Source organism: Halorussus limi, assembly GCF_023238205.1.
GTDB classification, from domain to species: domain Archaea; phylum Halobacteriota; class Halobacteria; order Halobacteriales; family Haladaptataceae; genus Halorussus; species Halorussus limi.
The window spans coordinates 2,549,686-2,774,404 of record NZ_CP096659.1 but is presented as its reverse complement, the minus strand read 5'-3'; the positions used below and the strand labels follow the sequence as shown (position 1 = coordinate 2,774,404).

Annotated in this window: 218 protein-coding genes, 4 tRNA genes and 1 pseudogene (2 of these 223 running past the window's edge); 92 read left to right on the top strand and 131 right to left on the bottom strand. The window is 67.0% G+C overall.

Annotated features, from left to right (window positions below):
* Nucleotides 1-1,881: the 3' portion of an acetate--CoA ligase alpha subunit gene (acs, locus tag M0R89_RS14290; RefSeq protein ID WP_248649755.1), read on the top strand. Its footprint begins 231 nt before the window's first position; only the last 1,881 of its 2,112 coding nucleotides appear in the window; the start codon falls outside the window, past its left edge; the stop codon is at nt 1,879-1,881.
* A 49-nt stretch (nt 1,882-1,930) separates the two neighbouring features.
* Nucleotides 1,931-3,034, top strand: a complete 1,104-nt coding sequence (locus M0R89_RS14285; RefSeq protein ID WP_248649754.1) for a phosphotransacetylase family protein — start codon at nt 1,931-1,933, stop codon at nt 3,032-3,034.
* Between the two features lie 5 nt (nt 3,035-3,039).
* Here M0R89_RS14285 and M0R89_RS14280 read toward each other — a convergent pair whose 3' ends face one another.
* Entirely contained in the window at nt 3,040-4,071 is a 1,032-nt protein-coding gene (locus tag M0R89_RS14280; protein WP_248649753.1) for an NAD(P)-dependent alcohol dehydrogenase, read from the bottom strand.
* Nucleotides 4,072-4,250: 179 nt separating this feature from the next.
* On the opposite strand from M0R89_RS14280, the gene M0R89_RS14275 reads away from it, so the two are divergent.
* Entirely contained in the window at nt 4,251-4,790 is a 540-nt protein-coding gene (locus M0R89_RS14275; RefSeq protein WP_248649752.1) for a GNAT family N-acetyltransferase, read from the top strand.
* A gap of 6 nt (nt 4,791-4,796) precedes the next feature.
* Here the strand turns inward: M0R89_RS14275 and M0R89_RS14270 are convergent, their stop codons facing one another.
* A complete protein-coding gene (locus M0R89_RS14270; RefSeq protein WP_248649751.1) occupies nt 4,797-5,174 on the bottom strand; it encodes a DUF7522 family protein in 378 nt (125 codons plus the stop codon).
* Nucleotides 5,175-5,297: 123 nt separating this feature from the next.
* Here M0R89_RS14270 and M0R89_RS14265 point away from each other — a divergent pair, with 123 nt between their 5' ends.
* The 4 genes from M0R89_RS14265 to M0R89_RS14250 all read left to right on the top strand — a co-directional run bounded on the left by M0R89_RS14265 (nt 5,298) and on the right by M0R89_RS14250 (nt 7,415).
* Complete coding sequence (locus M0R89_RS14265) at nt 5,298-5,582, top strand: hypothetical protein (RefSeq protein ID WP_248649750.1); 285 nt, start codon at nt 5,298-5,300, stop codon at nt 5,580-5,582.
* Nucleotides 5,579-5,932 carry a hypothetical protein gene (locus M0R89_RS14260; protein WP_248649749.1) on the top strand — a complete coding sequence of 118 codons (354 nt, stop codon included), beginning with the start codon at nt 5,579-5,581 and terminating at the stop codon, nt 5,930-5,932. The genes M0R89_RS14265 and M0R89_RS14260 overlap by 4 nt, the downstream gene beginning before the upstream one ends.
* Complete coding sequence (locus M0R89_RS14255) at nt 5,916-6,446, top strand: DUF7504 family protein (RefSeq protein ID WP_248649748.1); 531 nt, start codon at nt 5,916-5,918, stop codon at nt 6,444-6,446. Before M0R89_RS14260 ends, M0R89_RS14255 begins: the two co-directional genes overlap by 17 nt.
* 180 nt (nt 6,447-6,626) lie before the next feature.
* A complete protein-coding gene (locus M0R89_RS14250; protein ID WP_248649747.1) occupies nt 6,627-7,415 on the top strand; it encodes a rhodanese-like domain-containing protein in 789 nt (262 codons plus the stop codon).
* A 30-nt stretch (nt 7,416-7,445) separates the two neighbouring features.
* On the opposite strand, the gene M0R89_RS14245 is transcribed toward M0R89_RS14250, so the two are convergent.
* Nucleotides 7,446-8,528: a CNNM domain-containing protein gene (locus M0R89_RS14245; protein ID WP_248649746.1), complete on the bottom strand. Its 1,083-nt coding sequence runs from the start codon at nt 8,526-8,528 to the stop codon at nt 7,446-7,448.
* Nucleotides 8,529-8,723: 195 nt separating this feature from the next.
* On the opposite strand from M0R89_RS14245, the gene M0R89_RS14240 reads away from it, so the two are divergent.
* From M0R89_RS14240 to M0R89_RS14220, 5 genes are all read left to right on the top strand, one after another.
* On the top strand, nt 8,724-10,046 hold the full coding sequence (locus M0R89_RS14240) for a S8 family serine peptidase (RefSeq protein ID WP_248649745.1): 1,323 nt from the start codon (nt 8,724-8,726) through the stop codon (nt 10,044-10,046).
* 315 nt (nt 10,047-10,361) lie between these two features.
* Nucleotides 10,362-13,415 (top strand): MMPL family transporter, encoded by a 3,054-nt coding sequence (locus M0R89_RS14235; protein WP_248649744.1) that lies wholly within the window; start codon nt 10,362-10,364, stop codon nt 13,413-13,415.
* Nucleotides 13,415-14,200, top strand: a complete 786-nt coding sequence (locus tag M0R89_RS14230; RefSeq protein ID WP_248649743.1) for a TrmB family transcriptional regulator — start codon at nt 13,415-13,417, stop codon at nt 14,198-14,200. Before M0R89_RS14235 ends, M0R89_RS14230 begins: the two co-directional genes overlap by 1 nt.
* Before the next feature lie 84 nt (nt 14,201-14,284).
* The gene (locus tag M0R89_RS14225) at nt 14,285-15,265 is read left to right on the top strand and encodes a hypothetical protein (protein ID WP_248649742.1); all 981 of its coding nucleotides are present in this window, start codon (nt 14,285-14,287) and stop codon (nt 15,263-15,265) included.
* A gap of 124 nt (nt 15,266-15,389) precedes the next feature.
* A complete protein-coding gene (locus M0R89_RS14220) occupies nt 15,390-16,412 on the top strand; it encodes a DUF7544 domain-containing protein (RefSeq protein ID WP_248649741.1) in 1,023 nt (340 codons plus the stop codon).
* 4 nt (nt 16,413-16,416) lie between these two features.
* On the opposite strand, the gene M0R89_RS14215 is transcribed toward M0R89_RS14220, so the two are convergent.
* From M0R89_RS14215 to M0R89_RS14205, 3 genes are all read right to left on the bottom strand, one after another.
* Entirely contained in the window at nt 16,417-16,911 is a 495-nt protein-coding gene (locus tag M0R89_RS14215) for a DUF7552 domain-containing protein (protein ID WP_248649740.1), read from the bottom strand.
* Between the two features lie 82 nt (nt 16,912-16,993).
* Nucleotides 16,994-17,809, bottom strand: a complete 816-nt coding sequence (locus tag M0R89_RS14210; protein ID WP_248649739.1) for a DUF7260 family protein — start codon at nt 17,807-17,809, stop codon at nt 16,994-16,996.
* The gene (locus M0R89_RS14205; protein ID WP_248649738.1) at nt 17,806-18,252 is read right to left on the bottom strand and encodes a DUF7552 domain-containing protein; all 447 of its coding nucleotides are present in this window, start codon (nt 18,250-18,252) and stop codon (nt 17,806-17,808) included. The genes M0R89_RS14210 and M0R89_RS14205 overlap by 4 nt, the downstream gene beginning before the upstream one ends.
* 107 nt (nt 18,253-18,359) lie before the next feature.
* Here M0R89_RS14205 and M0R89_RS14200 point away from each other — a divergent pair, with 107 nt between their 5' ends.
* Complete coding sequence (locus M0R89_RS14200; RefSeq protein ID WP_248649737.1) at nt 18,360-18,545, top strand: hypothetical protein; 186 nt, start codon at nt 18,360-18,362, stop codon at nt 18,543-18,545.
* A 2-nt stretch (nt 18,546-18,547) separates the two neighbouring features.
* Nucleotides 18,548-18,715, top strand: coding sequence for a hypothetical protein (locus tag M0R89_RS14195; protein ID WP_248649736.1), 168 nt, complete (start codon nt 18,548-18,550; stop codon nt 18,713-18,715).
* A 42-nt stretch (nt 18,716-18,757) separates the two neighbouring features.
* On the opposite strand, the gene M0R89_RS14190 is transcribed toward M0R89_RS14195, so the two are convergent.
* Complete coding sequence (locus M0R89_RS14190) at nt 18,758-19,153, bottom strand: thioredoxin family protein (protein ID WP_248649735.1); 396 nt, start codon at nt 19,151-19,153, stop codon at nt 18,758-18,760.
* A 343-nt stretch (nt 19,154-19,496) separates the two neighbouring features.
* Complete coding sequence (dps, locus tag M0R89_RS14185; protein ID WP_248649734.1) at nt 19,497-20,162, bottom strand: DNA protection during starvation protein; 666 nt, start codon at nt 20,160-20,162, stop codon at nt 19,497-19,499.
* A gap of 155 nt (nt 20,163-20,317) precedes the next feature.
* Here dps and M0R89_RS14180 point away from each other — a divergent pair, with 155 nt between their 5' ends.
* The 3 genes from M0R89_RS14180 (at nt 20,318) to M0R89_RS14170 (ending at nt 23,614) form a co-directional block, all read left to right on the top strand.
* Nucleotides 20,318-22,645, top strand: coding sequence for a DEAD/DEAH box helicase (locus M0R89_RS14180; protein ID WP_248649733.1), 2,328 nt, complete (start codon nt 20,318-20,320; stop codon nt 22,643-22,645).
* 92 nt (nt 22,646-22,737) lie between these two features.
* Nucleotides 22,738-23,100 carry a 2Fe-2S iron-sulfur cluster-binding protein gene (locus M0R89_RS14175; protein ID WP_248649732.1) on the top strand — a complete coding sequence of 121 codons (363 nt, stop codon included), beginning with the start codon at nt 22,738-22,740 and terminating at the stop codon, nt 23,098-23,100.
* Nucleotides 23,101-23,185: 85 nt separating this feature from the next.
* A complete protein-coding gene (locus tag M0R89_RS14170) occupies nt 23,186-23,614 on the top strand; it encodes a DCC1-like thiol-disulfide oxidoreductase family protein (protein WP_248649731.1) in 429 nt (142 codons plus the stop codon).
* A 36-nt stretch (nt 23,615-23,650) separates the two neighbouring features.
* Here M0R89_RS14170 and glmU read toward each other — a convergent pair whose 3' ends face one another.
* Nucleotides 23,651-24,832, bottom strand: coding sequence for a bifunctional sugar-1-phosphate nucleotidylyltransferase/acetyltransferase (gene glmU, locus M0R89_RS14165; RefSeq protein WP_248652276.1), 1,182 nt, complete (start codon nt 24,830-24,832; stop codon nt 23,651-23,653).
* Nucleotides 24,833-25,172: 340 nt separating this feature from the next.
* On the opposite strand from glmU, the gene M0R89_RS14160 reads away from it, so the two are divergent.
* From M0R89_RS14160 to M0R89_RS14150, 3 genes are all read left to right on the top strand, one after another.
* Nucleotides 25,173-26,282, top strand: coding sequence for a helix-turn-helix transcriptional regulator (locus M0R89_RS14160; RefSeq protein ID WP_248649730.1), 1,110 nt, complete (start codon nt 25,173-25,175; stop codon nt 26,280-26,282).
* Between the two features lie 142 nt (nt 26,283-26,424).
* The gene (locus M0R89_RS14155) at nt 26,425-26,991 is read left to right on the top strand and encodes a response regulator transcription factor (RefSeq protein ID WP_248649729.1); all 567 of its coding nucleotides are present in this window, start codon (nt 26,425-26,427) and stop codon (nt 26,989-26,991) included.
* Nucleotides 26,992-27,377: 386 nt separating this feature from the next.
* Nucleotides 27,378-28,121, top strand: coding sequence for a DNA-directed RNA polymerase subunit epsilon (locus M0R89_RS14150; protein ID WP_248649728.1), 744 nt, complete (start codon nt 27,378-27,380; stop codon nt 28,119-28,121).
* 269 nt (nt 28,122-28,390) lie between these two features.
* On the opposite strand, the gene M0R89_RS14145 is transcribed toward M0R89_RS14150, so the two are convergent.
* Together M0R89_RS14145 and M0R89_RS14140 are read right to left on the bottom strand one after the other, a co-directional pair.
* Nucleotides 28,391-29,821: an acyl-CoA thioester hydrolase/BAAT C-terminal domain-containing protein gene (locus M0R89_RS14145; RefSeq protein WP_248649727.1), complete on the bottom strand. Its 1,431-nt coding sequence runs from the start codon at nt 29,819-29,821 to the stop codon at nt 28,391-28,393.
* Between the two features lie 247 nt (nt 29,822-30,068).
* Nucleotides 30,069-30,536 (bottom strand): hypothetical protein, encoded by a 468-nt coding sequence (locus tag M0R89_RS14140; protein ID WP_248649726.1) that lies wholly within the window; start codon nt 30,534-30,536, stop codon nt 30,069-30,071.
* A gap of 113 nt (nt 30,537-30,649) precedes the next feature.
* Between M0R89_RS14140 and M0R89_RS14135 the strand changes: the two genes are divergently transcribed.
* The 6 genes from M0R89_RS14135 to M0R89_RS14110 all read left to right on the top strand — a co-directional run bounded on the left by M0R89_RS14135 (nt 30,650) and on the right by M0R89_RS14110 (nt 36,770).
* Nucleotides 30,650-31,537 carry an ABC transporter ATP-binding protein gene (locus tag M0R89_RS14135; RefSeq protein ID WP_248649725.1) on the top strand — a complete coding sequence of 296 codons (888 nt, stop codon included), beginning with the start codon at nt 30,650-30,652 and terminating at the stop codon, nt 31,535-31,537.
* Nucleotides 31,534-33,411 (top strand): ABC transporter permease subunit, encoded by a 1,878-nt coding sequence (locus M0R89_RS14130; protein ID WP_248649724.1) that lies wholly within the window; start codon nt 31,534-31,536, stop codon nt 33,409-33,411. Before M0R89_RS14135 ends, M0R89_RS14130 begins: the two co-directional genes overlap by 4 nt.
* The gene (locus M0R89_RS14125; protein ID WP_248649723.1) at nt 33,404-34,453 is read left to right on the top strand and encodes an ABC transporter permease; all 1,050 of its coding nucleotides are present in this window, start codon (nt 33,404-33,406) and stop codon (nt 34,451-34,453) included. Before M0R89_RS14130 ends, M0R89_RS14125 begins: the two co-directional genes overlap by 8 nt.
* Before the next feature lie 148 nt (nt 34,454-34,601).
* Entirely contained in the window at nt 34,602-34,838 is a 237-nt protein-coding gene (locus M0R89_RS14120; RefSeq protein ID WP_248649722.1) for a hypothetical protein, read from the top strand.
* Between the two features lie 18 nt (nt 34,839-34,856).
* On the top strand, nt 34,857-35,888 hold the full coding sequence (locus M0R89_RS14115; RefSeq protein ID WP_248649721.1) for a DUF7972 family membrane protein: 1,032 nt from the start codon (nt 34,857-34,859) through the stop codon (nt 35,886-35,888).
* Between the two features lie 54 nt (nt 35,889-35,942).
* The gene (locus M0R89_RS14110; protein ID WP_248649720.1) at nt 35,943-36,770 is read left to right on the top strand and encodes a hypothetical protein; all 828 of its coding nucleotides are present in this window, start codon (nt 35,943-35,945) and stop codon (nt 36,768-36,770) included.
* 20 nt (nt 36,771-36,790) lie between these two features.
* Here M0R89_RS14110 and M0R89_RS14105 read toward each other — a convergent pair whose 3' ends face one another.
* Both M0R89_RS14105 and M0R89_RS14100 read right to left on the bottom strand, forming a co-directional pair.
* The gene (locus tag M0R89_RS14105; RefSeq protein WP_248649719.1) at nt 36,791-36,967 is read right to left on the bottom strand and encodes a DUF8143 family protein; all 177 of its coding nucleotides are present in this window, start codon (nt 36,965-36,967) and stop codon (nt 36,791-36,793) included.
* A gap of 22 nt (nt 36,968-36,989) precedes the next feature.
* Nucleotides 36,990-37,217: a zinc ribbon domain-containing protein gene (locus tag M0R89_RS14100; RefSeq protein ID WP_248649718.1), complete on the bottom strand. Its 228-nt coding sequence runs from the start codon at nt 37,215-37,217 to the stop codon at nt 36,990-36,992.
* 280 nt (nt 37,218-37,497) lie between these two features.
* On the opposite strand from M0R89_RS14100, the gene M0R89_RS14095 reads away from it, so the two are divergent.
* Nucleotides 37,498-38,925, top strand: a complete 1,428-nt coding sequence (locus tag M0R89_RS14095; RefSeq protein WP_248649717.1) for a cytochrome P450 — start codon at nt 37,498-37,500, stop codon at nt 38,923-38,925.
* Nucleotides 38,926-38,973: 48 nt separating this feature from the next.
* Here the strand turns inward: M0R89_RS14095 and M0R89_RS14090 are convergent, their stop codons facing one another.
* From M0R89_RS14090 to M0R89_RS14075, 4 genes are read right to left on the bottom strand one after another with little or no spacing between them, the layout of a single operon-like run.
* Complete coding sequence (locus M0R89_RS14090; protein WP_248649716.1) at nt 38,974-40,599, bottom strand: DUF7519 family protein; 1,626 nt, start codon at nt 40,597-40,599, stop codon at nt 38,974-38,976.
* A 5-nt stretch (nt 40,600-40,604) separates the two neighbouring features.
* Entirely contained in the window at nt 40,605-42,053 is a 1,449-nt protein-coding gene (locus tag M0R89_RS14085; protein ID WP_248649715.1) for a DUF58 domain-containing protein, read from the bottom strand.
* Complete coding sequence (locus M0R89_RS14080; protein WP_248649714.1) at nt 42,050-42,736, bottom strand: DUF7269 family protein; 687 nt, start codon at nt 42,734-42,736, stop codon at nt 42,050-42,052. Before M0R89_RS14080 ends, M0R89_RS14085 begins: the two co-directional genes overlap by 4 nt.
* A complete protein-coding gene (locus M0R89_RS14075; protein WP_248649713.1) occupies nt 42,736-45,699 on the bottom strand; it encodes a transglutaminaseTgpA domain-containing protein in 2,964 nt (987 codons plus the stop codon). Before M0R89_RS14075 ends, M0R89_RS14080 begins: the two co-directional genes overlap by 1 nt.
* A 215-nt stretch (nt 45,700-45,914) precedes the next feature.
* Here M0R89_RS14075 and M0R89_RS14070 point away from each other — a divergent pair, with 215 nt between their 5' ends.
* The 3 genes from M0R89_RS14070 (at nt 45,915) to M0R89_RS14060 (ending at nt 49,931) form a co-directional block, all read left to right on the top strand.
* Complete coding sequence (locus M0R89_RS14070; RefSeq protein ID WP_248649712.1) at nt 45,915-47,606, top strand: thiamine pyrophosphate-binding protein; 1,692 nt, start codon at nt 45,915-45,917, stop codon at nt 47,604-47,606.
* Nucleotides 47,607-47,757: 151 nt separating this feature from the next.
* Nucleotides 47,758-49,275 carry a carotenoid oxygenase family protein gene (locus M0R89_RS14065; RefSeq protein WP_248649711.1) on the top strand — a complete coding sequence of 506 codons (1,518 nt, stop codon included), beginning with the start codon at nt 47,758-47,760 and terminating at the stop codon, nt 49,273-49,275.
* A gap of 119 nt (nt 49,276-49,394) precedes the next feature.
* On the top strand, nt 49,395-49,931 hold the full coding sequence (locus M0R89_RS14060) for a nitroreductase family deazaflavin-dependent oxidoreductase (protein ID WP_248649710.1): 537 nt from the start codon (nt 49,395-49,397) through the stop codon (nt 49,929-49,931).
* Between the two features lie 9 nt (nt 49,932-49,940).
* Here M0R89_RS14060 and M0R89_RS14055 read toward each other — a convergent pair whose 3' ends face one another.
* Complete coding sequence (locus tag M0R89_RS14055) at nt 49,941-50,798, bottom strand: phosphatase PAP2 family protein (protein WP_248649709.1); 858 nt, start codon at nt 50,796-50,798, stop codon at nt 49,941-49,943.
* A 74-nt stretch (nt 50,799-50,872) separates the two neighbouring features.
* On the bottom strand, nt 50,873-52,306 hold the full coding sequence (locus M0R89_RS14050; protein ID WP_248649708.1) for an FAD-binding oxidoreductase: 1,434 nt from the start codon (nt 52,304-52,306) through the stop codon (nt 50,873-50,875).
* Between the two features lie 128 nt (nt 52,307-52,434).
* On the opposite strand from M0R89_RS14050, the gene M0R89_RS14045 reads away from it, so the two are divergent.
* Nucleotides 52,435-52,812: a hypothetical protein gene (locus tag M0R89_RS14045; RefSeq protein WP_248649707.1), complete on the top strand. Its 378-nt coding sequence runs from the start codon at nt 52,435-52,437 to the stop codon at nt 52,810-52,812.
* 76 nt (nt 52,813-52,888) lie between these two features.
* On the opposite strand, the gene M0R89_RS14040 is transcribed toward M0R89_RS14045, so the two are convergent.
* Entirely contained in the window at nt 52,889-53,218 is a 330-nt protein-coding gene (locus tag M0R89_RS14040; RefSeq protein ID WP_248649706.1) for an Htur_1727 family rSAM-partnered candidate RiPP, read from the bottom strand.
* Between the two features lie 215 nt (nt 53,219-53,433).
* Between M0R89_RS14040 and M0R89_RS14035 the strand changes: the two genes are divergently transcribed.
* The gene (locus tag M0R89_RS14035) at nt 53,434-54,828 is read left to right on the top strand and encodes an FAD-binding oxidoreductase (RefSeq protein WP_248649705.1); all 1,395 of its coding nucleotides are present in this window, start codon (nt 53,434-53,436) and stop codon (nt 54,826-54,828) included.
* 31 nt (nt 54,829-54,859) lie between these two features.
* Here the strand turns inward: M0R89_RS14035 and M0R89_RS14030 are convergent, their stop codons facing one another.
* Both M0R89_RS14030 and leuS read right to left on the bottom strand, forming a co-directional pair.
* Entirely contained in the window at nt 54,860-55,822 is a 963-nt protein-coding gene (locus M0R89_RS14030) for an AAA family ATPase (protein WP_248649704.1), read from the bottom strand.
* 137 nt (nt 55,823-55,959) lie between these two features.
* Complete coding sequence (leuS, locus tag M0R89_RS14025) at nt 55,960-58,641, bottom strand: leucine--tRNA ligase (protein WP_248649703.1); 2,682 nt, start codon at nt 58,639-58,641, stop codon at nt 55,960-55,962.
* Nucleotides 58,642-58,748: 107 nt separating this feature from the next.
* Between leuS and M0R89_RS14020 the strand changes: the two genes are divergently transcribed.
* Nucleotides 58,749-59,699 (top strand): M48 family metallopeptidase, encoded by a 951-nt coding sequence (locus M0R89_RS14020; protein ID WP_248649702.1) that lies wholly within the window; start codon nt 58,749-58,751, stop codon nt 59,697-59,699.
* Between the two features lies 1 nt (nt 59,700).
* Here M0R89_RS14020 and M0R89_RS14015 read toward each other — a convergent pair whose 3' ends face one another.
* On the bottom strand, nt 59,701-60,777 hold the full coding sequence (locus M0R89_RS14015) for a DUF7972 family membrane protein (protein ID WP_248649701.1): 1,077 nt from the start codon (nt 60,775-60,777) through the stop codon (nt 59,701-59,703).
* Nucleotides 60,778-61,003: 226 nt separating this feature from the next.
* On the opposite strand from M0R89_RS14015, the gene M0R89_RS14010 reads away from it, so the two are divergent.
* Nucleotides 61,004-61,609 carry a plastocyanin/azurin family copper-binding protein gene (locus M0R89_RS14010; protein WP_248649700.1) on the top strand — a complete coding sequence of 202 codons (606 nt, stop codon included), beginning with the start codon at nt 61,004-61,006 and terminating at the stop codon, nt 61,607-61,609.
* Nucleotides 61,610-61,678: 69 nt separating this feature from the next.
* Here M0R89_RS14010 and M0R89_RS14005 read toward each other — a convergent pair whose 3' ends face one another.
* Nucleotides 61,679-62,239 (bottom strand): homing endonuclease associated repeat-containing protein, encoded by a 561-nt coding sequence (locus M0R89_RS14005; RefSeq protein ID WP_248649699.1) that lies wholly within the window; start codon nt 62,237-62,239, stop codon nt 61,679-61,681.
* Nucleotides 62,240-62,549: 310 nt separating this feature from the next.
* Between M0R89_RS14005 and M0R89_RS14000 the strand changes: the two genes are divergently transcribed.
* From M0R89_RS14000 to M0R89_RS13975, 6 genes are all read left to right on the top strand, one after another.
* Nucleotides 62,550-63,005 (top strand): type IV pilin domain-containing protein, encoded by a 456-nt coding sequence (locus tag M0R89_RS14000; protein ID WP_248649698.1) that lies wholly within the window; start codon nt 62,550-62,552, stop codon nt 63,003-63,005.
* A gap of 2 nt (nt 63,006-63,007) precedes the next feature.
* Nucleotides 63,008-63,499 (top strand): type IV pilin domain-containing protein, encoded by a 492-nt coding sequence (locus M0R89_RS13995; protein WP_248649697.1) that lies wholly within the window; start codon nt 63,008-63,010, stop codon nt 63,497-63,499.
* Between the two features lie 233 nt (nt 63,500-63,732).
* A complete protein-coding gene (locus M0R89_RS13990; RefSeq protein WP_248649696.1) occupies nt 63,733-65,793 on the top strand; it encodes an ABC transporter substrate-binding protein in 2,061 nt (686 codons plus the stop codon).
* 250 nt (nt 65,794-66,043) lie between these two features.
* The gene (gene pabB / locus M0R89_RS13985; RefSeq protein WP_438267666.1) at nt 66,044-67,519 is read left to right on the top strand and encodes an aminodeoxychorismate synthase, component I; all 1,476 of its coding nucleotides are present in this window, start codon (nt 66,044-66,046) and stop codon (nt 67,517-67,519) included.
* A gap of 213 nt (nt 67,520-67,732) precedes the next feature.
* The gene (gene ligA / locus M0R89_RS13980; protein WP_248649695.1) at nt 67,733-69,526 is read left to right on the top strand and encodes an ATP-dependent DNA ligase LigA; all 1,794 of its coding nucleotides are present in this window, start codon (nt 67,733-67,735) and stop codon (nt 69,524-69,526) included.
* 250 nt (nt 69,527-69,776) lie between these two features.
* Nucleotides 69,777-70,280, top strand: coding sequence for a hypothetical protein (locus M0R89_RS13975; protein WP_248649694.1), 504 nt, complete (start codon nt 69,777-69,779; stop codon nt 70,278-70,280).
* Here M0R89_RS13975 and M0R89_RS13970 read toward each other — a convergent pair.
* The gene (locus M0R89_RS13970) at nt 70,268-71,260 is read right to left on the bottom strand and encodes a sodium:calcium antiporter (protein ID WP_248649693.1); all 993 of its coding nucleotides are present in this window, start codon (nt 71,258-71,260) and stop codon (nt 70,268-70,270) included. The genes M0R89_RS13975 and M0R89_RS13970 overlap by 13 nt on opposite strands.
* A 151-nt stretch (nt 71,261-71,411) precedes the next feature.
* Here M0R89_RS13970 and M0R89_RS13965 point away from each other — a divergent pair, with 151 nt between their 5' ends.
* The 5 genes from M0R89_RS13965 to M0R89_RS13945 all read left to right on the top strand — a co-directional run bounded on the left by M0R89_RS13965 (nt 71,412) and on the right by M0R89_RS13945 (nt 75,132).
* Nucleotides 71,412-72,143, top strand: a complete 732-nt coding sequence (locus M0R89_RS13965; protein ID WP_248649692.1) for a class I SAM-dependent methyltransferase — start codon at nt 71,412-71,414, stop codon at nt 72,141-72,143.
* Between the two features lie 141 nt (nt 72,144-72,284).
* Nucleotides 72,285-73,046 (top strand): MBL fold metallo-hydrolase, encoded by a 762-nt coding sequence (locus tag M0R89_RS13960; protein WP_248649691.1) that lies wholly within the window; start codon nt 72,285-72,287, stop codon nt 73,044-73,046.
* 88 nt (nt 73,047-73,134) lie between these two features.
* A complete protein-coding gene (locus M0R89_RS13955; protein ID WP_248649690.1) occupies nt 73,135-73,515 on the top strand; it encodes a hypothetical protein in 381 nt (126 codons plus the stop codon).
* Between the two features lie 115 nt (nt 73,516-73,630).
* Entirely contained in the window at nt 73,631-74,077 is a 447-nt protein-coding gene (locus M0R89_RS13950) for a hypothetical protein (protein WP_248649689.1), read from the top strand.
* A 131-nt stretch (nt 74,078-74,208) separates the two neighbouring features.
* Nucleotides 74,209-75,132, top strand: a complete 924-nt coding sequence (locus M0R89_RS13945; protein WP_248649688.1) for a zinc ribbon domain-containing protein — start codon at nt 74,209-74,211, stop codon at nt 75,130-75,132.
* Nucleotides 75,133-75,154: 22 nt separating this feature from the next.
* Here M0R89_RS13945 and M0R89_RS13940 read toward each other — a convergent pair whose 3' ends face one another.
* Both M0R89_RS13940 and M0R89_RS13935 read right to left on the bottom strand, forming a co-directional pair.
* Nucleotides 75,155-76,246, bottom strand: coding sequence for a DNA topoisomerase IV subunit A (locus M0R89_RS13940; protein ID WP_248649687.1), 1,092 nt, complete (start codon nt 76,244-76,246; stop codon nt 75,155-75,157).
* The gene (locus tag M0R89_RS13935) at nt 76,243-78,651 is read right to left on the bottom strand and encodes a DNA topoisomerase VI subunit B (RefSeq protein ID WP_248649686.1); all 2,409 of its coding nucleotides are present in this window, start codon (nt 78,649-78,651) and stop codon (nt 76,243-76,245) included. Before M0R89_RS13935 ends, M0R89_RS13940 begins: the two co-directional genes overlap by 4 nt.
* A 248-nt stretch (nt 78,652-78,899) precedes the next feature.
* On the opposite strand from M0R89_RS13935, the gene M0R89_RS13930 reads away from it, so the two are divergent.
* From M0R89_RS13930 to M0R89_RS13920, 3 genes are all read left to right on the top strand, one after another.
* Nucleotides 78,900-79,601, top strand: coding sequence for a YqjF family protein (locus M0R89_RS13930; RefSeq protein WP_248649685.1), 702 nt, complete (start codon nt 78,900-78,902; stop codon nt 79,599-79,601).
* Between the two features lie 385 nt (nt 79,602-79,986).
* Nucleotides 79,987-80,808, top strand: a complete 822-nt coding sequence (locus M0R89_RS13925; protein ID WP_248649684.1) for an ABC transporter ATP-binding protein — start codon at nt 79,987-79,989, stop codon at nt 80,806-80,808.
* Nucleotides 80,809-80,833: 25 nt separating this feature from the next.
* A complete protein-coding gene (locus M0R89_RS13920) occupies nt 80,834-81,586 on the top strand; it encodes an ABC transporter permease (protein ID WP_248649683.1) in 753 nt (250 codons plus the stop codon).
* Between the two features lies 1 nt (nt 81,587).
* Here the strand turns inward: M0R89_RS13920 and M0R89_RS13915 are convergent, their stop codons facing one another.
* The 5 genes from M0R89_RS13915 to M0R89_RS13895 form a co-directional block, all read right to left on the bottom strand.
* The gene (locus tag M0R89_RS13915) at nt 81,588-82,403 is read right to left on the bottom strand and encodes an ABC transporter permease (RefSeq protein WP_248649682.1); all 816 of its coding nucleotides are present in this window, start codon (nt 82,401-82,403) and stop codon (nt 81,588-81,590) included.
* Complete coding sequence (locus M0R89_RS13910; RefSeq protein WP_248649681.1) at nt 82,403-83,596, bottom strand: ABC transporter substrate-binding protein; 1,194 nt, start codon at nt 83,594-83,596, stop codon at nt 82,403-82,405. The genes M0R89_RS13915 and M0R89_RS13910 overlap by 1 nt, the downstream gene beginning before the upstream one ends.
* A 134-nt stretch (nt 83,597-83,730) precedes the next feature.
* Nucleotides 83,731-84,642 carry a hypothetical protein gene (locus M0R89_RS13905; RefSeq protein ID WP_248649680.1) on the bottom strand — a complete coding sequence of 304 codons (912 nt, stop codon included), beginning with the start codon at nt 84,640-84,642 and terminating at the stop codon, nt 83,731-83,733.
* Nucleotides 84,643-84,969: 327 nt separating this feature from the next.
* Complete coding sequence (locus M0R89_RS13900) at nt 84,970-87,072, bottom strand: outer membrane protein assembly factor BamB family protein (protein ID WP_248649679.1); 2,103 nt, start codon at nt 87,070-87,072, stop codon at nt 84,970-84,972.
* A gap of 2 nt (nt 87,073-87,074) precedes the next feature.
* The gene (locus M0R89_RS13895) at nt 87,075-88,013 is read right to left on the bottom strand and encodes a twin-arginine translocation signal domain-containing protein (protein ID WP_248649678.1); all 939 of its coding nucleotides are present in this window, start codon (nt 88,011-88,013) and stop codon (nt 87,075-87,077) included.
* A gap of 295 nt (nt 88,014-88,308) precedes the next feature.
* Between M0R89_RS13895 and M0R89_RS13890 the strand changes: the two genes are divergently transcribed.
* The 4 genes from M0R89_RS13890 to M0R89_RS13875 all read left to right on the top strand — a co-directional run bounded on the left by M0R89_RS13890 (nt 88,309) and on the right by M0R89_RS13875 (nt 94,513).
* Complete coding sequence (locus M0R89_RS13890) at nt 88,309-89,202, top strand: mechanosensitive ion channel family protein (protein ID WP_248649677.1); 894 nt, start codon at nt 88,309-88,311, stop codon at nt 89,200-89,202.
* 99 nt (nt 89,203-89,301) lie between these two features.
* The gene (gyrB, locus tag M0R89_RS13885) at nt 89,302-91,221 is read left to right on the top strand and encodes a DNA topoisomerase (ATP-hydrolyzing) subunit B (RefSeq protein ID WP_248649676.1); all 1,920 of its coding nucleotides are present in this window, start codon (nt 89,302-89,304) and stop codon (nt 91,219-91,221) included.
* Nucleotide 91,222: 1 nt separating this feature from the next.
* Complete coding sequence (gyrA, locus tag M0R89_RS13880) at nt 91,223-93,715, top strand: DNA gyrase subunit A (protein WP_248649675.1); 2,493 nt, start codon at nt 91,223-91,225, stop codon at nt 93,713-93,715.
* A 285-nt stretch (nt 93,716-94,000) separates the two neighbouring features.
* Entirely contained in the window at nt 94,001-94,513 is a 513-nt protein-coding gene (locus M0R89_RS13875) for a hypothetical protein (RefSeq protein WP_248649674.1), read from the top strand.
* Between the two features lie 68 nt (nt 94,514-94,581).
* Here M0R89_RS13875 and rocF read toward each other — a convergent pair whose 3' ends face one another.
* Both rocF and M0R89_RS13865 read right to left on the bottom strand, forming a co-directional pair.
* Entirely contained in the window at nt 94,582-95,502 is a 921-nt protein-coding gene (gene rocF / locus M0R89_RS13870) for an arginase (protein ID WP_248649673.1), read from the bottom strand.
* A 90-nt stretch (nt 95,503-95,592) separates the two neighbouring features.
* The gene (locus M0R89_RS13865) at nt 95,593-96,522 is read right to left on the bottom strand and encodes an NAD-dependent epimerase/dehydratase family protein (RefSeq protein WP_248649672.1); all 930 of its coding nucleotides are present in this window, start codon (nt 96,520-96,522) and stop codon (nt 95,593-95,595) included.
* 148 nt (nt 96,523-96,670) lie between these two features.
* Here M0R89_RS13865 and M0R89_RS13860 point away from each other — a divergent pair, with 148 nt between their 5' ends.
* Both M0R89_RS13860 and M0R89_RS13855 read left to right on the top strand, forming a co-directional pair.
* Nucleotides 96,671-97,204 carry an Rrf2 family transcriptional regulator gene (locus M0R89_RS13860; protein WP_248649671.1) on the top strand — a complete coding sequence of 178 codons (534 nt, stop codon included), beginning with the start codon at nt 96,671-96,673 and terminating at the stop codon, nt 97,202-97,204.
* 117 nt (nt 97,205-97,321) lie between these two features.
* Entirely contained in the window at nt 97,322-98,491 is a 1,170-nt protein-coding gene (locus M0R89_RS13855; protein ID WP_248649670.1) for an NAD(P)/FAD-dependent oxidoreductase, read from the top strand.
* Nucleotides 98,492-98,501: 10 nt separating this feature from the next.
* Here M0R89_RS13855 and M0R89_RS13850 read toward each other — a convergent pair whose 3' ends face one another.
* The 3 genes from M0R89_RS13850 to M0R89_RS13840 form a co-directional block, all read right to left on the bottom strand.
* Nucleotides 98,502-99,899, bottom strand: coding sequence for an outer membrane protein assembly factor BamB family protein (locus M0R89_RS13850; RefSeq protein WP_248649669.1), 1,398 nt, complete (start codon nt 99,897-99,899; stop codon nt 98,502-98,504).
* A gap of 102 nt (nt 99,900-100,001) precedes the next feature.
* Nucleotides 100,002-100,433 carry an FAD synthase family protein gene (locus tag M0R89_RS13845; RefSeq protein ID WP_248649668.1) on the bottom strand — a complete coding sequence of 144 codons (432 nt, stop codon included), beginning with the start codon at nt 100,431-100,433 and terminating at the stop codon, nt 100,002-100,004.
* A 58-nt stretch (nt 100,434-100,491) separates the two neighbouring features.
* Nucleotides 100,492-101,004: a Mov34/MPN/PAD-1 family protein gene (locus M0R89_RS13840; RefSeq protein WP_248649667.1), complete on the bottom strand. Its 513-nt coding sequence runs from the start codon at nt 101,002-101,004 to the stop codon at nt 100,492-100,494.
* Nucleotides 101,005-101,236: 232 nt separating this feature from the next.
* Between M0R89_RS13840 and han the strand changes: the two genes are divergently transcribed.
* On the top strand, nt 101,237-103,138 hold the full coding sequence (gene han / locus M0R89_RS13835) for a Hef-associated nuclease (RefSeq protein ID WP_248649666.1): 1,902 nt from the start codon (nt 101,237-101,239) through the stop codon (nt 103,136-103,138).
* Nucleotides 103,139-103,161: 23 nt separating this feature from the next.
* Here the strand turns inward: han and M0R89_RS13830 are convergent, their stop codons facing one another.
* The gene (locus M0R89_RS13830; protein ID WP_248649665.1) at nt 103,162-104,892 is read right to left on the bottom strand and encodes a phospholipase D-like domain-containing protein; all 1,731 of its coding nucleotides are present in this window, start codon (nt 104,890-104,892) and stop codon (nt 103,162-103,164) included.
* A 79-nt stretch (nt 104,893-104,971) separates the two neighbouring features.
* On the opposite strand from M0R89_RS13830, the gene M0R89_RS13825 reads away from it, so the two are divergent.
* Nucleotides 104,972-105,214, top strand: a complete 243-nt coding sequence (locus tag M0R89_RS13825; RefSeq protein WP_248649664.1) for a hypothetical protein — start codon at nt 104,972-104,974, stop codon at nt 105,212-105,214.
* Here M0R89_RS13825 and M0R89_RS13820 read toward each other — a convergent pair.
* The 3 genes from M0R89_RS13820 to M0R89_RS13810 form a co-directional block, all read right to left on the bottom strand.
* Nucleotides 105,203-105,358: a DUF7837 family putative zinc-binding protein gene (locus M0R89_RS13820; RefSeq protein WP_248649663.1), complete on the bottom strand. Its 156-nt coding sequence runs from the start codon at nt 105,356-105,358 to the stop codon at nt 105,203-105,205. The two genes, M0R89_RS13825 and M0R89_RS13820, sit on opposite strands and share 12 nt — an antisense overlap.
* A 131-nt stretch (nt 105,359-105,489) precedes the next feature.
* On the bottom strand, nt 105,490-106,809 hold the full coding sequence (locus M0R89_RS13815; protein ID WP_248649662.1) for a HEAT repeat domain-containing protein: 1,320 nt from the start codon (nt 106,807-106,809) through the stop codon (nt 105,490-105,492).
* A gap of 73 nt (nt 106,810-106,882) precedes the next feature.
* On the bottom strand, nt 106,883-107,623 hold the full coding sequence (locus M0R89_RS13810; RefSeq protein ID WP_248649661.1) for a protein sorting system archaetidylserine synthase: 741 nt from the start codon (nt 107,621-107,623) through the stop codon (nt 106,883-106,885).
* A 96-nt stretch (nt 107,624-107,719) separates the two neighbouring features.
* On the opposite strand from M0R89_RS13810, the gene M0R89_RS13805 reads away from it, so the two are divergent.
* Both M0R89_RS13805 and M0R89_RS13800 read left to right on the top strand, forming a co-directional pair.
* Nucleotides 107,720-108,253 carry a pyridoxamine 5'-phosphate oxidase family protein gene (locus M0R89_RS13805; RefSeq protein ID WP_248649660.1) on the top strand — a complete coding sequence of 178 codons (534 nt, stop codon included), beginning with the start codon at nt 107,720-107,722 and terminating at the stop codon, nt 108,251-108,253.
* Nucleotides 108,254-108,322: 69 nt separating this feature from the next.
* Entirely contained in the window at nt 108,323-108,748 is a 426-nt protein-coding gene (locus M0R89_RS13800) for a plastocyanin/azurin family copper-binding protein (protein WP_248649659.1), read from the top strand.
* Between the two features lie 10 nt (nt 108,749-108,758).
* On the opposite strand, the gene M0R89_RS13795 is transcribed toward M0R89_RS13800, so the two are convergent.
* From M0R89_RS13795 to M0R89_RS13775, 5 genes are all read right to left on the bottom strand, one after another.
* Nucleotides 108,759-109,154, bottom strand: coding sequence for a VOC family protein (locus tag M0R89_RS13795; protein ID WP_248649658.1), 396 nt, complete (start codon nt 109,152-109,154; stop codon nt 108,759-108,761).
* A 94-nt stretch (nt 109,155-109,248) separates the two neighbouring features.
* Nucleotides 109,249-109,884, bottom strand: coding sequence for a 30S ribosomal protein S3ae (locus tag M0R89_RS13790; protein WP_248649657.1), 636 nt, complete (start codon nt 109,882-109,884; stop codon nt 109,249-109,251).
* On the bottom strand, nt 109,881-110,204 hold the full coding sequence (locus tag M0R89_RS13785) for a KEOPS complex subunit Pcc1 (protein WP_248649656.1): 324 nt from the start codon (nt 110,202-110,204) through the stop codon (nt 109,881-109,883). The genes M0R89_RS13790 and M0R89_RS13785 overlap by 4 nt, the downstream gene beginning before the upstream one ends.
* The gene (locus M0R89_RS13780) at nt 110,201-111,424 is read right to left on the bottom strand and encodes an exonuclease RecJ (RefSeq protein ID WP_248649655.1); all 1,224 of its coding nucleotides are present in this window, start codon (nt 111,422-111,424) and stop codon (nt 110,201-110,203) included. Before M0R89_RS13780 ends, M0R89_RS13785 begins: the two co-directional genes overlap by 4 nt.
* Nucleotides 111,425-111,429: 5 nt before the next feature.
* On the bottom strand, nt 111,430-111,897 hold the full coding sequence (locus M0R89_RS13775) for a 30S ribosomal protein S15 (RefSeq protein ID WP_248649654.1): 468 nt from the start codon (nt 111,895-111,897) through the stop codon (nt 111,430-111,432).
* A 429-nt stretch (nt 111,898-112,326) separates the two neighbouring features.
* Between M0R89_RS13775 and M0R89_RS13770 the strand changes: the two genes are divergently transcribed.
* Nucleotides 112,327-112,398, top strand: a tRNA-Ala gene (locus tag M0R89_RS13770).
* Between the two features lie 129 nt (nt 112,399-112,527).
* The gene (locus tag M0R89_RS13765) at nt 112,528-113,631 is read left to right on the top strand and encodes a zinc metalloprotease (RefSeq protein WP_248649653.1); all 1,104 of its coding nucleotides are present in this window, start codon (nt 112,528-112,530) and stop codon (nt 113,629-113,631) included.
* A gap of 42 nt (nt 113,632-113,673) precedes the next feature.
* Here the strand turns inward: M0R89_RS13765 and M0R89_RS13760 are convergent, their stop codons facing one another.
* The 4 genes from M0R89_RS13760 to M0R89_RS13745 all read right to left on the bottom strand — a co-directional run bounded on the left by M0R89_RS13760 (nt 113,674) and on the right by M0R89_RS13745 (nt 115,416).
* Nucleotides 113,674-114,144 (bottom strand): DUF7979 domain-containing protein, encoded by a 471-nt coding sequence (locus M0R89_RS13760; protein WP_248649652.1) that lies wholly within the window; start codon nt 114,142-114,144, stop codon nt 113,674-113,676.
* 254 nt (nt 114,145-114,398) lie between these two features.
* Nucleotides 114,399-114,686 carry a translation initiation factor eIF-1A gene (eif1A, locus tag M0R89_RS13755; protein ID WP_135826953.1) on the bottom strand — a complete coding sequence of 96 codons (288 nt, stop codon included), beginning with the start codon at nt 114,684-114,686 and terminating at the stop codon, nt 114,399-114,401.
* 91 nt (nt 114,687-114,777) lie between these two features.
* A complete protein-coding gene (locus tag M0R89_RS13750; protein ID WP_248649651.1) occupies nt 114,778-114,969 on the bottom strand; it encodes a hypothetical protein in 192 nt (63 codons plus the stop codon).
* Nucleotides 114,970-115,086: 117 nt separating this feature from the next.
* Nucleotides 115,087-115,416, bottom strand: a complete 330-nt coding sequence (locus M0R89_RS13745; protein WP_248649650.1) for a HalOD1 output domain-containing protein — start codon at nt 115,414-115,416, stop codon at nt 115,087-115,089.
* Between the two features lie 353 nt (nt 115,417-115,769).
* On the opposite strand from M0R89_RS13745, the gene M0R89_RS13740 reads away from it, so the two are divergent.
* Nucleotides 115,770-117,518, top strand: coding sequence for a DUF7289 family protein (locus M0R89_RS13740; RefSeq protein WP_248649649.1), 1,749 nt, complete (start codon nt 115,770-115,772; stop codon nt 117,516-117,518).
* A 125-nt stretch (nt 117,519-117,643) separates the two neighbouring features.
* Here M0R89_RS13740 and M0R89_RS13735 read toward each other — a convergent pair whose 3' ends face one another.
* From M0R89_RS13735 to M0R89_RS23455, 7 genes are read right to left on the bottom strand one after another with little or no spacing between them, the layout of a single operon-like run.
* Nucleotides 117,644-118,420 carry a DUF7289 family protein gene (locus tag M0R89_RS13735; protein ID WP_248649648.1) on the bottom strand — a complete coding sequence of 259 codons (777 nt, stop codon included), beginning with the start codon at nt 118,418-118,420 and terminating at the stop codon, nt 117,644-117,646.
* The gene (locus M0R89_RS13730; protein ID WP_248649647.1) at nt 118,417-118,932 is read right to left on the bottom strand and encodes a DUF7266 family protein; all 516 of its coding nucleotides are present in this window, start codon (nt 118,930-118,932) and stop codon (nt 118,417-118,419) included. The genes M0R89_RS13735 and M0R89_RS13730 overlap by 4 nt, the downstream gene beginning before the upstream one ends.
* The gene (locus M0R89_RS13725) at nt 118,929-119,984 is read right to left on the bottom strand and encodes a DUF7261 family protein (protein WP_248649646.1); all 1,056 of its coding nucleotides are present in this window, start codon (nt 119,982-119,984) and stop codon (nt 118,929-118,931) included. The genes M0R89_RS13730 and M0R89_RS13725 overlap by 4 nt, the downstream gene beginning before the upstream one ends.
* Nucleotides 119,972-120,589, bottom strand: coding sequence for a DUF7288 family protein (locus M0R89_RS13720; protein ID WP_248649645.1), 618 nt, complete (start codon nt 120,587-120,589; stop codon nt 119,972-119,974). Before M0R89_RS13720 ends, M0R89_RS13725 begins: the two co-directional genes overlap by 13 nt.
* Nucleotide 120,590: 1 nt before the next feature.
* The gene (locus tag M0R89_RS13715) at nt 120,591-121,280 is read right to left on the bottom strand and encodes a DUF7287 family protein (RefSeq protein WP_248649644.1); all 690 of its coding nucleotides are present in this window, start codon (nt 121,278-121,280) and stop codon (nt 120,591-120,593) included.
* A 2-nt stretch (nt 121,281-121,282) separates the two neighbouring features.
* Entirely contained in the window at nt 121,283-123,301 is a 2,019-nt protein-coding gene (locus M0R89_RS13710) for a type II secretion system F family protein (protein ID WP_248649643.1), read from the bottom strand.
* Nucleotides 123,298-127,191: an ATPase, T2SS/T4P/T4SS family gene (locus M0R89_RS23455; protein ID WP_368408835.1), complete on the bottom strand. Its 3,894-nt coding sequence runs from the start codon at nt 127,189-127,191 to the stop codon at nt 123,298-123,300. The genes M0R89_RS13710 and M0R89_RS23455 overlap by 4 nt, the downstream gene beginning before the upstream one ends.
* Nucleotides 127,192-127,538: 347 nt before the next feature.
* Between M0R89_RS23455 and M0R89_RS13700 the strand changes: the two genes are divergently transcribed.
* From M0R89_RS13700 to M0R89_RS13685, 4 genes are all read left to right on the top strand, one after another.
* Nucleotides 127,539-127,892: a hypothetical protein gene (locus M0R89_RS13700; protein WP_248649642.1), complete on the top strand. Its 354-nt coding sequence runs from the start codon at nt 127,539-127,541 to the stop codon at nt 127,890-127,892.
* A 123-nt stretch (nt 127,893-128,015) separates the two neighbouring features.
* On the top strand, nt 128,016-128,267 hold the full coding sequence (locus M0R89_RS13695; RefSeq protein WP_248649641.1) for a hypothetical protein: 252 nt from the start codon (nt 128,016-128,018) through the stop codon (nt 128,265-128,267).
* A gap of 2 nt (nt 128,268-128,269) precedes the next feature.
* Nucleotides 128,270-128,803, top strand: coding sequence for a hypothetical protein (locus M0R89_RS13690; RefSeq protein ID WP_248649640.1), 534 nt, complete (start codon nt 128,270-128,272; stop codon nt 128,801-128,803).
* Between the two features lie 8 nt (nt 128,804-128,811).
* Nucleotides 128,812-129,024 carry a hypothetical protein gene (locus tag M0R89_RS13685; RefSeq protein ID WP_248649639.1) on the top strand — a complete coding sequence of 71 codons (213 nt, stop codon included), beginning with the start codon at nt 128,812-128,814 and terminating at the stop codon, nt 129,022-129,024.
* A gap of 53 nt (nt 129,025-129,077) precedes the next feature.
* Here the strand turns inward: M0R89_RS13685 and M0R89_RS13680 are convergent, their stop codons facing one another.
* From M0R89_RS13680 to M0R89_RS13630, 11 genes are all read right to left on the bottom strand, one after another.
* A complete protein-coding gene (locus tag M0R89_RS13680) occupies nt 129,078-129,338 on the bottom strand; it encodes a hypothetical protein (RefSeq protein ID WP_248649638.1) in 261 nt (86 codons plus the stop codon).
* A 118-nt stretch (nt 129,339-129,456) separates the two neighbouring features.
* A complete protein-coding gene (locus M0R89_RS13675) occupies nt 129,457-129,903 on the bottom strand; it encodes a hypothetical protein (protein WP_248649637.1) in 447 nt (148 codons plus the stop codon).
* On the bottom strand, nt 129,896-130,375 hold the full coding sequence (locus M0R89_RS13670) for a DUF916 domain-containing protein (RefSeq protein ID WP_248649636.1): 480 nt from the start codon (nt 130,373-130,375) through the stop codon (nt 129,896-129,898). Before M0R89_RS13670 ends, M0R89_RS13675 begins: the two co-directional genes overlap by 8 nt.
* Before the next feature lie 123 nt (nt 130,376-130,498).
* On the bottom strand, nt 130,499-131,863 hold the full coding sequence (locus M0R89_RS13665; RefSeq protein WP_248649635.1) for an ABC transporter ATP-binding protein: 1,365 nt from the start codon (nt 131,861-131,863) through the stop codon (nt 130,499-130,501).
* Nucleotides 131,839-132,984, bottom strand: coding sequence for an ABC transporter ATP-binding protein (locus M0R89_RS13660; protein WP_248649634.1), 1,146 nt, complete (start codon nt 132,982-132,984; stop codon nt 131,839-131,841). The genes M0R89_RS13665 and M0R89_RS13660 overlap by 25 nt, the downstream gene beginning before the upstream one ends.
* Before the next feature lies 1 nt (nt 132,985).
* Nucleotides 132,986-133,945 carry an ABC transporter permease gene (locus M0R89_RS13655; RefSeq protein ID WP_248649633.1) on the bottom strand — a complete coding sequence of 320 codons (960 nt, stop codon included), beginning with the start codon at nt 133,943-133,945 and terminating at the stop codon, nt 132,986-132,988.
* 2 nt (nt 133,946-133,947) lie between these two features.
* Entirely contained in the window at nt 133,948-134,934 is a 987-nt protein-coding gene (locus M0R89_RS13650; RefSeq protein ID WP_248649632.1) for an ABC transporter permease, read from the bottom strand.
* Between the two features lie 189 nt (nt 134,935-135,123).
* On the bottom strand, nt 135,124-137,181 hold the full coding sequence (locus tag M0R89_RS13645) for an ABC transporter substrate-binding protein (protein ID WP_248649631.1): 2,058 nt from the start codon (nt 137,179-137,181) through the stop codon (nt 135,124-135,126).
* Nucleotides 137,182-137,325: 144 nt separating this feature from the next.
* Nucleotides 137,326-137,604 (bottom strand): hypothetical protein, encoded by a 279-nt coding sequence (locus M0R89_RS13640; RefSeq protein ID WP_248649630.1) that lies wholly within the window; start codon nt 137,602-137,604, stop codon nt 137,326-137,328.
* 56 nt (nt 137,605-137,660) lie between these two features.
* The gene (locus M0R89_RS13635; RefSeq protein ID WP_248649629.1) at nt 137,661-138,356 is read right to left on the bottom strand and encodes a DJ-1/PfpI family protein; all 696 of its coding nucleotides are present in this window, start codon (nt 138,354-138,356) and stop codon (nt 137,661-137,663) included.
* Between the two features lie 298 nt (nt 138,357-138,654).
* Nucleotides 138,655-138,729 (bottom strand) — tRNA-Met (locus tag M0R89_RS13630).
* Nucleotides 138,730-138,920: 191 nt separating this feature from the next.
* Here M0R89_RS13630 and M0R89_RS13625 point away from each other — a divergent pair.
* Nucleotides 138,921-141,374, top strand: coding sequence for a DUF2298 domain-containing protein (locus M0R89_RS13625; protein WP_248649628.1), 2,454 nt, complete (start codon nt 138,921-138,923; stop codon nt 141,372-141,374).
* Between the two features lie 28 nt (nt 141,375-141,402).
* Here the strand turns inward: M0R89_RS13625 and M0R89_RS13620 are convergent, their stop codons facing one another.
* The 13 genes from M0R89_RS13620 to M0R89_RS13560 form a co-directional block, all read right to left on the bottom strand.
* The gene (locus tag M0R89_RS13620; protein ID WP_248649627.1) at nt 141,403-141,624 is read right to left on the bottom strand and encodes a DUF7576 family protein; all 222 of its coding nucleotides are present in this window, start codon (nt 141,622-141,624) and stop codon (nt 141,403-141,405) included.
* Between the two features lie 48 nt (nt 141,625-141,672).
* Nucleotides 141,673-141,984 (bottom strand): DdfA family disk-determining factor, encoded by a 312-nt coding sequence (ddfA, locus tag M0R89_RS13615; protein ID WP_248649626.1) that lies wholly within the window; start codon nt 141,982-141,984, stop codon nt 141,673-141,675.
* 115 nt (nt 141,985-142,099) lie between these two features.
* Nucleotides 142,100-145,408 (bottom strand): PAS domain S-box protein, encoded by a 3,309-nt coding sequence (locus M0R89_RS13610; protein ID WP_248649625.1) that lies wholly within the window; start codon nt 145,406-145,408, stop codon nt 142,100-142,102.
* A 212-nt stretch (nt 145,409-145,620) separates the two neighbouring features.
* A complete protein-coding gene (locus M0R89_RS13605; RefSeq protein ID WP_248649624.1) occupies nt 145,621-146,169 on the bottom strand; it encodes an iron transporter in 549 nt (182 codons plus the stop codon).
* Nucleotides 146,170-146,275: 106 nt separating this feature from the next.
* A tRNA-Gly gene (locus M0R89_RS13600) sits at nt 146,276-146,346 on the bottom strand.
* A gap of 147 nt (nt 146,347-146,493) precedes the next feature.
* Nucleotides 146,494-147,147: a class I SAM-dependent methyltransferase gene (locus M0R89_RS13595; protein ID WP_248649623.1), complete on the bottom strand. Its 654-nt coding sequence runs from the start codon at nt 147,145-147,147 to the stop codon at nt 146,494-146,496.
* Nucleotides 147,148-147,308: 161 nt separating this feature from the next.
* Nucleotides 147,309-148,151 carry a thioredoxin gene (locus tag M0R89_RS13590; protein ID WP_248649622.1) on the bottom strand — a complete coding sequence of 281 codons (843 nt, stop codon included), beginning with the start codon at nt 148,149-148,151 and terminating at the stop codon, nt 147,309-147,311.
* Entirely contained in the window at nt 148,117-148,869 is a 753-nt protein-coding gene (locus M0R89_RS13585) for an ABC transporter ATP-binding protein (protein WP_248649621.1), read from the bottom strand. The genes M0R89_RS13590 and M0R89_RS13585 overlap by 35 nt, the downstream gene beginning before the upstream one ends.
* Complete coding sequence (locus M0R89_RS13580) at nt 148,866-149,624, bottom strand: ABC transporter ATP-binding protein (protein ID WP_248649620.1); 759 nt, start codon at nt 149,622-149,624, stop codon at nt 148,866-148,868. Before M0R89_RS13580 ends, M0R89_RS13585 begins: the two co-directional genes overlap by 4 nt.
* Complete coding sequence (locus M0R89_RS13575) at nt 149,624-150,808, bottom strand: branched-chain amino acid ABC transporter permease (RefSeq protein WP_248649619.1); 1,185 nt, start codon at nt 150,806-150,808, stop codon at nt 149,624-149,626. The genes M0R89_RS13580 and M0R89_RS13575 overlap by 1 nt, the downstream gene beginning before the upstream one ends.
* Entirely contained in the window at nt 150,805-151,740 is a 936-nt protein-coding gene (locus M0R89_RS13570; protein WP_248649618.1) for a branched-chain amino acid ABC transporter permease, read from the bottom strand. The genes M0R89_RS13575 and M0R89_RS13570 overlap by 4 nt, the downstream gene beginning before the upstream one ends.
* Before the next feature lie 128 nt (nt 151,741-151,868).
* Nucleotides 151,869-153,197 (bottom strand): substrate-binding protein, encoded by a 1,329-nt coding sequence (locus tag M0R89_RS13565; protein ID WP_248649617.1) that lies wholly within the window; start codon nt 153,195-153,197, stop codon nt 151,869-151,871.
* A 335-nt stretch (nt 153,198-153,532) separates the two neighbouring features.
* Nucleotides 153,533-155,146, bottom strand: coding sequence for a long-chain-fatty-acid--CoA ligase (locus tag M0R89_RS13560; protein ID WP_248649616.1), 1,614 nt, complete (start codon nt 155,144-155,146; stop codon nt 153,533-153,535).
* Nucleotides 155,147-155,240: 94 nt separating this feature from the next.
* On the opposite strand from M0R89_RS13560, the gene M0R89_RS13555 reads away from it, so the two are divergent.
* From M0R89_RS13555 to acs (M0R89_RS13530), 6 genes are all read left to right on the top strand, one after another.
* Nucleotides 155,241-156,068, top strand: coding sequence for a CBS pair associated ParBc domain-containing protein (locus tag M0R89_RS13555; RefSeq protein WP_248649615.1), 828 nt, complete (start codon nt 155,241-155,243; stop codon nt 156,066-156,068).
* Between the two features lie 243 nt (nt 156,069-156,311).
* Nucleotides 156,312-157,337 carry an ABC transporter ATP-binding protein gene (locus M0R89_RS13550; protein ID WP_248649614.1) on the top strand — a complete coding sequence of 342 codons (1,026 nt, stop codon included), beginning with the start codon at nt 156,312-156,314 and terminating at the stop codon, nt 157,335-157,337.
* Nucleotides 157,334-158,113, top strand: coding sequence for an ABC transporter permease (locus M0R89_RS13545; RefSeq protein WP_248649613.1), 780 nt, complete (start codon nt 157,334-157,336; stop codon nt 158,111-158,113). The genes M0R89_RS13550 and M0R89_RS13545 overlap by 4 nt, the downstream gene beginning before the upstream one ends.
* A gap of 142 nt (nt 158,114-158,255) precedes the next feature.
* Complete coding sequence (locus M0R89_RS13540; protein WP_248649612.1) at nt 158,256-159,956, top strand: acyl-CoA mutase large subunit family protein; 1,701 nt, start codon at nt 158,256-158,258, stop codon at nt 159,954-159,956.
* Between the two features lie 95 nt (nt 159,957-160,051).
* Entirely contained in the window at nt 160,052-160,270 is a 219-nt protein-coding gene (locus M0R89_RS13535; RefSeq protein WP_248649611.1) for a DUF8015 family protein, read from the top strand.
* Nucleotides 160,271-160,420: 150 nt separating this feature from the next.
* Nucleotides 160,421-162,412, top strand: coding sequence for an acetate--CoA ligase (acs, locus tag M0R89_RS13530; RefSeq protein WP_248649610.1), 1,992 nt, complete (start codon nt 160,421-160,423; stop codon nt 162,410-162,412).
* Nucleotides 162,413-162,491: 79 nt separating this feature from the next.
* On the opposite strand, the gene M0R89_RS13525 is transcribed toward acs (M0R89_RS13530), so the two are convergent.
* From M0R89_RS13525 to M0R89_RS13450, 16 genes are all read right to left on the bottom strand, one after another.
* Entirely contained in the window at nt 162,492-162,791 is a 300-nt protein-coding gene (locus M0R89_RS13525) for a hypothetical protein (protein WP_248649609.1), read from the bottom strand.
* A gap of 79 nt (nt 162,792-162,870) precedes the next feature.
* Nucleotides 162,871-164,361, bottom strand: a complete 1,491-nt coding sequence (locus tag M0R89_RS13520) for a DHH family phosphoesterase (RefSeq protein ID WP_248649608.1) — start codon at nt 164,359-164,361, stop codon at nt 162,871-162,873.
* Nucleotides 164,362-164,643: 282 nt separating this feature from the next.
* The gene (locus M0R89_RS13515; RefSeq protein WP_248649607.1) at nt 164,644-166,137 is read right to left on the bottom strand and encodes an NADH-quinone oxidoreductase subunit N; all 1,494 of its coding nucleotides are present in this window, start codon (nt 166,135-166,137) and stop codon (nt 164,644-164,646) included.
* Nucleotides 166,138-167,667 carry a complex I subunit 4 family protein gene (locus M0R89_RS13510; protein ID WP_248649606.1) on the bottom strand — a complete coding sequence of 510 codons (1,530 nt, stop codon included), beginning with the start codon at nt 167,665-167,667 and terminating at the stop codon, nt 166,138-166,140. It lies immediately after the preceding gene.
* A complete protein-coding gene (gene nuoL, locus M0R89_RS13505; protein WP_248649605.1) occupies nt 167,668-169,716 on the bottom strand; it encodes an NADH-quinone oxidoreductase subunit L in 2,049 nt (682 codons plus the stop codon).
* A 4-nt stretch (nt 169,717-169,720) separates the two neighbouring features.
* Entirely contained in the window at nt 169,721-170,023 is a 303-nt protein-coding gene (gene nuoK, locus M0R89_RS13500) for an NADH-quinone oxidoreductase subunit NuoK (RefSeq protein WP_248649604.1), read from the bottom strand.
* Nucleotides 170,023-170,463 (bottom strand): NADH-quinone oxidoreductase subunit J family protein, encoded by a 441-nt coding sequence (locus tag M0R89_RS13495; RefSeq protein ID WP_248649603.1) that lies wholly within the window; start codon nt 170,461-170,463, stop codon nt 170,023-170,025. Before M0R89_RS13495 ends, nuoK begins: the two co-directional genes overlap by 1 nt.
* Complete coding sequence (locus M0R89_RS13490; protein WP_248652274.1) at nt 170,460-170,732, bottom strand: NADH-quinone oxidoreductase subunit J; 273 nt, start codon at nt 170,730-170,732, stop codon at nt 170,460-170,462. Before M0R89_RS13490 ends, M0R89_RS13495 begins: the two co-directional genes overlap by 4 nt.
* Before the next feature lie 52 nt (nt 170,733-170,784).
* Nucleotides 170,785-171,246 (bottom strand): NuoI/complex I 23 kDa subunit family protein, encoded by a 462-nt coding sequence (locus M0R89_RS13485; protein ID WP_248649602.1) that lies wholly within the window; start codon nt 171,244-171,246, stop codon nt 170,785-170,787.
* Entirely contained in the window at nt 171,246-172,334 is a 1,089-nt protein-coding gene (locus M0R89_RS13480; RefSeq protein WP_248649601.1) for a complex I subunit 1/NuoH family protein, read from the bottom strand. The genes M0R89_RS13485 and M0R89_RS13480 overlap by 1 nt, the downstream gene beginning before the upstream one ends.
* Nucleotides 172,334-174,007 (bottom strand): NADH-quinone oxidoreductase subunit D, encoded by a 1,674-nt coding sequence (locus M0R89_RS13475; RefSeq protein ID WP_248649600.1) that lies wholly within the window; start codon nt 174,005-174,007, stop codon nt 172,334-172,336. The genes M0R89_RS13480 and M0R89_RS13475 overlap by 1 nt, the downstream gene beginning before the upstream one ends.
* Nucleotides 174,004-174,705 (bottom strand): NADH-quinone oxidoreductase subunit B, encoded by a 702-nt coding sequence (locus M0R89_RS13470; RefSeq protein WP_248649599.1) that lies wholly within the window; start codon nt 174,703-174,705, stop codon nt 174,004-174,006. The genes M0R89_RS13475 and M0R89_RS13470 overlap by 4 nt, the downstream gene beginning before the upstream one ends.
* Complete coding sequence (locus M0R89_RS13465; protein WP_248649598.1) at nt 174,702-175,115, bottom strand: NADH-quinone oxidoreductase subunit A; 414 nt, start codon at nt 175,113-175,115, stop codon at nt 174,702-174,704. The genes M0R89_RS13470 and M0R89_RS13465 overlap by 4 nt, the downstream gene beginning before the upstream one ends.
* 512 nt (nt 175,116-175,627) lie before the next feature.
* Complete coding sequence (purE, locus tag M0R89_RS13460) at nt 175,628-176,269, bottom strand: 5-(carboxyamino)imidazole ribonucleotide mutase (protein WP_248649597.1); 642 nt, start codon at nt 176,267-176,269, stop codon at nt 175,628-175,630.
* Complete coding sequence (locus tag M0R89_RS13455) at nt 176,266-177,474, bottom strand: 5-(carboxyamino)imidazole ribonucleotide synthase (RefSeq protein ID WP_256478555.1); 1,209 nt, start codon at nt 177,472-177,474, stop codon at nt 176,266-176,268. Before M0R89_RS13455 ends, purE begins: the two co-directional genes overlap by 4 nt.
* A gap of 78 nt (nt 177,475-177,552) precedes the next feature.
* Nucleotides 177,553-179,364 (bottom strand): flippase activity-associated protein Agl23, encoded by a 1,812-nt coding sequence (locus M0R89_RS13450; protein ID WP_248649595.1) that lies wholly within the window; start codon nt 179,362-179,364, stop codon nt 177,553-177,555.
* Nucleotides 179,365-179,443: 79 nt separating this feature from the next.
* On the opposite strand from M0R89_RS13450, the gene ribH reads away from it, so the two are divergent.
* The 5 genes and pseudogenes from ribH to M0R89_RS13430 all read left to right on the top strand — a co-directional run bounded on the left by ribH (nt 179,444) and on the right by M0R89_RS13430 (nt 183,625).
* Nucleotides 179,444-179,845, top strand: a complete 402-nt coding sequence (gene ribH / locus M0R89_RS13445; RefSeq protein ID WP_248649594.1) for a 6,7-dimethyl-8-ribityllumazine synthase — start codon at nt 179,444-179,446, stop codon at nt 179,843-179,845.
* 1 nt (nt 179,846) lies between these two features.
* Nucleotides 179,847-180,989, top strand: a complete 1,143-nt coding sequence (locus M0R89_RS13440; protein WP_248649593.1) for a pyridoxal phosphate-dependent aminotransferase — start codon at nt 179,847-179,849, stop codon at nt 180,987-180,989.
* Between the two features lie 102 nt (nt 180,990-181,091).
* A pseudogene (locus M0R89_RS23450) lies at nt 181,092-181,499 on the top strand (universal stress protein); the annotation flags it as partial.
* A complete protein-coding gene (locus M0R89_RS23445) occupies nt 181,494-182,009 on the top strand; it encodes a universal stress protein (protein WP_368408875.1) in 516 nt (171 codons plus the stop codon). The pseudogene M0R89_RS23450 and the gene M0R89_RS23445, both read left to right, overlap by 6 nt.
* Before the next feature lie 197 nt (nt 182,010-182,206).
* A complete protein-coding gene (locus M0R89_RS13430) occupies nt 182,207-183,625 on the top strand; it encodes a sugar porter family MFS transporter (RefSeq protein ID WP_248649592.1) in 1,419 nt (472 codons plus the stop codon).
* 23 nt (nt 183,626-183,648) lie between these two features.
* Here M0R89_RS13430 and M0R89_RS13425 read toward each other — a convergent pair whose 3' ends face one another.
* The gene (locus M0R89_RS13425; RefSeq protein WP_248649591.1) at nt 183,649-184,470 is read right to left on the bottom strand and encodes a nucleoside phosphorylase; all 822 of its coding nucleotides are present in this window, start codon (nt 184,468-184,470) and stop codon (nt 183,649-183,651) included.
* A 109-nt stretch (nt 184,471-184,579) separates the two neighbouring features.
* On the opposite strand from M0R89_RS13425, the gene M0R89_RS13420 reads away from it, so the two are divergent.
* Entirely contained in the window at nt 184,580-185,488 is a 909-nt protein-coding gene (locus tag M0R89_RS13420; protein WP_248649590.1) for a DMT family transporter, read from the top strand.
* 85 nt (nt 185,489-185,573) lie between these two features.
* Here M0R89_RS13420 and cdd read toward each other — a convergent pair whose 3' ends face one another.
* The 11 genes from cdd to M0R89_RS13365 form a co-directional block, all read right to left on the bottom strand.
* Nucleotides 185,574-185,960 carry a cytidine deaminase gene (gene cdd / locus M0R89_RS13415; RefSeq protein ID WP_248649589.1) on the bottom strand — a complete coding sequence of 129 codons (387 nt, stop codon included), beginning with the start codon at nt 185,958-185,960 and terminating at the stop codon, nt 185,574-185,576.
* A gap of 92 nt (nt 185,961-186,052) precedes the next feature.
* On the bottom strand, nt 186,053-186,340 hold the full coding sequence (locus M0R89_RS13410) for a hypothetical protein (protein WP_248649588.1): 288 nt from the start codon (nt 186,338-186,340) through the stop codon (nt 186,053-186,055).
* Between the two features lie 54 nt (nt 186,341-186,394).
* Nucleotides 186,395-187,429, bottom strand: a complete 1,035-nt coding sequence (locus M0R89_RS13405; RefSeq protein WP_248649587.1) for an ABC transporter permease — start codon at nt 187,427-187,429, stop codon at nt 186,395-186,397.
* Nucleotides 187,426-188,754 (bottom strand): ABC transporter permease, encoded by a 1,329-nt coding sequence (locus M0R89_RS13400; protein ID WP_248649586.1) that lies wholly within the window; start codon nt 188,752-188,754, stop codon nt 187,426-187,428. The genes M0R89_RS13405 and M0R89_RS13400 overlap by 4 nt, the downstream gene beginning before the upstream one ends.
* Nucleotides 188,751-190,307, bottom strand: a complete 1,557-nt coding sequence (locus M0R89_RS13395) for an ABC transporter ATP-binding protein (RefSeq protein WP_248649585.1) — start codon at nt 190,305-190,307, stop codon at nt 188,751-188,753. Before M0R89_RS13395 ends, M0R89_RS13400 begins: the two co-directional genes overlap by 4 nt.
* A gap of 247 nt (nt 190,308-190,554) precedes the next feature.
* Nucleotides 190,555-191,628 carry a BMP family lipoprotein gene (locus tag M0R89_RS13390; RefSeq protein WP_248649584.1) on the bottom strand — a complete coding sequence of 358 codons (1,074 nt, stop codon included), beginning with the start codon at nt 191,626-191,628 and terminating at the stop codon, nt 190,555-190,557.
* A 92-nt stretch (nt 191,629-191,720) separates the two neighbouring features.
* Nucleotides 191,721-192,821: a BMP family lipoprotein gene (locus tag M0R89_RS13385; RefSeq protein ID WP_248649583.1), complete on the bottom strand. Its 1,101-nt coding sequence runs from the start codon at nt 192,819-192,821 to the stop codon at nt 191,721-191,723.
* A gap of 122 nt (nt 192,822-192,943) precedes the next feature.
* A complete protein-coding gene (locus tag M0R89_RS13380) occupies nt 192,944-194,305 on the bottom strand; it encodes a phosphopentomutase/phosphoglucosamine mutase (protein ID WP_248649582.1) in 1,362 nt (453 codons plus the stop codon).
* A gap of 429 nt (nt 194,306-194,734) precedes the next feature.
* Nucleotides 194,735-195,208, bottom strand: a complete 474-nt coding sequence (locus M0R89_RS13375) for a DUF5793 family protein (RefSeq protein WP_248649581.1) — start codon at nt 195,206-195,208, stop codon at nt 194,735-194,737.
* 162 nt (nt 195,209-195,370) lie between these two features.
* Complete coding sequence (locus tag M0R89_RS13370) at nt 195,371-195,526, bottom strand: hypothetical protein (protein ID WP_248649580.1); 156 nt, start codon at nt 195,524-195,526, stop codon at nt 195,371-195,373.
* An 83-nt stretch (nt 195,527-195,609) separates the two neighbouring features.
* Nucleotides 195,610-196,110, bottom strand: coding sequence for a DUF7549 family protein (locus M0R89_RS13365; protein WP_248649579.1), 501 nt, complete (start codon nt 196,108-196,110; stop codon nt 195,610-195,612).
* A gap of 300 nt (nt 196,111-196,410) precedes the next feature.
* Between M0R89_RS13365 and M0R89_RS13360 the strand changes: the two genes are divergently transcribed.
* The 3 genes from M0R89_RS13360 (at nt 196,411) to M0R89_RS13350 (ending at nt 200,789) form a co-directional block, all read left to right on the top strand.
* A complete protein-coding gene (locus tag M0R89_RS13360; protein ID WP_248649578.1) occupies nt 196,411-198,069 on the top strand; it encodes a type II/IV secretion system ATPase subunit in 1,659 nt (552 codons plus the stop codon).
* Nucleotides 198,069-200,246 (top strand): type II secretion system F family protein, encoded by a 2,178-nt coding sequence (locus M0R89_RS13355; RefSeq protein WP_248649577.1) that lies wholly within the window; start codon nt 198,069-198,071, stop codon nt 200,244-200,246. Before M0R89_RS13360 ends, M0R89_RS13355 begins: the two co-directional genes overlap by 1 nt.
* Nucleotides 200,247-200,387: 141 nt before the next feature.
* Nucleotides 200,388-200,789 (top strand): universal stress protein, encoded by a 402-nt coding sequence (locus M0R89_RS13350; protein ID WP_248649576.1) that lies wholly within the window; start codon nt 200,388-200,390, stop codon nt 200,787-200,789.
* 12 nt (nt 200,790-200,801) lie between these two features.
* On the opposite strand, the gene M0R89_RS13345 is transcribed toward M0R89_RS13350, so the two are convergent.
* A complete protein-coding gene (locus M0R89_RS13345; RefSeq protein WP_248649575.1) occupies nt 200,802-201,074 on the bottom strand; it encodes a DUF7520 family protein in 273 nt (90 codons plus the stop codon).
* Between the two features lie 143 nt (nt 201,075-201,217).
* Between M0R89_RS13345 and M0R89_RS23390 the strand changes: the two genes are divergently transcribed.
* Nucleotides 201,218-201,631, top strand: coding sequence for a Rossmann-fold NAD(P)-binding domain-containing protein (locus tag M0R89_RS23390; protein WP_303657504.1), 414 nt, complete (start codon nt 201,218-201,220; stop codon nt 201,629-201,631).
* Between the two features lie 61 nt (nt 201,632-201,692).
* On the opposite strand, the gene M0R89_RS13335 is transcribed toward M0R89_RS23390, so the two are convergent.
* From M0R89_RS13335 to M0R89_RS13315, 5 genes are all read right to left on the bottom strand, one after another.
* A complete protein-coding gene (locus M0R89_RS13335; RefSeq protein ID WP_368408874.1) occupies nt 201,693-203,432 on the bottom strand; it encodes a cbb3-type cytochrome c oxidase subunit I in 1,740 nt (579 codons plus the stop codon).
* A 184-nt stretch (nt 203,433-203,616) separates the two neighbouring features.
* Nucleotides 203,617-203,850 carry a DUF6684 family protein gene (locus tag M0R89_RS13330; protein WP_248649573.1) on the bottom strand — a complete coding sequence of 78 codons (234 nt, stop codon included), beginning with the start codon at nt 203,848-203,850 and terminating at the stop codon, nt 203,617-203,619.
* A 105-nt stretch (nt 203,851-203,955) separates the two neighbouring features.
* Nucleotides 203,956-204,315, bottom strand: coding sequence for a DUF7541 family protein (locus M0R89_RS13325; protein WP_248649572.1), 360 nt, complete (start codon nt 204,313-204,315; stop codon nt 203,956-203,958).
* A gap of 168 nt (nt 204,316-204,483) precedes the next feature.
* Nucleotides 204,484-204,798 (bottom strand): DUF7410 domain-containing protein, encoded by a 315-nt coding sequence (locus M0R89_RS13320; protein WP_248649571.1) that lies wholly within the window; start codon nt 204,796-204,798, stop codon nt 204,484-204,486.
* Nucleotides 204,799-204,820: 22 nt separating this feature from the next.
* Complete coding sequence (locus tag M0R89_RS13315; protein ID WP_248649570.1) at nt 204,821-206,245, bottom strand: hypothetical protein; 1,425 nt, start codon at nt 206,243-206,245, stop codon at nt 204,821-204,823.
* 149 nt (nt 206,246-206,394) lie between these two features.
* Between M0R89_RS13315 and M0R89_RS13310 the strand changes: the two genes are divergently transcribed.
* Entirely contained in the window at nt 206,395-206,613 is a 219-nt protein-coding gene (locus tag M0R89_RS13310; RefSeq protein WP_248649569.1) for a hypothetical protein, read from the top strand.
* Here M0R89_RS13310 and M0R89_RS13305 read toward each other — a convergent pair whose 3' ends face one another.
* Nucleotides 206,614-206,877 (bottom strand): MTH865 family protein, encoded by a 264-nt coding sequence (locus tag M0R89_RS13305; protein WP_248649568.1) that lies wholly within the window; start codon nt 206,875-206,877, stop codon nt 206,614-206,616. It abuts the gene before it with no gap.
* Between the two features lie 399 nt (nt 206,878-207,276).
* Here M0R89_RS13305 and M0R89_RS13300 point away from each other — a divergent pair, with 399 nt between their 5' ends.
* Nucleotides 207,277-208,770, top strand: a complete 1,494-nt coding sequence (locus tag M0R89_RS13300) for a hypothetical protein (protein ID WP_248649567.1) — start codon at nt 207,277-207,279, stop codon at nt 208,768-208,770.
* A 208-nt stretch (nt 208,771-208,978) separates the two neighbouring features.
* Complete coding sequence (locus tag M0R89_RS13295) at nt 208,979-210,073, top strand: DUF354 domain-containing protein (protein WP_248649566.1); 1,095 nt, start codon at nt 208,979-208,981, stop codon at nt 210,071-210,073.
* Nucleotides 210,074-210,109: 36 nt separating this feature from the next.
* Here the strand turns inward: M0R89_RS13295 and M0R89_RS13290 are convergent, their stop codons facing one another.
* On the bottom strand, nt 210,110-211,120 hold the full coding sequence (locus tag M0R89_RS13290; RefSeq protein ID WP_248652273.1) for a glycosyltransferase family 2 protein: 1,011 nt from the start codon (nt 211,118-211,120) through the stop codon (nt 210,110-210,112).
* Between the two features lie 362 nt (nt 211,121-211,482).
* Between M0R89_RS13290 and M0R89_RS13285 the strand changes: the two genes are divergently transcribed.
* Complete coding sequence (locus M0R89_RS13285; RefSeq protein ID WP_248649565.1) at nt 211,483-212,523, top strand: M42 family metallopeptidase; 1,041 nt, start codon at nt 211,483-211,485, stop codon at nt 212,521-212,523.
* A gap of 191 nt (nt 212,524-212,714) precedes the next feature.
* Complete coding sequence (locus M0R89_RS13280; protein ID WP_248649564.1) at nt 212,715-213,281, top strand: plastocyanin/azurin family copper-binding protein; 567 nt, start codon at nt 212,715-212,717, stop codon at nt 213,279-213,281.
* A gap of 39 nt (nt 213,282-213,320) precedes the next feature.
* Here M0R89_RS13280 and M0R89_RS13275 read toward each other — a convergent pair whose 3' ends face one another.
* Nucleotides 213,321-213,851 (bottom strand): SRPBCC family protein, encoded by a 531-nt coding sequence (locus M0R89_RS13275; protein ID WP_248649563.1) that lies wholly within the window; start codon nt 213,849-213,851, stop codon nt 213,321-213,323.
* Between the two features lie 84 nt (nt 213,852-213,935).
* The gene (locus M0R89_RS13270; protein WP_248649562.1) at nt 213,936-214,676 is read right to left on the bottom strand and encodes a hypothetical protein; all 741 of its coding nucleotides are present in this window, start codon (nt 214,674-214,676) and stop codon (nt 213,936-213,938) included.
* Nucleotides 214,677-214,920: 244 nt separating this feature from the next.
* Here M0R89_RS13270 and M0R89_RS13265 point away from each other — a divergent pair, with 244 nt between their 5' ends.
* The 5 genes from M0R89_RS13265 to meaB all read left to right on the top strand — a co-directional run bounded on the left by M0R89_RS13265 (nt 214,921) and on the right by meaB (nt 218,692).
* Entirely contained in the window at nt 214,921-215,559 is a 639-nt protein-coding gene (locus M0R89_RS13265; protein ID WP_248649561.1) for a 50S ribosomal protein L1, read from the top strand.
* A 1-nt stretch (nt 215,560) separates the two neighbouring features.
* A complete protein-coding gene (locus tag M0R89_RS13260) occupies nt 215,561-216,598 on the top strand; it encodes a 50S ribosomal protein L10 (RefSeq protein ID WP_248649560.1) in 1,038 nt (345 codons plus the stop codon).
* 24 nt (nt 216,599-216,622) lie between these two features.
* Nucleotides 216,623-216,967: a 50S ribosomal protein P1 gene (gene rpl12p / locus M0R89_RS13255; protein ID WP_248649559.1), complete on the top strand. Its 345-nt coding sequence runs from the start codon at nt 216,623-216,625 to the stop codon at nt 216,965-216,967.
* A gap of 244 nt (nt 216,968-217,211) precedes the next feature.
* Nucleotides 217,212-217,628, top strand: coding sequence for a cobalamin B12-binding domain-containing protein (locus tag M0R89_RS13250; protein ID WP_248649558.1), 417 nt, complete (start codon nt 217,212-217,214; stop codon nt 217,626-217,628).
* Nucleotides 217,625-218,692: a methylmalonyl Co-A mutase-associated GTPase MeaB gene (gene meaB / locus M0R89_RS13245; protein WP_248649557.1), complete on the top strand. Its 1,068-nt coding sequence runs from the start codon at nt 217,625-217,627 to the stop codon at nt 218,690-218,692. Before M0R89_RS13250 ends, meaB begins: the two co-directional genes overlap by 4 nt.
* Before the next feature lie 99 nt (nt 218,693-218,791).
* Here meaB and rpsB read toward each other — a convergent pair whose 3' ends face one another.
* The 12 genes from rpsB to M0R89_RS13185 form a co-directional block, all read right to left on the bottom strand.
* Nucleotides 218,792-219,574: a 30S ribosomal protein S2 gene (rpsB, locus tag M0R89_RS13240; RefSeq protein WP_248649556.1), complete on the bottom strand. Its 783-nt coding sequence runs from the start codon at nt 219,572-219,574 to the stop codon at nt 218,792-218,794.
* Entirely contained in the window at nt 219,571-220,782 is a 1,212-nt protein-coding gene (gene eno, locus M0R89_RS13235; RefSeq protein ID WP_248649555.1) for a phosphopyruvate hydratase, read from the bottom strand. The genes rpsB and eno overlap by 4 nt, the downstream gene beginning before the upstream one ends.
* Nucleotides 220,779-220,958, bottom strand: a complete 180-nt coding sequence (locus M0R89_RS13230) for a DNA-directed RNA polymerase subunit K (RefSeq protein WP_128477864.1) — start codon at nt 220,956-220,958, stop codon at nt 220,779-220,781. The genes eno and M0R89_RS13230 overlap by 4 nt, the downstream gene beginning before the upstream one ends.
* A complete protein-coding gene (locus M0R89_RS13225; protein ID WP_163521271.1) occupies nt 220,958-221,158 on the bottom strand; it encodes a DNA-directed RNA polymerase subunit N in 201 nt (66 codons plus the stop codon). The genes M0R89_RS13230 and M0R89_RS13225 overlap by 1 nt, the downstream gene beginning before the upstream one ends.
* 47 nt (nt 221,159-221,205) lie before the next feature.
* Nucleotides 221,206-221,604, bottom strand: a complete 399-nt coding sequence (locus tag M0R89_RS13220) for a 30S ribosomal protein S9 (protein WP_248649554.1) — start codon at nt 221,602-221,604, stop codon at nt 221,206-221,208.
* The gene (locus M0R89_RS13215) at nt 221,598-222,035 is read right to left on the bottom strand and encodes a 50S ribosomal protein L13 (RefSeq protein ID WP_248649553.1); all 438 of its coding nucleotides are present in this window, start codon (nt 222,033-222,035) and stop codon (nt 221,598-221,600) included. Before M0R89_RS13215 ends, M0R89_RS13220 begins: the two co-directional genes overlap by 7 nt.
* Nucleotides 222,032-222,385 carry a 50S ribosomal protein L18e gene (locus M0R89_RS13210; protein ID WP_248649552.1) on the bottom strand — a complete coding sequence of 118 codons (354 nt, stop codon included), beginning with the start codon at nt 222,383-222,385 and terminating at the stop codon, nt 222,032-222,034. Before M0R89_RS13210 ends, M0R89_RS13215 begins: the two co-directional genes overlap by 4 nt.
* A gap of 33 nt (nt 222,386-222,418) precedes the next feature.
* Nucleotides 222,419-222,503: transfer RNA gene (locus M0R89_RS13205), tRNA-Leu, on the bottom strand.
* A gap of 161 nt (nt 222,504-222,664) precedes the next feature.
* Entirely contained in the window at nt 222,665-223,414 is a 750-nt protein-coding gene (locus M0R89_RS13200) for a DNA-directed RNA polymerase subunit D (RefSeq protein WP_248649551.1), read from the bottom strand.
* A 3-nt stretch (nt 223,415-223,417) separates the two neighbouring features.
* A complete protein-coding gene (locus tag M0R89_RS13195; RefSeq protein WP_115863724.1) occupies nt 223,418-223,810 on the bottom strand; it encodes a 30S ribosomal protein S11 in 393 nt (130 codons plus the stop codon).
* Nucleotides 223,807-224,331 carry a 30S ribosomal protein S4 gene (locus M0R89_RS13190; protein WP_248649550.1) on the bottom strand — a complete coding sequence of 175 codons (525 nt, stop codon included), beginning with the start codon at nt 224,329-224,331 and terminating at the stop codon, nt 223,807-223,809. Before M0R89_RS13190 ends, M0R89_RS13195 begins: the two co-directional genes overlap by 4 nt.
* Nucleotides 224,331-224,719: the 3' portion of a 30S ribosomal protein S13 gene (locus tag M0R89_RS13185; RefSeq protein WP_248649549.1), read on the bottom strand. Its footprint extends 130 nt past the window's final position; 389 of the gene's 519 nt are visible here — the last part of the coding sequence; its start codon lies beyond the right edge, outside the window; it ends in the stop codon at nt 224,331-224,333. Before M0R89_RS13185 ends, M0R89_RS13190 begins: the two co-directional genes overlap by 1 nt.

Genomic DNA, 224,719 nt, shown 5'->3' with positions numbered 1-224,719 from the left:
GTCCCGCCGAAAATCGCGGTCGAGGCGGTCCGCCAGTGCGGCGAGGCCGCCGTGCGCAACGTGGTGGTCATCACCGCCGGGTTCGGCGAGACCGGGAGCGAGGGCGCGAGTCGGGAGCGGGAACTGACCGAAGTCGCCCGCCAGTACGACCTGAATCTGGTCGGCCCGAACAGCCTCGGGGTGATGAGTACGCCCTCGGGTCTGAACGCGACCTTCGGCCCCGAGAACGCGCTCCCCGGTTCCATCTCCTTCATGAGCCAGTCGGGCGCGTTCATCACCGCGGTGCTGGACTGGGCCAACGACGAGGGCATCGGCTTCAAGGACGTGGTCTCGCTGGGCAACAAGGCCGTGTTGGACGAGACCGACTTCGTGGAGGCGTGGGGCGAGGACCCCGACACCGACGTGATTCTGGGCTATCTGGAGGGCGTCGAGGACGGCGGCGAGTTTATCGAGTCGGCCCGGCGCGTCACCGACGACACGCCCATCGTGATGGTCAAATCCGGCCGGACCGAGGCGGGCGCGCAGGCGGTCTCCTCGCACACCGGGACGCTCGCGGGGAGCGAGCAGGCCTACGAGGCCGGACTGGAGCAGGCGGGCGTCCTCCGGGTCGATAACGTGCAGGAACTGTTCGACTTCGCTCAGATTCTGTCGGGCCAACCCCTGCCCGACTCCGACGACGTGGCCATCGTGACCAACGCGGGCGGCCCCGGGGTCATGACGACCGACGCGGTGGGCGACTCGAACCTCTCGCTGGCGTCGTTCACCGACGAGACGCTCGAATCGCTCTCGGAGGCGATGCCCGAGGAGGCCAACATCTACAACCCCATCGACGCCATCGGCGACGCCGACATCGAGCGGTTCGAGGAGGCGCTGGACATCGCGCTCGCCGACGAGAACGTCGGGTGCGCGGTGGTCCTGTCGGCACCTACTGCGGTCATCGACTTCGACGACCTCGCCCGGGTCATCACCGACCTGCAGGCCGAACACGGCAAGCCCGTCGCCTCGGTGCTGATGGGCGGCGAGCGCACCGAGTCGGCCAAGGAGGTCCTGCGCGAGGGCGGCATCCCGAACTACTTCGACCCCGCTCGCGCCGTCCGGAGCCTCGACGCGCTCTCGCGCTACAGGGAGATTAGCCGGCGCGAGTACGAGGACCCCGAACGGTTCGACGTGGACCGCGAGCGCGCCCGCGAGATTCTGGAACGCGCCGAGGAGCGCGGCGACAACCGCCTCGGCGTGGAGGCGATGGGCCTGCTCGACGCCTACGGGATTCCGACGCCGGAGGGCACCGTCGCCGCGGACCCCGAGGAGGCGGTCGCCGCGGCCCAAGACATCGAGGACGAGGTGGTGATGAAGATAGTCAGCCCCGACATCCTCCACAAGTCCGACATCGGCGGCGTGAAGGTCGGGGTCCCGCCCGAGGACGTGTACGACGCCTTCGAGGACCTCGTGACCCGCGCCCGGAACTACCAGCCGGACGCCGACATTCTGGGCGTCCAAGTACAGGAGATGGTGGACCTCGACGCGGGCACCGAGACCATCATCGGGATGAACCGCGACCCGCAGTTCGGTCCCCTGTTGCTGTTCGGCCTCGGGGGCATCTTCGTGGAGATTCTGGAGGACACCGAGACCCGGGTCGCGCCCGTGAGCGAGCGCGAGGCGACCGAAATGGTCGAGGGCATCCGGTCCGCGCCGCTCCTGCGGGGCGCGCGGGGCCGGGACCCCGCCGACCGAGAGGCCATCGTCGAGAGCCTCCAGCGCCTCTCGCAACTCGTGACCGACTTCCCCGCGATTCTGGAACTCGACGTGAACCCGCTCGTCGCGGGACCCGACGGCGTACAGGCAGTGGACGTGCGACTGACCGTGGACACCGACGAACTATGAGGACCACCGACGACGATCACCGACACCCGACCATGACGACCACCGAATCATGAAAACGATACTCGTTACCGCGACCGAAGAGAGCACAGGCAAGACCGCGGTCGCGCTCGCGCTGGCCGAACTGGCCGCCGAGCGCGGTCTCTCGGTCGGCTACATGAAGCCCAAGGGAACCCGACTCCAGAGCAACGTCGGTAAGACGCTCGACGAGGACCCGATGCTCGCCCGCGAACTGCTCGACTTGGACGCCGAGATGCACGACCTCGAACCCGTGGTCTACTCGCCGACGTTCGTCGAGCAGGCGATTCGGGGGCGGGAAGACCCGGAAGAACTCCGCGAACAGGTCCGCGAGAGCTTCGAGCGTCTCGCGGAGGGCAAGGACCTGATGGTGATCGAGGGCGGCGGCGAACTCACCACGGGCGGCATCGTGGACCTGACCGACGCCGACGTGGCCGACCTGCTCGACGCCGAGGTCCTGCTCCTCTCGAGGTACTCGCAGGCCGGCGACGTGGACGACGTGCTGGCGGCCGCCGACGACCTGGGCGACCGACTGCTCGGCGTGCTGTTCAACGCCGTGCAAGAGGGCAACTTCGACGGTCTCGACACCGAAGTCGTCCCCTTCCTCGAAGGCCGGGGCGTGCCGGTCCTCGGCGTGGTCCCGCGCGAGCAGTCGCTCGCGGGCGTGACCGTCGAGGAACTCGCCGCGGAACTGTCGGCCGAGCAGTTGAACGACGCGCCCGGCGACGCCTTCGTCGAGCGGTTCCTCGTCGGCGCGATGTCGGGCGACTCGGCGCTCCGCCACCTCCGCCGGACGAAGGACGCCGCGCTGGTCACCGGCGGCGACCGGCCGGACCTCCAGCGAGTCGCGCTGGAAGCGCCGGGCGTGAAGTGCCTGATTCTGACCGGCGGATTCCGGCCGCCGGGGGCCATCATCGGAAAGGCCGAGGAGAAGGGCGTGCCGGTCATGCTGGTCCAGTCGGACACGCTGACGACGGTCGAACGCGCCGAGGACGTGATTCGGAGCGGTCGCACCCGCGACGCCGAGACGGTCGAGACGATGCGAGACCTGCTCCACGACCACGCCGACGTGGAGGCCATGGTGGGCGACGCGGAACCGACCTCGGACGAGTCCGAGTCGGAGCAGACCGAGGAGTAGCGGCGCTACCTTCCGACCGTCACCATCCCCTTCACGGTGTCGGGGTCCATCGCGCGCCGGAAGGCGTCGTCCACGTCACTGAGGTCGGCCTCGAAGTCCACGAGTCCGGCCGCGTCCACCGCGCCGTCCGCGAGCAGTTCTATCGCCGCCGGGTACGTGTTCCGGTAGCGGAACGACCCGCGAACGTCTAACTCGTTGTCCACGATGTCGAGCACGTCCAGCGGGACCTCCGCCTCGTCGGCGAGTCCGACGAAGACCACGGTGCCGCCGCGCCGCACGGCGTCGAGCGACCCCGCGATGGCCGACTCCGCGCCCGACGCCTCAACGACCACGTCCGCGCCCTCGCCGCCGGTGTGGCGGGCGACCGCATCGCCGAGGTCCTCCTCGCGGGGGTCCACGGTCGCGTCCGCGCCGCGCTCCTCGGCCCGTCGGAGTTTCCCCTCGACCACGTCGGAGACGACGATTTCGGTGGCTCCCGCGGCGCGGGCGGCCTCCATCGTCAGGAGTCCGATGGGGCCCGCGCCGGTGACGAGGACCGAGTCACCGACGCCGATGTCCCCCCGGCGCGCCACGTGGACGCCGACGCTGAGGGGTTCGCAGAGCGCGCCCTCGCGGACCGACACCTCGTCGGGGAGTCGGTAGGCGAAGTCGGCGGGCCACGCGACGTACTCGGCGAACGCGCCGTCGTCCGGCGGCGTCGCCATGAAGGTCACGTCCGGACAGAGGTTGTACTCGCCGCGCTTGCAGTGGGCGCACCGGCGGCAGGGGACGCCGGGTTCGAGCGCCACTCGGTCGCCGACTTCGAGGTCGGTCACGCGCTCGCCGACTTCGACCACCTCGCCCGCGCTCTCGTGGCCCAGAATCAGCGGGCTTTCGACCACGTAGTCGCCGATTCGACCGTGTTCGTAGTAGTGGAGGTCCGACCCGCAGATGCCGACCTCGCCGACCGCGACCAATACCTCGTCCGGCGCGGGGTCGGGCCGCGGGCGCTCCTCGACCGCGAGTTCTCCCGGTTCGTTCAGGACTGCCGTGCGCATGGGTGGCGATTCGTCGCGGAAGCGTAAATCGATTCGTCCCCGAAGCTACCTCCTCCTGCACGACCGGTCGCTGACGACCCCGCGACGATTCTGAGAACGAGTTCCGCCAACAACTAAAACACGCTAACATATTTCACACGACCCCATCTATTATACTCACACCCCGAATACCCGCGAGTATGCCCGGCGCAGTGTTCCTCCGAGGAGACTCGGTCACGCTCCGAACCATCGAGGAGGACGACATCGAGTTCATGCGCGACACCGTCAACGACCCCGACGTGCGCGAGGGCCTGACGACCGCGCACCCGCTCAACGCCGAACAGGAGCGCGAGTACTTCGAGGAGCGCGTCTCGAATCAGGAGGACGTGAACCTCGCTATCTGCGCGGACGGCGAGATATCCGGCGTTATCGGGCTTCACGACCTGAACTCGCGGGCGGGCAACTGCGAAATCGGCCTGTGGCTCGCGACCGACTACCACGGCGAGGGGTACGGCACCGAAGCGTCGCGCCTCCTGACCGACCACGCCTTCCACGAACTCCGGATGCGGCGCGTGACGGCGCGCGTCCTCGCCACCAATCCGGCGTCGGCGCGCATCTGGGAGAAGTTGGGGTTCGAGGAGGAGGGCGTCCACCGGGACGAGGCGTTCACCGGCGGTGAGTACGTCGACGTTCGGTACTTCGGCGTGCTGGCCGACGAGTGGAACGGACGCGAGAGCTAGAGCGGCCTACTCCAAGCAGTCCCGAGCGGTTTCGAGCGCGGGCGTCACGTTCGCCACGTCGCCGTCCATCCCGACGAAGATGGTGGGCGCGTCCTCCGTTTCGATGAAGATGAGGTTGATGCCGTCCTCGAAGACTTCGACCGAGGCGGTGTAGCGTCCGAGCGGTTCGTGGAGGTCGTTCTTCCGGTCGCTGTGTAACTGCTCGAACGCGACGTCGTCGACGACGTCGCGTATCTGGTCGGCCGAGTATCCCTCGGTGGCGTCCTCCGAGGCGTAGGCTACCGAGTACTCCCGCTCGCGGAAGTCGCCGTAAAAGACGCCGCGCAGGCCGTCACCGATGCGCTCGCGGAGCGACGACACTAATCGTTCGATCTTCGAATCCATCGGTCCGGCGGTACGAAGTCGCCAGTTATCGTTCTTCGGACTCCGTGTCGGTCCACCGACTCCGAATGTCTTCCCGTCGGCACCGGCGGGTTATTTAATCCGGGAGCGAAAACCCGGTGGCGAATGGTACTCGAACGCATACTCGCGCTGGCGACGATAATCGTCCTCGCCGGGACGCTTCCACTGGCGGTCGTCGCCGCTCGCGGCTTTCAAGGTGCGCCGTTCGGGTCGGTCCTGCGACCGCTCCCGTTCGTCCTGCTGGCGTACGTCGCGCTGAACGCCGGGACGGCGGTCGGGGTCTCGCTTCCCCCGGCCGTCGCCCTCGTGGCGTCGGGGGTGGCGACCGTGGGCGCGCTGGTCGGGGCGGCGAACGTCCTCGTCCTGCTCACGGAACGGAGGAAGATATGAACACGCTGAGCGACCTCGTCTCGTTCGTCTTCATCGCCCAGACCACGATGCTGGTCATCACCAGCGTCCTGCTCGCCTACCCCGTCGTCACGTACGCTCGGAACGTCGCGCACACCCGCGGTCTGCTGTTGCTGGCCGCCGCGTTCCTCGTTCTGACGGTGTCGTACGTCGCCTCGGTACCGCTCGGGATGTCGCTGGCGTCGGCCGTGCTCGACCTGACGGCGTCGGTTCTCGCGGCCGCCGGAATCTGGCAGTTCGCTCGGCCGTTCGTGCAACTCGACGACCAAGACGTGGAGACGCCGACGGTGGGCGACGCGACCGGAGGGTTCGAGAGTGCCGGAGACGACTGAGGGTCCGCGGTTCTCGCTCGACCCCGGCCAGCAGGCGCTGGTGTCGGTTCCCTCGATGGGGTCGCCGCTGACCACCCTGCCCGACGAGGCGTTCGACAACCTGCTGGTCGTCTCGGCCACCGCCGCGCCCGGCAAAGTCGAGTCGCTGGTCGAGCGCCGGGGCGGCGACCCCCAGAAGGTCGGGGTCATCCCGATTACGGGGTCGCCCAGCGAGTACGACGGCCCGCTCTGGACCACCGACCCGGTGGACCCGAGCGACCTGACGGGCATCAGCATCCGTGTCTCGAAGGCGATGGAGTACGTGATGCAGGGCGGGTGGGTGGTCGTCGACAACGTGAACGTCCTGTTGATGTACGGCCGCGAGGAGAAGGTGTACCGACTCCTCGACTCGGTCGTGTCGAGCGCCCGCGAGAGGCAGGCCTGCGGTGCCTACTGCACGGTTCGAGAGGCCATCACCGACGAGACGTACGCCCGGCTTCGGGACCTCTGTACCCTGACCGTGACGGTCGAATAGGTCCTCGCGAGACAGGGACCGACTCCCCGCACGTTCGATCTATCTTCGCCGCACGGCCGAGATACATTCCTCCCACGGCCGGACTACATTCGACGCGCCGCGGGACTAATTTTCCGAATACTGCGTACGCATCTATAGACGGTAAAATTAATATCTCGCCGTTTGCTAATAGTACTCAAGATGAAACGACGAACGTTTTTGGCGAGCGGGGCAGCGTCGCTCTCCCTGACTGCCGGGTGCCTCGGCGGTGGCGGCGGTAGCGGTAGCGAACTGGCGGTGACACCGAGCGACGGCGACACCGACGGCTACCCGCCGGAGTTCGACGACCAACCGACTAAGCGGAACGTCGACACCTCGTCGTTCGACACCGTCGAGGAGAACGGCGTGCAGGTGCCGCTGGCGCCCGCCGACGTGGTCCACTACTGGTACAAGCGCGGCGAGGCCCGCATGGCCGACGCCCGCACCGAGTCGACCTACAAGAAATCCCACATCTACGGCGCGGTGCTGAGTCAGGCGTCGCCGAAGCGACGCGCCGACAACGACCCCGTGATGGACTGGCCGAAGGGCGACCGCATCGTCTGTTACTGTGGCTGTCCCCACCACCTCTCGTCGATTCGCGCCTCGCAACTCATCAACTCGGGCTACAAGAACGTCTACGTCATCGACGAGGGCTTCTGGAAGGGGTGGCACGACCGCGGCTACCCGATGCGCGGCGAGAACGTGGCCAGCAAGCCCAAGAGTTGGGTCATCCGCGGCGAGACCGACGCCTCGCTCGCGGGGCGCAACGCGTGGGCGCGCCACCGCTCGACCGGTCAGGTGGAGTCGACCGACATCTCGGACGCCGGGAGCTACGAACTCCACCTCAAGTTCCACGAGGTCGGCCCGGACTCGACCATCGAAGTCGAGACGCCCAGTTACACGGTCGAAGGAAAACTCGAAGACCTCGCCTCCGGCACGGTGCAGGGCTGACCGCGCGCCGCGGCGCTCGCGTCTCTCGACTCAGACCGCCGCGTCGGGCGTCTCGCCGTCGTCGAACGGGTCTTCGAGTTCGCCCATCATCGACTCGAAGGCGTCGGTGGCCGTCACCATCCCGACCGTCTCCCCGTCGTCCACGACCAGCGCGAGTTCCTGTCCCTCCTCCTGAAAGCGGTCCACGAGTCGGCTGACCGCGATACTCGACTCGACTGTCACCGGTTCGCCCGCGACGTCCGCTAACGTCAGCGACCCGTCGAGGAGGTCGTCCTCGCGGCCCACCAGCGGCGGGGTGTAGACGATGCCCGCGAACTCGTCGAGCGACTCGCCGACGAGCGGAAAGCGAGTGTGGGGAAACTCGCGCAGGAGTCGGAGGTTCTCCTCGGACGGGTCGGCGGTCGAGAGCGCGACGATGTCCTCGCGCGGAACCATGATGTCCCGGACCGGAATCGTCCCGAGGTCGAGCGCCGCGAGGACCTCCTCCTCGCGTTCCTCTTCGAGTCCGGCCTCCCGGAGCATCTCGCCCATCTCGCGGCGGGCGTCGCCGCGACTCGACACCTCGCGGCCGTCGCCCTCCTCGGCCTCGGTCCACGACCGGGTGATTTCGACGCCGAACAGCGAGAGCAACCACTTCGCGGTCTTGTCCGCGAGGACGATGACCGGTGACATGAGCTTCGTCCAGTAGTACAGCGGCGCGGACCCGTACTTGGCGACGACCTTCGTGCGCTCGATGCCCAGATACGTCGGGGCCTGCTCACCGACGACGACGTGCATGAGGTTGATGACCGCGAGTGCGCCGACGGCCGCCAGCGCGTGCGAACCGACGCCGGTCAACTCGACTGCGGGCCTCAGGAGGTGGGCGAGCGCGGGTTCGGCCACGACGCCCAGTCCGACGCTACAGATAGTGATACCGAGTTGACACCCCGAGAGGAAGATTTCGAGTCGGTCGGTCATCTCCCACGCGCGTTCGAGACCCATCGACCCTTCGAACTCGCCCGCCGTGAACTGCCGGACTCGGGTCATCGCGAACTCGATGGTCACGAAGTAGGCGTTGCCGAGAAGGAGACCGACGCCGCCGAGCAACCGAGCGACCGTAGCGAACTCGACCATCGATGGAGACGTGACGGGAGACGAGTAAAAAACACCGGCGGACTGCGACTCGACGCGAGGACCGCGACAAGTCCGACCACCACCGGCGGTTCCGTACCTCGCGGCAGGAGAAATCTATGTCGAAATTCGGTACGGAGAATATAATTCTAGTTCTAGACAAAGATATTATAAGCTATCAAAACTAGGTAAATTCCTATGCCACGTTACAACCGACGGTCGTTCCTCGAACTCAGCGGCGCAGCGCTCGGCGGAATCGCGGTCGGTACCACCGTGACGGTCGCGGCGTCGAGCGAGCGATTCCTCGTGGACAGCACCGAAACCAGTGCGTCCGAGGCCGAGGCGGCGGGTCTCGACGTAGTTCACGACCTCCCCGAAATCGACCTGCTGGTCGTCGAGGGCGCGGAGTCCGACGTGGAGTCGCTCGGCGTAGGCTACGCCGCCGACAGCGCCTACTCGCTCGACCTGCCCCTCGAACAGAAGTCACCCGTCACGGCCGAAGACGCTTCGGACGAACCGGACTACTCCTACCAGTGGGACAAGCAGGCCCAGAACATCCCGGACGCTCACGAGATTACGCGCGGCGAGGGCACCCGCGTGGCGGTCATCGACACCGGCGTCGCGGCGGGCCACCCCGACCTCCAGCACGCGGTCGACGTGGACCGCTCGCGGGACTTCACCGGCGACGGCTACGGCGCGGCCGGCCCCTACGGCGGCTATCACGGCACCCACGTCGCGGGCATCGTCGCGGCCGACGACGGCAACGACGCCGGGACGGTCGGTTCCGCGCCCGGCACCGAAATCGTGGACTGTCGGGTCTTCTCCCCGACCGAGAACGCGTCGTTCGCCGACATCGTCGCGGCGCTGGTCTACAGCGCGCGCATCGGCTGTGACGCCGCGAACCTCAGCCTCGGCGCGTACCCCGTCTCCCGGAAGGCCAACGGGAGTTTCTACGGCAAGGTCCTCAATCGGACGACGAGTTACGCGAAGAATCAGGGCACCGTCGTCGTCGTCGCGGCGGGCAACGACGCCGCGGACCTCCAGCACGACGGCAGTCTCGTTAGCCTCCCGGCCGAGGCGGCCAACGTCCTCTCGGTCAGCGCGACCGGTCCCATCGGCTTCAACCGCGGCGACGACGGACTGGACTCGCCGACCTACACGCCCGCGAAGTACACGAACTACGGCACGAACGCCATCGACGTGGCCGCGCCCGGCGGAAACTTCGACCCCGACTTCCCGGCGGGCTACTACTACGACCTCGTGTTCAACACGGTCGCGGAACCCCAGTTCGACGCCGACGGCGACTACACCGGTGCGAACTACACCTACTCGTGGCTCGCGGGCACCTCGATGGCCGCGCCGCAGGTCGCCGGTGCGGTCGCGCTCGTCCGGAGCCAGAACCCCGACCTCGGCGCGAACGAGGTCCGCGAGCGACTCCGGACCACCGCCGACGTTCCCGAGGAGTTCGACAAGACCTACTACGGTGCCGGGGAACTGAACACCTACGAGGCGCTGAAGTAGGGCAGAGTCCCCCGTCGCTCGCGCTCGGTTTTCGTCGCCGACCCGCCGGTCGCACGTTCGCGGCCGACGCGAGTGCGTCGGCCGCGTTGCTCCGCTTTCTCCGAATAGGACACGAACAGATGCTGTTTAGGTGATTATAGACTACTTTTAGTGACATATAGATATTCCTAACCCGTATTTTTCTGTCTCAGACTATCCTCGACCCTACTCCGGCGAGTGCCACCTAATTCAAGGCATTTATACGCGCGCTGTTAGTAGGCTACTAACAACAGCGACAGATATGTTACGAGAATCCGTCGCGCGGGAGGTCTGCCCGTGAACGCGAGCGACCTCTTCGCCGCCGTGACGAAGTACAGCCGCGGAATCATCGCCGTGCTGCTCGTGCTGACCGTGCTGGTCGGGGCGGGCGCGCCCATGGTCGAGCAGTCGTCGTCGCTCGACCAGTTCCAGAGCGACAGCACGGCCGCCCAGAAGCTCGATTACATCGAGTCGAACTTCGCGTCCGGCGACCAGAACCAGACGACAGTCCAACTCATCGTCCGCGACGAGAACGGCAACGTCCTCTCGAAAGGGGCGATGGTCGAGACCCTGCAACTACAGCAGGCCCTGCGCAACAACGCGACGGTCAACCGGACGCTGGCGAACGAGACGCCCACCGCGGGCGTCGCCAACATCGTCGCTACGGTCGCCATCCGGCAGGAGCAAGCGACCGAACTCCGCAAGCAGGGCGCGCAACTCCAACGCAAGCGCGCGGACCTCAACGCGACGGTCGGGAACCTCTCTGACCTGCTGAACCGGACCCGAGAAATTCAGCGCGAGTACGACCGACTGAACCGCTCGCGCCAGCGCGGCGAGGTCAACAACTCGACCTATCGCCAGCGCGCGAACCGACTCGAATCGCAGTTCCGAGAGGTTCGCAGTCGGGCCGACCGACTTCTGACCGACCAGCAGACCGGTCGGTTCGTGCGACTCGTCGGGCAGACCCGGACGCTGCAGGGGAACCTCGACGCGCTGAACGCCTCGCTCGCCGCGAACGAAATCAACCGCTCGACGTACGCCGAGCGCGCCGCCCAGATTCGACAGCAGTTCCGGCAAGTCTACGAGAGGGGACTCCCGGGCGTCCTCCGCGGGGAGTTCGCGTCGCTGCGCGAGTCGGGCAAACAGCTTCGCCAGCAGCGCCAGCAGTTACAGAACGCCTCCGCGCCCACGCTCGAAGAGCAGATACAGCAGTTGCAGTCGATGAACGAGTCGGAGGTCGAGTCGACGGTCAGCACCGTCCTGAGCGAGGGCGGGAGCGGCCCGTCGAGTCGGGCGTTCGCGTTCATGCCGACCTCCTACGACCCCGGTAGCACGCAGGCGAACGCGACGATGCTCGTCGTGTTCCAGACCCAGCAGGGCCAGACCGTCCAGAGCATGGCCTCCAGCACCATCGTCGAGTCCCAGACCGCGATACAGGACATCGCCAAGCAGCAACTCGACCGCGAGGTGCTGGTCTTCGGGTCCGGCATCATCAGCGAGGAGACCGAGCAGTCGATGGCCGACAGCATCGCCATCGTCGGCCCGATGGCGCTCGTGTTCGTCGTGCTGACGCTGGTCATCGCCTACCGCGACCTGCTCGACATCCTGCTCGGGGTGTTCGGCATCGTCGCGGTCCTCGTCTGGACCTTCGGCTTCATGGGCTGGTTCGACATCACGTTCAACCAGATCTTCATCGCGGTGCCGGTCCTGCTCATCGGCCTCTCCATCGACTACGCGATTCACGTGTTCATGCGCCACCGCGAGGAGCGCGCGGAACACGAGGGCGAGAGCGTCCGACAGGGCATGTCGGTCGCGCTGGCGAGCGTCGGCGTGGCGCTCGTCTGGGTGACCGCGACGACGGTCATCGGCTTCATGTCGAACCTCGTCAGCCCCCTGCCGCCGATTCAGGACTTCGGTATCGTGAGTTCGGTCGGCATCCTCGCCGCGCTCATAGTCTTCGGCGGCCTGATTCCGGCGCTCAAGGTCGAAATCGACGGCTACCTCGAAGCCAGAGGCTACGACCGCAAGAAGCGGGCCTTCGGGACCGGCGGCGGCGCGCTCGGTTCGATGCTGTCGGTCGGTGCGGTCGCCGCCCGGAAGGCACCCTTCGTCGTCATCGCGCTGACGCTCGTGCTGTCGGCCGGCGGCGCCTACGGCGCGACGCAGGTCGACACCAGTTTCTCGCAGACCGACTTCCTCGCGGAGGACCCGCCGAACTGGATGAAGGACCTGCCCGAACCGTTCGCGCCAGGGACCTACACCGCGAAGGCGAACCTCGAATACGTCAACGAGAACTTCCTGCGACAGGACTCGCAGGCCCAGATTCTGGTCGAGGGCGGCGTGGCGACGCCCCAAGCCCTCGACAAACTCGAGCAGGCCGAGCAGACCGCGGCCCAGAAGGAGGACGTGGTCGTGGTCCTCTCGAACGGCGAACCGCAGATTCGGAGTCCGCTCTCGGTGATGGAGCGGGTCGCGGCGCGGAACGAGTCGTTCAACGAGACGCTCGCGGCGGCCGACACCGACGGCGACGGCGTGCCCGACCGGAACGTCGAGAAGGTCTTCGATAAACTGTTCGAGGTCGCGCCACAGGAGGCGAAAGGCGTCATCAGTCGCCAAGACGGCGAGTACGAGGCCGCGCGCATGGTCGTCTCGGTCAAGGGCGGCGCGTCGTCCTCGACGGTCACGGCCGAGATGCGCGACATCGCCGCGAACATCCAAGGCGGCGGTCTGACCGCGACCGCGACCGGCCAGCCCATCGTCTTCGAAATCGTCCAGAAACAGCTTCTGGACACCGTCATCCAGAGCCTGCTCATCACGCTCGGCGCGACGTTCGCGTTCCTGATGATAGCGTACCGTCTCGCCCACGGGAGCGCCACGCTCGGAGCCATCACCCTGCTCCCGGTGGCGTTCAGCGTCTCGTGGATTCTCGGGACGATGTACCTGCTCGGGATGCCGTTCAACGTCTTGACGGGGATGATAACTTCCCTCACGGTCGGTCTCGGGGTGGCCTACAGCATCCACCTCAGCGAGCGCTACACGATGGAACTCGGGCGGCGCGGCACCGTCCGTGAGGCGATGCGCGAGAGCGTCACCGGTACCGGCGGCGCGCTCCTCGGTAGCGCGGCGACCACGGTCGGCGGGTTCGGCGTCCTCGTGTTCGCCATCCTGCCCGCGCTCCAGCAGTTCGGCATCATCACCGCGCTGACCATCATCTACGCGTTCCTCGCCAGCGTCCTCGTCCTCCCGAGTCTGCTGACGCTGTGGACGCGCTACCTCGGGCCGGACGAGGCCGGCGCCGCGGAACCGAACGCCGCGGTCGCGAGCGGTCGGACGGAGGTGAGCGAGGACTGATGGACGAAGACGACGCCATCGACGCGCTCGAGACCCTCGGCCTCTCGAACTACGAGGCCAAGGTGTTCACCGCGCTCCAGCGACTCGGCACCGGGACCGCCCGCGACGTACACGTCGCGACCGACGTGCCCCGCTCGCAGGTCTACGGCGCGGCCGAATCGCTACAGGACCGCGGTCTCGTGGAGGTCCAGCAGTCCAAGCCCATCCAGTACCGCCCCGTCAGCCTCGACGCCGCCCGGTCGCATCTCCGCGGCGAGTTCGAGCGCACCCAAGAGCGGGCCTTCGACTACCTCGAAGCGGCCCGCCAACAGCGCGGCGAGGGCGACGAGGAGCGCGAGGACATCTGGACGGTCCACGGACGGACCAGCATCGACGGCCGGGTCGAGCAACTGCTCGAAGAGGCCGAGCACCGCGTCGTCTTCGGCGTGGGTCGCGACGCCCGCGGACTCACCGAGGACCTCGCCGACCGCCTGCGAGAGCGGGCCGACGCGGGCGTCGAGGTGGTCCTCGTCGGCGACGCCGCGCTCGGCGAACTGTTCGCCGACAGCGACGTTACGGTCGTCGACTTCCCGGCCGACCACCCGCACAACAACCACCCCCACGGCGACGACCCCGTGGGTCGCGTCGTGGTCGTGGACGCAGAGACGGTCCTGCTGAGCGTCCGCGACAGGCGCGACGACCTCGACTTGGAGGAGGAGACCGCCATCTGGTCGTCGAAGACCGGCATCGCCGCGGTCCTCATCCAACTCATCGACGGCGGACTCGGCGACGCGGTGTCGGTCTGAGACGGGTCGGCGGGCGACCCCGCCGATAATTCCGCGACTCTCGAAGTTCCAAACTATTTTGTAATGCCGCGAGAACGACCGACCATGCCGACCCGCCGCCGACTCCTCGCTACCCTCCCGTGCGTCGCCCTCGCCGGTTGTCTCGGAAGCGCGCCCGACGCGGGCGGAACCGGACAGACGAGCGACGAGACGAACGGTACCGGACGGACGACCACCGCCGACGAGGCGACGACCACGCCCTCGCTCCCCGACGACCTGACACGCCGGAATGGCGAGACGGTCGTGGACTTCCCGGCGATGACCGACGGCGAGGTGTCGGTCGATTCGGAGGACGGAATCACGACGCTGGCCTTCTCGGGACCCACCGACGCCACCTTCGAACTCGCGGCGGCGGCCGGGGGCGAAGTCGTCACCGACGGCCCGCCGACCGCGTCGAAGACGCTGACGCCCGCCGACGAACCGCGGGCGTTCGTCGCCCCGGTCTACCGCGACGGCGGGTTCGAGTTCCGGGTCTACGCCAACACCGCGTTCCGCGAGATGGGCGACCTCCACGTCTGGGCCGGCCCCGGCGGAACGGTCGCCGGCGACGCCGCCGTCTCGCGGCCCGCGGAGTTCGACTCGCGGACCGACGCCGTGGGCCGGACGACCGTCTCGGGCGCGGACGTGGACGGAGCGGAAGACGGCGCGCCCCTCTCGGTGGGTGTCTTCGACGCGCCCCTCGACGCGGTGCGGTCCGGCGACGCGGCGGACGTGCGGGGCGTCGCCCTCCAGTCGGGCGAGTCGCTCCGGCGCACGCCCGCCGCCCCGAAGGTCGCCTTGGCCTACGAGTTCGCCGACGAGTCGGTCACTATCACCCACGAGGGCGGGGATACCCTGTCGGGCCCGACCCTCTCGGTCGAAGTCGGCGGCGAGGCGACCGACGCGGCGTTCCCCGACGAGGTCAGCGCCGGCGAGTCTGTCACCGCGGACCTCTCGGGCGTCGAGTCGGGAACGACCGTCCGCGTGGTCTGGACCGCGCCGGAGGGCGACTTCTCGGCGGTACTCGGACGGGCGACGGTGCCGTAACGCCGGTCACCTCGCCGAAATCGACGGTGCCGTACTCGCGCGACCGACGACCGCGAAAACGGTCGGAAACTAGACCTGTAACTCTTCCCCGAAGGTTTTCCCGGTCGGCGTCGTAGCACGACGCATGACGTGGTACGCCGTGGAGGCGCTCGACGACGCGCTCGACGCCACGAAGTCGCTGCTCACGCCGCTCGACGCCCGCCAGTGGCTGAAACTCGCGCTCGTGGTCTTCTTCCTCGGGAGCGGCGGGGGCGGCGGACCGTCGGCCGGCGCCGGCGGGTCCACGGGCACGCCCGCCGACGGGCCGGGGACGACTCCCGGTCACGGCGTCGAGTTCGACGTTCCGGCCGCGTTGGGCGACGTGTTGCCGATACTCCTCGGCGCGATTGCGGTAGCGCTGGTCGTCGGTCTGCTGTACGTGCTGGTCGGGGCCGTGATGGAGTTCGTCTTCGTGGAATCGCTGCGCCGCCAGCGCGTCCGGATTCGGTCCTACGCCGACCAGCACCTCGGGCGCGCCCTCAGGTTGTTCGTCTTCCGGGTCGCGCTCGGTCTGTTAGTCGCGGTTCCCGCAGTCGCGCTGGTCGTCGGCGCGGTCGGACTCGCGACGGGCGGCCTCGACGTCTCGCTCGGCCTGCTCGTCGTCCTGATTCCCCTGCTCGCGCTCCTCGGGTTTCTCGTCGCCGCGGTGGACGCATTCACGGTCAGTTTCGTCGTGCCGGTGATGATACTGAAAAACGTCGGCGTCCTCGCGGGGTGGCGGCGGTTCTGGCCGACGCTGACCCGCGAGTGGAAGCAGTACGGCGTCTACGCGCTCGTCCGGTTCGTCCTCGCGCTCGGAGTCGGTCTGATTGCCTCGGTCGTCGGCGGCGTCGTCGGCGCGCTGTTGGTCGCTCCGGTCGCCGTCGTCGGCGTCGTGGCGGTGCCGGCGCTCGGCGGCGTCGGCGCGGTGCTGTCGAACCCGGTCGCGCTGGCCGTCGCGGGTCTCCTCGCGCTGGCGTACTTCGCGCTCCTGACGGCCGCCCTCGCGGTGGTCTTCGTGCCGATTCAGACCTACCTCCGGTATCACGCGCTGCTCGTCCTCGGCGACACCGACGCGGACTTCGACCTGATTCCGGACCTGCGTCGCAAGATACGCGAGACGGGGTAGTCGGCTACTTCAGTTCCGACCGGAGTTGCCGCGAGACGGTCTCGTCGTCGAGCAGTTCGCCGTCGCGCCGGACGTGGACCAGCGGCGCGTTCTCCATGCGGAGCCATTCGCCGTCGCCGTCGCCCGAGAGCGAGACCGACCGGCCGGTGGTGCGGCGAGCGCGGGCGCGACGGGTGCGGGAGCGACGAGCGGTCTCGGCCGAACGCTCGGCTCCGCCCCCGCGCTCGCTCCGCTCGTGCGCGTCGAGCGCGAGCGGGTCGGCGGTTCGTTCGGTCGCCACGATGGGAATGTTTTCGAGGTGCGGGTCCACCTCCCGGAGGACGCGGCGGTACTCGCAGACGAGGTCGACGGCCTCCTCGGCGGCGTCCGCCGAGGGGAACGTCTCGCCCCTGACGGGCACCGGGCACTTGCCGGATAGCGGACAGACGACGACGAAATCGCCGTCGGGGTCGGTCAAGTCGGTTATCCGCTCGCGGAGGTGTTCCAGAGAGTCGGTCATGGGGACTCGGTGGGCAGACCTCAGCGGACCGTTGAAGTTGTTTCGGAATCCGCATCGGCCGCGAGGCTGACAGAAAGGAGACTCAGACTCGCGCACAGAGGTGACGCCGGACCGCGCGCTGGCACTCGGCCAGCACCGCGTCGAGTTCCGCGAGGTCGGCCAGCACGGGGTGGGCGTCGTCGAACTCGCCGTAGAGGTGAGCTATCAGTTCCGCCTCCCGAATCCCGGTCAGGCCGTCGCTTCGGGTCTCCCGAATCGCGGCCTGTCGCTCGGCGGCGAGGCGGTCGCAGGTCGCGCGGAACTCCTCCAGTCGGTCGTGGCGCGCCCGCAACTCCTCGAAGCCGAGTTGGAGGAGCGGCGTCTCGTCGGCGTCCGCGAGCCAATCGGTAATCTCGCCCAGTTCGTCGGCGAGCGCCCGAACTCGGTCGCGTTCGCCCTCGATGCCGTCGGCGAGCAGTCCACACTCCTTGCGGCGCCGGTCGGCCCGCGAGACCAGTTGGCGCTGGAGTCCGGTCGAGAATCCGCCCGCCGCGGGCGAGAGCGCCGCGGTCAGTTCCGGCGATAGCTCGTCGGCCATCGCCTCCTGCATCGAGTCGGCGTCGGCGTAAGGTAACACGGTCTCGCGGAACGCCTCGCGGACCGTCGCCGCGCCGCCGGTCGTACTCGTTCCGCTCGCTCCCACCGCGAGTGCGCTCCCGACTGCCCTGCTCCCGGACCGGGACGACCGGCCGGCCCGCCGGTTCGCGTCGGTCGGCACCGACTCGACGCGCTCGCGGAACTCGCCGAACGCCGCGACCTTCTCCTCGATGCGGTCGCGCTCGGCCGCCGCGCGCTCGACGGCCGCGGGGGTCCGGAGGTCGAGCGCCGCCGCGTCTCCCGCGGCGAACTCCTCGGTCATAGCTTAGAGTCGAGTTGGCGCTCGACGGCGTCGTCGGGGAGCGGTTCGCCGTCGCGCCGGACGTGGACCAGCGGGGCGTTGTCCATGCGGAGCCACTCCGACTCGCAGTCGCCCGAGAGCGTCACCGACCGCGAGGTCCGGGGCAGGCCGTTGTCGCGCCGCCCCGCGGCGCGCTTGCGGGTCGAGACCAGCGTCGGCGGGTCGTCGGTGAGTTCGTAGACCGAGAGGCGACGCTCGGGGAGTTCGGGGTCGGACTCGCGGAGGGCCTCGCGGTACGCGCGAGCGAGGTCGGCCGCCTCGCTGGCGGCCGCCTCGGTGGGGAACCGTCGGCCGGTCAGCGGCGCGGGGCGCTCGTCGGTCTCGGCGCACGCGACGTAGAAATCACCGGACTCGTCGGCTCGTCGGTCGATTCGACCGCGGATAGCGTCGAGGGAGTCGGGCATGGTTTAGGCTGGCCTAATCTAAATTAGGCCGGCCTAAAAGAGCTTTCGATGGGGTGGCTCTCGCTCGCCACAAAGATTATGTGTCGAGTCTCTGAACCGTCTCCCGCATGGTACACTGCCCTGAATGCGAAACGTCCCTCGCCGACTCGTCGGACATCGAGTTCGTCGAGATGGACTCGGCGACCGGGTTCGTCAGAGCATCGAAGCGGTTCTACACAGCCAACTGCGCCGAGTGCGGCCGGACCATCGGGAGCGGCGTCGCCGGCGCGAAATCGAACGGAGGTGCCGCCTGACGATGGTTCACTGTCCGGAGTGCGAGACGACGCTCGAAGAAGCGTCCGACGTGGAGTTTCTGGACATGGACTCCACGACGGGATTTTTCAAGGCCTCGAAGCGATTCTACCTCGTCGCCTGCGCCGACTGCGGTGCCGCCATCGGAAGCGGCGTCGCCGGCGCGATGTAGTCCGTCGGACCGGACGCCGGTGACTGGCCGGTCCGGCCGGCGTCAGAACGCCGTGTACTCGCCGACCAGTTCCACCAACTCCTCCTTCTCGACCTGCCCCCGGACTCGTTCTTGACACTCGCCGTCGGCGTACACCTCGAACGTCGGCGTCGCCTCGACGCCCCGCTTCAGCGCCAACTTCTGGTGGTGTACGACGTTCACTTTCGCCACCGCCGCGAACGTCTCGCGCGCGACGGACTCGACTACCGGGTGGAGTCGCTGGCCCGCGCCGCCGTCGGCGTAGTAGTGGACCAACACGACGTCGTGGGCCGTCACGGTCCGGTCGAAGCTCTGAGAGCCGTCGACGTAGACCGGGGACGGCGGCGCGCCGAGGCCCTGTTCCTGCACGAGCGCGCGTTTCTTGCGCTCACGTACCGCGTCGAGGTCCTCGTCGTCCATGTCGTTCGGGAGTTGTGAAGGGGGTGACTTAATTTTGCGGCCCGCTTCTCAGCGTCGATAATTCTGCGGGTCGCCTCCCGGAAGTTCGCCTCCGGAAGGCCGCCTCGGCGCGGTTCGACGCGATTCGGAGTCGCCACTCGCCGGTGGTCGGACGACGGAGCAGGGGACGTTCGCAGAATCCTCGGCCGCCCGCAGTGCGCGGCACTTCGGGCCGCGCATCGCTCGCGCGACCGAGCGGCCGGTCCGGTCCGCTCGGGCCGGCGGCTCGTGTCACCGAGCGCGAGTCGAGTGATTCGTCGGCGGTCGTCTGGCGGTCGTTACGCCGAGGTTCGCGTCGAAATCGTCACGCCGAGTCGTTGAAGCGACGGTTGGTCGAGAGCGGCGCGTCGCCGGGTTCGCCCCGGACGAAGTGGCCCGCCGGGTTGGCCTCGCCGTCGCGCTCCATCGAGAGGAGTTCGACGAACCACGCCTCGTGTTCGATTTCCTCCTGCAGGATGCGACTCGCCATGTCGTAGGTCCGCGGGTCCTTGCCCTGCGTCATGTCGCAGATTTCGCTCCACGTCCGGATGGCGCACCGCTCGGCTTCGAGGAGCGTCTCCAGAATCAGCTCTGCGGAGGCGCCCTCGTTGATTTCGTCGGGTTCCTCGCCCTGATACGGCGTCGGGAGGTCGGCGTGCGGACACGACGCCCGACCCATGAAGTCGCTGATGTCGTTCGGGAGCGACCCGCCGAGTTCGTAGACGCGCGGCGCGACCAACTCGAAGTGCGCGCGGTCCTCGAGGCGGGCGTCCTCGGCTATCTCCTTGTAGTCCTCGTGGCCCGCGAGGTGCATCCGGAGGTTGGTGTAGTAGTAGTACGTCGAAAACTCGGCCCCGATGGCGTCGATGAGTCGCTCGCGGAGTTCCTCCGGTTCGAGTCCGCGCTCGCGAATCACTTCCATCCCCACTCGTTTGCTCGTATCGCCCGGTTCGTAGTCGCCGGAACCGTGTCGCCGTTCGTCGTCTGCCATTGTGTTCTCCCCCACGGCCACCGACGACTTTCCTACCCTTAATAATTCTTCCCAGATTACGAACATAGGTTTTCGATTCCGGGAACGCCGACCGCTCGGGTTCACTTTCGCTCCGCGGCGAAAGTCGTTAGGGACCCCGACCCTATCGCCGACTCGTGGACGTGACCATCGACTGGCTTCGGGGCCGACCGTACTACGACGGGCAGGTCGAGGCCCACCGGACCCTCCCCGGCCGGGACGGCGACTTCGCCGACGTGGACCTCGAACCCCGTCTGGAGAGCGCGCTCGAATCCCGGGGCATCGACCGACTCTACCGCCATCAGGTCGAGGCCGTCGAGGCGGTTCGGGCGGGCGAGAACGTCGTCGTCGCTACCCCGACCGCGAGCGGGAAGAGCCTCGCGTACACGGTCCCGGCCTTCGAGCGCGCGATGGACCACGGCGGGCGCACTCTCTACGTCGCGCCCCAGAACGCGCTCATCAACGACCAAGAGGAGACCCTCTCGGCGCTCGCGCGGGACCTCGGGTTCGGCAGTCGGGTCTCGGTCGAGCAGTACACCGGGCGACTGAGCAAGTCCGAGAAGCGGGCGGTCCGGGACCGGCGGCCGACCGTCGTCCTGACGAACCCCGACATGCTCCACTACGCGCTGTTGCCCCACGCCCACCGCCTCTGGGACTGGTTCTTCAAAGGGGTGGAGACGGTCGTGCTGGACGAGGTCCACGAGTACCGCGGGGTCTTCGGGAGCCACGTCGCGCTCCTGCTCCGGCGCCTCCGGCGCGTCTGCGACCGGTTCGATTCGGACCCCGAGTTCGTCTGCTGTTCGGCGACCGTCGGCAACCCGGTCGAACACGCCGCCAGCGTGACGGGGACCGAGGCCGACTCGTTCCGACTGGTGGACGAGGACGTGAGCGACACCGGGCCGACCCACTGGCTGCTCTGGAACCCGCCGGAGTACGAGTCCCCGCAGGCCGGAGCGTCGGGCCAACGCCGGTCGAACCACGCCGAGACCAAGCGCGTGTTCGCCGACCTCGTCTCGAACGACCACCAGACGCTGACGTTCACCCGCGCCCGGCAGGCCGCCGAACAGTGGGCCATGGAGAGCGCCGACGAACTCCGCGACCGGGGTCGGGGCGACCTCGCGCCCGACGTGACGGCGTATCAGGCCGCTCTGAGCGACGACCGACGGAAGGAAATCGAGGAAGGGCTTCGGGACGGCGAGGTCCGGGGCGTCTGGAGTACCAACGCCCTGGAACTCGGCGTGGACATCGGCGGCCTCGACGCGGTCCTGCTCGACGGCTACCCCGGCACGCGCATGGCGGCGTTCCAGCAGGCCGGGCGCGCGGGCCGGGGCGACGACCCGAGCCTCGTCGCCCTCGTCGCGGGCGAGGACCAACTCGACCAGTACCTGATGGCCAACCCCGAGGAGTTCTTCGCCGGCGACCCCGAGCGCGCGGTCGTCAACCCCGCGAACGACCAACTCCTGCCCGACCACGTGCTGTCTGCGGCCCGCGAGACGTGGCTCTCGCCCGAGGACGGCGACTACTTCGGCGAGGAGTTCCCGGACCTCGTGTCCGACCTCGAAGCCGAGGGCCTGCTGGAGCGCCGGACGACTCCCGACGGCCTGCGCTGGACCTACGACGGCGACGGCAGTCCGCAACACGAGATGAGTCTGCGCTCCATCGACGACCGCGAGGTGAACCTGCTGGACAGGCGGAACAACGACACCATCGCCACTCTCCCGTTCGAGGACGCGCTGACCGACGCCCACCCCGGCGCTATCTACCACCATCAGGGCCAGTCCTACGAGGTCGTGGACCTCGACCTGAGCCGCGAAGTCGCCGAACTCAGCCCCACGTGGGCCGACTACCACACCAAGGTCCTCCACGAGAAGGAGATTACCGTCGAGGAGGACCTCCGCGAGAAGCGACTGGCGACCCGCGAGGACGTGCCCGTCAGATTCGCCGACGTGACGATGCGCAAGCAGATTACGGGCTTCGAGCGCCGCGACCGGTCGGGCGAGACGCTGGCCCGCGAGTCGCTCGACCTGCCGGAGGTCTCGCTCCGGACGAAGGCGCTGTACTTCACGGTGCCCCGCGAAGTCGAGGCGGCGATGCGCGAGCAGGGCGACTTCGCCGGCGGCATCCACGCCGCCGAACACGGGATGATTTCGCTATTCCCGCTGGAACTGCTCTGTGACCGCGCCGACATCGGCGGCCTCTCGACGCCGATGCATCCCCACACCGGCGAGAGTACCATCTTCATCTACGACGGCTACCCCGGCGGCGTCGGACTCGTCCGGGAGGGCTACGAGACGGTCGCGGACCTGATGGTTCGGACCGCCGAGATGATAGCGGCCTGCGACTGCGACGCGCCGGGCGGGTGTCCGTCCTGCGTCCAGTCGCCCCACTGCGGGAACGCCAACGACCCGCTCGACAAGGCGCAGGCCCGATACCTCCTCGACGCGCTCACCGGCGGAGGCGAGTAGCGACCCCCCGCGAGTCCCGCAGGCGCGCCAGATTTCACGCGGTTCCGAACCCCGCCGACACGTTCATTCCCGCTTGTCCGCTAGCCGCTCCCGTGAGTACCCACACCGTCGCCATCGAAGTGCCGGAGGACTGCGACGTCGAGCAGGCCGGAGAGACCGTCGAAATCGAGGTGCCCGAGACCGAGTACGTCCTCTCGGCCGCCCGGAGCGAGGGCGTCTGGCTCCCCGCCGACTGCCAGCAGGGATGGTGTACCTCCTGCGCCGCGGAACTGCTGGAGGGCGAAGTGGACCAGTCCGACGCCAAGCGGTACTACGAGTCCGACGAGGAAGCCGACCTGATTCTGCCCTGCACTGCCAAGCCCGAGTCGGACCTCCGGATTCGGGCCTGCCGGTACGACGAGATGCTCGACCACCGCGCGGAACACGACAAGCCGCCGGGCCGGTCGAAGCGGTGAGCGCCCGCCGCTCGTGGCTCTCACCTGCCCGCGGCTATCTCGCACGCCCGCCGCTATTTTACCGCCAGCGAGCGTACCCGCGTCCGTGAGCGACTATCACGGCGTGCTCATCTACGACGGGGAGTGCCCGTTCTGCTCGGCGGCCGCCTCGGCGCTCCGTCGGGTCGAAGGCGTCGGCGCTATCGAGTGGGAGGACGAACCGGCCCAAGCGTTTCTGGCGGCCCAGTTCGGCGAGACGCCGTTCGCGCTGGTCTTCGCCGATAGCCGCGAGGGCCGAGTCTACGTCGGCCGCGAGGCGGCCCGCGAACTCTGCGATCGGGCGGGGATGCCCGTCCTCGTGCAGGACATCGTGGGCGACAACTACGAGTCGCTGGCCGACGCGATTCGGAGCGTGACGGGCGTCGAGGGAGAGCCAGACCCGTATCACGGCGAGTTTCCGCTCGCCGAAGAGGCGCGGGACGCGTTCGGGGAGTTGGCGGCGAACGCGTGGCACACCGCGAAAGTGAGTCGGTAACGGGAGGCCGGACCCCCGAGACTCGGGCGGTACCGCTCATCTGTCCCGCGTCACGACCTCGCCGGGCGTCGTCGTCGCGCCGGTCGAGAGCGTCACGCCCGCGTTCAGACTCGTGTTGATGGCCGTCTTCGCGTCGTCGCCGACGACGACGCCGAACTTCCGGCGGCCGGTCGAGATGCGCTCGCCCTTGACCGTGAGCTTCACCGCCTCGTCGTCGTGGCGAAGATTGGCGACGTTCGTCCCGGCGCCGAAGTTGACGTTCCGGCCGAGGACGCTGTCGCCGACGTAGCTGAGATGCGCGACGTGACTCCCCTCGCCGACCACGCTGTTTTTGACCTCGACCGAGTGGCCGACGTGGGCGTCCTCGCCGAGGAGGGTCGCGCCGCGAACGTAGGCGTTTGGACCGACGCTCGCACCCGCTCGGACGAGCACAGGCCCCTCTATCACGACGCCCGCGTCGATGGTCGCGCCTTCTTCGACCACGACGGGGCCGCGGAGGTCGGCGTCGTCGTGGACCTCGCCCCGAACGTCGCGTTCGAGTTCGGCGAGCTTCCACTCGTTGGCTTCCAGCAGTTCCCACGGTCGTCCCACGTCCAGCCACCGGTCCATCGCGACGTAGCTCACGTCGTACTCCTCGACGGCGCGCGCCAGCACGTCGGTAATCTCGCGTTCACCGCGCTCGCTCGCGGGCACGTCCAGCCACTCGCGGGCCTCGGCGGGGAAGACATACGCACCGGCGTTGGCGAGGTCGGTCGGCGGGTCCGTCGGTTTCTCCACGATGTCGGTGACCGCGTCGCCCGCCGTCGAGAGCACCCCGTAGTTCGAGGGCTCGTCGACCCGAATCGCGCCGACGCTCGGTCCCGACTCGAACAGGTCGGCGACGGCCTCGGGGTCGTAGAGGTTATCGCCGTTCAGCACCGCGAACGCGCCGTCGAGATGCTCGCGGGCCGCTCGCACCGCGTCGGCGGTCCCCGCCTGCTCGTCCTGCACCGCGTATCGGACCGGCACGCCGCGGTAGTCGTCCCCGAAGTAGTTCCGGACCGTCTCGGCCCCGTAGCCGACGACCACCACGAGTTCCTCCGCGCCCGCGTCCACCGCGGCGTCCGCGGCGTGTGCGACCAGTGGGCGGTCGGCGACCGGCAGCATCGGCTTCGGGAGCGACGCCGACAGCGGTCGAATCCGGGTCCCCTCGCCCGCGGCCAGAAGCACTGCTTGCATGAGTTCGGATTCGGAGGCCACGGGTTTCAGTCCCTCGGAGTCGCCGAGACGCGCCGGCCGGACGCGCGTCAGATAGGTAATGTGGTACGGTATCACCAATCACCCTACTTAAATCCCCGTACCCGTCCTGCCCCGGGTTTTTACCCTTTGGCTGTCGTACATACGTAGAAACAGGGACCCGTCGCGGGGGAACTGTTACGGGACTCGCTCGAAGGTAGGCGACGGAGTTCACTCGATGGTAAACGGCTTAATATCCGGAGACCGTAACTCTCTCCGACTTGCAGATACCTCGGGCTTTCCCACGACGGGGTCGGAAACAACGCACCATGACTGACAACGAATGAACATCGATACATCGGACAAGCGGCAACTGGACCAGTCATCGAACGTCCTCTTACTGGCACCGTTGACGCCGACGGGAAATCGCGCCTGTCTCGAACTGCTCGCCTCGACGACGAAACCGGACGAGGCCAACGTCGCCGCAGTGACGTACACGCCGCCGCCCGAGACGTGGATCTCCGATTGGACGGCGCACGTCGGCGACCTCCCGGCCGAACTCGCGTTCATCCACGCGAACACGGTCGAGACCGACGAGGGACCCGCCGGCAACGAGGTCCCGCCGAACGTGTCGGTCGCGCGCGTCGATCCGAACCAGCCGATGGACATCATCGCGCCGCTGAGCGAACAGTTGACCCGTTGGGAGGGGAACGGCAACCAGACGCTCGTGTCGGTACAGACGCTGACCGTCCTCTTGGAGTACGTCGACTTCGACACAGCGTTCCGGTACCTGCACATCCTCACCCACCGGGTACAGGCGGCCAACGCCATCGGGTTCTACCACATGGACCCGGACATCCACGACGAGGAGACCATCAACACGCTGAAGACGCTGTTCGACGCCGTGGTCGAGGTCTCCGACGACGGCGAGGAGTGGTCCGTCGCCGAGACCTACGGCGACCGGAGCGCGACAAGCGACCACGCCCAGTCTCACGACACCGACGTCTCGGTTCCGGACTCCGACGGCGGCCTGTTCACGTCCGTACTGAGTTCGGTGTCGAACCTGTTCTCGGGGGCGGACGGTACCGACCGCTCCGCGGCCACGACCGACTCACCGGAGACGACCGCCGGGAGCGATACCGTCGAGTCGACGCCGTCGGACGACCAGTCCGCGCGCGAGTCGAACGTCGAGCAGTTCCCCGAGGAGGCGATGCTGACGGACGAGGACCGCATCCGCGAACTGCTGACCCGCTACGGCGGCCGGATGAAACAGGCCGACGTGACCGAGGAGACCGACTGGTCGAAGTCGACCGTCAGCCGGAAACTGTCGAAGATGGAGGAGAAGGGTCTCATCACCCGGGTACAGGTCGGCCGCGGCAACCTCGTCTTCCTGAGCGGCTACGAACCGGAGACCGCCAAATCGCCCTTCGAACAGGAGACGACCGACAGATGACGACGACAACTCGCCGCCGACCGCGCGACGACTCGGCGAATCGAACCAGCGTCCGGACGCAGTCGCCGAACGCTGCGAGACGCCAGTTTAACATCGAGGGAGTATGAGTGAATCATCACGGAGTGCGAGCGATATCGCAAGTATGCCTAAGGACGCTACAGTGCTGATAGTCGACGATGAGAAGCCGATAACCGACGCCTACGCCCAGTGGCTCGAAGAGGATTACCACGTCCGAACCGCCTACAGCGGGTCGGAAGCGCTCGAAAAACTGGACGAGGAGGTCGACGTGGTCCTCCTCGACCGCCGGATGCCGAACCTCTCCGGCGAGGACGTACTGGCGCGGATTCACGAACAGGGACTCAACTGCCGGGTGGCGCTGGTCTCGGCGGTCGAACCCGACTTCGACATCCTCGAACTCGGCTTCGACGCCTACCTCGAAAAGCCAGTCTCGGAGGCGGAGGAACTGCTCGAAACCGTCGAGACGCTGCTCAAGCGCTCGACCTACGACGCACAGATGCAGCAGTTCCTCTCGCTGGCCAACAAGAAGGCCGCTCTGGAGACCAAGAAGAGCCCCGAGGAACTCGACGCCAACGAGGAGTACGCGGACCTCACCGAGGAACTGGCCGAACTCCGGACTCAACTCTCGGACACCGCCGGAACGCTGGACGACGACGACCTGCGCGCGGAGTTCTACGAGGACGACCAGTAGTCTCCCGGTGGTGAGCAGCGAACGGGTCGGTCTGCGGCGAGCGACAGCGGTCGGACTCGTCACGTCAGCGCTCGGCGTTTAAGTGCTTCTGGCGACAAGGGATAGATACGACGGAAAGTGCGCGACGTTCTGCCGACTCAAGTTTCCGAATAGCGCCCGCGCCGGCGTGCCTCGTTCTGCGTGACCCTGAACTACGGACTTCAAACACGCGACCGAATAGACAGGGCGTCTCCGCTACGATTCCTCTTTAAGTGCTTCTGGCGATAAGGAGTAGATACGACGGAACGACGGCCCGTTCTACTGGATTCGTTTTCGAGGAGCGACGCGTCTTCTCACCTTCCCGAGAGGCGCATGTTTGAACTATCCCCGCCGAGTACGGGCGAGTGATGACCGAGGGGTGGACGGACTCGCAACTGCCGACGTGGCAGTCGAGGACGCACGACGACCGGAACGCCGACCGACCGCTCAGCCAGCGCCCCGGCGACGGGGCGGTCGGCCGGGCGGACCTCCAGCGCGACCAGACGGTCCGCCAGTGGGGGCCAGTCACGCCGAGCGCGACCCAAATCGGCCGCGCCGAATCGCCCGACGCCGACCTCTCGGAGAGCGTCCGCCGGATGCACGAGGAGCGACACTCCGCGATGGCGGGTCACAGTTCGCGCATGCACCGCCTCGACAAACTCCGCATCTCCCACGCGCTCTGTAACGACCTCTCGCTGACGCCGTGGCAGCGCGACCGCGTGGTCGGCATCATGTCGGACCTCGACCTGACTGCGTTCGGAAGCCAGCGCGCGATTCCGAAGGTCGCGCTGGTCGTCATCCGCCACGTCGTGGACCGAGAGCGCGAACACTACCTCGGCCTCCACGACGAGGAGTGGATCGGCCAACTCCCGCCGGACCGACTCGGAGACCTCTACGACCAGTTCCGCTCTATCACCGACGAACAGCGTTTCACGGACCTCGTCGAGAAACACGGTCTCGACGTGACTAGCCTCAACCGACTCCGGCGAACGCTCAAAGACCAACTCACCGACCAGCACCTCGAAGACGCCGTCTACGGTCGGAACCCCCACCGAGACCCCAACCTGCCGAGTCTCGACGCTCGCCGGGCGGACGAGGCTCACGAGGAGTAGTGGAGTGGCGTGTGAGGAGTAGGGACTGCGGAGCGTGAGTACACAAAGAGACGAAAACCGCAGAAGACCGCGAACGAATCTTCCTCGTATCTATCCCTTGTCGCCAGAAGCACTTAAACGGAGACCGGCGTAGCGACGACGATTCTCCTTCTACTTTCCGAGGCGAGAGACCGGCGTCTGGTGAATAGCGTCCCGTAGAACGAGGCCGTCTTCCCTCGTATCTACCCCTTGTCGCCAGAACTACTTAAATGACTTCGGGAAGTGAGCGACTACCTTTGTAGACCCGCGCGCAAGTACCGGAGCACCACCGGCCACGAGTTCGCCGCTCCGAAGGCGTTCGCCCCGGGCGACCCGCCGAATCGCGGTCCCGTCGCCTCGCCGGTGTATCGGTGGTACGGCAGGCCGAAGAGGTGTCCCGCGCCGTCGTACACTCTGAGTCGGTACGGCGCGTCGTGGCCCCGGCGGTCGAGTCGGTCGATAGCCATCGCCGACAGCGCCGGGGCGGGCCACGTCGCGTCGTCGGTTCCCCCGAGGAGCAGCACCGGACCGTCTATCTCCTCGACCGGCGCGAGCGCGCGCCGACGGACCGAGTCGCCGACCCACTCACTGACGGTCTCCGGAACGCACTCGACCGTCTCGCACTCGCCGCCAGCGTTCTCGACCGCCGAGAACACCGTCCGGACCGCCGCGGCGTCCGCGAGCGGGTCGCCGTTCCGAGTCCACGCCGAGGCCCAGTCGGTGACCGTCGTGGCCGACGCGTCGACGCTCGGTCCGAGGACGCCCCCGCCGGAGTAGCCGACCGCGACCGTCTCGCCGGAGAACTGGGCCGCCGCGAGCAGGGCGGCCTCCACGCCCCGCGAGATACCGACGAACCCGACGCGGCCGTCGGCCACGCGCTCGCGGTCGGTCAGCCAGCGAGTCGCGCGCCGGAAGTACTCGACCGGCACGCCGGCCACCGACTCGGGCAGGCCCTCGGCGCCGATGTACTGGAGCGCGAGCACCGCGTAGCCGTGGCCCGCCAGCGTCCGACTCAGCGCGTGCGGGACCACGGCCTGCGACCCGTGGAGCGTCACGATGCCGGGGTTCGGTTCCCCGCCGTTCGCGTTCCCGTCCGGCGGTTCGTAGAGCCACGCCACGAGGTCCGCGTCTTCGACGGTCCGCCGGGAGACGCCCGAGTCGGTGACGACGCGAGCGGTCGTCGCCGAGGCCCGGCGCTCGCCGCCGGCGCGCGCGGTGAGCGCCACGTCCACCGCGGCCCGGTCGCCCGCGACGAAGTGGCTCGGGGTGGGCGAGGCGTCTCCCCGCGGCGCGAGTCGCTGGAGGACCATCTCGAAGGCAGGGTCGTCGGGCGACTCGAACCCCCGACCCATCGCGGTCCACTCGGTCCGGGCGGCCGAGTCGGTCGGTTTCGAGGAGACCCGTCGGGCGAGCGACGCCGCGCCGTTCCCGTCGGTCCGGAGCGACCACGCGGCGGAAAATTCGACACCGCGGGCGTCGGTCGCGCTCGCTTCGAGCGCGACCTCGGTCTCGGACGGGAACCCTGCGAGTCGAATCCCGGCGGGGCGGCCGACGAGGGTTCGGTCGGGAGCGCGGATTTCGGGGTCGTCGCCCTGCTCGCGCGACGCTCCCGAGCAACCCGCGAGCGCCGCGGTTCCGGTTGTCGCGGCGGTGTAGAGCAGGTCGCGGCGATTCCACGCCATCGGTCGAACGACGTTCCGGAGCGGCGTAAAGATTGGCGTCTAGTTAGATTGTTGTCTGGTATGGCCGTTCGGACCCGAGTCTGCACCAATTGGCGTCTGGTCGGACCCGAGTCTACGCCGAGTAACGTCTGCTCAGAGCGATTTCTCTGGTCGGGGTGACTTCGGCAGAACGAGACCGTCTTCCCTCGTATCTATCCCTTGTCGCCAGAACTACTTAAAGGAGAGAGCCGTGCTCGGCGAGCGGCGGCTATTCGCCGGTCGATTCGGTTCTCGGCGGTCGTCGGTCGTCCTCCGGCCGTCGTTCGTTGTCAGTCTCTGGGGAGCGTCCACGGCGTTCGTCTCCCCGCAGATGCTCGTCCTCTGCTGCGCGGACCGCCTGTGCGAACAGTCCGGCCGTGTACAGGAGAACCACGGAAACGACCGTCACCGCAAGACTCCACCAGACCAGCAGAGTGAAGAAAATCGCCAGTCCGATGAGTGCCCAGAGGAACCCCCGTCGGAGGAACCACCCCGAAGACGCCACCAACTCGGCGGTGGAGGCACCGCAACGTTCGGCCACCGACTGGACGCGGTATCCTTCGACGCCGAAGTACGCTATCGACGCGAGGGCGACGGCTTGAGGACCGCGTTGCAGTACGACCCCTGCCATCAGTATCGCCGCCACCAGCCATCGGGCGACGAGTTTGTGCCGCGAAACGTCCGGGGTGAGTCTCATGACTTGTGTTTTCGACGTTACTGACAGTCCAGTGATAAAGGTTGGCTGTACTCCGTTTTTCCTCGCGTAACCCTAAAATCAAGTCCCCCCGGTGAACACTCCCCAGTATCCAGATGATAGAAGTCGAAAATCTGCGGAAGGAGTACGGCGGGTTCACCGCCGTGGAGGGGAGTACCTTCTCGGTCCCCGAGGGCGAAGTCTACGGCGTCATCGGCCCGAACGGCGCGGGCAAGACCACGACCCTGAAGATGCTCTCCGGTCTGGTCGAACCCACCGCCGGGTCGGCCCGGGTCGCGGGCTACGACGCCCAAGACCCCGAGATGCGCGAGCACCTCGGCTTCCTGCCCGAGGAGTCGCCGCTCTACGAGGACATGACCGCGGTGTCGTACCTCCGGTTCTTCGCTGACCTCTACGACGTGCCAGACAGCGCGGCCGAGTCGCGCATCCACGACACCTTGGACCGACTCGAACTCGACCACCGCGACAGGAAAATCGGCGACATGTCGAAGGGGATGACCCGGAAAGTCGCCATCGCGCGCTCGCTGGTCAACGACCCCGACGTGCTGATATACGACGAACCCGCGAGCGGACTCGACCCGCTGACGACCAACTACATCATCGAGTTCACCCGCGAACTCGCCGAGTCGGGCAAGACCGTGGTGTTCAGCGCCCACAACCTGTTCCACGTCGAGAGCATCTGCGACCGCGTGGCGGTGATGAACGACGGTCGCATCGTCGCCCGCGGGAGCGTCGAGAACATCCGCGAGGAACACGGCCGGACCGAGTACCGCGTCTACACTACTGTCGAAGTCGCGGACGCGGTGAAGGAGAACGGCCGCTTCTGCCGCACCGTCGAGAGCATGGACGCCGTCGAGGAGACCCGCGAACTCGCCGAGTCGGCGGGCGGGGAGGTCGACGACATCCAGACTCACACCCCGAGCCTCGAAGACATCTTCCTCGACCTCGCCGACGAGTCCCCGGACGTGGAGGGCCGACCGTGAACCTCCGGAAGACCCTGCGCATCGCCCGCTGGGAGGTGTCGAAGAACGCGGGCCAACTCGACCGCCGGACCGTGGCGGTCGGACTGGTCGTCCTGCTGGCGGTGGGCGCGCTGACGCCGCTGGTCGCCAGTCAGGGCGTCACCCTGAACGACGGCATCTACCGCGTCGGCGTCTCGCAGGACAGTCCGTACTACGCCCCCGTCCAGAACGACTCGACGTTCGTCGCGGTCGAACCCAGAGACGAGGGGTCGGACCTGTTCTTCTGCACCGAGACCACCCCGCGGTGCGCCCCCGGCGAGATTCGGGCCGACGACACCGACAAGGGAGCGGCCGCGCTCTCGGAGTTCCGGAAGTCGGTCGCGCGGTACAACGACCGCCTGATGGCCGACGAGTCGGACGAGGCCGCCGCGTTCCCCGTCTCGGTCTCGGTCCGCTACGAGGAGCAGAGCGACCTGCAGGTCCGAGGCTCCGGGTCGGCCGCGACGCGGACGACCCGCGAGGGCGAGAAGCGACTCGGTGGAGGCGGCGGAAACGGCGGTGGCGACTCGGGTGGCGACTCCGGCGGGTCGGCGACCGCCGCGCCCGAGTCGGGCGCGGGCGGGAACGACGGCCCCGTCGGCGCTCCCTCGGTCGGCGGTGGCGGCGGGTCGCTGTTCGGGTCGAACGCCCGGGGCGGCACTCCGGCGGACGTGGCGCCGCCGTTCCCCTTCGAGTCGCTGGTGCTGGCGTTCGCGTTCGTCCTGCCGATGAACTTCGTGATTCAGGCGTACGCCTCCACGATTCTGGACGAGCGAGTCAACGAGCGAGGCGAACTCCTGTTGGTCTCGCCGGTCTCGCGCGGCGACATCATCGCGGGCAAGACACTGCCGTACTTCGCCGGGATGGTCGCCATCGCCTCGGTCACGGCGGTCGGCATCGCGGTCCTGACCCCCGCGGCGGACGGCGCGGCGGCGGTGGCGACGACGGCGGCCGAGTCGGTCTCCGCGGTGGTTCCCATCGCGCTTCTCTTCCTCTCGGCGGCGTTCGTCGGCGGGATGTTCGCCCGGTCGTTCAAGGAACTCACGTTCGTCACCGTGACGCTCTCGGTGTTCCTGACGAGTTACGCCTTCGTCCCGGCCATCTTCACCAACGTCCACCCAGTAGCGGCCATCTCGCCGCTCACGCTCGTGGTGAAGGCCCTGCGCGGGACCGCCTTCTCGCTCGGCGAGTACGCCTTCTCGACCGGGCCGCTCTACCTCTCGGCAGGCGCCCTGTTCGCGCTCGGCGCGGGCGTCTACCGCGAGGAGGACATGTTCACCCAGCGGTCCGTCCCGCTGAAGTTCCTCGACGCGCTGAACAGCCAGATTTCGGGGCGGCGCTCGATTGCGAAGGTCAGCGCGCTCTCGATTCCGTTCGTCTTCGTCGGCGAGTTGCTCGCGGTCGCCCTGCTGTTCGCGCTCCCGGTGTCGGTGTCGATGCCGGTCCTGCTCGTCGCCATCGCCTTCGTGGAGGAAGTCGCCAAATCGGTCCACGTCTACGCCGGGTTCGCTCACTCGCGGTTCGAACGAACCTTCCGGTCGGCCGCGACGCTCGGGTTCCTCTCGGGTCTGGGCTTCTTCGTCGGCGAGAAGGCGACCGCGGTGGCTCAACTGGTCGGCCTACCGAATCTCGAACTCGGACAGGCCGCGTTCGGCACCGCGACGGGGTTGGGCGTCGAGTCCTCGCCGCTGGTGCTGGTCGCGTTGTTCCTCGCGCCCCTCGCGCTTCACACCGTCACGGCGACGGTGACGGCCGCCGGAGCGACCCGCGACCGCAACTGGTACGCCGGAACGCTGGTCGCGGCGACCCTGCTTCACGCCGCCTACAACCTAACGGTGGTGAGCTACCTTGGGTAAGCGCCTGACGGTCGCTCGCCGGGAGTTGGCGTCGCTCCGGAGCGAGAAGACCATCGTGCTGGCGATTCTCATCCAGTTGTTCGTCGCGGCGTTCTCGTCGTTCCTCGCGGTCGGACTGGTCTCGCTGTACGACCCCGGTTCGGTCTCCAACCAGTTCGTCGTGGAGTTCGGCGTCACGGGCGAGGCGGGCGACGACCTCGCGCCGATAATCGACGAGCGCGACGGCTGGCGGGCGGTCGAGTACGGCGACGAGTCGGCCGCGATGCGGGACTTCGAACGGGGTGAGATTCACGCCGTCCTCAGGGTCCAACGCTTGCCCGACGGCAGGGCCCACGTCAGTGCGGTCGCGCCCGACGGCAACGTCCGGACGACGCTCGTCGTGACCCAGATAAAGGGCGTGCTGGAGGCGTTCGAACGCCACGAGCGCCAGCGGCTGAGTTCCCGGTTGGACCGAAAGCCGGTCGAACTCCCGCCCGACGCGTCGTCCAGCCCCTACTTCGGGTTCACCTACACGGTGCTGGTTCCGCTGCTCACGTTCCTCCCGGTGTTCGTCAGCGGAAGCATCGCGGTGGACGCCATCGCCGAGGAGTACGACCGCGGAACGCTCGAACTCCTCCGGGTGACGCCGCTGACCCCGACCGACATCGTGGACGGGAAACTGCTGGCGATGGGCGTCCTCGCGCCCGCGCAGGCGGGGGCGTGGCTGGCGCTGCTGTCGTTGCGGGGAACCCCGATTTCGAATCCGCTCGAAATCCTGCTCCTCGTGACTGGCTTCTCGGTCGGCGTGGTCACGATGGGCGCGACCGCGGCGCTGGCGTTCCGCGAGCGCAAGCAGGCCCAGTTCCTCTTCTCGATGGGCGTGCTGGTCGTGTTCAGTTCGACCTACCTCCTGCCCGAATCGCCCGCTAACGCGGTGGCGAAGTTGGCAATCGGGAGTCCGACACAGACGACGCACCTCTCGGTCGTCGCCTATCTGGTCGTCTCGCTGGCGGCGTTCGTCGGCCTCCGGTGGATGGTCGAGAAGCGTGGTCTCGGTTCGTAGCGGACAGTTCCGGGCCGTTCGATGCGTTCGGTCGGGAACGTCCGGTGCGCTCGGTCGTCAGACCGGGCCGGACCGGGCGAGTCGTCCGGGTCGTTCGGTTCGTTCGGGCCGTCACGCTTAGCCCCCTCACTCCCGTCGGACCGGACACATGAGCGCCGACACGCCGCGACGATGGGAGTACCGAGTCGTCCGACCGCCGCGCGAACCCTCCCAGAAGGAGGCCCGCGACCCCTCCTCGGCGCTCGCCGAGGCCGCCGCCGAGGGGTGGGAACTCGACGAGACCATCGACTACGTCGGCGGCGGGACCAAGTTCCTCGTGTTCAGGCGACCGAGTGGCCCGAACGCCGAGCGCGAGAGGGCGAGCGCCGAGGGCGACGATGGGTGAGCGCGGGAGGGCCAGCGCATGAGCAAGTCCGGCGACTCCGACGAGATTCGGACGCCGAACACCCTCAGCGACCGCATCGGACTGAACGCCGCAGCGGAGTGGTTCCTGTTCGACGGGAACCGACTCGCCGCGACCGCACTGGTCGCCGCGGGCGTCTTCGCCGCGTTCGTCGCCGTCAGCACCGTCGTCGTCCCGTCGCTGCAAGTCGCGATTCGTTCGGCCGACACCGTCGAGACGATGTTCTCGACCATGATCGGCACCGTCGTCACGGGGACGACGCTGGTCGTCACCATCAGCCAACTCGTCATCTCTCAGGAGAACGGGCCGCTGGGCGACCAGCGCCAGCGCATGAGCGACGCGATGGACTTCCGGACCTACGCGACCGAACTGTTCGAGTCGCCCCCGGAGGCCGACCCCGGAGCGTTCCTCGGCCAACTCCTCGAAGTCAACGAGCGCCGGGCCGACGCGCTCGAAGCGCAACTCGCGGACAACGACGACGAGGAACTCCGCCAGCAGGTCGGCGAACTGCTCGACAGTCTCCGGAACAACGCGAACGCGGCGATAGACAAACTCGAAGACGCCCAGTTCGGCACGTTCGCCGTGTTGAACGCGGCGCTCGACTACAACTACTCGTGGAAGATATATCAGGTGGAGCGGCTGACCGACGAGTTCGAAGACAGCCTTGACGAAGACGACCGGGAGGCGTTTCGGGAGTTAGAGACCGCGCTGACGATGTTCGGGCCGGCGCGCGAGCACATAAAGACCCTCTACTTCCAGTGGGAACTCATCGACCTCTCGCGGTACATCCTCTACGCCGCGGTCCCGGCGCTCGTGGTGGCGGGGACGATGCTGGCGTTCGTCGGCGCGCCGACGTTCCCCGGTACCACGCTGGGAATCCCGAACGTCACGTGGGTCGTCGCCGCGGCGTTCACCGTCACGCTCACGCCGTTTCTCATCTTCCTGACCTACATCCTTCGCATCGTGGTCGTCGCCAAGCACACCCTCGCCATCGGGCCGTTCGTCCTCCGCCAGACGTACGGCGAGGAGTGAACGGGACCGCCCGGTGAGAGAAGATACTTATCACGATCGCAACTATTTGCGGCTATGAACCGCCGCCCGTTCCTCCGTGCTCTCGCGACCGGGAGCGCTCTCCTGACGACCGGTTGCACCGAATCGCTCCCGTTCGCCGCCGACGGACCGACGGCGGCGGACGTGTTCGCGGACCACCGGTTCGACGGAACGGACCTCGTGGTCGAGTTCCGCGACGGCGTCGAGGTCGAGAGCGCCGTCCTGTTCGACTCGTCCACCGACGAGGAGTTCGAGACGGTCGAGCGACCGGCGGGTGCGGCGCGCTTTCCGGTCGTGTTCCCGGACCGACTGGAGACGTACGTCGCCCGAGCGCTCTACGTGAAGGCCGAGACGCCGGACGGGCGGGTCCGTCGGCGGATACCGGAGACCGTCCACGGATACGTCGAAGGCGTCGAAGTCCTCGACGACGGCCGCGCTCGGTTCGAAGTCGAGAATCAGGGCGAAGCGCCGCTACTCGTCCGCTTCGTCGGCATCTCCGGCGACGTGCCGAACCCCGCGGTGGACGTGCAGGCCGACTCGTTCGACGCGTCGTGGTTCGACCTCGGTCCCGGCGTCGTCGGCGTCGGCCGGAACCGGACGCTCTCGTCGTCCAGAACCGACCTCGTCGTGTCGCCCGGCGAGGTGGCGCCGTTCGAGACGACCTACGCGCCGTTCGCGTTCCCCGACGGGGCCGACGCCGCCGACTGCGGCGGCGACGAGCGGACGGCCGAAATCGCGGTCCTCCACGCCTCCGGCGGGAGCGCGGCCTACACGTTCACCTACCGACTCGACGGCGAACCGACCGCGGTGGCGGGGGAGTCCGCGGTGGTCTGTGGCGGTGCGGACGCCGCTGGCGGCGACTGACGAGGTAATCCGTCCGGAACTCAGAAGCCTCGGCGCTCGTCTCCGTCCTCGCTGGTGTCGCGCCGCGCCGCCTTCTCGGCCGACCCGCGGTCCATCACCCGCCGCTGGCGCTTCTCCGAATCGACCGCGCTCCAGAGGAGCAGACCGCCGCCGACGCTCAGGACGAGGAACACGAGGAAGATACCGAGTTCGGCCATGGTGGAACTGGAGACTGCGAAGTCAACCGAGGAACACGTCCACGATGTCGCTTCCGGCCGACCCGGTGTCGCGGTAGAGTTCGGAGTAACCGCAGTTCAGGCACGAGACGACCTGAAACTGGTTGGTCTGGATGTCGAACATCTTCGAGAGACCGCCGCCGGTCGTGGAGATTGTCCCCACGTCGGTCTCGGTGTGGCCGCACTTCGGACAGCCTTCGTCTCCGTGAGAGTCGTCGTGTTGGGAGGGCATCGGCGGAGATTGTCGGACGACTGGCATGAGTTTTGTGGTGGACCGGCGGCCCTTCGCTCCTCCACGGCGGTCGATTGGTCGGGTGAGTACCCACGCGGTCGGTCGAGCATCCACGGCGGTCGGAAGGTCGGTCGAGCGTTCGCCCGCCGGGGAATCCGCCGAGCGTCCGCCGGTCGGGGGCAGTCCCGCCGTCGCCTCTCGGATTTCGGACTGAACGGTTTTCGGGTTGTAGCCCGTTTCTAACGCGGTCTACTTGGGTCCGGGCGGCGTACTCGGCTATATGACGAAGCGAGCGCCCGCCAGAACGCCGCCGGGTCCCGACGGCCTCCCGGTCGTCGGAAGTCTCCCGGCGTACGCCCGCGACCCGTTCGACTTCGAGCGACGGATGCACCGGCAGTACGGCGACGTGGTCCGGTGGCGCTTCCCCGGCAACTGGGTCTACCACCTCGCGGACCCCGACCACATCGAACACGTCCTCGTGCAGAACAACCAGAACTACGTCAAGGGCGAGGCGTTTCAGGAGACCCTCGGCCCCGTGCTGGGTAACGGCGTCCTCAACAGCGAGGGCGAGTTCTGGCGGCGACAGCGCCACCTCATCGAACCCTCGTTCCACCCCGACCGCATCTCGACTTACGCCGAGATGATGGTCGATTCGACCGAGCGCGCGACGGCGAGGTGGCGCGACGGCGAGGTCCGGGACGTCCACTCGGAGATGACCGCGCTGACCCTCGACATCGTCGGCCGGGCGCTGTTCGGCGTGGACCTGCGCGACGACTCCGAGCGAGTCGGCGAGGCGCTTGAGGTGGTGATGGCCGCCTCGGAGTTCTCGCTGACCGACCTGCTCCCGGAGGCGATTCCGACGCCCGGCAGGCGGCGGTTCGAGAACGCCGTCGAGACGCTCGACCGCGTGGTCGCCGAGATTATCGCCGAGCGAAAGCGCAACCCGACCGACGACGACGTGGTGTCGATGCTGCTGGCCGCCCGCGACGAGGAGGGCGAGGGGATGACCGACCGGCAGGTCCGCGACGAGGTGATGACGCTATTGCTCGCGGGCCACGAGACCACCGCGCTCGCCCTGACGTTCACCTTCTTCCTGCTGGCCCAGAACGGCGACGTAGAGCGGAAGTTGGTCGCGGAACTGGACCGCGAACTCGGCGGCGACCGGCCGACGATGGCGGACCTCGGCGACCTGCCCTACCTCGAACGGGTCGTCAAGGAGTCGATGCGCCTCTACCCGCCGGTGCCGGGCATCGTCCGCGAACCCGTCGAAGACGACCGGGTCGGCGACTACCGGATTCCCGCGGGCGTGACGGTCAGCATGAGCCAACACGTCGTCCACCGCGACCCGCGGTGGTACGACGACCCGATGGCGTTCCGGCCCGACCGCTGGACCGACGGGTTCGAGCAGTCGCTCCCGCGACTCGCCTACTTCCCGTTCGCCGCGGGGCCGCGCCGGTGCATCGGCGACCGGTTCGCCCTGCTGGAGGCCCGCCTCGTGCTGGCGACGATTCTGCAGGAGTACCACCTCGAACTCGTCTCCTCGCCGGCGCTCGACCTCCGCCCGAGCATCACCGCCCGGCCCAAACGCCCCGTCGAGATGAAGATTCACGAGCGGTCGGGCAGTCGGTGGGACGCGTCGGCGTCCGAGCGAGCGGAGTCCGAGCGCACGCCCCGCTCCGAGCGGGAAGTCGAGACCGAAGCTGAATAGGTCTGCAATCGCTTCGGCAATACTCGTATTGCTTTCGGAAACACGGAGTCACCGGAGCGCCGTCACCAGCAGGACCACGCCAGCGACGGCGGCAAGCAGCGCGACCGACAGGCCGTCCAACTCGCCCGACCGGCCGGCGGGCAGTCCCCACGAGAGCGCGCCGGCCGCGAGCGCGCCGCAGACGCCGACCCCGAGCGCGCCGAGACCGTGGAGGAGTTCGACCCGCCGGGTCGCCGCGCGGCGGCCGACCTCCGACCCGAGCGTCGCGGCGAACTCCCCGGCGTCCCAGACCGCGAGCGCCGCGACCAGCGCGGCGAGGACCAGCCACGTCGGCGTACTCAGCGTGCCGGCGAACGCCGCGGCGACGAACAGACCGCCGCCCGCGAGCGCCGGACCGGCCGCGCGGTCGGTGGCGAACCCGAGCGCGAACGCGACCCGGAGCGCCGCGACGCCCGCCACCGCGAGCAGCGACACGCCCGCGGTCAGGCCGAGGACGACCGTCTCGCCGCCGTAGAACGTCACGACGTTCTCCGAGAGGGTCCGGAACTGCCCCGCGAGCGGCGCGTCGAGTCGCCCGGCGACGAAGCCGACCAGCGCGTCGAGGAGCGGCCGGTGGACCGCGCCGGCCGCCGCGACGACCGCGCCCCCGGCGAGGAACGGCGCGTAGCCGACCAGCAGTTCCCGCGTCGAGGCCCGCGACGACCGCCGGACTAGCGCCGCCACGAGCGCCAGCGCCCCTGCGACCAGCGCGCTCCACCAGAGCAGGGTCCGGAGGGCCGCCGACCCCGTGAGGGCGACGAGGAGGTTCCAGACCGCGCCGGGGAGCGCGCTCTCGACGACCGACTCGGAAATCGCGGTCTCGACGAGGAACGCGACCGGGAGCGCGACGGCGGCGAGTCCGACGAGTCGGCCGAGCGTGCGCCGGAGACCCGCCGCGAGGTCGGCGATTCTCACGTCGCCGAGTTCGGCCTCGCCCGCGAGTTCCTCGGTCGGGAGGTCCCGGAGCGCGACGTACCCGGCGAACGTCGCGGCCGCCGCCAGCAGGCCGAGCGAGAGCAGGTGAGTTCCGTCGCCCGAGGGCGCGAGCAGCCACTCGGTCGCCGCCGACGCGAAGTCGCCGACCATCCCGGCCAGACCCACCTCGAAGTTCGTCACGAGCGCGTGGCCCGCGAGCGCGAGGAACAGCGCCACCGGAAGCGCGACGACCCGGTTCGCGGCGTCGAGACACCGCGAGACGGTCCGCGAGGTGGCGACGCCCCGGACCGACGCGGCCGCGCCGAAGACCGCGACAGTACTCCCCCAGAGGACAGCCATCACGCCGACGATGCGGAGCGTCTCGCCGACCACGCGGGTCGGAGACGAGGCCGGGAACGACGCCGCGAACGCGACCAGCGACTCGTAGCCGACGCCCGCCGCGATTCCGGCCCCGGCCGGAACCAGCAGGAGACTCGCCGCCAGCGTCGCGGGCGCGCGCCACCGGTCCCACGTCAGCAACCAGAGCGCGGCCGCGAGACAGACCGCGCCCGCCGCGGCGGCGACGGCGCCCTTCGCCACTCCGGCCGCCGCGCTCAGGCCCGCCACGCCGCCGGCGGTGGCCAGCAGCGCGACCGCGGTACTCGTCGTCGTCGGTGCCCAGTTCGTCTCCGACAGGTCGGTCGCGTCGTGTTCGTCCATTATCGTCAGAGTAGCGTCCGCAGCGAGCGTTCGAGTGCGATGCCCAGCGGGTCGTCCACGGTCCAGTCTATCGTCGTCGCCCCCGCGGTCCGGAGGTCCCAGAGCCGAATCTCACGGCGGGTTCCCGCGACCGAGCGGCCGGGCGAGCGGTCCGCCTCGGACCCGGAGTCGCGGCCCGTCACGTCGGGACTCAGCACCGCGACATCGTGGCCGCGGGCCGTCAGCGCCCGGGCCAGCGACCCCGGCCAGTCGTCGAGCACGGGCGAGACGACCACGACCTGCGCGTCGCCGGGCAGACGGGCGAGGAGTCGCCGGGTCGCGGAGTCCTCCGGGTTCCCGCCGTCGGCCGTCGCCGCGACTCGGTCCGAACCGGCGTCCGCCGACCGCTCGGTCCGGTCGCTCGACGCCCGGCCGCCCGCCGTCCGACCGACGCGACTCGCGTCGGCGACCGGTTCGGTCCCGTCGGTCGGCACGGAACCGGCGTCGTCGCGGTCGGCCGCGCGGCCCGCCGCGTCGAAGACGAGGCGGGCGCTCCCCGCGCCGTCGGAGTCGGCCCACGGCAGGTCGTCTGCCGGGAGGCCGCCCGCCACGTCGTCCTCGCCGAGGCCGACCGCGGTGACGCTGGTCGCCACGCTCGCGCCCGTCAGCGCGTCGTGGAGGCGCTCGGCGGCGTACACCGAGAGCGCCGCGCCGTTGGGATAGCCCGCGCTCGGCGTCGTCCGGGCGACCGGCCGGGCGTCGACCACGACCACGGTCCGGGCCGCCCGCTCCTCGCGGAACCGGACCGTGGTCAGGTCGCCGGTCTTGGCGAAGCGCCGCCAGTCGATGCGACTGATGGAGTCGCCCGGCCGGTACTCGCGGGTCGAGTGGAACTCGATTCCCTCGCCGCCCGAGTCGGTGGTGTGGGTCCCCACGCGCCGGGGCGAGGCCCGACCGAACGGCGGGTCGGCGACCGAGCGCGAACACGAGAGCGTCGTCTCGCCCGCGGCCTCGACCGCCGTCGTCACGCGGTCGGTCCCGCTGGCGGTCCGCGCCCGAATCGCCGGGTCGCCGAACTCGTGGTCGCCGCGCTTGGCGACGACCGAGTACGAAATCGCGGTCTCCTCGCCCGGACGGAGCGCGACCGCGGCCCGCGGCGACCCCTCGACGACGGCCAACTCGTCGGGCACGCCGTCAACGACGCGCACGTCCGCGAGCGCCGACTCGCCCGAGTTCCGGACCGTCAGCGTCACCTCGACCTCGCCGCCCGGCGGCGGACTCGTCGGCGCGAACTCCCGGCTCACCTCCGGTTCGGTCGCGCCCGAGAGCGACGAGAGCGCGCCGAACGCGACGTACGAGAGCGGCACCGCCGCGGCCGCGAACAGTCGCGCCTCGGCGTACAGCAGGCCGAGCGTCGTCAGCAGGAGCGTCCCGGCCAGCGCACCGCGGAACCGCGGGACGCGAGTGCGAGTCACGCGCCACCTCCCGAGTCGTCCGCGCGGTCGTCGGCCGGAGTACCGCTCCCGGGAGCGTCGGCGACGCCGACGCCCCCACCGTCTGCTCCCCGGTCGCCGAGGACGGCTTCGACCTCCCGAACGGTCCGCTCGACGCGCCGGCGGCGCTCGGCCGCGGGGTCGAGCCACGCCCGCAGGCGGGCCGCCAGCGAGAAGTTCGGGCCGGACTCGCCCGAGAGGAAGGCGGCCGCCGCGCGGTCGTCGGTCCACGCGCCGGTCTCGACCGCCAACTCGGCCTGCTCGGGGCCGCGGTCGGCCGCTCTGGCGTGGGCGCTCGCGGCGGCGTCCGCGAGGTTCGACCGGACCGCCGAGAGCGCGCTCTCGTCGCCGTCGCAGGCGTCGGCGACGCTCGCGTCGAACGTCTCGCCGGTCCGGGCGCGGTCGGCAGCGCTCGCGCGCTCCGGGCGGTCGCCCGCGGCGGCGAACCGGGCCGCCGGTCCCTCGGTCGGTTCGCGGTCGGGCGTTCCCCCGCGGGCGGCCCACGCCGCGTAGGCCCCGACGACCGCCCCGAGGACGAGCAGGAGGCGCTCGGGGTCGAGCGAGTCGAGGACCGAGAGCGGGTCGGCGACGCCGGGCGCGACGACCACCGCGGCCGCGAGGAGCGTTGCCAGCGCGCCGAGTCCGCCGAGGACGCGAGCGCGCATCACTCGTCACCTCCCGGGCCGTCCGCGGTGTCCGGGCCGCCCGCACCGCCGCGGTCGTCCGCTCGCGCCGCGCGCTCGATGGCGTCTACCGCCTCCTCGACGCGGGCGAGGCGGTCGGTCGGCGAGCGCGCGCCGTACTCCACGTCGCGGAAGGCGTCCCGCAGGGTGACGACCGCGGCGGGCGGCAGGTCGTCCTCGCTGACCGCGTGGTCGGCCAACTCGCCGGGCGTCGAGGCCTCGGGCCGCCGGACCGAGACGACCCGGAGGAAGGTGGCCCACGCCTCCCGGAGCGTCCGGTAGGAGTCGGCCTCCGCGGCGTCGTCCGGTTGGGAGACGTCCGGCGCTGGCCCGCCGCCAAACGACCGCAGCGACCCCGCGCCGACCGCTCCCGCGCGCTCGCTCAGCCACGCCCGGAGGCGTGCGAGCAGTTCCGAGACCGTCGTCTCGCCCGCCGCGAGTTCTCGGAGCGCGTCGAGGACCGTCTCGACCGCCCACGCGAGGCGGTCGGCGGCGCCGAACAGCGCCGCGACAGCGAGGTCGGGAACGGCGCGCACGGTCCGGACCAGCGCGGCGGCGAGTCTGCGCGGCGTCAGTCCCCGGCGGTAGGCCCCGAAACCGAGGCCGCCGAGTACGACCGCGACTCCGCCGAGGACGCCGGCGAGGTTGACCAGCAGTCCCGAGACGGTCGTCCGGCGGGTCTGTCCCGCCGCGGAGACGACGACCGCCGCGCTCCGCCGGAACGGGAGCGAGGCGGTCGCCGTGCCGTCGATGTTGGTCGTCCGCTCGGTTCCCGCGACCCGCACCGTGGCGTTCGTCAGCGGGTCGTCGCCGTAGGTCGCCCGGACCTCGACGGCGGTGCCGGGGAGCGCGACCGGGAACTGCGGGTCGGCGGCGAGTTCGAGTCGCGGGAGCGAGAGGGTGCGCTCGCCCGAGACCGGCCCGCGGGAGACCGCGAGCGTGACGTTGCCGGGCGACTCGGGAAGGCGGACCCGGACCCGGCCGTCCCGGTTCGTCTCGCCGACCGTCTCCCCGTCGAGGGTCACGTCGGCGTTCCGGACGGGCACGCCCTCGACCGTCGCGGTCACGACGACTTCGCTCCCGGTCGCCACGTCGCCCGAGACAGCGAGCGCGGCGTCGGTCGCCAGCGCGTACTCGGTGCCGTTGGTCTCGTTGCCGGGCGCGAGAGCGCGCGGCGGCGGGGAGAGCGAGAACGCCGCGTCGAGATTCGTCGGCGGCGCGGCGACGCGGGCGGTCGCGTCGCCGTCCGCCTCTCCTCCGACCGTCACCGTCAGGTTCTCGGCGTAGGGCACCTGCCCGGTCACGGTCCCCTCCGTGTCGGTGATGCCGACCTGCTCTCCGTTGAAGAAGACCGCGACGCCGATGGCGGGGTCGCCGTTCTCCGTTACCGTCACCTCGACCGTCGCGCCGGGGACCGGCGTCCGGTCGAGGCTGACGGCGTACCGGCCATCGGTCCCGGCGTCGGTCCCCGCGGTGGTCGTCTCGCGGGTCGTCCCCTCGCCCTCGCGAGTCGTTCCCTCGTCCCCGCTGGTGGTTCCGCCGGCGTCGGTCGTCGAACCCGAGGGCGATTCGCCCTCGGATGTTCCGTCGGTGCCCGCGGTCCGCGTGCCGTCCGTGGGCGTCCCGCTTCCGGGCGGCGTCTCCCCCTCCGGCGGGGTGGCGGTGCCCGACCCGCCGGACCCGCTTCCGGCCGTCGTCGCGGCGCGACCCTCGCCGGTCGTCGCGTTCGACTCGTTCGGGGAGAACCGCTCGCCGGGACTCCCCGACTCGTTGGGCGAGTAGTCGCTCGGGTCGGCGCTCGTCTGGTTCGCGAACGCCCGCTGTTCGGCTTGGAGGCGCTCTCGGCCCGGCGTCGGGTCGAACCGGACCCACCCGACCTCGGGGAAGTACGCCTCGACCCACGCGTGGGCGTTCATCCCGCGGACCGCGTAGGTGTTCGCGCCGACCGACTGGCCGGTCGAGTAGCCCACGACGTACCGGGCGGGAATGTCCTGCGAGCGCAGCATCACGGTCATCGAGGTGGCGAAGTACTCGCAGTACCCCCGCTCCATGTCGAAGATGAACTGGGAGGCCACGTCGTCGCCCGCGGGTTGGGAGACGTTCAGCGAGTAGTTCTTGTTCGATTCGAGCCACGACTCGATTCGCTTCGCGGACTCGTAGGGCGAGGTGGCTCCCGCGGTCAGTTCGTCGGTGAACCGGCCGACGCGCCGGAGGGTCTCGGCGGGCAGGCCGGTGTATCGGCGCTCGATTTCGCTCGGGTAGTTCCGGCCGGCGGCCCGCAGGACGGTCGGGTCGCGGGCGGGGCGGTGGCTGACGCCGGTGTAGGTCGTGCCGGCCGGGACCGGCTTTCCGGTCTCGAAGGCGCGCGCGTCGGTGACGTAGAGGTCGCCGGTGTCGGCGTCGGTCCGCACCGAGTTGGCGCGCCAGACGCTCGGCAGGGCGGTCGCCGACTGCTTCAGGGTGACGCGGTACTGGACCTCTCGGCCCCGTATCCCGCCGCCCCGAATCGGACCGTCGTAGGGTCGCCGCTCGCCCGACTGCTTCCACCCGGACCCGGTGTAGGTGTCGTACGCGCCGGTCCGCCAGTAGGAGGGGACCGAACTCTGGACCCGGAAGTGGGTCTCGGCGTTCCGGGACTTGAAGGCGTTACTCGCGTTCTCGGCGGCAAGCGACCCGCCCACGTCGGTCCGCTTCCCGGGGTTGAGCGCGCCGAGGCCGCCGCCGCTCCCGGTGCCGCCGCCACCGTTCGAGAGGCCGTAGGGGTTCACGCTCGGTTGGGGCACGACGGACCCCAGCGGGGTCGCGCCGAGTCCGGCCCCCGAGACGGCCGGGACGAGAGTGCCCGCGACGACGACCGCGAGGACGCAACACGCCACCAGCGCGGCGCGGAGTCGGTCGCGGGACTGTTCGTCGTCGGGCAACAGGGGTGACGGCTTCTCTGACATGTGAGATAGGTGAGTCGGTTCGGCGAACGCCGCGGAGTCTCGGGTGGTACGTGTGCGCAGACAGGTAAAAAGACTGGTGGAAAATCCGGTCGAGTGATAGGAACGCCCGGCGGCCGGGCGGGACCGGACCTCGCCCTCCCGAACCCCGCCACCGAGTTCCGGAAACACCTCCGCCGAGACCAACATCTTTCACACTTGCTTGCGAATCACACGCCATGGCCGACGAGTACACCGGGGCCGACCTGTTCGTGGACGCGCTGGAGCGCTACGGCGTCTCGCACGTCTTCGGCAACCCCGGAACCACGGAACTCCCCGTGATGAAGGCGTTGGGCGACAGCGACCTCGAATACGTCCTCGGACTCCACGAGGACGTGGCGGTCGGGATGGCCGCGGGGTACGCCAGCACCCGACGATACCACTCGCACCACGACGACGCCGTCACCCCCGTCGGCGTCGTGAACCTCCACGTCGCGCCGGGACTCGCCCACGGACTCGGCAACCTCTACGGCGCGAGCGTGGCGGGCGCGCCGCTGGTCGTGACCGCCGGGAACCACAGCACCGACTTCCGCCACGAGGAGCCGATTCTCTCGGGCGACCTTGTGGAGATGGCCGACGAGTTCGCCAAGTGGAGCGCCGAGGTGGCCGACGTGTCGGCGCTGCCCGCGATGGTCCGCCGGGCGTTCCGGGTCGCGCTCACACCCCCGACCGGCCCGGTCTTTCTGGCACTGCCACTCGACGTGATGATGGCGGAGACCGACGCCGACCCCGAGCGTCTGGGCGAGATTCCCGACGCAGGTCGAGGCGACCCCGTCCAGATAGAGCGCGCCGCGGACCTGCTCGCGGACCCCGACGAGGACTTGGCGCTCGTCGTCGGCGACGGCGTCGCGCGTTCGGGCGTCGACGCAATCGAGGCGGCGGTCGAGTTCGCGGAGGCGACCGGCGCGCGCGTCCACGGCGAGATTCTGGCCTGCGAGGTGGACTTCCCGACCGACCACGACCAGTGGGTCTCGTACGTTCCGCCGAACGAGGACCTCGCGGGGACGCTTTTCGGCGTTGACAACCTCGTCTTCGTCGGGTGTTCGACCAACACGACGCTGACCCGCCACGAGCGCCCGCTCGTCGCCGACGACACCACCTGCGTCCACGTCAGCGACGACGCGTGGCAGGTCGGCAAGAACCAGCCCGCGGACGCCGCCGTCGTGGGCGACCCCGGCCGCGTCCTCCGAGAACTCTCCGAGCGCCTGCGCAAGCGACTCACGGCCACCGACCGCGAGGGGCGTCTCGAACGCGTCGAGATGGTCAAGAACATGGTCGAGAGCAGGATGGCCGAGATGGGCGACGGCGAGGCAGACGACCCCCGCGCCTCGAAGGCCGAACTCGTGGACGCGATGGAGGCGGTGGCCCCCGACGCCTACATCGTGGACGAGGGCGTCACCGCCAAGTACGCGATGCTGACGCGCTGGGACCTCGAACCCGAGCAGTACGTCTCGAACAAGGGCGGCGGACTGGGCTACGGCCTCCCGGCGTCTGTCGGCGCGGCCATCGCCGAGAGCCAGACCGACGACCCCCGTGACGTAATCGGGTTCATCGGCGACGGCTCCTACCTCTACTACCCCCAGACGCTCTACTCGGCCGCCCGCGAGGAGGTGGACCTGACGGTCGTGATTCCCGACAACCGGAACTATCGCATCCTGAAGGACAACGCGCTCGACCTCTTCGGCGGCGAGGAAGACGACTACGAGTTCGTCGGCATGGACTTCGACCCGCCGGTCGACATCCCGGCGAACGCCGAGAGCCACGGCGCTCGCGGGCGTCTCGTCCCCGAACCCGACGAAATCGAGTCGGCGCTGGAGAAGGCTCTGGACAGGGACGGCCCGGACGTGCTGGACGTGCTGGTTCACGACTGACTCCGCACCGACTCACCACTGCACCGCCTCGCACCGCTCCGCCTCCCCACTCTGCACCGCTCCACCTCGCCCAACACCGGGTCCGCAGACCTCACGCCGCCCTGCCTTCGCGCCACCACCGTTTTCGACTTGGAGACCGTCTGAGAGACGAATGCCAGCCTACGCCCCGGGGTTCAGGTCGCTCGACGCCGAACACGACGCCCTCGCGCTCGACGTGACGGGCGAGATTCCGTCGTGGCTCTCGGGGTCGCTGGTCCGCAACGGGCCCGGAAAGTTTGAGGTCGGCGGCGAACGCGTCGACCACTGGTTCGACGGACTGGCGATGCTCCACAAGTTCCGGTTCGAGGAAGGGCGGGGAGGGGTGACCTACTCGAATCGCTTCCTCCGGACCGACGCCTACCGGACGGCCGTCGAGGAGGGCACCATCTCCGGCCAGTTCGCGACCTCCGGGGGCTATCTCGACCGGTTGAAGTCGTTTCTCGGCGACCCGACGGACAACGCGAACGTCAACGTCGCCCGGGTCGGCGGCGAGTACGTCGCGCTGACCGAGACGCCACGCCGGGTCCGGTTCGACCCCGAGAGCCTCGCAACGCGGGGACACCTCGAGTACGCCGACGACCTGTCCGTCCACCACGTCACGGCCCACCTCCAGCGCGACGACCGCCGCGGCGAGACGGTCGGCTACGCGACCCAGTTCGGGCGCACGAACCGGTATCACCTGTATCGCGTCCCCGACGAGCGGTCCGGCGACGGGGCGGCGGACGCCGAGAGCGGGTCCAGACCGCGACGAATCCCCGTCGCGTCGCTGGAGGTGGACCGCCCGGCGTACCTCCACAGTTTCGCGCTCACGCCGCGGTACGCCGTCCTCGTCGAACCCCCGTTCGTCACGAACCCGATGCGCTTTCTCCTGCCCGGCGAGGGCGGGTTCATCGACAACTACCGGTGGCGACCCGAGCGCGGCACGCGATTTCTGGCCTTCGAGCGCGACACGGGCGACCTCGCGGTCGAGCGCCGCGTGGCCCCGTTCTTCTTCTTTCACACGGTCAACGCCTTCGAGTCGGCGGGCGACGTCGTCGTGGACCTCGTGGCCTACGACGACGCGAGCATCGTGGAGAACCTGTTCATGGCCGCGGTCGAAGGCGGGGAGGGCGCTCCGGACTCGGGACCGGAACTCGACGCCGCCGACGGCGAGTTGGCGCGGTTCCGGGTTCCCGTCGAGGGAGACGCCCGCGGGGACGACCCCGAAGCGACGGTCGTGCGCCGGGACCTCTACACCGGCACGGAACTTCCGCGGGTGGCCCCGCGGGCCCGGATGGAGTCGTACCGCTACGCCTACGGGCAGGCGACCGCCCGCGAGGGCCAGAACGGCCTCGTCAAGGTGAACGTCGAGACCGGTGAGGCGACCGAGTGGTGGGCCGACGACCACTACGCCGGAGAGCCGATTTTCGTGCCGGAACCGGCGGAAGACGGGCACGACGCCGAGGAGAGGGAGGCGTCCCGCCCGGAGGACCGCGGAGTCGTCCTCGCGCCCGCGCTCGACGCCGAGAGCGAGCGGTCGCTGCTGGTCGTTCTCGACGGCGAGCGCTTCGAGGAACTGGCGCGTGCGGAGGTGCCCCACCACATCCCGTTCGGGTTCCACGGCGAGTTCTTCCCCGAAGTCGGGCGGTAGGTCGCGGTCCGGCCCGGCGTTCGCCGTGACGAGGCCTCGAAGCGGGTTCGACTTCCGACGCGCGACTCCGACGACTTCCGAACAACGACTAAGTCGTTCAGCGTCCTTCGAAACAGAGCATGGGAACGGAGGCCAAACAGCGTTCGCGCTATCGACAGGTGCGGGACCGCGTCCGGACGTTCAACAAGCGAGTTCTGAACCCGTTCGCGATGCGGTTCGCGGGGCGGCCGCTCTCGCCGTACGGTCTCGTGCGCCACGTCGGCCGGCGGTCGGGGCGGCGCTACGACACGCCCGTCCTCGTGAGCGAAGTCGGCGACCGGTTCGTCGTGCCGCTACCGTACGGGACCGGAACGGACTGGTACCGGAACGTCCGGGCGGCCGACGAGTGCGTCGTGGTCTACGGCGGCCGGGCCTACCGGGCCGAGTGCCCGCGCTTGGTGGACCCCGCCGCAGTTCCGGAGGCGTTTCCGGCGTGGCAGGAGCGACTGATTCGGACCGCCGGGAGCGGGCAGTTCCTCCGGATGGACCGCGCCGAGGAGATGCCGATGGAGTACCGGGACGCGACGGCGAAGCATCCCGCCGGACCCGCTGTCGCGGGCGTGGCAGGTGCGGCGCTTCTGGCGGCGGTGCTGTGGCGGGCCGCGCGGAACCGGTGAGTCCGTCGGTCACGACAGGTCGATGGTCTCGCGCTCCCGGTCCGCGCCGAGACGGACCGCTAGCGTCGGCGCGAGCAACACGCCCGCCATCGTCACTGCGTAGAGGACGAACGCGACCAGCGGGTCGACCAGCAGTTCCTCCCCGACGTAGGCGAGCGCCCCGAGGACCGGCGCGACGACGCCGAGGAGCGCGAACCTCGCGCGCGCGCCGTCGACTCGGGGCACCGCGTCGAGATACGTGTAGGCCAGCGTGGCGCCGACGGCCGCTCCGAGTATCGTCGCCCCGTCGTGGCTCGCCCCGCTGACGACGAACGCGACCGCTCCGAGCGCGATGGCGACGACGAACCCCTCCTTCGGGTCGTGCTCCGTGAGCCAGACGACTCCGGCGAGGAAAGCGAGGCCGACGACGATGCCGGCGACCACGTCCCGGACGTAGTGGACTCCGAGGACGACCCGCGACAGCGCGACCAGCAGCATGGCGACGCCGGCCACCGCGTACCGCGTGGGCCACGACCCGACTTCGAGGTCGTAGGCGAGGATGCCGTAGCCGATGGTCGCGCTGGTGGCGTGGCCGCTCGGGAAACTGTAGCCTGATATCGGGATGACGTTGACCGTCGACGGGGGCCGCGGCGCGTCGAAGAACGTCTTGAGCGCCGTGATGAGCGCGTAACCGCCGATGGCGAGCGCGAGGGCGTGGGCGCCCCGCCGACGGTCGCCGAACCAGTAGTCGACCGCGAACACCGCGAGGAATAACGCGGGGTTGCCCAATCGCGTGATGGCGATGAACACCGGGACCAGCCACGGCGGTACCGCGCCGCGGACGGCGTCGCCGACTTGCTGGCCCACGACCGGGTCGGGACTCATCATCCACAGGGTAAGGGTGGAGTGTCCTTGTACGTGATGGGGGCGGCCGTCTCCGCCGACGAACGCCGACGGTGTTCTCAAGCCCCGTCGTCCGGTGCGTCGGCCCTGACGCGCCCGCCGTCGATGGTCTCGGGGAACATCTTGCCCGGGTTGAGAGTGTCACGCGGGTCGAACGCCCGCTTGAGTCGCCGCATCGCCTCGACCGCCTCCGGGCCGTGTTCGGCCTCCAAGAAGTCGCGCTTGCCCGTCCCGATGCCGTGTTCGCCGGTCGCGGTACCGCCGAGGTCGATGGCCTTCTCGACGGTGGACGCGTAGACCTCGTGAGCGGCCTCGACCCGCGCGTCGTCGTCCTCGTCGACCAGCACGGAGTAGTGGAGGTTGCCGTCGCCCGCGTGGCCGAAGCAGGGGACCAGCAGGTCGCGCTCGCGGGCCTCGGACTTGACGAACGACACCATCTCGGGGTACGCGCTGATGGGGACGGTGACGTCGCCGGGGTGGAGCGCGGTCAGGTCGGGGTCCCAGAGCTGGATGGCGTACGCGAGGTCCCGGCGGGCCTGCCAGAGGTCGTCCATCTCGGCGGCGTCCTCGGCCACGTCGAACCGCGTCACGTCGTGGGCCGCGAACACGTCGCGGCAGAAGTCGATTTCGCGCTCGACGCCGTGGTTGGCGTGGAACTCCAGATACACCGCCGGCACGTCGGGTAGGTCGGTGCCGGTGTAGGCGTTGGCCATCCGGGCGGAGTCGGCGTCCACGAGTTCGATTTTCGCCACGTCCACGCCGGAGCGCACGGCGTCGAACACCGCCGCCGCGGCCTCGTCGAGCGACGGAAACAGCGCGCGGGCACCCCGAATCTGCTCGGGGCGGCCGGCGAGTTCGAGGGTCGCCCGGGTCACGACGCCCAGCGTGCCCTCGCTCCCGACGAACAGGTCCTTCAGGTTGTAGCCGCTCGACGTCTTCGCGGCCCCGCTCCCCGCCGTAATCACCGACCCGTCGGCGAGGACGACCTCCAGTTCGAGCACCCAGTCGGCCACCTCGCCGTACTTCACCGTCTTCATGCCCGAGGCGTCGTTGGCTATCATCCCGCCGACGGTCGAGATGTCGCCCGAGGAGGGCAGCGGCGGGAAGAACAGGCCCTCGTCCGCGACCGCTTCGTCCACCTCCGCACCGAGGACGCCGGGTTCCACGTCTATCTGGAAGTCCCCGGGCCGCACGTCGAGGACGGCGTCCATCCGCGACAGGTCGAGGCTGACCCCGCGGCGGGCGGGCACGGCGTTGCCCTCCAGACTCGTCCCGGCGGCGTAGGGCGTGACGGGCACCTCGCGCTCGTTGGCCCCCGAGAGGACCGCCGCCACGTCGGCGGTCGATTCGGGCCAGACCACGGCGTCGGGGGTGACGCCCTCGCCGCGCTCCTCCGCGCCGAAGTCCGCGGCGTGATTCTCCCGGGCCGAGTCGCCGAACGAGACGTCGCCGTCGAGCGAGAGGTCCGCGAGAAACGAACAGTCGTGCGTCATACGCTACCGTGGACCGGGGACGGCTTAAAGTTTGGACCGAGAGGCGCGGGGTCGGTATCGAAACGGTCCGCCGATACGGCCCGTCCAAATGTAAGAAGAACTATGACTAAGCCCCAAGAGTAACGGACGTGTTCGATTGGCTGTTTCCGAACTGGTCCAATCCCGCAGCGTTGACCGCGCTCGTCGTGTCGAAGGTCCTCCTCAACGCCGCGCTGACCGCGTTCGTCGCCGAATCGACTCGCGCCACGTCGCGTTCGGCGCTCCTAACGGCGGGTCTGACCGTCGCTTCGACGATTTTGTTCGTGTCGGTACTCCGCGGCGGCGCGGGAATCACCGCGTCCTACGTTGAGTTTCTCGCTCAGGCCGTCCTGCTGGCCGTCGCCGGACGCGCCGTCTACTCGACGCCCTCGCTCCGACGGCGGGTCGCGGTCCCCGTCTTTCTCGGCGCAATTTCGCTCGCGCTCGTCGTGATACCGGTGTACGGCGAGGCCACCGTCGCGCCCTGAACGACGGCGCTCCTTCGAGAGTTCGACGGAGCGCGCCGGAAACGGCTCACAACGTGCTGTCGCTGCGAGGCGAAAATCATAGCTCGTGCGTTCGACCCTCGGACCCCGACTCGGGCACGGCCAGTTCCGACTCCGAGTCGCCAGCGTCGTCCGCGTCCGCCGAGAACCGCCGAATCGCTCCGGCGGGACAGACCCACACCTCGCGGTCGTACCAGCAGAACAGTCGCGTCGCCTCCTCGTGGGCCGCCGCGGCGTCCTCGGCCCTGACGGTGCCGACGTATCGCGGCGGGTCGTCGGCCCCCTCGCGGGCCAGAATCTCCCACTCGCGGTCGGCGTCCGCGCCGGACTCGGCCTCTGCGTCCGGGCGCGACTCCTCGACCCTCGCGCGTCTCGCCTTCTCGACCATGCCGGGGCGATTCGGTCGCGGGGGCAAGGCTCCTCGGACGATTTTCGAAGGACGGGAACGTCCCCGATGACGTTCGATACAGGATTCATTTGCACCACGAATTCCGAGAACACCGCTCCGACGGGTTCGGTAGTCGGGGAGCGACATACCTCCCGCCGAAACGGTAATGGTTATTTAAGATACTTACTTGTTCCGACGACGCCATTGGAGACGGAATGGCAACCACGACCGCGTCGACAGAAGCAGTCACCGTCGCCGACCTACGCGAGCGGTTTCGGGGGCGAGTCCTCGAACCCGGCGACGAGGGATACGACGACGCCCGAGCGGTATGGAACGGGATGATAGACCGACGACCCTCGGTCCTCGCGCAGTGCGCGGGCGTCGCCGACGTGATGGCGGCGGTCGATTTCGGCCGCGAGAACGAGATGCTGGTCGCTGTCAAGGGCGGCGGCCACCACATCGCGGGCGACGCGGTCTGCGACGACGGACTGGTCGTAGACCTCTCGGAGATGCGCTCGGTCCGAGTGGACCCCGACGCGCGGACCGCCAGCGTCGAACCCGGCGCGACCCTCGCGGACTTCGACCACGAAGCCCAAGCGTTCGGTCTCGCCGCGCCGCTGGGCATCAACTCCACGACCGGCGTCGCCGGACTCACCCTCGGCGGGGGGTTCGGGTGGCTGACCCGCAAGTACGGGATGACCGTGGACAACCTTCGGTCGGTGGACGTGGTGACCGCCGACGGCGAACTCCGGCACGCGAGCGAAGCGGAGAACTCCGACCTCTTCTGGGGACTCCGCGGTGGGAGCGGCAACTTCGGGGTCGCCACGTCGTTCGAGTTCGACCTCCACGAGGTCGGCCCGGAAGTGCTGGCGGGACCCGTGGTCTACTCGGGCGACGACGCTGCCGACGTGCTTCGACACGTCCGGGACTTCAACGAGGAGGCACCCGACGAGGCGGCGGTCTGGGCCATCCTTCGCAAGGCTCCGCCGCTCCCGTTCCTCCCGAGCGACACTCACGGCGTGGGCGTCCTTATCGTCGTGGCGTTCTACGCGGGCGACGTAGACGAGGGCGAACAGGTCCTCGAACCGCTCCGGAGCTACGGCGACCCCATCGCCGACGCGGTCGGTCCTCACCGGTACGCCGAGTTCCAGCAATCGTTCGACCCGCTGCTCACGGAGGGCGCGCGCAACTACTGGAAGTCCCACAACTTCGACGAACTTCCCGACGAGGCCATCGACACGGCCGTCGAGTACGCGGCCGAAATCCCGTCACCGCTCTCGGAGATATTCTTCGCGCAGTTGGGCGGCGAGATGGCTCGAGTGCCGGACGACGCGACCGCGTACCCGCACCGAGACGCCGAGTACGCGATGAACGTCCACACGCGGTGGGAAGACCCGGCCGACGACGACCGGTGCATCGCGTGGGCGCGGGAGTTCTACGACGCCATGGCTCCCCACGCTACCGGAGGCCTGTACGTGAACTTCTCCGGCGACGAGGGGCAACAGGCCCTCGCGTACGGCGAGAACTACGACCGACTGGCCGAACTCAAGGCCGAGTACGACCCGACGAATCTCTTCCGGATGAATCGGAACGTCGAACCGGTCGACTGACTTCTACTGCGGCCGCGAGCGGTTCGCTTCTTCAGGCGGATGGCGACTTCACCGCGGGCACCTCGACGCGTTCCAGCACGTCGGCGACGACCGCGCTCCGGTCGGCCCCGCGGACGCTCGCCTCGTCGGTCAGCACGAGGCGGTGGGCGAAGGTCGGTTCGGCGACGCGCTTCACGTCGTCGGGGACCACGTACTCGCGGCCCGCGATGACCGCGCTGGCGCGGGCCGCCTCGAAGAGGCGCTGAATGCCTCGGGGCGAGACGCCGACCTCGACTCGGTCGTCCTGCCGGGTTGCCCGGCCGAGCGAGACCACGTAGTCGCGCAACTTCCCGTCCACCCGGACCGATTCGAGGACGCGCTGGACGGCCGCGACCTCTCGGCCCTCCACGACCGACCCGACGCTCGGGGCCTTGGCGGTCCGGTCGGCGCGCTTGTCCACCAGTTCGCGCTCGCCCTCGAAGTCGGGGTAGCCCATCGTCGTCTTGACGATGAAGCGGTCGCGCTGGGCCTCCGGCAGGCCGAAGGTGCCCTCCTGCTCGACGGGGTTCTGCGTGGCGAGGACGAAGAACGGCGTCGGGAGTTCGTGAGTCGTCCCGTCGACCGTGACCTGCCCCTCCCCCATCGCTTCGAGCAGGGCGGCCTGCGTCTTGGGCGGCGCGCGATTTATCTCGTCGGCGAGGACCACGTTGGCGAACACCGGACCGGGCGAGAACTCGAACTCGCCGGTCCCCTCGTCGTAGACGTTCGACCCCGTGATGTCGGCGGGCAGGAGGTCGGGCGTGAACTGGATGCGCGAGAAGGAGAGGCCGAGCGCGTCGGCGAAACTCCGGGCGGTCAGCGTCTTGCCCGTTCCCGGCACGTCTTCGAGCAGTACGTGACCGCGGGCCAGAATCCCGGTGAGGACGGTTTCGAGGAACTCCTCGTCGGCGATGACCGCCGAACTGACCGCGTCGAGGACGCGCTCGCAACGCTGAGTCGCCGTGGGTTGGTCCATGAACGTGGCGTCGGAGGCGGAGACAAAGAAGGTTCGGCCTCGGTGACGGGACGACGATTCGGGCGTCCGCTCCGCACTATTGGGAATCGGGACGGAACCTCACGCCGCAGAAAAAGACGAAAGAGAAACGAACCCGATTACTCCGCGATGTCGATTGCGGGGCGGCCGGGTTCGGCCTTGCCCGCGAGGTCCGGGTCGGCTTCCTCGGCGCTCTGGACGACCACGTCGGCCCCGAACTCGCGTTCGAGTAGCCACGCGGCGCGTTCGAGGGCGGCGCGCTCGCGGTCGGGCGAGAGTTGCTCGTCCAGCGCCTCCGACCGGGCCGCGAGGTCCTTGGCGAAGTCGGCGGCGTCCTCGCCCTGCTGGCGGAGTTCGTCGTCGCCCATGACCGTCCCGACGACGTTCCCGTCGGCGTTCGCGGCGATGTCGTGGGCGCGGTGCTTCCACTCGGGCGCGACCGCGAGCGTGACGGTCTCGGGGTCCTCGATGCCGACGGTGTCCACGATGTCGCGCACGTCCTCGCGGGTGTTCTCCACGAGGCGGCGCTCCACGTCGTAGTCCTCGGGCGCGTCGGCGGCGGGCCACTCGGCCTCGGCGACGAGTCCGTCCCGGTCCAGTCGCTCCCAGACCTCCTCGGCGAGGTGGGGCGCGACCGGCGCGAGGAGTTTGACCGCGGTCACCAGTCCGCGCTCGAAGGTGTCGGCGTCGGGGGTGGTGTACTCCCGGTAGCGACGCAGCAGCGACACCATCTCGCGGACGGCCTGCAGCGCGTGGTTGAACCGGAAGTCCTCGAACTCCTCGGTCGCGGTGGCGACGGTGGCGTCTATCTCCCGCGAGACGTAGTCGGCGACGGCGGTGGCGTCGGTTCCGCTATCCGAACTGGTTACTTCGCCCGCGGCGAACTCGTCGGCGAGTCGGTAGACGTTCTGCAGGAAGTTGTTCGCCGAGTGGACGCCCTCGGCGCTCCACGCGAACTCCTTCTCGGGTTGGGCCGCCTCCATGATGAACAGGCGAGCGGTGTCCGCGCCGTACTCGTCGATGATGCGCTGTGGCGAGACGCCGTTGCCCTTGCTCTTGGACATCTTGTTGCCGTCCTCGCCCAGCACCATCCCCTGATTCGTCAGGTCGGTGAACGGTTCGCGGACGCCCTCCAGCAGGTCGATGTCGTCCAGCACCTTCGTGAAGAACCGGGCGTACAGCAGGTGCATCACGGCGTGTTCGATGCCGCCGACGTACTGGTCGACGGACATCCAGTCGCTCGCTCGGTCGGTGTCGAACGGCGCGTCGTCGAGGTCCGGCGAGACGTAGCGCAGGAAGTACCACGACGAGTCGACGAACGTGTCCATCGTGTCGGTCTCGCGCACCGCGTCGCCGCCGCAGTCGGGACACTCCACGTGCTTCCACTCCTCGGCGGCGTCCAGCGGGTTGCCCGTGGTGTGGACGAACTCGGGGAGTTCGACCGGCAGGTCCTCGTCGGGCACCGGGACGTAGCCGCAGTCGTCGCAGCGAATCATCGGGATGGGCGTTCCCCAGTAGCGCTGGCGCGAGATGCCCCAGTCCCGGAGGTTGTACTCGGTGCGGTGTTCGCCGTCGAACTCGTCGACGAACCGCTCGCGGGCCTCCTCGCTGGTCAGGCCGTCGTACTCGCCGCTGTTGACCAGCACGCCGTCGGGCGTGTAGGCCTCTTCCTGCACGTCCACGTCCTCGGGGTCGGTGTCGGCGTCCGGTGCCGGTTCCACCACCTGCTCGATGGGGATGTCGTGGGCCTCGGCGAACTCGTGGTCTCGCTCGTCGTGGCCGGGCACCGCGTACAGCGCGCCCGTGCCCACGTCGGTCAGCACGTAGTCGGCGACGTAGACGGGAATCTCGTCGCCGGTAGCGGGGTTGACGGCGTACTCGCCGGTGAACACGCCGGAGGTCACGTCGAGGTCGTCCTCGTCGGCGTGTTCGGCCTCGTGGATGTACTCGGCGACTTCCTCGTTGTCCTCCGCAATCTCTTGAGCGACGGGGTGGCCGGGCGCGAGCGAGAAGAAGGTCGCGCCGTGAATCGTGTCGAGTCGGGTCGTGAAGATGTCCACGTCGCCGTAGCCGGGAATCTCGAAGGCGACGGTGTCGCCCTCTTGGCGGCCGATCCAGTTGCGCTGCATCTCGCGGACGTTGGCGGGCCACCCCTCGAGGTCGTCCAGCGCCTCCAGCAGTTCGTCGGCGTAGTCGGTAATGGTGAAGAACCACTGGTCCATCTCGCGCTGTTCGATGGGCGTGCCACACCGCCAGCAGAGTTCCTCTTCGCCCTCGACCTGCTCGTCGGCCAGCACGGTCTCGCAGGAGGGACACCAGTTGAGTTCGGCGCTCTGGCGCTCGACGAGGTCCTCGTCGCGGAACCGCTTGAACAGCCACTGGTTCCACTTGTAGTAGTCGGGGTCGCAGGTCGTGACCTCGCGCTCCCAGTCGTAGCCGAAGCCCATCGCCTGCAGTTGCTCTTTCATCGACTCGATGCACTTCATCGTCCAGTCGCGCGGGTTGGTGTCGCGCTCCTCGGCGGCGTTCTCGGCGGGCAGACCGAACGAGTCCCACCCCATCGGGTGGAGGACGTTCTCGCCGCGGAGTCGCTCGAACCGGGCGTAGGCGTCGGTGATGGTGTAGTTCCGAACGTGGCCCATGTGGAGGTTCCCGGAGGTGTAGGGGAACATGGCGAGGACGTACTCGGGGTCCTCGGCGCTGTCCGGGATGCGGAACACGTCGGCCTCCTCCCACTCGCGTTGCCACTTCGGTTCGACCGACGTATGGTCGAACCCTCGTTCGCGCTGCTCGGTAGTCATTATATCGAAATACGGGCGACCACGATACAATAGCTTTGCCTTCTGTCAGTCGCCGACGCGCCGTCGGGACCGTCATCTCCTTGGCCCTACCGTCCGAATCGTCGCCCATGCGCCGAGTCGGCCTCCGGGTCCTCATGGGTCTGGTCGGACTCTCCCTGCTGGTCGCCTACGCGGGCGTCGCCTTCCTCGGCTATCGACTGCTGGCCGCGGTCTGGTTGGCCCGGGGCGACGTGCTGGAGGTCGTTCTCTGGACCACCGGTCTCACCGTCGCGCTCGGCTACCTCAGTTACCGCTTCAGCACGGGGCGACTCCTCTCGCAGGTGAACGCCGCCGACCTCCCGCGGAATCGCGCCCCCGCGGTCCACGCCCGACTCGACCGCCTCGCCGACGCGATGGACGTGACCCGGCCCCGCCTGCTCGTCGGGCGGATGGGCGCGCCGAACGCGATGGCGCTCGGCGGGATGCGGGGCGGCGTGGTCGTCCTCGACCGGTCGGTGTTCTTCCTGCTGTCGGGCGACGAACTCGAAGCCCTGCTGGCCCACGAACTCGCGCACCTCGAAAGCAAGGACAGCCTCGTCCAGACGCTGGCCTACAGCGCCGGGCAGTCGGTCGTCTGGGTCGTCGTCGCCTTGGCGCTCCCGTTCGTCCTCGTCGGGTCGGGCCTGCGACGCGCGCTCGACTGGCTTCGGGGGCGGCCGCCAGCCGACGCGTTCGCGCCCGTCGCCTCGCTCCGCGGACGGGTCGGACGGGTCGTGATGGTCGGATTCGTCGCGCTCACGCTCGTCCTGCTCGCCCACTCGCGCAGGCGCGAGTACGCCGCCGACGACCGGGCGGCGACGGTCACGGGCGACTCGCTGGCGCTCGCCCGCGCTCTGCGGAAGATAGAGCGCGCCACGAAACCCCGGTGGGCGATGTCGTCGCCGCTGTACGTCCGCGGCGACGAAGAGGGGACGCTGACGCGACTGCTCTCGACGCACCCCGACATGGACGAGCGCATCGACCGACTGGTCGAGCGCGCCGACCGCGAGCGCGGTGCCGTCTCGATAGCGGTCCGCTGAGTCAGCGGTACTGCCCGGACGAGAACGGCGCGACGGTCGCGGTCCGCTGGGCGACCCACGCGAGTCGGAGGACGAACGCGAACAGGATGGCCAGCGGCGCGAACCCGACGGTGAACGCGACCGTCAGGACGGCGTAGACGACCGGCGGCGGCACCGGCGTCGGCCCGAGCGCGTTGTAGAACACCAGCGCCAGACCGTCGAAGACGATGGCCGGAAGCCCGACGTACAGCAGGAGTCGCGAGAGGTAGGCGAGTTCCTTCTGAACGTACACCGTCTCGAAGTAGTTTCGGGCCACGTCTATCTGGAGCAGGCGGGTCTCGATGTCGTCGAGGAGGTCGCCGAGGTCCTCGGAGAGCGAGTCGCCGCAGTCGGTCCGAATCGCGGTAATCTCGTGCAACTGGCTCCCGTGGTTCGTCGCTATCGTCGCCGCGACCACGTCGAAGATGCCGTTTTCGGAGTCGAGCGTCCGATTGACGAGCGCAACGTCCGCCGAGAGCGACTCCTCGAGGTCGCCCAGTCGCTCCCGGAGCGACTCGTCGGGCGCGTCGGCCGCGGCGTCCGCTAACCGCTGGGTCTCCGACTCGACTTTCCCGTGGAGGAAACGCAGGAACTGGCTCGGGGACTTCGGCGCGACCGACGTTTCGGTCGACTCCTCGACCTCGGCCCGGAACTCCCTGGCGCCCTGAATCCGCTCGCTCAGGGTGCCCGGCGCGCCGAGTTCCCGCGAGAGGACGAGTTGGTTGATGGAGAGGACGACCGTGACCAGCGTGAGGTCGCCGGTGACGAGCGAACTGAGCAGGAAGTAGACGGGGCTAGCCGACCGGACCGCGGGGTACCCCATCGTCCAGAGGATGGCGACGACCGCCAGCAGGACGCCCGCGAGGATGCCGGCGACGACGACCGAGCGGTCTCCCCGGACGAGGAGCCAGTTCGCCGCGCCGCCGAGGTTCCGGCCGCTATCACCGTTCTGGTCCGTTTCGTCGCTCCGCGCGCTCTCGTCACTCTGCCCGCGTTCACCGTTCGGGCCGCTCTCGGACAGCGATGCCGACGAGTTCTCCGATTCAGACCGCTCGGACACGGCGTTCCGTAGGTCTCCGACCGGCAAAAGCCGTGGGGCGGTCGCGGTGTGGGTCGCCGACCGGTCCTCTCGCGGCGACGCGCCTCGGTCGGACAAACTTCGTCTCGGTCCGACAAATCCCGCCTCGCTCCGACAAGTCCCGTCTCACCGTACACGTTCGGTTTCGAGCGATGCGCGCCGGTCCGGCCGAACTCGTTTTCCCGGTCGAATCCGTACTACCAACGCTATGAAACGACGAGCGTTCGTCAGGGGCGGGGGCACAGTCGCGGTGGGCGGTCTCGCGGGACTCGCGGGGTGTTCCGCGCCGACGGGGGACGGCGGCGGCGGTGAGGGGACGACCGGGGGCGGAACGGCGACCGGGGAGGGCGGAACCGCCACCGAAGGCGGAGCGGCAACGACCACGGGCGGCGCGCAGGGCGGCACTCAGCAGGTCGCGATGATCACCGAGGGGAGCGAGTACTACTTCGACCCCATCGGTCTGTTCGTCGAACCCGGGACCACGGTGGAGTGGGTCATCGAGTCGGGGTCTCACTCCTCGACGGCCTACGCCGAGAGCCTCGACTCCGCGGACGTGACCCGGATTCCCGAGCAGGCCGAACCGTGGAACAGCGGCATCCTCACCGAGCAGGGGGCGTCGTTCAGCTACACCTTCGAGGTGACGGGCACCTACGACTACTTCTGTCTCCCGCACAAGGCGCTCGGGATGATAGCGCGCATCGTCTGCGGCGAACCCGGCGACGTGGAGGGCGACCCGCCGGACGGCGACGTGCCGTCCGAGCAGGCCATCGTGAATCAGGGAACCATCTCCTACGAGGAGTTCGGGAGCGGCTAACAGGCCGAGAACGGTGATCCTCCGGCGGTCGAGTCGGCTTCGGGCGGTCGAATCCGTCGAGAAGAGTCGTCAGTCGCCGGCGGCGTCGGAGACCCCGTCGAGGTTCGCCTCGGTCAGCGCCCGCCGCCACGACCCGAACCGTCGGTGGTAGGTCACGGGCGCGTACTGGCCCCGGTCGTCCATCTCGGCGGCCTTGGGCGCGCGGCCGAGTTCGTCGGCGAGGCGTTCTATCTCGCGGAGGAGTTCGCGCTCGGAGATGCCGTCGTTGGTATCGAGCATCGCCTCCCGGAGCGCGTTCGACCAACTCCCGAACCGGAGTTGGTAGGTCCGGTTCGAGTACTCGCCGCGTTCGGTCATGTCGCGCTGGGTCGGCGGTTCGCCCAGTTCGGTGTAGAGTCGCTGAAGTTCGGCCAGCAGTTCCCGGTCGGGGATGCGCTTGCTACCCATCTCGTCGGGGTCCAACCCGGCGTCCTCCAGCGCCTCGTTCCAACCCCCGAAGACCTCCTGATACCGCTCCGGCGCGTACTCCCCCTCCTCGTGCATGTCCACCACCGTCGGCGTCTTGCCGAGTCGGGCGGCCAGCGACTGAAGCGCGGACCGAAGCGTCTCCGGAGTAACTTGCTGGCTCATCGGTCGATATATCTGAGCGAATAGTCTTAAATCTGAGCGTTCTCGGCGACGCCGAATACTATACCGTTACTGTCACTATTAGATATCACAAGGTATCAAAGTCTATAATTCTGTTTTCAGGTAAGCAAGTATTTATATAGGGTGACTACGAACGTCGCAACTAAGCACGTGTCATCGCGCGAGAAGTGCCGGTTCGGGGCGGCTTTTGACGGTCCCCCGCCGACGACTGTACCATTCGTGGTCGGTACAATAAAGGATGCGGCCGCTTCTCACGCCTGATAACGTGCCGGAAAACGGAGACATACAAAACATGAACATAAAGGCACTCTTCGAAGACGACGGTGCGGTCTCGCCCGTCATCGGCGTCATCCTGATGGTGGCGATTACGGTGATTCTGGCAGCGGTGATTGGAACGTTCGTTCTCGGTCTCGGCGACCGGGTTAGTCAGGCACAGCCAAACGCACAATTTACGTTTGAGTACAGTCAGACAAACAGTCACCAATGGGTGAACGTCACCCACGATGGTGGTGAAGGTGTTGAGGGCGACCAATTGAGCATGACCGTAGGAGGCGACGAAGTTTGGACACCTGGATCCACCGTTGACTCTGAAGAGGTTGACGAGTGGTCGGGTAAAAAGATCACTGCTGGCTCGTCGCTGAAAGAGTACGATTCGGCCATTAGTGACGGAGAAACTGTCAAAATAATCTGGTCCGCCTCCGGCAGTGACAAAACCGCCGTTGTCGGCGAGTCAGAGGTCTCGTACTAACGATGGAACTGAAAAACGCTCTCAAGTCATTCGTCGGCGGTGATGACGACCGAGCAGTCAGTCCCGTCATTGGCGTCATCCTGATGGTGGCGATTACGGTGATTCTGGCCGCAGTGATTGGAACGTTCGTTCTCGGTCTCGGCGACCGAGTGAGTCAGGCAAGTCCGAGTGCGACCTTCTCGTTCGACTACACTGCGGGTAACAACGACGCTGTGGAAATTACCCACGACGGTGGTGCTGGTATCGAATCATCGCAGGTGAATATCAGCGTCGGTGGTCAAAACGCGTGGAGTTCAGACGGCCCAGTTGGGTCTAACGGTTTCCAACTTGACGGCAGTGATTGGAATGGAAAAATCACTGCAGGGGATAAGCTTGCCCTAGCAGAAAACGGTGATGATTCCGCAATAGAGAACGGCGAAACTGTCAAAGTCATCTGGCATGCAGACGGTAGTGACAAGACGGCGGTTATCGGCGAGTCAGAAGTCAACTTCTAAGCCGTTCGCACTTTTCCGATTTTTTGCGGTCGTAACTCACAGTCCGGCAACCTAGTTTTCCGTCAGTCCGACAGCCGAGAGCGAATCTCGGTACAATCGAGCGCAGACGGACTTCTGACCAGACCCCCGACCCGCTTACCACATTCCTCTGTCACGAAGTGAAACTCATCTAACGCGTTAGAAAACCGGTCTAACCAGTAACCTTACAACTATCATTATGGTCTATACGTTTCATGCCGGGAAGGCATACTGACACGGAGAAACCAGACGAGGGGCGACGTAGGTTCCTGAAGGCGAGTGGGGCGGGAGCAGTCGCGGTGTCGCTGGCGGGACCGAGCGCGGCGAAGCGACTCGGCGGCCGACAGGACGCCGGGCAGGAGACGACCACCGAGGGCGGACAGGAGACGACCAAGGGCGGGCAGGGCGGAGACGTACCGACCGGTGGGACGCTCGTCTACGGGATGAGTTCCAAGCCGGACACGTCGAACATCTTGACGCTCGGGTCGGTCTACTCTGCGGTCGCGGTCGATAGGGTGTACGAGACCGGGACCACGCTCGACCCTGTGACCAGCGAGGTCAAGCCGAACGTCTTCACCGACTGGACTGTCGAGAACACGGAGGGCCAGAACCCGAAGCCCGACGTGTACTTCAACATGCGGCAGGGCCTGAAGTGGAACGACGGCGAGGACTTCACCGCCGAGGACGTGCTGTTCACGTATCGCTACTACATGGAGAACCAGCCGGGCAACTACGCCGCGGCGGTGTCGCCGATGGAGCGCATCGAGGAGTCCTCCCGCAGCGACTGGGACTTCCACCTGAAGCTGAGCCAACCGGTGGGCGTCTGGGCGTCCGAACAGCTACAGATTCCGCTCCTGCCTAAGCACAAGTGGGAGGGGAAGAACTACCAGCAGTACGACCCGATGAAGGCCAACCCCGACAACGGGCCGGTCGGTCTCGGGCCGGGGCGACTGACCCAGTTCCAGCCGGCGACCTCGATGCAGGTCGTCTTCGACAACGAACACTACTACGACACGCTCAGCGTCCTCGACTGGAAGCAGAACCACGACCAACTCCGGGCCGGCGGTCCGTTCATCGACCAGGTGAACTACAAGGTGTTCGGGAGCGAGACCGCGATGACGCAGGCGTTCCTGCAGGGGAACATCGACACCCACTACGGGAGCATGACGACCGCGAAGATTCCGCAGGTGAAGCAGACCGACGGGATGTCGCTGGTCAACGGGACCGACAGCGGGTTCTCCTACTACGCGTTCAACCTGCGGCGCAAACCGCTCGATGACGTGACCTTCCGGCAGGCGGTCGCGTTCATGTACGACGACTACTTCTGGGTCCAGCGCCTGATGAACGGCTACGTCTGGAAGGGCGACTTCGCCCAGTCGAACGGCTATCCCAAGCCCCGGCCCGACTTCCAGTTCGCGGGCGAGGACCAGATGCTGACCCATCCAGCGACCGACGCCTTCGACTACCGGTCGGCCGACCAAGGACCGACGCCGGACGTCGAGGGCGTCCGGACGTTCCTGACCGAGGGCAACGTCGTCGACGGGTCGTCGGGCACCTACGTCGGCAAGGACTACCCCGGTAGCCTCTCGGGCGTGAGCGCCAGTCGGTCCGAGTCGAAGTACAACTACTCGTTCGGCCCGGTCCAGTCGCAGGTCCTGCGCGAACACGACGGCGCGGACCGCGAACTTCGCGTGGACGGCAAGACAATCCCGCAGACGATGGACGGCGACCCGATAACGCTGTTCATCGACCCGCCGAAGCAGGGACCCAAGGAGGCCAAGGCCATCCAGCGGTGGGTCGAGAACCTGAAGTCGGTCGGCATCCCGATTAAGACGCAGGCGCTGTCGTTCAACACGATGACCTCGCGGGTCTACAATCAGGAGAACTTCGACATGTACCCGATGGGGTGGGGCGACACGGGTCCGTTCGGCAGTTCGGCCTACTCGTTCTTCCACAGCGACAACGCCGACGACCACTCCGACGGCGGCAACGACGAGGGATTCCGGTACAACTCCACGGGGTACGGCCTCTACGGCGGGAGCGCCGACGAACTGCTCTCGCAGGCCCGGACGACGATGAACGCCGACGAGCGCAACAAAATCACGGCGCGGGCCATCGAGAAGATATACCTCGACATGCCCTACATCCTGCGGGACTACGCCAAGTTCCGCTGGCCCATCAACTCCGCGAAGTTCGCGGGCTACATCCCCGACATCGTGGACCCGGCGTTCGCCAACTTCGACGCGCAGGTGAACAACCTGCACCTCCGGGAGTAGCACTCCGACCACCGACTCGGCGGCCGACGCCGACCGACTCGGACTGCCCCGTTTTTTGCCGGTCCGCGCTCCTGTTGAGTAGCAACTGTTCGCCCATCTGCCGCGTCCGTTGCGTCGAGCGCATCTGGGAGCGTCGACTGCATCGGCGAGCGTCCAGTGCGTCCGCGAGTGTCGAGCGCATCCGCGAGATGTAAGTCGCGCGCCGGCGGGAAAGCGAAGTGAAATAACCCCGGCCGTGATACTCCCTCTCGTGACGATTCGAACGGTCAGTTCGCGCGAGTCGTTCGAGCGACTCGCGGCGACCCTCGACGCGCCCGCCCGGATTCCGGTCGAAGTCCGGACGACGGTCGGCGACCCGTACGACGCCTACCGGCGGGCGCGCGACGAGGAGGGCGGAGTGTACCTCGAAACCACCGGCGGACAGGACGGGTGGGGCTACTTCGCCACCGACCCCGAGCGGTGGGTCCGGACGGACGCCTCGGACGCGACCCCCGGCGGGTTCGAGGCGGTGGACGACCTGCTCCGCGCGGAGCGACTGGTCCGGGGCGACTGCGAGGTGCCCTACCCCTGCGGCGCGTTCGGGTGGTTCTCCTACGACCTCGCCCGCGAGTTGGAGGACCTGCCCGACACGACCGCCGACGACCGGGGTCTCGCGCGACTCCAGTTGGGCGTCTACGACCGCGTGGCGGCGTGGCGCGAACCCCGCGGCGAGGGGCCGACCGAACTGCGGGTGACCTGCTGTCCCCGGGTCGCGCCGGAGGACGACTTCGGCGGCGCGTACGACCGGGCGGTCGAGCGCGCCACCGCCCTCGCTCGCCGGGCGCGCGAGGGCGACTCGACCGTCGAGGCCCCGCCAGCGGACGCCGACACCGCGACGTTCCGCAACGAGGTCGGCCGCGAGGAGTACGCCGAGCGCGTGCGCCGGACCAAGTCGTACGTCCGCGACGGCGAGACGTTTCAGGCCAACGTCTCCCAGCGACTCGTCGCGCCCGCCGCGGTCCATCCCGTCTCGGCGTTCGCGGCGCTCCGCCGGGTCAACCCCGCGCCATTCTCCGCGCTGGTGGAGTTCCCCGGCGTCGATTTGGTCTCGGCCAGTCCGGAACTCCTGATAGACTGCGCTGGCGACCGCCTCGTGACCGAACCCATCGCCGGGACCCGACCGCGCGGCGAGACGCCCGCGGCGGACCGACGACTGGAGCGCGAACTGCTCGACAGCGAGAAGGAACACGCCGAACACGCGATGCTGGTCGACTTGGAGCGAAACGACCTCGGGAAGGTCTGCGAGTACGGGTCGGTCGAGGTGTCCGAGTACCGGCGCATCGACCGCTACTCGGCGGTGATGCACACCGTCTCGAAGGTCGTGGGCCGACGCCGCGCCGACGCCTCGGTGGCGGACGCCATCGCCGCCGTCTTTCCGGGCGGGACCATCACGGGCGCGCCGAAACCCCGGACGATGGAGATTATCGACGAACTCGAATCGACCCGACGCGGCCCCTACACCGGCGCTATCGGCGTCGTGGGGTTCGACGAGCGCGCCACGCTCAACATGACCATCCGGACGCTGGTCCGGGCGGGCGAGCGCTACTACCTCCGGGTCGGCGCGGGCATCGTCCACGACTCGGACCCCGACGCCGAGTACGAGGAGACGCTGGCGAAGGGCCGGGCGCTCGTCCGAGCGTTGGACGACGCACTCGGCGACGAGTCGGAACTGGCCGTCGAGGAGTGACGTGGATTTTTGCGCCCGTAACCAGTTTATTCCGTTCTCTGACACTCGTTTTCATTTCCAAGAGGATGAAGGAGATTTCTTTCCTGCTCGCGACCCTCACTTGGCTGTCACCGTCTTTAACTTCCACCTCCGTCCCGCCGCGACGACATCCCCGAGACGAATCCGAATCGAGAGTCGAACCGCTTAATCCGACCTACCGACTACTCACGACCGATGCAATTCGGGGAGTTCGCCGACATCGCCGCCGAAATCGAGGAGTTGAGCGCCGACACCGCGATTACCGAGCAGGTCACGCGCCTGTTCGAGGGCGCGAACGACGACCTCCCCGTGCTGGCCCGGTTCGTGCAGGGCCGCGTGTTCCCGGCGTGGTCCTCGCGGACCCTCGACATCGGGCCGAACTACTGCTACGAGGCCATCGCGCGGGCCGCCGGAACCAACGTCTCGGCCGACGACGTGGAGGACCGCCTCGCCGAGGTGGGCGACATCGGCGAGGTGGCCGCGAGCTACGACTTCGGCGGCCAGCAGGGTCTCGGCGCGTTCACCGGCGGGGGCGCGGGCGGCGACTCCGGCGCGAGCGGCGCCAACGACCTGACCGTCGCGGAAGTCGCCGACGAACTCGACGCTCTCGCCGCCGCCGAAGGCTCCGGCAGTCAGGACAAGAAGATAGACGTCCTGTTCGCGCTGTTCAACCGAGCGAGCGCGACTGAGGCCCGCTATCTCGCGCGACTCGTCCTCTCGGAGATGCGCATCGGCGTCGGCGAGGGCACCGTCCGGGACGCCACCGCCGACGCCTTCGACGTTCCTGTCGAGGCAGTCGAGCGCGCCCTGCAGGTGTCGAACGACTACGGCGAGGTAGCTCGCGTCGCCCGCGAGGAGGGCGCGGACGGTCTCGCGGCGCTCGACCTCGAACTCGGCCGCCCGGTGCAGGCGATGCTCGCGCAGGCAGGGAGCGTCGCCGACGCGCTCGACGACTGGGACGAGGTCGCCGTCGAGTGGAAGTACGACGGCGCTCGCGTCCAGATTCACTACGACCCGGAGGGGTTGGCCTGGGCGAGCGAAACCGCCGGTTCCGCCGCGGCGGACGCGAGCGCGAGCGACGACCGGGAGGTCGCCGTCTTCTCGCGGAACATGGAGGACGTGACCGACGCGCTCCCCGAAATCGTCGAACACGTCGAGGCGAACGTGGACGCGCCGGCCATCCTCGACGGCGAAGTCGTCGCCACCGAGGACGGCGACCCCCGGCCGTTTCAGGAGGTCCTGCGGCGATTCCGCCGGAAGCACGACGTTGCCCAAGCCCGCGAGGAGGTCGAACTCGACCTGTTCGCGTTCGACTGCCTCCACGCCGCCGGCGACGACCTACTCCGGACGCCCCTGCCCGAGCGCCACGACCGACTGGAGGGCCTGCTCGGCGCCGGCGCCTCCGCGGGCGAAGCGAGCGACGACTCGGGGGGCGACCCGTCGGGCCTCTCGTCGCTCTGGATAACCGACGACGCCGAGGAAATCGCCGACATCGAGGCCGAGGCCCTCGACGCCGGCCACGAGGGCATCATGCTCAAGAACCCCGACTCGACCTACTCGCCCGGCCGCCGGGGGAAGAACTGGCTCAAGCGCAAACCCGACGTGGAGACGCTGGACCTCGTGGTCACGGGCGCGGAGTGGGGCGAGGGCAGGCGCGCGAGTTTCCTCGGCACGTTCCTGCTCTCGGCGCGCGTCGGGGAGGGTGAACAGTTCGAGACGCTCGGCAAGGTCGCCACCGGCATCACCGACGAGGAACTCGCGGACCTGACCGAACTGCTGGAACCCCACGTCCGCGAGCAGGACGGACAGGAGGTCGAAATCGCCCCCGAAGTCGTCTTCGAGGTGGGCTACGAGGAGATTCAGGAGTCCCCGACCTACTCGTCGGGGTACGCCCTGCGGTTCCCCCGGTTCTTGGGCGTCCGCGAGGACAAGGACCCCGAGAACGCCGACTCGCTGGCGCGCGTCGAACGACTGGCCGACCAGCAGTAGCGCGACCGTTCGACTTCCCGCTCTCAGCGCGTGCTGGCGCGTCACTCCGGGCGATGCGGCATCTCCGCGCGAGGTCGTCGTGAACGGACGCGAACGACGAGCAGGTTTAGGTGCGTGCTGTCCGGTTGCGGTTCGATGGGCGTCGGCGATAGCTAGCTTCGACGACTCGTACTCTCTTCGCGTAGCTACGTCGAACGGACTCCACGCGACCGCAGTAAACTATTCCCCCACCGAAGTTGACAGAATCGACGTGGCGAGTTTCCGGACCAAGCGCGGGCGCTGCGTGCTGACCGACGACGAACTCCGCGTCGAGTCGGGACTCTACCTGCAGGCCAAACGCTACTGGGAGGGGAACAGACCGCTCCTCGCCGTCTATCTCGGTCTCTACGCCGCGCTGCTCGTCGCCAGCGCCCGAGTCGCGAGTTCGGGCGAGTGGCGCGCGCTGGTCGTCGGCGCGATAGCGGTCGTCACGCTCCTCGTCGCCGGACGGGCGGCCAATCGCCGCCGCGGAGTCGGGTCGGCCGACCGCATCCCGCTGTACGACGTGGAGTCGGTCACGGCCGTGGCTGGCGACGACTGGCTGACTCGCCCGCGATTGGTCGTCCGGTACTGGCGGGACGGCGGCGTGAAGCGACGCCGCGTGATGATGCCCTCCGGCCTGCTCTCGTACGGCGAGTCGGAGTTCGAGCGCGCGAAGCGGACCTTCCGCGAACGCGGGATACCGGTCGAAACGGTCGGCCCTCACGGCAGGTAGTTCGCCACCCAGTAGCCCGCGTAGACGGCGAGCAGGAGCGCACCCTCCGCCCGGCCGACCACGCCCCGGAAGAGGAACGCCAGCACGAGCGCGAGCGCCACGAGGAAGAACGGCCAGTGGACCGCGAAGACGGTCGCCGAGAGGTCGAGGGGCCGGACGACCGCGACGACGCCCGCGTTCGCGGTGACGAAGAAGAGCATGCTCCCGACGACGTTGCCGATGCCGACCGCGGGACGGCCGTCGCGGACGGGTTCGACCGTGAGAAGCAACTCCTCCAGACTCGCGATGAAACTCATCACGGTCGCCCCGAACGCGAGTCCCACGAGGTCGAACGCGTCGAGGATGTCGCGGGCGCCCATCACCGCCAACTCCGACCCCGCGGTCATGCCGACGATTGCGAGCAGGACGACCCCGATTTCGGCCAGTTCGCGCTCGTCCTCCTCGGCGTCCCCGTCGCCCGAGTCGTCTCCGTCGGCCGCCGCCTCGTCCTCGATTTCCTCGGCGTCCTCGGCCTCCAGAAACCGGGTCGAGCGCGACGACTCCAGTCGGTAGACCACCCAGAGGAGCGGCGCGAACGCGACCAGCAGGACCGCACCGTCGAGACGCGAGAGTCGGCCGTCGACCGAGAGCAGGGCGAGGAGCGCGGGCGAGAGGGCGGTCAGCGCCAGATACTCCCGCGGCGTCGACTCCTCGAACGGGACCAGCACGCCGGCGAGACCGACCGCCGCGCCGAGGATGAACAGCGCCTCGCCGAAGACGGTGCCCAGCGCCACGTCCGGCAGGTCGCCCGCGGCGGCCGCGACCCCCAGAACCGCGTTTTCGAGGTCGGTCCCGGCGAGGACGACCGTGAGCAGGAACGTCGAGACGCCGAGGTCCACCGCGGCCTCGGCGACGTGTTCGACGAACTCCTCGACGCTCCAGACCACCAGTCCGATGCCGACGAGGAAGACGACGACGGGAATCAGCGTCGAGACGACCATCGCTCCCGAGATAGGTCAGCGAGCCCGAAAAAACCGCTGGGCGAGGGAGTCGGCGTCTCGCCGTCTCGAACTCCGGTCGCCCGTCGTCCCGAAATGGGTCTCCTGTCCGGAAGCCGGTGGGGTTTTACGCCAGCGGTCCGTTCCGACAGTAGTGAATTCTGACGAAGTCCGAAGACGGTGGGCGGAGCGGTCGGGCGAGTACTCCCCGAGCTACTACGCCTACTACGGTCCCGACGAGACGAGCGAGATGATTCTCGACCTCCTCGACTCGTTCGTCGGGTCGGACGCGGCCGTCCTCGAACTCGGGTGCAGTTCGGGCCGACACCTCGCGCACCTCCACGAACACGGCTACACCGACCTCCACGGCGTCGAAATCAACGACGAGGCCTTCGACGTGATGGCCGACACCTACCCCGACCTCGCCGACGCCGGGACCTTCTACAACGACGCCATCGAGGACCTCTCCCCGGAGTTCCCCGACCGTCGGTTCGACGCGGTCTTCTCGGTCGAGACGCTCCAGCACATCCACCCCGACGACGAGGCGGTGTTCGGGGAACTGGCCCGCATCACCGACGACGCGCTGCTCACCGTGGAGAACGAGGACCGCGACGGCGACCCGGCGGACGCGGACGCCGGCGACTCCGAAGCGGACGCTGACGGAGCGAACGCCGAGTTTACCACCGACGACTCGGCCGCCGCCGACTCGACCGACGGTGACGAGGACATCGAGGCGGCCGCTCGCCGGGGCGTCAACTACGTGAAAGAGGAGTTCCCGCTCTACTACCGCAACTGGAACCGCATCTTCACCGAACTGGGCTTCGCCGAAGTTGAGTGCCGGACGACGAAGCGCGACACGCTCCGGGCGTTCCGGCGCGCCGACTAACTTTCTCGTTTCGAGTGCGTTGCGGACCGACTGTCGGACGCGCCCGTGGCGCGAACCACCGACAGAACTTCGTACTCTATCCCGGAACCAGCGTTCCGCCGAGGCCGAACCGTTTTGACTCGGGCGCTCCAACCCGAGAGCATGACGATTCGACACGACGGACTCGCCGCGGAGTGGCTCGGCTACGCCGGCCTGCGACTCGAATCGCCCGACGGAACGGTCGTCTACCTCGACCCCGGTCGGTACGGCACGCTGACGGGCGAGTGGCGCCCCGACACGCAGGGCGTCGGCCACCCGGAACCGCGCGACTACCGCCCGGAGGACGGCGACATAGTCCTCGTGACCCACGACCACCACTACGACTCGGACGCGATTCGGCGCGTCGCGGGCGAGGAGGCCACGCTTGTCGTCTACGAGGCGGTCTACCCGCCGAAAATCGACCGCGACGTGGAGGACTTGGACGAGTTGCCCTGCGACGTGGTCCGGGTGGACGAGGAGGACGACCGACTGTTCGGCGACGTCATCGTCCGGTCGGTCGCGGGGTACAACCGACCCGACGGTCCCCACACCGACGAGAACGGCGACCCGTTCCACCCCGAGGGGTTCGGCGTCGGCTACCACCTCACGCTCCCCGGCCGGAACGCGGAGGACGTGACGGTGTTCTGGCCGGGCGACTCCGACGCCCTGCCGGGCCACGCCGAACTCGACGTGTCGCTGTTCTGTCCGCCCATCGGCGGGTCGTTCACGATGGACCGCGAGGAGGCCGCCGACCTCGCCGCGGAGATGGACCCCGACCTCGTGCTGCCGATTCACTACAACACCTTCGAGGCGCTGGAGACCGACTCGGGCGCGTTCGCGGCCGACGTGGCGAAACGCGGCGTTCCCGTGGTGCTTGACGAGTAGACGGGGCGACCTACAGAACTATCTTTCCCGAGCACGTCATCTGCTTTTAGACGTGAGGGTCCCGACTCGAAAAGGGACTCGCCCGCTCATGTTCGGCGGCATCGCAAGCGTGCTCTACGCCGCCGTCGTTCTCGCGTGGAGTCTCCGCCCCGACTCCGAAATCGCCTTCTCGACGCCGCTCTGGTGGACGGTCTGTGGCGCGTTCCTCGGGGCGGTCGGTGCCGTCGGCGTGCCGATTGTCCTCTGGGTTCACTACCGGGTCCGGAGTCCGGTCGCGCTGATGGCCGGTCTCCTCCTGTTCTGGCACGTCCTCGTCGAATACCCGCCAATCGGGAGCGGGCAGGGTGATACGCCCGGGTTCACGTTCGTCTTCCTCTTCGCGCCGCTGTACGCCGCGGGCTACCTCCTGCTAGCCGTGGTCGAACGGTGGCTTCGCGGCCGGACCGGCCCCAAGCTGGTTGCAGGGTAGGAATCAGTCCCGTCTCGGTCCACCGAGCAAGTTCGACGCGGACGAACGGCACCGCCGCGAGCACCCGGACCTCCGAAGAGACACGTATTTGTCGGTCGGGTGCCACGTTTCGAGCATGGAGAAGGTTCCCGACGACTGGCCCTACGCCGACGAACCGACCGTCTGCGCGGCTTGCGGGAGCGACGACGACCGCCACGTCACGGTCGAGACGCTCGGTCTCGTCTGGGGCGCGGCGATGGACGGCGGCCTCGCGCCGACCGCGGTCGGCGGCTACAGCGGCACCCTCCGCTTCCGGTGCTGTCACGAGTGCTGGACCGAACGGGGCATCGACGCGCTCGAAGCGGCCCGAACGCTGGTGGACCGCGGTGGCCGCGCAGAGGACGGCCGTCCGTTCGCGCTGGACGACGACCGAGTCGCCGCGGCCGCGGAACTCGACGCCGAGCGCGTGGCGGTCGGCGACCTCCGTCGACCGGAGTTTCGGAGCGACCCCGAGCGCGAACACGTCCGCTCGCAGGACGAGGCGGTCGAAGCGGCGCTGGACAGTTGGTTCGACCGCGAGTGACCCCTCGCTGTCGCCGCCTCGGTCGCGGACGCGGCGACGCACGACGGCGACGACCGCCGTCAGTTCGGTTCCCCGTCCCGTTCTCGGAAATCCAACATAACCTACTTATTCCGGCTCCGGCAAGTTAGGACGTGAGTTCTCGCACCACACCCAACTTCTGCTCGCAGTGCGGGTCGTCGCTGTCGCCCGGCGACGCATTCTGCTCGCAGTGCGGGACCGCCGTGGGCGACGAGTCGAACGACATAGGGCGGACGAACGCTCGGGCGTCCGGCACCGAACGCGCCGCGCGATTCGCTTCAGAGACCGCCGAACGGTTCGTCTCCGAGGCGCCCTCCTCGCGCGGCGGCCCGACCGTCTCGAACCCCGACCTCCGCGAGCGAGTCGAGCGCTACGCGGTCGAGGGATGGGACGTGAAACGCGACGACGGCGACCGGGTGGTGATGGTAGACCGCACTCTCGGGTCGCCGTGGATACACGCGCTCCTGCTCGCTGCCACCAGTCCGGTCGGAAACCTGCTGTACGCGTGGTATCGCTACTCGCCCGGGGCCGAGCGCGTCGAGTTGCGCGCCGACGGGACCGAGCGCCGCCCCGACGAACGGTCGGGGTGGACGCTGCTGTCGGCGGTCGGCGTCGCCGCGGGACTGACGCTCGGACTCTGCCTCGCGTTCGTCGGGGCGGTGCTACTGCTGGTCACGTCGTCGCTCGCGCCGACCGCCGTCGCCGCCGCCTGCCTGCTCGCGGCCGCCGCGTCGATTCCGCTCAGCGCCCAGTTCGCGCCGGGGACCGAGTCGCCGACGACGTTCGGCCGCCGACGCACCACCGACGAGGAGGTCGTGGACGCGCCGAACCGGCCCTGCTCGGCCTGCGCCCGGCCGGTCGGAACCGGCGTGCGCCGGACCTTCACCGAGAAGCGCTACCTCGCCGGGATTCCGGTCGAGACGCTGAACGAGGGCGAGAACGTCTACTGCCGGGCGTGCGCGAACGGCGACCCGTTCGTCCGCGAACGAGTCGAGGGCGACGAGAACAGTCGGAAGAGCGAACGAGAGTTCGCCTGAGGAACGGCGGCGATTTTTCGGACTACAGCACGCCCATCGCGTCGAGTCGCTCGGGCAGGTAGGTCTCGGTCACGAAGTCGAGACCGTGAGACGCCAGCGACTGCTGTTCGGACTTCTTCTCGATGTCCAACTGAATCTCTATCTGTTCCTCCCAGTAGTCGGTCTGGAAGCGCGGGTCCTCCAGTTCCGATTCGAGGGCGTTCACGTCGGAGTCGCTCAGGGGGTCGGTCGGCAGGTCGTACTCCACGATGTCCTCGGGTTGGATGCCGATGAATTGGGCCTCGGGCGTGGCGAGGTACTCGCTGAGGTGGGCCGACTTGATGGACCCGTACGCCACCGACCCGAAGATGCGGTACGACCACGGGTCGCCGTCAGTGAACACCGTGACCGGCAGGTCGAGTTCGTCGTGGAGGCGCTTGGTGATGCGTCGAGTCGCACGCGCCGGTTGGCCCTTGAGGTGGACGACGATGGTGTTGTACTCCTCGTCGAAGCCGTTCTCGACCAGTCGGTCCCGCATGCCACCGGTCTCCACGCAGAGGACGAAGTCCGCGTCGTGGTCGAGGAACTCGATGGTGTCGGGGTTGTTCGGAATCTGGTAGCCGCCCTCGCCCACGTCCTCCTGACAGTGAATCTCGCGCTCGCCCCGGCGGGTCTGCTCGCGGAGGTAGAGCGGTCCCATAATGGTCGCGCCCGACTCCTCGGGGCGCATGTGGAAGTCCTCGCGGGTGACCTCCGAGACGATTTCGAGGTCCTCGACCAACTGGTTCGACTCGTCCTGCGAGGAGAACTGCGCCTCGTTCACGTCCCAACTCTCGCTCAGATAGTAGAGTTCACGCAGGGTCGAGGAGCGGTCCTCCTCCAACTGCTCGGAGAGGAAGTCGATAGTGTATATCGCCTTCAGGAGTTTACGAGCGCCCCGGACGCTGTTGGCGCTCCGGGTGCTCTCGCGGTCGCCGTACACCCACACGTCCTCGTCCTCGTCGAAGACGATGTTGCTCTTGGTCCGTGTCGGGACCGACATTTCGGGGATTTCGCCCCGCTCGAACTGGTCGTAGAACTCCGCCGCGAGGTCGATGAGTTTCTCTTGGGCTTCTGCTTCGTTGTCTGCGCTCATTGGTTTACCGTGAGTTTGGGGTCTTCGATTCCTTCGACGCTAACGTCGAACTCTGCCTCTCCGTCCACTTCGTACTCCAGAACGGCCTCGTCGCCGCTCTCGACAGTCGGCGACCACTTGACGAACCACTCGCCGTCCATGTCGACGGCGGTCGCACCGTCCGAGAGGTTCTGCGGTTGCGCGCTCACGATGTCGGTAATCTCGGGCGAGGCGTTCGTGCTGGTGTTGTTCTCTACCGAGAGCCGAACCGTTCCGTCCTCCACCTCGCGCTCCACGAGGACGTTGTTCATGATGCGGGCCAGCGCGTCCTCGTACTGCGGCTTGCTCTGGTCGGTCACGTCGGCCAACTTCTCGGCCATCTCCGGCAGGATGGAGGCGATGACGTTCTGCTTCTTCTTGCGCTTCTCCAGCGACTTGCGCTTGTTGAGGTACGACTTGAGTTCGCGTGCGGCCTCCCGAATCGCAAGTTCGATTTCGTCCTCGATTTCGGGGACGTTGGCGATGGCGTCCTTGCTCTCGCTGGTGAACGGCACGTTGGTCGAGGCGACGTGGACCATGATGACCGCCGGGCCGTTCGGGATGCCCGACCCGCCCGGTTGGCTGAGGTTGTAGTTGCGCCACCCGATGGACTTGACCACGTCGGTCGTCGCGCAGGCCCCGCGCTGGTAGACCAGCGGGACCCGGTTGGCGAACCGCAGGACTTCCGCTTTGCCGTCCTCGTCCAACTCGCCGCCGTAGGCGATTCCGGCCTCCACGATGAACGGGTCGCCCCCGTGAACGTCGGCGTCGCGGGTCGAGGCGGCGTAGAAGTCGGCGTCGTACTCTTTCCGGAGTCCGGCCTCCACCAGTTCGTCGGTGATGGGCGACAGGCAGTTGGTCGGCGGTGAGATGATGTCGGTGTCTTTCATCGACTCCAGCAGGTCGCTGGACATGTCGCGGTCGTCCACGAACTCCCGGACCTTCGGCACCTCGTCGGGGACCGTGACCATCGTGTTCCAGACCTCCATCACGACGTTCTCGCGGGCCGTGTCGCCGATAGTCGCGTCGTCGTACTCCTCGGTCTGGTCGGCCGCGCGGTCGACGTACTCCCGGACCTCGTCGTGAGTGGCCCGGTCGCGCTCGCGGCCCTTCTCGAAGCGCTTGGCGAGGCGTTCGGCGAGACCGTGGACCGTCTCGTCGTCCTTCCGGGTGCTGGTCGCCTTGTCGACGAGTTCGTAGAGGTCGCTCGTGCGCTCGTCGGTGAGTTCGCTCCACGCCGCCTCGACGGCCTTCTCCCGTACGGTGTCGCCGAACGTCTCGCCGTGGTCGTCGCCGACCGACTCGGCGGTCTCGGCGACGATTTCGACCAGTTCGCTGTGGGCGACCCGGTTCCGAGCGGTCACTGCCTCCGCGACTTCGTCGCCGAACGTCGCGGTCGCGTCAGCGCTTTTGTTCGAGACCGCGTTCGCGACAGCGCGCGCGAGGTCGGACTTCTCGTGAGACTGGGGCGGTCGCCACGCGGCTTCGCGGCCGAGGTGGCGGTCGCGGAAGTTGTCGAGGATGGAGTCGGCGGTCTTCCGACCGACGCGGGTGAACTCCTCTTGGACGAAGCCGGAGACGCTGTGGGAGTCGGTACTCGCCAGCATCTTCAGCACCGTGCCGAGTTCGACGCCGTGGGGGTGCGGGCGAATCTCCTCGGTCTCGGCCGGGAGTTCGGCGCGGTCGGCCCGCCGGAAGTGCTGGGGTTCGTCCATGCTCGGCTCGCGGTACTCGATGCGAGCGTGCGGGTTGACGACTGCCGTGTGCTTGATGTAGCGCTGGAGCTGCTGGCGGGCGCGCATGTTGGCCTCCATCTCCAACTCGATGCGCGTCCCGTGGGTGTCGTTGACGTGCTTGCCCGCGGGCGGCGTGTCGGACTCGTCTTTGATTTCGGGTTCGTTCTCGTCGGTGTCGATGATGAGTTCGAAGTACTGCTCGGTGCCTCCTTCGGTCTTGCTCGTGATCTTGGCGGGCTTGCCGGAGGTCAACTGAGAGTAGAGGACGGCGGCCGAAATCCCGATTCCCTGCTGACCGCGCGATTGCTCGCGAGCGTGGAACCGCGACCCGTAGAGGAGCTTTCCGAACACCTTGGGGAGCTGTTCCTTGGTGATGCCGGGACCGTTGTCCTCGACGACGAGGGTGTAGTAGTCGCCCGCGTCGTCGATTTCGACGTAGATGTCGGGCTTGATGCCAGCCTCTTCGGTCGCGTCGAGGGCGTTGTCGACCGCCTCCTTCACCGCCGTCACCAGCGCCCGGGCCCCGCTGTCGAACCCGAGCATGTGCTTGTTCTTCTCGAAGAATTCGGCGATGGAGATCTGTCGCTGGCTCTCGGCCAGCTCCTCGGCGATCCCCTCCTCCTCGCCGAGCGTCGACTGGATAGATGGCATTCTGTAGTACGTCGTAGCCGCGTAGATGTTAAAGGCTTCTCGGTGGCAAAGCGAAAGTGAAAACCATGAATAAATCATATACTGGGATAGAGAATCGGCCTAAACGTAGTCGGTTTCCCGGCCGCGCCGCATCGCCGTCGAATCAGGTCGAATCCCCGCGTGGGTCGGCAGTACGCCTCCCTTCAGACGCAGAACGGGTAGTACCATGTGTCCCGAAGAGATTTTTGTACGGGTCGCGGAGTGAGTCTATGGTCGTTGCGCTGGAGATGGGATGGCGACACCTTCTCTTCGAGAACTGGCGGGTCGACCCGGAGGTGATGGACGCCCACCTGCCCGACGGGTTCGCCCCCGACGAGTACGACGGGTCGGCGTGGCTCTCGGTCATTCCGTTCACCAACGTCGCCGTCCGGCCGAGAGGAGTCCCCGAAGCGTTCGGTATCCGACTCCCCGAACTCAACCTCCGGACGTACGTCACCCGCGACGGCGTCCCGAGCGTCTACTTCTTCAGTCTCGACGCGCAGGGTATCGCGAGCGTTCTCGGCGCGCGCCTGTTCCATCACCTGCCCTACTACTACGCGCGAATCGCGCTGAAGTGGGAAGACGGCCGAGTGCGGTTCGACAGTCGCCGTCGGCATCCGGGTTCGCGACCCGCACGCTACGCGGGAACGTACGGCCCGTCCGGCGAACCGTTCTCGGCACCCGACGACCCATTCGGAGCGTTTCTCGTCGAACGCTATCGGTTCTACACGGAGGCACAGGATGGGTCGGTTCGGTACACGGACGTTGACCACGACCCGTGGACGTTGTACCCCGCTACCGCCGACATCGAGGCGAACACGCTCCTCTCGGCCCACGGTTTCGCACGACCGGACGACGACCCGGTGTACTACTACAGTCCCGGACTCGACGTGGTCGCCTCCCGGAGTAAACGCGCGGACGCACTCCGATAGATTCGCCCGGTGCAGTCCGCGTCGTGTCGGCCGGCTTGGTGGTCAAGCCGGCACTTTCGGACTGGGCGGATAACCGGCGATGAGACATTCCGAGCCATTCTTTAGAAATAAAATTGTTTGTATTCCACATATATAGTCACGTTCTGTCCAGATACTGAAGGTCGTGCGACGCGCTCCGCCGGAGGAAACCCCCCGATGTGACACGGGCAACCGGCCCGGCAGGACTCCGAATAGTGGCGGTTCGGGCGCGACGGACGCCGCCGACGGGATGTCCGACTCCCAGACGACGGGGTGACGCGACCGTTTCGGTCCGAGTGCGGGGCGAGCGCGGTCGTCGCGGGCGAAAACCACCTATGGCTCCGGACCGTTACGTTCCACGAACTCGATGGGAGGAGACGAAACCGGCGCGCGAGCGACGGACGAACCGGGCCGCGAGCAGAGACAGTACGGCGAGACCGCGATTCGACTCGACGGCGTGACGGTCGATTTCGAGGGCGTCCGCGCCCTCTCAGACGCCGACCTCCGGGTCGGCAAGGGGGAGTTCGTCACGGTCATCGGCCCGTCGGGGTGCGGGAAGACGACCATGCTCCGGACGGTCGGCGGCCTCCAAGACCCGACCGCAGGCACCGTCAGCGTCGGCGGCGACCCGCCAGACCGCGCCAGAGCGGCGGGCGAGTTCGGCTTCGTCTTCCAGCGCCACGCCCTGCTCCCGTGGAAGTCGGCGCTCGACAACGTCGTCTTCCTCCGGAAACTGGCCGGGAAGTCGCCCGACCGGGAGCGCGCCCGCGACCTGCTGGAGACGGTCGGTCTCGCGGGGTTCGCGGACGCCCGGCCCGCCGAACTCTCGGGCGGGATGCGCCAGCGGGTCGCCATCGCGCGAGCGCTCCACCTCGGTGCGAGCGTCCTCCTGATGGACGAACCGTTCGGCGAACTCGACGAACTCACCCGCGAGGAGATGGGCATCGAGGTCCGGCGCGTCTGGCGCGAGGAGCGAAAGACCGTCCTTTTCGTGACCCACAGCGTCCCGGAGGCGGTCTTTCTGGCCGACCGGTGCGTCGTGATGAGCGACCACCCCGGCGAAATCGAGGGCGTCTTCGACGTGGAGTTGCCCCGACCCCGCGACGAGTCCGTGTACGGCACGACGGCGTTTCAGGAGCAGGTCGCGCGGGTCCGGACCGCGCTCCACGAGGGGTACGAACTCCGATGAGACGAGTAGCGACGACTTCGGAGCCGTGAGTTACGCCGACCGAGTTCCGGCCGCGCGGTTCTCGCTTCCGGCGGGAGGGCTTGCCGTCGGCGTCCTCGCGTGGTGGGCCGTCGTCGTCCTGCTCGACGTGCCGCCGTATCTGCTCCCCTCGCCCGCCGCAGTCGCCGACCGACTGCTCGCGCGGCCGGGACTCTACCTCCGGAACGCGCGAATCACGCTCGAAACGATTCTCGCGGGCGGTGCGGTCGGCGTCCTCTGCGGGTTCGGCGCGGCCGCGGTCGTGGTCCACTCGACGGTCCTCCGGCGCGCGCTCGCCCCCTACCTCGTCACCGCCCGGGTCCTGCCGAAGATAGCGGTCGCGCCGCTCCTGCTGGTCTATCTGGGGACCGGCGCGGGGACGGCGGTGGCGTTCGTCTCGCTCGTCGCGTTCTTCCCGACGTTCGTGAGTTCGGCGTCCGGACTCCGAGAGACGCCCGAGGAGTACCTCGACCTGCTCCGGTCGGTGGACGCCGGTCCCGTTCGCACCTTCCTCTCGGTCCGGATTCCGGCCGCGCTCCCCGCCGTCTTCGCGGGCCTGAAGCAGTCGGCCGCGCTCGCGGTGGTCGGCGCGGTGGTCGCAGAGTGGATTCTGACCGACGCGGGTCTGGGCTATCTGATTCTCGTCGGCGCGGAGAACGTCCAGACCGACGTGGTGCTGGCCGCGGTGGTGGTCCTCTTCGCCGAGGGGATGGCGGTGTACGGCGCGGTCGCGGCGGTCGAGAACCGACTCTCGTGGTGAGCTACCCCCAGTCCACCCGGCGCTCGGCCAGCGCCGGAACCAGATAGAACGCGACGCCCAGCAACGCCAGCACGAACAGCGCCGCGACCATGCGGGCGGTCTGAAGCCGCGTCGAGGCCCGGAACACCCGGTAGCCGATGCCGGCCTTGAGCGTGAGGAACTCGGAGACCACCGCGCCCACGACCCCCGCGGCGGCCGCGATTTTCAGACCGGCGAACGCTTGGGGCGCGGCCGCGGGGAGTCGCACCCGGAGATACCGGTCGGCCGACGACGCGCCGACCGACCGCGCCAGCGCGAGGTACTCGTCGGGCGTCGCGGCCAGTCCCTGATGAGTCGCTATCGTCACCGGGAACACCGCCAGCGTCGCCGCGAGCAGGGCGCGGGCCGGAACACCGTCGCCGAACCACCGGAAGAGGAGCGGTGCGACCGCGACGACCGGAACCACCCGGAGCGCGACGACGTAGGGCCGGACCACCGCGCGAGTCGTCTCCGACACCGTCATCGCCGTCGCGAGCAGGACGCCGACCAGCGCGCCGCCGAGGACTCCCAGACCCGCCGTGACGGCGGTGACGCCCGCCGCGCCGACGAGCGCGGGCCAGTGGTCGGCGAGCGCCCGCCCCACGTCGAACGGAGTCGGGAAGATTACGTCCGGGACCGCCGCGGTCCGGGCCGCCGCCCACCACGCGACCACCGCGAGTACGGCGACTGCGAGCGGCGGCCCGGCCCGCGCTGCGAGCGCCGACGCCGACCCGGCCGCGCGCCGTGCGACCGCGTCCGGCGCGGACGCGTCGGACGGTGGCGACCCCGAGGAGTTCATCAGTGGCTACCGCCGGTGGTAGTGGTCTCCGAGGCGGTCCCGGGGGTGGTCGTCTCCGACGCCGCGCCGGACGTAGCGTTCCCCGACGCGGTGCCCGCGGCGGTCGTTCCCGACCCGCCTCCGGAGGTGGTGGTCCCGGAGAGCGTCGACTCGGGCGGCGAGACCTGCGCGGCGTATCGCCCGACGTACTGGTAGTCCGTGTCGAGGTACTCGTTGGTCCAGACCGTCGCGGGGTCCACCTCGCCGCCGAGCAGTTCGGCGTCGCGGAGCGCCTCGTACATCGTCTCCCACGGCTTCGCGTTGCTCCACGCGAACCCCTGCTGGCGGACCGTCTGAGAGAGGACGTACTGGCTGGCCATCTCGACCCACTTGGCGCGCTGGACCTCGGCGGTCTCCTTGAGCGCGGAGTTGGCTTCGATAAGCCTGTCGGTCGCCTTCCGGGGATTGTTCGTGGCCCACGCCGCGCCCCGAGCGGTCGCGTTCAGGAACCCGCGGACCGTCTCGGAGTTGTCGGTCGCGAACTCTTCGTTCGTGGCCACGACGTGGCCGTAGGAGGGGATGGTCTTCGCGACCGGAATCGAGTAGACCGCCTCGGCCTTCGGCCGGGTAGCCACCGCGTCGGCGAACACCCCGCCCGCGGCGTCGATTTTCCCGCTGAGAAGCTGTTGGACCGTGTCGAACCCGGTGTCGACGAGTTCGACCTCCGAGAGGACGCCTTTCTCCTCCAGCAGGAGTTTCGTGAGTATCTTGACCATCCCGGGACCGGTGCCGACCGTCTTGCCCGCGAGTTGGTCCACGCTGGTCAACTCGCCGCCGAAGGTCTCTCGCGTCGTGAACAACACGACCGGACTCCGCTGCATCATCACGCCGACCGACTGGGGCGAGAGGCCCCGCGAGTTGACGTTGAGTATCTGGCTCGCGCCGGTGACGCCGAACTCGACGTTGCCCAGACCGACCTGCTTGGCCGAGAAGTCCGACCCCTGTCCGGCCTTAATTTCCGTCAGGTTCACGCCCTGCTCCTCGTAGTAGCCCCGCGCCTTCGCGGCGTAGTAGGGCACGTGAAGCCCGTTCGGCTTCCAGTTGAGCAGGAGGCCGACCCCCTGCGATTGGCCCGCGGTGACGCGGACCGCTCCCGTCAGTCCGACCGCCGAAACACCTGTCGCTCGAAGGAACTCTCGTCGTGTCTCCCCCATCGTTTCCCTCGGAACCACGGGTGTCAGCGACATAATCGTTCGGGCGGACCGCGGGGCGGGACCGAGCGGTTGGGCCGGTCGGACTCAGCCCCGCCGGTCGTATCCGATCCCGTCGAGATTCAGTTCCCGTCGGACTAGTTGGTCTCCGTGGTGGTCGTTCCCTCGTCCGTAGCACCGCTTCTGGCCTCCGCCGGAATCGTCGACGTTTCGGTCGTCTCCTCGGCCCCGGTCGTCTGGGCCGTTCCGTTCGCGGCCGCGGTGGTCTGGGTCGTCTGGGTCGTCTCCGTAGCGGTCTGGTTCGTCTGCGCCGTCTCGGCACCCGTCGAGACGCCCGTGACGTTCAATCGCGTGAGGTTCGCGCCCTCGACCACGACGCTCTCGGCCGAGATTGCGGGCTGACCCTCGGACGCCGTTCCGTTCCCGGACTGCCCGCCGGCCCCGACCTGCGCGCCGACCGAGACGTTCCGGGCCGCGCTCGCTCGGACGGTCGCCTGCTCGATTTCGAGACCGTTGACGGTCTGGTTCTGGAGGACCGCGAGGTCCATGACGAGTCGGGTGTCGAGTCGCAGGCGACCCGACTCGTTCAGGAGGGCGGTCGCCAGCGACTCGTTGTTGATGCTGACGTTCTCGAGCGTCAGGTCGGTCACGGTGCCGGACGCCTCGATGCGCCGGACGGAGACGCCCTCGTACGTCCGGTTGGTCGCGTTCTCGCCCGAGGTGTTGACGACGGTCAACTCCCCGATGTTGGCGTCGAGGACCGTCGCGTTCCGGAGGACGAGCGTATCTATCGTGACGTTCCGGGCGGTCACGTTCGTCGAGTCCTGCGCTCCCCCGGCTTGCGCCGTCGCCTGCGCGGTTCCGTTCTGTGCCGTCTCCTGTGCGGTTCCGTTCTGGGTCGTCGTCTCTTGGGCCACGTTCTGCGCCGTCTCCTGCTCGGCCACGTCCGCAGTCCCCGTCGCGAGCGGACCGGTCGAACCGACCGCGACGCCGCCCGCGAGGACGACCAGCGTAGCTATCAGTGCTATCAGTGTCGTCGTGTCGCTCATGCCGGCGTGTCTATTCCGGGCGTTCTGATAAACGCCGGACACCGTTCGATATCCCGCGGGACCGTCCCGGCGCGTCGTCCCGGATTACACTCGGATTTCGGCCTCCGAAGCGGAGTTAGAGCCGGGTTAACTCGGCGTGACGGGCGCCGCTCGGGACGCCCGGCAGACGCCGGTCGGGCGGGAACGGACCGCTACCGGCGGACGCCGCCGGTCGGACCGGAACGGTCGCCGAGCGTCCACGTCGAGTCGTCCCAGTTTCGCGCGACGCGCCGCGCTGAAGTCGCGAGTCGGAAAAGAGGCCGCGGTCTCAGTTCGGGTCGGCGTCGGTCACTCGTCGAATCCGCCCGACGCCCAGACCGTAATCTCGTCGTCCGCCGCCACCGCGACGTACTGGGTCTGCTCGACCGGGTCGTCCCACACCACCGGCGCGGGGGTGATGCGGTCGGCGTCGGTCTCGGCGCTCCAGATGCGCTCGCCCGTCTCGGTGTCGAGCGCGTAGACGTGTCCGCCCGAGGACGGGACGAACAGGACGCCGCCCGCCGTCGCGGTCGTTCCGCCCGGCCAGATGCGCCAGTGGGACCACGAGGAGTTCACGTCCGGGAGTTCGGTCCGCCACGCGAGGTCACCGGTCGCGGGGTCGACGGCCTGCACGTACGCGTTGTGGGAGGTGTCCTCGGAGGCGAGTCGCGACCCGCCCTCCGCGAGCGAGATGTCGCCCTTCGTCGTGTACTCCCAGTCGGGGTCGTAGGACACCCGCTGGGCCGCTTCCACCGCCGCGATGTAGCGCATACCGGTCTCCGGGTCGTAGGCGCACGGCGGCCACTCGGTCGCGCCGATGGTGCCCGGCCACGCCGTCGCGGCGTTCTCCCGGCCCCGCGGCGGGAGCGCGAGGAAGTGTTCTGCCCACTCGTGGTCCTGCTTCGTCCACGGCGCGGTGCGTTCGAGGAGACGTCCGGTCTCGGCGTCGTAGACGTAGGTCCACCCGGCCTTCTGGTCGGTCGAGACCGCACGCCGGGTCTCGCCGTCGACTTCGATGTCGAAGACGGTCGGGGTGGCGTGACTGTCGTAGTCCCAGAGTTCGTGAGGAATCTGTTGGCTGGCCCACTTGATGTTCCCCGAGTCGAGGTCGACGGCGACGATGGAGTTGGAGTGGTGGTTCGGCCCGGGCCTGACGAGTCCGTTCATCATCGGGCAGGGGTTGCCCACCGCGTAGAAGACGTTGTTCGTCTCGGGGTCGATGGAGGGACTCATCCACGGGGCGTTGCTGGCGAACCGCCAACTGTCGCCCACCCACGCGTCTTTGGGAGCCATGTTGACCGTCCACTCCACGTCTCCGGACTCGGCGTCCACCGAGGAGGCGACGCACCACCCGCCGAAGTCGCCGCTCATCCCGACGAGAATCCGGCCGTCGTAGGCGATGGGGGCCTGACTGATGGACATCCGCTTGGGTTGGTCCATCTCGCGCTGCTGTTCGTCGGTCAGCATCAGCGTCTCCCACTGCTTCTCGCCGGTGTAGCGGTCGAGTGCGACGAGATACGAGTCGGTCGTGGCGAGGAACACCTTGTCCTTCCACACGGCGACGCCCCGGTTGCGGCCGGTCTGTCCCGCGGCGTCCTCGGGGAGCGCGTACTTGAACTCCCAGTACTTCTTCCCGTTCCGAGCGTTGGCCGCGACGACGGAGAGGTTACTGGTCGTGTAGTACATCACCGGCGGGTCCGACGGGACGATTATCGGGTTCGTCTCGAGGCCCGCGCTGTCGGTCGGAATGGTGTACTTCTGTTCGAGGCTGGCGACGTTCTCGGGGTCGAGTCGGTCGACGGGCGTGAACCCGCGCTGGCCGAGTCCCTTGTCGTAGTGGAGCCACGAGTCGCGGCGCTCGCTGTCCTCCTCTAGCAGGTTGGTCGTGACCGGAAGCTTGGGGATGTCGCCCTGCGCCGCTCCGGGGCCCGGTGGCTGTTGGAGTTTCCCGCCCTGCTGGTCGGCGGGACTCGGGGCTTCGCCCGCGATTTGCACGTCGCCGACCATCGAGTTGGGGTGGATGGTGCAGATGTACTGAGACATCTCCTCGGTCGCCGTGAACACCAGCGTGGCGGTTGCGCCCTCCGCGGAGTACACGTCGGTCCCCACGAGCCGATTTCCGTCGGCGTCTTGGATGACGAAGTTGTGGGGCGCGCCGTCGATGTTCTCCCAGCGAACCCGGTAGCGGTTCCCGGCCTCCAGTTCGAGCGTGGGATTCACCTGCCCCTCGATTCGAGGGGGTTGGCGCGCGTGCCACCCGGAGATGCCGCCGCCGAACACGTACTCGACGTCGTACTCCTGCATGTAGTCGACGTGTTCGTCCTCGCCGCGGGCCTCCGGCCCGGTGTCGATGTAGTGGGGTCGCTCTTCCGGTTCGATCTCCTCGTTCTCGGGGTCGATGTCGGCAGCCATTGTTAGTTGGGAATCTCCAAGTCGTTGTCTCGTTCGGCGCGCATCTCCTCGCTGACCCAGTAGGCGTCCTGCGGGAGCAGGTTCTGGGCGACGGCCTGCAGGGCGAATCCGCTCGACAGCAGGCCGGCGAGTTCGTCGTCGGCGGTGTCGTCATCGGGGTCGGCGATTCGCCGCGCTCCGTCGACCATCAGGTCGAACCCGGCCGCCATCGCCCGGCCGTCCCACGTCGCGTCGGCCAGAATCTCGTCGGTCAGGATGACGCCGTTCCGCCAGAGGTGGTCGTCTAAGTCCTCCAACCAGAGCAGAACGCCGCCGGCGGCCGCCTTCGTCATCGGGGGGATGTACTCCCCGACCTCCATCTGTTCGCGGGGGAGTCGGTCGGTGCTGACCCAGTGGCGCCCGCCGAGTCGCTCGCGGTGGTTCACCACGGTCGCCAGTAGGTCCACTAGTTCGTCCTCCGCGAAGTCGAGGTCGGACAGCGACCCCGCCAGTCCCTCGCTGACGACGAAGCGCCGGACGCTGTCCTCGACGTACCCGGGGTCGAAGTCGGGCAGTCGCTCGGTCGTACTCTGGAAGAAGCCTACTTCTCCGAGGTGGTCGTACACCGGTCGGGCGGCCGACGCGACCGCCGCGAACTCCTCGCGCGGCCCCGCGTCGGCACCGGGGAGGCCCCGTTCGGGAACCGCGGTCAGGTCGGCCGCCGCGGTGGCGAGTTCGGCGTGACCGTCGGCCAGCAGGCCCCGGTCGAGCGACCCCGCCAAGTCGCTCCGAATCGCCTCGCCGACGGACGCGAGTTCGGCGGTCTCGCCGGTCTCGACCGCGTCTCGAACGTCGTCGAGCGTCGCGCCACCGGCCGCGACCGCACCCCCGACACCGAGCGCCTTCAGGAACTCCCGTCGCTGTTCGTCAGAAATACTCCGCTCTCTGTGGCCGTGAACCATGCCTCCGAAGAGAGTGTCGGAAGCGGGATAAGCCACCATTTCCGTTTCCCTCGGTTGCAGGCTTCAAGCACTCGTTCGGGAGGGACAGACGGGTTCCGCGACCCCGGGTTCGGGCCGGTCTCGGAGTCCGAGTCCGACTCCTCGCTGTCGGCCGTTTCCCGTTCGCTGGCCGCGTCCGACCGCGGGCGAACTGGGATTTTCAATCGACAGGAAACGAATTCGACGCGACGCTCCCGGTCGTAATCGCTCGTTTCGGCCCGAATCCATTTACCGAGTGTCGGCGAACTGCCACGAGATGGTTCCGTTACAGCAGTTCGAACTGCCGACCACCACCGAGGAGTTCCTGGCTCAGTTCGGCGGTCTGCTCTGGGACGTCGCGGTCTTCGTCGTCGCGTTCGCGGCGGTCTATCTCCTCGGGCGGTACGTGCTGGTTCGGTTGGTCCGGCGGTCGCTGTCGGCCCGGGGGTTCGACACGGCGGTGGTCCAGTTGGCCACGACGACGGCGGGCGCCGTCGCGCTCTTCGTCGCCGTCGCGGTGGCGTTCACGGTCGCGGGGTTCGGTAGTTTTCTGGCGGCGTTCGCCACGCTCGGGGGCGCGTTCGCGCTGGCGCTCGGGTTCGCGGCGCAGGACCTCGTCGCCAACTTCGTCGCGGGCGTCTTCATCCTGAAGGACAAACCCTTCGAGGTCGGCGACTGGATAGAGTGGAACGACATGTCGGGAGTCGTCCGGCAGGTGGACCTCCGTGTGACGAAGGTCGAGACGTTCAACAACGAGGTCATCACGGTGCCCAACTCCGAACTCGCGAACAACGCCGTGACGAACGCGATGGCCAACGACAGACTTCGACTCCAGTTCGTCTTCGGCATCGGCTACGACGACGACATCGACGCGGCCCGCGAGATAATCCTCGAAGACGCCCGGTCGCTCCCCGACGTGCTGGACGACCCCGAACCGTCGGTCCGGACGACCGAACTCGCCGACTCCTACGTCGGTCTCGAATCCAGAATCTGGATAGCGGACCCGGGCCGGGGCAAGTTCAAACAGGTCCTCTCGGAACACGTCGAGGGCGTCAAAGAGCGGTTCGACGACGAGGGCGTCGAGATGCCGTACCCCTACCGAGAACTCACGGGCGGTATCTCCATCGACGAGGTGAGCGAACTCGACCAAGTCGACGTGGCCCCGGAATAATTGTCGCTTTCCCCTCGTTTTCTCACGGGGGTGACACCGGTCGCGCGCGCGTGTGCGAGGGATTTATCAGGACGGAACTGCTACGCTGAATCAGGTTTTATGAGTCAGGAAAGTGAATACGGGGCCGGGCAAATTCAGGTTCTCGAAGGCCTACAGGCGGTTCGAAAACGCCCGGCGATGTATATCGGTTCTACCGACACACGGGGTTTACACCACCTCGTGTTCGAAGTAGTTGACAATTCTATCGACGAGGCCCTCGCCGGTTACTGTGACTCGATTGATGTGAATATCCACGACGACGGGTCGGTCAGCATCGCCGACGACGGTCGGGGCATTCCCGTGGACACCCACGAGGAGTACGACAAGCCCGCGGTCGAGGTCATTCTGACCGTCCTCCACGCGGGCGGGAAGTTCGACAACAAGTCCTACCAGGTGTCCGGCGGACTCCACGGCGTCGGCGTCTCGGTGGTCAACGCGCTCTCGGAGCGCCTCGAAGTCGAGGTCAAGCGAGACGGCGCGCTCTGGCACCAGGAGTTCGAGCAGGGCGAACCCGTCACGCCTCTCGAACGCGTCCGGGACCTCGAACCCGACGAGGAGACCGGGACCGAGATTCGGTTCTGGCCCGACGGCGACATCTTCGAGACGACCGAGTTCACCTACTCGACGCTGGAGAGTCGCCTGCGCGAACTCGCCTTCCTCAACTCCGGGGTCCAGATCGGACTGGACGACCTCCGCGACGAGGACGGCAACTCCGACACCTTCGAGTACGAGGGCGGGATTCGGGAGTTCGTCGAGTACCTCAACGAGACCAAGACGCCGCTCCACGAGGAGGTCATCTACTTCGAGGACGAGGACCAGAACATTCAGGTCGAGTTGGCGATGCAGGCCACCGACGAACTGCAGGGGTCCATCCACGCGTTCGCCAACAACATCAACACCCGCGAGGGCGGTACCCACCTCACCGGGTTCAAGACCGCTCTGACGCGATTCGTCAACGACTACGGCAACGAGAACAACCTCTTGGGCGACTTGGACGAGAATCTCAAGGGCGAAGACGTGCGGGAAGGTCTGACGGCGGTCATCTCGGTCAAGCACCCCGACCCGCAGTTCGAGGGCCAGACCAAGACCAAACTCGGCAACAGCGAGGTCCGGGGCATCGTGGAGTCGGCGATTCACGAGGGACTCTCGACGTACTTCGAGGAGAACCCCTCGACCGCCGAGGCCATCGTCTCGAAGGCCGTCGAGGCCGCGAAGGCCCGGAAGGCCGCGAAGAAGGCCGAGGAACTGACCCGACGCAAGAACGCGCTCGCGTCGACCGCGCTCCCCGGTAAACTCGCGGACTGTCAGAGCCGCGACCCCTCCGACTCGGAACTGTTCGTGGTCGAGGGCGACTCCGCCGGCGGGTCGGCAAAGCAGGCCCGCGACCGGGAGTTTCAGGCCATCCTGCCGCTGTTCGGCAAGGTCCTCAACGTCGAGAAACACCGCCTCGACCGGGTGCTGGAGAACGACAAGATTCGGAACCTCATCACCGCCATCGGCACCGGCGTCGGCGACGAGTTCGACCTCGACGACGCGCGCTACCACAAGATAATCATCATGACCGACGCCGACGTGGACGGTGCCCACATCCGGACGCTGTATCTGACGCTGCTGTACCGGTACATGCGGCCGCTGCTCGAAGCGGGGTACGTCTACGCGGCCCAGCCGCCGCTGTACCGCATCCGGCACCGCGGCGAGACGTACGACGCCATGACCGAGGAGGAGCGCGACCGCATCATCGAGGAGAAGTGCGACGGGACTCCCTCGCAGGTCCAGCGGTTCAAGGGACTCGGCGAGATGAACCCCGAGCAGTTGTGGGACACGACCATGAACCCCGACAACCGCATCCTCAAGCAGATTACCGTCGAGGACGCGGCCACGGCCGACAAGATGTTCTCGGTGCTGATGGGTGACGCGGTCGAACCGCGCAAGCAGTTCATCAAGGAACACGCCACGGAAGCGGACTGGGTTGACATCTGATATGAGTTCGGACACGCCAGACCTCCCGAGCGAGGTCGCAGACCGCGTACGCAACGTACGCGTCGAAGACGAGATGGAGCAGAGCTACATCGACTACGCGATGTCGGTCATCGCGGGACGGGCCCTGCCCGACGTTCGAGACGGGTTGAAGCCCGTCCACCGGCGCATCCTCTACGCGATGCACCGGGCGGGCATCACCAGCGGCGCGAGCCATCGGAAGTCCTCCAACATCGTAGGCGACACGATGGGTGACTTCCACCCGCACGGCGACAGTTCGATATACGACGCGCTGGCGCGGATGGCACAGGACTTCTCGATGCGGTATCCGCTGGTGGACGGGCAAGGGAACTTCGGGTCGGTGGACGGCGACCCGCCGGCCGCGATGCGGTACACGGAGGCCCGCATGGCCCCCATCGCCGAGGAACTGCTGGCGGACATCGACATGGACACCGTCGATTGGAAGTCCAACTACGACGACCGGCTTCAGGAACCGGAAGTCCTGCCGTCGGCGTTCCCGAACCTGCTCGTGAACGGGTCGTCGGGCATCGCGGTCGGGATGAGTACGAACATCCCGCCCCACAACCTCGGCGAGGTCATCGACGCGACGGTGGAACTCATCGAGAACCCCGACGCGACCGTCGAGGACCTGATGGAACACGTCAAGGGTCCCGACTTCCCGACCGGCGCGAACATCGTGGGTCACAACGCGGTCCACGCCGCGTACAAGACCGGTCGGGGTCGCATCCGCGTCCGGGCCGAGTACGAGGTCGAGGAGCGCGAGAAGGGCAGCGACCGCATCATCATCACCGAACTCCCCTTCCAGACCAACAAGGCCCGGATGATAGAGAAGATAGCCGACTCGGTCAACGAGGGGTCCATCGAGGGGATTCGGGACCTGCGCGACGAGTCGGACCGCGACGGCATCCGCATCGTGGTCGAGTTGAAGCAGAACGCGATGGTGGAGGTCGTCAAGAACCAACTGCTCGAGAGCTATCTGGAAAAGACCTTCGGCGTCATCAACCTCGCGCTGGTCGACGGCGAACCGAAGGTGCTGTCGCTGAAGGAGACGCTCCGGCACTACCTCGACCACCGGAAGGACGTCGTCCGGCGCCGGAGCCAGTACGAACTCGCCGAGAAGGAGGACCGCGCTCACATCCTCGAAGGCAGACTGACCGCGCTCGAACACGCCGACGACGTGGTAGACATCATCCAGGACGCCGAGGACCGCGACGAGGCGAAGGCCGACCTCAAGGCCGAGTACGAGTTCTCGGACGAGCAGGTCGACCACATCGTCCGCATGCAGTTGGGGAGTCTCACCTCGATGGAGGCCGCCGAAATCGAGAGCGAGTACGAGGACGTGCAGGCCCGCATCGAGCGACTCGAGACCATCCTCGGCGACGAGTCCGAACTCCTCTCGGTCATCAAGGAGGAACTGCTCGAAGTCAAAGACGAGTACGACGACGACCGCCGGACCTCGTTCATCGAGGACACCGACGAAGTGACCCGCGAGGACCTCATCGCCGAGGAGGACGTGGTCGTGGTCGTGACCGAACAGGACTACGTCAAGCGCATGCCGGTGTCGCAGTTCGACGCCCAGAACCGCGGCGGTAAGGGCATCATCGGCGGCGACATCAAGGAGGGCGACCGCGTCTCGAAGGTGTTCCGGGCGAACACCCACGACTACCTGCTCTGTTTCACGAATCAGGGACAGGTCTACCGCCTGAAGACCTACGAGATTCCCGAGATGTCCCGGACCGCCCGGGGCAAGTCGGCGATAAATCTCCTCGACCTCGACGACGGCGAGGAGATTACCGCGGTCGTCAACACCGACGACTTCGAGGACGACGAGTACCTCGCGATGGTCACCCGCGAGGGGATGGTCAACCGGACGGTCGCCAGCGACTTCGACAACATCCTCTCGACCGGTATCATCGCCGCCAGACTCGAAGACGGCGACGAACTCGTGGACGTGAAGGTGACGGACGGGACGACCGACCTCCTCATCGCCACGCGGAACGGGATGGCGATTCGGTTCGACGAGTCGGAGGTCACCGCGACCGGCCGTCGGACGAAGGGCGTCAACGGCGTGAAACTCCGCGACGGCGACGCGGTCGCGGGCATGGTCACGGCGACGGACGACGACGACCGGTCGCTGCTGACCGTCACCGAACACGGATACGGCAAGCGGACGCCGCTCACCGAGTACGGCACGCAGTCGCGGTACGGCTACGGACTCACCGACATCAAGACCGGCGACCGGAACGGAGGCGTCACGTCGGTCAAGGCGGTCGCTCCCGACGACCACCTCATCATCATGAGCGAAGACGGCCAGATCATGCGGATTCGGGCGGCCGACATCTCCGAGGTCGGCCGGAACACGATGGGCGTGAAAGTGATGGAGGTCGAGGGCGACGACAGCGTCGCCACCGTGGACGTAATTCCCGAGGCGAACGGGACCGACGAACCGACCGAGACGGTCGAACGCGAGGAGTAACTCGCGGTCGCCTCCGGTCGTCTGTTCTACCGACTCGCTATTTCTGCTACGTCCTGTCGGTCTTCGACTTCGTAGTTTAGTTCGGCCGACACCTCGACGCCTGCGCAGTGGTCGCGTCGTAGTCGGGCATTCCGCTCGCGACGCGGAAACGGACTCGGTCGTGGTGGTTTCGAGCGTGTCGGCTCATGGTCTCCCCGAAGTGGTTCGTTAAAGTTGTCCGGACGGGGGAGAGCGTATCCAGCACGGTTATGATAATTGGGAACGTACAACAATGTTGGTGATGAGATGGCAGAGAAAGCCGCGGTCAGGCAACACGAGAGGACGTTCGAGGCCACCACCGGAGTTCGCAACGGCGCACGCTTGATGGTCCTCGCCGGATTGGGGTTCGTCGGGTACGGAGTCGCGTTTCTGTACAGAACGTTCCTCGGTTCGGGCTTCGAGTTGGGGGTCGATACCATCGGCGGCGTAACGAGAGCGGAACTCGCCGTGAGCAACCCGGAGATGTTACACTACATCAACCATCTCCACGTCGCGGTCTCCGGACTACTCATCGGGGCCGGCATCGGCGTCGTGGCGTTAGCGTGGTACGGCGTTCGGAGCGGGCAGTTGTGGGCGTGGGCGACCGCGGTCGCTATTCCCGTGGTGTCGCTCGCCTTCGCACTACCGATGCACTACCTCGACCTGTTCGCCCACGATTGGCTGACACACCTCGGTCCGATCTACCTCGCGACCCTCCTGTTCGTCGTCGGTGCAGTATTGTCGTACCGCGGCATGAGAACGGTGGGGCGAGTGGACTAATCGACCCGACGCACGTTTTTCCGACCGACTACTTCCGACTCGTCGGGGATTCACTTCGAACGACCGGCTCAGAGAATCCGCTTTCCGAGACCGCTCGCGGCGAGTTCGGTCGCCAACTCGGCGGTCTCGTTGTGTTCGTCCAGAATCGCATTGACCTCCACGACCTCCAGCGAGCGCAGGACGCCGTCGGCCTCGTCGCGTTCGGCGACCGTCTCCAGCGCGGTGTGGGCCTCGCGGTAGTTGACGCCGCCCCGGACCGGAGTGCCGACGCCGGGCGCCACCTTCGGGTCGAGCCAGTCCATGTCGAGGCTGACGTGGATGCCGTCGGTGCCGTCGGTCGCCACGTCGAGGGCGTCCTCGACGACCGGGGTGACGCCGCGCTCGTCGATGTCCGACATGGTGTAGGCGGTCACGTCGCTCTCCCGGATGGCTTCCCGTTCGGCGTCGTCCAGGCTCCGGAGGCCGACCATGGCGACGTTCTCCTCCCGGAGGTTCGGCGCGTTCGCCCACTCGGTGTCGGCGAAGTCGCCGATTCCGAGGACCGCGGCCAGCGGCATCCCGTGGACGTTGCCCGACGGCGAGGTCTTGGGCGTGTTGAAGTCGCCGTGAGCGTCGAACCAGATTACGCCGAGGTCGGCGTCGCGGGCCGCGCCCGTGACGGTCCCGATGGCGATGGAGTGGTCGCCGCCGAGGACGAGCGGAAAGTGGCCCGCTTCGAGCGTGTCGGCCACCTCGTCGGCGAGGCGGGTACACACGTCGGCGGTCTCGCGCAGGAACTTCGCCTCGCCTTCGGCGGGTTGCTCGGCCTCGGGGTCGCGCTCTTCGGCGCGGGGGACCGGGAGGTCGCCCGCGTCGGTCACGTCGATGCCGAGGGCGTCGAGTTCGTCCGCGAGACCCGCGTATCTGATGGTCGAGGAACCCATGTCCACGCCGCGTCGGTCCGCGCCGAGGTCCATCGGCACGCCGATAATCTGCACCTGTCGGTTCATGGCGGAACCTTCGAAAGCCCGGCGTAAAGAAGGCCTGATTTCGGTTTGGCGCGAGAATTGCGGGTCCGGTCGGGAGTCGAGGCGGTCCGACTACTTGTACGGCGCACAGACCTCTTCGATGCCCTCCTCGAAGCTAATCTGGGGTTCCCATCCGGTGGCCTCCGTCATCTTCGAGGCGTCGGCCATGGTGTCGTGGACGAACATGTCGTCGTCGATGGGGTTCTCGACGTGTTCGACCGCCACGTCCGAGTCGAGTTCCTCCTTCAGCAGTTCGACCACTTCGTTGGCGCTGTAGGACTCGCCGGTGCCGAGGTTGTAGATGCCGGTGAGTTCGTGGTCGGCCGCGAGTTCGAGGCCGCGGACGACGTCCGAGACGTGGGTGAAGTCGCGGGTGTGGCTCCCGTCGCCGTAGATGACGGGGGACTCGCCGTTGGCGATGTCGTGGGCGAACTGCGAGACGATGTTGGCGTACTCGCCCTTGTGCTCCTCGGACCCGCCGTACCCCTGATACACCGAGAAGAAGCGCATTCCGGCCACGTGCATGTCGTGGGCGTTGGCGAAGTACTCGCCGTACCGCTCGCGGGCGAGTTTCGACGCCTCGTACCCGGTGCGGGCCTCCACGTCCATGCTCTCGGGCGAGGGTTCGGTCCGACTCCCGTAGATGGACGAAGTAGAAGCGTAGACCACGGTGTCACAGCCGTCTTGGCGGACCTGCTCGACGGTGTTGGCGAACCCCTCGACGTTGACGCGCGCGCCCTCTCGGAGTCCCTCGATGCTGTCCTCGTGCATGGTCAGCGACGACAGCGCGGCGAGGTGGAACAGCACGTCCACGCCCTCGGTCGGCAGGTCGTCGTCCAGCACGCTCACGTCGTGGAACTCGACCTCGTCGTCCAAATTCTCGGGCGTGCCGAGATAGCAGTCGTCCACCGCGACGACTTCGTTCTCGTCGGCGAGGTAGTTGGCCAGATTCGACCCGATGAAGCCTGCGCCACCGGTCACGAGGACGCGTTTCCCTTGCATATCTGGACCCATCGCCCCCACCGTCAAATCGGTGTCGTTCCCCGATTGGATGCGAGGGGATTAACTGTCGGCGCTTCGAAATCCCGATTCCCGGCGCGCCGTCCTCCGGTTCGCCGCATTTAAGCCAATCTATCGCCAAGGTTCGACAATGTCGACAATCGAACTGACTGCGAGTCAAAAGAAGATTCTCCGCGCGCTCGTGGACCTCCACCGCGAGACCGAAGACGCGGTGAAAGGAGAGGACATCGCCGACGAAGTCGACCGAAACCCCGGCACCATCCGGAACCAGATGCAGAGTCTCAAAGCCCTCCAACTCGTCGAGGGCGTCCCCGGTCCGAAGGGCGGGTACAAGCCGACCGCCAACGCGTTCGACGCACTCGGCATCCAAGACATGGACCAAGAGGCTGAGGTCCCCATCGCCCTCGACGGAGAACCCGTCGAGGACGTCAACGTCGAGGAAATCGACCTCGCCAGCGTCCACCACCCCGAACTCTGCCGCGCCGAAATCCACGTCCGCGGGTCGATGGGGCAGTTCCACGAGGGCGACAGCGTCCGCGTGGGTCCGACGCCGCTCTCGAAACTCGTCGTTACGGGTAGCGTAGACGGGAAAGACGACACGAACAACATCGTGATTCTGAAGATAGAGTCGATGAAGGCCCCCGCCGAGGAACCCGGCCACTAGCCGACTTCCGCCCCGGAAATCGGACATTTATCCTTCAGTTTTCACGTGGTAGTCAATCCCTCTCAATCGTTCGGGGGTTCCAAAGCCTTTGTATCCGAGGACTTCGGAGTTAGGTGTATGACTGAGAAGGTCGTCGTACTCGGCGCGGGTTACGCCGGTGCAGGCGCAGTTCAGAGCCTCGAAGCCGAGTTGGAACACGCGGACGCGGAGATCACGTGGATATCCGAAAACAACTACCATCTCGTTCTTCACGAAGCCCATCGGGTCATCCGCGACCCGAGCGTGGAAGACGACATCACGATTCCGGTCGGCGACATCGCGAGTCCGAGCACGGAGTTCGTGCAGGCCCGCGTCGAGAGCGTCGACACCGACGACCAGACCGTCGAACTCGACGGCGACGACGCCGTCGACTACGACTACCTGCTCGTCGCACTCGGAAGCCAGACCGCCTACTACGGCATCCCCGGCATGGCGGAGAACGCCCTGACGCTCAAGAGCCTCGACGACGCTCACGAGATTCACCGGCAGGTCGAGGAGGCCGCCTCGCGGGCGTCGCGCAACGACCCGGCGAAGGTCGTCATCGGCGGCGCGGGCCTCTCGGGCATCCAGAGCGCGGGCGAAATCGCGGAGTACCGCGACGAACACCGCGCGCCCATCGACATCTACCTCGTGGAAGCCCTCGAAGAGATCATGCCCGGACAGGACTCCGAGTTGCAGGGCACGGTCCGGCGACACCTCGAAGAGGCCGACGTCGAAATCCTGACCGACGACCCCATCACCGAGGCCGACGAAGACGCCATCCACTTCGACGAGGGCGACCCGCTCGACTACGACGTGTTCGTCTGGACCGGCGGCATCACCGGACAGGACGCGCTCGACGGCACCGACCTCGACAACGAGCACAACCGCGTCACCACCGAGTCTGACTTCCAGACCAGCGACGAGCGCGTCTTCGCCGTCGGCGACTCGGCCATCGTCGACCAAGGCGAGAACCCGGCACCGCCGACCGCGCAGGCCGCGTGGCAGGCCGCCGAGGTCGTCGGCGAGAACATCGCCCGCGCCATCAACGACCAACCGCTCAAGACGTGGACCCACGAGGACAAGGGGACGGTCATCTCGATCGGCGACAAGGCGGTCGCCCACGACGTACAGGCCGGCGGCGTGACGGTTCCGTTCCGGACGTTCAACTCCTACCCCGCGAAGCTCCTGAAGAAGGCCATCGCCGCGCGCTGGATCGCCGACGTGAGTTCGGTGCCCAAGGCGCTGAAGGCGTGGGACTCGCTGTAGGTTCGGACGCTCACTTCTCGAATTTTCGCACGATTCCGCTCTCGCTCGCGGCGTAGACGCCGCCGTCGTCGACGACCAGCGCCGACAGCGGTTCGCTCGCCTCGAACGACCACCGGACCGACCCGTCGGCCGCGTCGAGCGACCGCACCGCCCGGCCGTCGCCGGTCCGGACCACGACCGTCTCGCCGGTCGGGTGGACCGCCCCGGAGAACCCGGGCGCGTCGGCGCGCCACCGCGTTTCACCCGTCTCGGCGTCGAGCGCGTGAATTACGTCGGCCGCATTGCTTCGGTAGCCGCCGACGAAGACGGTGCCGTCCGCGACCACCGGGGCCCGGCGCGTCTCGCCGTCGAGGTCGGTCGCCCACTGCTCGCGTCCGTCGCCGACGGCCAGCGCGAAGACCCGACCGCCGTACTCGGTTCCGACGACGGTGTCACCGGCGAGTGCCGCGCCCGACGGGACGAACGCTCGGCCGCCGCCCGCGGCGTAGGTCCACCGCTGGCTCCCGTCGGCGAGGTCGAGGGCCGCGAGCCGTCCGTCGCCGTCCCGGGGTCCGCCGGCCAGCACCGCGCCGTCGGCGACGACGAACGACCCGTCCGACGACCCCACGCCTTCGACCCGCTTCTGCCACTGCCGCTCGCCGGTGGCGGCGTCGTGACGCGCGACCCCGCGACCGCCGAGGCCGACCAGCAGCGACCCGTCGAGGTACGTCCCCCGGAAGGCGTCGCCGGTCTCGACCGACCACCGGGAATCGCCGTCCGAGCGGCCGACCGCGAACAGTCGCTGGCCGTCGAACCCGAGGGCGTCGTCGCTGGTTCCGAGGTAGGCGCGACCGCCGCCGACCGCGAGGAGGTCGAGAAACTGGTCGACCCCGTCGGTCCGCCAGCGCTCGGTGCCGTCGGGCCCGAACTCGAGGAGGCGCTGGTCTACGCCGTGGAAACCATTGCTCCGACCTGCGACGCAGTAGACTTCGCCGTCGTGGACTCGGGGGACGCGCGCGGGCGCGGCGGGGAGCGCGCTCGTCCATCGCGGCGTCCCGTCGGTCGCGCCGAGCGCGGCGAGCGAACCGCTCGACCGGGAGTCGCTCCCGTTCGCGGAGAGACCGACCTCGCCGACTCCGACGTACACCGCGTCGCCACCGACGGCCGGTCGCCGCTCGACGGGCGCGTCGAAGGCGACTCGCCAGCGGACCGCCTCGTGTCGGGGCGACTCTCGCGTCGGTTTCGGCACGGTGTCGGAGTCGGTCGGGGTTCCCCCGACGGTCGTCGGGGGTCCGTCGGCGGTCCGCCGGGTTCCGTTTTCGGGACCGGTCGCGTCGCTCTCGGTCGAGTCGGCGAGTTCGCCGCCGGTGCATCCGGCGAGTCCCGACGCGAGGGCGACGCCGAGGAGGAATCGTCTGCGGGAGGGCATGGGTCCGGCGTCGGCCGGGCGCGGTATAAGTCTTCTATTGGCTCCGCGACGACTCGCGGTGCCAGAACGGGGCGGAGACGCGAGCAGTCGCGGGCCGAGCGGTCAGTCGCCGCGTTCGTCCAGAATCCGGTCGATGATGCGGCCCGTCGAGAGCAGTTCGCCGTCGTAGGCGGGGTCGCGGGGACTCGCGCGCCGGACCTCGCACTCGACGCCTCGGCGGGCGAGTTCGTCCTCGATGGCGACCTCGTCGTGGTGCTGGTCGTGGCCCAACGCGATGACGTCGGGTTCCAGTTCCTCGATGGGCGCGAAGATGTCCTCGGGATGGCCCACGCGAGCGTCGTCCACGGGGTCGAGCGCCGCGACCATGTCCCGGCGCTGGCGGTTCGGCAGAATCGGCGGTTCCTTGTGGGTGACGTTGCCCCGGCGGGCGACGATGACCGTGAGTCGGTCGCCGAACGCCGCGGCGTCCCGGAGGTAGTGAACGTGGCCGGGGTGGAGGAGGTCGAAGGTTCCCTGCGCGATGACGTGGGTCATGCTGTCTCCTCGTCGGTCGGTGCTGTGCCCTCGCCGGTCGGTCCTGTGTCCTCGTCAGTCATGGTGCGTCTGCGTCCTCGTCGAAGTCGTAATCCAGTTCCGCGTCGATGTCGGCCTGTGTGAAGTCGAAGAACGATTCGCCCTCGGGGAGCGAGACGTCGAGAACGTCTAACTCCCGCGGGTCGCCGTTCCGGTCGAACGCCCGCCAGTCTTCGCGGTCGTAGGGGTAGCCGATGATGATGTGGACCTTCCCCCTGCCGAAGGTGGCGAGGTCGGCGTCGCTCGGCCGGAGGACGCCGTTGGGGTGGGAGTGGACCGACCCGACCGAGTTGAAGTCGTTGGGTATCATGCTGGTCTTGACCGTGGCGCTCATCGGGTTGGACTCGGTGCCGGGGATGACCAGCACGTCGGTGATGACCGTCCCGTCGCGTTCGAGTCCGAGCGACCGGGCGTCCTCGCCCCGGAGAAAGCCCATGTACTCGTCGGGGTGGGCGTCTTCCGACGCCGCCAAGGCGAACTGGAGGGCGTCCTCGGCGATGCCGAGAATCTCGCTCGACCGGAACAACCGCATGGTGAAATCTCCGGGCGGGCGCGTTCTAAAGGTTGCGAACCGGTGGGCGAACGCGTCCGTCCTCTCCGGCGGCCGTCGTCTGTTTCTTCCCGGAGCGCGCCAGACCGTCCACGGGAGACCGTGAACCGACCGAACCGCTCGGAAACGACCCGAATCGCTCTCCGGAAACTGGGAGTTCCTGTGAGCGGAGTTGCAAACCCTTAAAATCGGCCGAACCGAAACACGGACAAGAATGACAGCCTCCGCTAATTCCGGCGACGAGGTCGTCGTCTACGACCTCGACCCGGACTGCACCCTCGAAGACGTCTCAGAGGGCAACTACTACCACGCTACGGTCAACGGCGTGGTCGACTACGGCGTGTTCGTGGACCTCTCGGACTCGGTCTCCGGACTCGCGCACGAATCGAACTACGAGGGAAGCTACGCGGTCGACGACGACCTCGTGGTCAAACTGACCGAGATTCGGGAGAACGGCGACCTGAGCTTCGAACCCGCGGACCTCGACGACTACGAGACCGTCGAAGTCGACCACGACTACGACATCTCGGACGCGGGCGAACTCTCGGGCGCGGTCGGCGAGACGGTCCACCTCGAAGGCGAAATCGTCCAGATAAAGCAGACCGGCGGCCCGACCATCTTCCACGTCAGCGACGAGACAGGCGTCGTCCCGTGCGCCGCGTTCGAGGAGGCCGGCGTCCGCGCCTACCCCGAGGTCGAAATCGACGACGTGGTTCGAGTGACCGGACAGGTCGACGAGCGCGACAACTCGCTGCAGGTCGAGGTCGATTCGCTCGACGTCCTGTCCGACGGTGACGCCGACGACGTGCGCGAGCGCCTCCAAGCCGCGTTCGAGGAGCGCGCGGAACCCCACGAGACCGAACCGCTCGTGGAGTGGCCCGCGCTGACCCAGATGTTCCCCGACCTCGAAGCGGTCGCGCGACAGCTCCGCCGGACCGTCCTCGAAAGCCGGCCCATCCGCGTTCGCCACCACGCCGACGGCGACGGGATGTGCGCCTCGATTCCGGTCCAGTACGCGCTGGAGCAGTTCATCGCCGAGACCCACCAGGACCCGCAGGCCAAGCGCCACCTGTTCAAGCGCCTACCGAGCAAGGCTCCCTTCTACGAGATGGAGGACGTGACCCGCGACCTCAACTTCGCCTTGGAGGACCAGGCGCGCCACGGCCAGAAGCTTCCGCTCCTGCTGATGCTCGACAACGGGAGCACCGCCGAGGACGTGCCCGCGTACAAGAACCTCGCGCACTACGACATCCCCATCGTCGTCGTGGACCACCACCACCCCGACCCCGAGGCGGTCGAACCCTACGTGGACGCCCACGTCAACCCGTACCTCTACGACGAGGACTACCGCATCACGACCGGGATGATGTGCGTCGAACTGGCGCGCATGATTTGGCCGCCCATCACCGAGGAACTCCGCCACGTGCCCGCGGTCGCGGGCCTCTGTGACCGCTCGAAGGCCGACGCGATGACCGACTACGTCGAACTCGCCGAGTCGGAGGGGTACGAGGAGACCTTCCTCCGAGACGTCGGCGAGGCCCTCGACTACGAGGCCCACTGGCTGAAGTACGACGCCGGGCGCAACCTCATCAACGACGTGCTGAACGTCGGCAACGGCGACGGCGACGAGCGCCACCGCGAACTCGTCTCCTTCCTCTCGGAGACCGCCGAGTCGGAAGTCGAGGACCAACTCGACGCCGCCATGCCCCACGTCGAACACGAGCGACTGGAGAGCGACGCTCACCTCTACCGCATCGACGTGGAGAACCACGCCCACCGGTTCACCTACCCCGCGCCGGGCAAGACCACGGGCGAAATCCACGACCGGAAGGTCCAAGAGACCGGCGAACCGGTCATCACCATCGGCTACGGGCCGGACTTCGCGGTCCTCCGGAGCGACGGCGTGCGCCTCGACATCCCCGAGATGGTGACGGAACTCAACGAGGAAATCGTCGGGGGCGGCGTCTCCGGCGGCGGCCACCTCGTCGTCGGGTCCATCAAGTTCGTGCCCGGCATGCGCGAGGAAGTGCTGGACGCCCTCGTGGAGAAGATGGCCGACGCCGAAATCGACGAGGAGTTGCAGAGTACGACGGTCGGCCACGAGCAGGACGACTGAGCGCGTTCGCGTCGACCCGACCGCTACCGTTTCTCGAAGCGTATCTCGCGTCTCGCGAGCGCGATTGCGACGATTGCACCGATAGTGATTGCCGCGAGCAGACCGACGGGCACTCGGTTCGGACCGCCGCTCGTGCGGTCGCCCGTGCTCGCCTTCCAGTCGGCGTCGAAGGCGTCGGCGTAATACACGCCCGCTTCCTCGCCGCGCAACACCACTGCGACCTCTCGGTTCTTCCGCGCCGAATGGTCGTTCCAGTTCAGACTCCCGACCACGGCCGCGTCGCCGTCCACGACCACGCCCTTGGCGTGAATCTTCTCGTAGCGCCCGCGGGGGTTCGCCAGTCGGGCCTCCAAGGGCAGTCCCGCCGCCTTCGCCCGCCCGTTCAGCCACTCGACCAATTTCCGGTTGTCCTCCTCGACGTACCACGCGCTGCTCAACAGAATCTCGACTTCGACGCCGCGGCGCGCGGCCCGGAGGGTGGCTCGGAGCAGGGAGTGTTCCCGCCCGCCGACAGCGACCTGCTGGACGCGAATCGACTCGTCCGCGGCGTCGAGCAGGTCGACGAGAGCACGCTCTGCGTTGTCCGGAGCAATCAGAACACTGCTCGAAGAAACGTTTACATTTCTCGGCGCGAACACCGACGGGTAGGTCTCGTTCGCGGGCGGACCGTCGGCGGGCGTGAAGCTTTCGCCGCGCCGGAACTCCGACCACGGGGTCGCGCCGCGCCAGTCCGCGTCGGCCGCGAAGAGGTCCGCGAGTCTGCCCGCGGCCGTCTCGTCGCGCACGACCGCGCCCCATCCGCGACTCGCGTGACCGCCGGTGCCCGCGGGCTTCCAGTTCTCGGTCATCACGAGCGCCCGGTCGTCGGCGACGGCGTACTTCGCGTGGTGGAAGTCGTAGCGGGCGCGCGGCCCGCCGAGGACGCGGACCTCGACGCCGCGGGCAACCAGCGAGTCGAGCAGGTTCGCCGACCGACGCGACAGACCGCCGACCGGCGCACCGTCCACCAGCACGCGGACCTCGACGCCGCGACGGGCGGCGTCGGCGAGTAAGTCGGCGACGCGCGGGGAGGCGAAGGTGTACCCCGCCAACAGGATGCGCCGGTCGGCCGCGCGGAGCGTCTCGACCGGGACCGCGGGCGCGTCGGGAAGGACGAACGCGCGGGCCTCCGTCGGTCCGGTCCGGGTCACCTCGAAATCGGTCGCGCCCAGCGGCGTCCACCGCCAGCGGCCGCCGTCGGTCCGATGCCAGCGCTCGCTCTCGGGGGCGTCCTCGTACGACGCGCTCGCGACGGTCGCGTTTCCGCGGAGCAGTCGGACGGTCTCTCCGCCGTTCGCCAGCGAGAGGTCGCCGTCGAGCGAGAGGACCGGAGCGTCGGTCGCGTTCCGGGCGACATTGGGGTCGGTCGAGAGCGCGACCCGGCCGGAGACGGTCGCGTTCGGGAGCGACACCGTCGCTTCGCCGTCCGCGAGCGCCCAGTCCGAGACGTTGGTCCGGTCGGGGAACTCGACCGCGACGAGTTCCCCGGCGTCGCCGTCCGCGACGGGATTCGGGTAGACCGCGACGACTGCGGGCGGCGTCGGGGCGTTCGCGGCCGACCCTGTCGTCGTATTCGTACTCGATACCGCCGTCTCGTTCGTCCCTGATGCTGTCATCGCGTTCGCGGCGACCGAAACCGGAGCGGTCGCTGGCGCGACGACGGAAAGAAGTATTACGGCGAGCAGCGTCGGCGCGTGATCGGTCGAGGAGCGCACGGACAGGGTTGGTCGCGCTCTCGGATTTAAACCCTCGGGGACCGGTGGCTTTTTGCTCGATAGGTTCGCCGGTGTGAATATGGTGGACCTGGTGTTGGCACTCGAACTGGCGGGCAACGCGGTCGGTGCGCTCGGCGCGGCGCTGGTCTTCTTCGAGTTCTTCCAACTGCCGAGTTACGTCGAGTACAGCGAGGAGTACAACGACTACAGCGTGGACATCTCGCCGATGGAAGTGACCGAACACACGTGGATCGGTCGCGTCGGCGCGTTCCTTCTCATCGTCGCGTTCGCCCTGCAGTTCGTCGCGACGCTACTCGGCTGACGGGTGGACGACTTCCCGGCAGTCGGGACACTCGGCGAAGCGGGCGGGACGGCCGTCGGACTCGTACTCGATGAGGAGGTAGTCTCGCGTGATCGATTCGCCGCAGTTCGGACAGTGCCCGACCGTTTGCGTTTCGTACGCCATGTATGCGTACGTATTACGACGAAAAGCCGTGGCTTTGTTATGGTGTGGCTACTTCGAGCGTCGAGTCGGTAATGTCGTACTGAAACGAGTGGAGAAACGGCCGTCGTAATACTAACGGCGGTAATCGGCGATTACGCCGCGGACCGGGTCTCGCCGTCGACCGCCTTCTCGGCCTCGGCCTGCACGAGGTACGCACGGTCGTCGGCGTAGGGTCGGACCGCTTCGAGCGCTCGTTCGGTGCCGATTTGGTTGAGCGCCCACGCCGCGCTGGCCCGGACCTCGTCGGCTTCGTCGTCTTCGAGCAGGTCCGCCAGCGGTTCGATGGCGCGCGTGTCGCCGATGAGACCGAGCGCGCGGGCGGCCTGACTCCGAATCGAGGCCTCGTCGGCCACGAGTTGGTCGGCCACGTCTTGGGTCGCCTCCTCGCTGCCGATTTCGCCGACCGCTCTGAGCGCGGGTTTGGCGAGGCCGGGGTCCGAATCCACGTAGTCCAGCACCGCGTCGAGACCCTCCTCGTCGCCGATTTTCCCGATGGTGCGGATGGCGGACTCGTCGCGGCGCTGGGCGAGTTCCTTCATCTTGTCGAGCGAGTCGGGGTGGCCCATGCGTTCGAGCGCCTCCTTGCAGTGTTCCTCCATGAAGTTCGATTGGAGGCTGTCGAGCGCGAGCAGGACCATGTCGGCGCGGCCGCGCTTCTCCCAGACCTTCAGCGCGTGCCACTCCGGCGGGTAGTCCTTGCGGTGGTCGAGTACGTCGTAGAAGCCCTGCGCCTGCAACTGCTCGCGGGTTTCGAGGTCGTCCCACTCCTCGGCGGCCTCGACGCCGGCGTCGAGGTCCGCCGCCGCGTCCTGCAGTTCCGCGATGGTCTCGGCGTCCGCGTCGGGGTCGAGACCCGCCTCGCCGATTTCGACGGCGGCGTCCTCGATAGCGCCCGCGAGGTCCGCCACGTCAGTCGAGATGGGCGCGGAGATGGAGACGCCGAGAATCTCCTCTACGTCGGCGACGAAGGCCTCGACCACTTCGGCGAGTTCCTCGCGGCCCGTGTCGGTCCACTCCGTCTCCTCGACGGTGGTTCCGGACTCGCTCACGTCCTCGACGACGTCCTCGGCGTAGGGGCCGCGGGCGTCTTCGAGTTCGCTCCGGAGGTCGGCGAGGCGGTCCTCGAACGCCTCGCGGGGACCCTCCTCGTCCTCGTCGTCGGGTTCCGGGAGGTCGGCCGTCTCGACGTGACCCTCGATTTCGTCGAGGTGGGCCTCCACCTCGTCGAGGTCGGCCTCGGTCTCGGCCGCGTCGAGTTCCGACTCGGCTTCGTCGAGTTCCGCCTCTATCTCCTCCTCGGAGAGCGGCGTCGTGTCGAGTTCCGTCTCCTCGGTCTGCTCTTCTTCGGCCTGCTCGTCCGCTTCCGGTGCGTCCTCGGTTTCGGTCTCGTCGGCCTCTTCCTCGTCGCTCATTCTTCCCACCCCGCAAGGCTTACCGGACTCATATGCTCAAAACTCGGTGCGTACACCTCAAGAGCGTTTCCCTTCACCCTCGCGCGTCGCCGACTTCCGGCCCCTCGACCTCGCGCTCTTCGAGATCGCAGTCGGTCTCGCGCCAGTAGAACCGCGGGCCGAGAAGGAGGTACGCGAGCGCCGCCGCGAGCAGGAGTCGGGGGAACGTCCGGCCGAACGCGGCCGGGGCGAGGATGGCCAGCGCCTGGAGTCCGCCCATCGCCAGCGCGTCCCGCGCGAAGAGGTCCGGGTAGGTCACGCGCGTCACCATCAGGTACGCGAAGGCTCCCGCGGCCGCGAGCAGGACCGCGGCGTCCTCGACGCCCGCCAGCACGCTCGCGGCCAGAACCGTACCGGCGAGCGTACTCGGCACGCCCTCAGTGTGGCCGTTGCCTACGTCGTAGGCGGTGTAGAGTCCGAGTCGGACGACCGCCATCGCCACGAACAGCGCGGGCACGGAGAAAACCGCGACCGTCACCGCGGAGGGGTCGGTCAGCGTCCAGCGGCCGCGAGCGACCGCGAACACCAGCACGGCGGGCGCGACCCCGAACGAGGCCACGTCGGCCAGCGAGTCCAGATACTCGCCCGCGGGCGTGCTGCCCAGTTTCCGGGCGACGACGCCGTCGAGACCGTCGGCGACCGCGGCGAGCAACACGAGTCGGGCGGCCAGTTCCGGGTCGACAGTCGCGGCGACCGCCGCGAGGAAACCGAGCGCGGCGTTGGCGACCGTCACCGCGTCGGCGACGCCGAGCCGACCGACGAACCGGGGTTCCATACGTGTCGGGTGTGCGACGGCCGTTCATACGTCTTTATATCCGTCCGACTCTCGGCCGCCGGACAGGTTATGCGCTCTGCGGTCGTACCCGGTCCGATGACCGACCGAGACGAACGCAGCGACGGGCGAAACGACTCGCTCGACCTCGACGCGCGCCGGGACCGCCCCGAGACTGAGGAGAGCTACGGCATCCCCGCGACGAAGGAGGGCCTGCTGTCGTGGGAGTTCGTGGTCTCGCGGCTGGCGGACGACCGGACCTACTGGCTCTCGACCACGCGACCCGACGGCCGCCCGCACGCCCGACCGGTGTGGGGCGTCTGGCTCGACGACCGGTTCCACTGCGGCGGCGGCGAGCGAACGCGGTGGGTCCGCAATCTCGCGGCGAACGCCGCGGTCACGGTCCACCGCGAGAGCGGCGAGGAAGTCGTCGTCGTGGAGGGCACCGCCGAGCGCCTCAACGACGACACCGCCGACCCCGAGCGAATCGAGCGCATCGACGCGGCGTACGACGAGAAGTACGGAATCCGCCACGGGACGCCCTTCTTCGCGGTCGAACCCGAGACGGTGCTGGCGTGGAGCGACTACCCGGCGGACGCCACGCGGTGGACGTTCGAGGAGTCGGAGCCGTGAGCACTCGCGACCGCGCGTTTCGCGGCGGGTTCCGCATGACCTAAATCGCTCGAACACCGACCCTCGGGCATGGACCGCCGCACTTTCCTCGCCGGGGCCGCGAACGTCACAGCAGTCGGGGTAGCCGGATGCACCGCTCTCGGGGGCGGGACCGACGCGCCGAGCGACTATGACGTGGGCATGGGGTCGGCGTTCTTCCGGCCCGAAGTCCTCGAAGTCACGACCGGCGAGACCGTCGTCTGGGCCAACACGGGCAATCGCAGGCACACCGTGACGGCCTACGAGAACCAGATTCCCGACGACGCCGAGTTCTTCGCCTCGGGCGGTTTCGACTCCGAGCAGGCCGCCCGCGACGGGTGGCGGAACGGTTTCGAGGGCCACATCAGCCCCGGCGCGACCTACGAGCGGACCTTCGAGATTCCCGGCGAGTACCACTACTTCTGCATCCCGCACGAACCGACCGGGATGGTCGGGAAAGTCGTCGTGACGGAGTAGCGACTCGGGACTACTCGCTCGATTTCAGTTCGACGAGATAGCCGAAGGGGTCCTCGAAGTACACGGAGGGGTAGCGTCCGGTCGCACCGAGGCGACTATCGACGTCCTCGACGATTTCGGCGTCGCTCTCTTGCAGACGCTCTCGGACCGTCGAACGCGGTTCGTCCACGAACAGCGCGACGTGATTGAACGCGTCGCCGTCGGGCGGAGTGAACGAGTCGGTCGGCGAGACGTGAAAGACCGACTCGTCGGTCAGACGCAGGTAGAAGAACCCCGTCTCGCCCGCACGGTACTCGTCCAAGTGTTCGGTGTCGAACCCCAGCGCGTCGCGGTAGAGTGCGACGAACTCGTCCACGCCGTCTTCGGGTATCCGGAGGTTCAGGTGGTCGACCCAGTTTACGTTCATACTCCGAGTTCGGTCCAGACCGCTAAATCGGTTGAGGTGAAGACGGCTCTCTGCGGTTCGATAAAACGAAAAATCGACTCCGATTAGCGCGCGCTCAGACTTCGACTTCTTCCTCGTCCACGTCGACGGAGGTCTCTTCCTCGGCGGCGACCTCCTCGGGACGGGCTTCCAGCGTCGCCTTCTGAATCTCGACGCGGCGCAGCGGGTAGATGGTCTTGGCCTCGCCGTAGATGGCAGAGGAGAGTCGACCCTCGACGACGCTGTCGATGAGGTCCTCGAAGGTGCGGTCCTTCCCGGCCTCTTCCACGATGTCGATCATCGTCCGGCGAATCGCCTGCTCTTGGCTCGCGTCGGCGTCCTTGGTCGTGAACGCGACGGGCTGAATCTGGACGCGGTAGTCGTCGGTCGTCAGGACCGTGATGTACGCCTCGACCTTCGAGGCACCGCGGCGGACCAGACTCCGCAGGTAGTCGCGGGTGAGTTCGTGCTTGATGAACTCGGTGTACGCCGCGTCGCTCCCCACGTCGTTGATTTTGAACGTGAGCTTGGTGTTGTTCTCGCTGGCGTCGCCTTTCAGTTCGCCCAGCGTCGTCTCGATGTTGCGGCCGAGAACTTTGTCCGGTTCGTCTGCGGGGGTGCCACCGAGCTCCTGTCGGTCGAACTGCTCGGGAGCGTGGATGGTGTACCACCGCTTCTCCTGTTTCTGCTTGGATACGGATCGTTCGCTCATGATTGAGTTGTTGTGTCTTCGTCTGCTGTGAATCGTTTGCCTGCCTGTACGACTCGCTGTGCCACCGCGAGGTTGACGACGTAGTCGTCCACCGTGGTCCGCAGGCCGCCGGTCGTCTCGCGCTCGACGGTCGTCACGACCGTCCCGGCGTCCTCGGCGTCGCCGTCGACGCCGGAGTCGTCCGTCTCGACCCGCGTGTCGATTTCGGACGTGTTGTCCGGGCGAACCGACGCCGCCAGAATCTCGGCGTCGTCGAGTTCCGTCCGAACGGTCGCCGAACGCCCGGCCGACTCCTCGGAGTCTGCGCGACGGTCGGTCACGGTCTGGCCTCCCGGAACGCGGAAAGGAACTCCTTGGCGTCCGTCTCGGGGTCGAACCGGGCGTAACCGCGGTCGGGCGTGCCGCCGCCCGTTCCGTCGACCGCTCGCGCGGCCTCGGTCATCGCCGCGCCGACGGCCGAATCCTCGACCGCGAACGCGGCGGCCTCGGACTCGCTCACGACGAGCGCGACGGGTTCGGGCGACCGGAAGTCCCGCAGGAGACGGGCGACCGTCTCCACGGGGGCGTCGTCGGTCCGGAGCGCGAACAGGCCGTCGTACCGGCCCGTCGTGGCCTCGCGGAGGACGGTGTGGGCGCGCTCGGCGTGGCCGCGCCACGCGTCGAGCGCGTCGTCCCGCGCGTCGTGGCCGAGGGCCAGCGCGACGCCGGTGCCCGGTCGCTCGCGCGCGACGGCGTCCAGAACGTCGGCGTAGCCTTCGACCGTGGCGAAGGGCGCGCTCACGTCCTCCGGATCGGTGCTGTCGGACTCGTCGCCAGACCCGCCGCCCGGAATCGCGTGGGGCTGAAGCGCGCGCTCGACCGCTTCCGCGGCGCGGTCGGTCGCGGCTTCGACACCCGTGACCGCGAGTGCGAACTCCGAGGCGACCGTGCGGTGGGCCGCCTCGTCGAGTTCGGCGGGCAGACCGAGTTCGGCCAGCGCCGCCTGCGCGGCCTCGGTGTCCCCCGAGTACTCGGCGTGCGCGAGCGTGCAGTGAGCGAGACCGTCCGCGAGGTCCTCAGTCGGCACGCCGACGCCCGGCCGGGGTTCGAGGCCCGCCTCGCGTGCGCGTTCGAGGACGTGTGCGCTCTCGCCCGACCCTGCGGGGTGGCCTGCGGCGACGACCCCCGCGAGCGCCAGCGCGGCGTTCGGGGTCGCACCGAGTTCGCCCGCGACGTCGAAGGCGGTCACGCTCGCCGGCGTCGCCTCGGCCGGCAGGTGAACGTCGGCCGCGGCGTCGAGACCGACGCCGACCGTGGCGTCCGCGTCTTCGTCGCCGGATTCGTCCGAGTCGGCGAGCGTCTCGCCGAATCGCCCGACGCGAACCTGATAGGGGACGCCGCGCTCGGCGCACGCGCGGGCGAGCAGTCCGGCCGCCGCGAGGCAGTCGCCGTCGGCGCGCGCGAGAACGCGAACGAAGTCGGCCTCGCGCAGTTCGGCGGCCGCGTCGCTGGCCGAGGAGGCTCGCCCGTCACCGGTTCCGCTTCGACCCGAGGTGGACATTCAGTTCAGCCTTCGGTGATTTCCTTGGCGGTGTCGTAGGAGTACGTGAAGTCCTCGTCGAGTTCGTCGCCGCGGTAGTAGTCCACGAGGCGACGGACCTTCGACTGGGTGTTCTGGAGCGCGCGCTTGTTGGCGGCGTCCTGCGGGTTGTCGTCCATGTGTTCGCGCAGGCGGACGGCCCGCTCGAGCAGGTTGTAGAGGTCCTCCGGTACTTCGCCGGTGGCGTCGTTCTCTTCGAGAATCTCCGTGACCTTCTTGCCGGTCGCCAGCTTCACGTCCGGAATCGGCGTGCCCTTCACGCCCTCGTCGCGAAGCTTCAGGCCGATCTGGCTCGGGCTGTGACCCTGCTCGGCCAGTTCGACCACGCGCTCTTCGATTTCGTCTTCGTCTACGTCGCTCCACTCCGGCGGTTCGTCTGCCACTGGCTTGTCCGAGTCGGACGAGCCGCGGCGGCGGGTGTGCATTCGTGCCATAGTTTTCTGATTGGAACTGCACAGGCCGCTATCGCCGATTGTGAGGTAGGCGTGCTGATGCGTCGGTCTGACGCGGCGCACGTCCGCAATCCCGAGTCGGGAAAGAGGCGAGGTCGAACGACCTCGGTCGCGGGCGGGCGACGCCCGCGAGTCCCCGACGAGTCAGATTTGCGGCTGTGCTGTTCCCGTACGTGTTGCAAATTGTACGGAGGTATTTAAGAGTTGCAATCTACTCGCGCGAGTCGAGCAGGTTTCGCCAATCGAGTCTCGGCGCGCTGGTGCGTCTCTACGGCGCATCGCCGTCCGCTTCTCGATCGAGCACCGAGGTGCCTCAAATCAGCATCCCGGCCTGCCTCAGGTCACTGCTCGCTGGTGGATAGAATCCGAGAGGTTTATCAGTAACCCCGGCCAACGAAGAGATGCGTACGAGGGCTCGTAGATCAGCGGTAGATCATCCCCCTGGCACGGGGAAGGCCTCGGGTTCAAATCCCGACGAGTCCACTCCCGTTTTACCGTCTTTCCGAGGGACACAAAACAGACAGCTACGCGTCTGTCATATAGCTACGACGCTCGACAGCTGTCCGTTTACCGCTATTTTCATGTATCTCCTCCGTTCAGCGTGTCGTAATTATGTTGGACAAGCGGGTGGTGGCTGTCGTCGGCCTCGTTCTTCTCGCCGGGTGCAGCGGCGCGGTTCAGGAGACCACGCCGACGTCGACGACACGAGATACGACTTCGTCGGTCGACCCGACTACGACGACCAAGTCACTTCCAACTACGAGCGCGACGACCCCAGAGGAAACGACGACCAGCCAGGAGAAGGAGGTCGAGAACCCGTGGGGAGAACAGAACGTGACGGTCGCGGTGTGGAACACCGTCAACCAGTCGCGGAACGTCAAACCGCTCGTGAATCAGACGCTGACGTATTGGAACGGTAACGGGAGCCAGTACGCGGAGTACAACGTCACGTTCGTCCCCACGACGAACGTGTACGAAGCGGACATCACCGTCAGACTCGTCGCCGGAATTTCGGAGTGCGGCGGTGGAGACACCAACTCCACGGTCGGATGTGCGCCGGTACTCGACGCGTGGGAGACGCCAACCGACTCCGTCGAAGTCAGGGTCGTCGCGGGTTACTCGAACGAGTCCACGAGGCGGATTCTGAAACACGAGTTCGGACACGTCGTCGGCCTCGAACACGGGGAGGAGCCGATGCCGACGATGCAAGCGATAGCGGAACACACCTACCTCTCTCAGGCGGACATCGCTGACCGTGCAGTCCCGTGGCGAAATAGCACGCTTTCGGTCTACGTCGACGTGTCGGCGCTTCCGGGCCACGACCGCGAGGACGCTCGCACGCAAATTCGGCACGCCCTCGATTACTACGAGTCTGGCGCAGAAGGCTCAGTTCCGAGCAACGTGTCGTTCGTGACGACTTCGAACCGGTCGGCGGCGGACGTGCGAATCAGTTTCGCAGACGACCCGTTCGACTGCGGGGGTGAGCGCGTACGTGAGGGGTCGTGTGGGCTGAGTTGGGTGTACGATACGGACACCGACGGCGCGCCCGAGTACTTCGCTGACTACGAGATTAAGTTACGCGACCTAAACGTGGACGCGATTGGGTGGCACGTCGGCTACTGGCTGGCGGACGCGATGGGCCTCAGCGGGGACGAGTTGCCCGAGCCGTTCGTCGACAGTGGAGACGGTGAGCGACAGAGTGACTGGTGGGAGTAGCGGGTCGATGTTCCGCTCAGGAGGGAATATCTGCACAGTCGATTAGCTGATCTGCCACGGCAACGACTTCGGGAAATGGTGGCGGCGAACCGCTTCGGCCATCGCCAGCAGGCCGCCGACAGCGAGCGCGATGGTTGCCATCCCCTTCGGTTCCGTCGCCGGGAAGATGAGTCGATAGGTGAACGTGTAGGTCGTTCCCTGTTTGTTCACCTTCACGTGCTCTGGCTGAAGGGGTATCCGGGTTGTGCCGGGAATCGGCTTGCTGGTCTCGAGTACGTACGTCTCTCCACTGAGCGCACCGTCGACGACGCGTTGTTCCTGAGGTGTGAGCAGGTCGTACTGATTGACGTGTTGCCCCTCGGCGTCTACGCTCGTATTCTGTTGAAACTCGTACTGGACCGCAGGGAAGAACATGACCACCCCGGCGACGACCATGAAGACGCCGAAAATGAACAACCCGTAGTGGATCCGCTTCCTTCTGGACCGCTCCGGGGAATCGACCGTTCGAGCCATGGCCCGGACTGGCGGGTCGACCGTGATAAGTTTTCTCTACTACGAACGGTTTGTTATGGGCCTGTCGTCGGTTCGTCTTCCGACGTACCAGGGGCCGATACTATCGGCAGGTGGGGTGATGTCGGTAAACGAACTCGTGTCTCAGTTTCGCGGATTCCAATCGAGGCGCGAGTCGTCCGACGAGAACACGGCGAGAGAACGGAAGACGCCGTCTAACTCGGTAGGGTTCGCGCGTCGCAGTGAGGCTAGAAAAATTAGACGTTGATGTGGCCTTCGCGCCGCAGTTGGTCCTGTGCGGACCCGTCGTAGCGCCATTCGATGTCGGCCTTCTCGTCCTGCCAGTCCCACGGTTCGCACAGCACGATGTCGTCGCGTCGAATCCAGATACGCTTGCGCATCCGGCCCGGAATCCGGCCCATTCGCTCCACGCCGTCGTTACAGCGGAGGCGAACGCGGTTCTTGCCGAGCATCTCGGTTACGATGGCAAACTGCTCTGAATCGTCGGGCATGCGGAGGTTCCGTCGCCCAGAATCTTCACTCACACCCAAAATACGCGTTCCACGTTTTTAAAGGGTCGCATCGTGCGCGAGAGCGCCAGTACCTCGAACGTGCCCTCCGGGTCGGGTATCCGTGTCAGAAGTCTGCCCGCGAAATCCACTCGCGGGCGACCGCGACGAACCACGCCATCCAGACCGCGAACGCGACGAGCCACGCCCCGTACCGGACCAGCGGGGAGGACGCGAGAACGTACGCGACGCCGATGAGCGCCGTGACGGCGGCGAGCGCCGCGAGGTTCAGGTACGTCGGACCGAGGAAGTCCCGCATCTCGCGGTGATACGCTGGCGGGACACATCACTCTTGGCAGCCGAGGTGACGCGTCGAAGAATACGAGTCGAAGTACTCGACCGCAATCGAAGCCGAATCGAACCTGAACCCCCGCGGCTACCCCTGCACGACGACGCGACCGCTCGAATGGACAGTGACCTCGTACACGTCGTAGGGGAACGACACCGAGACGTCGTCGCGGAGGTCGCCGTACCGGCGCGTCCGGAAGAACAACTGAAGCGCGTCGCAGTCCACGACGGAACTCAGCGGCGTCATCTTCGCGGGGTCGCGTTCGACCACCTCCGAGAGCGCGAGGGCGACGCCCGTACACACCTCCCCGTCGAGCATGTGCTGGCTGATGTCGAAGACGTAGGTAGAGTTGGAGGCGCCGTTTTCCTCGGTAGATTCGATTTCCACGGGGTCGATGTTCTTTCTCGACATACTCATTTTGGTTGCTACCCGTTATCAGAGTGGGCCGTACAAAGACTTTCCGGTGAGTAAAACTGCCGGGAGACGCATCGAGAACCCGATACGACGGCGAAGGGCGTCTCGCCAACCTCGACTGTTCGCCGGCGATTCCGAGATTCGTGACCGCCCGCCGTCCCGATTACGCGCCGCGGAAGCGACGCGGCGCGATTGGCCCGAACGCCGCCGGTCGCATCAGTTCGCTAGTGAATTTTTCCCGAGAGGTGGCGGGTTAGTTTATAAACCCGTGGTTCGATTGGGCGGGTATGACCGGTCGGCGGAGTTCAGAGTTCGGGGGGACGGGAGCGAGGAGAACGGACGGCCGACGGACGAGTGTGCGAGAACGGGCGGCGGGAACGCGCGACCGAGCGGCGGGAACGCGCGACCGAGCGGCGGGAACGCGGGCCCAGTCGGAGGTTCTGGGCGTCGTCCTCCTGCTGGGCATCACCATCGTCGGCACGGGTCTCATCGTCGCGTTCGGGTCGTCGGCGCTCGACGACTCCAAGCGGGCCTCGGAGATAGACAGCGCCGAGAACGCGATGACCCAACTCGACTCGAAGGCGAGTCTGGTCGGCATCGGGGCGTCGCCAGTCCAGCGAACGTCGCTCGGCGTCGATAGCGTCTCCGTCGAGAACCGGAGCGGGTGGATGCGGGTGCGGGTGAATCCGATGGACGTGAACGAACCCGAGCGCACGGTGATGAACCAGAGCCTCGGCGCGGTGACTTACCGGAACGCCGACACCGCCATCGCGTATCAGGGCGGCGGCGTCTGGAAGCGCACGGGCAACGGCACGACGATGGTATCGCCGCCCGAAGTCCACTACCGGGACACGACGCTGACGCTACCGCTGGTGGCCGTCTCGGGTCGCGGACCCCTCGACGGCACTGCGGTCGTCCGGAAGAACGGGACCGGCGACCCCAAGTATCCGCGCCCGACTAACGGTATGTCCAACCCTCTCACTCGGGCCGAGGTCAACCTCACGGTCCAGAGCGAGTACTACCGGGCGTGGGGGCGGTTCTTCGAACAGCGAACCGGTGGCGAAGTCAAGTTCGACCACGACAATAGGAGTGTCACCCTCCGGCTAATCACGCCGCCGAACGTCCCCAAAGTGAAGCAGGGAGTGGCCTCGACTTCCTCTAAGAAACTGAACATCCACGGCGGCGGCGGGGAAGAGACGTTCACGGACAGCTACAACTCCTCGGTAGGCCCCTATACCGAGAGCAAAAATCAGTCGGGCACCATCGAGACCGTCGGCGGCGTGTCGATGAGCGGAGACGCCGAAATCCGGGGCAACCTCGTCTCGGGCGGCGGCGTCGTGGAGATCAAGAGTTCGAAGACCCGCGTCGAGGGCAACGTCTCCTACGGCGGGAGCTTCAGCCTCTCGGGACAGGCGACCGTCACCGGGTGGGTGGCCAACAACGGGTCGGTCGCCGACATCGACCCGGTCGGCCCGATGGTCACGGCGCGCAACGACAGCATCCACGACAGCAACGACAACGGCGCGACCGGAGCCATCTCGAACGGTCGCCTCGTCGGGTGTTCCTCGACCTGCGAACTGACCGCCGGGAAGTACTACCTCGAAGAGATAGACATCGACAACGGCGAGGAACTCGTCGTCAACCTCTCTGACGGGAACGTCGCGCTCGCGGTCTCCGGACCCATCTCGGTCGATGGCGGTACCATCCGTGTCGAGAACCCGAGCGGCGGCCGGACGAACGTCTACATGGACGCGACGAAGTTCGAGGTCGTCGGCGGTGGCGAAGTTCGGATTCCCGGCCAGAAGTCGGGGAGTTTCCGAGTGTACGGCCCGCCGGGCGTCGAGGCCGAGTTCTCGGACTCGCGGTTCGTCGGGATGCTCTACGCGCCCGACAGTCCGAGCGTGCAGGGAAGCGTGGCGGTCACGACTCACGCGAAAGTCTTCGGCGCGCTGGTCGGCGGCGAGACCCGCATGAAGTCGGGCGGGACGGTCCACTACGACGCCGCGCTCGCGCGTTCGACGACGCTACCGCAGAACTACCAGACCGCGCCGCGAGTCACCTACATGCACGTCACGGTCAACCGCGTGAACGTGACGAGCGTCTGAGGGTAGCAGAAGAGAACCAGCTGATTTTCGACCACGGAGTCGCCGCGTCACGGGAACTTCAGGCTTCGCGCGACCCCGAATTTCGGACGGGTCCGGATTCGGACGACCCCGGACCCCGGACGACCTCAGGCGTTGATGTCGAACTCCACGACAGTCTCGGACACGAGCAGGTGGTCGGTCCTGAACTGGTAGGTCACGTCGCCGTCGTCCGCGGTCCCGTCGATAGCGGTCATCCCCTGCGCCTCGAAGTAGCGGCCCCACGCCGCGGCGCGTGGCGACTCGACCGTGACGTTGACCCGCGCTTCGTCGGCGGCGTCCGGACCCGTGTCGAACTCGCCGTCGAGTTGCTGGGACTGGCGGTGGGTGACGACGAGGACGGTCGAGGACCCGCCGACGCCGCCCGAACCGCCCTGGGGGTAGGCCACCAACAGCGGGACCAGCGACCGGCGGTCGTCCACGAGGAACCCGGGTTTCGAGCGCATCGCGGCCGACCCGCCGTCAACCCGGAACGTCGCGCCCGCCGAGAACACCACCTTCCCCGCCTCGCCGGAGTAGACCAGCGGTCGAGTGTTCGCCCGGTAGGTCGCGTTGGCGTCCGTGTCGGTGTGGTTGACCTGCACCTCGAACGTCACCGGGTCGCCGAACCCGAGTCCCGCGTCCGAGAGTTTGAGTTCGGTCGCCCGACTCGGGGCGCCCTCGCGGGTCAGGTCCGCGACGTTGTCGTCCAGCACGTCGAACGCCCGGACCGCGTTGGTCAGTTGCTCGTCCTCGCGGGCGTCGGCCAGTCCGCCGATGCCGGTCGTGTATATCACGCCGACGGAGGCCGTCACGAGCGCGAACACGAACACGAAGCCGATGGTCTCGCTGGCGCCCCGGCGGTCGAAGAGAGCCACCGACGTCACGCCGAGACCACCTCCAAGTCGCCGTCGCTCGCCAGTTCGATGCGGAGGTTCCCGCCCCGGACCGTGGTCGTCTCGACCGGCGTGTCGTGGTGGTACCCGACCCGGACCGTCACCTCGGGGTCGTCGGACTGGAGGACGAGGACCGCCGGCGAGGTCCGAACCGACACGTCGTAACGCGTCCCCCCGACGCGTTCGGGGAGCGTCACCGAGAGCGAGACGGTTGGGTCCGCGCCCGGCCCGGCGGTCCCGACCTCGGCCAACCTGTCGGCGGCCATCAGGTCGCCCGCGATGCGCTCGCCGACGACCGACAACTCGGTCCGGACCGCCGACTCCCGTCGGTCCTGTACCATCCCGCCGGTCGCGGTCAGCACCCCGCCGATGAGCATCGTCGCCACCACGAGGTTGAGCGCGTAGTTGACCGTGACCGAGACGCTCCGAGTGTCGCTCCGGAGGTCGCGAGAACCGCTGCGACCGCGACTGCCGCCGCGGAAACCGCCGTCGCGCCGGGTCATCGCGGCTCACCCGGCGCGGACCGGACGGTAGTGTGGAACTCGACGTTCGGGGTCTCGAAGTGTATCTCGAACTGGGCGGCGTACACCGCGGGTGCCCACCGGGGCGACGACGTAGCCCCCGGCCCCGCGAAGTTCGCCGTCTGGACGTCGGTTCCGGCCGCCGACGTGTTCACCGTCACACCGTAGGTGCCGGTCGCGTCGGCGGCGTTGTCGAACGTCACGTCGTAGGGCGCGGCGACGCCCTTCGCCCAGACGAGCGCCGGGCACCGAACGCCGCCGACGGTGCCCGACGTGAGGTCCACGGTCGCCTCGGACTTCGTCACCGAGCAGACCGGGTCGGCGTTCGACTCGCTCCCGTTCTTCACCGCGACGGTGATGGCCCCGCCGTCGTCGTAGATGCGGGCCTCCCAGTCGTCGGAACTACCGTCGGCCGTGACCGTGAACGCCGACGACTTGGCGTCGCTGAGGTTCTCGCGGGCGACCGTCAGCGCGAACCCGCGCACGCCCGGCCCGCCTCCGGCACCGGCGTCCTCGACGAGCGTCCAACTGCTCGACTCCCCCGCGCTCGTGAAGTTGCGCGAGGCGTTGGTCTGGCGGAGTATGCGCCCGTCCGTGTACGCGAGCGAACTCTCGTTCACGTCGGCGATAGTGCTTCGCTCGGCCCGGTATCTCGACGCGAGTCCGTCGTACCGCTCGACGCCTTCGGTGACGTTCGCCTCAACCTTCGCGCGGGTGTCGTACTCCGCGCGGTTCTCGGCGTCTACGACCTCGCCGACGCCCGCTATCGCCTCCTGTCGGAACGAGACGGCGGCGTCGTCCTCGACCTCGGCCCCGCGCGTGGCGAGGTTCTGCGTGTAGATGACCGTGTTCAGCAGCAGGACCAGCGCGACCAGCATCACCGCGATGGCGAGACCGGTCACGAGGATGAGTTGGCCGCGGTCGCGGCGGTCACGGCCGCCTCGGCGCGGGTCGGCCCGGCGCGCGTCCTCGCGCCACCAGTTAGTGTCGTCCGCGGCGTCCCCGCCGCGGTCTCGATGCCTCACATCTGCCATACGACGATGCGCACCTCCATGACGTTGTAGAAACTCGCGTTGGGCGCGGCGTCCGGCGCGTAGAAGTTCGCCGACGAGACGTTCCCGCTCGCGCCCGAGAGCGGCGTGTCGTCGGAGAGGGTGACGGTCCGGGTCGCCGACGCCGCGTTGTCGCTCGGCGACCCCATGTAGACCATCGTCTGCGTTCGCGTGCCGTCGTCCGAGGTCCGATACCGGACGACGACGTTGTACGCGATTCGCCGCCCCGGCGTCGCGAGGTTGCCGAACGTGGCGTTCAGCGCGGCCCCGAAGTCGTTGGGCGGCCCGCCGTTGGCGAAGAAGCCGCGGCTTCCGGCCCCGACGAACTTCCGCTCGGTCGGGTTCCAGAACGTCACCGCCGGCCGGAGCGTCTCGTTCTCTGCCGCGGTCGACAGCACGCCGGCGGCCGCGGTCCGGTGCTGGTTCTCGATGTGCTGGTTCGACGTGCTGGCGGTCAGCGGCGTCACCGCGGTCGCCTGTAGCGCGAACAGCACGCCGGAGACGACCAACAGCGCGGCGGTGAACGCTTCGAGAGTGTGGGCCTGCCCCCGAGAGGTCCGTCCACCGAGTGAGAATTTGCCCGCCATGCTACCACATCCTCACGTAGAGATTCGCGTTGTCGCCACCGAGCAGAACGACCCGGCGGGAGACGACCACACTCTCGGATACGGGCGGCTCCGGCCCTGCGGCGAGCGTGACGCCGCGCTTCGACCGGACGGTCCCGCCGCGCTCTATCGTGACGTTGACCCCCGTCGCGGAGCCGAGACCAAGCGCGGCGTCGAGGTCCGAGGAGTCGGCACCGAGTCCGCAGGCGGCAATCGCCCCGTCGTCCGTCTTCGAGAAGAACTCCGCGGTGCAGGTGGCGTTCAGAACGCCGGGGTTCGTCGGGTCGGCCAACGTCTGTTCGGCCAGCAGACCCGCGGTCCGGTCGGCCGCCAGCACGTCGCCCGACCCGGTGGCGGTGAACGGCCCGAACATCCCCGGCAGGAACGCGACGACGAACGCCACCGTCAGCAGGAAGACGCTCATCCCGACCACGAAGTCGATGCTGGTCTGGCCTCGCGCGGCGCCTCGGTCGATTGGACTCCGAGTGCTTCCGGTAGCGACGAGACTGTTTCGAGTTTTCCCGGCTTCCTTCGGTCTGCTCGAACGAGCCGAGGGTGTACTTGAACGTTCGCCGGCGGTCGGCGGGGACTCGCGGTCGCAGTCGTCGGCGGAGCAGTCGCCGCGCTGGTCGGGGGGTCGGCGGTCCGCAGTGGAGGGTGTTTTTCGGAGCATGGTCAGATGAACGCGAAGGTGACGAGCGCGACGGTCGGCAGCACGACCGCGAACTTCACGCCCGACATCAGCGAGGCGTCGCGGATGTAGCCCGCGATGAAGCCCGAGAGGACCGCCTGCAGGGTCACGGCGTGGAAGAACAGCATCGAGAGGAGTTTGGTGTCGATGCCGCCGCCGAACTGCGAGGAGCCAGCGCCGCCGCCCGAGGAGGCCTGTCCGGCGAGTCCGGCCATCACGTCGAGGAACTTCACCTTCAGGATGGCCATCACCGCCAGCAGGGTGAGGTAGGTCATAATGATGATGACGACCTGCATCCGCGACCGGGACTTGCGCTCGCGGTCGATGTCGTCCTGATTCTCGCTGGCCTGCGCCGCCGTCGAGAGGACGGCCGTAATCTGGCTGGAGGCCTCTTGAGCCTTCGAGACCAGTTTGACCGTCCGGGCGAGTCGCGGGATGTGGTACCGGTTGTTGAACTCGATGAGCGCGGCCCGCAGGCTCATCCCGTACTCGACCTTGGCGTGAATCACGTCGAACTCGTCGGCGAGTTTTCCGGTCGAGGTGTCGGCCACGGTCCGGATGGATTCGAGCAGAGTCAGGCCGGTGTCGTTGGCCGACGAGAGCTTTCGGAGGTTGTCCGAGAGTTTGCCGATGACCGCCTGGCGCGACCGGACGTTCCACGTGTGGAAGACCGCCAGCGGCAGGAAGTTGACGTACACCGGAACGTAGACGTAGATGAACGTGCCCCAGATGGGTCGGGCGACCATCTGCTTGAAGGTGGTCGGCGCGGCCCCGGTCCAGACCGCGTTGCCGACCAGCACGAGCGAGGCGGGGAACGTGAGTCCGAGGATGAACAGCGGATGCTCCCGGAAGAAGATGTGGGGCTGCTTGAGCAGGGCGACCGTCTCGTAGGTCCCCTCGCGGCTCTTGATGCGGTCGAAGACGGAGAACTCGCCGACGTACTTCTCGACCAGACCGAGGTGGAGCAGGCCCGCGCCGGTCGAGGCTTCGAGTCGCTCGCCGCCGTCGGAGGGGTTGAGGTAGCCGTCGCCGGGGTCGTCCTGCTTCACCGTCGAGACCAACACGAGGAAGCCGACCCCCGTCAGGGGAATCAGTCCGTACACCGTCGCGTAGAGCATCGACTCCTTGGCCTCACCGAGCATCGACATGATGACGAGGATGATGATGAGCAGCAGGGGGAACAGCGAGAGGGTCATGTACATCTCGCCGAACAGTTCGAGCGTCTCCAGGGTCATCTCCTGTTGCTGCTTGGCGGTCCGCATGTGCTTGTCCTTCTTGTCGTCCAAGAAGTCGCTCATGTCCCCGCCGGAGTTGACGATGGAGAGCATGTCGGTGAGAAACTGGCCGAGTTCGTCGCTCGGGGTCTCCAGCGCCCGCTTCTGGATTGCGGTCCGGTAGTCGGTGTCGAAGTACTCGGTCTCTTGGACGATGGACTGGAACTCGCGGGCCACCTCGCCGTAGGTGTCGTCGGCCTTCGCCATCGCCTCCAGGATTTCGAGTTGGTTCAGCCCCCCGATGGAGAGGGCGTACATGAACGAGATGGCGTCGGGCAGGAGCATGTTTATCTCCCGTTCGCGCTCGCTCGCCCGCATGTACGGAATCCCGACCACGATGCCGAAGCCGATGGCGAAGCCTATCGCGCCGAAGACGAGTCCGCTGGCGACCACCAGCGAGGGAATCTTGAACGTCTTGATTATCCACGCGACGTACTGGTTAGGGACCGGCACGCCGATGAGGATGCCCACCTCGACCACGCCGGTCATGAACAGTACGTAGCCGACCAGCGTGCCGAGCAACCAGAGGAGCGCGCCCGCGAGGACGCCGACGGCGAGTCCCCGCGAGAGGTAGAGTTCCACGGTGTCGGGCATGCGGGCCTCGGCGAGTTTCGTCTCCACGTCGGCCACGAAGTCGCCGTCCTCGTCGAACAGGTAGTCGAACAGCGGATAGAACGTGTCCGCCAGCGCGTCGGCCGACCGGTCGGGACCCGAGGTCCCGTGGCTCATCGCTCGTCCTCCTCGCTCGCGGTCCCGTCGTCGCTGTCGAACGCCGCTTCGAAGTCGCCGAAGGAGTCGTCGTCGCTCTCCTCGGACTCACCGTCGCTCCCCGCGGTCTGGTCGTCCTCGCGTTCGTCGTCCTCGCGCTCGTCGTACACGTCGGGGAAGCTACCCAGTTCCCCGGCGTCGTTGATGTCCCGGACGCTGTCCTCCGGCCCGACCGACTCGGTGTCCTCGAACCGGTCGTCGGCCGGGTCGGTGTCCAGCAGGTCGCCGCCGAAGGGTCCGTCGGGGGTCGCCCCGTCCGCGTCGCTCCCGTCCTCGTCGGGGTCGGCCTCGATTTCCGCGGGCGCGTCGGTGGGTTCGGCCGACTGGGCCAGCGCGACCGCGAGACCGTCCACGTCGGCGTCGGCCCCGCGGTACTCGTCGAGGAGTCGGTCCTCGGCCTCCGCGAGGATGCCCTTGGCGAGTTCGTAGGTCTCCTCGGTCGGGTCGGGCCGGGGCACCATCTCCTCCTTCTTGGGGTCGACGTTGATCTGGACGCTCTCCATCTCCCGGAGGTCCTGCAGGCTCTCCTCCAACTTCTCGTTGGCCACGAGCGTCAGGATGGTCTCGGGGTCGTTGATGAACGCCTGCACCGTGGCCGCGACCTGCGTGTACTCGTTCAGGCCGTTGCGGATGAGGTACGCGAGGATGACCCGGCGCTTGAGAATCTCTTTCTCCAGTTGCTCGCGGTCCCACCCGCGGTCGAACATGATTTCGTCCATCGTGTTCGACCCCGACAGGCGCATGAACTCGTCGTCCTCGGCGCGCCACTGGAAGATGTCTTGGACGTTGATTTCGTCGTTCTCAGCGCTGTACTCGTTGATTTCGGTCAGCGACTTGTTCCGGCGGACCTTGCTCCCCTGCACCCGCGTCTGGGTCTGGATGGAGACCAAGTCGAGCGCCGTGAACAGCGTCTTGCTGACGTTGATGGGTTCGGTCGTGAACCGCTTGAGCACCTCGCCGACCGTGTCGGCGTGGAAGGTGGTGTAGGTCGTGTGACCCGTTGACATGACCTGAAAGAGCGTCCGGCCCTCCTCGCCCCGAATCTCGCCCATCACGATGTAGTCGGGGCGCTGGCGGAGCGCGGCCTCCAGCAGGTCGAACTCGTCCACGTCGCCCTTGTCGTCGTCGCTGAAGGACGGTCGGGTGACCGACGCAATCCAGTTGCGCTGGGGCAGTTCGACCTCGCGGGTGTCCTCGATGGAGACGATTTTGGTGTTGCTCGGGATGAACAGCGACACCGCGTTCAGACTGGTCGTCTTCCCGGACGCCGTCCCCCCGGCGAAGATGAGCGACTTGTGGTTCTCGATGGCGAGCCACATGAACGCCATCTCCTCCAGCGAGAACGTGTTCCAGTTGACGAGGTCCACCGGCGTGAACGGCACGTCCTTGAACTGCCGGATGGTGTAGTTGGTCCCGTGGTCGCTCACTTCCCGGCCGAGCGTCAACTGGGCGCGCGAACCGTCGGGCAGGGTCGCGTCGACCTGTGGCTGGCGTTTCGAGATACCCTTGCCCGACCGCTGGGCCATCTTGACCACGAAGTCGTCCAACTCCGACTCGCCGTGGTAGACGTTGGAGATGACCTGCTCGTGGTCGGTGTGGTAGACGAAGACGGGCGAGTTGTACCCGTCGCAGGAGATGTCCTCGACGTTGATGTCGTGCTTGATGCCGTCGATGCGCTCGTAGCCCACGAAGTCCCGCCGGAGGTAGTAGAGCAGTTTCTCGGCCTGGTACTCCGAGAGGTTGTCGTCGTCCTCCTCGATGAGGACCGGTTCCGGCCGGACCATGATGCCGTCGAGACCGCCCTCCTCGTCGGGTTCCAACTCCTCGATTTTGGCCTCGACCGCGGCCCGGACCTGTTCGCGAAGCGTCCCCTCGGCCTCGAAGTCGAGGTCGAGGTACTCGTCGAGTCGGATGCGAGACTCCTCGGCGTCGGTCGTCGTGGGGAGGTCGCTTTCGTCGTCGGCGTCGGCCGTCTCCGCGGCCGGCAGGTCGGCTTCTCCGGCGTCTGCCGGCGCGTCGGGCGACTCGGGCGACTCCGAGTCGTCGGGTGCGCCGGTCGCCGACTCGGCGTCTCCCTCGACCGCCCCGCCGTCCGCCGCGACCTCTTCGGAATCGGCCTCGGCGTCGGGTGACGGTTCGCTGTCGGTCTCGACCTCGGCGGCCTCCTCGTCGCGGTCCTCGGAGTCGGCGTCGTGCCCGTCGTCTTCCGCATCATTCTCGCCGTCCTCGGCGCGAGCGTCGCGGCGTTCCTCGATGTACTCCCGGAGGGGTTCGACCGCGGCGTCGGTCTCCTCGCGGAGTCGTTCGACGTAGGCGCTCACCGCGTCCCTGGTCTCGTCGTAGCGGTCGAGCAGTTCCTTGAGTTGCTCGGCGCGCTCACCGTCGTTCTCGGCGTAGAGGTCGTAGCGCGCCAGCAGTTGGAGGGTCTCGCGCTCGATGACGTCTCCGCGCTCTTCCTCCTCGGCGTCCACGACCACCTCGTCGCTGGAGTACTTGATGGACGACCGGAGCTTCTTGGTCAGGAACTCCTTGAGGTCGTCCTCGATGGGCGTGCAGTACGGTTCGACGAGGTAGTACTTCGTCTCGTTCTCCTTGGCGGAGTGGAAGATGACGACGAACGAGTAGGGCTTGTTGACCCAGTAGCGGTCGGTCTCCCGGAAGTGCTGTTTCTTCGGGAGCGCGACCTCCTTCTCCAAGTCGTAGCGGTTGACCAGCGTGGTGTGGCCCTCGACGGTCGAGAAGAAGGCGTCCTCGTCGAGTTCCTCCGGCACGTCGAGGGTGCGCTCGTCTTCGACCTCCAGCATGTGTTCGGCGTTGGCCGCGCCCTGCGCGAGCAGGTCCTCGATGTCCTCCTCGGGGAAGCCGAGCCACTCCTCTTTGTCGAACCGCTCGATTTCTCCCTCGTCGTCGCGCGGTCGCTCGGGCGCGGTTACGTCGGTGTCGGCGTAGTAGTACTCGTACTTGAAGTGTTCCCAGTAGTACTCGCCCTTCGTGACCGGCGTGGTCGCGGGGTCGAGCCACTCCTCGAACGACGAACTCAGGTCGGTGACCGCCGTCCCGGCCTCGAAGACGCTGGCCGGGAAGTCGTCGTGGCCGAGCCACTCGCTCCGGTCGAAGGGAAGGACCTCGCCCGACTCGTCGCGGGGGAGCGCCATCCGCTCCTCCGATTCGTCGTAGTAGTACTCGTAGCGGAAGTGCTCCCAGAGGTACTCACCGAGCGCGACCGGCGTCTCGTCTGGGTCGAGGAAGTCCTCGAAGTAGGCGCTAAGTCCCGCTGCGGTCTCGGCGGCGTCCTCGACGCGTCCGCCCGTCTCGTCGGGGTCGTGGCCGAGGAACTCCTCGGGGTCGAAGGGCCGGGGCTTGCCCCGCCAGTTGGTCGGCGGACTGCCGTCCTCGTAGAAGAACTCCTCTTTGAACGCCTCCCAGTCGTAGTCGCCGACAGTGACGGCCGCGCTGGCGAGTTCCTCGTCGCTGATTTCGAGCGAGCGCGGCCCCTCGGTCCCGTCGGACTCGTCGTCCTCGGATTCGACTTCCGGCTCGTTGGCGGCGTCGCTCTCGGACTCGCTCTCCTCGGGGTCGTCGTCCGCACCGTCGGTCTCGCCATCCGGTTCCGAGTCGTCCTGCGGCTCTGCGTCGGCCGCGGACTCCGAATCGACGTCCTCCGCGTCCTCGACTGCGGCGTCCGCGTCGCCGATTTCCTCGCCGCCAGCCGATTCGACGGACTCTCCGTCGCTGGCGCGCGCGTCGCGTTCGCTCCCGTCGCTGTCCGGGCGTTCGGCGTCCGGACGCTCGTCGTCCCGCCGTGGTTCCTCGCCGGAGGCGTTACCTCCGGCGTCCCGTTCGTCGCTCATTGGCTACTCCCCTCGGCTAATGACGCAAAAAACCTTGTAACAGAGAAGAGATACGTCGTCATAGTTTACGTTACATGCTCAATGGAGGGATAATCAAAATTATGGCCGACAGGATAGAAACGTGATACGTTGGCGTCGGTCACGAGCCCGATTCGTGGGCCGAATCTCGCTCCAGAGACTTCAGTCAGGTTCGTTATCGTTTCCGCGAAGTCGTCGGTCAGACAACGCGACGTTTCTGGCCGACAGTTCTGTGGACAGGTGGTTCTACGAACGGGATTCGCCGGCGATAGTCCTCTCCCCATCGAAAAACCGGAAAGCGTAACTTGCGGGCCTCGCAACCCCCGTGCGTGATTTCAGCACGGTTCCTGGCGATGCTCAGCACGCTCCTGCTCGTGGTCGGCGCGCTCCTCGTGGGCGAGGCGCTCCACGGCGGAGTCGTGACCGGGGAGTACGCCGTGACCTCGCCGTACGTCGTCCTGCGGGTCGTCCTCGGCGGCGTCTTCATCGCGCTGGGCTATCGGTTCCAGTCGCCGGTCGAGAGCTACGTGGAGATGCCGTCGGGCGAACCGGACCGGTCTCGCGAGTCGAGCGAGGGGTCACCCGACCCCGACGGGTCCGGCGAGTTCGACCCCGAGATGTCGCCGCTCGGCGGAGACGGTCTCGACCACGTCGATGCTGACGACCGCGACGACCGCGAGTGACCGACTCCGTAAGGGCGTCACCCGAACGTCGCAGAACCGTCTCCAGACCGTCTCCCAGTCCTCCCAGCGTCACATCGACTGAAAGTGCGGAACTTTTAACCTTGGCGAATAGTACCACAAACCATGGCGATACGCGAACAAGTCCCGAAGCCCCTCCGCGGTCCGGCGGGTTTCGCATCGTTGGCAGTCATGCTCCTCGGCGTCGTAATCGGGTACATTCTCATCACCACCGGTCTCACCCTCTACTTCAACCTCGACCCCATCGAACAAGGGGCCATCAGTAGCGTCGAGGCGCTCTCGGTGACCGGCATCGGGGTCGCCACGCTCGTCGTCGGCTACCTCGGATGGCGCGGCTTCAACTACTTCGCCTACTGACCATGCCCACGGACGTTCGCACACATCCCGACGCGCCAGACCTCGAAAAGCTACAGAATCTCGTCCTCGAACCGATTCCGCAGGAGGAAATTCGCCGCCGGCGCGAGAACGGCGAGGTGCTGGCCGAAGACGTGGTCAACGACCGCGAGGACCTCGACGTGCGCGCACCCATGAGCGACGGACCGGGCGAACCGGTCGAGGGCGACGTGGGAACCGCGCTGTACCGACTGGTCCAGTTGTTCGGTACGCCCACATTCCCCGAGTACATGGCGGGCGAGGACATCAGCGACCGTCGCGAAACGACCTACAAGTACCTCTTCCGCGTCGAACTCGACGACGACGTGGAGGACCTGCCCGACGAGTGGCTGATAACCGTCGGCGACTGGAAGGTCGAAGTCGGCGTCGGCGTCTGCGAGTGGCGCGACGAGAAGTCGGAGTTCACCGCCGACCCGCAGGTCGCGCTGACCTCGATGGCGCTCGCCCAGAACGTCACCACCGAACCGGTCCAGTGCGAATTTAAGGACATCTGGTACTAACTCACCGCATGGACGACCCGAAGGAGTCGGTGTACATCTGGTTGACCGACGAGCGAAACCGGACGATGCTGTTGTTCGCGTTGGCGGCCGGTTTGGGTCTCACCAGCCTCCTCTTTTTCTTCGCCGGGAGTTCGAACTCCCCGTCGCGCGCCGAGTTCGCGCTCATCGTCGCCGCGATGGTAGTCGTGTTCTACACGACGCTCCGGACGAACGTCTACTGAGAGGAGCGTCGCGGACCGTCCGAAAGCGTCAGACCGTCGCCGACCGTCCGGTCTCAGTTCCCCGTCAGCCAGTGCATCAGCGAGAACGCCACCGCGAGCGAGGCGACGAGGAGTCCGGCGAACACCGGGACGATGGCCGAGTAGCCGTACAGTCCGGCCCAGTGACCGGCGTAGGCCGCGGCGATGAACCCCGGCACGGACACCACCAGAAACAGCGACGAGAGGTAGCCTGCGAGCGTCGGGTCGTCGTTGTGACTCGCGTAGGTACCTCGCTCGCGGACGGTCTTCTCCCGCTGTGGCGTGTCCTTCGGCACGGGACGACGTAGCGCGGGACGGCCCATAAACGTCGGGATACGAATCGGCCGGACCGCCGAGCGTCCGGCGGCCCGGCGGAAGCGTCCGTCGAGGCGGCGCGGCACCGGCCCATCGGAGTCAGGGTTCGAAGTAGCCGACGACGAGCAACGCGCCGAAGTACGCCCCGTAGAAGGTGACGACGTACGGGGGCAGGCCGCTGGCGAGCGCCTCGCCGACCATCTTCGGCAGGAGGAGGTCGCGGGCGGGCGGCGGGTAGGAGAGTATCCACAGCGGTGCAATCCACGCGAGGACGTGGACGACGAGACCGATTCCAGACGCGATAAGCGCGAGGGCGATGCTCTCCGAGAGGTCCTCGGCGAGCAAGTGCGTGTACGCGCCCGCCACGCCGACGAGCGCCAGCGCCAACGTCTCGGTGACGCCCCACGGGAGAAGTTGCTCTTTGAGGAACATGAACGCGCCCATCCCGGCGACCGCGCCGGTCAGCGACCCGAGCGCGAGCAGTCGGAGCCGTCCCCGAATCGACTCGAATCCGAACCGCGTCCCGGCGAGGGTGCGCTCAGCCATCCGTCTCCTCCGTGACCTCGATTTCGACGCGCTGGTCCCGTATCGACCCTTCGAGTTGCCCGGTCACGACGACCGCGCCCGCTTCGACGGCCTCGGCGGCGCGCTCGCGGTGTTCCTCGGGAACGCTCACGCGGGCGGTCACGGTCCGAGTCTCGCCCGCGGGAATCGTCGTCCGCTCGACTTCGTAGCCGGTCCCCGTCAGCTTGGTCCCGCCCACCTTCCCGTAGAGTTGACCGTACGTCGCGGTGAACGCGGCCCGCGTCGGGTTGTGGACCTCGATTCGGACGACGAGGCGCTCGCCGTCCTCCGAGAGCGCCACGTCGGTCGCGGTCGCGTCGATGCTGACCGCGTTCGTCACGGCGAGGTGCCCCATAAACGTCGGCACGAACAGCGCCGCCGCGACGAGTGCGACCAGCAGGAACGACCCCATCGCGACGGGCTTCCGGGGCCGAAACAGCGTGCGGTCTGTCATGTGATACACAAATGCTTCGCTAGAATAACATAAGAGTTTTCGATACCGGCCGGGAGACCCCGCGAGAACGTTCGAGAGACGAGGTCGCAGCGAACGCCGGCCACGGTCAACCGTCCGCCGCGGTCAGTCGTCCGCGCTCGGCGCTTTCCGAGTCTTCTGCTCCTCGCCCTCGTAGAGGTGACACGCCGTTATCTGGGGCCCGGCCTCGCGGAGGTCGGGGTGTTCCCGCTCGCAGATGGTCTCGAACTCGCCGTCGAGAACGTCTCGCGCACCGTCGTAGTCGCTCTGTACGACGCGCTCGGCGGCCTCACGGAGGGTGCTTTCGGCGTCGCGCGGCAGGTCGAGTTGCGAGAGGTCCACCGTGGTTCCGGTCCCGCCCGCGGGCCGGTGTTCCTCGGGGAGTTCGAGCGATAGCCCGTGTTCGAGCAGTTCGTCGGCCGCCCGACCGCTCGCGGTTTCGGCGCTGGTCGCCACGTCCTCCGGTCCGAGTTGCTCGGTCAGCACCTTCCGCTTGAACTGGAACGCCCGACGGAACGCGGGTTGGCCGCCGGTCCAGTCCTGCGGCGGAATAATCTTCGAACACCGCGGATGGAACCGACACCCGGACGGCGGATTCCGCGGGTTGGGAACCTCGCCGGTCACGTTGGCGCGGTGGCGCTCGGCGTCAGGCGCCACCTCCGGCACCGCGTCGAACAGCGCCTCTGTGTAGGGGTGTTTAGGGTTCATCACCACCTCGTCGGTCGGCCCCTGTTCGATAACGTCGCCGAGGTACATGATGGCGGTCCGGTCGCACATGTACCGGATGAGCGAGAGGTCGTGGCTGATGAACACGTAGGTCAGGCCGTACTCGTCCTGCAACTCCTTCATCAAGTTCAGCACGCCCGCTCGGATGGACACGTCGAGCATCGAGACGGGTTCGTCGCAGACGACGAAGTCGGGGTTGACGACCAGCGCCCGCGCGATGGCGACGCGCTGGAGTTCGCCGCCCGACAGTTCCTTCGGGAACTCGTTGAGGTACGCCTCGGCGGGCGAGAGACCGACCTCGTTGAGAACCTCGATGACGCGCTCGCGGCGCTCGTTGTACCCGCCGAACATGTCGTTGATGCGGAGCGGTTCCACGACCGACTGGAAGACGGTCATTCGGGGGTTGAGGCTCTCGAACGGGTCCTGGAATATCATCTGGACCCGCTTGCGGAACTCCTTCTCCTCGTCGTTGGACATCTCGGTGATGTCGTTGCCGTCGAAGTGGATGCTCCCTTGGGTCGGTTCGTAGAGCTGGACGAGCAGTTTGCCGAGCGTGGTCTTGCCACACCCCGACTCGCCCGCGATGCCCATGATGTCGCCCTCGTTGATGGTGAACGACACGTCGTCGACCGCTTTCACGGGCGACTGCTCGTTGCCCATCAGGCGGTCGACGACGCCCTGAGACGTTCCGAACCACTTCGAGAGATGTTCGACTTCGATCAGTGGGTCTGCGTTTCGGTCCATGTTTCCTCCTTGGCTGCGTCTTCGCGCATTCGTTCGAGTTCGTCGACTCGGTAGCACGCCGACCGATGCGCGTGGCGGTCGGCCGCTTCGGTTCGCACCCCGTCCTCGGCCGCGTCCACCTCGTACATCGGCGGGTGTTCGGTGTGACACTCGTCGATGACGAACGGACACCGGTCGGCGAACCGACAGCCCTTACCGGGGTCGATGAGCGTCGGCGGCGACCCCGGAATCGAGACCAACTGCTCCTGTTCCTGCTTGACCGTCGGGAAGGAGTTCTTCAGTCCGAGCGTGTACGGGTTCGCGGCGCTCTCGAGGACCTCGCGCTTGGGTCCGCTCTCCATCATCTTGCCGCCGTACATCACGCCGAGTTTGTCGCATATCTCGGCCATGACGCTGATGTCGTGGCTAATGACGAGGATGGAGACGTTGAACTCCTCCTGTAGCTCCTCGATTTCTTCGAGGATGCGGTCCTGAATGATGACGTCGAGGGCGGTAGTCGGTTCGTCGGCGATGAGCATGTCCGGGTTGCACGCCATCGCCATCGCGATGACCGCGCGCTGTTTCATCCCGCCGGAGTACTCGTGGGCGTAGTCGTCGGCCCGTTCGGGTTCGATGCCGACCCGTTCGAGCAGGTCGCGGGCACGCTCGTCGGCCTCCGCCTTCGTCGTGTCGGGTTCGTGTCGGAGGATGGCCTCGACGATCTGGTCGCCGACTTCGTAGACGGGGTTGAGCGCGTTCATCGCGCTCTGTGGAATCAGCGCGATGTTGCGCCACCGGATGTCCCGGATGTCCTGGTCGTCCAGTTCCGTGAGGTCGGTCATCCCGTCCTCGCGGACGGGGTACTGGTCGTCCTCGACTATCTCCCGTCGAGGGTTGCCGTTCTCGTCTTCCCACTGGGGAAGCGTACCGTCGAACCAGACTTCGCCGCCCTCGACGGAGCCGTTGGCGTCGAGCAACTGGATGAGCGACTTGCCGAGGGTCGTCTTTCCGCACCCCGACTCGCCCACGAGACCGAACGTCTCGCCGTGTTCGACGCTGAAGTTCACCTCGTCGACGGCGTGGACCTGCGACTCGCCGGCGTCGTATCGAACCGAGAGGTCGTTGACTTCGAGTAGTGACATGTTAGCTGTCCTCCTGCGGGTTGGTCACGTCCTCCATCGAGAATCCGATGAAGTAGAACGCGGCCGCGATGAGCATGATGCAGATGCCCGGCGGGATGAGCCACCACCAAGCATCGAAGACGTATCCGTTCGACTTGATGTTCTGGAGCATCAGGCCCCACGAGTTCGCCGTGAAGTCCGCCAGTCCGAGGTACGCCAGCGACGCCTGCGCGAGGATGGCGGTCGCGGCGTCCTGCGCGAGGAAGACGAACGCCAGCGGCAGGACGTTGGGCATGATGTGTCGGAACACGATGCGCGTGTCGCTCGCGCCCGCGACCTTCGCCGACTCGACGTACGAACGCTCCTTTAGCGAGAGGGTCTCTCCGCGGATGACGATGCAGTTGTTGAGCCACGACGTGACCGCGATGCCGAGGATGATGTTGGTCGTCGTGATGCCGCGAATCGCCACGAGGACGATGAGGAACGGCAGGAACGGCAGACCGTACATCACGTCGACGATGCGCTGAATCGTCTCGTCTATCCACGTGTTCCCGTAGAAACCGCTAACGAGTCCGAGCGGAACGCCGACCAGACTCGACAGCAGACCGGCCGCGAAACCGATGTAGAGCGCGTCGTCGGCCGCGTGGACGATGAGCGACAGGATACCCTGTCCGACGTAGTTGGTCCCGAGCGGGGCCCAGAACGGGTCGCCGAACGCCGGCGGATGCGGAAGCGAGTCTGCTTGCTCGGCCGTGAGCCGCCCGGGTTCGGTGCCCAGATACGCCCGCCACTCCACCGAGTGCGGTGCGAAGAAGTCGGGGAACAGCGCCCAGAGGACGAACACCACCATGATGATGATGCCGAGCACCCCCATCTTCTCCTGCGTGAACCGGTCCCAACCGCGACGGAACCGCTCGATACGAGGCCGCCATCGCTCCTTCAGCGAGTCGAACTGTGAGGAGCTTTCGGTTTCCGTAGACATGGTTAGTCACCCCCGAACTTGATTCGCGGGTCGAGATACGTGTACGCGATGTCGGTCACGAGTCGCATGACGATGATGAGGACGGCGAGCATGAAGAACGCCGCCTGCGAGACCGGATAGTCCCGACTCAGGACGGAGGTGACGATGACCTGCCCGAGGCCCGGCCAACTGAACACGTTCTCGATGATGACGCTCCCGTCGAGCAGGAACGCGAGACCGACGATAGCCTGCGTCGCCACCGGAATCAGGGCGTTGCGCGCCGCGTGTTTTATCATCACGGTTCGCTCGCTCAGCCCCTTGGCCTGCGCGAGGAAGACGTAGTCCTCGCTGGTGACGTTGTTCATCGCAGGCCGCATGACCAGCATCGCGCCGACCCACGAGACGAACGCGATGCTGATTAACGGCAGTGCGATGTGCCGGAGAACGTCGGTGACTATCGTCACGACGGTCCAGTCGAACTGCGCGAACTTCGTGAACATGTAGGTACTCGGAAGCCAGCCGAGTTCGTAGTTGAACAGCCAGATGAACAACCACGCCAGCCAGAAGGCCGGCATCGAGTACACCGCGAGACTCGACGTGAAGATGCTCTTGTCCTTCCGGGTTCCGCGCCACCAGCCGAGGTACATCCCGACGAGCGGACCGACGATGAACTGGACGATGAACGCCGCGCCGAACAGGATCAGCGTACGCGGGAGCCGACTGATGATAACGTCCCAGACGGGTGCCTTGTACGTCGGCGACCGACCGAAGTCGCCGGTCTGGTAGTTGAGCATGAAGTCGATGTACTGTCTCCAAATCGGTTCGTTGAGACCCCACGTCTCGCGTAGCTGCTGGATGTCTGCTTGGTCCAGTTCCGGGGTGATCATCGAACCGATGAACGACCCCGGCATACTCCGGATGAGGACGAACAGCAGCGACATGATGACAAGCAGGGTCAAGTAAGAGACGACCAAGCGCTTGCCAAGGTATCGTGCGCTAATTCGTGTCATTGTTTGTATTCGGTTACGGTCTGTCTACTTCTTTGAATCGCGACTCTGGCAAATACGTGATGTTCATAGTCGAGGTTCGTTATCAATGTGATGATTTACCACGGTACACAACCACCCTCGCGCCGCCACTCGCCAGTACTCGCTCGAGGCGACCTGACGAAAACGGAACCCGAGAGAGAAGCGGTTGCGCTACTCGTTCCGGTGGAGGTTGTTGACCTGTGCGCCGAGCGTGGTCAGCGTCGGGTCCACGAGATTCGGGATGAAACCGGTGAACTTCTCGGAGTTGACCGGCCATCGAATCTTGTCGAAGTCCGTGACCATGTACGGCATGTCGAGGTAGATCTTCTCGAGAGCCTGCGCGGTCAGTTTGTTGCGCTTCTCGGCCTTCATCTCGGTCTTGGCCTTCGACAGCAGGTCGTCAGCACCGGTGTCGCCGAGACCGTATCCGGTGGAGTTATACATGAACTTGTTGACGTTTCCGTCGCTGTCGGAGTGGTCGTCTGCCCGGGAGGAGTGGAAGAACGAGTGGACCGAACTGCCGAACGCACCGGTGTCGCCCCACGCCATCGGGTACATGTCGAACTCTTCCTTGTTGTAGACCTTCTGGGACATGGAGTTGAACTCCATGGTGGTCATCTTGATGGGCACACCGAGCGACTTCACGTTGCTGACCCACTGCTCGACGGCCTTCACCAGCTTCGGCGTGTCCTTCGGCGGGTAGATGTAGATCTCCAGCGGATTCCCGTCTCGGAGTTCCGGAATCGTCTTCCCGTCGACGCGAATCTCCTTGCCGTTGTTGGACTTACCCTTCAGAACGTCCGACTTCACGGGACCGAAGGTGTACTCGTACTTCGATTTCGACTGGCTCGCCTTGACACCGCTGAGGCTACCGGGGTACTTCTTCCCGGCGTACGTCCCTTTGGACCCGTCGATGACCTCCCCTTCGGTCAGGAACTTCCGGGTCTTCTCCACCGCCGGCACCGCGCTCTCGGCCGACCGGAAGTCGAACGCGTTCGTCGCGGGGTCCTTGAGCAGTGTGTCGCCGTACACTTTGTCGGGTCGGACGTTGGGGTATCCCGGCGTCTGGGCGAAGTCGCCCTTGATGGAGTAGTTCTGTCGGAGTCGCGTGATCCAGAAGTAGTCGTCCCACATGAACGACAGCGCCTGTCGGAGCGTGGCGTCGTCGATGGGTTGGCGACGCAGGTTGAAGCCGACGTAAGCGAACCCGCTGTCGGTTCCGGGGATGAGCTTCTTGCCCTTCTGTTCCTTGACCTTGGGAATCTTCGAGGGCTTCATGCTCCCGTAGTGGCTGTCGATTTTGCCCTGGAGGAAGGCGTTTATCATCGCCGTCTGACTACCGTAGACCTTGAAGTTGATCTTGTCGATGAACGGACCGCCGGCGATGAGTTGGTCGTGTTCCTTCCGCCAGTCGAGCGTACTCAGCGTGTCGTAGTAGTGCTCGTTGTCGAACGTAACCTGCATCGCCGTGCCGGGGTCCCACTTGGTGAGTCGACCGGGACCGAGACCGACAGGCCCGTTCTCGTTCTCCTCGACGGGGTTGTACTTCTGGTAGTCCTTTCCTTCCCACTTGTGCTTGGGCAGGAGCGGTAGGCCACCGATGATGTCCGTCTCCCACGTGCCGACGGGCTTCTTCAGCTTGATGTGGAAGTCCCAGTCGCTCTTGGAGGACTCCTCTATCTTCTTCATCGGCTGCCAGGCGGACGTGTAGTTCCCGACTTCGTTCTTCTTGATGTATCGATAGGTGAAGAGGACGTCTTCCTTCGTGAAGTCCTCGCCGTCGTTCCACTTCAGGCCCTGCCGCATGTTGAAGTACACGTCCGGCTTGGGGCTGTCACCGCTGACATTCTTCACGGTCCAGTCGGTGAAGACGCTCGGACGAACTTCGGTCGTGACGGGGTCCAGCGTGGTACCGTATCGGTAAATCCGGTCGAGTGCGGTCGAAGTGTAAGCCGAACTGGAGATGAGTCGGTTCGGCGAGTCGGGTTTCTGAGAGAGACCCATGACGAACGTCCCGCCCTCCGGAATCTGGTCGGCCTGCTTCGTGTTCGTGGTCGGCGTCTGTTCTTCGGTCGTCTGCTCGGTGTCCTCAGTGGTAGTGGTATCCGGGGTGTCGCTGTTACCGCTACAGCCAGCAAGAGAGAGCGCAACGGCACCAGCACCACTCGCTTTCAGAAACTTTCGTCGACTGTCGTTCGTACCGTCCGATCGGTTGCGCCGGTGTGGCATACCAATGTGGTATGCAATCACGCATTTAAATCTACTGGTGTGTGATGATTGTCGGATAACGACCTGATAAACAGTAGTATTGGACCGATTCCGAGCGACTCCCGGCGGGCGTTCTGCAGAACAAGGACCGATTACGCGAACGTACTACTCGCCTAGGCCTTCGCCGTGGAGGCCCATATATCCGAAGTAGACGGTGGCGGCGGCCGCCATCGACGCCATCGTTATCCAGAGTTTTGGCGAGAGAGCGCTCGGGTTCGACTGAGCCCAGACGATGCTCAGAACCGACCAGAGCGTGGCGACGGCGAAGGCTATCATCATTATCCACGTCCCGAGCAGTCGGTCGTCCCGCCGGGCGGCCACCAGCGCGACGGTCATCAATAGCCCCGCGATGATTGCGAGAACTGCGCGAGTGTCTAACGCCATCGTACTCTCACCTATCGGTGGGTAGACTCGACTGATAAAAGATGTGCTTTCGGGGGCTACGCGGGCGGTGCGACGCCGAGCGCCTCGATGAGCGCCATCACGCCGTCGTGGGACGACGCCGGACCTCGGGCGGTGATGAGGTCGCCGTCCACGGTGACGCTGGTGTCGGCGTCGAGTTCCGCGTTCCAGTTACCGCCTGCGGCCTTCACTTCGTCCTCGACCCAGTACGGAAGCTTTCGGCCGTCAGGCATCAGGTCGTGGTCGTCCACGATGTCCTCCTCCCACTCGTTCGGGAATCCGGTCACGTCACGGCCGTCGACCAACATGCCGCCGTCGCTGTCGCGCGTGAACGCCAGCAGACCGACCGCGTGACAGACGACCAGCGCCTTCTGGTCGTCGTCGCCCTCGACCGTCTCCCGGAGGAGTTGGCGGGCGTGTTTGTCCTGATTCACGTCCCAGTTGGTCCCGTGTCCGCCGGGGAACACCACGGCGTCGTACGCGTCGGCGTCGGCCGTCGCTATCGGTTTCGGGTTCTGGAGTCGCTGGTCGTTCTCGTGGACTTCCGTGACCCACTCTGCGGTCTCCTCGCCCACGTTCTCGGGGTCGATAGACCGGTCGTCCACGACCGGCTTGTTACCGCTCGGCGTCGCCACGTCCACGTCGGCGTCGGTGTCCGAGAGCGTTTCGAGGGGGTCTACGCACTCTTCGCCCCAGTATCCTTCCTCGCTGACTACGAACAGTACCGATGTCATCGTCGGAAATTGCCCCGCGACGTTCAATAAAGCCGCGGCCGGGGCGAACTCGACCTATAGTTAATTCTCGTGCGCGTCGGCGCGCACCGGCGGCCGTATCGGTGCTGAGGCCATTGTGTACAAAACCAATTGTAATTTCTCTCGTGGCCGAGAGCCGTGGACCGGGCCGAAACGCTCAGTCGAAGTCGAGTTCGACGGAGTATCCGTCACTGACACTTCCCGTTCGAGTTGACTCCTCGAAAACCCAGTAGTCGCTCGACGAGAAAGTGTCACTGTGGAACGCGAGTTCCGAAAAGTATAGCGGGAGGTGGATTTGAACCACCGGTCTGCGGGTTATGAGCCCGCCGGAATCTCCTGGCTATCCCATCCCGCTACCATATGGTAACGCCGTCGAACTGATAAGGATTATGATTCGGGTGCCGTATGCGAATTTTTCCCGGTCAGTGCCCAGACACTACCCGACCGAGCGGTTCCCACCGGTGACCCGTCTCGCTCCCGCCGAACGGCGGTACGAGGGGGTCGAACCCCAAAATGTTTATCGCTCGGTCGCCCGCCTATAACTCGATGGAGTACGCGCTCGTCCTGCTGTGGTTCGTCGTCTATCAGGCGCTCGCGTTCGCCGCACTGCCGCTCGCGGCCCGACTGTTCCCCCGGTTTCCGGACCGAGGAGCGGCCTTCGCCCTTCCGGTCGCGCTGGTCGTCGTGACCGTGGTCGGCTACTGGGTCGGCCACGTCGGGTTCGACCGGTGGACCGCGTTCCTCGGCGTCGCGATCCTCGCCGGTCTGTCGGGACTCGTCCTCTGGAGCGAACGGTCGCTCGGAACCGGTAACCCGGAGGCCGACTCGGACGCCGGACCGCTCGGACGTGACACCGTCCCGCTTCGCGCGTACGCGGAAACTATCGTTGTCTTCGGCGTCGCGTTCGGTCTCCTCGTCGCGGTCCGAGCGGTGGACCCGTCGGTCCACCCCGGCGGCGGCGAGAAGTTCCTCGACTTCGGCATCTTCAAGTCGCTGTTGCGCGCCGACGTCCTGCCCCCGCAGGACATGTGGTGGGCGGGCGAACACGTCCTCTACTACTACGGCGGACACCTCACTTCCGCACTCGTCACCCACCTCACCGGCACCGAAGCCCAGTACGCCTACAACCTCGCGCTCTCCGGATTCTACGCCACGCTCGTCACGGCCGCGTACGGACTCGCGGGTGCCGTCGCCGACGCCCGCGGGGCCTCGCGCCGTACCGGAGGCGCGTTCGGGGCCTTCTTCGTCGGCTTCGCGGCCAACCTCGTCACCGCGGTCACGGGGCTGGTCTGGCTCCTGCCCGACGAGACGGCTCGGGGCGTCGCCGAGTGGCTGGCCGCGCCCATCGCGGACTCGACGTCCGGCGACCTCCTGACGAAGGGACTGGCCGAGTTCGGCTACTGGGCGCCGAGCAGGGTCATCCCCGGCACCATCAACGAGTTCCCGCTGTTCGCCTTCCTCAACGGCGACCTCCACGGGCACATGCTCAGTACGCCCTTCCTGCTCTTCATCGCCGCGCTCGGGTTCGCCTACTACCGGGCCGGGCCGAGCGCGCTCCGCCGACGCCGCGCGCTCGTCTTCGGCGTCTTGCCGGTCGTAGTCGGACTGCTCGGTCTCGTCAACGTCTGGAGCTTTCCGACCGGACTAGGCGTGGTCTGGCTCGCGGTGCTGTTCGCGCCGGCGGACCCGCTGAGCCTGTTCCCGGGCGCCTCGACCGACGAGACGCCCGAAACAGTCGCCGACGGGGCCGGGGAGTCGGACGACTCTGAACGGATTCGAGAGACGGAACGAACCGACGGAGGCGAGGGCGCGACCACCGCGGAGACCACCGGCCGGTCCGCCGGAACGCTCCTCCTCGGAGAGGCCCGCCGAATCGGCGGTGCGTTCGCCGTGACGGGCGTCGTCGCCGTGGCGGCCGTCGCGTGGGTCGCGCCGTTCGTCTTCGGTATCCTCCTGCGCTCGGCGACCAACCGGAGCATCGGCTTCCTCCCCGAGCAGGCGAGCGCGGTCGGTCTCCTGCTCGTCCACGGGGCGTTCCTGCTGGTGTTCGCGGCGTTCCTCTGGCCGCGAGCGCGGGCCGCGTTCGAGATTCGACCCGCCCGGGCCGTCCTCCTCTCGCTCGCGGTCGCCGCGTTCGCGTGGTACCTGAACTACCCCGTCTTGGTGCTGGTCGTCCCCCTGCTGGTCGTCGGTTGGCTGTTGCTCCGGACGGTAGGCGGCGAGCGGACCGAACGCGGCGTCGGCTACGAGACGGTGTTGGTGGTCGCCGGGGCGGGTCTCGTCACGCTCGTGGAGTTCGTCTACGTGAAGGACAACGCCATCGGCGGCCGGTTCAACACCGTCTTCAAGGTGTACATGCAGGTGTGGGTCCTCTGGGCGACCGCGGCGGGGGCCGCGCTGGCGAGTCTGGTAGGGTCGACCGGACCGGCCGACTGGCGACTCCCTGCGGTCGGTCTCGACCGCGAGGGCGTCATGAGCGGGGTCGCGGCCCTGCTAGTCGTCTCGACCGCGCTCTACGGCGGTCTCGCACTCGGCGGTCACTTCACCAGCGACTCCAACCGAATCGACGACCCGACGCTCGACGGGAAGGCCTACGTCGAGGACTACCACCCCGACGAGGCGGCCGCCATCGCGTGGCTCGACAACCGGTCGGGCCAACCGCACATCGTCGAACCGCCGGGCCGCGAGGTGTACGCGTGGTCGAGTCCCGCCTCCTCGCTGACCGGCCTCCCGACCGTCGTGGGTTGGGTGTATCAGGAGGGCGTCTACCGGGGCAGTGAGAAGGCGAAGATGCGGGCCCAAGACGCCGACCTCATCTACACCGGGACGTGGAGCGACCGGGCCGAACTGCTGGAGAAGTACGACGTGAAGTACATCTACGTCGGCCCGCGTGCCCGCGAGCGCTACGACGACGAGGACCTCCAGTTCGGCCAGTACCCCGGCATCGAGGTGGCGTTCCGCAGCGAGGGCGTGGTCGTCTACGAAGTCACTGACTCCTGACGGACTCGTCGGAAAATCGGCCGCCGCGCTACTCCGCGTTGCCGCGCTCGGACTGCCACGCGGTCAGGCAGTTCTCGCTGCAGAAGTCGTAGATTTCGACCGTCCCGTCGTCGTCCCGAACGGTCGCGACCGGATGCCACTCCTCGGCGGAGACCGGGCCGTCGCAGTACGTACACCGGTCGCTCATCGCGTCGCCCTCTGTCGGTCGGCCGGAGTTCGCAGTTCGCCGCGGTTCACAGGTGTCTTGCATCGGTCTCTCGGTTGCTGCCTCGGACGTTCGTCACGTCGTCTGCGTCCGTTACGCCTCTTCATAGCCACCGACGCGCGGAACCTCCTCCACGTCGTCGGCGAGTTCGGTCGCCACGTCGCGCTGGCTGACCTCCACGTCTTGGTTCCCGCGCACGACGACGTCGCACCCGGCGAACGTGAACTCGACGTACCCCTGCGCGCGACTTCCCCCGTTCGTCGCCGAGAACAGTCGGTCGAGCGCGTCGGGGTCGATGACGTGGTACAGCGGACCCACCTCGGTCGGTTCCTTGCCCGTCTCTTCGGCTACTTCGGCGATGACGCGCTGACTGACCGACTGCTGCCCGAAAACATCCCCACTCATGCTCTTGCTCATTGTGTATCCTATCCTAAGGGGTGGTGTGGGGATAGGAATTAACGATATATAGATACCCGCTCGGCACTCCCCGGGGTTATACATCTAAATCCGGCGGGAGCGACTACTCGTCTTCGAACAGGATGCCGAATAGCGCCCGTTCGGCGCTCCGGATGTGACGGCTCACGGTCGGCTGAGAGACGCCGAGCGTCTCCGCAAGCTCCTGTGCGGTGCTTCCGCGAGGCCACTCGAAGTACCCGCCGAAGTACGCCAACTGGAGGACCTCCCGCTGGCGCTCGGTGAGTCTGTCCGCGAGTTCCGACTCGAAGTCCTGTTTCGTCATCACGGGGTCGTCGCGCTCGCGCCGAGCGACCAGCTGCGCCTCCCCGTAGTAGTCCTCGAAGTGGTTGACGAACGTCCGCACGTCGGCGCTCTGCGGGACGCGAATCACGAACCGGCCCTCGTCCCCGGCGGCGGTTAGCGTCCGGGGCATCGCGCCGCGGTCCATCAGCGACCGGAGGAAGCTTCGACCCGAGAGCGTACACTCGAAGAGGGACTCGCCGTCGCCCTCGGTCACGAGGCGGACGGACTCTATCCACGGCACCCCTTCGGCGAACGCGAGGGCCTCGTCGGAGTCCGCCCCTTCGATGGTGAAGAATACGTGGAGGCGACCGTCGCTGCGTTGGACCGCGTTCTGAAACTCGAACTCCGCGCCGGTCTCGGCGACGAACGCGAGTATCGGACTCTCGGACCCCCGAATCCGGAAGTCGAGTTCTATCGAGCGCTCGCTGACGAGCGCCTGCTTCTGTTCGAGCGCGTTGAGCGCGTAGCCGATGGTGTCGCCGAGTTCCGACAGCACCGCCTGCTCCAGTTCGTCGAACACGCCGGTCTCCTCGGCGTAGATGGTCAGAACTCCGTGGAGCATCTCGTCGTAGCTCACCGGGACCGACACGCACGACCGATAGCCGCGTTTGAGCGCCTGCTCGCGCCACGGTTCGAAGGGCGGGTCGCCCAACAGGTCGTTCTGGGCCTGTATCGCGCCGGTCCGGACCGCGCGTCCGGCCGGTCCCTCACCGACCGCCTCGCCCTCCTCGGCCGTCACCGCGATGTCCTCGAGATAGCCGTCCTCGATTCCGGCCTTGACCTCCGGCCGAATCCGGTCCGTCACCCGGTCGTGGGTGCCGAACCACGCGAACCGATAGGAACCGGACTGGGTCAGTCGGTTGCAGACCGCCTGCATCGCGTCCTCCTCCGAGGCGGCCTGCGTCAGCGACTTGGTGATGTCGCGAATCACGCTGTTGAGACGGTTGACCCGTTCGAGTTCGCGGTTCTTCGCCTGCAAGTCGTTGCGCTGTTCGCGGAGGGTCTCCTCGCGCTCGGCCCGGTCCAGCGCGGTCCGGACGTTCGAGGACAGCATGTCCGCGAGCGAGAGGTCGGTCGAGTCGAAGGCGCCCGTTTCGGGGGCCGCGGCGACGAACACACCGTACTTGCCCAGTGGGACCGCGAGCGCGCTCCGCATCTCGGTGTCGGCGTCTACTTCGGCGCGGAGGTCCTCGAACGTCTTCGTCTCGCTCTCCACGAACGCCTGCCACGCCACGTCCTCGGCGTGACGGCCCACGAGCGCGTCGTCTATCTCGTCGCCGGTCCACCGCTTGACGGTCGGGACGAGCGTGCTCTCTCGGTCGTCGTACAGCGCGACCGCAGCGTTCGGAAAGCCGAGCGTCTCGACGGCGGCCTCGACCGCGAGGTCCGATATTTCGGTCGGGGTCTCGGCCTCGGTCAGCGACCGGAACAGTTGGTTGAGCGAGGTGAGTTTCTGCTCGCGGCGCTTGCGGTCCGAGACGTTCCGGACCACGCCGACCCGACCCGTTCCGTCTTCGAGCGGAAGGGGCGCGACTCGGGCCTCGACCGGAATCGACCCGCCGTCGGCGGTCGGCATCCTCGCCTCGAGCGTCACCACGTCCTCGTCGGATTCGAGCGCTTCCTGAACCCACTCGACCTCCCCGTAGGTCTCCGAACCGAGGATGGTCTCGGCGTGCGCACCGAGCAGTCGCTCCCGGCCGTAGCCGGTCAGTTCGACGTAGGCGTCGTTGACCGCGACGAACCGGGAGTCGGCGTCGAGCGCGTACACGCCGTCGTCCACCGCGTCGAGCATCGCTTCGGAGCGTTCGAGTCGGCGCTCGCGCTCGCGGCGCTGAATGACCGTCGCGAGGATGTGAGCGATGTTCTGGACGAACTGCACGTCGTAGTCGGCGTACGACCGCTCGCGGGTGGTGTGAGCCCCCAAGATTCCCCACGGGTCTTCGGGCGACCCGATTATCGCGCTGATGCCGGCGACCGCTCCCGCGGAGTCGAGCAGCGAGTCGCCGGCGAACCGGTCCTCGGTCGCCCTGTTCTCGACGACGACCGGTTCCTCCGAGAGCAGCGTGTAACCCGCCTGAGAGTCGCGCTCGGTGCCGATGGACGCCGCGCCCACGAGGTCGTCGTCCCACCCGAAGACCGCCCGAACGAGCAGGTCGTCCTCGCCGGGGCGGTACTCCAGCACCCCGGCGTACTCGTTGTCGAGGGCGTCGGCGACGAGTTCGACCGCCTCGTTCATCAGGTCGCCGACGGGCCAGTCCTCCAACGCGTGCCGGGAGAACGTCGCCAACGCCTCCTGCTGGCGGATTCGGTCACGTAGCTCCGACTCCCGGCGCTTTCGTTCGGAGATGTCGCGGACGATGCCGGTGAATCGGACGTCCTCGCCGGAGTCCAACTCGCTGAACGAGACGCCCAGCGGCAGTTCGGTCCCGTCGCGGCGCTGGCCGGGGAGTTCGAGGTAGTTCCAATCGACGTGTCGCTCCCCGGTCCGGAGGTACCGGGCCATCCCCTGCTCGTGGGCCTCGGCGAGGTCCTCGGGCATCAGGAGCGTGAGCGGTTCGCCGACGAGTTCGTCGGGCGGGTAGCCGAACACCTTCGACGCCGCGGGGTTCGCGTACCGAATCGTGCTCTCGGCGTCGATGACGAGGACGACGTCCGTGAGTCCCTCGGCGAGTGCGCGAAACCGCTCGCCGTCGATGCCGTCGTCGGACGCGGTCCCGGACGAGACCGCGGTCTCGATGCGGGTCGCCAGAATCCGGACCCGTTCGGTCTCGGACCGCCGGAACTGGTCGGACTGCGACCCGGCGGTCCGCTCGGGTATCGACGACGCGACGGTCTCGACGCGCGCGGCGGTCTCCCGTTCGAGCGCGGTCTCGACGTCGTCGCGGTCCGGGAAGTCGGTGTCGAGGACGACGTGGTCGAGGGATTCGTCGTCGACGGTATCGAGCGCACCCTCGGCGCTCGTGACGAACGAGAACGCGACCGCTGGACGCTCTTCCTCGAAGAGCGCTTCGAGTCGTTCACCTGTCGATGCGTCCCCGGTGACGTAGAGGACGCGAACCGGGTCGGTCATCGTTGGGCAGATGGAGTTGGCTCGACCCCGCACTGACAGCGGTCGCGCGTCACCGTGCGTCAATCGAGGTCGGAGTCGGCTTCAACTAATAGCCTCGCGGCCAAAAACCATGCGGCTGTATATGCTAACCCCTCACAACGTCCGAGCGGCCGCGTCGAGTGGCGGTTCAGTTCGCGTCGGCCCCGTTCTACCGCGTCGTCGGTCTCCGCCCGTCAGTCCTGTCCGGTCTCGACGTCCACGCCGTCGAAGGTGACTTCGACCGATTCGCCGTACCGGTCGCCGTTGCGCTCGTCGTGGCGCTTGAACGTCGGCGGTTCGACCCGCAGGTCGATGGTGTAGGTCCCGTCGCCGGGCACCTCGAGGTTCTTCCCGTAGTGGTAGAGACCGGGATGCCAGAGCAGAGGCAGTCGCGTCGGTCCGACCTGTTCGCCGTCCTCGCCGGTCAGCGTGGCGATGACGGTACACTCGGGCACGAGTCGTCCGTCGGCGGCGTCGCAGGCCGCCACTTCGAGGTGGCAGTTCTCGTCGTCGGGTTCCACCCACTCGAATCGGCCCTCGTCCTTCAGGACGTACATCCCCTCGGCCTCCTCCTGTGCGAACCCGACGACGTACTCTCCGGCCTCCTGCTTGTCGCCGGTGTGGGCGACTTCCTCGGCCATGTAGTCGAGCGCCTCCTGATAGGCGTCGCCCGCGCGCTGGGCGAGGTCCAGTTGGGTCTGGTCTACCTCCTCGCTCGTCTGCTTCTCGGGATTGTCGGGCATCGCGGGATAGAGCCACGAGAGACGCGAGATTAAGAATTGTGGCGGGGTCGCGGCGAGACCCGACGCGCGGAGTTTCCTCTCCACACGAAGCGATAACCGAAAAGGATGCGCCGGCCGGGACTTGAACCCGGGTCGATGGCTTGGAAGGCCATAGTCATACCACTAGACCACCGGCGCTCCGTGCTACATTTCCTCGTTCGCCGCCCGGCATTAAGGGCCTTACTGTTTCGGTCGGCAGTCCGTCCGCGGGTCGGCCGCCGGAGTTCGATTTCTCGGTGTCCCTCGCGCGGGAGCGCACACGCGAGACTAAACTCGAACCGACCGTCACTCTCCGGCCGGGCGCACGACCCCGTAGCAGTTCCCGCTCGAAATCTCGAACTCCGCGAGTTCGAGGCCGCTGGCGGCCACGTCGTCGCGGAACTCCGCGGGCGAGTAGATGTGGTAGAACCGTTCGACCGTCTCGCCGCCGGGAAGCGTCCAGTCGACAGTCGTGTCGAATCCCTCGCTCTCGTCGAACCGGTCGTGGGCGGTACTCCACGCGCTGACGAGCGCCCGGCCCTCGGGCGCGAGGACCCGCGCGAGTTCGTCCAGACTCCCGACCCGGGCGTCTCTACTCGGCAGGTGGTGGAGCGTGGCGACGTAGACCGCCAGTTCGACCGTCGCGTCCCCGAGCGGAAGTCGCGCCGCGTCGGCCTGCACGAGGTCGGCGTCGAAACCCCGCTCGGCGGCGCGCTCTCGGGCGGTTTCGAGCAGACCGCGACTCGCGTCCGCCGCGACCACTCGGTCGGCGCGCTCGGCGAGGAGTTCGGCGTGCCGACCGTTGCCGCACCCGAGGTCGAGGGCGACAGCGGCCTCCGGGGCGTCCGCCGCGAACGACTCGACTTCGGGCCACGCGTACTCGCGGGTCTTCGCGAAGTGGTCGGCGATGTAGTCGTACGTCGCGCGGACCTCGCGGCGTTCCGCCTCCGCGTCTTCCATGTCTTCGGGTGCGTGACGCGTCGTGAAAACGGGTTCGGGTTCGGTTCGTGTCCGGGTACTTCAGCACGAACGACGCTAGCTAGCGTGACCACTATCGTCGAAAAACCAACTCTATCGTGCTAAAAGAATCATAAATACGTCTCCGAAGTCGAAAATCCGTCTCAAAAGAACGACGCCACCCGCTCGGCCACCGCGTCGGCGTCGCTCTCGCAGACGGTTCGGCGGTCGTCGCCGTCGGCGAGGACGAACCCCGGCGCGGACTCGACGCCGTGCGTCCGGCAGAACTCGGCGGCCGCTTCCCCGTCCGCGCCGGCGACCCGGACGCCGTCGGGCACCGCGTCGAGGACGGTCGGCAGGTCGGCCTTGACCGCCTCGCACGGGTCGCAGAAGCGCTTCCAGACGGCGACTACCCTGCGGTCGCGCCCCGCGAGGAACGACTCGGGGTCGTCGGTCACGTCCGGGAGTTCGGCCGGCACCGGCGAGTCCGGCACCACCTCCCAGACCATCCCCGCCATCGCGGCGAGGTCGGCGGCGTTCACCCCGTCGGCGCTCGCACCCTCCGCGGAACGCGACTCCGCAGAGTCGCGCTCCGCGCTCTCGACGTGCGACCGGACCGCGAGGTAGACCGCGAACTCGTCGCGCGAGATGCCTCGCTCGGCGACGAGGTCTGCCGCGGCCTCGGCGTCGGCCGACGGCCGACCGCTCGACGAGTCTCGCTCGGCGGCGTCCGACAGGCCGAAGGTCGCGGCCACCGCCTCGTGGAACTCGTTGTCGTCCACGCCCACGTAGGAGTCGTGGTAGATGGCGTGCGTGTCGTCGAACTCGTCGGTCGTCCGGACGCCGCCGTCGTCGCCGACCGCCAGCACGCCTTCCTCGACCAGCACGTCGAAGAGGGCGTCCGCCGAGTCGGTCGCCGGTGGCGCGTCTCGCCGGTTCGTCTCCGCTCTCGATTCGCCGTCCGTCGTGCCCTCAGACGCCGAGGTATCGGTCTCTCGTTTCGTCATCCTCGCGTAGCGCTCCCGCAGTTCCTTCGAAGACGATGCTCCCTTGGTCGATGACGTAACACCGGTCGGCGATGTCCATCGCCGCGATTGCGTTCTGCTCGACCAGCAGAATCGTGGTGCCCGACTCGCTGATGCGCCGGATGGCGTCCTCCACGTCGGCGATAATCTGGGGCGCTAGCCCCTCGTACGGTTCGTCGAGCAACAGCAGGTCGGTGTTCTGCTTGAGTGCCCGCGCGATGGCGAGCATCTGCTGTTCGCCCCCCGAGAGCGTCCCGGCCTTCTGGGACTTGCGCTCGCGGAGTCGCTCGAACTCGTCGTACACCTCCTCGGTCGTCATCCCGACGTGTTCGACTTGGACACTCCCGAGCGACCGCCCGACCGTGTTCGAGCGGTTCTCCGACACCTCGGCGAGGTGGAGGTTCTCGGCGACCGTGAGGTTCGGGAAGACCCGCCGCTCTTCGGGCACCAGCGAGAGGCCCCGCGCCGAGATGTCCTCGGGGTCCATCGCGGTGATGTCCTCGCCCTTGAACCGAACCCGGCCGTCGCGGACCGCCGGCGGGCGCGCCCCCGAGACGGCCCGGAGCGTCGTGGTCTTGCCCGCGCCGTTGCGCCCGAGCAGCGAGCAGACCTCGCCCTCCTCGACGCTCAGCGTCACGTCTCGGAGGATGTGGCTCTCACCGTAGAAGGCGTCCACGTCCCGCAGTTCGAGCAGGCTCACGCCTCGACACCTCCGAGGTACGCCTCCTGCACGTCCGGGTCGCCTTGGACCTCTTCGGGCGTTCCCTCCGCGATGACGCTCCCGCGGTTCAGCACCACGATGCGATCCGAGACGTTGAACACGACCTCCATGTCGTGTTCGACTAGCAGGATGGTCAGGTCGAGTTCCTCCTTGACTTCTTCGATGAGTTCGACCGTCGCGGCCGTCTCCTCGGGCGACATCCCGGCGGTCGGTTCGTCCATCAGCAGGAGGTCGGGTTCGCTCGCCAGCGCGATGCCCAGTTCCAACCTGCGCTTGTCGCCGTACGGCAGGTCCTCGGCCGGACGCTCGCGCTGACCGAGCAGTCCCACCGCGTCGAGGGTCCGGCGGGCCAGCCTATCGACCTCGCCGTAGTTGTTCCGGTGGCGGAGGAAGTTGAACCGGAACGAGCCGTGTTCGGCGGCCAGCGCCGCGATTTGGGCGTTCTCCTCGACCGATAGCTCCGGGAAGATGGAAGCGGTCTGGAACGACCGACTCACGCCCTTCTGGACCACCTCGTGGGGTTCGTCGCGGAGAATCGAGTCGCCCTTGAACGAGATGTCGCCTCCGCTGGCGTCGAGCATGCGCGTGACGAGGTTGATGAGCGTGGACTTGCCCGCGCCGTTCGGGCCGATGACCGAGATGGACTCGCCCTCCTCGATTTCGAGGCTCACGTCGTCGACCGCCACCAGACCGCCGAACGACTTGGTGAGACCGTCGGTCTCTAACAGCGCCATCACCGACCACCTCCGAGTCGCCGGACCGCGCTGCCCACGTCTTCCAACAGTCCCCAGATTCCCCGCGGGAACAGGACGACGACGGCGACGAAGACGAGTCCCAAGATGAGGTGCCAGTAGGCACCGAACCCGTCGAGGACGACGACCGGTTCCTGTACGAGCGTCACCCACTCGCCCGGCCCGGTGAACGGCAGGGTCAACTGCTGGACGCCGCTGACGATGTTCTCGACGTAGAGGTAGACCCCCGCGCCGAGGATGGGTCCGAACAGCGACCCGACGCCGCCCAGCACCGCCATGATGACCACCTCGCCGCTGGTCGTCCAGTAGAACGACGACACCGGGACGTAGGCGCTGTAGATGGTGAACAGGCTTCCCGCGACGCCCGCGAAGGTGCCCGAGATGATGAACGCCATCAGTTTGTAGCGCCAGACGTTGAGTCCGACGAACTCCGCGCGCTGGTCGTTCTCCCGAATCGCGCGGAACACCATCCCGTACGGCGAGTGGAGGATGCGGTTGGCGGCCGCGACGCACAGCACCGCGACGGCGCCGACCAGCACGTACTTCCACGTGCCGACTAGCCAGTCGAGCGCCGGCACCGGGTACCGGAGGTCGAAGACGCCGAACAGTTTGCCGAGTTCGACCCCGGTGAAGCCGTTCTCGCCGCCGGTGATTCCCGACAGCGGCGCCAGCGCCATGTAGTAGGCCATCTGGCCGAACGCCAGCGTCAGGATGGCGAAGTAGATGCCGCCGCGCCGGAGCGAGACGAACCCCAGAATCCACGCCGACAGCGCCGCGAACGACGTGCCCGCGAGGATGATGAGAATCGGACTCGACGACACCTGCGCGCTGAACACGCCCGCGGCGTAGGCCGCGCCGCCCCAGAAGGCGGCGTGGCCGAACGACAGCAGGCCGGTGTAGCCCAGCAGGAGGTTGAACCCCATGGCGAAGATGCCCCAGATGAGGATGAGCGTGGCCAAATCCTGGTACCCCTGAAGGACGCCGCTGACGACCGGCGCACGGGCGAACAGCCACGGGAACACCGCGACGGCGACGGTGGTCGTCGCCACCACGAACAGTTCGCTCCGGCGGATGCGCTCCCACGACGGCAGTTCGCGCTGGGTTCGCTCGACGGCGCTTCCGGTCTCGTCGGTCGCCTCGGGGGTCTCGGTGGGTTCGTCGCTCACGGCGCCACCTCCTCGGATCCGAGCAGTCCCTGCGGCCGTGCGAGCAGGACGACTGCGGCCAGCACGTAGATGCCGACCTGCGACCACTGGGGCGCGACGGCGACCAAGACGGCCAGCGTCTCGCCGATGAGGATGCCCCCGAGGACCGCGCCCGCGATGGACCCGACCCCGCCGATGACCACGACGAGGAACGAGGGGACCAGCACCTCGGTCCCGATGTTGGGGTTGACCGCGTACAGCGGGCCGCCGACGACGCCCGCCACGCCCGCCAGCGCCGCGCCGACGCCGAACACCATCAGGTAGGGCCGCGAGAGTTTGATGCCGAGCAGTTCGACCATCTCGGCGTCTCGGGTACCCGCGCGCACGACCAGTCCGAAGTCGGTGTACTCGATGAGTCCGTACACCAGCACCACGACGGCGGCCGTGATGCCGATGATGTAGAGTCGCCACTCGGGGAACGTCCCGATTATCGGGAGTCCGACCTGTCCGCTGGCCCACCCCGGGCGCGCGAAGTTGTAGCTCTGGCCGCCGAACAGGATTTTGAACACCTCTTGGATCACGATGGCGAGACCGAAGGTCAGCAGAATCTGGTCGGTGTCGGGCCGGTCGTAGAAGGGTCTCGCGACGAACCGCTCCATCAGCAGGCCGACCCCGAACACGATAATCGGGACGATGATCAGCGCGGCCAGAAAGCCCCATCCCAGACCGATGGTCGCGTACCCCCAGTCGGCGAGTTTCCCGTCGGTCACGTTTATCTCGAGCGTTATCAGGAGACCGGCGTACGTCCCTATCAGGTAGAGCGCGCCGTGCGCGAAGTTGACGAACTTCAGCGTCCCGAGGATGATGGAGAGACCGATGGCGACCAGTACGTATATCGCGCCCTGCTGCAGTCCGTTCAACAGGACCGTCACCACCTCAGCGAGGACGCTCACGGTCTCCTCCTCCGTTCGATTCCGTCGCAGTTCGATTCCCCACCATGTTCGTGTGATATTCTCTCGCAAACATAAAGGTTAGTTCCCTCGTTTGAACCCCCGAAGGGGCGTGCTACCCGCCTCGCTCTCTACTCGTACGATCCGAGGTCGCAACGGGCGGCCGGGCCCTCGTCGCAGGCGTAGCCGATCTGGTCCCGGGGGGTGAGGTTAACGATCTCGAAGTACTGACCCTGCTGTTGTTGGTCCTCGGGTAGCCCCTTCACGACGGGCACCGCGCGCAGGGCCTGATGGTCGCACTTGCGCATCAGTTCCGGACCCATTCCGAAGTTGTCGTACTCGTAACCTTCCAGTTGTTTGATGACCTCCGGCGGATAGAAGGTGCCCGCACGCTCGACCGCGGCCGCGTACTGAAGCGTCTGAGCGTAGGCCAGTTGGGCCGGTCCGGACGGGATGCGCGCGTACTTGTCTTGGAATGCCTGCGTGAAGTCGTTCGACGGCTTGTTGTCGATCTGGGAGTCCCAAGCGACGGTGCCGAAGACGCCCTCGATGGCTCCGGCCGCGGCCTGCGCCATCGGACGGTTGTACAGCGGCACGATGATTTCCATGTCGTTGTCCAGACCCATGGAGATGGCCTGACTCAGCGAGTTCGCGCCGTCGAGACCGTAGTGGTCGAGGAACAGTACGTCGGTCTCCTGTCGGGGTACCTGCGAGAGGTACGACGAGAAGTCCTTGGTTCCTAGTGGCGTCGCCACGCTGTTGATCTGGCTCCAGCCGGCTTCGCTGAAGAACTTCTGGACCGACGACTCGACGGTCTTGCCCCACGTGTAGTCAGCGTACAGTTGGTAGAACTGCTGATCGTTGCCGTACTCCTTCGTGACTGGCGGTACCAGCGCCTGCGCGGTCATATAGGCGTTGAACATCTCCCGGAACGAGTACCGGACGCAGTTCTTGCCCGTAGTCTCGTTCGAGTGTGTGAGACAACACTGATACTGGACCTTCTCACGTTGGCACAGTTCCTGAATCGCGATGGCGACCGCGCTCGACGAGCCGCCGGACAGCATGATGGCCTGATCGCGTTGAATCATCCGCCGAGCCGTTTGGCGGGCCTGGTCGGCGTCAGTCGCCGTGTCGCCCGACACGAAGTCTATCTCCTTGTCGAGGACGCCGTTGCCCGACAGGCCGTCCCAGCTGTCAACCCAACCGCCCCCGCTGTTGAGGTGTTCGACCGCGAGCTTGTACGCCCGGAGCTCGTCCTGCCCCTCCGAGGAGTACGGCCCCGACTGCGGTACCGTGAACCCGAACGTCGCTGCCTCTCCTTGAATCGGGAAGTTCCCGATGGGCGGATACTCCTGTGCACTCGCGCTCCCGGTGACCCCCGCCAATCCGGCGATGCCCGACGCTCCGGCCATCTTCACGACGTCTCGGCGCGACACGTCCGATTTTTCTCTCCGTGCCATGCTATCACGGAACGTGAACATCATTAATAATCATACGGGAATATTCCGGCGCCGGAAGTGTAAAATATCTCGTCTTTTCCCGAGTACCGAAGCATTAACTGGGTGAGGCCGCAATATTTTCCCCATAATAGGGTTTGTTAACGTACCAATATTTTCCGCGGGCGGTTTCGGTCCGGCCGCTCCGGACGACGTTCCCGCCCGCGGACAACTACGGCGAGTTCGCGGGCGCCGACGGTGACTCGCCTCCCACGGCCACTGCAACCGGAAGGCGCTGTTCGGTCCTCGCCGGTCGTCGGGGACCCCGTCTGTCCGAACTCGACTCGGACGCCCTGTTCTCACCCCTCGCCGACCATCCGGTCTTCCTCGTCCCACTCGCGTTCGCGGAGTTCGTACTTCTGGACCTTCCCGGTCGCCGTCGTCGGCAGCGTCTCGACGAACTCGACGCGCCGGACCGCCTTGTAGGAGGCCAACCGGTCCTCGGCGAACGCCCGGAGTTCGTCCCCCGTGACGCCGGGGTCGTCGGGGTCGCCGGAGGCCGGGACGACGAACGCCTTCGGGGTCTCGCCCCACTCGTCGCTCGGCGCGGGAATCACGGCCACGTCGGCCACCGCCTCGTGGTCGAAGAGGGTGTCTTCGAGTTCGATGCTGGAGATGTTCTCGCCGCCCGAGATGATGATGTCCTTCTTGCGGTCCTGAATCGAAACCATCCCGTTCTCGTCCACGACCGCCAAATCGCCGGTGTGGTACCAGCCCTCGCGCCGGCGCGAGAACGCCTCCTCGGTCGCCTCCGGTTTCTCCCAGTACCCCTCCATGACCTGATTGCCCCGGACCACGATTTCCCCGAGGGTCGCGTCGTCGCGGGGCACGTCGTCGCCGTCCTCGTCCACGACCGCGACCTCTGTCCCGAGGTAGGGGATTCCTTGGCGCTTCTTCAGCGCGAAACGCTCCTCGCCCTCGGGCAGGAGTCTGCGCGCGTCGGAGGTGGTCACGAGCGGCCCGGTCTCGGTCGCGCCGTAGACGTGCTTGAGATACCATCCGAACTCGTCCTCGACGGTCCGGATGGTCGCCTCCGGCGGGGCCGACCCCGCGGTGGCGATGCGGACCGAGTTCTCGCCCGCCGTCTCCACCCCGTGTTGTTCGTGGTAGTCGATGAGGCGGTTCAGGACGGTCGGCGCGGCGCACATGTACGACACGTCCTCCTCGACGACCACGTCGAAGATTTCGGCCGCGTTCACGCCGCGCGTGCAGACGTGGGTCGCGCCCGTCCCCGTGACGGCGTAGATGTGGCCCCACCCGTTGACGTGGAACATCGGCAGGGTCCAGAGGTACACGTCGTCGTCTCGAATCTCTTGGTGGACCGTGATGAGGTAGGCGTGGAGCGTCTCGGTCCGGTGGGTCCGCATCACGCCCTTCGGGTCGCCCGTGGTCCCGGAGGTGTAGTTGATGGTGATGACGTCGTCCTCGTCCATCTCCGGTCGGCGGTAGTCGTCGGGGTCTGCGCTTCGAATCACCTCCTCGAAGTCCTCCCAGTCGCCCTCGACTTCGCCGGCGTCGTTCGTGACGAACGTCTCGGTCGGCGCGTCGTCGCGAATCGCCTCGATTTTCTCGGCGTACTCGTAGTCGGCGATTACGGCGTCCACGCCCGCGTCGTTCAGCACGTACTCGAAGTCGTCGGCGGTCAGGCGGTAGTTCAGCGGCGTGTGGACCGCGCCCAACTGCATGATTCCGTAGGCGGATTCGAGGTGGTAGTGGGTGTTGGGGTCCAGCACGGCCACGCGGTCGCCCTTCTCGACGCCCCGTTCGGCGAGCGCGGCCGAGAGTCGGTCGGCGCGTTCGCCCAACTGCTCGTAGGTGAATCGCTCGCCGGTGGTGGCGACGACCGCCTCCTCGTCGCCGTAGTACTCCCGCGCCCTGTCGAGGAAGTCCGTCACGAGCAACGGCTTGTGCATACGGTGAAAATCATCTACTTTCGTGATATACGTTGTGGTGGCGTCGGTCGGCCACCGGGAAACCTTTTCACCGGCCGGCGCGTTCGTTGCACGCATGGACGTGGCGGCAGCGGACGGCGGCACGACCGACGGCAAGCCGAAAGTCAAAGACTACATGACCCGCGACGTCGCGACGGTGTCGCCCGACGCCACCGTCGAGGAAGTGGCCCGTCGCATCGCCGAGAGCGACAAACACAACGGCTACCCGGTCTGCGACGGCCGACGGGTCGAGGGGTTCGTCAGCGCCCGCGACCTGTTGCTGGCCGACGACGGGGAGCCGATATTCAAGGTGATGAGCCAAGACCTCATCGTCGCCCACCCCGACATGGACGTGAACGACGCCGCCCGCGTCATCCTCCGGTCGGGCATCCAGAAGTTACCCGTGGTGGACGACGCGGGCAACCTCGTGGGCATCATCTCGAACACCGACGTGATTCGGTCCCAAATCGAGCGCGCGACCCCCGAGAAGGTCGGGAAACTCATGCGGACTCTCGAATCCATCCACGACACCGAAGTCGAGCAGACCCGCCGAGAGGTCCCGCTGGACGAACTCACCCCGACGCAGGGGAAGGTCTACGCCGACGAGCTAGAGGGCCGGACCTACGAACTCGAACGCGGACTGGCCGAACCCCTCGTCGTCATCGACTGCGCGCCGAACAGTCCCGAGGGCGACTTCCTGCTGGCCGACGGTCACCATCGGGTGATGGCCGCCGACAAGATAGACATCGACGAGATGGACGCCTACGTCATCCTCGTGGACGAGGACGTGGAACTCGGGATGCAGAAGACCGCCGAGAAGGAGGGGCTGGACGGGTTGGACGACGTGAAGGTCGTGGACTACGCCCGCCATCCCCTCGTGGAGACCACGAAGCGACTGCAGTAGACGCCGACACCGTACCCCGACTCGTCCGCGACGCTTCGGCCCGGTTTCGACTTCGTTCTGACGCTTGGACTGTTCCCACGTGGTCTCGGCGGTGTTGCGACCGTTGCGGCACCGCTACGCCGCTACGGGCGCGTCGGTCCGTCGCCGACCGAGAGTCTCGCGTACTGGGGCCGCAACCATCTCCCGATAAATAAGAATATTAGATGGGAAAATTTTACGCCCTTGTGTTCGTTTCTCACGGATATGGATACGACGGAACAGCGACAGAAACAGGCGGTCCTCTCGGTCGAGGGCCTGCGGAAGACGTACGGCGACGGGAGCGTCGTCGCTGTCGACGACGTGTCGTTCGAGGTCGAACGCGGGTCCGTCGTCGGTCTGCTCGGCCCCAACGGGGCGGGCAAGACCTCGACCATCAAGTCGATTCTCGGCGTCGTCCTGCCGGACGAAGGCGAAATCGAAGTCGACGGCGTGAACGTCGACGATGCCGGCGGCGAGATTTACGAGAACGTGAGCGCCGTCCTCGAAGGCGCGCGGAACGTCTACTGGCGGCTGACGGTCCGAGAGAACCTCTCGTTCTTCTCGTCCCTACAGGGAATCGACCCGCGAGAGCGCCGCGAGGAACACGAGGAACTGATGGCGTTGCTGAACATCGACCACAAGGCCGACGAGGTCGTCAAGGACCTCTCGCGGGGCATGAAGCAGAAGACCGCCCTCGCCTGCGCGCTCGTCCGCCGGACGCCCGTCCTCTTTCTGGACGAACCGACGCTGGGTCTCGACGTGGAGGCCTCCCACGACCTCCGGCGGGAACTCGAACGCCTCGTGACCCGAGAGAACAGGACGGTCGTCCTGAGCAGCCACGACATGGACGTGGTGCAGGACCTCTGTGACCGCGTCATCATCATGGACGACGGCGAGATAGTCACCGACGAACAGGTCACGGAACTGGTGGAACTGTTCCGGTCGCAGGCCTACGAGGTGGTCGTCGAGGACGCGGTCTCGACGACGGCACGGCGGGCGCTCGAACGCGAGTTCGACGTGGACGAGTGGCGCGAGCGCGGCGACTGGACGGTCTGTGAGGTCTCGATGGCCGACCGCGAGCGCGTCCACGACCTGATGGGGACGCTCGAAGAGTTCGACCTGACGCCCCGGTCGGTGTCGGTCGTCCAACCCGACCTCGAAGACGTGTTCCTCGAAGTGACGGGCGACGACGGGGACGACCCCGAGGGCGAACCGGAGGACGCCGCCCTACTCGCGGAGGGTCGAGCGTGAACCTCCACCACCTCTACCTGTTCGGTCGCGCGTCGTTCCTCAAGTCCGTCACCCTGATGCGGCGCTACCTCGTCAACACGCTCTCCCAAATCGTCAGCATGTACCTGCTGTTCGCGGTGATGTTCTTCGGCGGCCGGCAGATCGCGGGCGCGGCCATCACTCGCTCCATCGAGGGCATCGTCGTGGGCTACTTCCTCTGGATGCTCATCATGAGCGCCTACTCCTCCATCGCGAACGACATCATGCAGGAGGCCCAGTGGGGGACGCTCGAACAACTCTACATGTCGCCGCTCGGGTTCGACCGCATCGTGGGGGTCAAGACGGTCGTGAACGTCTTCGTGAGCCTGTTCCTCTCGACGATACTCCTCGTCCTGATGCTGGCGACGACCCGCGTCACGCTGAGTTTCGACCTCGTCACCGTCGCGCCGATTCTAATTTTGACCCTCGCGCCCGCGGTCGGACTCGGATACGTCTTCGGCGGTCTCGCCCTGCTCTACAAGCGAATCGAGAGCGCCTTCCGACTCATGCAGTTCGCGTTCGTCGCGCTCGTGGCGGCGCCCGTCGAGCAGTTCCCCGTCCTCCGGTTCGCGCCGTTCTCGCTCGGGAGCTACCTCCTCCGCGAGGCGATGGGCGCGGACGAGAGCCTGCTGGAGATTCCGGCCGCGGACCTCGGTCTGCTCGTCGCGGTCAGCGTCGTCTATCTGGGTCTGGGCTACGGCGTCTTCCGAGTCATCCAGCGGAAGGCACGCGAGCGCGGCGTGCTGGGCGAGTACTGAGCGTCGGCGCTCGCTCGCCGACGTGTCGCTCTCTCGCACGTTTCGCCCGCTTCGCCCGTGTCACTCGCTTCGCGGCGGTCGTCCGCTTCGCCCGGGCGCCAATTCACGCAACTTCATTATCCTTCGAGCAATTATTGCAACCATGTACGACGAGGACGACCTCGCGGAGATACGCGACGCGAAGGAGGAGTGGGAGGAAGAGACCCTCGGTCCCGTACTCGACGCGTACGGCGAGCGCAAGGACCGGTTCGCCACCGTGTCGAACCTCGAAGTGGACCGCCTCTACACCCCCGACGACGTGGCCGACCTCGACTACGGCGAGGACGTCGGATTCCCGGGCGAGGAACCGTACACCCGCGGCCCGTACCCGACGATGTACCGCGGCCGGACGTGGACGATGCGCCAGTTCGCCGGGTTCGGCACCGCCGAGGAAACCAACGAGCGCTTCCACTACCTCATCGACGAGGGCCAGACCGGGCTCTCGACCGCGTTCGACATGCCGAGTCTGATGGGCAAGGATTCAGACGACCCGCTCTCGGACGGCGAGGTCGGCAAGGAGGGCGTCGCGGTGGACACCCTCCGCGACATGGAGATTCTGTTCGACGGCATCGACCTCGGCGAGGTCTCTACCTCCTTCACCATCAACCCCTCCGCGCCGGTCATCTACGCGATGTACATCGCGCTGGCCGACCAGCAGGGCGTCCCCCGCGAGGAGATTCGGGGTACCCTTCAGAACGACATGCTCAAGGAGTTCATCGCCCAGAAGGAGTGGGTGATTCCGCCGGAACCGAGCCTCGACATCGTGACCGACACCATCGAGTTCGCCGTCGAGGAGACCCCGAACATCAAGCCGGTCTCCATCTCGGGCTACCACATCCGGGAGGCCGGTTCGACCGCGATTCAGGAACTCGCGTTCACGCTGGCCGACGGCTTCGCCTACGTCGAGGACTGTCTCGACCGGGGCCTCGACGTCGACGAGTTCGCGCCTCAACTCTCCTTCTTCTTCAACTCCCACAACTCCATCTTCGAGGAGGTCGCGAAGTTCCGCGCGGCCCGGCGCATCTACGCCAACGTCATGGACGAGTGGTACGGCGCGGAGAAGGACGCGAGCAAGCAACTCAAGTTCCACACCCAGACCGCGGGCCAGAGCCTGACCGCCCAACAGCCCCTGAACAACGTAGTGCGGGTGACGATTCAGGCGCTCGCCGGGGTGCTGGGCGGTACCCAGAGCCTCCACACCAACAGCTTCGACGAGGCGCTCGCGCTCCCCTCCGAGAAGGCCGTCCGGGTCGCGCTCCGGACCCAGCAGATAATCGCCGAGGAGTCGGGCGCGGCCGACATCGTGGACCCGCTCGGCGGGTCGTTCGCGGTCGAGAGCCTGACCGACGAGACCGAGGAGAAGGCGATGGCCTACATCGAGGAGATAAAGGAGATGGGCGACGGTTCGGTCCGGGACGGCGTCCTCGAAGGCATCGAGCAGGGCTACTTCCACCGCGAGATTCAGGACGCCTCCTACGAGTATCAGGAGCGCGTCGAGGAGGGCGAGGAGACCGTCGTCGGGGTCAACAAGTACGAAATCGAGGAGGACACCCGACCGGACATCCTCAAGGTGGACGAGGAGACCCAACAGCGCCAACTCGACAGACTCGCCGAGGTCAAGGAGGAACGCGACGACGAGGCGGTCGAGGCCGCACTCGACGACATTCAGGACGCCATCGACGCCGACGAGAACGTGATGCCCGCTATCGTCGACGCGGTGAAGGCCTACGCGACGATGGGCGAAATCATGCAGGTGTTCGAGGCCGAGTACGGCAGCTATCAGGAGACGGTCAACGCCGTCTGAGCCTCGACACGGACCGAACTGACGCGAACTCCGGCGGTCACGCGACCCGCCGACTCCGGCGAACCCTTTTCCGAGTGGACCCCGCTAGCTCTGGCATGAACTACACCGTCCAGTACTACGACCTCGTGCTGGTCGCCATCTTCGCCACGATGGCCGTGGGGGCCGCAATCGGCCTCCTGACTTCGCTCGCGCTCCCGACGGCCGTCACCCTCGCGGGGTTGACGGCGGCCCTGCTCATCGCTCACGGCCTGTTCGTCAGGGGCCCGGTGGACGGGCCGGAGGACCTGACCGACGAAGTGGACGCGCTGAACTGAACGACGCGGGACCGAAACCGGTCACGCAGGCGGTACGTAATCGAGGAGAGTCGCGTCCTGCGTTCCGGAACGCCGCGCTTTCCGCGCGTTCTGGTATGCTAACCCTCACCAACCTTTATTGCTCTTCTGAGTGAGTATTAGGACGAACCTATGCCAGACGATACCGCCGAACTCGAAGCACGGCTCGAAGAACAGGACGAGTTCGAGCCGCCCGAGGAGTTCGTGGCGCAGGCGAACGTCTCCGACGACTCCGTCTACGACGAGTTCGAGGAGAACTGGCCCGAGTGCTGGGAGCGGGCGGCCGAACTCCTCGACTGGGACGAGGAGTACGACACGGTGCTGGACGACTCGAACCCGCCGTTCTACGAGTGGTTCACGGGCGGGAAACTGAACGCTTCGGCGAACTGCCTCGACCGGCACTTGGACGAGCGCGGCGACGAGGCCGCCATCGAGTGGGTCGGCGAACCGGTAGACGAAGAGAACCGGACCTACACCTACGAGGAGTTGCACCGCGAGGTCAACGAGTTCGCGGCCGCACTCCGAGAAATGGGCGTCGGCGAGGACGACGTCGTGACGATGTACATGCCGATGATTCCCGAACTCCCCATCGCGATGCTGGCGTGCGCCCGCATCGGCGCGCCCCATTCGGTCGTCTTCGCAGGCTTCTCCGCGGACGCCCTCGCGACTCGGATGGAGAGCGCGGACTCCGAGTACCTCGTGACCGCCAACGGCTACTTCCGGCGGGGCGACGCCTTGGACCACTACGAGAAGACCCGCGAGGGCCTCGGCGACGTAGGTCACGACGTCTCGGACGTGGTGGTCGTGGACCGACTCGGCGACCACGGCCACGGTCACGACCTCGAATCGAACGAACACTACTATCAGGACCTCGTCGAGGAGCAGGAGGGCGCTGAAATAGACCCGGTGTCGCGGGACGCCGAAGACATGCTGTTCCTGATGTACACCTCGGGCACGACGGGACAACCGAAAGGCGTCAAGCACACCACCGGGGGTTACCTCGCGTGGACCGCGTGGACCTCCCAAGCGGTGCTGGACGTGAAACCCGAGGACACGTACTTCTGTTCCGCGGACATCGGCTGGATTACCGGCCACTCCTACATCGTCTACGGTCCGCTGGCGCTCGGAACCACCACGATGATGTACGAGGGCACGCCCGACCACCCCGAGCGCGACCGACTCTGGGAGATAATCGAGGAGTACGAGGCGACCCAACTCTACACCGCGCCGACCGCCATCCGAGCATTCATGAAGTGGGGTTCGGAGTACCCCGACCAGCACGACCTGTCGAGTCTGCGCCTACTGGGTACGGTCGGCGAACCCATCAACCCGAAGGCGTGGAAGTGGTACTACCAACACGTCGGCGACGAGTCCTGTCCGGTCGTGGACACGTGGTGGCAGACCGAGACCGGCGGAATGATGGTCACGACCCTGCCGGGCGTCAAGACGATGAAACCCGGAAGCGCGGGACCGCCCCTCCCGGGCGTGGACGCGCAGGTCGTCGACGTCAACGGCGACGAGGTGGATGCCGGGCGGGCGGGCTATCTGACGGTTCAGAAACCGTGGCCGGGGATGCTCCGGACGCTGTACAACAACGACGAGCGATACATCGACGAGTACTGGGCGGAGTACTCCGACACCGACTCGGACGACCCCGACGACTGGGTCTACTTCCCGGAAGACGGCGCGAAGATAGACGAAGACGGCTACATCACGGTACTCGGCCGCGTCGACGACGTGTTGAACGTCTCGGGTCACCGCCTCGGTACGATGGAGATAGAGTCAGCAATCGTCGGCGTCGAGGGCGTCGCCGAGGCCGCCGTCGTCGGCGGGAAGCACGACGTGAAGGGCGAGGCGGTGTACGCCTACGTCATCACCGAGGACGGTTACGACGAGGACGAGGAGATGCGCGACCGAATCGTCGAAGGCGTCGAGGACGCCATCGGTCCCATCGCCCGCCCCGAACAGGTCGTGTTCACTCCCGAACTCCCCAAGACTCGCTCGGGCAAAATCATGCGCCGACTGCTGGAGGACATCGCCAACGAGGAGGACCTCGGCGACACTTCCACGCTTCGCAACCCCGGGGTCGTCGAGGACATCCAGCAGAAGGTCGCCGGGGACTGACGGCGGCGAGATTCGAGCGCGGTCGGGCTTTCGGCCGGAATGCTCCGACGGCAGACCGGGTGACTTCGTCACGCGGTTGCTACGCGCCGAGCCAGTCGTTCGTGGACACGGACACGCCGACGTCTCGACAGATTTCCGCGCCCTCCTTGCGGACCCGCCTGCTCGACGGGAGTTTCTTTTTGTCTCGAACCGTCGTCTCTATCCACGTCGCGAGTCGCTCGGCCTCGGTCTCGCCCGCGACTTCGCGGACCTCCTCGATGGTCTTCTCGTAGGCCCGGCGTTGGGACCGGCCTCCCCTCTCGGCCTCGTACCTCCCGTGGTTTCCGAGAACGTCTCCGACGGCGCGGTCGATGTCGCGCATCGACTGTTTGATGCTCACGCTAGACGGGAGGGCGTTTTCGGGGGAAAACTTGGTGGGCGTTTCCGCGGTGGCGTCGGTCGACGGGGTCGACAGACCGTCAGTCCTCGGGGTCCACGACGGTCGCCTCGAAACTCGCGTCGCCGCCGTGGGCGTACTCGCCGTCGTTGCCCGGCGTCGACTGAATCGTCTCGAAGAACCGGTCGGTGATGACGTCGCTGACGACGCTGGTCAGCGACGCCTCCTCCTCGTCTTCAACCTCGCCGAGCAGTCCGAGCGGAATCTGGGCGCCCGCCATGTCGGCGTGGCCGCCCGCGCTCCCGATCTGGTCGAACGCCGAGCGCATCGTCTCGCCGAGGTCGATGTCGGTGCCGCGGGCGCGGGCCGAGACGTAGACCGTGCCCTCGCGGAACCCGTAGACGAGCGTCGTGGTTATCGACTCCATGTTGAGCAGGTGGTCGGCCGCCTGCGCGAGGGCGTCGCGGTCCGCCAGCGACCCGACGCAGGTCGCCAGCACCGTCCCCTCTACCCGGCGGTTCCGGATGGCCCGCGCGATGGTCGCCAGCGTGTCGGGACTGACCGACGGACTCTCGACGCGGTCGAGCGTGCCCACGTCGGCGTGGGGCAGCAGGTAGGAGGCCGCCTCGAAGTCGGCGGTCGAGACCTCCCGGGAGAAGTCCTTGGTGTCCACGCGGATGCCGTACAGCAGGCCGGTCGCCACCGACTCGGTGAGGTCGATGCCGAGGCGCTGGATGTGTTCGGCCAGCAGGGTCGAGGTCGCGCCCACGTCGCTCCGGAGGTCCACGAACTCGGCTTCCGGGGGTTCCTTCGGCGGGTGGTGGTCGACCACGATGTCCACGACGGTGTCGGCGGGCAGTTGGTCGTTGACGCCGGGACGGGAGTGGTCCACCAGCGCGATGCCGCCGAACTCCTCGAAGTCCACGTCCTCGGTGGACGCGAAGTTCCGGAGGTCCAGTTCGAGCAGGTTGACGAACGCCCGGTTCTCTTGGTGGGAGATGTCGCCGAAGTAGCAGGGGACGGCCTCGACGCCGATTTCCTCGGCCACGCGACAGAGCGCGACCGCGCTGGCGATGGCGTCGGGGTCGGGGTTGTCGTGCATGAACACCGCGAGGGTGCCGTCGATGCGCCGAATCGCCCGCCGGAGGTTGGCGGTCCGAATCGCGTAGTCGCCGAGCGTGACCGCCAGCACTTGCTCGACCAGCGCGTCGGTCGGGTCGATGACGTGGTCGGCCAGCGTGGCTATCGCCTCGCGGCGGTCGGCGTCGCACTCCTCGCCGAGGTAGCCGATGACGTACGCTTCGGGGAACAACTCCGCCGCGAGTTCGGCGGCCCGACGGTTGGTCTCGGAGTCCCGGTCGGCGACCACGACCACCTCGGCCCCCTCGACGCTCTCGCGTACGGTCTCGGGGTCGGTCGGGTCGCCGAGCGTCGCCGACACGCCCTCTTCTCGGAGCGCGTCGACGCGGTTCTCGGCGTCGTCGACGACCCGCATGTCGTGTTCGCCGTCGGCTATCGCCTCCACGAGGGTCTGACCGACGGTTCCACACCCGAGTACCAGCCGCGAAACCATTCTACCCGGAATTTCTGTTGCGCGGCCTAAAGTCTACCGTCTACGCTCCGTCTCCGGCCGACTTTCGGTCGTTCGTGCCGTATCCGGTCGGGGTCGAAACGAGGACGAGTAGTGGCGAACGAGACGGTGACGGTCGTTGACGCGGAGTCGGCCCTAAACGTGAAACCGACGTCGAAAGACAGCACCGAGTTCGGGAATCGGACTCCCGTCGCTGTCGGAGAAATCGGCGTCCGAAAAAACGAACCGCGAAAGCCGAGCGTGCGACCGTCGGGAGTCGTGAGGTTACGCCACGAGCGCCGCGGCGGCGTCGGTCGCGTACTGCCAGACCGGACCGAATCCGGGCAGGAGCAGGACGGTGACGACGGCGGCGGCCGCCAGCGCGGCATAGAGGCCCACGGGCTTGGACTCGATGTCGAACTCGCCCGAGGCGTCTTCGATCCACATCGCCTTCACGACTCGCGAGTAGTAGTACAGCGACACCGCGCTGTTGATGGCACCCACGGCGGCGAGCCACCAGAATCCGGCGCCGACCGCGGCCCCGAACAGGAAGTACTTGCTCATGAAGCCGCCGCCGACCGGGAGTCCCGCGAGGTTGAACAGGAACACGGTCATGACCGTGCAGGCGAACGGTGCCTGCGAGGCCAGTCCGTTGAAGTCCTCGAAGTTCCGGCCGATGGACCAGTACTCGGTCAGGGCGATGAACAGGAACGCGCCCGTGTTCATGAACCCGTAGACGAGCAGGTGGGACATGCCGCCGGCCAGCACGAACTCGTTGTTCCCGCCCGACAGCGCGGCGAGACCGATGAGGACGTAGCCCGCGTGTCCGATAGACGAGTACGCGAGCATGCGCTTGACCGTGTCCTGCGTGGCCGCCGCGAAGTTACCGAGCGTCATCGTCACGACCGCGAGAATCTGGGCCGCGAGGACCCAGTCCACGCTCGCGGCCGCGCCCGTGACCAACTGCTCGATGGGGAACGCGACGAGGAACACGCGGAACGCCACGGCGAACCCGGCGGCCTTCGAGGCCGACGAGAGGAACGCCGAGATGGGCGCGGGCGCGCCCTCGTAGGCCTCGGGCGCCCAGAAGTGGAACGGCACCGAGGCGGTCTTGAACGCGAAGCCGCCGAGCACCATCATGATGCCCAGACCCAGCACGCCCGTCAGTTCCGGGGCGGCGAGGTTGTTGGCGATTTCGGGGAGCAGCAGCGAACCCGTGACCCCGTAGACGAGGCTGATGCCGTACGCGAAGATGGACGACGACAGCGCGCCCACGAGGAAGTACTTCAGTCCGGCCTCGACGCTCCCGCGGTTCTTCTTGAGGATGGCGACCAGCGCGTACGACGGGAGGCTGGCGAGTTCGAGGCTGACGAACACGACCGCGAGACTGTTCGCGGCGGCCATCAGCGTCATCCCCGTGGCGGCGAGCGTCACCAGCGCGTAGTACTCGGCCTGATACGAGTGGTCGCGCAGGTAGTCGTAGCTGGCGACCGACACCAGCGCCGTCACGCTGGAGAACACGAACGCGAAGAACAGCGTCATCGTGTCCACGACCAGCGAGTTCTGGTAGAGCCGAATCGGCTCCGCGCCCGTGCCGGCCAGCAGGTACCACGCCGAGAGACCGACCGCGACCAGCGACCCGAGGGTCGCGGTCCCGGACAGCACGCCGCGGCTAGTGGCGTTCGGGGTGATGCTGTCGAAGACCAACAGCAGGAGGGCGGTCAGTCCGAGCACGAACGTCGGACCGAGCGCCATCCACGTCGGAAGTTGGAACGCCATCTATACACCACCTCCGGCCGCCGGAACCAGCGGATTCACTGCGTCCTGAATCATCGTGTAGAAGATGCTCGGTTCGACGCCCAGCAGGATGACCAGCAGGATGAGGACCACGAGCGGGGCCACGTCGTGGAACGCGGCCGGACCGACCTCGTAGTCGGTCTCCAACTCGAAGGTCCCGAACAGCGTGCGCTGCATGGCGAACAGCAGGTAGCCCGCGACCACGACGATGCCGAACATCGCGGCGGCCGTGAACCACACCGAACCCGCGAACGCGCCGAACGAGCCGAGGAAGATGAACAGCTCCGCGGCGAAGCCGGCCATCAGCGGCAGGCCCATGTAACCGAACGCGCCCGCGACGAACACCGCGACGGTGAACGGCATCTTGCTCGCCAGCCCGGACATGTCAGAGACCATCCGGGTGTGGGTCGTGTTGTAGATGACGCCGACCGACATGAACATCAGGCCCGAGATGAGGCCGTGGGCGACCATCTGGAAGGTCGCGCCGCCCATGCCGTACAGCGTGTACGCCACGAGTCCGAGGATGACGTACCCCATCGAGGAGACCGAGGAGTACGCCACGATGCGCTTGAGGTCGGACTGGGCCAGCGCGAGCATCGCGCCGTAGATGACGCTGATCACCGCGAACAGCGCGATGATCTGGGCGTTGTTCTGCGCGACCTTCGGCAGCATCGTGAAGTTGAACCGGAGCAGGGCGTAGGTACCCATCTTCAGCAGGACTCCGGCCAGCATGATCGAGACCGGCGTCGGGGCCTCGACGTGAGCGTCCGGCAGCCACGTGTGGAACGGGACGACCGGGACCTTCACCGCGAAGCCCGCGAACATGGCGACGAACGCCGCCACCTTCAGCGTGCCCGCGCTGAGCGGTCCGAGACCACCGAGTTCGCCCGCGCGAAGCGCCTGCGCGATGGCGGGCATGTCGAGGCTCGTGACCGAGTCGCCGAGACCGAACACCAGCGCGATGAACCCGATGAACATCACGAGAGAAGCGATGTTCGTGTAGACGAACATCTTGATTGCGGCGTACTTGCGGCGCGGACCGCCCCAGACGCCGATGAGGACGTACATCGGGACCAGCACCATCTCCCAGAAGACGAACCAGACGAAGAAGTCGAGCGCCGAGAAGACGCCCAGCAGGCTCGCCTCTAGGAACAGCATCAGCCCGTAGAACTGGCTCTGTCGCTCGTCGATGGGCGTCCACGACGCCAGCAGCGCCAGCGACGTCAGCACCGTGGTCAGCGCGACCAGCGGCATGCTGATGCCGTCGAGACCGACGTGCCAGTTCAGCGCGTAGGGTCCCGCGGTGACCCACTCGAAGTTCGATTCGAAGGCCAGTTCGCTGCCCTCCAAGAGGGCGTTGCCGCTGGCCTCGTACGTGCTGTACATCCAGAGGCTCCCGACGAGCGGGAGCAGACTGAGCGCGAACGCGAGTTTGCCCGCCACCTTGTTCGGGGCGAGGAAGACTGCGAACGCACTCGCGAGCGTCACGGCGATGAGTGCTTCAATCCACATTCAGAACCAACCTCCCACGAGACCGATGACGACGAGTAAGACGACGAAGCCCGTCGTCAGCAGGAAGGCGTAGTTCGACACCACGCCGGTCTGGATTCGCTTGATGCGACTTCCGCCGAACAGGCTCACGCTGGAGACGCCGTCCACGACGCCGTCGATGACGCCCTGGTCGAACTTGTCCGCGGCGCGGGCCAGCGGCAGGGTGAAGCCGGTCGCGAGCCAGACCTGATACTCGTCCTGATAGTAGTTGTTGAACAGCACCGTCTTCGCCCCACCGAGTTTGTCGGTGTGTTCCTCGGGGTCCGGCACCGCGTAGAGCTTCCACGCGAGTCCGGCGCCCGCGAGCGCGAGCGCCAGCGAGACCAGACCCGGCAGGAGGGGCGACAGTTCGGCGTGATGGACGCCGCTCTCTTCGAGGATGTGCGTGTAGGTGTGAACCGAGGTCGCTTCGAGCGGGCCACCGAGCCAGTTGTGCAGGTACTCGATGTGCAGGCCCGTCAGTTCCGCGACCGGGGTCATGTTGACCAGTCCGGCCACCGCGGCCAGAACGCCGAGGACCGCGAGCGGTCCCTTCACGTTCCAGCGCACGCCGTGGGGGTCGCGAGCGGTGTCCGACCGGGGTTCGCCGTGGAAGGTCAGCGCGACCATCCGGAAGGTGTAGAACCCGGTGAAGAACACCGCGAGCAGACCCATCGCGTACGCGGCGAGGAGAATCGGGTTCTCCATCCCGCGGGCCAGCGCCTCGAACAGAATCTCGTCCTTCGACCAGAAGCCCGAGAACGGGACGATGCCCGCGAGCGCGAGCGACCCCGAGAGGAACGCGTAGTAGGTCACGGGCATGCGGTCCTTCAGGCCGCCCATGTCCCACATGTTCTCGTTGTGGTGCATCGCGATGATGACCGACCCCGCACCGAGGAACAGCAGCGCCTTGAAGAAGGCGTGGGTCATCAGGTGGAAGGAGGCGGCGACGTAGCCGCCAGCGCCCAGTCCGAGCATCATGTAGCCGTACTGGGAGATGGTCGAGTACGCCAGCACCTGCTTTATCTCCTTCTTGACGACGCCCATCGTCGCGGCGAACAGCGCCGTGAAGCCGCCGACGAACGCGATGAGCGCCAGCACGTTCGGCAGCAGTGCGTAGAACCCGTAGATGCGCGCGACGAGGTAGACGCCCGCCGCGACCATCGTCGCCGCGTGAATCAGCGCGGAGACCGGGGTCGGGCCCTCCATGGCGTCGGGAAGCCACGTGTGCAGAGGGAACTGCGCGGACTTGCCGACGACGCCGCCGAGGATGAGCAGGCCCAGAACCGCGAACCACGCCTGCGGGTCGAGACCGAGATACGTCGTTATCCCGGCGGTTTCGCCCTCGAGGAGGGCGAGTTCGGCCATGTGGGGGAACGAGTGAAGCGCGTGTTCGCCCTCGCCGCCGATGAACATCGACGTGCCGAACGTGGCGAAGACGCCGACGAGTCCGACGAGGAAGAAGTAGTCTCCGAACCGGGTCACGAGGAACGCCTTCTTCGCCGCACTCGGCGGTGCGTCGTCGCGGAACCAGAAGCCGATGAGGAGCCACGAACACAGGCCCACCATCTCGAAGAACATGAACGCCATGAGCAGGTTGTCCGCGAACACGAACGAGAGCATGCTCGCGGTGAACAGGCCCAGACCGGCGTAGTACCGGGGTAGACCCGTCTCGCCCTCGTCGTTCATGTAGCCGAGACTGAAGATGTGGACGAGGAACGCGACCAGCGAGACGATGATGAGCATCATCGTCGACAGCGGGTCGAGCAGGATGCCGAGGTGCAGGTCGAACGTCGCTTCGCCTGCGCCCGCGACCCACGTGATGTACTCGTGGTACGTCTTACCGCCCGAGACGGTCAGGAACGCCCACAGCGACAGCAGGAGCGAGCCACCCGTGGCGAGGATGCCCGGAATCGCTCCCCCCTTGGGGAGCAGTCGCGGAGCGAACGCTCCGACGAGCAACGCGATCAGGAACGATACGAACGGCAGGGCCGCGATGGCCGGTGCCAGTTCGAAGGGGAGTGCTGCCATACGTTTACCACCTCATCGTCGTCGCTTCGGTTACGTCCACGTCCTTGAAGTTGCGATACAACACGAGGATGATGCCGATGCCGACCGCGACCTCCGCGGCCGCCAGCGCCAGCGTGAACAGGCTGAACGTCTGGCCCGTCAGGTTGCCGTGGAAGTTCGAGAACGCCACGAGGTTGATGTTCGCCGCGTTCAGCAGCAACTCCACGCTCATCAGGAACAGCAGCGCGTTCCGACGGGTCAGGATGCCGAACACGCCGATGGCGAAGACGGCGGCCGAGAGCAGGAGGTAGTACTGTACCGGTACCATCACTGCTCACCTCCGTCGCGTTCGGTTCCACCGTCGGACCTCCGGTCCGACGAGGTTCGAGAAGCGTCGGTTCTCTCACCGCCGTCGGCGACGACGTCGCCGGGCGAGGGTTCCTGCTCGACCGCGTCCGAGCGCAGGGCGGACGTGATTTCGCCGCCGTCGTCGCGCCGGGCCAGCATGACCGCGCCGACCAGCGCGGCGACCAGCACGAGGTCGATAATCTCGAACGTGACGAGCATTCCCTCGCTCGGCACGGCGTTCTGTGCGCCGATGTTGAACATCGCGTAGCCGATGCTGGCGGTAATCGAGGCTCCGTCGGGGAAGCCGGCGGCCTCGCCGAACTCCGCGCCGACGAAGATCCACGCCATCACCGCGAAAAGCGCGAGTGCGGCTACACCGGGCCACTTGCGGCCTCTGTCGTCGATTTCGCTGTTACTCATATGTCGGTCACCTCCTCCGTCTCTGTCTTGGCCTGGCGCGTGAGCATCACGGCGAACGTGATGAGGACGAGCACCCCGCCCACGTAGACGAGCACCTGCATCGCTGCGAGGAACTCCGCCTGTAACATCACGTAGTGAACCGCGACGGAAAGCAACGCGACACCCAGCAGTAACGCCGAGTGCCACACGTCCCGCGCCAGGACGACGCCCAGACTGCTCGCTATCGTGACGAGAGCGAACAGCCCGAACGTGAGTAGTTCGTATACCATTTCAGTCACCTTGAAATTCTCGTATTCGTCCTTTTAACGTTTCGAGACTGGACTACTGATAGTCCACCTCGCCCTCGCCCTCGCCGATCCACGCGCCGCGGTCGGGTTCGCGGGATTCGAGGGGGTCTAAGTCCTTGTACCACGGGACGTTCTTCAACTGCTCTTTGTTGTACACGAGGTCGTCTTTGGTGTCGCCCGTGAACTCGAAGTTCTCGGTCAGCAGGATGGCGTCCACCGGGCAGACCTCCTCGCACAGCCGACAGTAGATGCACTGTCCGATGTGGAGGTTGTACTGTTCGCCGTTGCGCTGGTCGTCCTGAACGATCTGAATCGTGTCGTTCGGACAGACGTTCTCGCACTGCCGACACCAGATGCAGCGCTCTTGGCTGAACTTGTGGACCCCGCGGAATCGGGGGCTTACTTCGGGTGCCACGTCGGGGTACTCGACCGTGAACGTGGACCCGTCCAGTGCGTGCTTCAGCGTGGTTGCCATTGACTTGAGGACTCCGATCATTAGAGCATCACCCCAACGATGACGGCCGTCAGGACGAGGTTAGCGAAGCTCAGCACGAGCATGCCCTTCCAGCCGATTTCGATGAGTTGGTCGATGCGGACGCGCGGCACGGCCGACCGCGCCCACTGCGTGAACAGGAAGACGGCCCAGATCTTGATGAGGAACCAGACGAACCCGGGAAGCACCGGGCCTGCGGGGCCGCCGAGGAAGAAGGTCGTGATGATTGCGCCGCCGAGGAAGATGTGGATGAACTCGCCCATGTAGAACAGGACGAAGTAGATGCTCGAGTACTCGGTCATGTACCCGGCCACGATCTCGGTCGGCGCCTCGGGGATGTCGAACGGGTTGCGTCCGACCTCCGCGAGGTTCGCCACCACGAACAGCACGAACGCGAACGGGTTGACGAACGCGAACCACGACGGGATGGTGATGCCGGCGACCGTCACCAGCGGCTCTGCCTGCTGGGCGACGATCTCGCTCATCTGGAGCGTCCCGGTGAACAGGATGACCGACGCCGCGGTGACGACCAGCGGAATCTCGTAGGCGATGTTCTGCGCGATGGCGCGCAGACCGCCCATCAGCGAGTACTTGTTGTTCGAGGCGTAGCCCGCCATCGCCAGTCCGAGCGTCGCGATGGACGCGGCCGCGAAGATGTAGGCGGCCCCGGTTTCGGGGTCGGCCAACTGCAGGTTGATGCCGAAAATCGACCCCATCGGGACGACCGCGAACCCGACCAGCGCCGAGGACGCCAGCACGATGGGCGCGAGGTCGTACGCCGGACGGTCGACGCCGTCCGGAATGATGAGCTCCTTGGCCATCAACTGGACCGCGGCGGCCGGGATGATGAGCAGGCCCGCGGGACCGATGCGGTTGACTGCGATGCGGTCGGTGAACGACGCGGTTATCTTCCGCTTGGCCCACGGACCGGCGACCCCGGCGTTCGCCAGCATGATGTTCGCGATGAGAAACGCCCCGAGGAAGGCCGCGATGGCTTCCTGCCAGACGGCCAACTCGGACCCGAACAGCACTCTGCCGATGGTCTCGGGGAGCAAGGTCGGTTCGGACTGTAGCGGGACGAACCCGGTCATCAGCGGTCCACCTCCCCGAGAATCACGTCGAGGCTACCCAGTGCGGCCACGAGGTCCGGGACGTACTCGCCCTCGGCCATCGCCTCCAGCGAGTGGAGGTTGTTGAAACAGGGGCTCCGAATCTTGAACCGGCCGGGCTTGTCGGTGCCGTCCGACCGGATGTAGATGCCGAGTTCGCCCTTCGCGCCTTCGACGGCGCGGTAGACCTCGGTGTCGGGGTCGGGCTTGAGCGTCCGGGGGACGTTCGCCTGAATGTTGCGCTCGTCCTCCGGCCAGTCCTCCAGAATGTCGACACACTGGCTGATGATTTTCGCGGACTCCTCGACCTCGCGCATGCGGACGAGCAGGCGAGCGAAGTTGTCACAGCCGTCTTCGGTGACGACGTCCCAGTCGAGTTCGTCGTAGTAGCCGTAGGGGTCGTCGCGGCGCAGGTCGTAATCGATGCCCGACCCGCGGGCGACCGGACCGGTACAGCCGTACTGCTTGGCCGTCTCGGGTTCGAGGACGCCGGTGTCGATGGTGCGCGTCTGGAAGATTTCGTTGCCCGTGATGAGGTCGTGGTACTCTTCGAGGGTTTCGGGCAGGTCGTCGATGAAGTCCCGAATCTTGCCGAAGAACTCCTCGCGGGGCTCGGGCAGGTCCCAGACGACCCCGCCGAGTCGGAAGTAGTTGAACATCATGCGCTGGCCGGTGAGGTCCTCCAGAATGTTCTGGACCTTCTCGCGGTCGCGCATGGCGTACATGAAGATGGCCGTGAAGTCGCCGTAGATGTCCAGACAGAACGTACCGAGCGCCAGCATGTGGGCCGCGATGCGGCACAGTTCGGCGCTCATCGTCCGGATGACTTGGGCGTACTCGGGTACCTCGATGTCGTTCAGGTCCTCCGCCACCCGGGCGTACGCCCACTCGTTGAGCAGCCCCGCCGACGAGTAGTCCCACCGGTCGGGGTAGGGCATGATCTGGTGGCGGTACGTCCCCTGCTGGCACATCTGCTCCTCACAGCGGTGGAGGTAGCCGATGTCGGGTTCGACGTCCGCGACCTGTTCGCCGTCCAGCACCGCTTTGACGTGGAGCACGCCGTGGGTCGCTGGGTGGTGGGGACCGATATTCAGGAACATCGTGTCCGACTCGGTCGTCTCGTCCGTACTGTTCGCCAGCGGATTGACGTGCTCTTTCAGCGTGACGACCTGGGGCTTGTCCTGGTCGTAGTCGGAACTCAGCGGGTGGCCCTGCCACGTCTCGGGCAGGAGGATGCGCCGGAGGTCCGGGTGGTTCTCGTAGTCGATACCCACCAAGTCGTAGGCCTCACGCTCGTGCCACTCCGCCGTCTTGTACACCGACGCCGCCGACTCGCTGGTCGGGTTCTCCGGGTCGGTGGGGACGACCACGCTGACCTCTTGGGTCCGGTCGTCGTACTTCGTCAGGTGATAGATGCTCTCGTAGCGGTCGGCGTAGTCCTGGGCGGTGAGCATCGAGAGGTGGTCGAACCCGGCCTCGTCGCGGAGGAGTTCGAGCGTCTCCTCGACCTCGTCCGGCCGGACGACGAATCCCTCGGCGTTGAGGTGGGTCTCACGTCCGAGGACGCGGTCGCCGAGCAGGTCCTCGATGGCGTCGTAGTCGACGCCTTCGACCTGTGGAAGCTCACCCTCGGGTGCTTTCTCTTGAGAACTCATGGTGAATCAGCCCAGTTGTAGCGCATGACGAGGGTGTCCTCGTCGATGTCGTCTGCGAGCTTGTCGATGAGTTCGTCCTGTTCGAGGTCGCCGAACTGCTCCAGTTCGTAGGGCTTGACCGTCACCGGAGTCGTCTCGCCGTTGGCGATGCGCTCCTGCATCTTCACGACGCCGTAGATGAGCGCCTCGGGCCGGGGCGGACAGCCGGGGACGTGGATGTCCACCGGAATGACCTCCTCGGCGCCCTTGATGACGTTGTAGCCCTCCTGGAACGGACCGCCGGATATGGCACACGACCCCATGTTCACGACGAACTTGGGCTCGGGCATCTGGTCGTAGACGCGCTTCATCCGGGGGGCGAACTTCGAGACGATGGTCCCCGGCACGATCATCACGTCGGCCTGTCGCGGCGACGCGCGCGGCACGCCCGACCCGAATCGGTCGAGGTCGTGCTTGACCGCGTAGGTGTGCATCATCTCGATGCTGCAGCAGGCGATACCGAACTGCAGCATGAACATCGACGACCCCCGGACCCAGTTCATGAACTTGTCGAACTTGGTGAGGATGAACGGCGTGGAGCCGAACGCCTCTCGAAGCTTCGAGTTGAACCGGTTGTCCACGCCCTCCATCCGGGCTTCGCGGGTCTTCGTCTGCGGATCTGTGCTACCGTGAATCGTTTCCCGTGGTTCGTTGCTCATTGTCGTTCCACGCTCCGTTGCGAACGGTCGGGATTGCGTACCCACCGTACGGCACCGTTACGCCACGCCCAGCCGAGACCGATGACGAGAACGGCGATGAACAGCAGCATCGGGGCCAGCGCCTTCGTCAGCCCGACGCCCTCCATCGAGACCGCGCTCCTGTAGATGACCGTCCAAGGGAAGATGAGGACGGTCTCGATGTCGAAGACGACGAACAGCAGCGCGACCATGTAGTACTGTATGTTGAATCGGACTCGCGTGCCGCCCGTCGGCACCTCGCCGCTCTCGTAGGTGGCGGTTTTACCTTTCTCGGGCACGGTCGGCCGGAGCAGGCTGGAGACCGCCATCATCCCGAGCGGTATCAACAGCCCCACCAGCGCTAACGCGCCAATAGCTATCCATGGATTCATGCCGATATTCTCCTACCATCCCGAGATTATGAGCGCACCCTCATAAGCGTTGATTCTTGCGATTCGGACGAATCTGGCCGCCTCAACCCCCGTTCGTCGGCTTGGCGCTTTCTGTCGGGAAAGGGGATATTTCGTGTCGGAGGCGTCGTTCCGACGGGGAGCGTCTTCGGAACCGACACAGCGCGATACCACGTCAGTGACATTAAGCCGACCGAACCGGGGAAAAGCGGTGCGAAACGGTCGAAGGCGTCGAGTTCGGGGTCGGTTCGGCCGACTCGCGTCGGTCGGTCCGGCGGGGTCCAACGCCGTGCGGCCTCCTCCCGAAGTTGGCGGAGTATATAAATCACCGCCCGGCCGGGGGTCGTCTGCGGTCGGGCGCGGCACCGCCGGCGTCACGCTCGTACGCACGGAGAAAATCGAAGGGAAACGAAACCGGAGGCGAACGGGAGTCGTCTCACGCCAGCGCCACCGACTGAAATCCGAAACGAGCGATTACGTCGGGGTCGAGTCGGTCACTCTCTGGAATCGCGGAAGCCCGGCGTTCCCTCCTCGTGAAGTCGTCGCGACACCTCCGCGACGCCCTCCTGCAAGTCGTCGTGGTACTCGACCAGTCGGTCGCGCAACTCGTCGTGTTGGCGCGAGAGCATCTGGACGGCCGACAGCGCCGCGTTGAACGACTTGCCCGCGTCCACCGCGACGATGGGTGCGCCGGTCGGCATCCCGACCACGGAGGGAAGCGACTTCTCTTGGACCGGCACGCCGACTACCGGAAGCGGGTACGCCAGCGAGGCGGTCATGTTCGGCAGGTCGGCGGACTTGCCGCCGGCGCCCGCGATAATCACGTCCAGTCCGCGCTCTTCGGCCGTCTCGGCGTAGGCGTACATCAGTTCGGGCGTGCGGTGGGCCGACACCACGTACGTCTCGAAGGTGAACCGCGCCTCGGGCGGGTCGTCGTAGTCGGTCACTTCCTCGAATCCCAGTTCGGTTAGTGCGTCGTAGGCCCCGGGTCGTCCGTCTTCCGACCCCGCCATCACGTCGAGGTCCGAGTCGCTCCCCATCACGACGCCGATTTCCGGCGTCTCCTCGGGGTCTCTGTCTCGCTGTGCCTCCGCTCGCAGGTCGTCGATGAGTCGCCGAAGTTCGCTGTCGCTCATTGGAACGTCACCTCCTCGCGCAGGTCGCTCGCCGCGTCGAGCAGTTCGTCGGTCGATTCGCCGTCTCGCTGAACGAGCGTGAAGTGGCCCATCTTCCGGAGGGGATACACCTCGTGTTTGCCGTACCAGTGGAGACTCGCGCCCGGATAGCTCAGAATCGCGTCGTCGCCCGAAGGCTCGGCCCGCCGGCGTTCGTCCACGTCGCCCAGAACGTTGGCCGACACCACCGGACACCGGAGGTCGGTCGCGCCGAGCGGTCGCCCCGTCACGGCGCGGGCGTGTTGCTCGAACTGAGAGGTCAGCGCGCCCTCGATGGTGTAGTGACCCGAGTTGTGGGGCCGGGGAGCGATTTCGTTGACCAGAATCTCGCCCTCGCTTGCTCGCGGTTCGTCACCGCTTGCGTTCGAGGCGCTCCGCGCCTCGCTCGTCTCGAACAGTTCGATGCCGTAGACGCCCCGTCCCGACAGCATCTCCAGTACGTCCTCGGCCACGTCGCGGGCGCGTTCGGCGACCGCCTCGCCGCTCCGGGCCGGAACGACCGTCTCGCGCAGAATCTCCTCGCGGTGGACGTTCTCGCCGAGCGGGAACGTCGCAGTTTCGCCGTCCGTCCCCTTTACACCGATAATCGACACCTCGCGCTCGAAGTCGACGAACTCCTCGACCACCGCGCCGCCCTCGACCGCCGACAGCGCCTCGTCCACGTCGCTCTCGTCGGTTATGGGGACGTTACCTCGGCCGTCGTAGCCGCCCTCGCGGGCCTTGAGCATGACGGGGTAGCCGAACGCCTCGACCGCGGCCTCCAGGTCCTCGCGGTCGTCGACCTGTCGGAACTCGGGCACCGGAACCCCGGCGTCCCGCAGGGCGCGGTTCTGCACTAACTTATCCTGAATCGTCCGGAGCGTCTCGGGGTCGGGGTTGACGGGCACGTCGTACTCGTCTCCGACCGCCTCCAGCAGGTCGGGGTCGGCCAACTCGATTTCGTAGGTCAAGTAGTCCGCGCGCGCGGCCAACTCCTGAACGCCGTCCTCGTCGTCGAAGTCGCCGACGATTTGGTCGCGAGCGACCGGTGAGGCCGGGCACTCGGGCGTGGGGTCGAGGACGACCACCTCGACTCCGAGCGGCGCGGCCGCCTCCGCCAGCATCCGACCGAGCTGTCCCCCGCCGACGACGCCGAGCGTCTCTGTGTCGGTCATCTGGGCGGAGATTGTAGACGCCCCTGCATAAGATTTGCCAACTCGGGCGGTAGTTGTACAAGAACGTGGTGTGACGACGGGCGAGGTCGGTCAGTTCGACCCGCCGCTCTCGTTCGCCGTACCGCTACTCTCGTTCGCCGCGCCGCCGCCTCGACTCCCCGGCGGCAGGGCGTCCTCGTCCACGAAGAAGACCGTCTCGCTCCCCCAGAGGGTCAGTTCCTCCTCGAAGGCCCGGTAGCCGTCGAGTCGCTGGGCGACCGCCTCGCGGTCGCCGGCGCGGGCGACGACAACGGGCGGCGGGTTCGACCCGACCTCCTGTAAGTCGGTCGTGCTGTCTACCTTCGCGCCGTACATCTCGGTGTACCACGGGAGCGGCAGGCGGTCGTACCACCCGCCACCCGCGGCCCACCTGTCGTTCTTCGACTCGTTGGCGACGTAGAAGTCAGACCCGTAGTACAGCACGTCGGTCCCCTCGTTGTGCGTCGCGGCGTAGCGCACGCGTTCGAGCGTCGGCCGGAGGCCCTCGGCGGGTTGGCCGTACTGGACGAGCGCGTTCCGGTCCGATTCGGCGTCGTCGAGGTACTGGTCGGCCGGATGCATGTAGGTCGTGGTGGCCGCGGTGGTCGCCACTTGCCCGGAGACCAGCAACACGAGCAGGGCCGCGAGCGTCGCGCTCACGGCGTCGCCGTCCGTCACCGCTTCGCTTCCCCACCGGACGAGGACGGCGAGGCCGACGCCCGCGGGAATCGCCAGCGGAACCACCGCGTGGACGACCTCCCACGGGAAGGCGTTCTCCACGATGACGGGGTAGCCGAGGATGCTGACGAACCCCCAGTAGAACGTGAACGCCACCACGTCGCGGGGCTTGTCGCCGACGTAGCGGTCGACGAGGAAGCCGACGCCCGCCAGCGCCAGCAGCGCGGCCGAACTCTTCCAGAGGACCGCCCCGAGCGTCTTGAACGTGTCGAGGTACGACTTCTGGTTACCCTCGCCCCACTTGCCCACGAACGACTCCCACGACCCGAGCGTCGCCTCCTCGATTACCGCGGGGAACGTGGCGGGGTTCGAGAACGCTTTCCAGAGGCCGGGTTCGGGGATGCCCCGTGACCGCGGCGCGTAGAAGAAGACGACCACCGCGAAGAAGAAGAGGAGACCGAGGACGAGGTGAAGCACCCACCGAATAGCCCGCGGAGAGTCCATCGTCTTGCGGACCTGTTCGCGCAGGAACGCCTTCCGGTCGTCGGCCCCCGCGACGAGTTGGAGTCGGTGGTCGAGCAGTAGGACCGCCGCGCCGACCCACGTCACGACGTAGACCAGCACGTTCTCCTTGGTGGTGAACGCCAGTCCGAGCATCAGCGTCCCGGCGTAGAGGTAGCGCGGCTTGTGAGTGTCGAACAGGCGGACGTAGAAGGCGAGGGCGTACACCATGAACGCCGCGAGCAGCACGTCGTTGCGCATGAACCGCGAGTAGTAGAGGATGATGGGGTTGGCCGCGAAGAAGAGACCCACGCCTATCATCTCGACTCGGCCGAGGCGCTCGCGGAACAGCCACGCCGTCAGCGGGAGCAGTCCCGACACCACCGCGACCGGCACCCGGGCCACGAAGTCGCTCGCGCCGAACAGTTGGAACAGGTACTTGTTGACGTGATAGAGGAACGGCCCGTGGATGACCGCGTGGTACTCCCAGATGCCGTTCTCGGCGTAGCGCTGAATCCAGTAGCCGACCCGGCCCTCGTCCCAGTGGAACACCCGCGACCCGAGCGCGAAGAAGCGAAGCGACAGCGACAGCAGCGTCACCGCCAGCACCGCGACCCCGGTGCGGGTCCCGACCGCCCGCCCGAACGCGCTCACGGACTCCGGCGTCCACCGCCGGGCGCTCGCGGACTTCTCGTCTGCAGTCATGTTTTCCGAATCCATCCCGAGGGATACAAGTTTTCCGGAGAACGGTAGTTCTTTTACTCGGCCAAACCTCGACCCCGACATGGTTTCGCTCGGTCTCGTCGTCTCGCGGTTCAACCGCGAAGTAACCGACCAGATGGAAGAACACGCCCACGAGGCCGCCGCCGACCGGGGGGCCGAGGTGGTCGAGACTCGCCACGTCCCCGGTGCGTACGACTCCCCGCTCGCGGCCGACCGGTTGGCCCGGCGCGAGGACGTCGACGCGGTGGCGGTGGTCGGGACCATCGTGACCGGCGACACCGAACACGACCGCGTCATCGCCGACGCCGCCGCACAGGGCCTGACCGACGTGAGCCTCGACCGCGACACGCCCGTCACCTTCGGCGTGAGCGGACCGGGGATGTCGGGAGCGGAGGCCCGCGAGCGTGTGGAGAAGGGCAAGGAAGCGGTGGACGCGGCAGTCGAACTCGCGGAGGAACTCTAACATGCACTTTTCAGACCGAATCCAACGAGTCGAACCGAGCGCGACGCTGGCCATCAGCAACCTCGCGGCCGAACTGGAGGCCGAGGGCGCGGACGTAGTGGACCTGAGCGTCGGCGAACCCGACTTCCCGACGCCCGAGAACGTCGTGGACGCAGGACAGGAGGCGATGGACGCGGGCCACACGGGCTACACCTCCTCGAACGGCATCGCCGGACTCCGCGAGGCCATCGCGGAGAAGTTGCGGGCCGACGGACTCGACCACGAGGCCGAGAACGTTATCGTCACGCCGGGCGCCAAGCAGGCGCTCTACGAGACCGTCCAGACCCTCGTGGACGACGGCGACGAGGTCGTCCTGCTCGACCCCGCGTGGGTCTCCTACGAGGCGATGGTCAAACTCGCCGGCGGGGACCTGACCCGAGTGGACCTCGCGCCCCACGACTTCCAACTCGAACCCGCGCTCGACGAACTCGGCGACGCGATGTCCGACGAGACCGAACTGCTCGTGGTCAACTCGCCCAACAACCCGACGGGCGCGGTCTACTCCGACGAGGCGCTCGCGGGCGTCCGGGACCTCGCGGTCGAACACGACGTGACCGTCGTCAGCGACGAAATCTATCAGGAGATTACCTACGGGCCGGAACCGACCAGTCTCGGCACCTTCGACGGGATGGCCGACCGGACCGTCACGGTCAACGGCTTCTCGAAGGCCTACTCGATGACAGGGTGGCGACTCGGCTACTTCGCCGGGCCGGAGGAACTGATTTCGGAGGCCGGAAAGCTCCACTCTCACTCGGTCTCGTGCGCGACCAACTTCGTCCAGCACGCGGGCATCGAGGCCCTGCGCAACACCGACGAGTCGGTCGACGAGATGGTCGAGGCGTTCGCCGAGCGCCGCGAGTTCCTGCTCGACAGACTCGACTCGGAGGGCGTCGCGGCCCCCGAACCCGACGGCGCGTTCTACCTGATGATGGAAGTCGCCGAGGACGACCAGACGTGGTGCGAGGACGCGCTGGAGGAGGCCCACGTCGCCACCGTCCCGGGGAGCGCGTTCGGCGCGCCGGGGTACGCCCGCATCTCCTACGCCAACAGCAAGGAGCGCATCGGCGAGGCCGTCGACCGACTCGTGGACGCCGACCTGCTGTAGCCGACTCGTTTTCGCTCGGCCCGCTGCGGTTTCGACCGCCGACTCCCGTCGAGAACCCCCAGCTATCTTAAGAGTCACCCCGTCGTAGTGGCGATAGCTGTCATGTACGACACCATTCTCGTCCCCACCGACGGGAGCGACCACGCCGAACGCGCCGCGGAACACGCGTTCGACATCGCGCGTCGGTTCGACGCCACGATTCACCTCGTCAACGTCGTCGACGTGGAGTCCGCGGGCGGTCTGTTGAGCGCCGGCGGCGTGAGCGAGGAGTTCGTCGACCGACTCGAAGACCGCGCCCGCGAGACGGTTTCGGCGGTCGAGTGACTCGCAACCCCCGACGACGACGTTCACACGGCGGTCGTCAGGGGCAGGCCCGCGGAGGCAATCCTCGACTACGCCGCCGAGGAGGAAGCCGACCTCGTGTTCATGGGAACCCACGGCCGGACCGGCCTGAACCGCTACGTCACCGGGAGCGCGACCGAACGCGTCGTCCGCCTCGCGGACGTGCCGGTGTTCACTGTCCAAGCGACCGAACGGAGCGTCGTCGGCGACGGCTACGAGGACGTGCTGATTCCGACCGACGGGAGCGAGTGCGCGGAACTCGCGGTCGAACACGGTCTCGCCATCGCTCAGCGGTACGACGCGACCGTCCACGCGGTCAGCGTCGTCGACCTCCGGGCCGTGGCGGCCGGCGGCGACGCCGGTGGCGTCCCCGAAGCCGAGGTGTTGCCCACGACCGAAACCGGGGACCAACTCGACGAACGAGGAGAGAAGGCCACCGAGGCGGTCGCCGAGCGCGCCCGCGAGGCGGGCCTCGACGCCGTGTCCGCGGTCCGGCAGGGAATCCCCGTGCGGGACCTCCTCGACTACACCGAGGAGAACGACGTGGACCTCGTCGCGATGGGCACCCACGGTCGGACCGGGTTCGACCGCTACTTCCTCGGAAGTACGACCGCGAAACTCGTCCGAGCGTCCGGAGTTCCGGTCTTGACGGTCCGCGCGCCCCGAGACGACGAGTGAGGCCGAGGAGTGCGGCGGAGTCGTGAACGTGGGCACGTCCGAAGCCCCGACTCCACTCGCCGCCCGAGACGACTCGACGCTCGCCGACCCCGCTTCCCTCGGGTAGAATCCATAACAGACGATAATTGACTACATTCGTAGTAACTATTTCAAAAGTTTCCTTACCCGGCGACGAGAACCGTCGGACTCGGGGAAACATGTCCACGACCGATATCGCGGGTGACGCCGGCGCCGGCCGTAACACGTTCGTCTACGTTACCGCCGCGCTGGCCGCCCTCAACGGCCTGTTGTTCGGGTTCGACACGGGCATCATCTCGGGTGCCTTCCTGTACATCAAACAGACGTTCGCGATGTCGCCGCTGGTTCGCGGCATCGTGGTCAGCGGCGCGATGGCGGGGGCCGCGGCGGGGGCCGCGCTCGGCGGGAAACTCGCCGACCGCATCGGCCGCCGACGGCTCATCCTGCTGGGCGCGGTGGTCTTCTTTATCGGGTCGTTCACGATGGCGGTCGCGCCGAACGTCCCGGTGTTGGTGCTGGGTCGACTCATCGACGGCGTCGCTATCGGCTTCGCGTCCATCGTCGGCCCGCTGTACATCTCGGAGATAGCTCCGCCGAAGATTCGCGGGGCGCTCACCTCGCTCAACCAACTCATGGTCACGGTGGGAATCCTCGCGTCCTACTTCGTGAACTACGCCTTCGCCGACGCGGGCGCGTGGCGCTGGATGCTCGGGGCCGGGATGGTCCCTGCGGTCGTCCTCGCCGTCGGGATGGTCAAGATGCCCGAGAGTCCGCGGTGGCTGTTCGAGCACGGCCGCCGCGACGAGGCGCGGGAGGTCCTCGAACGCACCCGTCAGGGCGGCGTCGAGGAGGAGTTGTCGGAAATCGAGGCGACCGTCGAAAAACAGTCGGGGACCGGACTCCGCGACCTGCTCCAGCCGTGGCTTCGTCCCGCGCTGGTCGTCGGACTGGGACTCGCGGTGTTCCAGCAGGTCACGGGCATCAACGCGGTCATGTACTACGCGCCGACGGTGCTCGAATCGACCGGCTTCGGTAGCACGACCTCGATTCTGGCGACGGTCGGCATCGGCGTCATCAACGTCGTCATGACCGTCGTGGCCATCGCGCTCATCGACCGGGTCGGGCGGCGCGCGCTGTTGCTCGTCGGGGTCGGCGGGATGGTCGTCACCCTCGGGGTCCTCGGCGGCGTATTCTACCTGCCGGGCTTCTCGGGCGCGCTCGGGTGGTTCGCCACCGGAAGCCTGATGCTGTACGTCGCCTTCTTCGCCATCGGTCTCGGGCCGGTGTTCTGGCTCCTCATCTCGGAAATCTACCCGCTGTCGGCCCGCGGAACCGCGATGGGGGCCGTGACAGTCGCCAACTGGGGCGCGAATCTGGTGGTCTCGCTGACGTTCCCGATACTGACCGCGAACGTCGGCACCGCCGCGACGTTCTGGCTGTTCGGCGGTCTCAGTGCGGTCGCGCTGGTGTTCACCTACGCCGTGGTGCCGGAGACGAAGGGCCGTTCGCTCGAGGAAATCGAGTCCGACCTCCGGGAGAACGTCGGCACCGCCGCGGAGGGTACCCGCGGCGAGTCGCCCGACGCCGCGGACGACTGAGCGCCGAGAATCGAGAGCCGGTTTCAGTCGAGGCTGAGACCGGGGTGCCACCGGTCGACGTCAGCCTCCGCCTTCTCTCGGTCCATCTGCGCCAGAAGCTTCACCGCCAGGCTCGCGGTCTCTGCCGCGCGGTTCTCGCCCTCGGTCAGGAACTCGCCGGTCTCGCGGTTGGCGAACACCGAACAGACCGCGCCCGCCCGAAGCCCGTAGATGTTGGCGAGGGTCATGATGGCGCTGGCCTCCATCTCGATGTTCTTGACGTTCGCGTCCTTGAGGTTCTCGACGAGTTCGTCGCTCCCGGCCGCCTCGAAGCCCTCGAAGCCGGGACGGCCCTGCCCGGCGTAGAAGCTGTCGGCGCTCATCGTGACGCCGGTATGGTAGTCGTAGTCGAGGCGCTCGGCGGCGGCGACGAGCGCGGAGACGACCTCGTAGTCGGCGACCGCGGGGTAGTCCTCCCGGACGTAGGCGTCGCTGGTGCCCTCCTGACGGACCCCACCGGTCGAGATGACGAGGTCGCCGACCTCCATCTCCGGTTGGATGGCGCCGCAGGAGCCGACCCGAATGAACGTGTCGACGCCGACGCGGGCCAACTCCTCGACCGCGATTGCCGCCGAGGGACTCCCGATGCCCGTCGAGGTCACGCTGATGGGCGTCCCCTCGTAGTCGCCGGTGACGGTCCGGTACTCGCGGTGCTTGGCCACCTCGTCGGCCGAGTCCCAGAACCGGGTTATCTTCTCGATGCGCTCGGGGTTGCCGGGCAGGAGGACGGCGTCGGCCACGTCGCCCTCGCCGACCTCGATGTGGTACTGCACGTCGTCGTTCGGGTCTTCGCTGTCGCCGGTCATGCCGTCTGTTGACTCGGCGGCGCGGCTTAAAGGGTTCGTCGCGTCGCCGGAATCGGGGCGGGCTACCGGAAACGAGGGGCTTTTCTCCGGGGGTCGGGAACGATTCCACGTGTCGCGCTATCGAGACGCCGGGTTGTTCGCCTTCCTCGCGGCCGCGTGGGGCGGGTCGTTCGTCGCCATCGAAGTCGGACTGGACTCGCTGCCGCCGCTATTGTTCGCGGCGTTGCGATACGACTTCGGCGCGGTCCTGCTCGTCGCGTACGCGGCGGTCGCCCGCGACCGCTGGCTACCCAGAACTCGCGGCGACTACCGGTCGATACTCGTCATCGGCGTGTTCCTCATCACCGCGGCGAACGGCCTGCTGTTCGTCGGTCAGCAGTACACGACCGGCGGAGTCGCGGCAATTCTGTACAGCCTGAATCCGGTGCTGACGACGGGATTCGCCCGGAGTCTACTACCCGACGACCGACTGTCGCCGCTCGGACTGCTCGGCCTCCTCGTCGGACTCGCCGGCGTCGCGCTGGTCGTGCGTCCCGACCCGGCGAACCTCCTCGCGGGCACGACCGGGAAGTTGCTGGTCGTCCTCTCCGCGGCCAGCGTCGCGCTCGGGAGCGTCCTCCTCCGGCGGACCGCGCCGACCGCCGACAGCGTCGCGACGACCGGGTGGGGAATGGCCGTCGGCGCGCTGTTGATGCACGGCGCGAGCCTCGTCGGTGGAGAGACGCCCCGCGTCGCCGACGTACTCGACCCGCAGGTGCTCCTGCCGTTGGGCTACCTCGCGGTGGTCGCCACCGCGGCGGCGTACGCCGTCTACTTCGGACTGTTGGAGCGCCACAGTCCGGTCCAAGTCAACCTCGTCTCCTACCTCGTTCCGATAGTGACGGCGGTGGCCGGATGGCTCCTGCTCGACGAGTCGCTGACCGCGCCGACGGTGGTCGGCTTTCTGGTCGTCCTCGTCGGATTCTCGCTCGTAAAACGCGAGGCGCTGGCAGGGTTCGTGAGTCGCCGAGCGGCTTGAGTCGTACCACCGCTCGGGGCGACCCCGCCCGGAGCGACTCCGTTCGACGGCCCGCACCGAACTCTCGACGGAATCTACTCGCCGGCTACTCCAGCATCTCCTCGGTGATAGTGTTCGGCAAGAGTTGACCGAGCGTGTACTCGGTCCGGTCGTCGCCCTCGTCGCAGACGACCGGCAGGTCGTCGTCGCAGAACTCCGCGAGCGTCTGTCTGCACATCCCACAGGGAGTGACGCCGTCCCGAGCGCCGGAACTGACCGCTAGCGCGTCGAACTCGCGGTGGCCCTCCTTGACCGCCTCGGCGACCGCGACCTCCTCGGCGTGGAGGGAGTTGCTGTAGTTGGCGTTCTCGATGTTACACCCGACGTAGACGCTCCCGTCGGCGGTCCGGAGCGCCGCGCCGACCGTGTAGTCAGAGTAGGGGACGTGTGCCCGCCCCTGCACCTCGCGGGCGGCCTCGATGAGTTCGTCCATGGTGGCGGAGATTGACGGTCGCAGGTCAAATATCTCCCGTCTGCGCGTCGCGGTTCCGGTCGCCCGACGACTGCGCTACCCCGACCTACTCGTTAGCTTCCGAGCCAATCGTTGTCGGACACGTCGTACCCGTTCCGGTTGCAGAACTTGCGCGCCCGGCGGCGGACCGGCCTCGACCCCGGTCGCTTACCGGTCGTCTCCAGTTGCTCGACTATCCAGTCGGCCACGACCGCGATTCCCTCGTCGTCGTCGTCCGGTTCGATGTCTTCGAGCGCCCGGAACGTCTTCCGGTACATCTCGTACTGCTGTTCGCGGTCGTCGGCGTCGGTTCGGGAGTCGTCGGCCTCTTCGATGCGGTCCATCGCGGATTCGATTGTCACACCGCTACGTACGGTCCCACGATAGTAAAACTCCGGACCGCTCGGAGGGTCTCGCTACTCCTCGCCCGACTCGTAGTGGTCGCCCGCCGCGTCCGGAATCCGGGTGCGGCCGACGAACGCCAGCACGACGATGACCGTCACGTACGGGATGACGCCGATGAGTTCGCTCGGGACGGAGTAGCCGAGCTGCTGGAGTCGAATCTGGAGCGCGTCGAGGCTGGCGAACAGGAACGACGCGCCGAACGCGCCCAGCGGGTTGTAGTTGCCGAAGAGGTAGGCCGTGATGCCGATCCAACCCCGGCCGTTGACCATCGTCGTGCCGCCGCCGATGAACTGTCCGACGCGGCCGAGCGCGAGTCCGGCACCGCCGAGACCCGAGAAGAACCCGGAGAGCAGGACGCCCGAGTAGCGAACCTTCCGCACGTCCACGCCCACGGTGTCGAGCGCCTTCGGGTTCTCGCCGGAGGCCTCTATCCAGCGGCCGAACGCGGTCCGGTTCAGCACGTACCACGCGGCCGGAACCGAGACGAGCATCATCACGACCGGCGGGTTCGCCTCGGCGACGAGGAGGTCGAAGTTGTTGAGCGTGGCGACCGGCGGACTGTTGACCTGCCCCCAGATGACCTTGCTGGCGAACGGCGCGAGACCGAGCGCGATGAGCCACACCGCCAGTCCCGCGATAATTTGGTCGGCCTTGAACTCGATGCAGACGACCGCGAACAGCAGGGCGAACAGCACGCTCGCCAGCACCGCGGCGACGAACCCTATCCAGAGTTGGAGTTGGGTCGGGTTCCCGCCGCTGATGGTCCCGGCTACCGCGACGGAGGTGAACGCCGAGATGATGAGCAGGCCCTCCAGCCCGATGTTGATGACGCCGCTCTTCTCGGCGAAAATGCCCCCGAGCGCCGCGAACGCGATGGGGACCGTGAGTCGGAGGACCGACCGGATGTAGTTCGCGTCCACGATGCGGACGATTTCGGACACCGGACTCTCCGGGAAGAACAGTTCGACCGCGAGCAGTGCGACGACTATCAGCACCGCGGCACCGGCGAGCCACCGCTGTTTACGAGAGGGTTCGGCGTAACTCATCGCTCGTCACCTCCTTCGTCTCCGGCGGTAGTTCCGTCTGTCGTCTCGCCCGCGCCAGTCGCGGTCTCGTCCACACCGACCGTGGTCTCGCCCGCGCCGTCGGTGGCGACAGTCGGCCGTTCGTCGCCGAACCGGAAGCGCGCCCCGACCATGCGGAAGAACTCCGGCATGGCGATGAAGAGGATGATGAGACCGCGCAGGACCCCGACCAACTGCTTGGGGACCGCGAGTTGGAACTCGATGGCGAGGCTCCCGGTCTTCAGCGCGCCGAACAGCAGCGCGGCCGGGACCACGCCGAGCGGGTTGTTGCCCGCGAGGATGGAGACCGTGATGCCGTCGAAACCCAGCGACGGGATGCCTGTCTGCCAGCGCGAGGCGACCATCAGGACGTAGACCGCGCCGCCGAGACCCGCGAGCGCGCCCGACACGCCCATGCTGGAGACCATCATGCGCTTGGAGTCGACGCCGCCGTACTCGGCGGCCTCCGGTTGGACGCCGCTGGTCCGGAGGTCGTAGCCGAACGACGTGCCGTTGAGCATCCAGTAGATGCCCGCGACGAGCGCGAGCGCGCCGACGAGCGCGAGCATCGAGAAGACGGTGCTGTCGAAGAAGACCGCCTGCAGTTGCGCGAATCCCGGAATCGACCGGGTCTGGACGGTCTGGCTCTGGGGGTCCTTGAACACCTCCGAGACGAGCGTGAACGCGACGCCCGACGCGACGAAGTTGAGCATGATGGTCGTGATAACCTCGTTGGCGTCGGCGTAGGCCTTCAGCGCGCCCGGAATCGCGCCCCAGAGACCGCCGACCAGCGCGCCGACGAGCAGGCCGACCGCGATGAGAACCAGTCCGCCGAGGACACCCACCGGGACGAACGGCGCGACCCAGAGGACCGACATCGCGGTTCCGAGCGCGCCCAACACGAGTTGGCCCTGCGTCCCGATGTTGAACATCCCGGCGCGGAACGCCACCGCGACCGAGAGACCGGTGAACAGCAGCAGCGTGGTCTCTTTGAGCGTGATGGCGAAGTTGTACGGCGGCCACGCCGCGCCGACGAGCATGACGCGGTACACCGAGACGGGGTCGTAACAGAACGACCCGACGCCGCCGAGCGCGAAGAACGGCGACTGGCAGGTCGCGACCCACCCGGAGACGAGGATGATGAACGCGCCCACGACGACCGAGAGCGCGAGCGCCGCGAAACTGATGAGGATGCGCTCGGCGGCGGAGGCGTCCACGAGGCGGGCGAGCGCGCGGTCTGCTCTGGTCTGCCACGACTCCGACCCGTCGTCTGGCGCGTCGCGGCCGTCGCCCGAGGAGTCGCTCATCGCTCACCTCCCGGAGCGTCGGCGATGCTCGGCGCGTCCTCGGGCGTCTGGCCCGCCATCAGCAGGCCGAGTTCCTCCTCGGTCACGCGGTCGGGGTCCACCACGTCCACGATTTCGCCCTCGTACATCACGCCGAGTCGGTCCGATAGCTGTTGGACCTCGTCGAGTTTCGAGGAGACGAGCAGGATGGACTTGCCCTCGCGCCGGAGGTCGAGGATGCGCTCGTGGATGAACTCGATGCTCCCCACGTCCACCCCGCGAGTCGGGTGGGAGGCGACCACGACCTCCGGGTCGCGGGCGAACTCCCGGCCGACCACGAACTTCTGCTGGTTGCCGCCCGACAGCGACTCGGCCTCGGCGTCGGCGTTCGGCGGTCGAACGTCGTACTCCTCGATGATGTCCTCGGCGTGGTCGCGCGTGCCGTCCCAGTCGATGCGACCGCCCTCGGCGAATTCGGGGGTGTGCTGGCTCCCGAGCAGGCCGTTCTCCACGAGGTCGAACTCCATGACCAGACCGCGCGCTTGGCGGTCCTCGGGCACGTAGGCCATCCCGGCGTCGATGCGCTCGCGCCGCGAGAGGTCGGTCACGTCCCGCCCGTACATCGAGACCGTCCCCTCCTCCGGCGTCGTGAGGCCGGTAATCGCTTCGACGAGTTCCGACTGGCCGTTGCCGTCCACTCCGGCGATGCCGAACACCTCGCCCTCGCGCGCGGTGAGGTCGACGTCGCCGACCTGCTCGACGCCCCGGTCGTCGGTGACTCGGAGGTCAGACACCGACAGGCCCACCTCGCCCGGTTCCACGTGGTCCTTGTCCGCTTCGAGCAGGACCTCTCGGCCGACCATCAGTTCGGCGAGTTCCTCCCTGCTCGTCGCGTCGGCGTCCACGGTGCCGACGTTCTTGCCGTCCCGGAGGACCGTGATGTCGTCGGCGGCGTCCATCGCCTCGCCCAACTTGTGCGTGATGAAGATGATGGTCTTGTCCTCGGCCGCGAGTTCGTCGAACACGCCGAACAGGTCCTCGACCTCTTGGGGCGTCAGCACCGCGGTCGGTTCGTCCAGAATCAGCACGTCCGCGCCGCCGTACAGCGCCTTCAGAATCTCGACGCGCTGTTGGACGCCGACGCTCACGTCCTCGACGCGGGCGGTCGGGTCGACGTCGAACCCGTAGCGCTCGCTGAGGTCCCGAACGTCCTGTCTGGCCTGCGCGCGGTCCATGGCGAGTCCGCCCCACTTGCGGGGTTCGTGGCCGAGGACGATGTTCTCGGCCGTGGTGAGGGTGTCGACCAGCATGAAGTGCTGGTGAATCATCCCGACCCCGGCGTCGATGGCGTCCCGCGGCGTGTCGAACTCGCGGGGTTCGCCGTGCAGGTTGACGGTCCCGCCCTCGGGTTGGTAGAGACCGTACAGTACGTTCATCAGCGTCGTCTTGCCAGCGCCGTTTTCGCCGAGGAGGGCGTGGACGCTTCCCTCCTCGACTTCGAGGTCGACCTCGTCGTTGGCGACGACGCCGGGGAATCGCTTGGTGATTCCCTGTAGGTGGACGGCTACGCTCATCTTTGGTCGGTGTTCTTGGCCTGCCCGCTTAAGCGACCCGGATTTGTGAAGGAGATTTCAGGGATAATAGGTGTTCACGGAGTCGCACTCCGCCGTTTCCCTCCCGCCCTTCGTCGCTTCCGTCGGCCGTCGCCACCTCCGCCAGTCGTCCCCGCCGGTCGTCGCCACATCCGTCGATCGTTGCCGACGGATATCGCGTCTCTCGGAAATCGTCTCCGCCGACCGCCTCCGGTCTTCGGGTCGGTCGCTACTGAGTGGTCGTCGTCTCGCGTCCGACCGCAGACGGCTTGGTCGGGACCGTTATCTCGCCGCTCACTATCTTCTGTTCGGACTGCTGGAGCGCCGACTTGACCTCTTGGGGAATCTCGGACTCCAGCGCCGAACTGTAGACCGCCTCGACGCCGTTCTTTTCGAGTCCGAGACGATTGACCGCTCCGCCCTCGAAGTTGCCGTTCGTGACGTTCCGGATGGACCGGAAGACCGCCTCGTCGACGTGTTTCACCATGCTGGCCAGAATCACGTCGGCGTACTTCGGCAGGCTTCTGGACTGGTCGGCGTCGACGCCGATGGCGTAACGGCCCTTGCTCTGGGCCGCCCTGAACACGCCGGTTCCGGTGCCGCCCGCGGCGTGGTAGATGATGTCCGCGCCGTTCTCGTACATCGAGTTGGCGATGGACTGGCCCTGCGCGGGGTCGTTCCACGCGCCGGCGTAGGCCGTCAGCACGTTCACGTCCGGGTTCGCGTGCTGGACGCCGGCCAAGTATCCCGCCTCGAACTTCTTGATGAGCGGAACCTCCTTGCCGCCGACGAACCCGACCGTGGTCTGGTCGTTGGTCTGGCCGGCGCCCGCGCTGAAGTCCATCGTCGTCATCAGGCCCGCGAGGTGGCCGACCTGGAACGACCCCTGATGCTCCTTGAACACGTAACTGGCGACGTTCGGCATCTCGACCACGGTGTCCACGACCATGAACTTCTGGTCGGAGAACCGCTGGGCGTTCTGACGGAGGGCGTCGGCCTGCACGAATCCGATGCAACAGATGAGTTCGTAGTTCGGATTCCGCGACCGGGCGAACCGCCGCTGGAGCGTCGCCACGTCGCTCGGACTCCCGGGTTCGGCGTTCTGGAACTTCACCGAGAGTTGTTCGGCCGCCCGCTGGACCCCGTCGTGGGCCATGTCGTTGAACGAGTTGTCCCCCAGTCCGCCGGTGGCGTACACCATCCCGACGTTGGTCGGGTCCTGCAAGCGTCCGACCGTCCCGAACGCGGCCGCCCCGCCCAGTGCTTGCAGAAACCGACGTCGCTGTTTTGCTTTCCCCCGCATACACACCACGTCACCATCGAACGTGATGAATCCGATGCTTTGTTGCTTGCCGTCTGTGCCGAAACCGAGAGAAAAGTGTCGACGACCGAGGTTTAGACGTTCTCGGGCTTGGTCGGGACCGTGATGTCGCCGTTCACGATCTTCTTCCGCGAGGATTCGAGTTCCGACTTGACGGAGTCGGGAATCTTGGAGCCGATCTTGTTACCGTAGACGGCCGCGACGCCGTTCTTCTCCAGTCCGAGTCGCCGGACCGACCCGCCGTCGAAGTTACCGTTGATGGTGCGCTCGATCGACTTGTAGACGGCCTCGTTGACGTACTTGACCATGCTGGCGAGGATGACGTTGCTGTACTTCGGCAGACTCTTGGACTGGTCGGAGTCGACGCCGATGGCGTAGCGGCCCTTGCTCTGGGCGGCCTTGAAGATGCCGTTGCCCGTCCCGCCCGCGGCGTGGTAGACGATGTCCGCGCCGTTCTCGTACATCGAGTTGGCGATGGACTGACCCTTGCCCGGGTCGCTCCACGTGCCCGCGTACACGGAGGAGACTTCCACGTCGGAGTTGGCGTGCTTGACGCCGGCCTTGAATCCGGCCTCGAACTTCTTGATGAGCGGAACCTCCTTGCCGCCGACGAATCCGACCTTCAGGTCGCCGTTGGTCGAGGCCGTCACTTCCTTGCCCTCGGCCGTCGCCGTGGTCTCGAAGTCACGGGAGGTCAGCAGGCCGGCGAGGTTCCCGACTTGGAACGAGCCCTGGTGTTCCTTGAATCGGTAGCTGGCGACGTTGTCCTTCTCGACTGTCGCGTCCACGACCATGAACTTCTGGTCGGAGAACTGCTCGGCGTTCTTCTGAAGTTTGCTCCGCTGGACGAACCCGATACAGCAGATGAGTTCGTAGTCCGGGTTGCTCGACCGGGCGAGCTTCTTCTGGAGCGCCGACACGTCGCTCGGACTCGACGGTTCGGTGTCCTTCGACTTCACCGAGAACTCCTTCTCGGCCTTCGTGACGCCCTTGTGGGCCATGTCGTTGAACGAGTTGTCACCCAGTCCGCCGGTCGCGTACACCATCCCGACGTTGGTCGTGTCCGAACCGCTGCCGCCGCCGCTACCGCCGATGCACCCCGCGAGTCCCGTTCCGAGCAAGCCCGCGCCGCCTACTTTGAGCATCCGCCGTCTACCCTCGTCGATTTTTACCATCTTATCGTATCCAGTTCGGCAGGTCCTCATAAAACCGTCGCTTCACAATCAAAAACCATGGAAAATACGGCGTAGGTGACGCCTCGCCGACGCTTTCGGCGACCGCCGAACCTCGGCCGATTTCAGGACTCCGCGCCGACCGCGTCCTCCACGACCTCGCTCGCCTCCGACACCAGCGCGTCCACGTCGTCGCTCTCGGCGTAGATTCGGACGTAGGGTTCGGTCCCGCTCGGACGGACCAGCACCCACGACCCGTCGGGCAGAGTCGCCCGGACACCGTACTCGGTCGCCACCTCCGCCTCGGGGAACCGGTCGGGAATCGCGGTCTCCAGTCGGTCCATTACCGCGGTCTTGGCGTCGTCGGGACACGAGACGCTGACCTTCCGGTAGGGGCGCTCCGTGACCGGTTCCCGGAGCGGCGCGAGACCGCCCGCCTCGGCCACGAGGCGAGAGACGACCGCCGCGCTGGTCACGCCGTCTATCCACCCGCCGAACCGGGTGTGGACGTGCTTCCACGGTTCGGCCGCGAAGACGACCTCGGTGTCCTCGTCGCCGTCGGCGCGCGCCGCGGCGATGCCCTCGTGGAGCGCCCCGAGGCGGACGCGCTCGACGCGGCCGCCCGCCGCCTCGACCTGCTCGTCGATGCGGCCCGAGGCGTTCGGCGTCGTCACGACCACGGGGTCGCTCGCGTCGCTCGCGTCGGTGTAGTGGGCCGCGAGGACCGCGACCACGGTGTCCTCGTGGACGACTCCGCCGTCGCCGTCGAGGATGACGATGCGGTCGGCGTCGCCGTCGTGGCCGATGCCGAGGTCGGCCTCGGGGTCGTTCCGGAGGAACTCCCGGAGGTCCCCGAGCGTCTCGGGCGTCGGTTTGCTCTCCCGGCCGGGGAAGTGGCCGTCGACGTTGGCGTTCAGAGTGACGACTTCCGCGCCGAGGTTCCGGAGGACCTGCGGGGTCGCCACGGCGGCCATCCCGTTGCCGCAGTCGACCACGACCCGCAGGCCGTCGAGCGGTGCGCCCTGCCCCTGCGCGTACTCCACGACGGCGTCCCGGTAGTCGTCGAGGACGCTCACGCGCTCGCTCTCGCCCCACTCGTCCCACGGGACCGGCGGGTCGTCGGCCTCGACCCGGTCCTCGACGGTCCGTTCGGCGTCGCGGTCGTACTCCTCGCCGTCCGCGAAGAGCTTGATGCCGTTGTCCGTCGGCGGGTTGTGGCTGGCGGTCAGCATCGCGCCGCGACGACCCCGCGAGGCGAACGCCAGCGCCGGGGTCGGGAGTTGGCCCGCCCGGCGAACGTCGGCCCCGGCGCTCTCGAGTCCGGCCTCCATCGCGGCGGCGAGCGCCGTCCCGGTCTGGCGACCGTCGCGCGCGACGACGAACTCGTCTCCGTCGCGTCCCGCGGCCCGACCGACCGCCAGCGCGAGTTCCGGCGTCACCGTCTCGACTGCGCTCCCGCGGATGCCCGCGGTCCCGAAGAGATTCATACCTCGACTTCGGGGGGCGGGACACTTAGTGTTCCGCGATTCGACGCGACGGCCCCGGCGCTCGTCGCCCCACGACTCGGAACCGGGACGGAGAGCGGGCCGTCTCCCCGTGAGACTAAACCCTCGTCCGTCGTATCCCCCGGTATGGAGTTTCCGGATATCACCGACCCGGAAGGGTTGTTCGACGTCGTTCTGTGGGGCATCGTCCTGCTGGCCGCTATCGGACTCGCGTTCCTGTTGCTGTTCGGGTCGTTCTGACGCCGCTCATTAGATGGCGTCGGCAGGCGGGCCGTCCGTGAGTGATTGGCCCGCCGTCGACGAAACACGAGCGTCGCGTGAGACGGAGCGGGAGCTAACGAGTCGGTACGCGTCGAATCGGTCGAAGTGGTCGAGCGGAGGTAAGGGTCGCCGACGAGCGGCGGCGGGGACTCAGAGTTCGACGCCGCTCGGGATGAGACTGTGTTGGCGGAGGAGGTTCCCCTCGCCGTTGTAGACGAGGAAGGTACTCTTGTCGTACTCGACGAGGTGTTCGCCGTTGATGCTGATTTCGACGTGGTAGCGTCCGTCCATGTCACCGGTCGATTTCCCGTACTCCCGGGCCGCGGTGATGAACTTCAGCACGTCGTCGGCGTCCTCGTTGAGTTCCAACACGAAGTCACCCGTGATGCGGTTGGTAACGCTGACGACGCCCGTGGTCTCGTCGTCGTCCACGGGACCCTGCAACCGGAAGGCCACGTCGGTCTCCTCGGCGTCGAGCAGCTCGTCGTCTGTCCCCGTGAGGCGCTCGCGGAGCGTCGAGGAGGGGCCCTCGAAGTCGATGCTTACCGTCGGTTTCTTGGCTTCGTCGCCCTCCTCGACCCAATCGACGTTCCGAACCTCCAGCGTGAAGTAGTCGCGCCTCATTCCGTACCCACCTCTACGGTCCGGCGCGTCATGAACGTAACGCCACTGGCAGTCTCCCCGTCGCTCGAAGAAAGTCCGAATTACTCCGCCAGAAACCGGTCGGTCCGGTGATGCATCTCACCGTACCTGCCGCGCGTCCGTCCCGTCCGAGCGGTCGCCGCGCTACCCCAGCAGGACGAGCAGGAGGAAGAACGCGACGAGAAATCCGACGAGGACCAGAATCGCCTTCACGCCGTCGGTCAGCAGCGGCGAGTTGTTCGACCCGGTGATATCGCCGTCCATCCCGCCGAATCCGCCGTCGCCGCCGTCGCCGAACATACTCACGCGTCAGTGGTCGCGGCTATAAGCCTTCTGTGCGCCGCGGAGTGCGGTTCGGTCGTCGGACTATCGGTGGCGAACTGTCACTCTCGACGGGCGACGAGCAGCGTCCCGCCGAACAGGTAGAGGAACGCGACGCCGACCGGAATCGGCAGACCGGGAAACGCGCCGGTCCAGAGCAACCACGTCGCCACCGAGAGGACGACGCCCGCGAGCGCGAGCAGGCCGCCCATCGCCCGCACCGGGTCGATGGTCGCCTCGACGCGGTCCTCGAACCGGTAGAGGAGGACGCTCAGCACCACGGCGGCGGCGACCACGGCCGCGCCGACCGTCCACGCTTGATACGCGGCCGCTATCGAGTGGCCCTCCTGATAGGCCAGCGCGCCGAGGGGCGTCTGGACCGCGACGGCCTTCGAGATGGAGATGCCGAAGACGTACCGGACCTGAAAGAACGGGAAGCGGACGAACAGGACGCTACCGACGCCCGAGAGCGTCGAGTAGGTGACGTTCCACGGGAGGAGTGCGGAGAGCCACGCCGCCACCACGGCCAACTCGCCCGCGTACTCTGACCGAACCCAGACCATGCGCGTCACACCGAAAGCAGGGGAGTAAAAGCTACCGGACGAGCGAAAGCGGGCCCGCCCGCGAACACGAGTCCGCTCGCTTCCCCGGAGTCCGGGTAGCAGGCGGAAGCACGAGCAGACGATTGCGGACGGGAAGCAGACCGTTCGGGCGAAACGGTCGTGCGAGGACGGAACCACGAGCGGTCGGGCGCGGGCCGGTGTGTCGCGTGACCGGTAATTTAAGTACCACCGCTGTGATGTGGCGCGTAAACTGTCGGGGCGGCCGCGAACGCCTCCGCCGCCCGCGAGTTCCGACCCACCATGTCTCAGTCGCCCCTCTCCGAGTGGACCGACGACGTGCGGATACGCATCCGGGAGTTCCAGCGGACGCTCCGCCGGACCGTCGAAGTCCTCCGGGGGACCACCATCGACGCCGGGGAGTACGACCCCGGCGAACACGGTCCGCTGACGACATTCTCGGGATTGGAGGGGTACGAGGAACGGGAGCGCTACTGGGTCGACGCGCCGTTCGCGTTCGTCTCCGTCAACTACGACGACGTGGAGAACGAGTACCTGTATCACGTCGTGGAACCGGAACTGGACGACCTCGAAACCGAACTTCTCGACCGCCTGCTGTCGGACATCCGCGACTCGCTCGTCCACCGCCGGGAGGTTCGGGCGGACGCCGACGACCCGGCCACCGCAGAGACCGTGCTGAAAGACGAACTCGAAGAACTCCTGTCGATGTACGGCGTCGAGGTGGACGTCGCGAGCTTCTACCGCCTGTTTTACTACCTCTACCGGACGTTCCGCGGGTTCGGAAAGCTCGACCCCCTCATGCACGACCCGCACATCGAGGACATCTCCTGCGACGGCTACGACCTGCCGCTGTTCGTCTACCACGACGAGTACACCGACATCGAGACGAACGTCGTCTACGCTCAGGAGGAACTGGACAACCTCGTGGTCCGACTCGCTCAGCAGTCGGGCCGGCACGTCAGCATCGGCGACCCCGTGGTCGAGACGACCCTCCCCGACGGGTCCCGTGCGGAGCTGGCGCTGGGCGAGGAGGTGACGCCCCGCGGGTCGGCGTTCACCATCCGGAAGTACGCCGAGGAACCGTTCACGCCCATCGACCTCGTGGAGTACGGCACGTTCAGCCTCGACCAGATGGCGTACCTCTGGCTGGCCATCGAGTCGAACAAGTCGCTCATCTTCGCCGGCGGGACGGCCTCGGGCAAGACCACCTCGATGAACGCCATCTCGATGTTCATCCCGCCGCGCTCGAAGGTGCTGACCATCGAGGACACCCGCGAGTTGGCGCTCTACCACGACAACTGGCTGTCGTCGGTCACCCGCGAGCGCCGGGGCGAGAGCGCCGACATAACGATGTACGACCTGCTTCGCTCGGCGCTTCGCCACCGCCCGGAGTACATCGTGGTCGGGGAGGTCCGCGGCGAGGAGGCGATGACCCTGTTTCAGGCGATGAACACGGGTCACACGACCTACTCGACGATGCACGCCGACTCGGTCCAGACGGTCATCAACCGCCTCGAAAACGAACCCATCAACGTCCCGCGGGCGATGATTCAGAGCCTCGACATCCTCTCGGTCCAGACGCTGACCTACGTGGGCGACGAGCGCGTGCGCCGGAACCGCGTCCTCGCCGAAATCGACGGCATCGACCAGCGGACCGGGGACTTGGACTACTCGACCGCGTTCTCGTGGAACGCCAACGAAGACGACTTCCGGAGCAGCGACAGCAACGTCCTCGACGAGATTCAGGACGAGCGCGGGTGGTCGCGGAGCGAACTCCTCGAAGAACTCCGGAACCGCGAGCGCGTCCTCCAGTACCTCCGCGAGCGAGGCGTCTCGGACTACCGGCGGTTCACCGCGATGATAAACGAGTACTACTCCCATCCCGAGCGCGTGCTGGACACCATCGAGTTGGACGCCGAGGTCTCGACCGGGTTCGACTGATGTGGGGGTTCCTGGCGCTCGCGCTGGTCGCTCTCTCCGCGGTCCCGGTCGCGCTCGCGCCGGTCTCCCGGCGGGCCGACCGCCTCGTCGTCTTCCTCGCGCTGACCGCGTTCGGCGGATGGGTCGCCGAGCGCGGCAGGCGACGGACGCGTCGGAGCAGACTCCTCCAGTCGGTCCACGCCGGCGAGACCTACCGCATGTTCGCGGCCAAGACCCTGCTGTACGCGGGGTACGCCGCAGTTGTCGGGAGCATCGCCGGAGTCTACCTCGTCGCGGGCGCGCTGGCAGTTCTCCGGGTCTCGCCCGAGGCGATGCGCGAGACCCTGCCCGCGCAACTCGACTTCCTCGCCGGTCTGCTCGTCGTCCCGAACCTCTCTACGGGCGAGTGGTTCGCGCTCCTGCTGGCGACCAGCGCGACCCTCGGGGTGGCGTCGGGCGTCCTGACCTACTGGCTCCGGTGGGAGAACCTCTCGTACCGGGCGAACGCCCGCGAGCGGAAGATAGACGAGAGCCTCGCTCGGACCGTGGCGTTCGTCTACGCGCTCTCGCGGAGCGGGATGGCGTTCCCCGAGATTCTCCGGACGCTGGCGCGCAACCGGGCGGTGTTCGGCGAGGCCGCCGCGGAGGTCGCGGTCGCGGTCAAGGCGATGGACTACGCGGGGTTGGACATGCTGTCGGCCATCGAGCGCCTCGCCGAGCGCACGCCAAGCGAGAAGTTCGGCGAGTTCGCCGACAACCTCGCCAGCGTCCTCCAGAGCGGCCGAAGCATCTCGTCGTACCTCGACACCCAGTACCGGCGGTATCAGGAGGACGCCGAGGCCCAGCAGGCGGCGTTCCTCGAACTGCTCGCCACGCTCGCGGAGGGGTACGTCTCGGTGTTCGTCGTCGCGCCACTGCTGTTCATCACCATCCTCGTCATCATGGGGCTGATGGCGCTGGGAGACACCCTGCCGCTCCTCCGCATGCTGGCGTACTTCGCCATCCCGCTGGCGAACGTCGGGTTCGTAATCTACCTCGACAGCATCACGGAGTCGCTCCGGGCGAGTCGCGAGGACCGCGACATCGACCTCGCGGCCGCGGCGCTCGCGGGCGTCCGGCGCACGGACGCGCCCACGGCCGAGCGAACGGGCGTCGAGCGCCCGGGCGCGGACGGCGGCCGGACCGCGGACCCGACTCCGAGCGCCGTCCGACCGGACGGCGGAAGCGGGGTCGCCGACGCGGCCCCCGACGCCGACCCGGCGGTGCTGAACTTCGAGCGCCTCGACGCCTTCGAGAACGTCCGCTGGCTTCGGGAGGCGCTGGCGGACCCGACCCGGACCCTGCGCGAGAACCCGGTCGTCGTCCTCTACGCTACCGTACCGCTCGGACTGCTCTCGATTCTGCTCCGGTCGTGGCCCCACCTCGCGGACGGGACGCTCACGCTCCGGGTGTTCGACGACTTCGTGGTGCAGGCCGCGCTGTTCGTCGTCGGCACGTTCGCCGTGGTTCAGGAGCTCCACCGGCGGCGCACCGCCGCGATAGAGGCCGCGATTCCGGACTTCCTCGACCGCCTCGCGAGCGTGAACGAGGCGGGGATGTCGGTGGTCGAGAGTTTCGAGCGGGTCTCGCAGAGCGACCTCGGTGCGCTCGACGCGGAGGCCCGACGGCTCTGGACCGACATCGAGTGGGGCGTGGACGCCGAAACCGCGCTCTACCGGTTCGAGGACCGCCTCGACACCCCGACCGTCACCCGGACGGTCACGCTCGTCGCCAACGCGATGCACGCCAGCGGCGATATCGCGCGCGTCCTCCGCATCGCGGCCGACGACGCGCAGGACACCCGGCGACTCGAACGGAAGCGCCGCCAAGAGATGCTGACCTACCTCGTCATCATCTACCTCTCGTTCGCCGTGTTCCTCGTCATCGTCGGCGCGCTGAACAGCATCCTCATCCCGAACCTGCCGACCGACGCCGCCGCGTCCGCGGGCGGCACCCCGGTCGGCGGCGGCCCGTTGTCGGAGATTTCGAGCGTGAACGTCGAAGCCTACACCCTGCTGTTCTTCCACACGTCGCTGGTCCAGGCGGTCTGCTCGGGCCTCGTCGCCGGACAGATGGGCGAGGGGAGCGTCCGGAACGGCGCGAAGCACGCGACGATACTGCTGGCCGTGGCCTACGCGGTGTTCCTGTTTCTGCCCTAATCGGTCGGTGACGCGGTCCCGGAACCCGCTCGGCGACCCGGTCCCGAAACTCGCTCGGCATCCGGGACGAGGCGAGTCGCCCCCTCGCTGACCCGCTTCACAGGCCGAACACCTAAGACCGCGTTGACCGTCGTATCGAACATGTACCACGTCGTCATCGCCGTGGACGAAGAGACCGACCGGGCGCGCAGACAGGCCACCGCGGTCGCCGACCTCCCCAACTCGGCCGAGGAGGTCCGGGCGACCCTGCTCCACATCTTCACGGAGAACCCCGGCGGCGCGTCGGCGACGCAGGTCGGGTCGGTCCGCCGCGCCGAGGAACTGCTCGAAAACGAGGGCATCGAGGTGGCGATTTCCGAGCGGTCGGGCGACCCCGCCGCCGCGGTCCTCGACTTCGCCGAGAGCGAGGACGCCGACTGCATCTGCGTCGGCGGTCGGAACCGCTCGCCCGCGGGCAAGGCCATCTTCGGGAGCGTCTCCCAGTCGGTCATCCTTCAGGCCGACCGGCCGGTGCTGGTGACCGGCGGGGCCGAAACCGAGTAGAGCGCCCCGAGTTCAGGGCCTGTTCCCCGCGCTCTCGGCGTCGGCCACCTTGGAGACGACGACGACCAGCATCAGCAGGACCCCGAGCACGAGTCCCACCGTCACTGTGCCGTAGACCGCGAGACCGAGCGGCGTCGGTTGGAGTTCGACCAGTCCGAAGAGTTTGACCGCGGTGAGGTCGTCCGGCCCGACAACGCCGAGTATCGCGCCGACCGCGCCGGTGATGGCGACGATGAGCAGGTAGAACCCGACGACGAACGACCGTCCGCGGAACGTCTCGCTCACGTTCGAGGGTCCGAGCGGCGGAAGGATTAGCCTTTTCATCCGTACGGCCCAACTTCCGGTATGACCGAGAAGGACATGCTGGCCTACATCCTCGGGGGAATCGCCGTTCTCATGTTCACGATGGGTATCGTACTGGCTCTGACGTGAGCGCCGACGCCACCGAGTCCGAGAGGGGGCGACTCCTCGCGACGAGTTTCGTGGACGCCCGCGACGTGGCCGAGGTCGCCGCGGTCGCGCTGACGGAGCGCGGTCACCGCGGCCGCGCCTACGACCTGACCGGTCCCGACGCGCTCACGTACCGGCAGGTCGCCGGGGTGTTCAGCGCGGTGCTGAACCGGTCGGTTGAGTACGCCGACTCCTCGATTCCGGAGTTCGCGTGGCACATGCACCGCCGGGGGTTCGACTGGTCCTACGTCGCCGTGATGGTCGCCATCTACACCACTGCGCGCCTCGGTCTCGCGGACCGCGTGACCGAGGACGTGTCGCGGGTTCTGGGTCGGGACCCCCGGACGCTCCGGGCGTACATCGCCGACTACGCCGACCAGTTCCGGCAGTAGCTACGGGAGGTCCTGCGAGACCGTAGCTACGCGATAAAACAGCGGAAAATCGTTCCGAGGTCTATTCGTCTTCGACGGTCTCGCCACCGTCAGCGGCGACTTCCTCGCCGCCGTCGGTGAGGGCCGTCTCGCGCTTGCGCTCGAACCACGCCCACTCCTTGGTCTTCATGCCGGTGTCTTCGAGGTCCCACGGGTCGCCGCTCTCGACGTGGGGGCCTTCAAGCCACGACGTGACGATGTTGTAGACGAAGATGAGTTGGCCGAAGCCCATGATGAACGCGCCGACCGTCGCTATGATGTGCAGGTTGGTGAACATCGAGACCAACTCCGGGTTACTGAAGACGTAGGTCGCGTAGCGCCGGGGCATCCCGCCGTAACCCAGCAGGAGCATGGCGATGAACGTCACGTTGCTACCGATCATGGTGAGCCAGAAGTGCCACTTGGCGAGGGTGCGCTGGTACATCCGACCGGTGTAGAGCGGGAACCAGTAGTAGATGCCCGCGAACCCGGCGACGGCGATGGCGCCCATCACGATGAAGTGGAAGTGCCCGACCACGTAGTAGGTGTCGTGCAGCACGAGGTCGACCGGGATGGAGGCGAGGAAGACGCCGGTGACGCCCCCGATGATGAAGTTCTGGACGAAACCGATGCAGAACAGCATCGGTGCGGTCAGACGCAGTTTCCCGTTCCACATCGTGGTGATCCAGTTGAACGTCTTGACCGCGCTCGGCACCGCGATTGCAAGCGACACCGCCATGAAACTCGCTCGGATGCGCGGGTCGATGCCGGTGGCGAACATGTGGTGAGCCCAGACGCCGAAGGAGAGGACGCCGATGGCCAGCGTCGAGTAGACGACGAACTTGAACCCGAACAGCTTCCGGCCCGCGAATCTGGGCAGGATGAGACTGACCAGTCCCATCGGCGGCAGCACGAGGATGTACACCTCGGGGTGGCCGAAGAACCAGAACAGGTGCTGCCAGAGGATGGGACCACCACCCTCCGCGGCGAAGAACATCGTGCCGAAGTTACGGTCGAGCAGGAGCATGACCAGTGCGCTCCCCAGCAGCGGGAACGAGAACAGGATGAGTCCCGACTGGGTAATCATCGTCCACGAGAAGATGTCGAGGTTCTCCCAACCCACCTCTTCGCCGCGCTCGGTGAAGATGGTCGCGATGAAGTTTATCGCACCCATCGTCGCCGACACCCCCGAGAGGTGGAGGCCGAGCAGCATCAGGTCCACGCCGGGGTTGGTCTGTTCGACCGACAGCGGCGTGTACATCGTCCACGCCGTCTGGGCCGGGTCGATGCTATCGGTCAGCGAGGCCAGCGGGAACCCCGCCCAGATGAGGACGGCCGCGGGCGGCAGCAACCAAAATGCGATGGCGTTGATGCGAGGGAACGCCATGTCGTCCGCGCCGATGAGCAGCGGGATGAAGTAATTGCCGAACGCCGCGAGAATCGGCGTCCCGAAGAGGAACAGCATCGTGATGCCGTGAGTCGTCAGCAGAGCGTTGTAGAAGTTCGCCCCGATGATGTTCTCGGCGGGTGCGGCCAGTTCGGCGCGCATGAGCAGGACGGCGATTCCGCCCCACGCGAACGCGACGATGCCGTACAGGCCGTACAGCATACCGATGTCCTTGTGGTCGACAGTCGTTAGCCAACGCACGATTCCGGCAGGCTTCTCGCTGTGGGCCTGCCCGGTCTGTTCGCCGACGTACCCGCCGCCCGCGAGGGGCGTGTAGGAGCGCCAGTCCTCTAAGCGAGTGAGGAACGTGGCGACCCCGAACAGGAGGAGCCCCATGACGACGGTGAGTGCGATTTGCCCGGCTTCTACCATACGCGACCGTCAGGACTACAAGGTAAAGAAAGGTTAGGATACGCCGCGACGGCGTCGGGGAGTTTCGTGATAACGAATCTCAAAGTTTTGGAGCGAAACTCGAGCAACTGTCAGTTGCTCACCGCGAGACGGGAGAAGAACGGTCGGCTTACTCCGAACCGGACTCGGCGGACTCGATGAGGTCGGCCGCGACGTAGGTCAGGTACGTGAGCAGGACGAAGGGGACGATGAGCAGCGCGAATCCGATGGCGGAGGTCAGTCCTTCTATCTCCCACGGCGACTTGACGACGAACAGCGCGACGAAGAAGCCGATGATGCAGAGCGGGATGATGTTAACCGTGATGTCGAGCCACGTCTCCCGTTCGAAGATGGGGGTTGCCATAGACGACGATAGCCACGGGGGTCCCAAATAGGTTGCCGATTCGGTTCGGCCGCGCGGGCCGCGCTACGCCGCCTTCCGCTCGCACGCGTTCCCGTTCGAGGGTCGCTACGCCGCCGTCGGTTGCCAGACCGACCCGAAGATTCCGCTGAAGAGGAAGATGACGCCGCCGACGAGGATGGCGACTCCGCGGAGGTGTATCGAACCGGTCGTGAAGTAGGCGATGGCGCCGCCGACGGCCAGACAGAGTATCGACGCCGTGACCAGACCCTTCCACGGGTCGGCGATGTACCCCGACTCGCGGAGGATGCCGACGACGCTCCCGACGAACAGGAGGAGTCCGCCGACCGCGACGGGGAAGAGTGGCCAGACGATGCCGACCTCGAAGATGGCGAGACCGAAGGCGACGAACAGCGGCCACGGACTCGCCTTTCGGTACTCGTCGCTCAGTCCGGGTTGCTCGTCCATACCTACGATTCGGGGAGGTAGCGACTAAAGGGCACCGCTCCGGAGTTGCGGTGTCGTAAAACGCCGCCCGAACGTCTTCGATGCGGCGGATTTCGAGCGGAACGAACGAGAGGGTCGCGGTCGGTACGGCGGGCGGCGGTCCCGTGGTCACGAGTAGGGGTCCGACGCTCAGACGAAGACAAGCGAGATGACGCTGTACGGGTCGGTGGTTTGCCACGAGTAGACGAACAGGAACGCGAAGTACACGACGACGAGCAACCCGAGCAGCTTCAGACGGAAGGTGCGCAGGTCGTCGTTCTCGCGCCGGTAGGTCTCGCGGAACTCCTCGCGGCGGTCGTCGCCGAGTCGCTCCCAGTGGTCGATGCCCTCGTGGAGAACGAGCAGTTGCTCGCTCTCCAGCGGGCGACCACAGTGGGGACACTCGACGGGCGATTCACCCGGCGGAACGTCGGTCTCGTAGGTCGGTGTCGGTCGGTCGGTCATGGTGGGTGTCAGTGCGGTGGGTTCAGACGAACGGCGGTGCGGCGCTCGGCGCCGAGACTATCCAGAGACTGGTCATGGTGTAGAGGACCATCACGACGACGAAGGGGTACTGGCTCCGGACCGCCTGCAACCGGCCCGGGAACACCTCGTAGGCGCTCGCGTGGGCGACCCAGACCGCCAGCAGGTGCCCGAGGAGGACGAACGCCACGGCGACCATCCCGAACCATCCCGGCAGGACGACCACGGAGGGGTTGATGGGCGGCTGGAGCGGATTGGAGAGGGCGGCGACGAGCGCGGGCGACAGCGATGCGAACAGGCCGAGGAAGTGCGCGAGGTGGTACCCCGCCGCGATGGGCAACAGCGAGGGCGCGAACCGGCGCGCGATGGCGTCCGGGGTCAGGTAGGTGTCGGCGGTCCGGCGCGACAGTCCGGCGGCGAGCCACCACGCCCCCAGAAAGAGCGCGTAGCCCGCGATCAGTGCGGCCGGATAGAGGACGACCGGAGGCACGCCCGCGCCGACCGCGGCGCGCGCCGCGCCGACCCAGACCTGCGTGCCGACGAAGCCGTCGTAGGTCGTGACCCAGAGAATCGCCACCACGAAGGCGACTCCGTCCCGGCCGTCGTCCGGAAGCGGGTCGGTCAGCGCCGCGCCCGGCGGTCGGAGTTCGAAGCCGCGGACGCCGCGGTCGGCACCGGTTCCGTCGTCCCCGTCGGCGTCGCCGTCTTCGACCCGCTGAATCGGGGCGACCCGACCGTAGTACCGGAAGAGTCGCGCAATCGGGTCGACGTAGCCGAACCACGAGTCGGGACCGAACACCAGCGCGCCCGCGAGGGTGAAGACCGTGTAGCCGACGACGACCCACGCCAGCAGGCGCGGGTCGTCGGCCAGCGGGCTAACCACTTCGAGCCAGACCAGCGCGAGGATGCCGACCACGCTCGGCCACGCGCCCAGTCGCTCGGGGTAGTCGCGGTCGAGCGTCGGCAGCCACTCGGCGACGGCGCGCCACGGGTTCAGCGCGGGCCAACTGTTTCCGACCAGATACACCGTGGCGACGTAGCCCGCCCACCAGCCGACCCAGACGACCAGAATCGCGGCGTTCCGGAACATCGTCTCCGGGCCGAGGAAGCCGACCGCGACGATGCCGAGCAGGGCCGCGACAGAGAGGACGCGGGTCAGCGTCGCTACGGCGTCGAGTCGCGCGCCCGCGACCCGCCGCCAGCCGTGAACCGCCCGGATGAACGCGCGGTCGGTGACGAAACTGGCGAGCAGGAACGACGCGCCGACGACGCCGCCGCCCGTCAGCAGGAACAGCCACGTCGGCACCGAGAGGCTCCCCGCGGCCGCGCGGAGGCCGCCGCCGTGGGCGAGCGCGGTTCCGGCCCAGAGCGTCCCCGCGACGAGAGCGAGCGCAGCGCGCGCCAGAAGTCGGACGTTCGACCGTCTCATCGTCGGACGTTGGAACGGTCGGAACTTGTCGCTTCCGAACCGTCGCTGGGGTCGGCCCAGCACAGTTTTATGGAACGGTGTGGTACGAGGCGACGGGGGAGAATTACGTGGAACGTCAAGGTATACCGACAGGTCCGGGGGAGCGAAACGTGAACGAATCGGCCGGGGCCGCCGACCAGCCCGACGATATCGCAGAGATGGACATCACGGAGCCGACCGTGACGTGGCTCGAAGTGTCCCACCCGCAACAGCCGATTCCAATCGGCGAGAAGGACCGCGTCCTCGACAGCCACTTCAACGAGCAGTACGACGTGTGGGAGGTCCTACTGGTCGCGCTTCCCGACGAGGAAGAAGAGGAAGAAGAGTAGCTAAATCATGTCCTTCTGCTTCAGACCCTCGATGAGGTCGCCCACGAGGGAGTCCACGTCGTCGTAGGGGAAGTCCTGCGAGTCCGACATCTTCGTTGACAGCTCCATCGCGGTGAAGCTCACGTCACCGGCCTCGAAGCGCGTGCCCGGTCCGTTCGGGAGCGCGGGAACGAGGTCCATCGGGTTGCTGACCGGGTAGTCCGCACCTTCGAACGCCTCGGTGAACTGTTCGCGGAGTTCGGCTTCGATTTCTTCGTCTGCCATGTCCGTGGATATGTGTCGTTCCGGGCAAAAGCGTTCCGGAACAACGGAGAACTAGTTGACTGTTTCTGGAGTAGCGGTCGCGACACGGCCTGCCACGAGCGACGCGTCGACTTCTCGACTCGGCGCGATAACTACCGGGGAACGCCTGCGATTCCGTAACCGTCTGAAGGGTGGAAAGCGGCCATTACCTCGTCCTTACCCCGGTTAAGCACCTGTTTCTCTCGCGAAAAACGCACGCTAACGGCGTTTTGGACACACGACGCGCACTTCGAGTGGTTTTCCGTCGGACGGTCATCGGGGAGCGTTTTCCCACACACGCAATGTCCACATAAATCGGTAAGCCAATATTGAAGTGAAACCGTAAAGCTTGTAATATAGTAACTTTGCCTTGAAGATGCTATGGCACGCGACAAGACGGCACGCGAACGCGGCGAACGAGCGGTAGACCGGCGGTCTTTCCTCGGAGCGGCCGGTGCGGGCATCGCCGGCGCCTTCGGCGCCAGTGCGCTGGCGACCGGTGTCACGGACGCGGCGGAGTACCGAACGGTCACGGTTTCGGCGGGCGAGACCCGGACGTTCAGCGTCGGGAGCGGCCAGACGTTCGAGAACGTCCTCATCGACATGACCGCCGACGGCGCGTCGGCGAAGATATACGCGAACGGTGACGGCTGGACGGTCCGGAACGTCGCCTTCAAGGGCAACCACCCCGGCGGTCACTACCTGTTCACGCCCGCGGTCTCGAAGGGCGGCACGGCCACGGTCGAGAACCTCTACATGGGTGACGGCCAGACCGAAGGCTCCGGAAAAGGCGGCATCTGGGTCAACGGCCGCGACCACTACGGGACGCTGAACTTCCGGAACGTCAACATCCAGCACTTCATCGACAACGGTCTCTACGGCACCGACCCGGGCTACTCGTACCACGGGAGTCACGGCGGCGTGGTGAACGTCTACGACAGCTACTTCAACAGCAACAACATCGCCAACATCCGCGTCGGTTCCATCGACGGCCGGACCTGCTACGTCGAGAACTGCGTGGTGAAGGGCGGAAGCACCCGCGGGTGCGGCGTCGGCTGTTCCGCGCCGGGCGCGAAGAACCCCCGCGGCGTCTGGGCGTGGTGGGGTCCCGTCGAGGTGAAGGACTCGGACATCGGGAGTTCGCCCGCCAGAGTCGAACAGGACAGCAGAGCGGGCGACCCGACCATCATCTCGAAGAACACGCGCTGGGGGTCGGACGCCGACACGAGTCGCGTCCCCTCCGGCGTGCCCATGACGGCCGAAGAGGCCGCCAGCGGCACGTCGAGCGCGAGCGGTGGCTCCGACGGTCCCTCGACCACTGACCCTACTCAGTCCGACGCCGAGGGCGCACTCCTCGAACTCGTCGCGGGGTCGAACACGTCGAGCATCTCCTACGAGTTCACGGCCGAGGGAAGCGTCACGAAGCGCACCGGTGCGGGCGACGTGAAGTCCGAGGCCAACGACAGCGTGACCGACAACGGCGACGGCACGGTGACGGTGTCCGGCGTCGCGGGCAACGGCTACGGCGACTCCTACCTCGTCGACGGCGACGTGGTCTCGATGGACTTGGACGAGAGCAAGTGGACCCTCCGGTGGGAGGGCGACGAGGTCACCGTCTCGGACCTCGTGCTGCCGAACAAACTGGTCATCGACGGCGGCAACCGGCCGAACCGAGCCAGCGACTACACCTTCGAGGTCAGCGGCGCGGCCCGCAAGAGCGCGGCGCTCGGGTCGGTCAACGACCACGACACCATCTCGAACGGTACCATCTCGGGTCGAGTCATCGGCGGCACGGACGGCTACCGGTTCTCCGGCGAGATTACGGCGTTCAGTCTCGACGGTCCCGCGAACGTCCGCGTCGAGGACGGGTCCTGATACGTCCCGGCGTTTCCGACGAGTTCGGTCCGCAGTTTCGAGTTTTGGTCGGCTACCGGTCTCCTTCTCGCGGTGTGCGGTCGAACAGGGTTCGATTACCGGTCGGTCAACTCGGTCGTACGTCGGGCGAGCGGTCGGTTGTCGGCGTCTGATTCGAGCGAACGCGCCGCAGAACAAAGCCCCCGGGACAGCGATACCCACGCGGGACATGAAGTACCTCTTCTTCACCAACACGCCCGCTCACGTCCACCTCTATCGCAACGCCGTCGAGGAGTTGGAGGAGCGCGGCCACGAGACGCTGTTGCTCGCCCGCGACTACGGTTGCACGCTCGATCTGCTCGACTACTACGACCTCCCCCACGTCGTGTACGGCGAACTGGCGACCAGCAAGTACTCGCTGGCCCGACAGCTTCCGCGCCACTACCTCACCATCGTCCGCGAGACCCGCGAGTACGACCCGGACAAGATATTCGGCGTCGGGGCCTACGCCGCCCACGCCGGTGCGGTCACGGACACGCCCGTCGTCCTCATCACGGACTCGGAGAACACCCACCTCGACCACGCCATCTCGCGGCCCTTCGCCGACGCCTACCTCACGCCCCACACCTTCGACAAGGACCTCGGCGAGAAACACCACGTCTTCCGGGGGTTCAAGGAGTGCGCCTACCTCCACCCCGACGAGTACGAACCCCGTGGCGACATCCGCGACCGACTCGGCGTCGGTCCGGACGAGGAGTTCGCCGTTGTCCGCCTGAACGCCTTCGGGTCCCACCACGACGTGGGTCACGACGGCTTCACGCCCGCGAAGCGCCGGGAACTGGTCGAGACGCTGGCCGACGAGACCACAGTCTTCGTCTCCGATGAGGGCGGGACGATGGACTTCTCGGCGCTCCCCGCCCGACCCTTCGACCTCCACCCCGCCCTGCTCCACGACGCGCTGTCGGAGGCGTCGCTGCTGGTCGCGGACACACAGACGATGGTGACGGAGGCCGCCCTGCTCGGAACGCCCGCGATTCGGTCGAACTCGTTCGTCGGCGACGACGACATGGGGAACTTCGCGGAACTCGAACGCGAGGGACTCATCTACAACCTCCGGGAGTTCGACGCGGTCGCCGAGACCGCGACCCGACTGCTCGCCGACGAGGGCGTCGCCGACGAGTGGGCGCGCAAGCGCGAGGCGTTCCTCGCCGACAAGGTGAACCTGACCGACCTCGTGGTGTCGGTGGCGACCGACTCGACGGCGCTCCGGTCGCTCCCCACCAAGCGGACTCACGAGCGGATGGTCCGCGAAGCGTCCGTCTAAAAAGGCTCTCTCTTCTTCGTTACTCCCCGTTCTGCGCTACTCGTTCGTCGCGTCGGTCACTCGCGTCTCCAACCCGTCGTTGTGGTCGCGGTCCCGGCGGATAGCGAGACCGAGCGCGAGATAGCCGCCGATAACGAGACCTGCACCGAGACCCAGACTGCCAAACACGCCGGCGAGGACGGCCGCGACGAGTCCGAGTGCGCCGAGCGCGTAGCCGACCGCGGGCGTTCGCGCCCCGGAGTCGAACTGGACGCGGAGTCGATGACAGAAGTTCGATAACAGCAGCCACGATAACTTGGGGACGAAGGTCCGATACCGAATCGTACTCTCCTCGTCGCCGTAGATGGCCGGAATCGCCACGTCGGCTACCTCCGCGCCGTGGCAGTTGAGGCGAACGAGCAGTTCGTTGGCGAAGCCGTAGTCGTCGTAGAGACTCTCTATATCGAGTTCGTCGAGCGCGCGGCACGAGATAGCGGTGTAGCCGTTCTGCGGGTCGGTCGTGCGCCAGTAACCGCTGGCGAACTGCGTCAAGAACGTGAGCAACTGGTTACCGAATAGCCGGAACGGCGGCATGTCCTCGCGGAACTCCGGGTCGAGAAGCCGAGTTCCCTTGGCGTAGTCGGCCCCGCCCTCCACGATGGGGTCGAGGAGTCTGTCGAGTAGGTCCGGGTCCATCTGACCGTCACCGGCTATCACGGCTGTCACGTCCATCCCGTCGTCACTGGCGCGTCGGTAACCGGTCTTGATAGCACCGCCGACGCCACGGTTCTCCTCGTGGCGAATCGGGACCACGCGGCGCGAGGCCCCGACGCCGCCGTCTGCGACCGTCGGCGCGACCGGCGCGGCCGATGCGGTGTCCGCGGTGTCTGCAGTGGCGTTCGCCCGCTCGGCGTGGTCGCGTATCTCTCGCCACGTTCCGTCCGTCGAACGGTCGTCTACCACGTAGATGCGGTCGACGTACTGGGGGATGCTGTCGATCACCTCGCCGACGAATCCCTGTTCGTTGTAGGCCGGGACGACGACGCCGACCTTGTTTCCTTCGTACATCGTTTTGGTTTCCGGAAGCGCTCGTTCGAGCGACCGGGCCGCGTCGAACGCCGACGCGGCCCGGCCGTTCGGTCGCGTCGCTCCGCCGTCTCTTTCCACCGGGTCGGTCTTTGTTATATGTCGTCTGCCGGTTCGGCGGAGAACCGAACGCCCGCGAAGGGGTCGGCGACGAATCGGTACTCGCACCCAACCGAGGAGTCAATCGGTGCGGACGCCGTGAAGGGTGAGGCGTAGCGGTTCCGTTACAGAGTTTCGCCCTTCCTTGTGAACGATTTTCATGGTCCGTGAACGAGGCTCTCGCGGCTACGCTCGCCGGCGAGGCGATAGTCGGGTTTAAATCGGGCGGGCGACCAGTGTTCGATATGGACTTCGACTTCGACCTTCTGTGCGAACTCACCGAGACCAGCGGCGTCCCCGGCTACGAGGACCGGATTCGTGACCTCGTCCGCCGGGAGTTCGAGGGCGTGGCCGACTCGGTTCGGACCGACGCGATGGGCAACGTGGTCGGCACCGTGGAGGGCGACAGCGACTACTCGGTCGCGGTCGCAGCGCACATGGACGAAATCGGCTTCATGGTCAAACACGTCACCGACGACGGTTTCCTCCGAATCGACACGCTCGGCGGGTGGGACCCCGAGGTCCTCCGCGCCCAGCGCGTGACGGTCCACGCCGAGGAGGAGGACCTGACGGGCGTCATCGGGTCGATTCCGACCCACGTCAAGGACGACGACGGGGAGTTCTCGGTGGACGACGTGACCATCGACCTCGGACTACCCGCCGAGGAGGTAGAGGCCCGCGTCTCGGTCGGTGACCTCGTGAGCATGGAACAGACCACCGAGCGAATCGGCGACAACGTGACCGGCAAGGCGCTGGACGACCGGGTCTGTCTGTTCGCCATGCTCGAAGCTGCGAAGCGAATCGAGGACCCCGACGTGACGATTCACTTCTGCGCGACGGTTCAGGAGGAACTGGGCGTCCGCGGCGCGCCCGCGCTCGGCGTGGACCTCGACCCCGACCTCGCAGTCGCGCTCGACGTGACCGTCGCCAACGACATCCCCGCGGTCTCGAAGGAGAGCGAGTACGTCACGGAACTCGGCGACGGCGCGGCGATAAAGCTCAAAGACTCCAGCGTCGTCACGACCCCGAAGGTCCACCGCCGGATGCGCTCGGTCGCCGAGGACCGGGGCATCGACCACCAGTTGGAGGTGCTCCCCTCCGGGGCCACGGACACCTCCGGGTTCCAGAACACCCACGGAGCGAAGCCCGTCGGCGCGATTTCGATTCCGACGCGCTACCTCCACACGGTCACCGAGAGCGTCCACCACGCCGACGTGGAGGCGACCATCGACCTGCTGACCGCCTTCCTCGACACCGAGACGGGCGACCACGACTACAGTCTGTAACGACTTTCCGCGGCTTTCCCGTCCGTTTCGCCGACCGATAGTTTCACCGCGAGCGGGAGCGAATCGAACGAGCGGCCTTTTTGATTCACATTCTTCGAGGAGCGGTGGCCGCAGCGAGCGAAGACATCCGACGACGAAAAAGGTGGGGTCGTATCGAAAGTATAGAGTACCCGCCACCGCTAGCCCAGAGTATGAGTACGGAAGGAAGCGAGTCGGTCACGCGGCGCGGATTCATGCGGGCCGCCACGAGTACCGCGGCGGCCGCGGGCGCGGCGGGAACCGCCGCGGCCGAGAGTCAGGAGACGAGTTCCGGCGGCGGCGGGACGAAGGAAGTCATCGTCGGTCCCGGCGGGAGCCTCGTGTTCGAGCCCGCCGAGGTTACGATCGCCCCCGGAACGACGGTGAAGTGGGTCTGGGAGTCGGACAACCACAACGTCGTCCCGTCGAGCCAGCCCGAAGGTGCCAACTGGCAGGGCACCGACGGCGCCCCGAGCAAGACGTACAACACGGGCCACGAGTACTCCCACACGTTCGAGACGACCGGAACGTACGAGTACTACTGTCAGCCTCACGAGACCGCCGGGATGGTCGGCACCGTCACCGTCCAAGAGGGCGGCGCCTCGACGGGCGGCGGCGGTCCCGCCATCCCGAGCAGCGCGAAGACGCTCGGCGTCGCCACGACGGCGGCGCTGGTGTTCACGCTCGGCCTCGCCTACTTCTTCATGAAGTACGGCGGCGACTACGGACAGGCCGAGTAACGAGACGTTCGCTGCTTCCGCTTCGATTTTTCGGACCGGCTACACCGTGTCGGGCGACTCGTGGAGCGTCAACTCGACCTCGCGGTGCTGGCCTTCGAGGTCCGCCACGATTCGCTCGACGACGCGCTCGGCCTCCTTCAGGACGAGCGGTTTGACCTTGCCGATGACTCTGTCGAGCGAGACGAGTCGGGGCAGGTCTAGCATGTCGGAACTCGCCGAGTCGGCGTCGAACTCGATGACGAGCCGAACCCGCGAGGCGGAGTCGCGGTCCGGTGGCGCGGCGTCGGGTTCGGGTTCGACCCGCCACTCCCCGTGCGCGCGTAGGTCTTTAGTGATGCGCCAGCCGATTCGCTCCGGGCGGTCGAACTCCGTCACCTCCGACCGCACGACGTAGTCGAGTTTCCACCACTGGAGATGAATGTCGTACTCCGTCCCGGGACCGCCGTCGCCGTTGCGCTCGACGCGTTCGAGGTACTTCGAGTAGTTCGCGTACCCCTGAAAATCGACGAGAAAGTCGTAGGCCTCCTCGGGCGGCACGTAGACGACGGTGCTGAGTTCGACGCTGTCCACGGTATCGAGTTTCGGACGAACACAGCGTAAAACTTCCGGCTGGCCGACATCCGAGTGCGACGCCGACGAGCGTCTACCGGTCGCTCAGACGAACAGCAACAGGGCCGCGTAGACCGCCGACCCGACGCCGAACGCCCAGACGTTGCTCTGGCGCTCCTCGGGCAATTCCTCCTTGACGACGTTGAGGACGATTCCGCCGGCCAAGAACCCGAACAGCCCGGACACCAGCGCGGCCCCGACCGTGGTCGTCCAGCCGACGGCGGTTCCCGCGAGGACGCCGCCCGCGAGCAGGTACCGGCCGACGCGGTCGTACGCCTCGCGGTGGTGGTCCCGGAGTCCGTAGTCGTTGACCGCGAAGTGGAGCGCCATGGCGACCGCGAAGAATCCGAGGCTCGCCAGTCCGCTCTCCTCGCGGTGGACGAGCAGGTAGCCGACGAGCGCGTTGTACGCCGCGAACGACCCGACGTGGAGCCAGAACACGCCCGCGGACGTAGTCGTCTCGGCTCCCGCGACTTCGCGGTCGCGTCGGTCGCTCGACCGACGGGCGACCTGTTCGAGACCGTAGAACGCCGTGAACCCGGCCAGCGCGAGGAGGTAGACGTGGTGTTCGAGGAAGCCGACGACGCCGCCGAAGGCGTGCTGGCGCTCCTCCAACTCGGGGAGGACGTGGACGAACACGTAGGCCACGGAGACGCCCCCCGCGCCGGAGAGCCAGACGCTTCGGGAAATCGACCGGAGGTGGAGACGGCCCGCGGCGAGGTGGACGCCCGCGAGTCCGACGGCGATTACCGCCACGAGGACCGGAATCGAGACTGGTTCGGCCACGGCGGAGGTTCGTGGCGGCCGAAGTAACTGATTACGGCCCTCTCAGGGGTGGTGAGGCCCGCCCGGTACTGCTTCGACGGGTTTAAGTTTCGCATGGCCCTCGATTCGGATGAGACAGGCGTCTACTGTCTACTGTCGTTCGGTCGCGGATTCGCCGTATTGGCGACCCGCGATAACGGCGACCACAGACAGTAACCTGTTTCACTGACCCGTAGGAGCGTCCTGCGTACTACGGAGGTGAACAATGGCAGATCAGGAGATAGAGCAAGCAGTCTCTCGCGCACTCGAGGATGCACCCGAGCGGAACTTCCGCGAAACGGTGGACCTCGCGATTAACTTGCGCGATCTCGATTTGAACGAACCGTCGAACCGCGTAGACGAAAGTATCGTCCTTCCGTCCGGCACCGGACAGGAGACGAAGATCGTCGTGTTCGCAGAGGGCGAGACCGCCCTCCGCGCCGAAGACGTTGCCGACGAAGTCTTCGATGGCGACGACCTCGAAGACCTCGGCGACGACGACGACGATGCGAAGGACCTCGCCGACGAGACCGACTTCTTCATCGCCGAAGCGGCGATGATGCAAGACATCGGTCGGTACCTCGGTACCATCCTCGGTCCCCGAGGGAAGATGCCGGAACCGCTTCAGCCCGACGACGACGTGGTCGAAGTCGTCAGTCGGATGAAGAACACGGTCCAGCTTCGGAGCGGCGACCGCCGGACCTTCCACACCCGCGTCGGCGCGGAGGACATGGACGCGGAGGAGATCGCCGACAACATCGACGTGATTCTCCGCCGACTCCACTCGAACCTCGAGAAGGGTCCGCTCAACATCGACAACGTCTACGTCAAGACGACGATGGGACCGTCCGTGGAGGTGGCCTAACATGTCGGCCGAACGCAAGACCGAGACCATCCCCCAGTGGAAGAAAGAGGAGGTCGACGACATCGTCGACCTCATCGAAGGGTACAGTAGCGTCGGCATCGTCAACGTGACGGGCATCCCGTCGCGCCAGCTACAGACGATGCGGCGCAACCTCCACGGGAGCGCGGAACTGCGCATCAGCCGGAACACGCTGCTCGAACGCGCCCTCGACGAAGTCGACGAGGGCGTCGAGGAGCTGAAGCAGTACATCTCCGGCGAAGTCGGGCTCATCGGCACGAACGACAACCCGTTCGGGCTGTTCCAGCAGCTCGAAGCCTCGAAGAGTCCCGCCCCCATCGGCGCGGGCGAGGTCGCGCCCAACGAAATCGTCATCCCCGAGGGTGACACGGGCGTCGACCCCGGTCCGTTCGTGGGCGAACTCCAGAGCATCGGTGCCGCGGCCCGCATCATGGAAGGGTCCATCCACGTCACCGAGGACAGCGTCGTCGCCGAGGAAGGCGACGAGGTGTCCGAAGACGTGGCCAACGTCCTCGCGGAACTCGGCATGGAGCCGAAGGAAGTGGGACTGGACCTTCGCGGCGTCTTCTCCGACGGCGTCCTGTTCGAGGCCGACGAACTGGCCATCGACGTCGAGGAGTACCGCGCGGACATCGAGGCCGCCGCGGCCCGCGCCCGGAACCTCTCGGTCAACGCGGTCTACCCGACCGCCCAGACCGCGCCGACGCTCGTCCAGAAGGCCGAGGGCGAGGCCAAGAGCCTCGGTCTCCAGGCCGAAATCGAGAGCCCGGACGTCGTGCCGGACCTCGTGAGCAAGGCGGACGGACAGGTTCGTGCGCTCGCTGCGCAGATCGACGACGAGGAGGCGCTCCCCGAGGAGCTCTCCGACGTCGAAGCTCCCGCCGCGGGCGGCGCCGACGAGGAATCGACCGACGAAGAAACCGAATCCGACACCGAGGCCGAGGACGCCGACGCCGAAGACGACGAGGAGGACGACGACGGCGACGACGGCGGCGACGCGCTCGGCGCGATGTTCGGATAACTAACTACCACACAACTACTAACAATGGAATACGTTTACTCCGCACTCATCCTGAACGAATCGGGCGAAGAGATCAACGAAGAGAACCTCACCAACGTGCTCGAGGCCGCGGGCGTCGACGTCGAGGAGTCCCGCGTCAAGGCGCTCGTCGCCGCGCTCGAGGACGTCGACATCGACGAGGCCGTCGAGCAGGCCGCGGCCGTGCCCGCTGGCGGTGCCGCAGCGGGCGGCGCTGCCGCAGAGGGCGGTGCCGAGGACGAGGGCGCCGACGAGGACGAGGCCGAAGAGGAAGCGGCCGACGAAGACGAAGGCGACGACGACGAGGACGACGAGGCCAGCGGCGAGGGTCTCGGCGAACTCTTCGGGTAAACTCGACTCCGACACTCGATTTTTCTTTCGCGCGCTACCGGGTAGCCACGGGTGTCTGCCGTCGGTCGGAGAGTCGGCGACGCACTCGCGAGCGACGCCGAGGAGTCGCGACGCACGAAAGCCGGCGCGGAGTGTCGGGCGAGCGACCGTCGGCGCCGTTCCACAATTTCGATTTCACGAACCCAAATGAACTTTCAGTGAAGTTTCCGTAAGGGTCAAAGTCTGACGGCAAGAATTGACGGGTATGAGCGCAGACCAGGAACAGCAGTCGATTCGCTGTCTCGTCGCCAAGGTCGGACTCGACGGTCACGACCGCGGCGCACACGTCATCGCGCGGGCGTTCCGCGACGCCGGGTTCGAGGTCATCTACTCCGGCCTCCACAACGCGCCCGACGAAATCGTGCAGGCCGCGGTCCAAGAGGACGTGAACGTCCTCGGCATCTCCATCCTCTCGGGCGCCCACAACACCCTCGTTCCCAAGATTATCGACGGACTGAAAGAGTACGACGCCTTCGAGGACACGCTGATTCTCGTCGGCGGTGTCGTGCCCGACGACGACAAGGCGGAACTCAAGGAACTGGGCGTCGCCGAGGTGTTCGGCCCCGGCACCCCGATGGAAGAGACCATCGAGTTCGTCCGCGAGAACGCTCCCGAGCGATGAGCGGCGAACCCGACCACGCCGAACTGGTCGAGGACCTGCTGGCGGGCAAACACCGGGCGCTCGCCCGCGTCATCACCAAAATCGAGAACCGCGCACCGGGCTACCGGAACCTGGTCTCGCAACTCCACCAGCACACCGGCGACGCCGAGGTCGTCGGTATCACGGGGAGCCCCGGCGCCGGCAAGTCGACGCTCGTGGACAAGATGGCGAACTACTACCGCGAGCGCGGCGAGACGGTCGGCGTCATCGCCGTCGACCCCTCCTCGCCGTTCACGGGCGGCGCCGTACTGGGCGACCGCATCCGGATGGCGAGCAACGTCGGCGACATGGACGTGTTCTTCCGGTCGATGTCGGCCCGGGGCACGCTCGGCGGCCTCTCGACCGCCACCACCGACGCCGTCAAGGCCCTCGACGCGTTCGGCAAGGACAAGATACTCATCGAGACGGTCGGCGCCGGCCAGAACGAGATAGACATCGTGAAGTCCGCGGACACCGTCGCGGTGCTGGTCCCGCCGGGGAGCGGCGACGACGTCCAGATGCTGAAGGCGGGCATCCTCGAAATCGCCGACGTGTTCGTCGTCAACAAGGCCGACCTCGACGGCGCGGACCGCACCGTGCAGGAACTCCGGGAGATGGTCCACATGCAACAGGACAACACCGCCAGTCTCGCCACGGGCCACCACGGCGCGGGTTCGACCGGCGGCCACGGGGAAGACGGCGAGTCCGACGACCATGACGAAGGCGAGGAGACCGAACACTGGGAGCCCCAAATCGTGGAGACGGTCGCCAAGGACGGCGAGGGCGTCGAGGAACTGGTTCAGACGCTCGCCGACCACGCCGACTACCTCGAAGCCTCTGGCCTGCTCGAAGAGAAGGCCCGGATGCGCTACGCGGAGGAGATTCGCAACCTGCTCCGGGACGACGTGGGTACGCTGCTGGAGACCGAAATCGAGCGCCGGGGCGGCATCGAGGCGTTCGCCCAACAGGTGCTCGAACGCGAGACCGACCCCTACTCGGTCGCCGACGAGATTATCGGGCCGCTCGAAGACTGCGTAGACCAGTAGCCGTTCTCCGCCGTTCTCTCGGCGAACAGCGCCACCGCTCTCGACCGAACTCCCGTAGAAAAAGCGTCTGGAACGCGGAAACGCCGAAACTCGGCGAAGTTAAATCTCGCTCTCGAAGTCGTCGAGCGAGTAGGCGGGTTCGGCACCGCGGCGGTCGAGCGTCTCGTTGGCGAGTAGCCAGTAGACGACCGACAGCGCCTTGCGGCCCTTGTTGTTCGTCGGGACCACGAGGTCCACGTTGCTGGTGTTGTTGTTGGAGTCGCACATCGCGATGACCGGGATGCCCACCGTGATGGCCTCCTTGACGGCCTGCGCGTCACCGATGGGGTCGGTCACGACCAGCACGTCGGGTTCGATGTAGCCGTCGTACTTGGGGTTGGTCAGCGTGCCGGGGATGAATCGGCCGGTCCGGGCGCGCGCGCCGACCGCGTCCGCGAACTTCTCGGCGGGGAAGCGGCCGTACTGGCGCGAGGACGTGACCAGAATCTGCTCGGGACTGTAGTTGGCGAGGAAGTCCGCGGCCGTTCGGATGCGGCCGTCGGTCTTCGAGACGTCGAGGACGTACAGTCCGTCGGTCCGGACGCGGTGGATGAACCGCTCCATGTCCTGGGTCTTCTGCTGGGTACCGATGTGAACGCCAGCGCCGAGGTAGTCCTCGACGGGGATGAGGAGGTCGGCCTCCTCCTGGTTCTCCATGACGTTCTCGTCGAGGTTCGGTCCCTCGTCTTCGGTCGTTTCTTCGTCGTCAGCCTCGGCCGCAACGTCCTCGTCGGGGTCGACCGACGGTTCCGCACCGGATTCGCCCTCGGGTTCGGTGGCGATCTCCGATTCCGCGGCGTCGAGGCCTTCCTCGTCTACCTGTTCGGGGTCGTTTTCGCTCATAGTCGTGATACGTTTTGCTCGATACGAATGAGTTCGTTGAGCTTGGCAGTTCGCTCGCCGCCGACCGCGCCCGTCTTGATGTACGGAGCACCGGTCGCCACGGCGAGGTGTGCGATGGTCGTGTCCTCGGTCTCTCCGCTCCGGTGGGAGATGACCGGCCGGTAGCCGTTCTCGACCGCGAGTTCGACGGCGTCGAACGCGTCCGAGAGCGTACCGATCTGGTTGGGCTTGACGAGGATGCTGTTGCCAGCGCCCCGCTCGATGCCCGTCTGGAGTCGCTCGACGTTGGTGACGAACAGGTCGTCGCCGCAGACGAGCGTCCGGTCGCCGACCTTCTGGGTCAACTCCGCGAAACCGGCGTAGTCGTCCTCGTCGAGGGGGTCCTCCACGTAGGCGAGGTCGTACTCGTCGACGAGGTCGGCGATGTACTCGATCTGCTCGTCGGTCGAGCGGGTCGTCTCGCGGTAGACGTACTCGTCGTCGTCCTCGTCGTACATCTCCGCACCGGCCACGTCGAGTCCGAACTTGATGTCGAAGCCGACCTCGTCGGCGACCGAGTCGGTGGCCTCGGCCATCAACTCGAACGCCTCGTCGTCCTCGATGGACGGTGCCCACGCGCCCTCGTCGCCCTTTCCGGCGGCGATGTCGCGTTCGGCCAGCAGGTCGTGGACCTCCTGGTGGACCGCGGCGTTGGCGAACACCGCGTCTTGGACGTTCGGCGCGCCGACGGGCGCGGAGAGGAACTCCTGAATCGCGGTCGCGTCCGCGGCGTGTTCGCCGCCGCCGATGACGTTACCGAGCGGCGTCGGGAACTCCTCGCCGCGGAACGCGCCGCCGAGGTGCTGGTAGAGCGGTGCGCCGGTCACGTCGGCGGCCGCCTTCGAGGCGGCCATGCTGATGGCGACCGCGCTGTTCGCACCGATCTCCGAGAAGTCGTCCGTGCCGTCGGCCGCGCGAAGCGTGCGGTCCACGTCGCGCTGGTCGCCGACGAAGACCTTGCCCTCCAACCGGGGGACGGCGTGTTCGCGGGCCGACGCGATGGCCTCGCTCGGGTCGAGTTCGATGGCTTCGTACTCGCCGGTCGAAGCCCCGCTCGGGGCCGCCGCGCGGCCGAAGCCACCGCTCTCGGTGACGACGTCGGCCTCGACCGTCCGATTGCCTCGGGAGTCGAGAACCTGCCGAAGCCGAACCTCACTGACGAGCGTCATTTCTCACCTCGTCGCACCGTGAACGGTAGGACACCGGCGTCGTACTCGTCGGCCGCGATGAGAATCGGCTCGGTCTCCTCGGTGTCGGTCAGCACGGGGGCGCCGTAAGACACCTGCAGGGCGCGTGCCCCGATGATGCGAGCCTTCTCGTAGCGAGAGTAGCGTTGCTGAGCCATTACTGGTAGGGAGCGACGATGTCGACGAGGTCCTTGTGCGAGACGAGCATCCGGCGACAGCACTGTCGTTCGACGCCGAGTTCGTCGAGGACCTTCTCCGGGTCCTCGTCGCCCTCCTTCGTCGCCGACCGTGCCTTGAACTCTTCCCAGTACTCCCCGACGACCATGCCGCAGGTGAAACAGCGGACTGGTACCATCATGGATTATCGTGCCTCCGTTCGGAACCGCGGGTTTCCTGTCATAGTGATTAACGGTAAGATTTCTGGTAGCGGGCGCGAGCGCCGGGGCCGCCCCACTTCTTGGGCTCGGAGCGCCGCGAGTCGTTGACCAGCAGCGACCGGTCGAACTCGATGAACGCGTCCCGGAGCTCTGCGTCGTTGGTGTACTGGACCAGACCGCGCGCGATGGCGGTCCGGACCGCGTCGGCCTGTCCGCTGATGCCGCCGCCCTGCACGGAGACTTCGACGTCCACGTCGTCGCGGGCCTCGTCGCCGGCGATGCGGAACGGTTCCAGCATCTTCAGCTGCGCCGTCTCCGGTTCGACCAGCTCGACGGGCTGGGAGTTGATTCGCACTCGCCCCTCGCCGTCCCTGACGGTGGCGCGGGCGATGGCCGTCTTCTTCTTGCCACTCGTGTTGGTTACCATGTGACGTTAGCACCCAGATTTGCGCTGATTTCGCCCAACTGGACGAAGCGAATGTTCGATAGCCGGTCCAGCGAGGTCCCGTCGAGAACTTCCCCGTCCTCGTCGTGCGGATTGCCGACGTAGACGCGGACGTTCTCGAAGGCTTCCCGACCGCGGTCCTCCTTGTACGGGACCATCCCGCGGATGGTCCGCTTGAAGATCATGTCGGGTCGCTTGGGGTAGTACGGACCGCTGTCCGAACCCAGTTCGGCGCGCTTCTCGTAGGTCGCCATCACGTCGTCTTCGCTCCCGGTGATGACCGCGTCCTCGGCGTTGACCACCGCGACGCGTTCGCCGTCGAGAGCGCGCTGTGCGACTTGGCTCGCCACGCGACCGAGGATGCAGTCGCGCGCGTCGACCACTACGTCTGCGTCGAATTCTGCGAGACTCATCGGATCACCCGCACGTTCGAGCCGTCGGGGTTCTGTTCGATTACCTGTTCGAGTTCGAGAGCCTCACCGTCGGCTTGCTGAATCTTCGTCTCCGCGGTGGACGAGAAGTCCACGGCGGCGACGGTAACGGTCTTCTGCAGGACTCCGCTCCCGAGAACCTTGCCGGGCACGACGACGGTCTCGTCTTCCTCGGCGTATCGCTCGATGCGACCGAGGTTGACTTCCGCGTAGGTGCTCCGGGGCTTCTCGAGGCGGTCCGCGACAGTACTCCATACGTCGGCGTCCGAGTCGCGGGACTCCGACTTCAGATCAGCGATGAGACTGGTGAGCCTCGGATTCGTCTTGCTCATAATACTTCCTCCTGGTGGGAATGAAAATTGCAGTGCAGGGAGCAGGATTTGAACCTGCGGACTCCTACGAGACAGCGCCCTGAACGCTGCGCCGTTGGCCTGACTTGGCTATCCCTGCACGTAGAACACACGTGCAGCCCGTCGCGGGCAACAGTGTGTTGTGGGTGGCCCTTCAAACCACTTTCGGTCTGACTTCCGAATCGCCGCGCCCGATAGCGATTCCGCTGGCGGGCGGGACGTGCGAACGCCGAAATGTGGTCTGAAGTGCCCTGCATGGTTCTATAGTTGTACAGCCTGTTCGAGTTCGTCGGCGCGGTCGCTGATGGTAGCGGCCGCTTCCGTCACGATGTCGTCGATGGACAGCGACCCGTCGGTCTCGACGTGGAACACGAACGCGTTGTCCACGTCGTGGACCTCGATCTCCTTGCCGGGATACCGGTTCGTGAGGTCGTGGTCGAACTCCTCGGTGGGGACGAGTTCGCCGTCGTCTTCGATGACGCCGCGGAGGATTCGGGTCTCTTCCTCCTCGTCGTACTCGTCGCGGTCGCCGACGACCTCCACGCGCTGGAGGTGTCGGTAGCCGACGGCCACGCCGCCCTGATGTTTGGCGTGATCCTTCCCCGTCGAGAGGACGGCGTCGGCCTCGAGTTCGAGGCGTTGGTCGTCCTTCAGGTCGATGATGGGGACGTTGTCGTCGGCCGGTTGGACCATCCCGTCGGAACTCACGAGGTCGCCCGAGTAGGCGGTCCCCGGACCCGATACGTCGAGGCTGAGAGTGACGGTGTCGCCCTCCTCGAACTCGCCGAGCGGCGTGGTGAGGGGGACGAGACCGAGTCGCAGGCCGATCTGCTCGTCGAACATCACCGACGAGTTCTCGACCATCCGGACGGTGTCGATAGAGAGGGTCGGCACGTCCGCGATGATGGCCCGGCGAATCCCGTTTGCGAACGCCGGGGTCACGCCTCGAACGAGGAACCGCGCTTGGCGGTCCCCGCGTTCGATGAACTCAACCTCGTAGTCTTCTGTCATGGGTTAGAATCCACTCTTGCCCTTGGGGGCGCGGGTGCCGTCGTGCGGGATGGGGGTCACGTCTTCGATGCGACCGATTTCGAGTCCGGCACGAGCGAGCGCGCGGATAGTCGCCTGCGCGCCCGGTCCGGGGTTCTGCTGGAGATTGCCGCCGGGGCCGCGGACGTTGACGTGAACGCCGTCGATGCCCGCCGCCTTGACCTCCTCGGCGACCGTCTCGGCCATCTGCATCGCGGCGTAGGGCGAGGACTCGTCGCGGTTCTGCTTGACGACGGTCCCACCGCTACTCTTCGCGATGGTCTCCGCGCCGGTCAGGTCAGTGACCGTGATGATGGTGTTGTTGAACGATGCGTGAACGTGGGCTACGCCCCATTTGTCGTCGTCGTTTGCGCTCATTCGTTACCCTCCGCTCGTTCGGGGTGGAGTTCGTCCGCCAGCGGACTGTTCTCCTCGAACTCGACAGTGGACTCCTCGGCCACTTCGACCTTGTACGAGGGAGCCTGCACGCGCTGGCCGTCCACGGTGACGTGTCCGTGGACGACGAACTGTCGAGCCTGATTCGGCGTGTTGCCCAGACCCTTGCGGTAGGCGACCGTCTGGAGACGGCGCTCCAGCACGTCGGTCACGTCCAGCAGCAGGACGTCGTCCAACTCGTCGCCCTCGTCGAGGACGCCGATTCGCTGGAGGTGAGTGACGAACTCCTCGCCTTCCACAGCCTCGGTGTCGCCCTGCGCTCGCTGCGCGAGGATGTTCCGGGCCTCGCGGCGGTAGCCGCGAAGTTTGGACTGGGCGCGCCAGAGTTCCTCTTTCTTCTGCAGGCCGTAGCGGTCGAGGAGGCTGCGCTCCTCGGAGATACGCTCGCCCTGATACGGGTGGTTCGGCGTCTCGTAGAACTTGGTGTTCTGTCCGAGCGCCATTATTCTTCACCACCCTCGTCTGCGGCCTCTTCCGCGGCCTGCTCTTCTTTGATCTCCTCGACGTTGACGCCGATGGTGCCCTCGGTACGCCCCGTCGAACGGGTTCGCTGTCCGCGGACCTTCTGGCCACGCTTGTGGCGGACGCCCTTGTACGAGTCGATCATCTTCATCCGGTTGATGTCCTGGCGACGGGTCATGTTCAGGTCGTTGCCCGTCTGGTGGGTCGTCTCCCCGGAGAAGTACTCGTTGCGGTGGTTTGCGAGCCATTCAGGGACCTCGTCGGCGAAGTTCTCGACGGCCTCGACGACGCTATCGATTTCGTCGTCTTCGAGGCGTCCGAACGTCGCCGTGCGGTCTACGCCGGATTTGTCGGCGATGATTCGCGCCG

Excerpts from the sequence above, each read along its gene's own strand:
- M0R89_RS13480 (WP_248649601.1), bottom strand. The coding sequence starts at position 172,334 with ATGACCGGGTTCGTCCCGCTACAGTCCGAACCGACCTTGCTCCCCGAG.
- M0R89_RS13510 (WP_248649606.1), bottom strand. The coding sequence starts at position 167,667 with ATGTGGATTGAAGCACTCATCGCCGTGACGCTCGCGAGTGCGTTCGCA.
- M0R89_RS14145 (WP_248649727.1), bottom strand. The coding sequence starts at position 29,821 with ATGGCGTGGAATCGCCGCGACCTGCTCTACACCGCCGCGACAACCGGA.
- M0R89_RS13645 (WP_248649631.1), bottom strand. The coding sequence starts at position 137,181 with ATGCCACACCGGCGCAACCGATCGGACGGTACGAACGACAGTCGACGA.
- M0R89_RS13295 (WP_248649566.1), top strand. The coding sequence starts at position 208,979 with ATGAAGTACCTCTTCTTCACCAACACGCCCGCTCACGTCCACCTCTAT.
- M0R89_RS14210 (WP_248649739.1), bottom strand. The coding sequence starts at position 17,809 with ATGACCGAGGAGTTCGCCGCGGGAGACGCGGCGGCGCTCGACCTCCGG.
- M0R89_RS14265 (WP_248649750.1), top strand. The coding sequence starts at position 5,298 with ATGGTACTCGAACGCATACTCGCGCTGGCGACGATAATCGTCCTCGCC.
- M0R89_RS13350 (WP_248649576.1), top strand. The coding sequence starts at position 200,388 with ATGTACCACGTCGTCATCGCCGTGGACGAAGAGACCGACCGGGCGCGC.
- M0R89_RS14100 (WP_248649718.1), bottom strand. The coding sequence starts at position 37,217 with ATGCCCTCCCAACACGACGACTCTCACGGAGACGAAGGCTGTCCGAAG.
- M0R89_RS13935 (WP_248649686.1), bottom strand. The coding sequence starts at position 78,651 with ATGCCATCTATCCAGTCGACGCTCGGCGAGGAGGAGGGGATCGCCGAG.
- M0R89_RS14030 (WP_248649704.1), bottom strand. The coding sequence starts at position 55,822 with ATGGACCAACCCACGGCGACTCAGCGTTGCGAGCGCGTCCTCGACGCG.
- M0R89_RS13825 (WP_248649664.1), top strand. The coding sequence starts at position 104,972 with ATGGTGGACCTGGTGTTGGCACTCGAACTGGCGGGCAACGCGGTCGGT.
- M0R89_RS13195 (WP_115863724.1), bottom strand. The coding sequence starts at position 223,810 with ATGAGCGCAAACGACGACGACAAATGGGGCGTAGCCCACGTTCACGCA.
- M0R89_RS13650 (WP_248649632.1), bottom strand. The coding sequence starts at position 134,934 with ATGACACGAATTAGCGCACGATACCTTGGCAAGCGCTTGGTCGTCTCT.
- M0R89_RS13875 (WP_248649674.1), top strand. The coding sequence starts at position 94,001 with ATGGCAGAGAAAGCCGCGGTCAGGCAACACGAGAGGACGTTCGAGGCC.
- M0R89_RS13950 (WP_248649689.1), top strand. The coding sequence starts at position 73,631 with ATGGAGAAGGTTCCCGACGACTGGCCCTACGCCGACGAACCGACCGTC.
- M0R89_RS13815 (WP_248649662.1), bottom strand. The coding sequence starts at position 106,809 with ATGAGCGACGAGGAAGAGGCCGACGAGACCGAAACCGAGGACGCACCG.
- acs (WP_248649610.1), top strand. The coding sequence starts at position 160,421 with ATGCCAGACGATACCGCCGAACTCGAAGCACGGCTCGAAGAACAGGAC.
- M0R89_RS13210 (WP_248649552.1), bottom strand. The coding sequence starts at position 222,385 with ATGAGCAAGACGAATCCGAGGCTCACCAGTCTCATCGCTGATCTGAAG.
- M0R89_RS13775 (WP_248649654.1), bottom strand. The coding sequence starts at position 111,897 with ATGGCACGAATGCACACCCGCCGCCGCGGCTCGTCCGACTCGGACAAG.
- M0R89_RS14215 (WP_248649740.1), bottom strand. The coding sequence starts at position 16,911 with ATGACCGACTCTCTGGAACACCTCCGCGAGCGGATAACCGACTTGACC.
- M0R89_RS13515 (WP_248649607.1), bottom strand. The coding sequence starts at position 166,137 with ATGGCGTTCCAACTTCCGACGTGGATGGCGCTCGGTCCGACGTTCGTG.
- M0R89_RS13725 (WP_248649646.1), bottom strand. The coding sequence starts at position 119,984 with ATGGCAGATGTGAGGCATCGAGACCGCGGCGGGGACGCCGCGGACGAC.
- M0R89_RS13590 (WP_248649622.1), bottom strand. The coding sequence starts at position 148,151 with ATGACGAAACGAGAGACCGATACCTCGGCGTCTGAGGGCACGACGGAC.
- M0R89_RS13760 (WP_248649652.1), bottom strand. The coding sequence starts at position 114,144 with ATGGCTCGAACGGTCGATTCCCCGGAGCGGTCCAGAAGGAAGCGGATC.
- M0R89_RS13800 (WP_248649659.1), top strand. The coding sequence starts at position 108,323 with ATGGACCGCCGCACTTTCCTCGCCGGGGCCGCGAACGTCACAGCAGTC.
- M0R89_RS13300 (WP_248649567.1), top strand. The coding sequence starts at position 207,277 with ATGGCACGCGACAAGACGGCACGCGAACGCGGCGAACGAGCGGTAGAC.
- M0R89_RS13940 (WP_248649687.1), bottom strand. The coding sequence starts at position 76,246 with ATGAGCGCAGACAACGAAGCAGAAGCCCAAGAGAAACTCATCGACCTC.
- M0R89_RS13285 (WP_248649565.1), top strand. The coding sequence starts at position 211,483 with ATGGACTTCGACTTCGACCTTCTGTGCGAACTCACCGAGACCAGCGGC.
- M0R89_RS13840 (WP_248649667.1), bottom strand. The coding sequence starts at position 101,004 with ATGCGGTTGTTCCGGTCGAGCGAGATTCTCGGCATCGCCGAGGACGCC.
- M0R89_RS13535 (WP_248649611.1), top strand. The coding sequence starts at position 160,052 with ATGAACTACACCGTCCAGTACTACGACCTCGTGCTGGTCGCCATCTTC.
- nuoL (WP_248649605.1), bottom strand. The coding sequence starts at position 169,716 with ATGGCAGCACTCCCCTTCGAACTGGCACCGGCCATCGCGGCCCTGCCG.
- gyrA (WP_248649675.1), top strand. The coding sequence starts at position 91,223 with ATGAGTTCGGACACGCCAGACCTCCCGAGCGAGGTCGCAGACCGCGTA.
- M0R89_RS13670 (WP_248649636.1), bottom strand. The coding sequence starts at position 130,375 with ATGACAGACCGCACGCTGTTTCGGCCCCGGAAGCCCGTCGCGATGGGG.
- M0R89_RS14155 (WP_248649729.1), top strand. The coding sequence starts at position 26,425 with ATGCCTAAGGACGCTACAGTGCTGATAGTCGACGATGAGAAGCCGATA.
- M0R89_RS14200 (WP_248649737.1), top strand. The coding sequence starts at position 18,360 with ATGGTACACTGCCCTGAATGCGAAACGTCCCTCGCCGACTCGTCGGAC.
- ligA (WP_248649695.1), top strand. The coding sequence starts at position 67,733 with ATGCAATTCGGGGAGTTCGCCGACATCGCCGCCGAAATCGAGGAGTTG.
- M0R89_RS14020 (WP_248649702.1), top strand. The coding sequence starts at position 58,749 with ATGCGCCGAGTCGGCCTCCGGGTCCTCATGGGTCTGGTCGGACTCTCC.
- M0R89_RS14190 (WP_248649735.1), bottom strand. The coding sequence starts at position 19,153 with ATGGACGACGAGGACCTCGACGCGGTACGTGAGCGCAAGAAACGCGCG.
- M0R89_RS13710 (WP_248649643.1), bottom strand. The coding sequence starts at position 123,301 with ATGAGCCACGGGACCTCGGGTCCCGACCGGTCGGCCGACGCGCTGGCG.
- M0R89_RS13220 (WP_248649554.1), bottom strand. The coding sequence starts at position 221,604 with ATGGTAACCAACACGAGTGGCAAGAAGAAGACGGCCATCGCCCGCGCC.
- M0R89_RS13925 (WP_248649684.1), top strand. The coding sequence starts at position 79,987 with ATGGGAGGAGACGAAACCGGCGCGCGAGCGACGGACGAACCGGGCCGC.
- M0R89_RS13625 (WP_248649628.1), top strand. The coding sequence starts at position 138,921 with ATGGAGTACGCGCTCGTCCTGCTGTGGTTCGTCGTCTATCAGGCGCTC.
- M0R89_RS13905 (WP_248649680.1), bottom strand. The coding sequence starts at position 84,642 with ATGAGCGACACGACGACACTGATAGCACTGATAGCTACGCTGGTCGTC.
- M0R89_RS13330 (WP_248649573.1), bottom strand. The coding sequence starts at position 203,850 with ATGGCAACCCCCATCTTCGAACGGGAGACGTGGCTCGACATCACGGTT.
- M0R89_RS13635 (WP_248649629.1), bottom strand. The coding sequence starts at position 138,356 with ATGACATCGGTACTGTTCGTAGTCAGCGAGGAAGGATACTGGGGCGAA.
- M0R89_RS13900 (WP_248649679.1), bottom strand. The coding sequence starts at position 87,072 with ATGGCTGCCGACATCGACCCCGAGAACGAGGAGATCGAACCGGAAGAG.
- M0R89_RS13685 (WP_248649639.1), top strand. The coding sequence starts at position 128,812 with ATGGACGACCCGAAGGAGTCGGTGTACATCTGGTTGACCGACGAGCGA.
- M0R89_RS13655 (WP_248649633.1), bottom strand. The coding sequence starts at position 133,945 with ATGTCTACGGAAACCGAAAGCTCCTCACAGTTCGACTCGCTGAAGGAG.
- M0R89_RS13845 (WP_248649668.1), bottom strand. The coding sequence starts at position 100,433 with ATGACCCACGTCATCGCGCAGGGAACCTTCGACCTCCTCCACCCCGGC.
- leuS (WP_248649703.1), bottom strand. The coding sequence starts at position 58,641 with ATGACTACCGAGCAGCGCGAACGAGGGTTCGACCATACGTCGGTCGAA.
- M0R89_RS13990 (WP_248649696.1), top strand. The coding sequence starts at position 63,733 with ATGCCGGGAAGGCATACTGACACGGAGAAACCAGACGAGGGGCGACGT.
- M0R89_RS14110 (WP_248649720.1), top strand. The coding sequence starts at position 35,943 with ATGAACCGCCGCCCGTTCCTCCGTGCTCTCGCGACCGGGAGCGCTCTC.
- M0R89_RS13640 (WP_248649630.1), bottom strand. The coding sequence starts at position 137,604 with ATGGCGTTAGACACTCGCGCAGTTCTCGCAATCATCGCGGGGCTATTG.
- rpl12p (WP_248649559.1), top strand. The coding sequence starts at position 216,623 with ATGGAATACGTTTACTCCGCACTCATCCTGAACGAATCGGGCGAAGAG.
- M0R89_RS13665 (WP_248649635.1), bottom strand. The coding sequence starts at position 131,863 with ATGGACCGAAACGCAGACCCACTGATCGAAGTCGAACATCTCTCGAAG.
- M0R89_RS13365 (WP_248649579.1), bottom strand. The coding sequence starts at position 196,110 with ATGGTCTGGGTTCGGTCAGAGTACGCGGGCGAGTTGGCCGTGGTGGCG.
- M0R89_RS13790 (WP_248649657.1), bottom strand. The coding sequence starts at position 109,884 with ATGAGCGAACGATCCGTATCCAAGCAGAAACAGGAGAAGCGGTGGTAC.
- M0R89_RS14005 (WP_248649699.1), bottom strand. The coding sequence starts at position 62,239 with ATGAGCCAGCAAGTTACTCCGGAGACGCTTCGGTCCGCGCTTCAGTCG.
- M0R89_RS14150 (WP_248649728.1), top strand. The coding sequence starts at position 27,378 with ATGACCGAGGGGTGGACGGACTCGCAACTGCCGACGTGGCAGTCGAGG.
- M0R89_RS13850 (WP_248649669.1), bottom strand. The coding sequence starts at position 99,899 with ATGCCCTCCCGCAGACGATTCCTCCTCGGCGTCGCCCTCGCGTCGGGA.
- M0R89_RS13730 (WP_248649647.1), bottom strand. The coding sequence starts at position 118,932 with ATGACCCGGCGCGACGGCGGTTTCCGCGGCGGCAGTCGCGGTCGCAGC.
- M0R89_RS13495 (WP_248649603.1), bottom strand. The coding sequence starts at position 170,463 with ATGAGTAACAGCGAAATCGACGACAGAGGCCGCAAGTGGCCCGGTGTA.
- M0R89_RS13280 (WP_248649564.1), top strand. The coding sequence starts at position 212,715 with ATGAGTACGGAAGGAAGCGAGTCGGTCACGCGGCGCGGATTCATGCGG.
- M0R89_RS13930 (WP_248649685.1), top strand. The coding sequence starts at position 78,900 with ATGGTCGTTGCGCTGGAGATGGGATGGCGACACCTTCTCTTCGAGAAC.
- M0R89_RS13540 (WP_248649612.1), top strand. The coding sequence starts at position 158,256 with ATGTACGACGAGGACGACCTCGCGGAGATACGCGACGCGAAGGAGGAG.
- M0R89_RS13675 (WP_248649637.1), bottom strand. The coding sequence starts at position 129,903 with ATGGCTGAGCGCACCCTCGCCGGGACGCGGTTCGGATTCGAGTCGATT.
- M0R89_RS14195 (WP_248649736.1), top strand. The coding sequence starts at position 18,548 with ATGGTTCACTGTCCGGAGTGCGAGACGACGCTCGAAGAAGCGTCCGAC.
- M0R89_RS13560 (WP_248649616.1), bottom strand. The coding sequence starts at position 155,146 with ATGCACAAGCCGTTGCTCGTGACGGACTTCCTCGACAGGGCGCGGGAG.
- M0R89_RS14260 (WP_248649749.1), top strand. The coding sequence starts at position 5,579 with ATGAACACGCTGAGCGACCTCGTCTCGTTCGTCTTCATCGCCCAGACC.
- M0R89_RS14095 (WP_248649717.1), top strand. The coding sequence starts at position 37,498 with ATGACGAAGCGAGCGCCCGCCAGAACGCCGCCGGGTCCCGACGGCCTC.
- M0R89_RS13695 (WP_248649641.1), top strand. The coding sequence starts at position 128,016 with ATGGCGATACGCGAACAAGTCCCGAAGCCCCTCCGCGGTCCGGCGGGT.
- M0R89_RS13230 (WP_128477864.1), bottom strand. The coding sequence starts at position 220,958 with ATGGCTCAGCAACGCTACTCTCGCTACGAGAAGGCTCGCATCATCGGG.
- M0R89_RS14250 (WP_248649747.1), top strand. The coding sequence starts at position 6,627 with ATGAAACGACGAACGTTTTTGGCGAGCGGGGCAGCGTCGCTCTCCCTG.
- M0R89_RS13380 (WP_248649582.1), bottom strand. The coding sequence starts at position 194,305 with ATGAATCTCTTCGGGACCGCGGGCATCCGCGGGAGCGCAGTCGAGACG.
- M0R89_RS13440 (WP_248649593.1), top strand. The coding sequence starts at position 179,847 with ATGCACTTTTCAGACCGAATCCAACGAGTCGAACCGAGCGCGACGCTG.
- M0R89_RS13690 (WP_248649640.1), top strand. The coding sequence starts at position 128,270 with ATGCCCACGGACGTTCGCACACATCCCGACGCGCCAGACCTCGAAAAG.
- M0R89_RS13580 (WP_248649620.1), bottom strand. The coding sequence starts at position 149,624 with ATGGCGCTGTTAGAGACCGACGGTCTCACCAAGTCGTTCGGCGGTCTG.
- M0R89_RS14120 (WP_248649722.1), top strand. The coding sequence starts at position 34,602 with ATGAGCGCCGACACGCCGCGACGATGGGAGTACCGAGTCGTCCGACCG.
- rpsB (WP_248649556.1), bottom strand. The coding sequence starts at position 219,574 with ATGAGCGAAAACGACCCCGAACAGGTAGACGAGGAAGGCCTCGACGCC.
- M0R89_RS13550 (WP_248649614.1), top strand. The coding sequence starts at position 156,312 with ATGGATACGACGGAACAGCGACAGAAACAGGCGGTCCTCTCGGTCGAG.
- M0R89_RS13855 (WP_248649670.1), top strand. The coding sequence starts at position 97,322 with ATGACTGAGAAGGTCGTCGTACTCGGCGCGGGTTACGCCGGTGCAGGC.
- M0R89_RS13475 (WP_248649600.1), bottom strand. The coding sequence starts at position 174,007 with ATGAGTTCTCAAGAGAAAGCACCCGAGGGTGAGCTTCCACAGGTCGAA.
- M0R89_RS13715 (WP_248649644.1), bottom strand. The coding sequence starts at position 121,280 with ATGCTCCGAAAAACACCCTCCACTGCGGACCGCCGACCCCCCGACCAG.
- M0R89_RS13605 (WP_248649624.1), bottom strand. The coding sequence starts at position 146,169 with ATGCCCGACAATCCCGAGAAGCAGACGAGCGAGGAGGTAGACCAGACC.
- M0R89_RS13450 (WP_248649595.1), bottom strand. The coding sequence starts at position 179,364 with ATGACTGCAGACGAGAAGTCCGCGAGCGCCCGGCGGTGGACGCCGGAG.
- M0R89_RS13225 (WP_163521271.1), bottom strand. The coding sequence starts at position 221,158 with ATGATGGTACCAGTCCGCTGTTTCACCTGCGGCATGGTCGTCGGGGAG.
- M0R89_RS13375 (WP_248649581.1), bottom strand. The coding sequence starts at position 195,208 with ATGAGGCGCGACTACTTCACGCTGGAGGTTCGGAACGTCGATTGGGTC.
- M0R89_RS13915 (WP_248649682.1), bottom strand. The coding sequence starts at position 82,403 with ATGAACTCCTCGGGGTCGCCACCGTCCGACGCGTCCGCGCCGGACGCG.
- M0R89_RS13955 (WP_248649690.1), top strand. The coding sequence starts at position 73,135 with ATGTTCGGCGGCATCGCAAGCGTGCTCTACGCCGCCGTCGTTCTCGCG.
- M0R89_RS14055 (WP_248649709.1), bottom strand. The coding sequence starts at position 50,798 with ATGATGAGTCCCGACCCGGTCGTGGGCCAGCAAGTCGGCGACGCCGTC.
- M0R89_RS13745 (WP_248649650.1), bottom strand. The coding sequence starts at position 115,416 with ATGAGTATGTCGAGAAAGAACATCGACCCCGTGGAAATCGAATCTACC.
- M0R89_RS14270 (WP_248649751.1), bottom strand. The coding sequence starts at position 5,174 with ATGGATTCGAAGATCGAACGATTAGTGTCGTCGCTCCGCGAGCGCATC.
- M0R89_RS13485 (WP_248649602.1), bottom strand. The coding sequence starts at position 171,246 with ATGATCGGAGTCCTCAAGTCAATGGCAACCACGCTGAAGCACGCACTG.
- M0R89_RS13315 (WP_248649570.1), bottom strand. The coding sequence starts at position 206,245 with ATGAGACGGTCGAACGTCCGACTTCTGGCGCGCGCTGCGCTCGCTCTC.
- M0R89_RS13200 (WP_248649551.1), bottom strand. The coding sequence starts at position 223,414 with ATGACAGAAGACTACGAGGTTGAGTTCATCGAACGCGGGGACCGCCAA.
- M0R89_RS13490 (WP_248652274.1), bottom strand. The coding sequence starts at position 170,732 with ATGGTATACGAACTACTCACGTTCGGGCTGTTCGCTCTCGTCACGATA.
- M0R89_RS13610 (WP_248649625.1), bottom strand. The coding sequence starts at position 145,408 with ATGACCGACCCGGTTCGCGTCCTCTACGTCACCGGGGACGCATCGACA.
- M0R89_RS14140 (WP_248649726.1), bottom strand. The coding sequence starts at position 30,536 with ATGAGACTCACCCCGGACGTTTCGCGGCACAAACTCGTCGCCCGATGG.
- M0R89_RS13865 (WP_248649672.1), bottom strand. The coding sequence starts at position 96,522 with ATGCAAGGGAAACGCGTCCTCGTGACCGGTGGCGCAGGCTTCATCGGG.
- rocF (WP_248649673.1), bottom strand. The coding sequence starts at position 95,502 with ATGAACCGACAGGTGCAGATTATCGGCGTGCCGATGGACCTCGGCGCG.
- gyrB (WP_248649676.1), top strand. The coding sequence starts at position 89,302 with ATGAGTCAGGAAAGTGAATACGGGGCCGGGCAAATTCAGGTTCTCGAA.
- M0R89_RS13820 (WP_248649663.1), bottom strand. The coding sequence starts at position 105,358 with ATGGCGTACGAAACGCAAACGGTCGGGCACTGTCCGAACTGCGGCGAA.
- M0R89_RS13385 (WP_248649583.1), bottom strand. The coding sequence starts at position 192,821 with ATGGTAAAAATCGACGAGGGTAGACGGCGGATGCTCAAAGTAGGCGGC.
- M0R89_RS13720 (WP_248649645.1), bottom strand. The coding sequence starts at position 120,589 with ATGGCGGGCAAATTCTCACTCGGTGGACGGACCTCTCGGGGGCAGGCC.
- M0R89_RS14080 (WP_248649714.1), bottom strand. The coding sequence starts at position 42,736 with ATGCGCGCTCGCGTCCTCGGCGGACTCGGCGCGCTGGCAACGCTCCTC.
- M0R89_RS13810 (WP_248649661.1), bottom strand. The coding sequence starts at position 107,623 with ATGGAACCCCGGTTCGTCGGTCGGCTCGGCGTCGCCGACGCGGTGACG.
- M0R89_RS14135 (WP_248649725.1), top strand. The coding sequence starts at position 30,650 with ATGATAGAAGTCGAAAATCTGCGGAAGGAGTACGGCGGGTTCACCGCC.
- han (WP_248649666.1), top strand. The coding sequence starts at position 101,237 with ATGACAGCCTCCGCTAATTCCGGCGACGAGGTCGTCGTCTACGACCTC.
- M0R89_RS13265 (WP_248649561.1), top strand. The coding sequence starts at position 214,921 with ATGGCAGATCAGGAGATAGAGCAAGCAGTCTCTCGCGCACTCGAGGAT.
- M0R89_RS13620 (WP_248649627.1), bottom strand. The coding sequence starts at position 141,624 with ATGCAAGACACCTGTGAACCGCGGCGAACTGCGAACTCCGGCCGACCG.
- M0R89_RS14280 (WP_248649753.1), bottom strand. The coding sequence starts at position 4,071 with ATGCGCACGGCAGTCCTGAACGAACCGGGAGAACTCGCGGTCGAGGAG.
- M0R89_RS13470 (WP_248649599.1), bottom strand. The coding sequence starts at position 174,705 with ATGAGCAACGAACCACGGGAAACGATTCACGGTAGCACAGATCCGCAG.
- M0R89_RS13970 (WP_248649693.1), bottom strand. The coding sequence starts at position 71,260 with ATGGTCGTCTCGACGCTGATTCCCGTCGTCGTCTTCCTCGTCGGCATC.
- M0R89_RS13960 (WP_248649691.1), top strand. The coding sequence starts at position 72,285 with ATGACGATTCGACACGACGGACTCGCCGCGGAGTGGCTCGGCTACGCC.
- M0R89_RS13320 (WP_248649571.1), bottom strand. The coding sequence starts at position 204,798 with ATGACCGACCGACCGACACCGACCTACGAGACCGACGTTCCGCCGGGT.
- dps (WP_248649734.1), bottom strand. The coding sequence starts at position 20,162 with ATGGCAGACGACGAACGGCGACACGGTTCCGGCGACTACGAACCGGGC.
- M0R89_RS13520 (WP_248649608.1), bottom strand. The coding sequence starts at position 164,361 with ATGGTTTCGCGGCTGGTACTCGGGTGTGGAACCGTCGGTCAGACCCTC.
- M0R89_RS13795 (WP_248649658.1), bottom strand. The coding sequence starts at position 109,154 with ATGAACGTAAACTGGGTCGACCACCTGAACCTCCGGATACCCGAAGAC.
- M0R89_RS14060 (WP_248649710.1), top strand. The coding sequence starts at position 49,395 with ATGGGAACGGAGGCCAAACAGCGTTCGCGCTATCGACAGGTGCGGGAC.
- M0R89_RS13860 (WP_248649671.1), top strand. The coding sequence starts at position 96,671 with ATGTCGACAATCGAACTGACTGCGAGTCAAAAGAAGATTCTCCGCGCG.
- M0R89_RS13750 (WP_248649651.1), bottom strand. The coding sequence starts at position 114,969 with ATGCGGGACTTCCTCGGTCCGACGTACCTGAACCTCGCGGCGCTCGCC.
- M0R89_RS13325 (WP_248649572.1), bottom strand. The coding sequence starts at position 204,315 with ATGGACGAGCAACCCGGACTGAGCGACGAGTACCGAAAGGCGAGTCCG.
- M0R89_RS13995 (WP_248649697.1), top strand. The coding sequence starts at position 63,008 with ATGGAACTGAAAAACGCTCTCAAGTCATTCGTCGGCGGTGATGACGAC.
- M0R89_RS13190 (WP_248649550.1), bottom strand. The coding sequence starts at position 224,331 with ATGGCGCTCGGACAGAACACCAAGTTCTACGAGACGCCGAACCACCCG.
- M0R89_RS14035 (WP_248649705.1), top strand. The coding sequence starts at position 53,434 with ATGGCAACCACGACCGCGTCGACAGAAGCAGTCACCGTCGCCGACCTA.
- M0R89_RS13290 (WP_248652273.1), bottom strand. The coding sequence starts at position 211,120 with ATGTACGAAGGAAACAAGGTCGGCGTCGTCGTCCCGGCCTACAACGAA.
- M0R89_RS14240 (WP_248649745.1), top strand. The coding sequence starts at position 8,724 with ATGCCACGTTACAACCGACGGTCGTTCCTCGAACTCAGCGGCGCAGCG.
- M0R89_RS13660 (WP_248649634.1), bottom strand. The coding sequence starts at position 132,984 with ATGTCACTACTCGAAGTCAACGACCTCTCGGTTCGATACGACGCCGGC.
- M0R89_RS14160 (WP_248649730.1), top strand. The coding sequence starts at position 25,173 with ATGAACATCGATACATCGGACAAGCGGCAACTGGACCAGTCATCGAAC.
- M0R89_RS14075 (WP_248649713.1), bottom strand. The coding sequence starts at position 45,699 with ATGTCAGAGAAGCCGTCACCCCTGTTGCCCGACGACGAACAGTCCCGC.
- M0R89_RS14230 (WP_248649743.1), top strand. The coding sequence starts at position 13,415 with ATGGACGAAGACGACGCCATCGACGCGCTCGAGACCCTCGGCCTCTCG.
- M0R89_RS13250 (WP_248649558.1), top strand. The coding sequence starts at position 217,212 with ATGAGCGCAGACCAGGAACAGCAGTCGATTCGCTGTCTCGTCGCCAAG.
- M0R89_RS13360 (WP_248649578.1), top strand. The coding sequence starts at position 196,411 with ATGTCTCAGTCGCCCCTCTCCGAGTGGACCGACGACGTGCGGATACGC.
- M0R89_RS13390 (WP_248649584.1), bottom strand. The coding sequence starts at position 191,628 with ATGCGGGGGAAAGCAAAACAGCGACGTCGGTTTCTGCAAGCACTGGGC.
- M0R89_RS14105 (WP_248649719.1), bottom strand. The coding sequence starts at position 36,967 with ATGGCCGAACTCGGTATCTTCCTCGTGTTCCTCGTCCTGAGCGTCGGC.
- M0R89_RS13305 (WP_248649568.1), bottom strand. The coding sequence starts at position 206,877 with ATGGCAGACGAAGAAATCGAAGCCGAACTCCGCGAACAGTTCACCGAG.
- M0R89_RS14245 (WP_248649746.1), bottom strand. The coding sequence starts at position 8,528 with ATGGTCGAGTTCGCTACGGTCGCTCGGTTGCTCGGCGGCGTCGGTCTC.
- M0R89_RS13780 (WP_248649655.1), bottom strand. The coding sequence starts at position 111,424 with ATGTCCACCTCGGGTCGAAGCGGAACCGGTGACGGGCGAGCCTCCTCG.
- M0R89_RS13355 (WP_248649577.1), top strand. The coding sequence starts at position 198,069 with ATGTGGGGGTTCCTGGCGCTCGCGCTGGTCGCTCTCTCCGCGGTCCCG.
- M0R89_RS13430 (WP_248649592.1), top strand. The coding sequence starts at position 182,207 with ATGTCCACGACCGATATCGCGGGTGACGCCGGCGCCGGCCGTAACACG.
- M0R89_RS14065 (WP_248649711.1), top strand. The coding sequence starts at position 47,758 with ATGCCAGCCTACGCCCCGGGGTTCAGGTCGCTCGACGCCGAACACGAC.
- nuoK (WP_248649604.1), bottom strand. The coding sequence starts at position 170,023 with ATGGTACCGGTACAGTACTACCTCCTGCTCTCGGCCGCCGTCTTCGCC.
- M0R89_RS13465 (WP_248649598.1), bottom strand. The coding sequence starts at position 175,115 with ATGAATCCATGGATAGCTATTGGCGCGTTAGCGCTGGTGGGGCTGTTG.
- glmU (WP_248652276.1), bottom strand. The coding sequence starts at position 24,832 with ATGCAAGCAGTGCTTCTGGCCGCGGGCGAGGGGACCCGGATTCGACCG.
- M0R89_RS13400 (WP_248649586.1), bottom strand. The coding sequence starts at position 188,754 with ATGAGCGACTCCTCGGGCGACGGCCGCGACGCGCCAGACGACGGGTCG.
- M0R89_RS14285 (WP_248649754.1), top strand. The coding sequence starts at position 1,931 with ATGAAAACGATACTCGTTACCGCGACCGAAGAGAGCACAGGCAAGACC.
- M0R89_RS14040 (WP_248649706.1), bottom strand. The coding sequence starts at position 53,218 with ATGGTCGAGAAGGCGAGACGCGCGAGGGTCGAGGAGTCGCGCCCGGAC.
- M0R89_RS14275 (WP_248649752.1), top strand. The coding sequence starts at position 4,251 with ATGCCCGGCGCAGTGTTCCTCCGAGGAGACTCGGTCACGCTCCGAACC.
- M0R89_RS14220 (WP_248649741.1), top strand. The coding sequence starts at position 15,390 with ATGACGTGGTACGCCGTGGAGGCGCTCGACGACGCGCTCGACGCCACG.
- M0R89_RS13595 (WP_248649623.1), bottom strand. The coding sequence starts at position 147,147 with ATGGAAGACGCGGAGGCGGAACGCCGCGAGGTCCGCGCGACGTACGAC.
- M0R89_RS13370 (WP_248649580.1), bottom strand. The coding sequence starts at position 195,526 with ATGTTCGGCGACGGCGGCGACGGCGGATTCGGCGGGATGGACGGCGAT.
- purE (WP_248649597.1), bottom strand. The coding sequence starts at position 176,269 with ATGAGCGACAGCGAACTTCGGCGACTCATCGACGACCTGCGAGCGGAG.
- M0R89_RS13425 (WP_248649591.1), bottom strand. The coding sequence starts at position 184,470 with ATGACCGGCGACAGCGAAGACCCGAACGACGACGTGCAGTACCACATC.
- M0R89_RS13215 (WP_248649553.1), bottom strand. The coding sequence starts at position 222,035 with ATGAGTCTCGCAGAATTCGACGCAGACGTAGTGGTCGACGCGCGCGAC.
- ribH (WP_248649594.1), top strand. The coding sequence starts at position 179,444 with ATGGTTTCGCTCGGTCTCGTCGTCTCGCGGTTCAACCGCGAAGTAACC.
- M0R89_RS13890 (WP_248649677.1), top strand. The coding sequence starts at position 88,309 with ATGGTTCCGTTACAGCAGTTCGAACTGCCGACCACCACCGAGGAGTTC.
- M0R89_RS13895 (WP_248649678.1), bottom strand. The coding sequence starts at position 88,013 with ATGGTTCACGGCCACAGAGAGCGGAGTATTTCTGACGAACAGCGACGG.
- M0R89_RS14225 (WP_248649742.1), top strand. The coding sequence starts at position 14,285 with ATGCCGACCCGCCGCCGACTCCTCGCTACCCTCCCGTGCGTCGCCCTC.
- M0R89_RS14115 (WP_248649721.1), top strand. The coding sequence starts at position 34,857 with ATGAGCAAGTCCGGCGACTCCGACGAGATTCGGACGCCGAACACCCTC.
- M0R89_RS23455 (WP_368408835.1), bottom strand. The coding sequence starts at position 127,191 with ATGAGCGACGAACGGGACGCCGGAGGTAACGCCTCCGGCGAGGAACCA.
- ddfA (WP_248649626.1), bottom strand. The coding sequence starts at position 141,984 with ATGAGTGGGGATGTTTTCGGGCAGCAGTCGGTCAGTCAGCGCGTCATC.
- M0R89_RS14050 (WP_248649708.1), bottom strand. The coding sequence starts at position 52,306 with ATGACGCACGACTGTTCGTTTCTCGCGGACCTCTCGCTCGACGGCGAC.
- M0R89_RS13395 (WP_248649585.1), bottom strand. The coding sequence starts at position 190,307 with ATGAGCGTAGCCGTCCACCTACAGGGAATCACCAAGCGATTCCCCGGC.
- M0R89_RS14010 (WP_248649700.1), top strand. The coding sequence starts at position 61,004 with ATGAAACGACGAGCGTTCGTCAGGGGCGGGGGCACAGTCGCGGTGGGC.
- M0R89_RS13260 (WP_248649560.1), top strand. The coding sequence starts at position 215,561 with ATGTCGGCCGAACGCAAGACCGAGACCATCCCCCAGTGGAAGAAAGAG.
- cdd (WP_248649589.1), bottom strand. The coding sequence starts at position 185,960 with ATGGACGAACTCATCGAGGCCGCCCGCGAGGTGCAGGGGCGGGCACAC.
- M0R89_RS13335 (WP_368408874.1), bottom strand. The coding sequence starts at position 203,432 with ATGGGGCTCCTCCTGTTCGGGGTCGCCACGTTCCTCACTCGCTTAGAG.
- M0R89_RS13805 (WP_248649660.1), top strand. The coding sequence starts at position 107,720 with ATGACCGACCGAGACGAACGCAGCGACGGGCGAAACGACTCGCTCGAC.
- M0R89_RS13405 (WP_248649587.1), bottom strand. The coding sequence starts at position 187,429 with ATGAGTTACGCCGAACCCTCTCGTAAACAGCGGTGGCTCGCCGGTGCC.
- M0R89_RS13910 (WP_248649681.1), bottom strand. The coding sequence starts at position 83,596 with ATGGGGGAGACACGACGAGAGTTCCTTCGAGCGACAGGTGTTTCGGCG.
- M0R89_RS13765 (WP_248649653.1), top strand. The coding sequence starts at position 112,528 with ATGTTGGACAAGCGGGTGGTGGCTGTCGTCGGCCTCGTTCTTCTCGCC.
- meaB (WP_248649557.1), top strand. The coding sequence starts at position 217,625 with ATGAGCGGCGAACCCGACCACGCCGAACTGGTCGAGGACCTGCTGGCG.
- M0R89_RS13555 (WP_248649615.1), top strand. The coding sequence starts at position 155,241 with ATGGACGTGGCGGCAGCGGACGGCGGCACGACCGACGGCAAGCCGAAA.
- M0R89_RS14205 (WP_248649738.1), bottom strand. The coding sequence starts at position 18,252 with ATGCCCGACTCCCTCGACGCTATCCGCGGTCGAATCGACCGACGAGCC.
- M0R89_RS14000 (WP_248649698.1), top strand. The coding sequence starts at position 62,550 with ATGAACATAAAGGCACTCTTCGAAGACGACGGTGCGGTCTCGCCCGTC.
- M0R89_RS14090 (WP_248649716.1), bottom strand. The coding sequence starts at position 40,599 with ATGGACGAACACGACGCGACCGACCTGTCGGAGACGAACTGGGCACCG.
- M0R89_RS13565 (WP_248649617.1), bottom strand. The coding sequence starts at position 153,197 with ATGGCACGGAGAGAAAAATCGGACGTGTCGCGCCGAGACGTCGTGAAG.
- eno (WP_248649555.1), bottom strand. The coding sequence starts at position 220,782 with ATGACGCTCGTCAGTGAGGTTCGGCTTCGGCAGGTTCTCGACTCCCGA.
- M0R89_RS14070 (WP_248649712.1), top strand. The coding sequence starts at position 45,915 with ATGGCCGACGAGTACACCGGGGCCGACCTGTTCGTGGACGCGCTGGAG.